Genomic DNA, 229,726 nt, shown 5'->3' with positions numbered 1-229,726 from the left:
GTGTTCTACGCCACCGGCTTCATCGGCTACTTCTATATCCTGACCTTTATCATCGGCTTCGGCGCGATCCTGCTGGTCAGCACCAACCCGGAGTTCAAGGACGTGACCGGCGCCATCGTCGGTGGCACCAACATGGTCGCCATCCACCTGGCCAGCGCCGTGGGCGGCAACCTGTTCCTCGGTTTCATCTCTGCCGTCGCCTTCGCCACCATTCTCGCCGTTGTAGCGGGTCTGACCCTGGCCGGTGCCTCGGCGGTTTCCCATGACCTCTATGCCTGCGTGATCAAGCAGGGCAAGGCGCGGGAAGAAGACGAGATGCGCGTGACCAAGCTGACGACCCTGACGCTGGGTGTGGTGGCAATTCTGCTCGGCATCATCTTCGAGAAGCAGAACATCGCCTTCATGGTCGGCCTGGCATTCTCCATCGCCGCCAGCTGCAACTTCCCGGTGCTGTTCCTCTCCATGTACTGGAAGGGCCTGAGCACCCGCGGCGCGCTGTTCGGCGGCTCGCTGGGGCTGTTCACCGCGCTGTTGTTGACCATCATCAGCCCGACCGTATGGGTCGACGTGTTCGGCTTTGCCGAAGCGATCTTCCCCTACAAGTACCCGGCGCTGTTCTCGATGGTCGCCGCCTTCGTCGGCATCTGGTTCTTCTCGGTCACCGACAAGTCCAAGCGTGCTGGCGAGGAGCGCGAGCGCTTCTTCGCCCAGTTCGTCCGTTCGCAGACCGGCCTGGGTGCCACCGGTGCCGTCGCGCACTGATCCGATCGCCGGAAATAAAAAGGGCAGCCCTCGGGCTGCCCTTTTTTATTCGTGGCGCAGGCAATTCGCGAGGCTGCAACAAGCCCATGCTGCCGCCATATTGCCTGCCCGGAACCGCGCGGTCAGCCCCATGAGGCGCGGGTTTGCCAAGGGCATTCATCAGTCTGATGGATGCCGGTCCGTACCCTGGCATTCGCTAGACTCGCTGCCACTACCCGAACAACAAAGGCAGCAGAACAATGCACAACCGCATGATGATTACCGGTGCCGGCTCTGGGCTCGGTCGCGAGATTGCCCTGCGCTGGGCGCGTGATGGCTGGCAGCTGGCGCTTTCCGATGTCAACGAAGGCGGCCTGACGGAAACCCTGAAGATGGTCCGCGAAGCGGGCGGTGACGGTTTCACCATGCGCTGCGACGTACGCGACTACAGCCAGCTGATCGCCTTCGCCCAGGCTTGCGAGGAGAAGCTCGGCGGCATCGACATCGTCGTCAACAATGCCGGCGTGGCGTCTGGTGGGTTCTTTGACGAGCTGTCGCTGGAAGACTGGGAGTGGCAGATCGCGATCAACCTGATGGGTGTGGTCAAGGGCTGCAAGGCGTTCCTGCCGCTGGTGCAGAAGAGCAAGGGCAAGATCATCAACATCGCCTCGATGGCGGCGCTGATGCAGGCGCCGGGTATGAGCAACTACAACGTGGCCAAGGCCGGCGTGGTGGCGCTGTCGGAAAGTCTGCTGGTGGAACTGCGCCAGGCCGAGGTCGGCGTGCACGTGGTTTGCCCATCGTTCTTCCAGACCAACCTGCTGGACTCCTTCCGTGGCCCGACACCGAACGTGAAGGCACAGATCGGCAAGCTGCTGGAGTCCTCGCCGATCACCGCGGCGGACATCGCCGACTACATCCACCAGCAAGTCGCCAAGGGCGAATTCATGATCCTGCCCCACGACGAGGGTCGCATGGCCTGGAAGGTCAAGCAGCAGAACCCGCAGGCAATCTACGACGAGATGGCGCTGCTGGCGGAGAAGAAACGCGCCAAGAGCAAGGCACTCTGAGATCGTCCGGCCGCTCCGGTGGCCACTGCGGTTGCTTCAGGGAAGGGGCGGGAGTAGGGTTGCCGGTCAGGCTTTTTTCGCCGTAACCCTATGGATCGCTTGTGAATTTTCCCTCCCGCGGACTGTTGATGCTGGCCCTGGTACTGGCTGCGATCAACCTGCGTCCTGGCATTACTTCCTTCGCTCCGCTGATCGAGCGCATTGCCGAAGAGCTTTCGCTTTCCCGCGGTTTGATCAGCCTCACCACCGCCTTGCCGGTATTGCTGATGGGGCTGTTGGCGCCACTGGCGCCGCGGCTGGCCGTGCGTTTCGGTCTGGAGCGCAGCATCGCGCTGTGCCTCGGGCTGATCGGCGTGGCACTGTTGCTGCGGCTGTTCGGCCATAACGCCGTTCTGCTGATCGCTACCGCCGGACTGGTCGGCGCCGGGATCGCCGTCGCCGGGCCGTTGCTGTCCGGCTTCATCAAACGCTATTTCCTTGAGCGCATGGGCCAGACGGCGGCGTGGTATTCGCTGAGCATGGCGGTCGGCGGCACCCTCGGCGTAGTGGTGACGGCGCCGGCGACCGAGGTGATGGGGCAGGACTGGACGCGGGGCCTGGCGCTCTGGGCGCTGCCGGCATTGGCAGCGCTGCTGATCTGGTCACGTCTGCCCAACCAGCCGGAAGCCGCCAGTGAGAGCCGCGCCGGTTTACCTTGGAAGGAACCGCGAGCCTGGCTGCTGAGCATCTATTTCGCCCTGCAGGCCGGTCTGTTCTATGCGCTGGCCACTTGGCTGGTGGCGCGTTATCACGAGGTGGGCTACAGCCTGCTGCAAAGCAATGCGTTCTTCAGCGGTTTCATGCTCATCGGCCTGCCGAGCGCCTTTGCCATGCCCTGGCTGGCACAGCGGCTGGGCAACCGGCACCGGATCATGGCCGGCTGCGGTGTGCTGGCGACCCTTTGCCTGGCGCTGATCGCCCTGGCGCCGAACTGGCAGCCGCTGGTGATCTGCATGCTGCTCGGCATCGCGCTCAACGGCACCTTTTCCCTGGCGCTGATTTCGCCGATGTACGAGGCCAGCACGCCGTTGGCCGTCAGCCGGCTCACTGCAATGATGCTTTGCACAGGTTACAGCCTGGCCTGTCTGACGCCGGTGTTGGCGGGGTTGGGGCGTGATCTGGCCGGCGATTACCGCGTGCCGTTCCTGGTACTGACGGGTATGGCCGCGTGCATGTCGTTGCTGGCGATGCGTTTGCGGCCACGGCATGTGGGCGGCTGAAAACGCTCAGGGCTGTGGCCTGTTTCACCACTTCCCAAGCCGCGGGTGACCGGCCCGCCGGGCTGTGCTAGAAAGCTCGCCGTCCCAGTTCATCCCTGCGTTCCCGGAGTTTCGAGTGGAGTCTGAATCCATCGTTTATGGCTGCATCCGTGATTGGCCTTCCGCCGACCCCGAGCAGTGCCGCCAACGCCGGGCGAACAATCTGGCTGCCGTGCAGGCGTTGCCGCAGGGCGAGGCCTGGCCGTTCATCGGACGCGAGATGTTTTCCTTCTGCCGGAACGAAGAGCTGGGTCTGTACCAGACCCAGGTGATCCACTTCGGCGCCAGCTACCGCGCGGTGGAATACGAGTGGGCGCTCTGGGTGCAGCGCTTCGAAGCCTTGCTCAAGCAGCTGTACTGGACCAGCGCCGTGGTGCACCTGGAAACCGAGCTCAATGGCACCCACACCTTTCGCTGGCAGACCGAGGCGGGCAGCCACAGTCCGCAGCAGAGCGACCTGCGCATGCGCTGCGCGTGGGAACGGGAAAGTGGCTTGTTCGGCTGAATGAGTCCACCGCCTGCCGGCCGCTCAGTCCAGCCACTCGCGCGGCACGTCGCGCCTGAGGGCCAGCTGGCATTGCTGGCTGTCGGCGTCGAAGACTATCACCGCCTCACCCTTGTCCAGTGCCCGGCGTACCCGGGCCACGCGGGTTTCAAGCGGGGTCTCGTCGCCGTTGTCGGTGCCCTCGCGGGTGACGAAGTCTTCGATGAGGCGGGTCAGGGTGTCCGGTTCGAGCTGGTCGTGGGGAATAAGCATGGGATGTCTTCGGATAGGCTGGCGCGGCGCAGGGCTGACGTAATCTAGCTAGCGCCCTGCAGGAAGCTGTCCAGGCAAGCATACAGCTGCTGGCTTTCCAGCGGTTTGCCGATGAACTCGTCCATCCCGGATTCGAGGCCGCGCTGGCGATGCTCGGCCAGCACATGGGCGGTCACGGCGATGATCGGTACAGCCTGCAGCTGCCGGTCCGCTTCCAGCTTGCGTATCTGCCGGCTGGCCTCGAAGCCGTCCAGCTCGGGCATTTCGCAATCCATCAGAATCAGCTGCACGGCGTCCGGGTCGCGGCGGTAGAGGTCCACTGCCTGACGGCCATTGTCGGCAAGCTGCACGGCGTAGCCGCGTTTTTTCAGCAGGCCACGAACCACCATCTGATTCACCGGATTGTCCTCGGCGACGAGAATGCAGGGTTCGCTTTGCCGCAGCGCCACGGCGACCGTGTCGGTCCCGGCCGGCGGCGCGGGCTCGCATTCGTAGAGCGCTTGCAAAGCTTCGCGTAGCGGGCCGCTCTGCAAGGGTAGCGAGAGACTCATGAGGCGCAATTCAGGGGTCAGCGGCGGCGGTTCGTGTATCGGCGAATAGAGCAGCAGAACCCGTTGATTCGTCTCCAGGTGTGGTCGCAGACGCTCCAGCCACTGGCTCGGGCTGCCGGGCCATGGGGCCTGCACGACCAGCAGCGGCGCGGCGGTGAAATCGGCAAGGTAGTCCGGCAGGCGATCCGGCATCTGGCAACGTTCGGTGCGCATGCCCCAGCGCCGCAGCAGATGGCTGAGCGCCTCCAGGCCCTGGGCGTCTTGCGAGGCAAGCAGGGCAGGCCTGCCTGCCAGCAGCTGGGTCAGTGGGTCTTCGACGTCGATCGCCGCGTGCAGCGGGATTTCAAAGCAGAAACGACTGCCGCGACCCGGCGCGCTCTGCACCTCGATATGGCCGTTCATCATCTCCACCAGTTCCTTGCTGATCGCCAGGCCGAGGCCGCTACCGCCGTACCGCCGGGTGGTGCTCGAATCGCCCTGTGAGAACGACTCGAACAGCTGCGCCAGCACTTCCTGACGCATGCCGATGCCGCTGTCGCTGACGCAGAAAACCAGCCGCGAAGCGCCATCCGGCGTCTGGCGAGATGACACCTCGAGCAGCACGTGGCCATGTTCGGTGAATTTCAATGCATTGCTCAGCAGGTTCATCAGGATCTGCTTGAGGCGCGTAGGGTCGCCGCGAATGCGCCGTGGCACACCGGGTTCCAGGCCGACATGCAGGCTCAGCTGCTTTTCCAGCGCCTGGGCGGTGAACAGCCGGATGGTTTCGGAAATCAGGATTTCCAGGTCGAAGTCGATGTCTTCCAGGCTGAGCTTGCCGGAGCCGATCCGGGCGTAGTCGAGGATGTCGTTGATCACGGCCATCAGCGAATTGCCGGAACTGGAGATGGTGTCGAGGTAGAACTGCTGGCTGCGGTCCAGCGGCGTTTCGCGCAGCAGTTGCAGCATGCCGAGCACGCCATTCAGAGGGGTGCGGATCTCGTGGCTCATTTTGGCCAGAAAACGGCTTTTCTCCTCGTTCTCACAGGCGGCCCGCTCGGCGGCCTCGCGCGACCGGTAGCCTTCTTCCTTGAGCAGGTTGATGCGGTCGGCCAGGCCGATGGACAAGGTGATCAACTCGAACGCGACGCTGGCCTTGACCACTGCAGCGCCATACAGACCGAAGATTTCCACGCCCAGCGAGCCGGCGGTAACGAGGATGAAGGATGCCAGCAGCACGCCCCAGGCCATCGTGTAGTAAACGCCATAACGCACGCCGCGGCGCCAGACGAAGGCGCCGGTCAACAGCAGTCCGACCGAAGCTACGATCACCGTGACGCTGGCGAGAATGCTCCAGGTCTGCACGTCCAGCAGCAGCCCGGAAACCATGCTGCCCAAGACCACCAGTAGGGTGCAGCGCAACACCAGGTCGAGCCGGGGAAAGAGTTCACGGGTATGCAGGAAATGGCGGCTGAACTGGATGGAGATCAGGCAGTGACTGAACATCAGGGCATAGATGCCTAGCGCCACCAGTCCCCCATCATCGGCCAGCCACTTGACCAACAGGCCATCGAACGAGAGCGCGAACAGGCCAACGTTGAGCGTATAGACCAGATACCAGAAATACGCCGGCTCGCGCAGCGAAGCGAAGAGAAACAGGTTGTAGCAGAACATCGCGAACAGCACGCCGTAGAACGCGCCACTTAGACCGCTCAGCTCCTGCTGTTGGGCTGCGCTGGCATTGTAGGTGCTGAAGTAAAGCGGTACGTAGAGGGTGCTGGTGGTCTTGATCCGCAGCAGCAGTGTGGTTTCGCCCGGAGGCAACTCGACAGGAAACCAGAAATTGCTGACTTTTACCGGCCTATCGGCAAAGGGGTAGCGGTCTCCGGTCAGCTGGCGGCTGAGGCTGCCGTCCGGGTACTGCAAAAACAGCTCGATATGGTCGAGCAGGGGATAGTTGATCTCGATGAATCCGCCCAACGGATCGGCGAGATGGTTGGCCAGATCGGCTCGTAGCCACCAGGTCGAGCTGTTCTTGCCTTCGTTGACGTGCCCGCCTTTGACCGGTTGAAAACGCTCTGACGGCAACGCCATGACGTCGTCGACGCTCAGTTCGCCGTGCGGATCTTCCAGGTAGCGGGTCGTGCTGCCGAGTGATTGGCGCGAATCAATCGAATCGACCACCACAGGGTTGAATGCCCAGGCTTGAAGCGACAGGCAAAACAGCAGCAGGGCCAGGCATAAACGCGGCAACATGTTTCGATCCGGAAGGTGTGTGCCCTGCGGCAGGGCGACACATATTAGTAGAGCGGTGTGACGGTACCGATTCCTTCGGGCTCTACATGGCGCCTTCAGAGTGCCGCACGTTCCTTGTCCGGTTAACTTTGCCGAGTTACGCGCCGAGCGGCAAGCATCGCCTGCGCCAAGCAGGCGGCTCGTCACGCAAAGCGTTACGTCAGCCGTCGCGTTCCTGCGGATGCTGCTGGCGCCCGACCAGGGTGTCGACGGGTGGTACGCGCGTATCGTTTTCCATCTGCGCGTCGTGTTCCAGCTGATGGCTGAAGCGCTCCAGCGAGTCCTTGGAGTGCGGTGCATCACTGGCGAAGACCGGCTGGCTGAGCATGTAGCCACAAAGCAGGCGGCTCATCGCGGCAAGGCTGTCGATGTGGGTACGTTCATAGCCATGCGTCGCGTCGCAGCCGAACGCCAGCAGGGCAGTGCGGATGTCGTGCCCGGCCTCGACGGCGGATTGGGCGTCGCTGTGGTAGTAGCGGAACAGGTCACGACGCACCGGGATTTCGTGTTCGCCAGCCAGCTTGAGCAGGTGACGTGACAGATGAAAATCGTAGGGGCCACCGGAATCCTGCATGGCCACCGTGACGGCATGCTCGCTGGAGGCCTGGCCCTTGGCTGCGGGCGCAATGTCGATGCCGACGAACTCGCTGACGTCCCAAGGCAGGGCACCCGCCGCGCCAGAGCCGGTTTCCTCGGTGATGGTGAACAAGGGGTGCACGTCGATGGGAGGCTCGCGACCGCTTTCGACGATGGCCTTCAGCGCGGCAAGCAGGGCGGCGACCCCCGCCTTGTCATCCAGGTGACGGGCGCTGATGTAGCCGTTTTCGGTGAACTCGGGCATCGGGTCGAAGGCGACGAAATCACCGACGTTTACCCCCAGCGCGCAGGTTTCGTTACGGCTGTAGGTGTAGGCGTCCAGGCGCAGCTCGACGTGGTCCCAGCTAACGGGCGCCTCGTCCACGGCGGTGTTGAAAGCATGTCCCGACGCCAGCAATGGCAGCACGCTGCCGCGAATCACGCCCGTGTCGGTGAAGACGCTGACGCGACTGCCCTCGGCGAAACGGCTGGACCAGCAGCCGACGGGCGCAAGCCCGAGGCGGCCGGTGTCATGGATCTCGCGGACGATGGCGCCGATGGTGTCCAGATGCGCCGCAACAGCGCGGTCCGGGCTATAGCGCCGACCCTTGAGCGTGGCGCGGATGGTGCCGCGGCGAGTCAGCTCGAAGGGGATGCCCAGCTCGGTAAGGCGTTCGGCGACATAGCGCACGATGGTGTCGGTGAAACCGGTGGGGCTGGGGATGGCGAGCATCTCCAGCAACACCCGTTGCATGTAATTGAGGTCAGGGTCGGGGAGTTGTGCGGTCATGGGAGCTCCTTTGAGCGGCGACTTTCTCAGCCACCTAATGGAGGTGAATGTGGAGAGCGTCCTGCTGGTGCGGCGCGCAGCGCATGCGTCCCGGCTCGGTGCCGGGACGCATGTGTGATCAGCCGGCGGTGCTGAGCGGGAAGAGCAGGTCGATGAAGCGTTCGGCGGTCGGCTGCGGCTCGTGATTGGCCAGACCGACGCGCTCGTTGGCTTCGATGAAAACGTACTCCGGTTGATCCGGGGACGGGACCAGCAGATCCAGGCCGACTACCGGAATATCCAGCGCCCGGGCGGCGCGTACGGCTGCGTCGATCAGCTCGGGATGCAGCTGCGCCGTGACATCCTCCAGCGTGCCGCCGGTATGCAGGTTGGCAGTGCGACGCACGGCCAGGCGCTGGCCGTCCGGCAATACGCTTTCGAAGTCGAAACCGGCATCGCGCAGGCAGCGCTGGGTTTCCTCGTCCAGTGGAATGGAGCTTTCGCCGCCGGTGGCGGCCTGGCGCCGACGGCTCTGCTTCTCGATCAGCGAACCGATACTGGTGCGGCCATCACCGATGACTTCCGCCGGACGGCGTATCGCAGCGGCGACTACTTCGAAGCCGATCATCACGATGCGCAGGTCAAGCCCCGGGTGAAAGCTCTCCAGCAACACGCGACTATCGAACTGCCGGGCCCGTTGGATGGCTTCCTCGATCTCGGCGGCATCGCGCAGATCCACGGCAACGCCCATGCCCTGTTCACCATCAACCGGCTTGACCACCACACTGCCGTATTCGGCGAGGAAGGCGGCATTCTCGGCAGCACTACCGGCCAGCTGTTGCGCCGGCAGGCAGATGCCAGCCTGGGCGAGGGTGCGGTGAGTCAGGCGCTTGTCCTGACAGAGCGTCATGCTCACCGCAGAGGTGAGGTCGGATAGCGACTCCCGGCAGCGCACCCGCCGCCCTCCTTGGGTCAGGGTGAACAGGCCGGCCTCGGCATCGTTGACTTCGATCTCGATGCCGCGGCGGCGGGCCTCGTCGACGATGATCTTGGCGTAGGGATTGAGCTTCGCTTCCGGCCCCGGGCCGAGAAACAGCGGCTGGTTGAAGCTGTTCTTGCGTTTGACGGTGAAGGTCTGCAGGTCACGGAAGCCGAGCTTGGCGTAAAGCGCCTTGGCCTGCTGGTTGTCATGCAGCACCGACAGGTCGAGGTAAGCCAGGCCGCGGCCCATATAGTGTTCGATCAGGTGGCGCACCAACGCTTCACCGACACCTGGCCGCGGGCAGCTTGGCGAAACCGCCAGGCACCACAGGCTAGAACCGTTTTCCGGATCATTGAAGGCACGGTGATGATCGATTCCCATCACGCTGCCGATAATCTGCCCGGAGGTTTCGTCCTCGGCCAGCCAGTAAACCGGGCCGCCCTGTTCGCGCGGGGTGCAGCGCTCCGGATCGACCGGCATCATCCCGCGCGACTGGTACAGGCCGTTGATGGCGTGCCAGTCGGCATCGCTCTGCGCGCGGCGGACGCAGAAACCGCGAAAGCGCTTCTGTGACGGGCGGTAGTCGGTGAACCAGATACGCAGCGTGTCGGAGGGATCGAGAAAGAGTTGCTGCGGGGCATAGGACAGCACCTGATGCGGAGCAGCGACATACAGCGCGATGTCGCGCTCGCCAGCCTGCTCGTTGAGCAATTCGGCGGCGAGTTGTGCAGGGTCGGAATAGGTGTGGCCGACCAGTATGCGGCCCCAGCCGCAGTGCAGGACCACCGGGCCGCAGGGTTCTTCCTGACCGTCCTCGGCGAAGCGTGCCTGCAGCCTCTGGTAGGTCGGTGCCTGTCCGCGCAACAGACGCTGGCCATAGGCTTGGGACTTCTGCATGGTGCGTTCCTTGATGCTAAGTCACGAACCGGCAAGCGGTGGGGCGAAGTCTTCGCCCCCGTGGCGCGTGGCAACCGCAGCCGTTCGTGAGCGGGTTATCGGGGCCTTCGTGGTCGGGCGCCTGCCTCGACCACTATTAGAGGCCTTGTTCGCTCAACCATAGATTGACCGCCGCCAGCTGCCAGAGTTTTGAACCGCGCAGCGGCGTGAGCTGGCCATCCGGATCGGCGAGCAGCTTCTCCAGCGCCTGCGGGTTGTACAGCCCGCGCTCCTGACTCGGGTCGAGCAGCATCTCGCGCACCCAGTTCAGCGTGGCACCCTGCAGGTGCTTGAGGCCCGGCACCGGGAAGTAGCCCTTCGGCCGGTCGATCACTTCTGCGGGAATCACCTGGCGCGCCGCCTCCTTGAGCACGTACTTGCCGCCCTCCGGCAGCTTGAATTTCGCCGGAATCCGGGCCGACAGTTCGGCTACGCGATAGTCGAGGAACGGTGTGCGCGCCTCCAGGCCCCAGGCCATGGTCATGTTGTCCACGCGTTTGACCGGGTCATCAACCAGCATCACCGTGCTGTCAATGCGCAGCGCCTTGTCCACTGCCGCATCGGCGCCAGGCTGGGCGAAGTGCTGGCGGACGAAGTCGCCGGAGAAATCGCCCTGCACCCACTGCTGCTGCACGGTTTCGGCGTATTCCTCATAGCTGCGGTCGCGGAACGCGGCGAGGTAGGCCGCCACCGGGTCCTCGGCGCCATCCACCAGCGGATACCAGTGGTAGCCGGCGAACAGCTCATCGGCACCCTGGCCGCTCTGCACCACCTTGCAGTGCTTGGCCACTTCCCGCGAGAGCAGGTAGAAGGCGATGCAGTCGTGGCTGACCATCGGCTCGCTCATCGCCTGGAAGGCGGCCGGTAGCTGCTCGAGGATTTCCTTTTCCTGAATGCGCAGCTGGTGGTGGCGCGTGTTGTAGTGCTTTGCGATCAGATCGGAGTACTTGAACTCGTCGCCGCGCTCGCCGCCGGCATCTTCGAAGCCGATGGAGAAGGTCAGCAGGTTGTCGGCCACGCCGGCTTCGCGCAGCAAACCGACCAGCAGGCTGGAGTCGACACCGCCGGAGAGCAGCACACCGACATCCACCGCGGCGCGCTGACGAATCGCCACCGCTTCGCGCATGGTGTCCAGGGTGCGCTGTTTCCAGTCTTCGAAGCTGTAGTTGCGCTCCTCTTCACGGGCGCCGAATTGCAGTTCCCACCAGCGCTGGGTGGTGGTCGCACCATTGGCATCGACGCGCATCCAGCTGGCCGGCGGCAATTTCTCGATACCGGCGATCAGCGTGTCCGGCGCTGGCACCACGGCGTGGAAGCTCATGTAGTGGTTCAGTGCAACCGGGTTCAAAACACCGGCGATATCGCCGCCCTTGAGCAGTGCCGGCAGCGACGAGGCGAAGCGCAGGCGCTGGTCGGTGCGCGACAGGTACAGCGGCTTGACGCCGAGGCGGTCGCGGGCGATGAACAGCTGCTGGCTGTCGCGCTCCCAGATGGCAAAGGCGAACATGCCGTTCAGCCGCGGCAGCAGCGCCTCGCCCCAGGCGTGGAAGCCCTTGAGCAGCACTTCGGTATCGCCTTCGGAGAAGAAGCGGTAGCCCAGGCCTTCCAGCTCTGCGCGCAATTCGGGGTAGTTGTAGATGGCGCCGTTGAAGACCATCGACAGGCCAAGAGCCGAGTCGATCATCGGCTGGCCGGACGCCTCGCACAGATCCATGATCTTCAGGCGTCGATGCCCCAGGGCGAGTGGGCCCTGGCTATGGAAACCGCAGGCGTCGGGGCCGCGCGCAGTCAGGTGTTGAGTGATGCGTTCAACCGCAGCCAGATCGGCCGGGCGGTTATCGAAGCGAAGTTCTCCAGCTATGCCACACATAAGATCCTTACCGGTTATGCCGTTGGGGAGTGTGACTGGCCCGTCACCCGCGAAGTTCAGCTGTTCGGACAAGCGAAGCGGTGGGTGGCAGGTCAGCCAGCTTTTTACACCAAAGCAAAAAAATGCTTTGATGTCAAAGCTCTTGGTGGCAAGAAATAATGAATATGGCTGAAGAAACAGTTTCAAACGAAATTAATAGTGCCGAGCTGGAAGCATTCGAGATGCCGCTGTTCCAGGCCATGCGCCGACTGCAGCAGGACGCCGAGGTACATGCCAAGCGGCTGGCGCGATACGGCGGGCTGAGCCCTGTGCAACTGATGATCCTGCAGGTGTTGGCCAGCGACGGGCAGATGACCGCGAGCGCCTTGAGCCGACGCGTCAGCCTCACCGCTGCGACGTTGTCCGGCCAGCTCGATCGCCTTGAAGAGCGCGGGCTGTTGCAGCGCCAGCGCGATGACCAGGATCGCCGGCGCCAGTGGCTGCTGCTCAGTGACAGCGGCCGGGAACTGCTGCAGGAGGCGCCAGCGTTGCTGGCGCCGGAATTCCGCGCGCGTTTCGCCGCCTTGCCGCAATGGGAGCGCCACGCGCTGACCGCCGCACTGCTACGCGCCGCCGAGCTGTGCGGCGACATGGAGTGAAGCGACCTAGCGCGTGTTCTCCAGGCTCTTCACGGTGAGTTCCAGCGCCTTGCGCATGTCCAGCCGAGCCGAGCGGCCGACATCGTTGTCATCCAGCCGGTAACCACGCTCCGACGGCAGGATCGGCGCGGTCAGGTCATCCGCCTCGGCGGGCTCGAAATCCGAGTCGCGGCCGATGGTCATGGCGCTGCGGCGCAGCAGTTCGCGCACCTGATCCGGCTCCAGTCCGGGGTTGACCGACAGCATCGCACCCACCGCGCCGGCTACCAGCGGCGTGGCGTAGGAGGTGCCGCAATGCACGTCGCCGCGCTGTTCGGGATCGAGCGTGGCAGCGCGGGTGCAGGCCGCCGCGGTGATGTCCACGCGCATATCGACGTTGGATGACTTGCGCTTGCGCACGTAGTCCGGGTGTTCCACCGAGACCTTTTCCCGGTCGTTGCGCTCATGGCCGCCGACCACCAGCAGTTGCTCGGTGATGAACGAGGAAGGCAGTCGGTAGTCGTCGCGCCCGGAATGCGCCGAGCCGTTGCCGGCCGAGTTGATCACCAGCACGTCGGGATGCTCGCGGCGCAGCCAGAGAAAGAATTCTTCCAGCAGCTCCTCGTAGCCGCTCATGGCAATTCCGGAGCGCAGTAGCGAATCCACCGGCTCGCCATCCACGTCCACCGTGCCGATACGGTGAATCCCCCAGCTCCAGTTGAGGATGCGCGCGCCGTCCTCGACCAGATTCACCGAGGCCGCGACATTGGCGGTGATGCCGGCGTCCGAGTTGCGCTCGACGATTACCTCGAAGCCCGGTCCGGTGCCGTCCAGCGCACTGAGAAAGCCTTGGTCGCGGGCATCGCTGGCGTGCGCGGCGAGAATGCCGGCGACGCTGCTGCCGTGATTGTCCGGCCGATCGGCGTCGCGGGCGTAGAGACAGGTGCGTTGCTTGTGCGGATCGCAGGGCTGGAGGTATTCGGCGAAGTGGGGGGCGTCGAAGTCCACCGCGCGCTCGATGATGCCGATGCGCACCGGCTGTTTTTCCCCGGTGCGCTGGTCGGCGGGAATGCGTTCGCGGTAGTAGTCCACCGCATCGAGGAAGCGATTGGCGGCCCATTCGCGGTTCTGCGGGCGCTTCTGCTCCGGCGTCCTGCCGCTTTCCTGCTCGTCGTTCTCGGCGGCCGATTCCTCGATCACCACGGCATCCACACCCACCTCGCTGCCCAGGCGCAGCACCATGGCGTCCCGCTCGGTCAGATCCTTCACCGGCAGGCGCAGCTGGTAGGTGTTCAGCGGCGGGATGGCGCCGACCACCTCGGCGCCGTACTTCTCGGCAAGCTGTCGCGCCTTCTCAAGCCCCTCGTGGTCCTCCTCGATGATCAGGCTGACCAGGTCGACATAGGTGGTCAGGTCGTCCATGTTGCGCGCCACTTGATCGGGCGTGGCGGCGAGCACCTGGCTGCGCCCGGCCGAAAGCCAGACCGGATTGCTGCGCTTGCCATCGTGTTCCAGCCACAGCGGCCCGCTGCGTACCGCATCCGGCGCGACGGTCAGGCGCAACTGGTTGCCGTCGCGCTGGAGCTTGTCCGCACTCAGCGGCTTGCCGTCCAGATAAAGCTGCACCTCGCCACGTGGAAGGCCTTTGGCGCTCAGGCACCAGCTCTGCGCGTCTTCGGCGAAGAGATCGCCGCAGCGCTTGAGCTGGGTGACGCGGATCGGGTCTTGCGCGGTGGCGGGAAATGTATAGAGCGCGTTGAGCAGGCCGAGGCCGAGGGCAAGACCAGTGAGTTGGCGGGTTGTCATTGATTAACGCCGTTGCAGGTAGTTGACGCTGAACAGGTCGCGCGAATCGGTCCACTGGCCAAGGCAGTCGAATCCGGATGCACTGGCCAGGGCGGCGAACGATTCGAGCGTGTACTTGTAGGAGTTCTCGGTGTGCAGGCTTTCCCCCGCATCGAAATGAAAGCGCCGGCCCTCAATGCTTACGTCCTGCGCCTCGGGGCTGATCAGGTGCATCTCGATGCGCGACTCGGCCTCGTTGTAGAAGGCGCGGTGGACGAAGCGCGACGGGTCGATATCGCTGTCCAGCTCGTTGCGGATGCGCTGCAGCAGGTTGAGGTTGAAGGCGGCGGTGACATGGGCGCGGTCGTTGTAGGCCGCTTCCAGCACCGCACGATCCTTGACCAGATCGACGCCGATCACCAGCCCGCCACCGGCCGGCAGCACATCGTGCAAGCGCTGCAGGAAGGCCGCGGCCTCTTCTGGGGTGAAGTTGCCGATGCTGGAACCGGGAAAGAACATCAGCGGATGTTCGCTGCTGAAGTCATCCGGCAGGTTCAGCTCGTTGGAAAAGTCGGTGCAGGCGGCATGCACCTCCAGCCACGGGTAGTCCGCCGCCAGACGCTGGGTGCTGCTGAGCAGGAAGTCCTCGGATATGTCGATGCCCAGGTAGCTGGTCGGGTGCAGCGCCTCCAGCAGCAGGCGTACCTTGCAACTGGCACCGCTGCCCAGTTCGATCAGGTCGCTGTGGGGGCCGGCGATATCGAGGATGTCATTGGCCGCGTCGGCGAGAATCTGCTCCTCGGTGCGGGTGATGTAGTACTCCGGCTGTTGGCAGATCTGCTCGAACAGCTCGGAGCCGCGGCGATCGTAGAAGAACTTCGGCGAGGCCCATTTCGGCTTCGCGGCGAACCCGGCAAGGGTTTCTTCGCGCAGCGAGGCGTCGTGTGGTTGTTGCAGCTGATCATGAAAATGAATAGCCAGCGCCATGTTCAAAGCCCTCTGGCCAGGCGTAGCCCGGCGAATTGCCAGCGCATCGCCGGCTGGAAGAAGTTGCGGTAGGTGACCCGCACATGGGATTCCGGCGTGGCGCAGCAGCCACCACGCAACACCATCTGACCGGACATGAACTTGCCGTTGTATTCACCAAGGCTGCCGTCCAGCGGGCGGAAGCCCGGGTAGGGCAGGTAGGCGCTCGCAGTCCATTCCCATACGTCGCCGAACAACTGCCGGGGTCCGTCGTGCCCGGGCAGGGCGGCGACTGGTTGCAAGTAGTCGCTTTCAAGGAAGTTGCCGCGCAACGGTTGGTCGGCGGCGGCGACTTCCCACTCGGCTTCGCTTGGCAGTCGCGCTCCGGCCCAGCGCGCGTAGGCGTCGGCCTCGTAGTAGCTGATGTGGCAGACCGGCGCTTCCAAGTCCAGTGCACGCAGGCCGCCGAGGGTCATTTCGTGCCAGCTGGTTTCCTCGTGCAGCCAGTACAGCGGCGCGTTCCAGCCGGCCTGTTGGATCAGGTCCCAGCCGTCCGACAGCCATAGCTCGGGACGGACGTAACCACCGTCGGTGATGAACGACAGGTATTCACGGTTGGTTACCAGCCGTTCGGCAAGCTGGAAATCCTCGACGAACTGACGGTGCCGCGGGGTTTCGCAATCGAAGGCGAAGTCGCTGCCGGCATGCCCGATGTGCTGCACGCCGCCGGCGTATTCGTGCCAGCGCGGGCGCTCCGGGCTGCCCGGCCGGCCCTGGGCGAGATCGTCGCGGTAAACCGGATGCAGCGGGTTCTGCGCGAGGATGTGCTTGATGTCCATCAGCAGCAGCTCCTGGTGCTGCTGCTCGTGCTGCAGGCCCAGCCCGACGCGACGGACGATCTCGGCAGCCTGCTCGCGAGGCGGGTTGCTCAGCAGCTCGCCCATGGCCTGATCGACGTGCCGCCGGTAACGATAGATTTCATCCACGCCCGGGCGGGACAGCACACCGCGGCGCGCCCGCGGAAACGGCAGGCCGTGGGTCTGGTAATAGGAGTTGAACAGGTAGTCGTAGGCGTCGTTCAGGCGTCGATAACCGGGCAGATAGGGCAGCAGCAGAAAGGTTTCGAAAAACCAGCTGACATGCGCCAGATGCCACTTCGGCGGGCTGACTTCCGGCGTGCTCTGGATGACGTAGTCCTCCACCTGCAGCGGCCTGCAGATGGCCTCGCTGGTGGCGCGGACCTGTCGGTAGCGCTGCAGCAACAGGTCGAGTTCTGCCAGTGCCGGATGCGGATGTGGCTGCTCTGCCAGGTTGCCCATGGCTGTCCCCCTACGGTTTGACGACCGAAACGGCCTCCCATAGCGACCCGACGCGCGGAGCAAAGTTTCTGCCGGCCAGTCTGGCGCCGGTGAAGAAGAACCGGCCGCGCTCTGGTCACTTTGTATGAGCAAAGCAGGGGATCGGGCCATGCGAAAGTTATTGGTTTTAAGTTCCATCGCGCTGTTGGCTGCCTGCGGGCAACACAACGCGGCGTCCTATACCGACACCGCCGGCGCACCGAAAAGCGCCGAAACGCGCACCCTGGAGGCGGGTGCCAAGCTGCTGCAAGGCAAGGCGCCACTGAATGCGGTGAGTGCCTATCTCAATGGCTTTCACTTCTACAACGGCGACATGGACGGGCAGATGGAGGCGCACCACTACGTCACTCGGCTGAACGAAGACGTGATGCAGGCGCTGATCTACGACGGCAATGGCAGCGATGCCAAGCTCATGGGCGTCGAATACATCATCAGCGCGCGCCTGTTCGCCACACTGCCCGATGACGAGAAGAAGCTCTGGCACAGTCACGATTACGAGGTGAAGTCCGGCACGCTGGTCGCGCCTGGCCTGCCGCAGGTTGCGGAAAAGCAGCTGATGGAGCAGGTGGTCAGCACCTACGGCAAGACCTGGCACACCTGGCATACCGACCGCGACAAGGAACTGCCCTACGGCATCCCGGCGCTGATGATGGGCTTTACCGAGGACGGCCAGCTCGATCCGGCGCTGGAGAAGGCCCGTGATCAGCGCTTCGGTGTGGATACCCAGGCAATCCGTCGCAGTCGCGAGTCGATCCCGCAGCCCAGGGTCGACCCAGCGGCGAATGCTTGGGAGAAGGGTGAGGTGATTCAACTGCAGCGGGTGTGGGGGGCCGGCGAGCACCGCCACGGCGATGGGGCCGGGCGGGCGGAAATCATCGAGTCGGGACGCCTGCAACAACAGCAGCAGCGCAGCGATGAGCGCTGAGGTTACTGATCGCCATCTACCGGTGGTGTTGGACGAATCAGGATTTCGTTGACGTCGACATGCGCCGGCTGTGATAGCGCGTAGACCACTGCGCGGCCGACGTCTTCGGGTTGCAGCGCATAGGCGGGCGGTTCGTCGAACAGCGGCGTGTCGACCATGCCCGGCTCGATCACGGTGACCCGCACGCCAGTGCCGCGCAGTTCTACGCGCACGCTCAGACCCATGGCGGTCACCGCCCATTTGCCGGCGCTGTACATCGAACCGGGAATGACGAAGCGCCCGGCTGCCGAGCCGGTGAGCAGCAGATGGCCGCGGCTGGCCTTAAGCGCGGCCAGGGTGCAGCGCAGGGTCACGCCGACGCCGTAGACGTTGGTCAGCAACATGGCCTTCCACACCTCGGGATCGGCACCGCTGAAGCCGCCTTCGCTGCCGGGGATACCGGCGTTGGCATAGACGGCGTCGAGCTGGCCATAGTGATCCAGCACTCGCTGCACCATGGCCTGCTGCGCGGCGTAATCGGTCACGTCGCAGGGAATGGCGAGTGCACGTTGCGGCCCGATCTCGTCGACGAGATGCTGCATCTTGCCCTCGGAGCGTGCGGCGAGCGCCAGCCGATACCCCGCGGCTGCGGCCAGCCGCGCGGTTGCGGCGCCGATACCGGACGAGGCGCCGGTGATCAGCAGCACGGGATCGCTCATGGTCGTTCCTCAGTAGTTCGGCGTGGTTTCCGGAATGGCGCTGGCGTCGGTGATGAAGGGCATCGTCCAGGGCTCCAGGGTGCAGCCCTTGTCGATCAGCTCCTGGCGGGTCTGCTCGATCACCTGCGCCACGCGCAGCGGGTCGGCGTAGTCGCGCACCTGCGCCACACGGGTGATTTCCTCGCCCTTGCCGTTCATCACGGTGAAGCCGAAGCTATCGTCCTCGGCGTTGGCGCTGGTCACGCAACCGCAGGGCAGAAAGGCTTCCGAGGCCAGTTGCATGGCGTTGTCGAGGCTGAGCGGGGTAGTGGTCATGGTCGTCTCCGTTGCGTTGCGGATGTTTCAAGTTGACCGCCATATGTCATGGCCGTTTCCCTACCGCCGACCGGCTGTCGCTTGTGCAACGGCCGGGGCGCCACCATATTCCTCGGCATGAGCATGCCATCTGCCGATCCGCTTAGCTGTTTCCACCCCGCCGTGGCGGGCTGGTTTTCCCGCAGCTTTCCCGCGCCGACGCCGGCCCAGGCGGCTGCCTGGCCGCTGATCCGCGCCGGTCGTTCGACACTGGTGGCCGCACCGACCGGCTCGGGCAAGACCCTGACCGCCTTTCTCGCGGCCATCGATGGTCTGGTGCAGCAGGGGCTGGCTGAGGGAGGCCTGGCCGACGCGACGCGGGTGCTCTACGTCTCGCCGCTTAAGGCGTTGTCGAACGATATCCATATCAATCTGGAGGAGCCGCTCGCCGGAATCACCGCGGAGCTGGCGCGTCTGGGGCTACCAGCGCTGGAAATCCGCACCGCGGTGCGTACCGGCGACACGCCGCAGGCCGAGCGCAACGCCATGCGCAAGCGCGTGCCACATATCCTCGTCACCACGCCGGAATCGCTTTATGTGCTGCTCGGCTCGGCGTCGGGGCGCGAAATGCTCGCCGACGTGCAGAGCGTGATCGTCGATGAGATTCACGCCATCGCCGGCAACAAGCGCGGCAGCCATCTGGCGCTGTCGCTGGAGCGGCTGGAAGCACTCTGCAACCGGCCCCTGGTGCGCGTCGGCCTGTCGGCGACGCAGAAACCAATCGATGCGGTGGCGCGTTTTCTGGTCGGCGTCGAGCGACCGTGCGAGATCGTCGACATCGGCCATGGCCGCGCCCGCGACCTGGCGCTGGAAGTGCTGCCGGTGCCGCTGGAAGCGGTGATGAGCAACGACGCCTGGGCGCTGGTGTATGACCGCCTTGCGGCCTTGGCCGGCGAGCATCGCACCACGCTGGTATTCGTCAACACGCGGCGCATGGCCGAGCGCACCACCCGCCACCTGGCCGAGCGGCTGGGTGCAGAGGTAGTCGCCGCACACCACGGCAGCCTGGCCCGCGAACAGCGGCTGAGCGCCGAGCAAAAGCTCAAGCGCGGTGATTTGCGGGTGCTGGTTGCGACGGCCTCGCTGGAGCTGGGGATCGATATCGGCGACGTGGAGCTGGTCTGCCAGCTTGGCTCGCCACGCTCGATTTCGGCGTTTCTGCAGCGGGTCGGGCGGGCCGGGCATCAGGTCGCTGGCGTGTCCAAGGGGCGCCTGTTCCCCAGCTCCCGCGACGACCTGATCGAGTGCGCCGCGCTGCTCGACGCCGTGCGCCGCGGTGAGCTGGACACACTGAAGATTCCGCAGGCACCTCTGGACGTGCTGGCGCAGCAGATCGTCGCCGAAGTGGCCTGTCGGGAATGGGAAGAGGACGCGTTGCTCCAGCTTTTGCGCAGGGCGATGCCCTATGCCGCGCTGGACGAAGCGACCTTCCAGGCGCTGCTGCGGATGCTCGCCGAGGGCTACACCACCCGCCATGGCACCCGCGGCGCCTATCTGCACCGTGATCTCGCGACGCGCAGCCTGCGTGGCCGCCGCGGCGGGCGGCTGACGGCGCTGACCTCCGGCGGCACCATTGCCGACAATGCCGACTATGCCGTGCTGCTGGAACCGCAAGGGCTGAACATCGGTACCGTCAATGAAGACTTCGCGGTGGAGAGCCTGGCCGGCGACGTGTTTCAGCTGGGCAACACCTCGTATCGCATCCTCAAGATCGAGTCGGGGCGGGTGCGTGTCGAGGACGCCCAGGGCATGCCACCGAGCATTCCGTTCTGGCTGGGCGAAGCGCCGGGGCGCAGCGACGAGCTGTCCTTCGCCGTGGCGCGGTTGCGCGATGAGATCGATCGACGGCTGAACGATGCCGCAACAGCGGCGGACGCCGCCGCCAAATCGCCCGGCGTTGTTTCAAACGCCGGCTCGCGCCTGGCGCCGGCCATCGACTGGCTCACTGGCACTCTAGGTCTTTCGGACGAAGCCGCGCGGCAGATCGTCGAATACCTCGCCCGTGCCCGCTTGGCCCTGGGCGCTTTGCCGACTCAGCAGCGGCTGGTGATGGAGCGCTTCTTCGACGAGTCCGGCGGCACCCAGCTGGTCATTCATTCGCCCTACGGCAGCCGCATCAACCGCGCCTGGGGGCTGGCGCTGCGCAAGCGCTTCTGCCGCACCTTCAACTTCGAATTGCAGGCAGCGGCCACCGAAGACGCCATCATCCTTTCGCTTTCCACCAGCCACAGCTTCCCGCTGGCGGACGTCTGGCGCTACCTGAACTCCGCCACCGCCGAGCAGGTGCTGATCCAGGCGCTGCTGGATGCACCGTTGTTCGGTGTGCGCTGGCGCTGGATTGCCACCACCGCATTGGCCCTGCCGCGCATGGCCGGCGGGCGCAAGGTGGCGCCGCAGCTGCAGCGCATGAAGAGTGAAGACCTGCTGGCCACGGTGTTCCCCGATCAGGTGGCCTGCCTGGAAAACATCGTCGGCGAGCGCGAAATTCCCGACCATCCGCTGGTGCGCCAGACCCTCGACGATTGCCTGCACGAGGCCATGGACAGCGAAGGTTGGCTCGCGCTGCTGCGCCGCATGGAGCGCGGTGAGATCGAGCTGTTGGCGCGGGACCTGCCGGCGCCGTCGCCGCTGGCGATGGAGATTCTTGGTGCGCGGCCCTACGCCTTTCTCGATGACGCGCCGCTGGAAGAGCGGCGCACCCAGGCAGTGTTGGCGCGGCGCTGGAGTGACCCGGAGTCCAGCGATGACCTTGGCGCGCTGGACTCCGAGGCGATCGCCGCAGTGCGTGAGGAAGCCTGGCCCGAGGCGCGCAATGCCGACGAGATGCACGAAGCGCTAACGGCCCTGGGCTGCATTGCCGAATCCGAGGCCATCGTGCAGCCGCATTGGCGCGGGTGGCTGGACCAGCTTGCGCAGGGCCGGCGTGCGACGCGCATGCAGATCGCCCACGACCGCGTCCTGTGGCTGCCGCTCGAACGGCTGGCGCTGTTGCGCGCGGTTTATCCGCAAGCGCCGATTGAGCCACATCTGCAGGTGCCCGTTGGGTACGACCAACCGCTCGCGGAAGAGGATGCCCTGGTCGAGCTGATTCGCGCCCGGTTGAGCGGCTTCGGCCCTTTACCTGTGTCGTTGATCGCACGACCGCTGGCCCTGCCGGCCTCTGCCGTTGCGCTGGCGCTGGTCCGTCTGGAAGGCCAGGGCTATGTGATGCGCGGGCGTTTCAGCGCCGGCGCAGTAGAAGACGAGTGGTGCGAGCGGCATCTGCTGGCGCGCATCCATCGCTATACGGTCAAGCGTCTGCGGCGCGAGATCGAGCCGGTCGAGCGTGCCGATTTCATGCGTTTTCTCGCCGACTGGCAGCATCTGTCCGAGACCACGCGTATGCAGGGGCGCGAGGCGCTGGCCAGCGTGGTGGAGCAGCTGGAGGGCTATCAGGCAGCGGCCGCGGCCTGGGAAGCCGATCTTTTGCCAACACGCCTGAAAGACTACGGCGGCACCTGGCTGGACGAACTGTGCCGCTCCGGGCGCATCGTCTGGACGCGTCTGGCTGGTCGGCTCAAGGCTAGCGGCGGGCCGGTGCGTGGCACGCCGGTGGTGCTGCTGCCGCGCCGCCAGTTGCCAGCCTGGTACGCGCTGGCAGGTGACGCGCCGATGCCGGAACTGTCATCGCGGGCGCAGCGGGTGTTCGACTGCCTGCAGACCCACGGCGCGCTGTTCTTCGATGAGCTGCAACATGACGCGCATTTGCTGCGCAGCGAGCTGGAGGATGTCCTTGGCGAGCTGGTAGCGGTGGGATTGGTGAATGCGGACAACTTTGCCGGTCTGCGCAGCCTGTTGGCACCTGCCAGCAAGCGATCGCGAACGGCCCGGCGCAGCCGTGGCGGTGCCTTCATCGGCGGCATGGACGATGCCGGCCGCTGGGCGCTGGTGCGCAAGCCGGGCACGGCAAACGATGCATCGCGGCCGGCCAAGGTCGACGCCGAGGCGCTGGAGCATATCGCTCGTGTACTGCTGCGTCGCTACGGCGTGGTGTTCTGGCGTTTGCTGGCACGCGAAGCCGACTGGTTGCCGCCCTGGCGCGAGCTGTTGCGGGTCTATCACCGGCTGGAGGCTCGTGGCGAGATTCGCGGCGGGCGCTTTGTCGCCGGTGTGGCGGGTGAGCAGTTCGCTTTGCCGGAGGCGGTCGGCCTGCTGCGCGAAGTGCGCAAGCGGGCGCTGACGGGAGAAATGCTGGCGGTATCGGCGGTGGATCCGCTGAATCAGCTCGGTACTTTGTTGCCCGGGAGCAAGGTACCAGCGCTTGCGGCCAATCGGATTCTCTACCGTGACGGGATGCCATTGGCGGTGCTGGTCGCCGGCAAGCCGCAATGGCTGGTCGAGCTGGACGAAAGCGGGCAACTCGAGGCGCGTCGCCTGCTGCTATCGGCTAGACGTTAGGGCGCCGAGCGCGCTCGTCAGGCCGTCGGCGGCAGGCACTTGAGGCTGCCGAAATCCGTCTGCAGCTGGGCGAGTCGGTTGGTCAGGTGCGCACGCTGGCCATCGTCGGCGAGTGTATGCAGGTCGGCAACCAGGTCCAGACCGGCCCGTTCGGCACGTTGCAGGGTCGCTCGATCGCTTTCGTTCATCAGCGCTTCGCGCTCCTGCAGAAGTCGCGCAATGCGAGCGTCGAAGTCGTCACTGTGACGCTCCTCGACGGCAGCGAGCAGCATCTGCTGCCAGCGTTCACGATTGTCCAGCCAGCGGCTGTTCTGTTCGCCCAGCGTATGCGCCCACAGCAGTACGCGCTGGCGCTGCTCCGCGTTGAGCGGTCCGAACCAGTACTGCAGGCGCTCCTGCATGCGCTCGGCGCGCTCACGAATCTGCTGTTCCAAGGGTGGTTCCAGGTATTTCTCCCGGTGCTCGCGGCGGTTTTCTGCCAGCGAGCGGCGCAGCTCGTCAACCTGAGCATCGCTGAGTGCACGCAGCAAGTCGGTGGCAGTGGGCGTGACCTCCACGGCGATGCTGTGCATGGCTTCGCGAACGCCATGGTAATGCGGCGCTAGATCCTCGCGCTTGAGCTGGCCGCTGGCGCTTTCGCGTTCCAGTTGCTGGAGGCTGGCGAGAAGCTCCGGCAGCTGCGTGCTGCAATGCCACGCCAGGTGCTGGCGCAAGCGTTCGCGCAGTTCGCGTTGCTGGCTGCGATCCAGGTCCAGGTAATCGTTCAGCGACCAGGGCACCAGCATGTCGAGGTTGCGATAGACCAGGGTTGCGCGGCTGCAACCGGAGATCAGCAGCGCGGTGAGCAGCGTCAGCAGTAGCAGGCGGGTGGTGGTGCGCATCGTCTTTCCTCGCTGTGCGGCGCCTGTTGTGTAGAGCCGTGACGCTGCCAGGGGTTCGTCCGCTGGGCCGTTTCGTCGTGCCGGACGAGCAAAGACGGCCGCCCTGTGGTCTGCATTGCATGGGGTCGGCCTTGTCGCGGCGAGGCGGCCGTCTTATCCCAGCAACGATGGAGAAATGCCATGACGTCTCAGATCAAACACCTCAGCGGCGACGACGTACCCAAAGCCTGGCGCCCGACCTGGGCCGTGTGCTGGGTAGTGGAACTGAACGGCACCGTCGTCGCTGGCCCCTACGCCACCGAAGAAGAAGCCCGCGCCGTGGTCGAAGGCAAGGAAGAGCCACGCATCTCGCAAACCCCGGCACCCTGATCGCAACACACGCCGCAGCCCGTAGCTAGCGCGACTGATCCAGACAGTGCTGCGGGCACGGCGCCTGGTATGGCACCGATGGCGGCGGGGGCGCGACCAGTTGGTTGACCAGCTCCAGCGATTTGTCGAATGACGGATAGCCGCTGCGAGCGACATCCAGCTCGCCGTAGGCTTCGCGATAGTACTCCGCGCGCAGTACATCAGCTTCGGTGAGCAGGTACGGCTCCTGATAGATCTTGTAGAGCAGTGCTACCGCATGGGGATGACCCTTGCGCTTGGCCTTCTCCAGCAGCTCCAGCACTTCCGAAGTCTCCGGGCCTTGGCGAATCAGCAGCAAGGCCTGATAGAACTCGGTCTCGCCACGCCGGTCCAGCTTCGCGCTGCGGTCGAGCAGCGCCTGGGCCAATTCATAGCTGTCTTCGTCGGCGATGGAGATCAGGATCTTCGCCTGCATCAGATCGTTCTGATAGAGCAGGCGTTCGGCACGGCAGCTGTCGCTGCGGGACTCGTCACAGGGTTGGCTGGCGCAACCGCCGAGCGTCAACAGCAGGCCGAACAGCATTGCCTTTTTCATGGCTGAATTGGTACTCCGTTCTCTTTTCGCCAGTATGAGGCGTGCCTGCTTCGATTCGCCAGCGCCGCTTACGTTCGCTCAGTAAAGGGAGCAGGGCGCATTCATCTGTTGCAGGCCGTAGCGCCTGAGCAGCGTTTGCCAGCGGGCGCTATGTGGCAGGTCGGCGATGAGCTGCTGAACGAACTGCGTGGTGTCGGCCGGCAGGCTGGCCGTCATCAGCACGTGCCGATCGAAGACATACAGTGGGGTCGGCGATACGTGCAGCCTCGACTCAGGTATCTCGGTCAGGCCGTAGTACAGCCTGGAGGAACGCGGCATCAGCGCTACATCGATGCGTTTGGACATCAGCTTGTTCAGATTCTGCAGGTCGGTGTGCACATCCTCGCGACGGATCAGGCCTCGATCGATATCGTCCTGCAATGCCCGATAGCGGTGACCGAGAATGCCGCCCAGGCGCATGACGTGCAGTGAGCGCGGGCCCTTATAGTCGACTGGCGCGTCGCTGGGGGAAACGAAATCCTGGATGTCGCACAGCAGTGGCCGGGTCCAGCTGGCATTGGCGGTCAGCCGCTCGGGAAAGAACTCCGGCGTCGCCCACAGCAGTACACCGGGCTCGTTGGCGGCAAGTCGGGCATCTAGGCGCTTGCGCGGCAGCTGGGTCAGCTTGAAGTCGTAAAGACCCTGGTTCGTCGGATGCTCGTTGAGCAGCTGCACCAGGGATTCGGAAAGACCCGGGTTGTGCTCGGAGGCGAAAGGCGGTGAAGGCTGGTAAGCCCAGACGGCAACAGGCTTGGCCGCCAGGAGGTGCAGCGGAAACAGGGCCAGCAGCAAGAGCAGCAGTTTCGGCATCGCGATCCTGTAGGCGGCGGATGAGCCGTCGTGGCGATCTGCCGCAACGAGCCGCTCAAGACTGATTCAGCGTGCCTTCTAAAGCAAGTGTGCTCCGCCGACCGGTGCCGGTTGAGCGGGAGGCGTCAGAAGCGCTCGTGCTCGCCGACGATGCGCCAGTGTCCTACCGGAAGCTTGGCCATGGACAGGCGCCCGATGCGGATGCGCTTGCAGGCCATTACGCGTAGACCGATGGCTTCGCAGAGCAGGCGGACTTCGCCGGGCGCGGGTTCCTTTACCACCAGGCGCAGGCGGTTCTCGCTCTGCCAGCTGACCTTGGCCTTGGGCAGGATCTTGCCGCGATGGCCGATGCCCTTGGCAAGCAGGGCCAGGCCATTCTCCTCGGCCTCGCCGCTGACCTCGACCACGTATTCCTGCTCGAGCTTGTCGCGGGTGCTGGTCAGCAGGCGGATCACTTCGCGCTGCTGGCTGAATACGGTCAGGCCGCTGGCGTCGGGGTCCAGCGGCAGCAGGATGTTCTGCTGGAGCAGATGGCGCTGCAGGGGTTCGATGCGGCTGGGGTCGTCGCTCCAGTGTTCGCTGGCCAGCAGGGCGCGGCGCACGCTGTCGGCATCGGCGTCAATCACCAGGCCGGCTGGTTTGTGCAGGAGCAGCGTAACCGGCGCAATTTCTCTCGCCGTGGCGCCTGCTCGAAGCTCGACGTGTTGTTCCGGTCTAACCTTGAGAAAAGGGGCTTCGACCAGTTCGCCGTCGACCGTTACCCAACCGCCCTCGATGTACAGCTCGGCCTCGCGCCGGGAACAGCCGAGCTGCTCGGCGAGGCGTTTGGCAAGGCGTACGGGGTCGGTCATGGTGCGCTCAAAGACGAGGAAGGAGGGGGTGGAGCGCGGCGAGCCAAACTGCAGACTCGCCGAAAGCGGTTCAGATCATCACTTCTTGCTGATGGTGATCTGGCGGGACGGGCCGTTAGTCTGGCCGCTGACACCGTTGGGAATGGTCTGGACCTCACCGCCGGCCTTGAGGAATGCCGCCATTTGCGCAGCAAGGGATTGGCTGGTTTCAGAGGCGGGTTCGGGTTTGCGCTTGGCGCTGGTGGTTTTAGTTGCCATGGGGTCGCTTGTCCTTGAATCAGTCGAACCGGGCATTATACAGATTTGATCAATTTTTGTTCAGTTATTTCGGTGCCGTCATTTCTTGAAGCGTTTTCGCAACCACTGGATGCGCCGTCTGGTCTTCAATGAAGCCGCGAAACACAAAAGGTTTCGTGATGCCGAAATGCCAATCCGGAGGACCACCATGCTGCGCCATGCCATTCGCACCACGCTCTGCGGTTTTGCCCTTGTCGCTTCGTTCCAGGTGGTTGCCGAAGGGCAACGCTACTCCAGCAAGGTTGGAGAGGTGACGGTCAAGGAGATCGCAGCGGGCTTCGAGAATCCGTGGGCGCTGGCGTTCCTTCCGGACGGTGAACACCTGCTGGTGACTGAACGACCTGGCCGCTTGCGTCTGGTCGGGTTGGATGGCAGCCGGTCCGAGCCGCTCGGCGGCGTGCCGAAGGTATTCGCCAAGGCACAGGGTGGGCTACTGGATGTGCGCCTTTCGCCGGACTTCGACGCGGATCGTCTGGTCTATCTGACCTATGCCGAGACAGGCGAGCAGGGCAAAGCGGGTACCGCAGTGGGTCGCGGCCGGCTGAGCGATGATCAGACCCGGCTGGAAAACTTCGAGGTGATTTTCCGGCAGATGCCGAAGCTATCTACCGGGGTGCATTTCGGGTCGCGGCTGGTGTTCGACGGCAATGGCCACCTGTTCGTCGCGCTGGGCGAGAACAATCAGCGACCGACCTCGCAGGAGCTCGACAAGCACCAGGGCAAGGTGGTGCGCATAGGTCTGGACGGCAGCGTGCCGACAGACAACCCGTTTATCGGTCAAGACGGCGTGCAACCGGAAATCTGGTCATACGGCCACCGCAACCAGCAGGGTGCGGCTCTCAATCCGTGGAGCGGTGTGCTCTGGACCAACGAGCATGGTCCGCGCGGCGGCGATGAGGTCAATATCCCTCAGGCCGGCAAGAACTACGGCTGGCCGCTGGCGACCCATGGCATCAACTACAGCATGCTGCCGATACCCGAGGCCAAGGGTAAAACGGTAGAGGGCACCGAGCCGCCGCATCATGTCTGGGAGAAGTCGCCGGGTGTCAGCGGCATGGCGTTCTACGATGCCGAACGCTTCCCCAACTGGCAGCACAGTCTGTTCATCGGCGCGCTGGTGGATCAGTCGCTGATTCGCCTGCAGCTCGATGGCGATCGTGTGGTCGGTGAGGAGCGCCTGCTCAAGGAGCTGGGTGCGCGCATCCGTGACGTGCGTGTCGGTCCGGACGGCTATCTCTATCTGCTGACCGATGCTGGCGACGGCAAACTGCTGCAGGTGGGCCTGGACGCCAGGTGATCCACTGATCGCAGGCGAGGCCTCTGCCTCGCCGTTATCCCGCCATTACGCCAATCCTGTTTTTGCACGGAGCATTCCCGCCCGCCGCCTGTCCGACTCTATTGATGGCTGCTTTTGCTGCCATCGGGGTATTGGCGGGTTCGATAACAAGATCGAGGGAGATGGGCCGTGGCTGTGGTTATCAGCGGGTTGTTCTGCATCATCGTCGCAATTGCGCTCGGCGTCGGTGGCGCCAAGGTCATCAGTCTGGGTGGTACCTGGTATTTCGCCATCGTGGCGGCGGGCTTCCTGCTGACCGGTGCCTTGCTGCTGATGCGCCGTCGCACTGCCTTGTGGGTCTATGCATTGCTCATGCTTGGCGCACTCGGCTGGGCGGTCTACGAGGTGGGGCTGGACTGGTGGCAGCTGGCGCCGCGCGGCAGCATCATCGCGCCGTTCGGGCTGTGGCTGCTGACGCCATGGATCGCCCGGCGCCTCGGCTGGCAGCATTTCGGCTTTCGTGCCTGGGGCGGTGCGGCGCTGCCGCTGATGCTGGCGGTCGTACTCTGGGGCGGGGCGACGGTGTATGCCGTGGGGCACGACAGCCACGACATCAAGGGCATGCTGCCGACACCGCTAGCTCAAGCACCTGCCGCGGACGATGCCGTGCCGGCCGCTGACTGGCATGCCTACGGCCGCAGCCAGCACGGCCAGCGTTACTCGCCGCTGGCGCAGATCACGCCGCAGAACGTCGACCGCCTCGAACCCGTCTGGCATTACCAAACCGGCGACCTGCGCGGCCCGGATGATCCGGACGAAACCACCTATGAGGTCACGCCGCTCAAGGTCGACGACAGCCTGTATCTGTGCACGCCGCACAATCTGGTGATCGCATTGGACGCCGAAACCGGCCAGGAGCGCTGGCGCTTCGATCCCAAGGTGCCGCATTCGGTCAACCGTCAGCACCTGACCTGTCGCGGCCTGTCCTACCATGCCGCGCCGCAGCCCAGCGATGGCAAGGTCTGCCAGCAGCGGCTGTTCATGCCCACCGCGGATGCGCGGCTGATCGCCCTGGATGCGAAGACCGGCGAGATATGTCCTGGCTTCGGCGATAACGGTGAGGTGGACCTGTGGGCGAACATGCCGCACGTGAAGGAAGGCTTCTACTATTCCACCTCGCCGCCGGTGGTTGCGCGCGATGTGGTGATCATCGGCGGGGCGGTGAATGACAACGTACGCGCCAACGAGCCGTCCGGCGTCATTCGAGCCTATGACGTTTACACCGGCGAGTTGAAATGGAACTGGGACCCGGGCAACCCCGATGAAACAGCGCCCATCGCCGCCGGCGAGACCTACAGCCCCAGTAGTCCGAACAGTTGGAGCATCTCCAGCGCCGATGAGGCCCTGGGCATGGTCTACGTGCCGCTGGGCAATCAGGTGCCGGACCAGTGGGGCGGTCGGCGCAGCGAGAACAGCGAGCGCTTTTCATCGTCCATCGTCGCGCTCGATCTGGACAGTGGCGAGCTGCGCTGGGTGTTTCAGACCGTACGGCATGATCTCTGGGATATGGACGTGCCGGCGCAGCCCAGCCTGATCGACATCCAGACCGAGAACGGCCCGGTGCCTGCCCTGGTGGCACCGACCAAGCAGGGCGACATCTATGCGCTCGACCGTCGGACCGGCGAGCCGATTCTGCCGGTGCGCGAAGTGCCAGCGCCGCAGGGCGCGGCCGAAGGCGACTGGGTCGCCAAGACGCAGCCGGCGTCGGCGCTGTCCTACGAGCCGCCGAAACTGCAGAGCAAGGATCTGTGGGGCGCCACGCTGATCGATCAGATGATGTGCCACATCCAGTTCCATTCCCTGCGCTACGAAGGCCGCTACACGCCGCCTTCCACCGAGGGCACGCTGGTCTACCCGGGCAACTTCGGCGTATTCAACTGGGGTGGCGTGGCCGTCGACCCGGTGCGGCAGATGGTCTTCAGCACGCCGGCTTATCTGGCTTTCACTTCGAAGCTGATTCCGCGAGAGGACGCCGAGACGACCTACGTGTCCGAGCAGGAGCCGTTCCTCAACGAGAATTTCGGTTCGCCGTTTGCGGTGGAGCTGAAGGCATTCGTTTCGCCTATCGGCCTGCCGTGCACTGCGCCGCCGTGGGGCTACGTGGCTGGCGCGGATCTGCGCACCGGCAAGACCCATTGGCTGCGCAAGAACGGCACCGTACGCGATCGCTCGCCGATTCCGTTGCCGTTCAAGATGGGCGTGCCTAGCCTCGGTGGCCCGATGATCACCGCCGGTGGCGTCGGTTTCTTGAGTGGTACGCTGGACTACTACCTGCGTGCCTACGATGTCACGACCGGGCGGGAGCTGTGGAAGGCGCGTCTGCCAGCTGGCGGTCAGGCCACACCTATGACCTACCAGAGCCGCTCCGGGCGGCAGATGGTTGTGGTGGTCGCGGGCGGACATGGCTCGCTGGGCACCAAGGCGGGTGATTCGGTGATCGCCTATGCATTGCCACGCTGACTGGCGCTAGAATCGCCGCCTTTATATTCGGGACCGCCCACATGGCCGCAATCGGACGTTACAACAGCCTGCAAATCGTCAAGCACACCGGTTTCGGCCTCTATCTGGACGGCGGTCCGGACGGCGAGATCCTCCTGCCCAACCGCTACATACCCAAGGACACGCCGACCGAGGTGGATGACTGGCTGAACGTCTTCATCTACCTCGACAGCGAGGACAAGCTGATCGCCACCACCGAGAAACCCAAGGTGCAGGTCGGTGAGTTCGCCAGTCTCAAGGTTGCGGAGATCAACCGCGTCGGGCTGTTCCTCGACTGGGGGCTGCCCAAGGATCTGCTGCTGCCGCACTCGGAAGAGAAACGCCCGCTACAGGTCGGTGACTACTGCGTGGTCTACGTCTACATCGACAAGCGCACCCGGCGCATCACCGCCACCGCACGTCTGGATCGTTATCTGGACAAGACCCCGGCGAACTACAAGGTGGGCGAGGCGGTGGACCTGCTGATCGTCGAGGCGACCGACCTGGGCTTCAAGGCCATCATCAACGGCCAGCACTGGGGCCTGATCCACAAGAACGAGGCGTTCAAATTTCTCCGCGGCGGCATGCGCGAGCGTGGCTATATCAAGGAGCTGCGTGCAGACGGCAAGATCAGCCTGAGCCTGCAACCGGTCGGCAGCGAGGCGACCGACGCCCTGCAGGCGCTGATCCTGCAGAAGCTGGAAGAAAACCAGGGCTCGCTGGATGTCAGCGACAAGAGTCCGGCAGAGGAAATTGCCCGTCGCTTCGGCGTCAGCAAGGGCAACTTCAAGAAGGCCATCGGCGGCCTGTACAAACAGGGCCGTATCGTCATCCATCCAGATCGCATCGAGCGCGCATGACGTAACGCCCAGCGCGATCGCAACGGTCGCTGCGCAGCAGCTAATCGGCGCTACAGGTCCAGATTGATCTGCCCGCTGCCGACTTCCTTTCTCAGCGACTCGCCTTTGCCCTCCGCATAGCTCAGCTGCCCATCGACCAGGCGGGCAGGGGCGGTGAATGGGTGCGCCGCCGGTGGCTTGTCGTCCTGGATATGCAGCACTTCGATACCGCGGATTTTCATCACGTCCGAGACCAGCGAGCGGTGACAGCGCCACCACAGTACCTCGGCGCACATCATCGCGGTGCGCCGCTGGGCCGCCATTTCCAGTAGGCGCTGCAGGCCACGGTCGAATTCATCGCTGGCTAGATGATCGGCGTAGCCGCGAAACGAGCTATTGCGCCAGGCCAGGTTAGGCGAGTCTTTCAGTGGTCGCCGCCGGCCACCCAGCTCCTCGATCCATTGATAGTGCAGCCCATGCGCCGCCAATCCTTCGCGCAGGGCTGCCTCGCCGAACTGCGGCAATCGTCGTGACCCGGGAAAGCGGCGGACATCGGCAATGGCTTCGATCCGATGGTGGCGCAGTATCTCGATCAGCTGTTCCAGCGAGCGTGTCGAGTGGCCGATGGTCCACACCGTGGCTGGCTGAACCATGCTCAGCTCAGCTTCCTGAGTGCCGACTCTTTATGCATGGCCACATGGTCGGTTTTGTCGCTCTTGATCTCGTACTGCGGGGCTTCCGGGCTGGCGTGTCGTGTACGGCCCATGAATTCGGTATCAGCCGTGTGCACGCGGGTGATGTGACCACTGACCCGTCCTGCTTCCGAATTCCAGCTGACGTGATCGCCCACTTTGAACTTATGGCTCATGGTGCCTCCGTTTGGTCGTTCGGTAAGGCATCCGACAGCTATCTCTCGACGAAAATCGGTCGCCGCCGGCCGATGGTTCTCGTCCACGCACAGGCTTTTTTCGCTTCAAGCCTATATACCGTTCGTCGGTAAGATCGATAGCGGTTAATCCGTTACTAAACCGTCATGGTTCAAAAAAACGTCGCTTGTTTTTACGCCAGGTAACTAACTAGGGCGGCTTAGCGTAATATCAATTCGACAGCTATCGCCATTTGAGTAATGGCAACTCAATGTTATTTGCTTCTGCTCGGCGTTTTTTTGGCGATCTATTACTGACAAAAAATTTCCATTAATTTTTGGAACCTATTATAAAGCCGCCACGCAAGACGATTTGCCGGTTTGTTCAGGGGGTGGACGGCGGGAAATTTCTTGTTGAACGGTTCGTTTGTTGTGACACCGCGGCCCTCCTTAAGAGCAACGCCCACGACTTATCGACCTCCCGTCACTTTTTAAAGGCTCCGCCTTTGAAGTAGTAAGTTCCGGAGAGACTCAATGTCCACCAACCTGTTTTCCGGTGCCCGCAAGGCACTCGTCGCTTCCATCGCTACGGCTGTTCTGCTGGGTGGCGTCACTCTAGTAACAACGCCTTACGCTGCTGCATCCACTACGGTTGCCGCTGTATCGGTTTCTGCCAAGATCAACGCTTTCACCAACATTGATTGGCTGAACGGTGTTTGGCGCACCGGTGCGGGCTTCTCGATTCCGGCCACTGCGGCCAACCAGGCTGCTTTCAAGGCTGGCGCCTCGGTAAGGCTGGCTGATGGGCAGGTGCGCACGATCAGCCGCCAGCAGATCGTTGGCGCGAACATGAGCATCTTTCTGGATGGTGCAAAGCTGGACGGCAACAAGGTGGGTGCACCGCAGGTGGTCACTATCGGTAGCTCGGTTGTAACCGCTCCGGTCACTTCTCCGACTACCGTTACTGCCCACTCCACCAGCATCAACGCATTCACCAATACCGACTGGCTTAATGGTGTATGGCGCAAGTCGCCGGGCTTTTCGATTCCGGCCAACGATGCCAACAAAGCGGCATTCAAAGTTGGCGCTTCGGTAAAACTGGCAGATGGCCAGGTTCGTAAAGTTACCCAGGTTCAAGTAGTCGGCGCCAATATGAGCGTCTATCTCGATGGCGCGGCGGTAAATGGAAGTGTGGTAGGTGCACCCAACAAGTTGTCCACCGCGGGCACTACTACCGCTACTCCGGCCCCGGCTCCGACTTCCCCGACCACTTCGGTCATCGCCACCAGCAATCTGAACAACTTCACCAATAATGATTGGCTGAACGGTATGTTCCGCGCATCCGCCGGCTTCTCCATTCAGGCAAGCAGTGCCAACGTCGCGGCATTCAAGGCCGGCGCTCTGGTAAGGCTGGCTGATGGCCAAACGCGCAAAGTGCTCCGCCAACAGGTCGTCGGCAGCAACATGAGCGTTTTCCTGGAGGGCGCAGCGATTAACGGCACGTCCCTCGGTTATCCGAAAACCGTGTCGGTAGTGAGCACTTCGGCCAGCACCCCGTCATCCCCGGCGCTGACCACTCCGCCAGCCACCGTGACACCAGCTCCGGCGCCTTCGGCACCTGATACCACCAATGGCAAACCGTTGCTGGTCGGCGTCAACCTGTCGGGTGCCGGGTTTGGCCCCTCGGTAGTTCCGGGTACCCACGGTACCAACTACACCTATCCGGCTGAGTCCTACTACAAGAAGTACGCCGACCTGGGCATGCCGCTGGTTCGCCTGCCATTCCTCTGGGAGCGCATCCAGCCCAAGCTGGGCACTCCGCTCAACACGGTAGAGCTGGCGCGTCTGAAGCAGTCGCTGGACTTCGCTCAGAAGCACAACGTCAAGGTGATTCTGGATCTGCACAACTACTACCGCTACTTCGGCAAGTTGATCGGCTCCAATGAGGTACCTATCAGCTCCTTCGCCGCGGTGTGGAAGCAGATCGTGCAGGAAGTGGTAAACCATCCGGCGGTCGAAGGCTATGGATTGATGAACGAGCCGCACTCCACCAACGGACTCTGGCCCCAGGCCGCCCTGGCCGCTGCCCAGGCGATCCGTACGGTCGACTCCAAGCGCTGGATCTATGTGGCGGGTGATCGCTGGTCGAGCGCCTTCCACTGGCCGCACTACAACACCCAGCTGATCAGCAACCCGTGGATGCGTGACCCGAAGAACAACCTGGTGTACGAAGCGCACATGTACATCGACAAGGATTTCTCCGGTAACTACTTCGACAAGAACGAGCAGTTCGACCCGATGATTGGTGTTAACCGTGTCAAGCCCTTCGTGGACTGGCTGAAGCAGAACAAGCTGCGCGGTTACATCGGTGAGCACGGCATTCCGGACTTCTCGCCCTCGGCCCTGGTCGCTACCGATAACCTGATGAGCTATCTGCGCCAGAACTGCATCCCCAGCACCTACTGGGCAGCAGGTCCCTGGTGGGGTGAGTACGCACTGTCGCTGGACGTCACCAGTGGCAAGCATCGCCCGCAGCTGCCGGTACTGCAGAAGCACGCCAAGACCGCCCACAGCTGCACCAGCATCGGTCCGCTGTAAGCACCACCAACCACCACAAAGACGGGCCTTCGGGCCCGTTTTTGCGTTGTGCGCGGCAACAAGGCGCTTACAGCTCGTCGGTTCGCTATACAGCCGCTTTTTGGAGTTGCGCTGATTGTTCAATCAGCAACGCTGCTGCAGTCGCCGTTTCGCTTGTTTCATCTTCTCCGGGCCGCAGCCCCCATGCGGCGCAGGCTGCGCGCCCGTCGCTGGCAGATCGCCAGTGGGAGAGCGCTCTACATCGCCTTCCCTCTACGCCGACTCGACCCGACCTACTCCCGCTTCCTCACGCTGAACCGCCTGGCCAAAACCACGGAACTCGAATTTTGGGGTCCGGTCACCATTTATGTGCGCGCCACAAATGCACGGCCGCGGCAACCCCGCACTGCTGTGCTTCAACGGACCGTGGTCATCCGGCCAAATCCTATGACCCTATAAAGGTGGACAAAATGACGACACCCGATGAAGAGATCACAGGTTACGGCGGCCAAGCCAGAACCAACTCCCCGCAGACGGCCACCCCGTCCGGACAAACAGCCTCGCCGACCAGCCATACCGGTAGCGATCCCATGGGTAGCTCCGGGGCTGCCCCAAGTGCCGAAGACCTCAAGGCCAAGGCCCGAGACGCTGGCGAACAGATCAAGAATCAGGGCAAGGCGCAGCTCGACAGCTACCGTGGCACCGCTGCAGACGAACTCGAAAAGGTTGCACAGAGCGTGAAGGCCGCGGCCGGTGAACTGGAGAATCAGGACAGTACGGGGCTCTCCCACTACGTTTCCGACATGGCGCAGAGCATGGTCGACCTCGCCGACAACCTGCGTGGCAAAAGCGTCGACGAGCTGGTAGGCGAGGTGAATCGGCTGGCGCGTAACAACCCGGCGCTGTTCATTGCCGGCAGCGTTGCACTCGGTTTCGGCCTGACCCGTTTCGCTCGCGCCTCAAGTCATCGCACTGAATCCGCTGCGCGGGAGCCAACGACCGATTACGGCCACTCCGATGCCAGCCGTCCGCATCCCACTTCGCCTCTGGGGGTTCCGGCTGATGTGACTGCCGAAACCCTGCCGAGCCAATCGGAGCTGGATTCACGCCTATCCAGCGGTACGCCTGGGGGCACCGTAGGTAGCGTCAGCAACGCAGGCATGTCGTCGCCCGCCGGCACTACTAACGGCGCGGGCAGCAATGGCAAAGGTACGAACGGAGGACTGAATCGATGAACGAGCAACGCAACCTCAATACGCCGTACGAACCGGTCAATCCGGAGCAGGACGGGTCTGTTGGCGGCCTGCTGCGGCAACTGACCCGTGAAGTCCCATCGCTTTTCACCAAAGAGCTGGCGCTGGCGAAAGCGGAGTTGAGCGAATCGCTGCGTGCGACCAAGGCCGGTGCCGCGAGCGTCGCCACCGGTGGTGCGGTGCTGTTGGCAGGCTTCATTGTCCTGCTGATGTCGGCGGTGTACTTCCTCGCCACGATGATGGAGCTCTGGCTCGCAGCCTTGATCGTCGGGGTCGTGGTCGTGGTGATTGGCCTGATCATGGTTTCGGCGGGCAAGAAGAAGTTCGAAGCCTCTTCGTTCAAGCCCGACCGCACCATTCATTCACTGCAAAAGGATAAAGAAGCCGTCAGGGGGCACGCATGAGTACGCACAATCAGGTAGACCTGGAAGCGCAGAAAGACCCGAGCACCCTGGAGCGTGAAATCGACCAGCAGCGTGCCGAGATCGGCAACATCGTCCATGCACTGGAAAGCAAACTGTCGCCCGGGCAGATGATCGATACCGCGCTTGGCTATGCCAAAGGTGGTGGCGGCGAGTTCCTGCACAACCTTACCGATACGGTGAAGGCCAATCCGGTACCGACCTTGCTGACCTCCATCGGCCTGGTCTGGCTGATGGCCGGGCAGAATCGTCGTCCGGACTACAGCGCCAGCACGGCATCCACTGGTCCATCCATGACGGAGAAGCTGTCGGCTAAGGCGTCCGGCCTCAAGCAGCAGGGCACGGGGCTCAAGGACAAGGCAGCGCAAATGAGCCACGATGCTTCCAGCACCCTAGGCAACGCTCGTAATCGGGTCAGCGACTCCAGCCGGCACGCCGCTGAAAGCTTGCGACACACCGCCGATCGCGCTCGTGGCGGCTTTTCGCAGCTGCTCAATGAGCAGCCACTGGCCCTGGGAGCGATGGGCATCGCCTTGGGCGCTCTGCTCGCCGCATCAGTCCCGCCAACCCGTCGTGAGGACGAATTGATGGGGCAGCAGAGCGACGAGCTGACCGGCAAGCTGAAGGCCAAGGCTCGTGAAGGCTACGAGATGGCCAGCGCGGAGGGTGAGCAGTTGGCGAGCCAGGTCAAGCAGGACCTTGAGCGCGACCACGGCCAGCCGGCTTCGCGGCCGCATTAAGCGCCGCGAGGCGGATTGTTTGAGGAAAGTACGGACTTGAGTCCCGCCGCGGAACCTCCGATAATCCGCCGCCTGGCGCCGGTGTAGCTCAGTAGGTAGAGCAGCGCATTCGTAATGCGAAGGTCGCAGGTTCGACTCCTGTCTCCGGCACCAATAAAATCAAAGGGTTAGCTTCGGCTAGCCCTTTTTGTTTTCCGGCGGTGGTGTCCCATTCTTGTCCCGCGTTCAGGCAACGCTTCCAGCGTGGCTTGCCGAGTGGGTAGCTCGCGGGTTGAATCGAGAGTGGGTTGCTGGTCTCGATAGACTCGAATCGCGTCAGCTACGCCGTGCCCAGGACCTCTTCAGTCGATAGCCTCGACTTGGATGGCGCTTCTGGCTGGATGCTGGGACTTGCGGTAGCCCCGCAGGCTCGTCTACAACACTACGCCCAAAAGCCTTTTCAGCAGTTCCTCGAGCGGCATCATAGTAAGCAGGAGGGGGGCGATCGGTAGCAGTGTCGCCACCGCTAGACGAAGGAGGACATCCTTCGTAATTGGCGCGAGGCGCATCTCTTGTACCACCGCGAAACTGTTACCCAGATCAGCTAGCGACTGAATATCGCCACTGCCGACTAACGGTTCATTGATCGCCGCTCCGCCACGCAGCCATTTGTAATCGAAATCACGCACGTACTTCATCGCCAGTGCGCCGTACTCGCGAAGGCCGGTACGTTTGGCATCGGCCAGTTGTGCCGAGAAGACCAGCAGCGGGGCAAGGACGATGCTTTCGACGAATATAACCACCATGATGATTTCGACTTTGAAGTCGGCTAGCGTTGCTCCGACGTAGAAGATGCGGTTGGCTATCAAGCCGGCTAACAGCACGCCGAAGGCCACGGCTAGCGGCATGAAGGCATAGGCAGAGTTGGCCAAGAAGCCTAAACCGCCCACCCGGTCTGGATGGGTCGGTGTGAGGTTCAGCTCGAGGCGCGACACCTGCCAGAGAAAGCGCATCCAGATGCACACTCGAAAAAACCAGCGAATCAACAGAAACTGGAACACCGGTATGCTCACGTAGCCGTACCAGGTCCCGGCGAGAGACAAGTCGAAACCGGTAGCATTCACGACCGTATACCAACTGGATGCTTCTAGGGCCGCAGCGTTGCGCCAGACTACCAGCACGCCAAACACATAGACGAATGCAATCAGCAGCAACTCTGCACTCACCGCGTTGCGCATGCGCATGGCGGAGGCGACTGCGGCCTCAAAGGACTCCCGCGAAGCCTCTGTGATCAGTCGCCGTTCGATGAATTGGCCGACCACTGGACGGATGCGCTTATGAACGATCAGTTCGGCGCCGATTAGCAAGGGCATCGCGACCAGGAAGCGGACATGCACGTCAACGTCCATCAAAAACGGGATGGCTACCCCGCCGCCCAGTAGTTGCCCTTCGATTGCAGCGAGCAGCAGCAGTGGCAACCAAGTGAGCAGGACAAAGAAAAGAATGCGCTTGCGCACCAGTTCGAGGGCGGTGCCGGACAGTCGCGCGCGGTTGAGAAGCTGAAATAACGGCCCACCAAGTACCAGTGAGAAGTCGTCCGTATCGCTGGTAAAGCTCGCGGATGGCTTCTCATTGCCGTGTGAATCGTTCATTTGAGGCTCCCATGCCACTGTGCGGCACCACACCCGCGTCACATCGGTGGTGGCTGAACCGGTGTATAAATCGGCCCGGAAGCGCCATAAGCCTGTATGTAATAGGCTTGCCCACAGCGGTAATAGGTGACTCCGTTGATGCCTAGGATTTCAGGTGCGCAGGGCAGGGTTGTTAGCGCCGGAGGTGAGGTATAGACCACTGTGGTCGAGGCGGGCGCCGGTGCGCTCTGGCTGGCAGCCGACGTCACCACCGACCCCACCACCGCACCTGCGACGAAGCCGACGGCCGCAGAGCCGGCGTCCCAGTCGTCATCGTCGTGATCATTGTGGTAATAGTTCTCCTGACGCACATCCACGTTGTGGCTTACGGTGTCCTGACGCCGCTCCTGATTGGCGGATGCTGCGCTCTGGCGCGACTGCTGTTGGTCGGACATTGCGCTTTGCCGGGCCTGCTGGTTATCGGAGATCGAACCCTGACGTGCGGCCTGGTTGGACGACGTTCGGCTCGAGGCTGACTCCCTGCGGGTAGCCTGATTGCTCGTGACGTTACCGTTGGCCTGGGCGCGACGGCCTGAGGAGAGGCTGCCTGCCGAAGCGGCACCCTGGCGTGAAAATGTCCTGCTCGCGGTTGCGCTTCCGGCATTGCGCGTGGCCCCTCCGGAGAACCTGGGTTCGCGCGCCTGGGCATCGGAAGCTGGCCAGGTGCTGCAGAGCAGCGCTGTCAGGGCTGCCACCGAAACAAGGGCTCTGGCGCTGGTCGCTGTCATGGCTTGGCTCCTTCTGGCCTGCTACCTTGCGGTAGCGGGCTGGCTGGTGCGGGAGGTAGCTGCGCTGCGAAGACGATCCGTTTCGCAGCCGCCGGAGGGGTGAACTCGAAGGTGCCCTTGTCGAATCGCGGTATCAGGTTCCAGTCTGAAAAGTCGGCGCGGAACTGTGGTTGGCCTTCATCCGATGGGTAGGTGACCACGATGCGCATGGGCAACGCTTGCTCGCTGTCGGCGATCCACACCTGGAAGTCCACGCTTGCGGTGCGTGCCGCAATATGGTGGGCAGGCGCGCCGAGTATGTCGGTATGCTCGACGTAGTCGATGCTCTGAATGCGACGCTGCAGTTCCTCAGAGGCCTTTGTCAGCATCAAGGGTGCGAGGGGAAGGCGCATCTGCAGGTCACGGACGAAGTGAATGATCGAGGCATCAATATCCCCTGGCTGCGGTGCCTGGGCGTAGACATTGGTGTCGCCATCGAGAATTGTGATCCGCTCGCCGTCGAACAGAGTCAGACCCCGATCGCCATGGCTGGCGATTTCCATGATCCGTAGGCGATCCGGGCGCTGGAGCGCGAGCTCGCGGATTTCGCCGAACTCTATTTTCTGGCCGTTTTCCTGAACCACGTCGTAAGCGATGTTCAATGACACGCTAAGGCGCTCGGTCTTGCCAAGCAGCCCGGCCATCTCCATCAGGCGCGCTCGGGCAAACTGCTGCGACTCCGTTTCCGTTGTCGGCTCCGTGGCAACGGCTGCATCCGCCTGATTCACCGCGGCTGCCGTCGATTCGGCCCAGACAGGATTTGCTGCGAGCAGGCTAGCGCAGAAAACCCAGACCGAACCTCGCCGGGCCGCATTTGGTGTTCGCCGTTGCGCACCGGACGATCCAAGCGCCATGTTCCAGTAGCTGTTCTTTTCGTCAGTCACGGCTTGCCCCTCGCTTTTGCGGATTCATGAAGCCATGGTCGGCCTGCTCGCTAATGCTTTGGTACGGTAAAAGAACTACTTGAAGCTCGCCCTTGGGAAACAAATTCGAATATCAAACAAATAATTCTGCAAGAAATTGGTTGTTGTGCCTTTTTGCTTGTTTGTTAATTGCACGAATACGCATATAGGCGCCGATATCTGCAGTAATTAATTGGCGGTTGCAGGGGCTGAGTGCAACACGGTTATTGAATTGAAGCAGGCGCATCATGCCGCATAGCCATGGCTTCCTGCATCACTTTGCCCATAACTTCAATTGGGCATTTGAAGTCGAAGCGCTTACGTGGGCGCATGTTCAGTTGCAGTGCGATGGCATCCAGTTCTTCCTGGCTGTGTACCGACAGGTCTGTGCCTTTGGGCAGGTACTGGCGGATCAAGCCATTGATGTTTTCGTTGCTGCCGCGCTGCCAAGGGCTGTGCGGGTCGCAGAAGTAAATGGCCACCCCGGTCTGCTGAGTGATTTCAGCATGCCGCGCCATTTCTCGGCCCTGGTCGTAGGTCATGCTCTTGCGCATCGCCAGCGGCATGCCATTGAGCGCTGCACTGAAGCCTTCCATCGCCGAGGTCGCCGTCGCGTCGTTCATCTTCACCAGCATCAGGTAGCCACTGGTGCGCTCCACCAGCGTACCTACAGACGAGGCGTTGGCCTTGCCCTTGATCAGGTCGCCTTCCCAATGCCCTGGCATCAGCCGGTCTTCGATCTCCGGCGGACGTACATGAATACTGACCATCTCAGGGATCTGACCGCGCCGATCCACACCGCCAGAGCGCGGCCTGCGCGTCGTCTTGCTTTGGCGCAGGCAGATGATCAGCTCCTTGCGCAGTTCACCGACCGGCAGGGCATAGATCGCGTTATAGATCGTCTCACGACAGACGTAGGCCTCTCTGAGGCTGGGAATGTTCATGCTGCGCAGCTTGCCGGCAATCTGCTCGGGAGACAAACGCTCACGCAGCATATGAACCACCAGCTCAAAGCGCTCGCTACCCGGCAACAGCTTTCGCATCGGTCGACACACCTGGCGGCGGGCTTGCATCTGCTGTTGGGCTACACGGGCCGAGTAGCCACCACAGGCATCTCGATTGCGGCGCAGCTCCCGGCTGATGGTCGAAGGGGATCGGTTGATCAAGCAGGCAATCCCACGCAGGCTGAAACCTTGGGCATGACCGATTTGAATGGTGGCGCGCTCTTCAACGCTGAGTTCGGTATAAGACATGGGGGCAGCACCGTACCGGAAAGGTCAGGTGTTGCACTCAGTTTTTGCCGCCGCCATTCCTATAGCAAAAAGCACAATGGAACGCGGACTGATAAGGATCGTTGCGCTTTATTTTAGGCGAGGGTTTTGTGCAAGCATGGCGCAAAATGCCAAGTTAAATTGACCACCTCGGCGTTGCCTATACTCTCGGCTAGGGGATAAGGCTATTCATCAGGGTGGACAAAGATGAAGCTGCGACAGATTGCAGAATCGACCGGATTGTTAGCCGTTATCTTCATGCCATTGGCACAGGCAGACTATGGCGGCGACCCGGATCGCAGCATCCTGCCAATTGCCGAACCGGACCGACCGCTCTACACAGAACTGGATGCGCGCAACGCCAAGGCGCCTGCGCCATTCAGGATCGAGGCGCCGGCGGACGCTCCCAACGTCGTCATCGTGCTGATCGACGACCTTGGCTTCGGCGCGGCGAGCACCTTCGGCGGTCCGATCTCCACGCCGACCCTCGATCAGCTTGCCGAGAACGGCCTGCGCTACAACAACTTCCATACTACCGCGCTCTGCTCGCCGACCCGCGCCGCGCTCAAGTCCGGGCGCAACCATCACACGGTGAACATGGGCTTCATCACCGAGATGGCCACCGGCTTCCCCGGCAATACCGCGCAGATTCCCAATGCCACCGCGCCGGTGGCCGAGATGCTGCGCTTGAACGGCTACAGCACCGCCGCTTTCGGCAAGTGGCATGAAACCGCGGCATGGGAAACGAGCGTGTCCGGCCCCTATGACCGCTGGCCGACCCGTCAGGGCTTCGACAAGTTCTACGGCTTCCTCGGTGGCGAAACCAACCAGTGGGCACCCTATATCTACGACGGGGTAACCCCGGTGCGGTTGCCAGAAGATCCCAACTACCACTTCATGACCGACATGACCAACCAGGCCGTGGCCTGGATCAAGTTCCAGAAGGCACTGACCCCGGACAAGCCGTTCTTCGTCTACTTCGCGCCGGGCGCCACCCATGCGCCGCACCATGTGCCCAGGGAGTGGATCAGCAAGTGGCAGGGCAAGTTCGACCAGGGCTGGGACAGGCTGCGCGAAGAGACCCTGGCCCGCCAGATCACGCTGGGCGTAGTACCGCCGGATACCCAGTTGGCAGCCAAGCCTGAGGCCCTCAAGGACTGGGCCACGCTGTCAGCTGACGAGAAGCGGCTGTTCGCCCGTCAGGCCGAAGTGTTTGCCGCCTTCCTCGATTACACCGATCACGAGATCGGTCGCATGCTCAAGGCGGTCGACGATGTCGGTCAGGCCGACAACACCCTGGTCATCTATATCGCCGGCGACAATGGTGCCAGCGGCGAGGGTGGCGAGAATGGCATGTTCAACGAGTACACCTACTTCAATGGCGTGCAGGAAACCGTGCCCGACATGCTCAAGGTCATGGACAAGTGGGGCGACCCGGAAACCTACCCGCACATGGCGGCCGGCTGGGCGCTGGCTTTCGACGCCCCCTTCGGCTGGATGAAGCAGGTGGCGTCCGACTTCGGCGGTACCCGCAACGGCATGGTGGTGCACTGGCCGAAGGGCATCCAGGCGAAGAATGAGGTGCGCAGCCAGTTCAGCCATGTGATCGACATTGCCCCGACCATCCTCGAGGCCGCCGGCCTGCCGGAACCGAAGGTGGTCAACGGCACGCCGCAGATCCCGATGGCAGGCTCCAGCCTGGCCTACAGCTTCAACGACGCCAAGGCCGCGGAGCGCCACACCACCCAGTATTTCGAGATCAACGGCAACCGAGCCATCTATCACGACGGCTGGTTCGCCCGCACCATCCACCGTGCACCGTGGGAAGGCAAGCCGCGCGCGGCCCTGGCGGACGACGTCTGGGAACTGTATGACGTGCGCAACGACTTCAGCCTGGCCAACAATCTGGCGGCGCAGCAGCCCGACAAGCTCAAGGAGCTGCAGGCGCTGTTCCTCAAGGAAGCCCGCGAGCATCATGCGCTGCCTCTGGACGACCGCACCTTCGAGCGCATGTTGCCGGCCATGGCCGGCCGTCCGGATCTGATGGCGGGGCGTACCTCGCTGACCCTGGCCGAAGGCATGACCGGCATGTCGGAGAACGTCTTCATCAACGTGAAGAACAGCTCGAAGACTATTACCGCCGAACTGGAGATTCCGGCGACGGGCGCCAACGGCACCGTCCTGGCCCAGGGCGGGCGTTTCGGGGGCTGGTCGCTGTACGTCAAGGATGGTGTGCCGGCCTACACCTACAACTACCTCGGCATGCAACAGTACACGGTCGCGGGTAGCACGCCGCTGCCGGCTGGCAAGGCGACCCTGCGCTTCGAGTTCGCCTATGACGGCGAAGGGCTGGGCAAGGGGGGGCAGGGGACCCTTTACGTCAACGAGCAGAAGGTGGGCGAAAGCCGCATCGAACGCACCCAGCCTACTGCCTTCTCGGCGGACGAGACCGCCGATGTCGGCATCGATCTGGGCACCCCGGTGGTCGAAGTCATTGGAGCCGATCGTCGCTCCGCCTTCACCGGCAAGATCGACAAAGTCACCGTGCAGTTGAAGTGAGCCGCAGTAGGCCCGTCCTGACTGACAGAGGGCGGGGCCACTGGCATCTCTGGTTCTACGCTCCGGCATCAGGCAGCCCCCACCGTAAGGTGGGGGCTGTTGTTCACCGTATTGACGAGGTCGCGCATTCGTCGCTGTCTCATTCGCCAGTTCCTGCAATGGATTGTCCGCATGCCCTCGTCGCCCTCCGACCGTCCCTTATCCAAGAAGCCGGCCCGCTGGCTGTGGTTGCTGCCCGGCGGACTCCTGCTGCTGGGCTGCGCAGGCTTCGTCTGGTGGTGGATGCAAGGGCGAGCGCCCGAACCCCTTGCGGCCGCGCACTGGGTGGACGAACAGCAATGTCGGGGTTGTCATGCCGGAGCCGTGAAAGATTGGCAGGGCTCCCATCACCAGTTGGCCATGCAGCCGGCCAACCCGCAGACGGTGCTGGCCGACTTCGAGGCATCGCCGCTGCACAACGACGTGGAAACCACCCGCTTCCTGCGCAAGGGTGACGAATTCTGGGTCAACACCCCCGGGCCTGACGGGCTGCCTGCCGACTTCAAGGTGGCCTACACCTTCGGCGTCGAGCCCCTGCAGCAATACCTGGTCGAACTGTCGGGAGGCCGCCTGCAGGCGCTCGGTGCCGCCTGGGATGTCGAGAAGCAGGCCTGGTTCCATCTGTATCCCGATCAGGGCGTGGATCATCGCGATCCGCTGCACTGGAGCGGGGCTCAGCAGAATGCCAACTTCATGTGCATCGAGTGCCACACCACCGGCTTCGAGCGGCGCTTCGACAGCGACAGCAACCGCTTCGCCAGCCACTGGCAGGCGCTGGGCGTTGGCTGCCAGAGCTGCCACGGACCTGCTTCCAATCATCTGCTCTGGACGCGCGAGCCGCAGCGAGCCGATCTGCGCAACTCCGGCCTGGTGGTCAACCTGCGCGATGGCGGCAATCGCAGCGAGGTGGAAACCTGCGCCCGCTGCCACAGCCGGCGTTCGCCGCTCGGCGACGGCTATCACGCCGAGCGCCCGCTGTTCGATGACTACCTGCCCGTCGCGCTGGGCGCCGGTCTGTACGAGGTCGATGGCAAGATTCAAGATGAAGTGTTCGAATACGGCTCCTTCACCCAGAGCCGCATGTATGCCGCTGGCGTGCGCTGCTCGGACTGCCACAACGCGCACAGCGGCGCCCTGCGCCTGAGCGGCAACGCGGTCTGCACCCAGTGCCATAACCCGGCCGGCCAGGCGCCGCGTGTCGAGATCCGCACCGACAAGCTGCTGGCCAAGCAGTACGACTCGCCCGAGCACCATCGCCATCCTCAGGGCTCGGCGGGCGCACAGTGCACCAGCTGCCACATGCCTGGCCGCTACTACATGGGCAATGATCTGCGCCACGACCACAGCTTCAGCGTGCCCAACCCCGCCCAGGCTGTGGCGCTTGGCCATGGCGACGCCTGCCTGGGTTGTCATCGTGAAACGGAAGGCCAGCAGGTCGCCCGCCAGTTCCAGGACTGGTTCGGCCAGCCGGCGCCGCGCGACGGCGGCTTTGCCCGCGCGCTGCAGCAGGCGCGTACCGGGAAGACCGGGGCGGCGCAGGCGCTGTATGCCCAGCTGGCGCGCACCGACCTGCCGGCGCTGCGCAAGGCGGCGCTGCTGGCCGAGGTGCCGCGCTATCCAGGGCCGGCGGCAGGGCAGGTCGTGGCGACCGCGCTGCAGCATCCCGAGGCGGTGGTGCGCCTGGCGGCAATCGATGTGCTGGTGGCGATGGCCTCCCCGCAGCAGCAGGTGCAGGCGCTGGCGCCCCTGCTCGGCGATGGTCGCCGTGCGGTGCGCCTGGCCGCAACCTGGCAACTGGCGCAGTTGCCGACCGAACTGCGCCAGGGGCTGCCACGCTGGCCGGCGGCGCTGACCGAGTACGAACAGGCGCAGCGCAGCCAGCTGGACCGTGCCGAGGCGTTGACCAACCTGGCCATGCTCTACCAGCACACCGGCCGCCCCGAGCAGGTCGAGGCGCATCTGCGGCTGGCCTTGCAGCGCAACAGCCACTTCCATCCCGCACGCCTGCTACTCGCGCAGTGGCTGGAGGGGCAGGGCAAGCGCAACCAGGCACTGCAGCTCCTGCAGGACAGCAGCGCGACCTACCCGCAGGAAGCCAGTCTGCAGCATGCGCTGGGACTCGCGCTGGTACGTGCCGGCCAGCGCGACACGGCGCTCGAGGCTCTGGTTCAGGCGCAGCAACTGGCGTCGGACAATGCCAGCTATGCCTATGTGCTGGCCGTCGCCTTGCACGACGCGGGGCAGCAGGAGGCCGCGCAGCAATTGTTGCAGCAGCAACTGGCAAATGATCCAGCCAACCGCGCGGTGCGCATTGCGCTGGTCGGCTACCTGCAGGCAGCAGGCCAGGCGCAGGAAGCGGCTCGCCTGCTGGATGAGCTGCAGGCAGTCAACCCCTACGATCCGCTGCTGCGTACGGGACGTTGACGATCAATCGGTCGCAGGCCAGTGCGTGCGATCAGCATTCGTCTTCGAGTGCTTCCAGTCGCCCCGAGCGAACCGCCTGCAACAGCGCGGCGTGATCACGCTCGGTCTGCTCGGCATAGGCCATGGCGAACTCGCCGAGTGCCTCGTCGAAGTTTTCCCCCTTGCCGAGATAGCCGCTGATGGTTGCGGCATCGCCCGACTTGGCATGGGCGCGGGCCAGGGTCCAGCCGCAAAGTTCGGCGTAGCGCCGCAGATCCGTGGCGCTGAAGCCTTCGGCTGGCGGCGAGAACTTCATATCGCGCAGTTGTCGCACGAAAAAGTCGTAGCCGTGGCGACCGCGGGCCAGCCAAGGAAAATATCGCTGGACGACTGCATGAGTCGCTGGCCCATCACTACGCGCTGCCCCTGATATTCGTACCGGCTCTTCCCTGCATAGGGCTCAAGAACCGAGCGGCGCGCCTCCTTGAATTGCAGGATCAACGGGTGATTTTCCTCGGAGAAGAACAGGCCGATCATGCAGCGTGTGCCCACGCTACCGATGCCTACCACCTTGGCAGCGAAGTCCTCGAGACGATAGCGATCGAGGAGGGTGCGGCGCTCATCTGAGAGCGAGGTGCGGTAATGGCTCAGTCCGTCTCGCAACAGCTCTTCGGTATCCGGGTCGCCAATGTGGTAGAGAAATGGCGGCTGGTCGATCAGGCGATGACGGCCGGCAACCTGCTGCGCAATCTTGGGAAACATGTTTTCGACGACCCGCGAACGCGCCTTCTCGACCGCCCGCTCGCGCAGCTTGCGGGCCCTCTCATCGGGTGCCAGGTCTATCAATGTGTTCGCGTCCAGCCGCGAGTACCAAACCTCAAGGGGATTCATCTGCGAGTATTCGCGCAGGTGCTCACGATAGGAACGCACACATGCCTCGCCCGCCGCGCGTGATTCGGCATCCGAAAGCCGGTTGTCGCGCCCTGCGACCACGCAGCTGGTAACCAGACGCTTGATGTCCCACTCCCAGGGTGCGGGCAAGGTTTCGTCGAAATCATTCAGATCGAAAACCAGGTTGCGCTCTGGCGTGGCGAATAGACCGAAATTCATAAGGTGGCAGTCGCCGCAGGCCTGCACGTGCAGCCCTGTGTTCGGGGTGATGGCGAGGTCGCTGGCCATCAGCGCCGCCGAGCCCCGCAGGAAGGCGAAGGGGTTGCTCAGCATGCGCCCGTAGCGGATCGGCACCAGTTCGGGCAGGCGGTCCTCGTTCGATTTCTCTAGGATGGCAATGGGGTCCCGTTGCCGCGCCGACTCTGGCCAGGTGGCATGGCTGCTGCGTGGCACCCGCTCGCGTATTAGCCGGCCCGCCGCAATCCGTTCTTCCCGGGAAAGGAATACCGGATCTGCTGGCCTCTTGCTGGACGCCTTCTTGGGTTCTTTCATCCGTGTCCCTCCTCTTGGCCGCATCGCCAAGTGCATGTCGCTTCTAGAACGGCCGCCCCACGTAGAAATAGAAGCTGCTGTTGCCGTCCTGCGCACGTCCATAGCCGAGATACATGGGGCCGATAGGGCTGTCGGCGGCCATGAACACACTGGCTGATCTCAGCCAATCCTCCGTGTTGCCGGGCACCAGCGGATTGCCGATGCGGCTGGCTTCCAGCGAGATGCCGGCGTAGGCGCCTTCGAAGATGCTGCTGCGTAGGATCCGGTGGTAGTACATCACCCTGCCGAACTGCAGACTCTCGCCCGCCAGCTGGCCAGTGGCATAGCCCGAGCCGCTGAGGAATCCGCCCCACTGGAACTGGTCATAGCGCGGCAGCGGGTCGTTGCCCAGCTTGTCGCCGGCCTTTAAGCCAAAGTTGAAGGTGTGGTTGCCGAACGAGATCACGGCATTGGCGTCGGCATCCCACTTGGTGTATTCGTCGTCCGCGCCGAGGCTGGCGGTGGAGTCGAATACATTGACGCTGGCACGCCAGCCGGAGCGAGGGAAATGGATGCTGTCGAGCTGGTCTAAGATCAGCCGCGACGTAAACGCCCCTTGGTGGATGCTGGATTCGCCCACCGACAGGCTCTGCGGACCGGTGTCCAGCTGGGGCTTGAGCCTGCCGCCGAGCATGCCCAGGCGCAGCTCGCCATAGCGTTTGAGGTTGGCGCCGACATCGATGCCGGCCTGCCTGGAGGTCATCTCGTAGCCGGCAACCCGATCGTCGTCCCGATACAGGTCGGCAGTACGCCGCTCGACTTCGGCATGCGGCACGACGAAGAAAGGGCCGTCGGCGCTGAGAGGCTGGTAGAACTCGGTATACAAGCCGCTAACGTGGCCGAGCTGGACGTCGGTGCGCCACTCGGCGCCGAGTTCGTTAAGCCAGGTCCTGCGGTAGCTGCCGCGGAGGTTGAAGAACGCGTCGCCACTGAAGTCGCTGGATAGGCCGAGGCCGAAACGCAGGTAGTCCGGCCCCCAGACCTTCTCCACGGCGTCCACCACCAGGATGCGCTTGCCCGGCTCCTCGATGAAGCGGTAGGTGACGTGCTCGAAGTCGCCGGTGCCGTAGATACGGCGGATATCGCGGTCGAGGGCTTCCTGCTCGATGGGCTGGCCTGGCTGGGTTTCCATGTCTGCCTTTACAGTCCGTGGATTGACCCGCTGCAGGTTGTCGAAACGAATCTCGTCGACGGGCTGCAGGTCAGCAACCACGGTGACCTGCTGACGTTTGCGCAGGGCGGCATATTCAGCCTGAGGCAGGGACAATGCGGCGAGGCGCCCGGCGACCTTGCGCGCCGCCGCCTCGCCCAGCGGGGCGATCTGCTGCAGGTCGTCGAAGTCGCTGGTGGAGTAATCGCCCAGCTCCGGTGAAATGAGGATGTCGTCGGGCTGCAGCGCAGCCAGCGAGACCTGCACGTTCTGCTCGGTGAGGATACTGAGCATCTGCCCTGTCACGCCGAAGAAGCCGTTGAGGTCCTCGCGCTTGAGCAGTGGCGTGCCGACGTTGACCGCGATGATGATGTCCGCGCCGAGCTCCTCCCGCGCGGTCTGTACCGGCAGGTTGCGGGTAAGCATCCCATCTACCAGCAGCATCCCGTCGAAATCGGCCGGAGACACCGCGCCGGGCACCGACATGCTTGCACGCATCACGTTGGCCAGCTCGCCCTCCCTGAATACCACGGCTTTGCCGGTAACCAGGTCGGTGGCTACCGCACGATAGGGAATTGGCAGCCGGTCAAATTGGTAGTGGCCCTTGATCTTGGACAGCCGGCGCAACACGGTTTCCAGTTGCACACCGGTAACCACACCCTTTCCGACTTTGACCTCGCCGTCGCTTATACCGACCTCGGGGGTGAACAGGATGCCGTAGTCATCCCGCTTGCGGCGCATGGCCAGTTCCTGGCGGGGTGGGTTCTCCCGGAACAGCAGCTCGGTCGAGATGCTCTTGAGGATGGTGACCATCTCAGGCGTGGTGGTTCCCGTCGCATAGGCTGCGCCAACCAGCGCGCCCATGCTGGTGCCGGCAATGCAGTCGATCGGCACGCGGTACTCTTCGAGCACCTTGATCACGCCGACGTGCGCGGCGCCGCGGGCACCGCCGCCGGAGAGGACCAGGCAGATACGTGGCCGCAGCAGACCGTGGGCCACAGCCGCTTCATCTGGCTGCGCCGTTACAGCCATGGCGGGCACGGAGACCAGGCTGAGGCACAGCGCGGCAAGACCGAGTTGATCACGCAGATGCATCGGCAGTTCTCCCTTTTGCTGGCCGGGACCGCAGTGAGTATTGTCTAGCGGGAGGCTTCGTGCTCACCCAGGTTGGCGCCCGCCGGCTGCTCGCGGATGCGCCTGGAAAAGTCCGCTGCCTTGTCGGCGGCCTGGGCGCGGGCGTTGACGTGCACACGCTGCTGCAGCTCGGTAAACGACAATCCTTGATCGGCTAGGCGACCTTGCTCGTAGAGGTATTCCGGCAGGTAGCCGCTGGCGAGAATCTTCCAGTCGAAGGTCAGGTGATTCGGGTTGACCCGGCTATTCATCCAGATCGTGGTGGTGCAGTTGGTGGTCAGGGTGTTGTAGAACTCGGGGCGTTCATGCAGCGCGTTGATACGCTTGATGTACTCGAGGAACACCCGGCGAGCGTTGTCGACCTCGCCCTGCAGAGGGAAGATGTAGACCTGTTCGGGCGGCTCGCGTCGATAGTTGGTGCGCAGCCGAATCACGTCGCGCTCGTCGGCCACCACGTAGTAGAGCTCGTACTCGCGGAAGAAGCCCCTGAGGGTCGAATAGCCTTCGCCCTGTTCCTTGCGCGTCTCGATGGATATCGCCAGACGGTCGTCACCGCCGAAATCGAAGCTGAGGAATACATGGGCGATCGCCGGGCCCATCCAGTAAACGGCAATCATATCGACCCCCTGCAGTTCGCGCAGGTCGAAGCGCTTGTCGTACCAGGCCGGCGTGTAGTCGGTTTCGCTGTGATAGTCGAAGTTGCGGATGTTGTGCACCGTGACCAGATCGCCTTTGACGGTTGCATAGGGCAGGACCGCGACGTCGGCTTGCCATTGGCGATCGTTGGCGGGCTCTATGCCGCTCCACCAGACGCCCAGCGGCACCAGTACGGCAAGATAGGCGCCGAGCGCGTGCCAGCGCCATCGCCGCCAAGGCAAGGCGATTAGGGCCGCCAGCCCGGTACAAGCAAAGGCCAGCGCCAGGGCATTACGCAACGTTGTGTCATGGGCGCCCTTGATACCTATGGCCAGCGTACCCCAGCCTGCCGTCGCACCGACCAGAAGGGCGAGAAACAGCAGACCGGCAAAGGTGGCGATGCGCAGCCGAGTGTTGCTCATGAGTCTCGTCATTTCCTTGGGCACGTTTAAAGCCTGAGCGCGCAAAAGGCTCGGGCCAAGAAAGGCCGAGGACTCTGGAAAGATTGCAGCCGCACTGCCGTAGCCGAAAAGCAATCAATAGCGCATTACAAACTTATATCACTTTCCAAAAAAGAGTCGTGGCGCAAAATGTCAAGCCGCGGTTCTTGCCTCGAAATCAGTAGCTAATATCTTTTTAAAGGATGTTAGCGCCAGTGCGGGATATATTCGGGATAGTGCGGGGTGTAAGCCGAAGGGAATTAAATCGCCCGCTGCAATTGAATATAACCGGGAAGTTTCCTTTTCAGGTCATTAAGCCTGATCGCCTACTTTAAATAGCGAATAAAAATGCCTTGAGCTGTTCTCCGTTGTTATTTCAGCGGATTCCGATAGGTGCGCAAGCCTGCCGAATGTAACTGCAAGGCCCTGATGTCATTCGTTGAGCGTGCTCTGGCCGTCTGGCTATTAATTCCGAGTCGAAGCAGGAGTTCATGTCATGCAAGTTCCCAATAGGTGGCTGCTTCACCCGCTGGTTGTGGCCTGCATTGTCCTGGGCGTTCATACACCGGCCATGGCAGGCGGGTTAATTCTCTATGAAGTCGGCACAGACAACGTCGGCCTCGCCAATGCCGGCGCCGCGGCGCGTGCCCAGGATCCAGGCACCATGCTCAGCAATGTCGCCGGCCTGAGCTATCTGGAGGGGACCCAGGTCACCCTCGGTGCACAACTCTTGTATGGCGATATGGAGTTCTCGCCGGACGCTAACACTAACGTTCCGGGCAGCAGCAGCGGCAATATCATTGGCTGGTTGCCCGGCGGCAGTCTGTTCGTCAGTCGTCAGCTCGACGAGCGCTGGACGGTCGGCTTTGCCTCCTACGGTGACTTCGGCCTCGGCATCGACTACGACGATGGCTGGTCAGGCCGCTATTACATGCAGAACGCTACGCTGATGGGCATCACCTTCATGCCCTCAGTGGCCTACCGCATCAACGATAACTGGTCGGTGGGCGCCGGGCTGCGAGTCATGTACGCCCTCATGAACAGCGAGCTGGCGGTGGACAACAATCCGGCAGGCTATCTCAGTGTCCCCGATGGCGAGATGACCTACGAGGATGATGACATCGGCTATGGCACCAGCCTGGGGCTGATCTATCAGCCTCAGGAAGGCACCCGTATCGGCCTGAGCTATACCAGCGCGATAGACCTTGAGTTCAAGGACCGCTTCGATCCCGAGGGGTTGCGTCCGGGCGTGGCCGACGCACTGGCCTCGCGTGGCATCCTCGGTGCCACGACCCAGATCAGCATGGAAGTGCCGCAGACCCTGACCCTGAGTCTGTACCACCAGCTCGACCCGACGTGGGCGATCCTGGCCAGTGTCGGCTGGCAGGACTGGTCGAACTTCGGTGAGGTCGGCATCCAGCTCGATAGCGGCGACCCAGTCGATACCACCCTCGACGCCAACTATGACGACACCTGGCATCTATCGCTGGGCACTCAGTACCGTATGTCTCCAAAGCTTCTGTGGAGTGCCGGGGTGGCTTACGACAGCTCGCCGGTCAGCGACCGCGATCGGACACTGAGCATGCCTATCGGGGAAACCTGGCGCTTCGCGACGGGGGTCACCTACGCACTGGATCGCAACAGCGAGCTGAACCTTAGCTATGCGCTGGCCTGGATGGGCGACATGGAGGTCAGTCAGTCCAAGCGCCTGCCGCTCGACGATCCGAAAACAGTGTCCGGCTCATTCGACAATTCATTGATGCACGCCTTCAGCGGCAGCATGACCTGGCGTTTCTGACCAGCTAAACAAGGGGATACACCATGAAGATATTCATGCTCGTGCTTGGCGGTGCGCTGGTTTCGCTGCTGCTAAGCGGCTGCGCCAGCAAGATCACCAGCGCCAACCAGTATTCAGGATTTCTGAGCAGCTACGAGGGACTCGCCGAAACCCGCACGCCGAGCGGCAGTACGGTACTGCGCTGGACAGATCCCCGCGTCAAGATCAGCGACTACGACAACCTGATCTACAACCCGATTGGTTTCTACCCTCAGCCGAGCCCCAGTGAGCGCGTTAGCCAGCAGACCCTGCAGGATCTGCTCGAATACACCAACCGCCGCGTCAGTAGTTCGTTGGCGCAGCGTCTGCGCCTGGTCAGTGTCCCGGGACCGCGTACGCTGTCTTTTCGCGGAGCCATCACAGCGCTGGATGCCAGTAACCAGGGCCTCAAGCCCTACGAAGTCGTCCCGTTCGCCATGATCGCCGCGGGTGCCTTGACTGCGGCCGGCCAGCGCGACCAGAACACCGAGCTGTACCTGGAAGCCGAGCTTATCGACACGGCTACCGGCAAGCCGGTGCTTCGCGTGGCCCGTAAGGGCTTGGGCAAGACGCTGGAGAACGAAAAACAGGTCATCACCCTCGACGATCTGAAAAGCGTCATTGACGACATGACCCAGGACATCCTGCGCTTCCCCTGAGCAGCCTGTAGCCCATCGGGTGGAGCGGCTTGCCTGCATGGGCAAGGCCTGGAGCCAGGGCGCGTGATGACTCGGGTTCATCCTTCGGCTGGGTTACGCCATTGGCAGGCGGCGGATGCTGCAGGAACCCTCTGTACTGGAGAGCAATCAGGATGACCAACCGCAGAATCCACCGGCCTTCCTTGCTCACCCTGACGATGCTCCTTGCTTGCAGTGGGGGCATGGAGGCATTGGCCGAGGACAGCCAGGCGGAAATCGCCAAGAAGCTGAACAACCCGATCGCCGCGATGGTCAGCGTGCCCCTCCAGCTCAACCACGATGAGAATATCGGCAAGACCGACGCGGGCGAGCGTGATGTGCTCAACATCCAGCCGGTGGTGCCCATCGATCTCAACGCCGACTGGAACATCATTTCCCGCACCATCCTGCCAGTCATCCAGCAGAACGATATTCCACGCGGAACCGACAGGAGTGGCATCGGCGATGTGCTGCAAAGCCTGTTCTTCTCGCCCAAGGCCCCTACGGCGGGCGGCTGGATCTGGGGCGCCGGACCGGCGCTGCTGCTGCCCACGGCCAGCGACGAGCTGCTGGGCGGTGAGAAATGGTCTGCCGGCCCCACCGCCGTGATCCTCAAGCAGGAAAATGGCTGGACCTATGGCGTTCTGGCCAACCATCTCTGGTCCTTTGCTGGCGACGGCCAGCGCGAGGATGTCAGCGCCACTTTTCTGCAGCCGATACTGGGTTACACCACCGCCACGCTCACGACCTTCTCTCTGAACAGTGAGTCCACCTATGACTGGGAGACGAAGGAGTGGTCGGTTCCCATCAATCTGATGGCCACGCAGCTGTTCAAGGTCGGCGAGCAGCCGATGTCGATACAGCTGGGGACGCGCTATTGGGCAGAGTCGCCGGAAGCGGGTGTCGGGGGGTGGGGCTGGCGACTGACCTACACTCTGGTTTTCCGCAAATAACGGTCGTGGGCGCCGCCGTTAGCCGATACGGAATGTGCTATTTATTTTTATGCCATGGTTTAAAGCCATGGCCAGGGTAAGCAACTCCTTCAGTACACGGAATGGTAGCAACTGCAGATGACGCCCAACACTTCTGAAAAGTCTTGTAGCGTGCTACCGGCAGGGCACGTCCAGGCCATTCACTTCCAGCCGGTATCCCAGCTCATTCGCAAGCTAGGCGGCAATCCCGAATCGGTTTTTCGCATGCTCAATCTGAGCGAGGCGCTGCTACAGGATTCGGCAGCGGTGCTGCCGCTGAGCCTGGCCGGAGAGCTGCTGGCGCACTCGGCCAGGGAAACCGGTTGCGAGCACTTTGGCCTGCTGCTCGGTAGCCTCGGCGGGCTGGATCAGCTGGGGCTTATCGCGAACCTGATGGCAAAACAGCCCACCATTGGCGACGCACTCGCCACGCTTGTTCAATTCCACCACATAACCAACCGTACCGGATTGGCACTACTGCGCCAGGATAAGGAGGACGCCTACCTGGAGTTCTGTTCCATGGAAAGCAACTTCAGAGGGTTTCGGCATTTTCACGAAGGCGTAATGGCCATCGCACTCAACATCATGCGCAGCCTATCGCATGCCGGGTGGACGCCCACCGCAGTCTATTTTTCCCATCGTCCACCGAAGAACCCGCAGACATATGCACGATTCTTTGGGGCTCCCTGCTACTTCAACACCGCGCATGCCGAATTGCAGTTTCCAGCTGCACTGCTCCTGGCGCCAAACGCTGCGATGAATGCTAGCTCCATTACCTTTCTGGAAATGAATACGCTTGAAATGAGTGCGCTTGATTGGCTGGAGAGGGCACGGCGAACAGCCTACAGCCTGGTTGCCCGCGGTGACTGCAACCAGCCACGGTTCGCTTCGGCTCTGGGGATCAGCGTTCGAACCATGAACCGCCGGCTGGAACAGTCCGGCGTCTCCTATTTCGATATTCTCGACAACGCTCGCTATGTGGTCAGCCGCAAGCTGATACGGGAAACCGACATGCCGCTCAAGGATATCGCCGCGGCGCTGTCCTACACCGATGCCAGCTCTTTTACCCGAGCGTTCCGACGCTGGTCAGGTGTCACCCCCGAGCAGTGGCGAAAGGCACGATGCTCGTGATTGCCTGCTGCTTTGTACCATCCGTGGTGAAGACGCGGATGAGCTTCACCTACGCATCCGATGGTCGCTGCTGTGATTGATGGCGTGACGCAAATCGTCAGGGAAGGGCCTGCGCAGCCACACGGGCTGCGCCCCTTTTCCGTTACAGCGTGATCGCTATACCCGCTTGCAGGGTGCGGGGTGCGCCCGGGTAGGCCCAGATATTGCCCCAGGCGCGCTCTTCGTACTCTTCGTCGAACAGGTTGTTGAGGTTCAGGTTCAGGCGAACCCGTTCGGTCAGCGGGTAATAGGCGAGAAGGTCGACGGTGGTGTAGGCATCCATGTCGAACGCGCTGTTCGAGGCGCTGCCCTTGCGGTTGCCGACGTATTTGACGCCCATGCCGACGCCGAGCCCGGCCAGCGGACCTTCGGCGAACTCATAGGTGTCCAGCAGGTTGAAGCTGTGGCGCGGCACGTTGGCCAGGCGCGTGCCAACCGGCATCGACACGCTCGAGCTTTCGGTGACCTCGGCGTCTACATAGGCGTAGCCGCCGATCACGCGCCATTGCGGGGTGATGTTGCCGGCCACGCTGATATCGAAGCCGCGGCTGCGCGCTTCGCCGGCGGCGACCTGGTAATTGCTGTCGAGCGGGTCGCTGGTCAGCACGTTTTCCTTGGTGATGTGGAACAGCGCGGCGGTCACGCTCAGGTCATGTTCCGGCAGGTCGTACTTGATGCCGACTTCGTGAGCGATGCCTTTTTCCGGATCGAACGCCTGGCTGCTGCGGTCGGCGCCTCGGTTGGGCTTGAACGAGCGCGAGGTGTTGGCATAGACGGCCAGCGCGTCGGTCAGGTCGTAGATCAGGCCGAAACGCGGGGATACGGCGTTGTGCGCCTGGTCCCAGCTGCCGGCGGGAGTGAGCTTGTTGTCGTAGCGTTGCTCGAAACGTTCCAGGCGCGCACCGACCTGCGCTGTCAGGCGCTCGGTGAGGGCGATCTGGTCCTGCAGGAAGAACGCGTAGGACTTCAGATTCTCGTCATCGTAGGTGGTGGTGCGGGTCAGCGCCGGTAGCGGCTGGCCGTAGATCGGATCATAGAGGTCGAGCGGGAAGTCGCTGGTCGCACCGCCCGAGCGATCGATCTGGGAGTCGTAGTTGTATTCATCGAACTCCACGCCGAGCAGCAGCGTGTGGGCCAGACCCGCGGCATCGAAGTGACCTTCCAGATTGGCCTGCACCGCCAGGTCGTTCCAGTTCAGCCAGCGCTCGCTGTAGTTGCGGCCGACCGTGCGGCCGTCGGCGGCCAGGCCGTTGTTCTCCACCGCGCCGCCGTCCAGGCTACCGTCCAGGTACTGGACGCCGCCGCGCAGCATCCATTGACCGTCCAGTTGGTGTTCCAGGCGCAGTTGCGTGGTGGCGTTCTGGTTGGTCAGCTTGCCGGCACTCTCTTCACCGAGGAAGCGATCGCGCGGCAGGTCGCCTGCCTGATTCTGATAACGGGTCAGGCCGCGGTCCAAGGGATGACGGTTGTGCATGTAGTCGCCTTCGAGGATCAGCGCGGTGTCGTCACTGAGCTGCCAGCGCAGCACTGGTGCGATGTTGTAGCGCTCGCTTTCGACATGATCGCGGAAACTGTCGCTGCCTTCGGCGACCAGATTGAAGCGATAGGTGAATGCTGCGCTGTCATCCAGTGCTCCGGTGGTGTCCAGAGTGCCGCGGCGCAACCCATCCGTATTCACCTGGCTGCCGAGCACCGTGCGGCGCTCCGCCTGCGGCTGCTTGCTGACGATGTTGAAGGTGCCGCCCGGATCGCCGCGCCCGTAGAGCATCGATGCCGGGCCGCGCAGCACCTCGATACGTTCCAGCGTGCTGGCGTCGGGCATGTTGGGATAGCCACGGTTTACCGCAAAGCCGTTACGGTAGAACTCTTGAGTGCTGAAGCCACGCACCAGAAATTCGGTCAGTCCCTGGCCGCCGAAGTTATTGCCGCGCTCCACGCCGCCGGCGTAATCGAGCGCGTCTTCCAGGCGCGTTGCGCCAATGTCTTCGACCACCTGCGCCGGCACGACGCTGATCGATTGTGGGGTTTCATGAATCGCAGTGTCGGTGCGGGTGGCGCTCGCCGAGCGAGTTGCCCGATAGCCCTGCACAGGCCCGTCGGCGCGCTCGGCCGATGCGGTGACTTGCATCTCCTCCAGCGCCAGTGGGGTTGTCGATTCGTCGCTGGCAGAAGCGGTGATATGACAGGCTATGGCGGGAACCGCGAGCATCGGGAGGAGAAGGCGCCGCATCGAATGATCCTTGAGGGAAGGGAGCGAGGGCGGGCATCCTAATCTCAACGAAAACTATTATCAAATAGAAGGCGATCTCAACTTCCGCGCTGTAAGGCAGGTTGGGTGGGCGTAGCGGGCGCAGGCCAGATTGACCGCGCGGCGGCACGCACACAGCTCTTCCCGCAGCCCGCACGGCCTAGGCAGCGACGAGGCTCGGGCTCTGCTAAGCGCTCAGGTGGAGGCAACGACGATGCGGTCGCGGCCGGCTCTTTTCGCCTCATAAAGCGCTTCATCGGCGGCCTTGAAGGTCGCATCGCGGGTTTTGAAGCTGCCGCTGCAGGCGATGCCGATGGAGGCTGTTATCGGTGCGCCAGTGGGGCTTGCGGTCTGCCGCAGGCGGGCGAGCAGACGTTCTGCGGCAGTGCTGGCGCCGTACGCATCGGTCTCGGGAAGCACCATGAGGAATTCTTCGCCACCCATGCGGCACAGCACGTCGCCGGGGCGCGAGCACTCCTTCATGATCTCGGCAAGAAAACGCAGCACCGCGTCGCCCACGTCATGGCCGTGCTGGTCGTTGACCTGTTTGAAGTGATCGATATCCAGCGTCATCGCCGCGTAGTGCTGATCGAGCAGGTCGAATTGCTTGAGCGCGAACTCCATGCCCCGACGGTTGCGCAGGCCGGTCAGTGGATCGGTCATGGACGCCGCTTCCAGCGCGACCATCTTCTGCTGCAGCAGGGAAACGCCAGCGAGCATCGCGACCTTCAATCGCGAGACCTCGAAGTACCAGGAGTTGACGGTTGATATCCGGCTTGCCGCCTCCGCTGCGCCCCAGTGTTCGGCGGTATCGGCCAGGGCGCGGATCGGTGCGGAAATGAGCCTGGACAGCCACCAGAACACCGCGAGCGAGAACAGCGCGAAGGGCACGGCGTTGAGCAGGGTCGTGCGTGCCAGTTCTGCGAGCTTCGCTGTGATGGCCGCGGTGGGGCGCTGGGCGACGATGCCCCAGCCGGTGCTCTTCACGGGCGCGTAGCCGGCGAGCATGTCCACACCCTGCGTGTTGATGACGCGCTGACTGCCTTCGTGGCCCAGCAGTACCTCCTGTACCACGGCGTTGCGCGATACGTTCTGGCCGACCCGCTGCCCCTCCTCATGGAAGATCAGATTGCCCTGGGTATCGACGACGTACAGGTACGAGCCGTCGCGGTAATAGTGCACGCCAAGCAGTTCATGCAGCACGTTACGGTCGCGCAGGAACAGCGAGGCGCTGATGAAGCCGAGGTAGCTGCCGTCCGGTGCGAAGATCGGGTGAGACACCGCCAATAGGTAAGTGCCATCTGTGGCCACGTAGGGGTCGGTTATCAGTGGCACGCGCAGCGACAGCGCTTTTGTTGCGCCCGCGCTGTTGACCTTGATGCCGACCAGCGAAGCGCTTTCCGGTGAGGCCGAAACGATCTGGCCGTTGGCGCTGACAATGACGGCTCTGCTGAATTGGTCGCCCTTGAGCTTCAGGCGCGCGGTTTCAGCGTCGCGCCAGGCCTTGTCGTCGAAACGCGTCGACAGCGATTCCGCCGCGTAGGCCAGCTCTCGGCGGCTGTTGAGGAAGAACCGATCGGTGATGTCGGCCAGTTTCTGTGCGTAGGCACGGTTAGCCTCGAGGGTCTGCTCGAACAGCTGATCGCGCTGAGTGAAATAGCCGGCGAAGAAACTGTTGCCGAACGTCAGAAAGCCGGCAAGCAAAGCCAGCAGCAGCGTGAGTTTCTGTAGGTCCAGCTTGTACATGAACGCGTCCGGTATTCCGAAAAGCATGCGTGGCATCGACCGACTAAAAAATGCCAGTCGACCGTGCGAGCCAGGCGCTGCTGATCGAATCATACATGGCTGTCGCTTGGACGCGCTGGCTGCAATGCGCGCCTCTTGGGCTGGTGCGTGCGGATCCGGCAGGTTTGGCGGCTTGCACAAACAGGCCCGCAAATGCGGGCCTGTTGTGTTCGGCGGGCGAGGTCTCAGCCCTGGTGATAGCTCGGTGCGAGCTTGTAGACCGAGGTATCCAGCCCCTCGAAACGCGCTTTCAGTTGCAGTGCCAGGTAAAGCGAGTAGTGCCGTGACTGGTGCAGGTTACCGCCGTGGAACCAGAGGTTCTGCTGCTGGGTGGGCTTCCACATGTTGCGCAGCTCGCCTTCGTACGGGCCCGGATCCTTGGTGGTGCCGGAACCGAGCCCCCAGCAGCGCCCGACCTTGTCGGCGACTTCCTGGGAGATCAGCCGTGCCGCCCAGCCATTCATGGAGCCGTAGCCGGTGGCGTAGACGATCAGGTCGGCAGGCAGGCGGCTGCCATCATTGAGTACCACGGCATCCGCCTCGATGTGATCGACGCCGAGGCCCGGCCCGCTCTTCAGCTTGATGGTGCCGTTGGCGATCAGCTCGCAGGCGCCGACGTCGATGTAGTAGCCAGAGCCGCGGCGCACGTACTTGAGGAACAGACCGGATTCGTCATCGCCGAAGTCGAGCATGAAGCCCGCTGCGGCCAGGCGGTCGTAGAAGGCCTTGTCGCGTTCCTTGACCTGCTCGAAGGCCTGGCGATGGAACTGCGGCAGCACCTTGTAGGGAATCGAGGCGAACAGCATGTCGGCTTTGTCGGTGGTCAGCCCGCTTTCGATTGCATCCTCCGAATAGAGCGGGCCGAAGACCATTTCCATCAACGTGTCGGAGCGCACGATGTGGGTGCTGGAGCGCTGCACCATGGTGACGTCCGCGCCGTTCTCCACCAGATCCGCACAGATGTCATGGGCCGAGTTGTTGGCCCCGATGACTACCGCGCGCTTGCCACGCCAGGCATCGCCGCCGGGATGCTGGCTGGAATGGTGCTGCTGGCCGGCGAAGGTTTCCGCGCCCGGATAGACCGGCACGTTGGGCACACCGGACATGCCGGTGGCGAGGATCAGCTGTGCGGGCTTGAGGGTCATCGGTTTGCCGTCGCGCAGCACTTCGACTGTCCAGCGGCCTTCCACCTCGTCGAAGCTCGCCTTCACACATTCGGTTTTCGCCCAGTAGTTCAGCTCCATGACTTTGGCGTACATCTCAAGCCAGTCGCCGATCTGGTCCTTGGGGGTGAAGACCGGCCAATGCTCGGGGAAGGGCAGGTAGGGCATGTGGTCGTACCAGACCGGGTCGTGCAGGCACAGCGACTTGTAGCGCCCGCGCCACTGATCGCCGGGGCGCTCGGCCTTGTCGACGATCAGCGTCGGCACGCCGAGGCGCTTGAGCCGTGCGCCGAGGCCGAGGCCGCCTTGGCCGCCGCCGATGACCAGGCAGTAGGGCTCTTCGGTGATGCCCAGCGCGGCTTCTTCATCGCGGCGCTTTTCCAGCCAGTTGCGCTTGTCGGCCAGGCCGTGGCCGTGTTCGGCGCCCAGTGGGCGACGGCGTCCGAGCGGTTCCTCGTGCCCCTTGAGTTCACGCATGGTGGTCAGCAGCGTCCAGCACAGGCCGTCCTTCAGCCGCACATAACCCTTGCCGCGGGCGACATCGGTTTCCAGGCTGATCCAGCCTTCGAGCACGCCGTCGGCCAGGCTCGCCTCACCTTCGAGCTTCCAGTTGTCCGGCTGGGTGGCTTGCAGGCGGCTTTCCAGCAGGTCGCGAATGTCGGCCTTGCCTTCGAGGGTGACTAGGTTCCAGCTGAATAGCACCAGGTCACGCCAGTGGCAGTCGTCGGCGAACAGCTCAAGTGTGCCGTCGATGTCGCGCTGCGCCAGTCGCTGGCCGAGGCGTTCGACCCAGGCGGCCAGTTGTTCGGTAGGTGTGCGGGTGACGCTGGCCTGGCTGTCGCCGCCGAGGTCGCTGCCGTTATCGGTTTTCAGATCGAAGGGAACGTCGTTGCTGGGACGCATGGTGGTTCTCCTGGTCATTGTTGTTATTCACGGGGATACCGTGCTTTGCAGCAGAGCAAGCGGCGGGCCAGCAAGCGGCGCACCGCGTCGTGGCTGGCCTGGAGTCGTATCGGGACTGGCCGGTCGGGACTGCGCTGCGCCATCCCTGGCGCGGCGGGGGTGACACTCTGTACCAGCCGTGGCACAGCATGCGGCGGCCGGGCGATTGGCCTATGCTGAGCGCGAAACCGCCTCGAAACATCGCGGAGAACAACAAGAATGACCTCTCGCCTCAGTCAGCACGCGCACCAGGTCCTCAGCTTCGGTGACGGCACGTCCGCCAGCCAGGGCCCGGCTGCCGATCCCGCCATTGCGCGTTCCTGGCGCCGTTGCCTGGAGCAGCATCAGCTCGACCCCACCAGCCCGCGCGCGCCCTGCGTGATCGAGCGTCCGCGACTGAACGAGCACCGCGAGCGGCTCGATCGGGTTATCGCTGTCGCCCACTGGCAGATGAACAGCCTGCACCAGCAGCTGGGCAGCAGCGGCCATGCGGTGTTGCTGACCGACGCCAGCGGCGTGGTGATCGACAGCGTGGCCGATCAGGCCGAGCGCGCGGAATTCCAGCGCGCCGGGCTTTGGCTTGGCGCGGTATGGAACGAGGCGACCGAGGGCACCAATGGCGTCGGTCTGTGCCTGCTGGAGCGCCAGGCGCTGACGATTCGGCGTGACGAGCATTTCCGCGGTCGGCACGCGGCACTGACCTGTTCGGCGAGCCCGGTGTTCGATGCCGAGGGCGGTCTGCTCGCCGTGCTCAACGTGTCGTCGGCACGTGAGGACCTGTCGCGCCAGCGGCGTTTTCACACCATGGCGCTGACCAATCTCTCGGCCAAGCTCATCGAGAGCTGCTTCTTCCTGCAGCATTGCGAGGGCGACTACCTGCTGCGCTTCCATGCCCAGCCGGAATACATCGGTCTGCTCAGCGAGGGATTGCTGGCGTTCGATGGCGAGGGGCGGATCACCGCGATCAACGAAACCGCGCTCAATCTGCTCGCCAGCAGCCGCGAGGCGCTGCTTGGGCAGCCGCTGGAAACCCTGCTGGATGTGCGCCTCGACCAGTTGCTGGAGCGCGCCCGCCCACAGCCCGGAGCCTGCTGGCCGCTGCATACCCACAATGGTCAGCGGCTGTTCTGCCAGTTGCGCGGCCCGCAGATGCGCGTGGTTGCCGCACCGCGCCAGGAGCCGGCCGATGTGGCCGGACTGTGCCTGCTCGATCCGGCAATGCGCACCGGTTTCAGCCGTGCGCTCAAGGTGCTCGAACGGGACGTGCCGGTGCTGCTGCAAGGCGAAACCGGCACCGGCAAGGAGGCCTTCGCCAGTGCGCTGCATCGCGCCAGCAGCCGCGCAGGCCGTCCATTCGTGGCGCTCAACTGCGCGGCGATTCCCGAGACGCTGATCGAAAGCGAACTGTTCGGCTATCGCGGCGGCAGCTTCACCGGCGCGCGACGCGAGGGCATGGTCGGCAAGCTGGAGCAGGCCAACGGCGGCATTCTCTTTCTCGACGAGATCGGCGACATGCCGCTGGCGCTGCAGACGCGCTTGCTGCGGGTGCTGGAGGAGCGCAAGGTCACGCCGCTGGGAGCTGCCGCGCCAGCCGAATTGAACATCCGCCTGATCAGCGCCAGCCATCACGACCTGCGCGCGCTGGTCGCCAGCGGCGCGTTCCGTGAAGACCTGTATTACCGCCTCGGCGGGCTGATGGTCGTGCTGCCGCCACTGCGCGAGCGCAGCGACAAGGTGGCGTTGCTCGATCATCTGCTGGCGGAAGAAGCGCAAGGCGAGGCGATCTGCCTCGAGCCGGCCGCGCGGCAAGCCTTGCTGCGCTACAGCTGGCCGGGCAATGTGCGGCAGCTGCGCAATCTGCTGCGCACGCTGGTAGCGCTGAGCGAGCAAGGTCGCATTGGGCTGGACGAAGTGCTTGCCGTGCTGCCGGCCGACATGGGCGAGGTCGAGTCACCGCGTGACCCGTTGCAGTCGGCCGAGCGCGAGGCCTTGCTCACTGTGCTGCGCGAGCGGCACTGGCAGGTCAGTCGGGTCGCCGAACAGCTGGGGATCAGTCGCAATACGCTCTATCGCAAGCTGCGCAAGCACGGCATCTCGCGCAACTGAACGGCGGGCGCAAACGCCCGCCGAGCAGCATCAGAACGCAGTAGACAAGGTGATCGAGCCGAACTGATCGTGTTCCTGCTGACCCTGGAATTCGCGGGTGCGCCATACATTGGCGAACGCTAGCTGCCAGCGGCTCCAGGTCAGTGCCACGCCGAGCTTGGCGTCGCCGACCACTCGCGGCGGTCGACCGAATGGCTGTCCTTAAAAGTGTTGCCGTCGAGCAGCATGTTTTGCGCCATGTAGCGGCCTTCGAGGTTGGCAAAGCCATACCAGGCGAAATCGCCACCGGGGCGGAAGAACTGGCTACCGCTTTGTGCCGGCGTCACCGCCGGGATGCTGAAGCTGCGCTGCAGGTTCTGCCCCAGGCGCAGGCCCAGCCCGGCGGAGCCGTAGCTGTAGAGATTGCCGAGGGCGAAGCCCAGGCTCGGACCGTATTCCAGCTCCAGCCCGGCGAAGCGCTCCTGCAGCCACCAGCGGTGCTGATAGCCCAGGTTGAGGAAGGGCTCGTTCTTCAGTTGGTTGTCCCAACCGTTGGGCTCGTCGCTGTTGGTGATCTTGTGCACCGCACGCTGCAAGCTTTTACCACCGGCAGCCGGGCCGACAATGCCTGCATCCAGGTGCAAGCTCTGGGCTGCGCGCCAGCCGTCATGCTGGGTATCGGAGAACATCGACATGCCGGCGAACAGCAGGCCGGCATAGGGACGGTCATCGTCGATCAGGTTGCGGGTTTCGATTTCTTCCGGTGTGTAGATCTGATGGCCGAAACGGTACGCCACGTTGTCGACGGCGGCGCCCGACCAGCCAGGCAGCAGATCGGCGAAGCGCCGCATCCAGCTCTGCTGCTCCGGCGCGAAGCCCCAGATCACTTCCAGTCCATTGCTGTAATGACCATCGCTGCCCCTGGCGATGATGTCGTTCTCCAACTTGACGGAAAGGATGTCGGCCTGACTTAAGGCTGGCGTGGCGAAGGATGTGGCGAGTAGGTACGAGCACAGCAAGGATCGAGAACGCATGATCGGACTCCTGGCTTACGTTCTTGTTTGTATGTTCCTTCTCGGACCTTCTCTGTTCGTGGCGGTTCGCTCGTAGCTCAAGGGGCGCCGAACCCTCTGCTACCTGCCAGCACCGATTCGCCAAGCCGCGCATGCTCCGTTTCGCGCAGCTGCTCGGCCAAGGCCTCGGAAAAGCCGTGCACCACCGACCAGCGCAGGTGGATGGCATCGACAAAGGCGTCACGTGGAGCCACCCATTCCCGATCGGCATTCCAATAGTGCGCCCCGGCATTCCCGGCGATTGCGGCGCTTAGCTTGGCGTCGAAACGGGCAAGAAAGCTGCCGTCGGCATCGACCTTGGCCTTCCACTGTGGATGCAGCGGGGTGGAGACCACCAGCAGTTGGCGCTGCTCCTGTTGCAGCCGTTTCGACAGCTTGCCGAGCGCGGCGAAGCAGCTGCCGTCCAGCGGGTCCGGCTTGTCGTAGAACAGGCCGCGGTCGCCATGCGGTTCCAGCGGCCCGTCGCCGTGACGAGTGAACACCAACGGGTCCCATTCGATCTCGTTGGCCCGCTGCGCCTTGACCGTCTTGGCATTGCGCAGCAGCGAGCGCGGCGAGAAGTAGCGCATGTAGTAGCCCCAGCGCGAGGTCCGCTGATAGACGTACTGGTCCGCGTGCTCGCGGTTGAACACGTCATCCGGCACTTTCCAGCAGCCGGCAAAATCCAGCGGATCGACGATCATCACCACCTGGCGTACGGTCGGTTCGCGGTCCAGTAGCCAGTTGGCGACGTAGGTCGACTGATTTGCGTGCAGGCCGCAGAACGCACCGTTGAGCGGCCGCACACCCGGCGCCTGTTCAATCAGCACATCACCATCGACGTGGCGCCAGGCGACCGAAGAGCCGATGACCAGTAGATTTGGCTGGTTGATCGGGTTGTGCCGCAGAAAGTGCAGCTTTTCATCCACGCACAGGCTGTTGGAGAAAGCCGGTGGCGGCAGGTTGTCGGTGTGGTTGAGCCAGGCGAGCAGGGCGGCAAAGCCGCCGAGCATCCCGAACAGCCCGGCGAACATGCCCAGCAAGTAGCCGCCACGCACCCGCCGCTGGTATGCCTCGGCCCGACCGGCAGCGCTGGCCGGGCATGTGTCGACGGATCCGTTCATGACTTAGCGACCTCCGAGTTTGGTCTGGATCAGCTGGGCGAAATGGCCCACGTTCTTCAGCGACTCCAATTCGGCGGTGCGGAACTTGATGCCGAAGCGTTGCTCGGCGGCGACGATGAGCAATACATGGGTCTGGCTGTCCCAGCCATCGATGTCGTCGGCGGTGGTTTCGGGCGTGAGGACGATGTCGTCATCGTCGAACACGTCGTGGAAGACCTGGGTCAGCGCCTGGAGAATTTCCTTTTCGTTCATGCTTGCACCTGGATGTGGTGGTGGATGGGAGCGCGCGAGGCCAGCTCGTAGCGCCAGAAACTCGCATCGGGGCAGGCCCCGGCAGGGGCAGGGCACTGCTCGAAGCCCAGCCGCGGGTAGTGCTCGGCAACCATGCCGTTACGTTCGGTGGGGCGGTATTCGCCGACCAGTGCGCCCCAGCCGGCAGCCGCTGCCGAATCGGCCAGCACTTCCAGCACCGCCGACTCGACCTGGCGGCCCAGCACGCGGCAGCTCATCAGCCAGCTGTCGATCAGCAGCTCATCGGCTTGCAGTGCGTCATCGGGACGGACCAGTACCACGCTGATCAGGCCGTTGTCGCCGAACTTGTCTTCCAGCCGCAGCGCCAGCGCGATGGTTCGCGGATCGCTGGCCATGCGCTCGACTTCGGCTTCGGTGTAGCGGCGGGTGGTGAGGTTGAACTGGTTGGTCTTGTTGATCAGCTGAGTGGCGCGGGCCAGCTCGGCCGCACCGATGCGGCTGACGCGCAGGACCATCTGCAAACCGCGCAGGTAGCCTTCCATGTCCGTGGCCTGGTTCAGCGCGGCCTTGCGTTCGGCATTCAGCGCATAGCTGCGACCACGCTCGGCGTCATCGGAGGTAAAGGACACGGCTTCGAAATAGCCCGCCGCGGCGATGCGTGCAGGGTAGTCGGCGACATCGTCGGGCAGCTCCGGTACGGCGACTTCCGGCAGCTCGCGGCGCACGATGTCGCGCTCGGCGGGGTTGTCGTCGACGAATACCAGGCTATCTAGGCCGATATCGAGCATGCTCGCGATACGCCGCAGGTTGCCGGCCTTGTCTTCCCAGTTGGCGACGAAGGCCGCGATATCGCTGCGCTTGAGCGCCATCTCCGGGTGCGCGAATGCGGCTTCGGCAACGTGCAGGTCATTCTTGCTGCACACCGCCAGAATCACCCCGCGGCGCGCCAGTTGCGCGGCATAACGCTGGAAGGCGAGAAACGCCTCGCCGCTGGGGTTGCCCTGGCCGAGGTGGATGCCGTCGATGCCGTCATCGCCGATCACGCCGCCCCAGAGGGTGTTGTCCAGATCGAGTACCAGGCATTTGCGCGACAAGCCGGCGGTGGCGGCTGCGATGCGTGCCAGATGCTCGCCATAAAGCGGTGCCAGGTTCGGGCTGACCAGCTGCTTGGCCTGGTGCCAGCGCACCGGCTCGCCCAAGCCGCCGCCATAAGCGGCTGCGTGCCAGGCCAGGTCCAGCAGCAGTACGCCATCCTCGCGGGCGGCAGCGCGGATGGCCGCATTCAAGCGTTCGATGACTGCCCGCGGCGAAGCCGGCACCAGTGCTTCGTAAGAGCCGAACAGGTGCGGGCTGACCGGCACCAGCGTCTGCTGCACCACCTGCGCGGCATATCGCTCGCGGGCCCGACGCCAGAGCAGGCGCAGTTCTTCGACGCGTTCCGCCACGGCGGCATCCACCTCCGCCTGGCCTGCCTGCAAGGGCAGTTGCAGCGGTGCGTCATGGGCGTCCAGCGCCAGCAGCACCAGTTGCGGGGCGAAGGCGTTCAGTTCGGGATCGTCGGCCAGCAGCGCTTGGCGGTACATGCCGTAAGGCGCGACGTGCAGCGACAGCGCCAGCCGCCGTTGCAATCCGGCCACGCGGATGGCCGGCAGCAGGTGATCGACCGTATGCGAGGACAGCAACGCCACCCGCAGCGGCGTCAGTCGTGCCGCCGCAGCATCCTGTTCGATTCCGGTGGCGGCCAGCTTGTCCAGCCGTGCGGTAAGGGTGAAATCCCGTTGAAAGGTCGCCAGCCGGGCGGCTTCGTGCAGCCGTTGCAACGGATCGTCGATACGCTTGGCTTGGCCGATCGCGGCGGATAGATCCGCGTGCGCCGGCAGCCAGTGAAGTTGTTGCATGCCGGGACTCCTTGTCGTGGTCAGAACTGGAAGTAGAGAAATTCGGTCGGCGCCATGGAAAAGGCGATCGCCAAGGCGAAGAAACCGAGCACGCCAATCGCCATGCCGTGGATCGCCGTCGGCCGCCAGGCGCTGATCGGCAGCAGCCGTTCGGTCCAGTGTTGGTGGGGCTGGAAGTTCAATGCGGTGCGGAAGTGGCCCATCCATTGCTGCACGTTCGGCATGCCCCAGACGAACGCCAGCAGCGCGGCGATATAGGCGAAGTCCGAGCGGTCCATGTGCACACTGTCCGGGCTCAAACCGAGCATGCCTTGGAGGACCGCCAGCGCGGCCGGCACGTCGGCGGCGCGGAAGAACACCATCGCCACCACCACGCACTGAAAGGTCAGCAGTACGGCCAGTACCTTGTGCCACCAGACCTCACTGTCCAGCTTCCAACCCTGGCGGACCTTCCAGGCGCGCCAGCCGTGGGCCACCACTAGGTAGAAGCCATGCAGCAGGCCGAACACCACGAATTGCCAGCCGGCACCGTGCCAGATGCCGGAGATGAACATGGTGAATACTGTCGGGTAGGCGACGAGGGCAAAGAAAGTACCGACGGTCATCTTGCCGCGTCGCGGCTGCGGCTTGCCGGCAGCCATACGGGCACGGGTCACGCGCAGCACGATGGGGTTGTAGATGTAGGCGGTGAGAAAGCGCGTCAGCGTCATGTGCCAGCGCGACCAGTAGTCGATGACGTTGCGCGCCTTGAACGGGCTGTTGAAGTTGGCCGGCAGGCTGATGCCGAACAGCAGCGCCAGGCCGATGGCCATGTCGCTGTAGCCGGAGAAGTCGAAGTAGATCTGCAGCGTGTAGGTCAGCGCGCCGGTCCAGGCATCGTAGAACGCCGGAATCTTGCCCTCTGCCGCCAGGCTGAACACCGGTGTGGCCTTCAGCGCCAGGGTGTCGGCGATCACCACCTTTTTAAACAGCCCGAGCAGGAACACCGTGGCGCCCAGCGACAGGTTGTCGACGCGTGCGCGGAAGGTCTTGCGGTTGTTGAACTGGGCGAGCATCTCGCCATGGTGAGTGATCGGCCCGGCGATCAGCTGCGGAAAGAAGCTGATGAACAGGCAGTAGTTGGCGAAATCGTGTTCTTCCACCACGCCATCATGGGCATCGACCAGATAGGCGATCTGCTGGAAGGTGAAGAAGGAGATCGCCAGCGGCAGGATGATGTCTTCCACCCGGCAGCCGAGATCCAGCGCAGCGTCGAGGGTGCCGAGCAGGAAACCGGTGTACTTGTAGTAGACCAGCAGCAACACGTTGGCTGCGACTGCCAGCCCAAGGGCCAGGCGTGAGGGGTGTCGGCGCAGGTAGCCACCGAGCAGATAGTTGACCAGCATGCTGCCGACCAGCAGCGGTACATAAACGGGGTTCCACCAGCCGTAGAACACCAACGAGACGACGGTCAGCCAGATCACCGCGAGCCGCTGTCGGCCCGATCCGGTCAGCACGAAGAATCCGATCAACACCACCGGAAGAAAGCCGGCGATGAATTCCACTGAATTGAAAAGCATCTTCCCTATCCCTGCTCAGCGTACGTGCATCGCTGCTCAGGCCGCCGGCAAGGCGGGGCGAGTCATCCATTAAGTCCTAGCGCCACGCCACCGACAATCCATCCTGGGCGGCGTCGCGACATCCTCGGTCCATCAGTGGTTGCTCGCTCGGGTTACGGCCCCCTTGGCCGGCTTCCCCTGAGCTCCTATGGCTCGGACGTGAAGGTGTAAGAAAAAGTTTCAGGATTTGTTGCGCCGCTTAGCGCTTTGTTGTCGCAGATCACAAAGGCCCCGCCAGCCGCGGCTCGCAGCATGTTTCCATCTGTCGCGAAAGGTTCCGTGGCTTGCTTCATGGCACAAAAATACAGGCGCAGACAGTCGTGCCGGCGCTCAGCCAACCGTCGAATCTCTTCACTGATCGAATCAGCGGACGCTGCTCAACCCTGCGCTGCTGCGCCCACGCTGAATGCCTTGCGGCGACGTGGCGGATGGCTCGACCTTGCGCTGCAGATGCCGCACGGTGCGCTTGAGACGCTGCACCTTTTCTTCCAGTTGGAAGACCTTGCGGTTGTTGTAGAACATGCCCAGCACGAACCCCACCGAAGTGAAGACCAGGCCATAGATGAGTGCGGCTTCATAGAGATAGCTGGAAAACATCCTGTCGTCCTCTGCGGGTAATGGCCCACGCTCGTCGAGCGAATCATCCCGGAATGGGCTGATGCCAATCTGCCTTTATGTGACAGGACGCACATTGAAAACGTTCCCGGGCTGCCGGCGTCGTTTCGCCCGATCAGCGAGCGCCGGCAGACATGGCGATGGCAGCGGCGGCTGTGCGGGTTTCCACGCCGAGCTTCACGTAGACGTGTTCCAGATGCTTGTTCACCGTGCGCGGACTGAGTCCGAGGATGTCGCCGATATCGCGGTTGGTCTTGCCGCGGGACACCCATTGCAGTACCTCGACTTCACGCCCGGTCAGCTGAAACCGTTCGGTCAGCGTGGCCTGGATCTGCCGTTCATCCGCTGGCGTCTTGGCTTGGCGTGCGCTCTGCAGCGTGCGCGCGGTGCGCAGATGTGCGGCGACGCGGGCCAGCACCTGCTCCGGGTGGATCGGCTTGGTCACGTAGTCGATGCCGCCCGCCTCGAAGCCGGCGAGCACGTGCTCGCTTTCGGTCAGGGCAGTCATGAACAGCACCGGCACGTCCTCCAGTTCGACCTGTGCCTTGATCCGGCGGCAGGTATCGAAGCCGTCGAGCCCGGGCATCATGGCGTCGAGCAGAACGATGTCCGGCTTCAGCCGCTGCATGCGCTCCAATGCGCTGAGGCCATCCAGCGCCACCAGCACCATGTAGCCGGCCTGGTCGAGCGCGCCGGAGAGCAGGGCGAGGTTGTCGGGCACGTCATCGACGATCATCACGATGCCTTGGTTTTGCGGATGATCAGCTGGATGCATGGGTATTCTCCATGGTCGCCTGAGTGTCGTTGGTTATTGCCTGATCCAGGCGCTGGCCCAGTTCGTTTAGCTGGAAGCGTCTGGCCAGCTGGCGCAGCTCCTGGAGTTGCGCAGCGGCGGCCGGCAGGTCGCGTTCGAGCTGGTCGAGCAGCTCCAGCACGCCACGCACATATCCGAGCGAAGCCTGCTGCTGCAGCGCGTGCAGGGCATCGAATGGCAGAGCGGCGGCCACCGAAGCGGTAGCGCCCGCATCGCGTCTGACCCAGTCCAGCGTCAGCTGCTGGCGAATCTTGTCCAGCAGCACCGGGGCGTGCACCGGCTTGGGCAGGTAGTCACTGCAATCGGCGGCGACGCTCGCGCCGTCGACGAAGGCATTGGCGGAAATGATGATGATCGGCGCCGCCGAACCCACCGAGCGGCGAATCAGCCTGGCGGTCTGCCAGCCGTCGAGCTGCGGCATGGAAAGGTCCATCAGGATCAGGTCAGGGTTGTGCAGTGAGACCTGGCTGAGCGCTTCCTGGCCGTTGCTGGCCATGAGTATCTCGAAGCCCAATGGCTCGAGCATGCCGGCCAACACCTTGCGGTGTTCGATGTGGTCGTCGACCACCAGCACGCGGCGGCGCGGGCCGAGATAGCCGATGATGTCGTGTTCGACATGGACCACCGCCTGCGGCACGCGCACTTCGGAGAGGAACAGGCGCAGCTGGAAGACGCTGCCGCGACCTTGCTCGCTCTTCATCGACAGCTCGCCGCCCATCAGGGCGGTGAGCATGCGGGTGATGGTCAGCCCGAGGCCCAGACCGCTGTCCTGGCGCAACGGATTGCCGCGCTCGAACGGCTGGAACAGTCGCTCCACCTGTTCGGGGGCGATGCCGATACCGGTGTCGGCGATCTCGAAGGTCGCGGTTTCACGCAGGTAGCTGGCGCGCAGGGTGATGCTGCCGGCGTCGGTGTAGCGCACCGCATTACCGAGCAGGTTGATGAGAATCTGCCGTACGCGCTTCTCGTCACCGCGCACGACGGCCGGGATGCGGCCCTGGGTTTCGAAGTGGAAGCGCAGACCCTTTTCCTCGGCCTGCGGCGCGATCATCTGGCGTACCTGCAGGAGAAATTCGGGAAAGGCGATCTCGGAGGGCTCCAGATTGAGTTTTCCGGCCTCGATCCTGGCCACGTCGAGCAGGCCGTCGATCAATGAGAGCAGGTGAGCGCCGCTGCGATGGATGGTGCCCAGCGCTTCCTTGTGTCGCGCAGGCAGCTCGCCGTCGCGCAAAAGGATCTGCGCATAGCCAAGGATGCTGTTGAGCGGCGTGCGCAGCTCATGGGACAGGCCGGTCACGTAGCGGCTCTTGGCGGCATTGGCCGCCTCGGACGCCTCCTTGGCCTTCTGCAGCTGTTCGTCGGTCCTGCGGTGGGCTTCGATTTCCTGCATCAGCAGGTGGGTCTGGCGATCCGACTCCTGCTGGGCGACGTGGCGGCTTTCGCGAGTCAGCACCACCCACCAGGCGAGAATGCCGGCGAACAACGAGAGCACCAGGAAGGCCTTGAGAAACGCCTGGTAGAGGGTTTCTCCCGCCTCCTGCGAGCTGGCCACGACACTCGGCGAGACCTGGCTGTAGATCAGCCAAAGCGCCAGCGAAAGCAGGCCGATGATCAGGCCGAGCACACCGAGGTAATGTGCCAGGCGGGTGTGCAGGCGCGGGATGGACACCTGCGGGAAGGCCCAGCGGACGAAGTTGTCCCACTGCGCCGAGAGCCGCGCGTGCGGCTTGCAGAGGTCGCCGCATCGGGCATCGAGCGAGCAGCACAGCGAGCAGATCGGCGCACCGTAGGCGGGGCAGAAGGCGGTGTCCGGCTCCTCGAAGGCATTGCTGCACAGCACACAGGCGATCTTGCCGCGCTCGGTATAGGGGTAGAGCAGCTCTGGCTGGCGTTTACGGGCGATATAGAAGCGCCCGCCGGTGAGCCAGGCGATCAGCGGTGCGCAGACCAGTGCGGTGCCCAGCGCGATCATCGGTGAGGCTGCCTGGGCCAATGCACCGAGCACGCCGCTGTGGGCGAGGATCGCCAGCAGCGAGGCGATGATCATGGCGCCGACGCCCACCGGGTTGATGTCGTAGAGGTGTGCGCGCTTGAATTCGATCTGCCGCGGCGACAGGCCCAGCGGCTTGTTGATCACCAGGTCCGCGACCAGCGCGCCAATCCAGGCGATGGCCACGTTGGCGTACAGCCCGAGGACCTGCTCGATGGCCTCGAACACGCCCAGCTCCATCAGCATCAGCGCGATAGACACGTTGAATACCAGCCAGACCACCCGCCCCGGATGGCTGTGGGTGACGCGCGCGAAGAAGTTCGACCAGGCCAGGGAGCCGGCGTAGGCGTTGGTCACGTTGATCTTCACCTGCGAGACGATGACGAACAGCACCATTGCCGCCAGCGCCCATTCCGGCGAGGCGAACACGTAGCTGAACGCTACCAGGTACATCTGCGTCGGCTCGGCCGCCTTGTCCACCGGGATTTCGTGTTGCAGCGCGAGAAAGGCAAGAAAGGCGCCGGCGAGCATCTTCAGTGCGCCGGGGATGATCCAGCCGGGGCCGGCGGCGAGCATCGCCAGCCACCAGCGAACGCGGTTCTGCCGGGTCTTCTCGGGCAGGAAGCGCAGGTAGTCGACCTGCTCGCCGATCTGCGTGATCAGTGCCAGCGCCACGGTGCAGGCGGCGCCGAAGGACAGCAGGTTGAACGAGCCCCCGTCACCTTCGCGGCCGGCGAAACTGGTCAGATCGCTCAGCGCCTCGGGGTTCTTGGCGATGACGAAGATGTAGGGCAGCAACAGCAGGACCAGCCAGACTGGTTGCGTCCAGAACTGCAGGCGGTTGATCAGGGTAATGCCGTAGGTCACCAGCGGCACGATGATGATCGAGCAGACCACATAGGCGAGCGCCAGCGGGATGCCGAAATACAGCTCCAGCGCCAGCGCCATGATCGCCGCTTCGAGGGCGAAGAACAGGAAGGTGAAGCTGGCGTAGATCAGCGAGGTGATGGTCGAGCCGATGTAGCCGAAGCCGGCGCCGCGGGTCAGCAGGTCCATGTCCACGCCGTAGCGCGCCGTGTAGTAACTGATCGGCAACCCGGTGAGGAAGATTACCAGCGCCACCGCGAGGATCGCCCAGAGCGTATTGGTGAAACCGTAGGATAGCGCCAGCGTGCCGCCGATGGCTTCCAGGGCCAGGAACGACACCGCACCGAGCGCGGTGTTGGCGATACGGAATTCCGACCACTTGCGAAACGACTTGGGGGTGAAACGCAGGGCGTAGTCTTCCAGCGTCTCGTCGGCGACCCAGCTGTTGTAGTCGCGGCGAATCTTGACGATGCGCTGTGTGCCTGTGATCTGCACGCTGGCGGCCCTGGCTGGTTGTAGTTTCCCTGGTTTGAGCAACTTCCGTGCCCCCGTTCGGCACTGCTGATGACCCGCGGCGAGCACCGGGACGTATGCCGGCGCAGCGCTGCCGTGATCGGCAGGGGCAAGGGTTGCCGGCTGCTGGCGTGCTCCATACCGGCGCAAGGATGCACCAGCAGTGCACCTGTTACGGATACGTCAGATGACGTACCCGCTTACGTCATCCTGCGTATACCCCGGCCAGACAGCCGAGCCCATTCTTGCTCCCGACCCGATGCCGGCCCGCAGCAGCAATGTTGCGGCAAGCCAAGCACGGCCCACCGAGACAGGAGCAATCATCATGGATTCACAACTGACGGGTTCGTCACGCCGCCTTCCCCGCCGGCTTGCGCAGGGGGCTGCGGCACTCTCGATGCTGGCAATGAGCATCTTCGCCTCGAGCGCCAGCGCCGAGGTCAACACCACCGGCTTGGCGGTCACCGATACGGAAGTGGTGGTCGGGCAGTTGCATTCGGCGACGGGCACCATGGCCATCTCCGAGACCGGCTCTATTCAGGCCGAGCGCCTGGCTATCGAGCAGATCAACGCGGCCGGCGGCATCCTTGGCCGGCAGATCAAGGTGGTGCAGGAAGACGGCGCGTCCGACTGGCCGACCTTCGCCGAAAAGGCCAAGAAGCTGCTGGAGCGCGACAAGGTCGCGGCAGTGTTCGGCTGCTGGACCTCGGCCTCGCGCAAGGCGGTGTTGCCGATCTTCGAGCGGGAGAACGGGCTGCTCTACTACCCGACCTTCTATGAAGGCCTGGAGCAGTCGAAGAACGTCGTCTACACCGGCCAGGAGGCCACCCAGCAGATCCTCGCCGGCCTCGACTGGGTCGCCAAGGAGAAGGGCGCCAAGACCTTCTACCTGCTCGGCTCGGACTACATCTGGCCGCGCACCTCGATGAAGATCGCCCGCAAGCACATCGAGAACGTGCTCGGCGGCAAGGTGGTGGGCGAGGAGTACTACCCGCTGGGCAACACCCAGTTCGGCTCGCTGACCAACAAGATCAAGCTGAAGAAGCCCGACGTGATCTTCGCTGCCGTGGTCGGCGGCTCCAACGTCGCCTTCTACAAGCAGCTCAAGGCTGCCGGCATCACCGCGGACAAGCAGACCCTGCTGACCCTCTCGGTCACCGAGGACGAACTGCTCGGCATCGGCGGCGAGAACATGGCCGGCTTCTACGCCTCGATGAAGTACTTCCAGAGCCTGGACAACCCGAACAACGTCGAATTCGTCAAGGCGTTCAAAGCCAAGTACGGCAGCGACGCGGTGATTGGTGACGTCACCCAGGCCGCCTATCTCGGCCCCTGGCTGTGGAAGGCCGCAGTCGAGAAGGCCGGTAGCTTCGACGTCGACAAGGTGGTTGCCGCCTCCGCCGGACTGGAGCTGAACACCGCGCCGGAAGGCTACGTGAAGGTGCATGAGAACCAGCACCTGTGGAGCAAGACGCGCATCGGCCAGGCGCAGGCCGACGGTCAGTTCCAGGTGGTCTTCGAGTCCGACCTGATCGAGCCGAATCCCTTCCCGAAAGGCTACCAGTAACCCTCTCTGCGCCGCGTGCCGGCTGGCCCGCGGCGCTCTCTTTTGCCATCAGGAGACATCATCATGGAATGGCTATCGGAGTTTGGTGCCATCGCGGCCATGCAGGGTTTCAACGGCTTGTCGGTGTTCTGCGTGCTGCTGCTGATGGCTCTGGGACTGGCGATCATCTTTGGTCAGATGGGCGTGATCAACATGGCCCATGGCGAGTTCCTCACCGTGGGTGCCTACACCACCTATCTGGTCTCGGTGCTGACGCTCAAGTATGTGCCTGAGCTGCAGCCCTACTATTTCTTCGTCGCCATCGCGCTGTCATTCGTGATCGCCGGTGCGCTTGGCTGGCTGGCCGAATGGGCGCTGATCAGCAAGCTCTATCACCGCCCGCTGGACACGTTGCTGGCGACCTGGGGCCTGTCACTGGTGATGCAGCAGGCGTTCCGTTCGATCTTCGGTGCGCGCGAGGTCAGCGCCACGCTGCCGGACTGGCTGATGGGTTCCTGGATGCCCACTGACACCATCGACATTCCGCTCAACGGGCTGTTCGTGATGGCGCTGACACTGCTGCTCACCACGGCGATCTTCGTCCTCATGTACCGCTCGCGCTGGGGCCTGCAGGTGCGCGCCACGGTGCAGAACCGGGTGATGGCACGTTCGGTGGGGATCAACACCAAGAAGGTCGACCGCATGACCTTCGCCCTGGGCTGCGGCGTGGCCGGGGTCGCCGGCGCGGCGTTCACCACCATCGGTTCGACGGGCCCGACCTCCGGTTCGCTGTACATCGTCGACACCTTTCTGGTGGTGGTCTTCGGCGGCGCGGCCAGCCTGTTCGGCACCATCGCTTCGGCGTTCTCCATCGCCCAGACGCAGTCGATCGCCGAGTTCTTCATCAGCGGCTCGATGGCCAAGGTGCTGACCCTTTCGGCGGTGATCCTGATCCTCATGCTGCGTCCGCAGGGATTGTTCACGGCCAAGGTGCGCAAATGATGAACAGTTTTTTGGTGGCAATGGCGAACGATGTGAGGGCCAAGGCATGAACTCGACACTCGATAAATTCTTCGGCGGAAAGCAGGGCGGCATCGGTCTGCTGATCCTCGCGGCGCTGCTCCTGCTGGTGTTTCCGCTGCTGCTCGACAGCTTCCGCCTGAACATGGTGGGCAAGTACCTGACCTACGCCTTCGTTGCCGTGGGACTGGTGCTCTGCTGGGGCTACGGCGGCATTCTCAGCCTGGGGCAGGGGATCTTCTTCGGCCTCGGCGGCTACTGCATGGCGATGTTCCTCAAGCTCGAGGCATCCGATCCGGAAAGCACCAGGATCCAGTCCACGCCCGGTATTCCGGACTTCATGGACTGGAACCAGATCACCGAGCTGCCGTTGTTCTGGCAGCCCTTCCAGAGCTTCGGCTTCACCCTGCTTGCCGTGGTCGCGGTGCCGGCGATTCTCGCGTTGATCATCGGTGTGGCGATGTTCAAGCGCCGGGTGGGCGACGTGTACTTCTCCATCGTCACCCAGGCCATCGCGGCGATCCTGACCATCCTGATCATCGGCCAGCAGGGCCTGACCGGCGGGGTAAACGGCATCACCGACCTGAAGACGCTGCTCGGCTGGGACATTCGCACTGACGAGGCGAAGACCATCCTCTACTTCGTCAACGCGGCGCTGCTCATCGGCTGCATCCTGATCGGGCGCTTCATCCTCGCCTCGAAGCTCGGGCGCCTGCTGATGGCCATGCGTGACAAGGAAGAGCGGGTGCGCTTCTCCGGTTACGACGTTGCCAGCTTCAAGATCTTCGTGTTCTGCGTGGCGGCGAGCTTTTCGGCCATCGGCGGGGCGATGTTCACCCTGCAGGTGGGCTTCATGTCGCCGAGCTTCGTCGGCATCGTGCCGTCGATCGAGATGGTCATCTTCGCCGCCGTGGGCGGGCGGATGTCGCTGCTCGGTGCGGTGTACGGCGCGCTGCTGGTCAACTACGGCAAGACGGTGTTCTCCGAGAGCTTCCCCGAGCTCTGGCTGTACTTCATGGGCGGCCTGTTCATCGCGGTGGTCATGTATTTCCCCAACGGTCTGGCAGGCCTCTGGCAGAGCCATGCCCGCCCCTGGCTGGCGCGTCTGCGGCTGCCGGATCGGCGCCAGCCATCGATGAAGCCCAAGCCGCCGGCAGAGCAGCCGGGGGCGGGCGGCGCGACGATCGATGCGGTTCCCGCCAAGCAACTGGAGAGCACGCCATGAGTGGATTTCAGATGCCCAAACCGGTGCTGGCCATCGAGGGCCTGACCGTTTCCTTCGATGGTTTCAAGGCTGTCGATGACCTGAACCTCTATCTGGACCGCAACGAGGTACGTGTGGTGATCGGCCCCAACGGCGCCGGCAAGACCACGGTGCTTGACCTGATCTGCGGGAAGACCCGCGCCACCGGCGGCTCGATCCAGTTCGACGGGCGCGAGCTGACCAAGATGAAGGAGTTCGACATCGTTCGCGCCGGGGTAGGGCGCAAGTTCCAGAACCCGTCGATCTACGAAAACCTCAGCGTGTTCGAGAACCTGGAAATGTCCTATCCGGCCGGGCGCAAGGTATTCGGCGCGCTGTTCTTCAAGCGCAGTGCCGACGTCGTCGCCCGGGTGGAGGAGATCGCGGCGGAAATCGGCCTGACCGGGCAGTTGTACAGCGAGGCCGGGCTGCTCTCCCACGGCCAGAAACAGTGGCTGGAGATCGGCATGCTGCTGATGCAGGACCCGGAGTTGCTGATGCTCGACGAGCCGGTGGCCGGTATGAGCGTCAGTGAGCGGGCACAGACCGCCGAGCTGCTCAAGCGCATCAGCCAGGGCCGCTCGGTGCTGGTGATCGAGCACGACATGGAGTTCGTCAAGAGCATCGCCCACAAGGTCACCGTGCTGCACCAGGGCAAGGTGCTGGCCGAGGGCAGCATGGAGGCGGTGCAGAGCAATCCCAAGGTCATCGAGGTTTATCTGGGGCATTGAGGCGGTGCGGGCCCTGGCACGCGTGGATAACGCTTTGCGGTTATCGACGCTACGCCGACGGCTGGCCCGCGCGCCGTAGGGTGGACATCGCCGCAGGCATGTCCACGCGTGTCGCACCCGACAGGTACAAACAGGAGTTCAGCATGTTCCAGATCAGCAGCCTCGCTTCGGGCTACGGCCAGAGTCAGATCCTTCATGACCTCAATCTCAAGGTCGAAAAGCAGGAAATCGTCGCGGTCATGGGCCGCAACGGCATGGGCAAGACCACGCTGTTCAAGACGCTGATGGGCATCGTCCCGCAGACCGCAGGCAGCGTGCAGGTGGATGGGCAGGAGGTCGCCGGGCTGGAGACCCATCAGCGGGTTGCCAGCGGCGTGGCCTACGTGCCTCAGGGGCGGATGATCTTTCCCAGCATGACGGTGCTGGAGAACATCCAGACCGGCCTGCCGGCAGCCGCCGGCGGCAAGGTGCCGGATGATCTCTACGCGCTGTTCCCGGTGCTGCACGACATGCGCAAGCGCAAGGGCGGCAACCTGTCCGGCGGCCAGCAACAGCAGCTGGCGATCGCCCGGGCACTGGCGACCAATCCCAAGGTGCTGCTGCTGGATGAGCCGACCGAGGGCATCCAGCCGTCGATCATCAAGGACATCGCGCGCACGCTGAAAGAGATCCGCTCGATTCGCGATCTGACCATCGTGGTTTCTGAGCAGGTGCTGTCATTCACCATGGAAATCGCCGACCGTTTTCTGGTCATCGAGAAGGGCCGCTTCGTGCTGGAGGAAAGCGCAGCCAATGCCGACGAGGCGACCATCAGTCGTTACCTGTCGGTGTAAGGGCGCTTATTCCGTGGGGCGCCCTAGGGCGCGAACCGTGCAGGCTGGTTCGCGCGCTAAGGGCCTTTCGCGGAGCGATGGGGCGACGCAATTCTTCTCTTTTTCCTGATCCTCAGGCTGGTGTGCATTCCCTGCACGCCGGCCTTCTCCTGCCTGCCAAACAGAGCTGAAAGCCTCGTATTTGCTGGCTCCGGGCATACGTCATCCAACGTATTTCGGAAAAGCTGGCGACGGAAAAGACTAGCTTCGTGTTCAGCGCAACGCTGATGTCCTTCCAACGCAAAGGAGCTTCGTCATGACCGATACCCTGATCAAGGTCGACTTGAATCAGCCTGCCACCGAGAACGAGCAGATCCACAACCGCTGGCATCCGGACATTCCGATGGCCTGCTGGGTCAAGCCGGGTGACGACTTCATTCTCGAGACCTACGACTGGACCGCAGGCGCGATCAAGAACGACGATGATGCATCCGACGTGCGCGACGTCGACCTGACCACCGTGCACTACCTGTCCGGTCCGGTCGGGGTCGAGGGTGCCGAGCCGGGCGACCTGCTGGTGGTGGATCTGCTCGACATCGGCGCCAAGCAGGACTCGCTGTGGGGCTTCAATGGCTTCTTCTCGCAGCAGAACGGCGGCGGCTTCCTGACCGACCACTTCCCACATGCGCAGAAGTCCATCTGGGATTTCCAGGGCCTGTTCACTAGCTCCAGGCACATCCCGGGCGTGCGTTTCGCCGGGCAGATCCACCCGGGGCTGATCGGCTGCCTGCCGGACCACAAGATGCTGGCGACCTGGAACGAGCGCGAGCAGGGCCTGATCGACACCAATCCCAACCGTGTGCCGCCGCTGGCCAATCCGACATTCGCTGCGACCGCGCACATGGGCAAGCTCACCGGCGAGGCGCGTGACAGGGCCGCGGCCCAGGGCGCGCGTACCGTGCCGCCTCGCGAGCATGGCGGCAACTGCGACATCAAGGACCTTTCGCGCGGCTCGAAGATCTTCTTCCCGGTCTATGTCGACGGCGCCGGGCTGTCGGTCGGCGACCTGCACTTCAGCCAGGGTGACGGCGAGATTACCTTCTGCGGCGCCATCGAGATGGCCGGCTGGGTGCACATGAAGGTCGAGCTGATCAAGGGCGGCATGGCCAAGTACGGCATCAAAAACCCGATCTTCAAGCCCAGCCCCATCGTGCCGACCTACAAGGATTACCTGATCTTCGAAGGCATCTCGGTAGACGAGAGCGGCAAGCAGCACTACCTGGACGTCAACATCGCCTACAAGCAGGCCTGTCTGAACGCCATCAACTACCTGACCAAATTCGGCTACTCGCCGGCGCAGGGATACTCGCTGCTCGGTTCGGCGCCAGTGCAGGGCCATATCAGCGGTGTGGTGGACATACCCAACGCCTGCGCCACGCTCTGGCTGCCGACCGAGATCTTCGAGTTCGACATCCACCCGAACGCGTCCGGGCCGACCCGGTTCCTCGATGGCAGCATCGACCTGCCGATCGCCTACGACAAATGAGTTCGTTCATCCGGGCGGGGCAGGTGCTCTGGACGGCGGCCTGGCCCGCTCGGATGGAGGGACACGGAGGATGATGCGATGCCGATCTATGAATACGACTGCGACGCCTGCGGTGATTTCACCGCCCTGCGCCCGATGAGTGTGCGCAGCGAACCCTGTGATTGCCCGGCATGTGGCACGCCCAGCCCGCGAGTGATTCGCACCGCCCCCGGCCTGGCAACCATGGCCGGCAGCACCCGCGCGGCGCATGAGACCAATGAGCGCGCCAGCCACGCGCCGAAGACAGTCGCCGAGTATGCCGCCAACAAGCGCCACCCGGCCGGCTGCAGCTGCTGCGGCCCAAGCAAGCCGGTGGTGCCCACCAAGGCGAATCCCCATGCGCTCAAGGCCAGCCCATCGAATCGCCCGTGGATGATCAGCCACTGAGGCGTCACTTAACCCCGTGGAGGGCCTCGGCTGCAGCGCCGGAGCAATGTGGCAAAAGCCGCTCCCACGAAGCACTGACTCGATAATCAAGGGGAGGCACCCATGCGTCACGGTGATATTTCCAGCAGTCCCGATACCGTCGGCGTAGCCGTCGTCAACTACAAGATGCCGCGCCTGCACACCCGAGCGGAGGTGCTCGACAACGCGCGCAAGATCGCCGAGATGATCAAGGGTATGAAGCTCGGTCTGCCGGGCATGGACCTGGTGGTGTTTCCCGAGTACAGCACCATGGGGATCATGTACGACCCCGGCGAGATGATGGACACCGCCACCACCATTCCCGGCGAGGAAACCGCGATCTTCTCGGCTGCCTGTCGCGAGGCGCGGACCTGGGGCATCTTCTCGCTCACCGGCGAGCGCAACGAAGACCCAGGCAAGGCGCCTTACAACACGCTGGTGCTGATCGACGATCAGGGCGAGATCGTGCAGAAGTACCGCAAGTGCATCCCCTGGTGCCCGATCGAGGGCTGGTATCCGGGTGATCGCACCTACGTCTCGGAAGGCCCGAAAGGCATGAAGATCAGCCTGATCATCTGCGACGACGGCAACTATCCGGAGATCTGGCGCGACTGTGCGATGAAGGGCGCCGAGCTGATCGTGCGCTGCCAGGGCTACATGTACCCGGCCAAGGAGCAGCAGGTGCTGATGTCCAAGACCATGGCCTGGGCCAACAACTGCTATGTAGCGGTGGCCAACGCTGCAGGCTTCGACGGCGTCTACAGCTACTTCGGTCACTCGGCGATCATCGGCTTCGACGGTCGCACCCTGGGCGAGTGCGGCGAGGAGGAAATGGGTATCCAGTACGCCCAGCTGTCCATCTCGCAAATCCGTGACGCCCGTGCCAACGACCAGTCGCAGAACCACCTGTTTAAGCTCCTGCACCGTGGCTACACCGGTGTCTACAACTCCGGTGACGGCGACAAGGGTGTGGCTGACTGTCCGTTCGAGTTCTACCGCACCTGGGTGCTGGATGCGCAGAAGGCGCAGGAAAACGTCGAGGCCATGACCCGCGCCACTGTCGGCGTCGCCGACTGCCCGGTGTACGAACTGCCGCACGCGGGGCGGGAGCGGACGCTGGGTTGAAATGTTGCCTTCCACCTGGCCGGGTAAGTGCTCCAAGGGTTTGCTTGCCACTGCGGGCAAGCGCCCCTCACCCCGGCCTTCTCCCCCGACGGAGAGGGGCTATGCGGTACCGGCTTTGAGCGGCTTGTCGCTTTCGTTGCGATCCAGGATTTACCCTTTGGAGAGCAATCATAGCGGCGGAGGCGCAGCGTTAGTCCCCATTCACGCAGCCTCTCTCCCAGGGTTGAGAGGACGTACGTTCAATTCTCTGCACCGGGGCGCTCATGCCATTCGTGAATGAACTGATCGAGCACAACCGTACCCAGATCGCGCAAGCCAGCGATCGGGCAGGCCAAGGGCCGATATCGGCGTCGCGCTTCCTGTTCGACGTCGAGGCCGTCATGGCGCTGCTGCGCAGTCGTATCATCGGCCAGGACGCTGTGCTGGGCGAGATCGAGGCCATGCTTCGCGTGGTCAAGGCCGGGATCGGCGATCCCGAACGACCACTGACCGTCAATCTATTCCTCGGCCCGACCGGGGTCGGCAAGACGGAGATCGTGCGCCTATTGGCCCAGGCCATTCACGGCAAGCCGGATGCGTTCTGCCGCATCGACATGAATACCCTGGCGCAGGAGCATTATGCTGCCGCGCTCACTGGGGCTCCCCCCGGTTATGTAGGCAGTAAGGAAGGCACGACGTTGTTCGATGCCGAGGCCATCGCCGGTAGTTTCAGTCGGCCCGGCATCGTGCTGTTCGACGAACTGGAGAAGGCCAGTCGGGAAGTCGTGCGCAGCTTGCTCAATGTGCTGGATAGCGGACGACTGACCTTGGCTGCCGGCAACCGAACCCTGGATTTCCGCAACGCGCTGGTGTTCATGACCAGCAATATCGGTGCACGGCAGGCTGCGCGGTGGGAGCGCTGGCCGATCCCGCGCACGGGCCGTAGCGCGTTGCGAAGCCGCAGCGTCCGGCAGGCGCTGCATCGGCATTTCGATTCGGAGTTCCTCAATCGACTCGACCGCACGCTGCAGTTCGATAGCATCCAGGGCGACCGGCTGATGCCGGTGCTGGATGTCGAGCTGAGCAAGCTCACGCAACGCCTGCTCCGGCAGGGCGTGCAGTTGCAGGTCGATAGCGCCGTCAAGCAAGCGATCTGCCGGACGCATGACCCGCGCTTCGGTGCCCGTGACGTTGCCCGACAGCTGCGCACTCGCCTGGAGCCGGCGGTGGCTGACGCCCTGTTGCGCGATCCTGAGGGACGGGCATGGCGGGCCTTGCTGCACGACGATGCGATCCGCCTGGAACCGGTCGCGCGCGACTAGCAGCGAACTCTCCAGCAGCATGGCGGCATTGGCCCCAAAACCTGGTTGTGGCAACCGCTCCTAAAAGAACGGCCGCACAGTTGCGCAGCACGCGATCAATTGACATGACCAACGGCTATAGCCCTTACAATCGCGACCCTAAGGTTCCAATTACTCTCCTGTCCTCATGAACATGTCTGCGCTGCAAGGCACTGTATCGCTGATTGACGACGATCCGTTCGTTCTTCAGGTGCATGCCACTCTGTTACGTTCCATCAGCCTGACCGTGCGATGCTTCACCTCATCGCTGGCCTTTCTCGAAGATCACGTGCCTGGGGCATGTGAATGCATCCTTTCCGATTTGCGGATGCCGCAAATGGGCGGCTTGCAGTTGCAGGCAGAATTGCTCTCCCGAGGAGTGGAAGCGCCGATCATCTTCATCACGGGTCACGGCGATGTGGGAACCGCAGTGGAAGCGATGCGGCGAGGCGCGTTCGACTACGTTGAAAAGCCGGTGCACGGGCAGCATCTGCTGGATCGTGTAAACGCGGCGCTGGCGGTCAGCCTGCAACGGCACCGCGAGCGCTTGCAGCGGGAGGCACGTGAAGCGCGTCTGTCGCTACTGACGGCGCAAGAACGCAAAGTCGCGCAATGGGTGATGCAAGGCCTCTCCAGCCGCGAGATTGCCGAACTGGCAGGCCTTAGCGTGCGCACCGTGGAAAACCATAGGGCACGGCTTATGGACAAGCTACACGTCTCATCGGTCGTGGAGCTCGTTCGCCTGCTGCTCTGACCTCCCAGCGCTGAAGGTAGATTCCCCCTCAGGTGTTGAGTAGTTCTACTCAAGCCATTAAAACGCCACCAAACGACAATGCCTGCCTATCGCACATAGCTGTGGAGTTGAGCGGGCATGCGACATCCGAATGCGGGACGGGTTTTGGCGCTGGCCAACGTAATCCTCTGCGGATTATTGGCCCAGATTTGGTGGCTGGGCGTCGCATGGGGCGCCATAGTGCTGCTACTGCTTGTAGTAGCCGAAAACGGCTACGAAGCGGCCAAACACCTGCCGCAGCTTGATAATTCTGAGCCATTGCAGGACTCCCAGCTGCGCGAGCGCTTACAGGCTCTGGTAGTCGGTGTCCTGCCCCTGTGGGGCCAGCATCTGCAGCTGGCTCGCGACCAGGTAGGCGGCGCCATCACGGGTTTGTCGTGCGGCTTCGCCGCGTTGAGTCAGCGCCTGATCGCCGATGCGCCACAAAGTGGTCAGGATCAGAGCAGCCGCGCGATCGAGACCATCCAGCGAGCTGAGCATGATCTGCACAAGATTACCGACGCCTTGCTGCAGACCCAGCAGTACCGCGCGCTCCTGCTTGCTGAAATCGACAGCATCGCCAGCCAGACCCACGAGCTCAGCCGCATGGCCGATCAGGTGGGCAAGATCGCCGATCAGACCAACCTGCTCGCGCTCAACGCCGCCATCGAGGCAGCCCGGGCGGGGGAGGCGGGGCGTGGCTTCTCGGTAGTCGCCGACGAAGTGCGCAAGCTCTCCAATGAATCTGGCGAGACCGGCAAGCTGATCCGCGAGACGGTGGCGACTGTCACCGAGGTAATCCACAAGGCGCAGGGCCTCTCTGCATCCTTCGCCATTCGCGAGCAGAGCGTGGTGGAGGAGTCGCAGCAGCTGGTTGAAAACATCGTGCAGGACTTCAACGAGACGGCCACGGTGCTGCAGGACTCACTGCACCAGCTCCAGCAGGAGCGTGGCGTGCTGGAAAGCGAAATCAACCAGCTGGTGGTGCACCTGCAATTTCAGGACCGCGTCGACCAGATCATGGGGCACGTCACAGATGACATGCAGCGCCTTGAGCAGACCTTGTCCAGCTTGAGCGCCGGCGGCGTCGAGCTGCCGGAAGTTGCCGAGTGGCTCGAACGTCTGAGTGGCACTTACACCACGCTGGAGCAACGTGCGCTGCACGATGGCCGTGGCGTCGAGCCCACCAGCGCTTCTTCTTCCATCACATTCTTTTGAGTTGAAACAAGCATGAGCAAGACGATTTTGGTGATCGACGATTCGGCGAGCATGCGCCAGATGGTCAGCCTGACCCTGCGCGGCGCCGGTTACACCGTTGTGGAGGCCCAGGACGGCAAGGACGCGCTGAGCAAGCTGGACGGCCGCAAATACAACCTCATCATTTCTGACGTGAACATGCCGAACATGGATGGCATCAGCTTCGTCAAGGCCGCCAAACTACAGCCAGCCTACAAGTTCACCCCGGTGATCATGCTCACCACCGAGGGCAGCGACAGCATGAAGCAGCAGGGCAAGGCCGCTGGTGTGCGCGCCTGGATCACCAAGCCCTTCCAGCCGCCGATGTTGCTCGACGCCGTTTCCAAACTGGTGATCTGACGCCATGTCCGCATCGCAGATACCCCACGACACAACGCTGAAGCTGGGCGGCGCCTTCACCATCGAGCGCGCGGCTGAGCTGCATGCGCTGCTGCTTCTGGAATTGCAGCAGCGAGCGCCTGAGGCGGTCAGCCTGGAAGGCATCAGTGAAATCGATTGCTCCGGCCTGCAGCTGCTGTTGGCGCTGCGTCATCAGCTGCCGTCGGTACAACTGATCGCGCCGAGCCCGGCGGTCGAGCAGATGCTCGCGCGCGTCTGGCTCACATCATTGCTGGATAACTGAGGAAGCCTCATGGATATGCAAGCCGTTCGTAGCGTGCTGCTTGATGAGGCTCGCGAGCTGCTGGCCGAAATGGAGCAGGCGCTGCTGGCAATTGAAAGCCAGGGTGCCGACAGCGAGCGCATCAACGCCATCTTTCGCGCAGCTCATACGCTCAAGGGTTCCTCGGGCATGTTCAATCTCCAGCTGGTGGTGGACTTCACTCACCTGATGGAAAATCTGCTGGTTCAGGTGCGCACCGGCGAGCAGCCGATCGATGCGTCGCTGGTTTCACTGCTGCTCAACTGTGGTGATTACCTGAGCCGGTTGTTCGACAACGTCGCCGAAGGCCGTGAGGATGAAGATCCTGACCCGGTCACGCGCGCCCGTCTTTGCGCTGAGCTAGGTTCCTTTCTCGAAGGTGTTGCTCTGTACGTCGCTCCGGAGGCGATCCCTGCCGCCGGAATTAGCGGGGGTACGCATTGGCGCATCACCCTGCGCCCGCAAGCGCAGGTGTTCGCACATGGCCTGGACCCGATCCCATTCGTTCAGTATCTGGCCGACATGGGCGAGGTGCTTGCGCTGGAGGTTCTGCAGGACGATTTGCCGCCCCTCACCGAGCTGAATTCAGAAAGCTGTCATCTAGGCTTCGTCCTCGAGTTGATGGCTGATGTCGAGCGCAGCGCTATCGAGCAGGCGCTGGAGTTCATCGAGCAGGATTGCGACATCCAGATTGAGGTCTTGGACGAGCTTGACAGCACGCTGATCGAAGAAGATCACCTGGCAATCGTCGACGTCTCGCAACGCAGCAGCCTCCTGGATGCAGCCGAAGTCAACCGTTCTCGCGCCTCTGAGCAAGTTTTCATCAAGGTCGACGCACGCAAGCTCGATGAGCTGATCAACGCTGTTGGCGAGCTGGTCATTCGCAATTCCGCCTGCAACAGCCACCCAGCGATCCGTCAGGACGCCGACCTGGGCGAGTTGCTTGAGGATGTAGGGCATCTGGTGGAACAGATCCGCGACCGCGCGCTGAACTTGCGTATGGTGCCTATTGGCGATGTGTTCCAACGCTTTCCGCGGGTTGTGCGGGACGTCTGCAGGGAACTTGGTAAGCGTATCGAGCTGAAGGTCAGCGGTGCCGATACCGAGCTGGATAAATCCATGGTCGAAAAGCTCACCGACCCCCTGTTGCACGTCGTGCGCAACGCGATGGACCACGGCATCGAGTCGATCGAGGAGCGCCTGGCCGCCGGCAAGCCGGAGCAGGGCACCCTTTCGCTCAACGCCTATCACCAGTCGGGATCGGTGGTCATCGAGATCAGCGACGACGGCCGCGGCCTGGATACCGACCGTATTCTGCGCAAAGCGATCGAGCGCGGGCTGGTGGAGCCCACGGCGCAGCTAGCCGAGCGCGACGTCTTCAACCTTATCTTCGCGCCGGGGTTCTCCACTGCAGACAAGGTCACCGACCTTTCTGGCCGCGGTGTGGGCATGGATGTGGTGCGCCAGAACATCGAGCAGCTGCGCGGCACCGTGGATATCCAGAGCGCCCGCGGCAAGGGTTCGACCTTTCGCATCCACCTGCCGCTGACGCTCGCCATCATCGACGGCTTTCAGGTCGCGGTGGGTGACGCCGATTTCGTACTGCCGCTGGACCTAGTGGTCGAGTGCCTGGAGTTTAGCGAACAGCGAGGCAACGACGTGTTCAGCCTGCGTGGCCAGCCGTTGCCTTACCTCCGCCTGGCCGAGCGTTTCGGTATACCGCGCGAGCAAAGCGCCCGTGAGTGTCTGGTGGTCGTGCAGTGCGGTGATCAGCGCGCTGGCATCGTGGTGGACCGTTTCGTTGGCGAAATCCAGGCGGTCATCAAACCACTCGGCGATCTCCTTAGCGGCATGCGCGGCTTCAGTGGTTCAACAATTCTTGGCGACGGCAGCGTTGCCCTTCTTCTCGACATACCGGCGCTGGTCAGCAGTGCCAACTGACGGGTAACCGTCGACAACTTCTCTTCGATTTCAAGCTTGAGGCTTCAACGATGAATTGGTTCATGAAACTTAGTCTGGCTAAGAAGTTGCTCAGCGCATTCTTCACGCTCGCACTGATCGCCGCGGGAATGGGCCTGTATGGCCTGAGTAACATCATCTCAGTCGGCAACGCGCTGAACGGGTTGTATCAGAACAACCTGGTTGCAACTGCCAAAGCGCAGAACGCTTACACCCAGTATCTGATCTACACCCGTACCGCGCTGCGGTTGCTGACCCAGGAAGGTGCCGCGCGTGAGGAAACCGTCAAGCGCGCCATCGAGTACCGTCAGGTGTCGCAAGACGCGTTCGACGAGTACCGCAAGACGGTGATGAGCGATGTGGAGATCAAGATCGCTGACAATATCCAGCAGGGCCTGGATGCCTACATTGCCGGAGTGCAGAACGCACTGGCGCTGGCGCGAGAGGATCGGGCCGCTGAAGGCATGGCTATCATCAATGGTCCGCTGCGGCCGATCTCCCACGAAATTGAAAGCAACTTCGAAGCGCTGGTAGGCGAGATGCTGAAGCAGGGCGCGGCAGCGGATCAGGCGGCTACCAACACCGTCGCCTCGATGAAGGTCGTGATGGGCATCGTCATCGCCCTGGCCGTGCTGGCCGCCATTCTGTTCGGCATGTTCCTGACTCGTGTGGTCGTGCGCCAGCTCGGCGGAGAGCCGGATTACGCCCGTGATGTCGTGCAACGTATCGCCCAGGGCGACCTGACGGTGAAGGTCAACCTGCGCAAGGGCGACGAGGACAGCCTGCTCGCCGCGATGAATAGCATGGTCGCCCGGCTGACCGATGTCATCGGCCAGGTCACCGCTTCGGCCAACTCGCTGGCTTCGGCTTCCGAGCAGGTTTCCGCCTCGTCCGGCACGCTCAGCCAGAACGCTACCGAGCAGGCATCCAGCGTGGAGGAGATCAGTGCCTCCATCGAGGAGACCGCAGCGACCGTCACGCAGAATGCGGAAAACGCTGGCCTCACCGACAGCATGGCTACCCAATCCGCAAGTTCGGCCAAGGAGGGCGGCGAGGCGGTACGCGAAACCGTCGACGCCATGAAGTCCATTGCCGACAAGATCAGCATCATCGATGACATCGCTTATCAGACCAACCTGTTGGCGCTGAACGCGGCCATCGAGGCGGCACGTGCCGGTGATCATGGCAAGGGCTTTGCGGTAGTGGCAGCCGAGGTGCGCAAGCTGGCCGAACGGTCCCAGGTGGCGGCGCAGGAAATCGGTGCACTGGCCGGTTCCAGCGTGAAGATGTCCGAGCGCGCCGGCACGCTGCTGGAAGAGATGCTGCCGTCCATCGGCAAGACAGCTGATCTGGTCAAGGAAATCGCGGCCGCGTCGCAGGAACAGCGCTCGGGTATTGATCAGATCAACGGCGCCATCGTCGAGCTTTCCAAGACGACCCAGGCCAACGCCTCGGCCTCCGAAGAGCTTTCCGCTACTGCCGATGAAATGAGCAGCCAGGCGCTGCAACTGCAGAGCGTCATGCAGTTCTTCAAGACTGAGCAGCAGCGTGCCGAGCGGGTATCGGGCAATGCGCGTAGCGCGCGGCCGACAAGTGCTCGTAGTGCGACGCAGAGCGGCGTCTCGACGGATGCCGTCGACGAAAAACTCTTCGTTAACTTCTGAGGTGTTCCATGGCTGAGTCCGAGGAAAATCTCGAACTGGTACGGCAGTACCTGATGTTCAACCTGAGTGGCGAAACCTATGGTGTGGGCATCCACGCCATCCGCGAGATCATCGAGTACCCCGGGGTCACAGCGATTCCGCTGGCGCCTCGTTTCCTACACGGAGTGATCAATCTGCGCGGTGCGGTGGTGCCGGTGCTCGATCTGTCGGTGCGCTTCGGCCAGGAGCCCACCCGCATCAACCGTCGAACCTGCATCGTGGTTGTCGAGGTCGCGCAGGGCGACAACCTGCACATGCTCGGTGTTCTGGTCGATGGCGTGACCGAGGTGCGTGAGGTGGAGCCGGGCGAAGTGGAGCGCAAACCGCAGTTCGGCACCGGCCTGCGCAATGACTTCGTCATCGGCATGCTGCGCCGCGAGCAGGGCTTCATCCCGATCCTCGATATCGCTTCGGTGCTATCGCTGGTGGAGCTGGAAACGTTGATCGAGGCCGGCTCCGGCTCCGGTGCCGATGTCGCGGCGGCGGGATAATGCCTCGATGAAGTCGCTCAGTCCTGCCAGCTTTAAGCAGATCCAGCAATGGTTGTACCAGACCGCTGGCATCCTCCTGACAACGCAAAAAAGCTCAATGGTGGTCAGTCGGCTATGGCGCCGAGTCGATGAGCTGGGGCTAGCAGACTTCGATGCTTATCTCGCCCTCGTTTTCAGTCCGGAAGGAAAGGCGGAGCGAGCGGAGATGCTCGACCGCCTGACAACCAACGAAACCTACTTCTTTCGAGAGCCGGCGCATTTCGCCCGGCTCAAGAACCAGATCATCCCCAGTTGCGATGAACGGCCGATGAAGGTCTGGTGTGCGGCGTCATCAACCGGAGAAGAGCCTTACAGCCTGGCGATGGTGCTGGCCGACCAACTGGGCGAGGGCGGCTGGCAACTGGTGGCCAGCGATATCTGTGGCCGGGCTCTTCAGCAGGCACGTAGCGGCCTGTATCGGCTGGACCGCGTCGAGCTGTTGCCCGTGGATTACCTCAAGCGCTATTGCCGGCGCGGCACGGGTGCTTATCAAGGAATGATGATGATCGATTCGGCGCTGCGTGCCCGAGTGCGTTTCGAGCAGCACAATTTGCTCTGCGCCTGGCCGGAGGCCGGGGCCTTCGATGTGATTTTCCTGCGTAACGTACTGATCTATTTCGACCAGCCGACGCGTCAGCGAGTGATGGACAACCTGTGTGCGGCTCTGCGTCCAGGCGGATGGCTCATCATCGGCCATTGCGAATCGCTGACCGGTATCCGTTTACCGCTGCAGCAGCTGGCACCATCGATTTACCGTGCTCCGGAATCGACGGCAGCGCGGAGAGTGTCGGCATGATCAAGGTCATGATCGTCGATGATTCGGCAGTGGTGCGCTCGATGCTGCGCGAGCAGCTGGAGGCAGAGCCCGACATCGAGGTGATCGGTGTTGCGCCTGATCCATTGTTCGCATTTCAGAAGCTGCGTACCCTGCGCCCCGACGTGCTGGTGGTCGATGTCGAAATGCCGCGGATGGATGGGCTGACCTTTCTGCGCCAGCTGATGCAGGACGACCCCATCCCAACCATCGTGTTCTCATCTCTGGCCGAACAGGGCTCGGCCGTTGCGCTGGATGCCATGGACGCTGGTGCGGTGGCGATCCTGTGCAAGCCGGGAGGGGGCGTAGGCCAGTTCATTCAGGAGCAGCGTGCGCAGCTGGTACAGACGGTGCGTCAGGCTGCCTCCAGCCGTATGCGCAGGGTCGGGTGTGCCGGTAAGTTGGCGACGAGCGGCGTTCCTCCTCTGGCAGCTGTTGCGCTCAGCCGTACTACCGATGCGATTGTTGCGATCGGTACCTCCACCGGTGGAACGCGAGCGCTGGAATACCTGCTGAAGCGGATGCCGAAGGACTGTACGGGCATGGTCATCGTGCAGCACATGCCGGCGAATTTCACGCGGCAGTTCGCGCAGCGGCTCGACGCGGCCTGTGATATCGAAGTTCGCGAGGCGCAGGACGGCGACCGCGTCCTGCCGGGGCGAGCGTTGATAGCCCCGGGCGGCCTGCACCTGAGCGTCAGGCGTAACGGCGCGCAATATCAGGTGATGGTGCAGGATGGGCCTCCTGTCTCGCGCCACAAGCCCTCGGTGGATGTGCTGTTCCGCTCGCTGGCCAACGCTGCGGGGCGCAATGCGCTCGGTGTCATAATGACCGGCATGGGTGACGATGGCGCCCGTGGGCTGAAGGCGATGCGAGATGCCGGGGCCGCGACGCTGGCTCAGGATGAAGAGAGCTGCGTGGTGTTCGGCATGCCTAAGGAAGCGATTCGCCTGGGTGGCGTAGAGCAGATTTGCAACCTGGAGGATCTGCCCGAGCGGATCGCCCATTACGGACAGAAGTTTTGACAGGATTGGAACCATTTAAGGGGGCGGGCTTGGCCGAGCTCCCGGAAGCAGTTCGGGCGCAGAAGGTGCTCATCGTCGAGGACAGTCCATTCCAGCGCGAGCTGCTTTGCGCGCTGCTAAGGGGGTTTGGCCTTCAGGATATCCAGCAGGTCGATGATGGCGCGGCTGCATTGGCCATCCTTCGGGACAGTCACGGCGAACTGTCGCTGCTGCTCGTCGATCTGGAGATGCCGGGGATGAACGGCATTGAACTGCTGCAGCGATTGGGCGAGGAACGGATTTTCTCCGAAGTGGTAGTTGTCAGTGCCCGGGAAGAAGCGCTGATCTCCACGGTCGAAAGCATGCTGCATGCGGCGGGCGTTCCTTTGCTCGGCAGTCTGCGAAAGCCGATCGAGGGCCGTGACCTGCATCGACTGTTGTCTCAGGCGGGGCAGCGGCGAGACAAGCAGGGCGGCTGTGAGCGCGCTCGCTCGCTGCCCAGCGAGGCAGCGCTCGGGTCGGCGCTCCAGCGTGGCTGCATACAGCCTTACTACCAGCCGAAGGTGCACCTGCTAAGCGGAAGGGTCACCGGCTACGAAGTGCTGGCGCGTTGGCTAGAGCCGGGCGGCGTGGTTATCTCGCCAGCTGATTTCATTCCCCTGGCCACCGGCAGTGGCCAACTCTGCGAACTGACCTACTGCCTGGTACGACAGGCCATGGAACATTTGTCGAGCTTGCAGGACGCGTCCATCAGCATCGCCCTGAATGTGGACATCAGCCTGCTGGCCAATCGCCATTTTGCGGATGATCTTATTCGTCTGGTGGCTGCAGCGCGATGCCACCCGAGCCAGGTGATCCTCGAAGTCACCGAGAGCGCGCTGATGGACGATCCGCTGGTGACACTGGCGTCTGTCGGACGCCTGCGCCTGGCGGGTTTCGGCCTTTCGATAGACGACTATGGCACTGGCTTTTCGACCCTCCGCCAGCTTTCGCGCCTGCCCTTCACCGAGCTAAAGATCGACCGTGCTTTCGTTCGCGAGGCACATCAGAACCGGCGTGCTCGGGCGATTTTGTACTCGGCAATTCAGACAGGACACAAGCTCGGGTTGCCTTGCGTAGCCGAAGGGGTCGAGTGCAAGGACGACCTGTTTTTGGTTGAGTTGCTGGGTTGCCATTCGGGACAGGGCTACCTATTCGCGCGACCGATGCCAGCGGACCAGCTTGCAGACTGGCATCAGCGGCATAAGGGAAACACGTCCCTCAACGATTGGCTCGTAGATTCAGAGCGGTACACGGAATGACCAGGTTCTCCCGTCTCCTTACCCCAATAGGTGCCTGCCTGCTATTGGTGCTTCTTACCATTGCAGGGCTACAAACGGTGCGCAGCAAGGTGGCGGCCAATAATGCCGCCCAGTTCGATGCGCGGATGAAGGTGATAAAGGACCTATTGCAGTACTGGCAGCACCGTCATCTGATAGCCGTCCGCGGGCTGGCAGAGCTGCACGATGTGCAGGCCTGGGTGGTTCGGCGATTGGAGAACCCCGGGGCTAGTGTTGACCACTATCTGGCCGAGCATCTGCGTCCCCTGTATCTGGGGCAGGGATACGCGGGGCACGTACTGTTCGATGGCGACCTGCGGGTGATAAGTGACAGCAACCTGACCCATCGGCGCAGCTTTGCGCTTCCGGAGCTGGCCAGCGACACGTTGCTGCGTAGCCAACGGGAAGGTGGGGCCATTTCCCGCCCGTTTCCGGCCCCGGTGGCCTTGCTAAATCCCGATCAGGTTTTTCCGGCAGGAACGCTCATGCAGATGGCGTGTGGACGCATCGGAATCGAGCGCAGCGCCGCGGCTCGTCCACCGGTTCTATGTCTGCGTCTGGCTCTAGACAACGAGCTGGGACCGTTGCTGACGCGGTTGGAGGGTCCACAGACCCGGGTGTTTGCGGTCGACGGCGAGGGGACGCGGCTTACGTCGGCTTCGCGCCCGAGTGACGCCTGGCGCCTATCGCCCGGCTTATCGTTCGGACCGGGGCATGACTCGGCCAGCTATTCCGAGGGCTACCGTGACCGTAATGGCGTGCTGGTTGCGGGCGCAGCCCTGTGGCTGGATGAGCTCGACCTGGGTTTGGTTGTCGAGCATGACCTGCTTCCGCTGTATGAGGCCTATCGGCTTGGGCGCAATCTGATCCTGACCTTGTGCGCGCTGGCCGTTGTCCTGGTGGTTTATCTAACTCTGAGGACCTGGCGTGATCGACAGCACCTCGCCGAGCGGGAATCGCTTTATCGGCAGGTGCTTGACCACTTGCCGCTGATGGTACGCATACGTGATCCGGAAGGGTGTGTGAAACTCGAGAACGAGGCTGTACGCGGTTCTGATGTCGAGAGCTGGGGGCGCCTCGACCTGCGCGGTTCCGGCCGGAGCAGCGAACTTCCCCCATTAAGCCAACTGGTATGGGAAGCGCAGCGCGAAACCTTGCTCTCGGGCACGTTGCAGGAACGCCAGTTCATATCGAGGGGAACGGACCAACATCAGGTTGATTTTCGCGCCTATCGTCTGATCGCTTTTCCCATACTCGACAACAAGGGTGGGCTTCGGGCGTTGGGCAGTCTCGCCATAGAGGAAACCGAGCAGGCCCGCGATCGACTCGCCTTAAGCGAGCTGGCGGCCGATCTGGAAAGACAGGTGTATGAGCGAACCGCGGAACTGGTGGCGGCCAAGGATCAGGCGGAAGCGGGCGCCCAGGCCAAGGCCAATTTCCTAGCCAACATGAGCCACGAGATTCGTTCGCCGCTCAACGCCGTGGTAGGTCTGGCGCACTTGGCTCGCCGAAGCAACCGCGATGCAAAGGTAGATGGCTATCTAGATAAGATTCTCAAGTCAGCGGAGCACCTGCAGGAGGTGGTCGGTGACATTCTCGACTTCAGCAAGATCGAAGCAGGCGAGATGCAGATCGAGCAGGTGGCTTTCTCACTACAGCGGTTGGTTGAGAGCGTCGTCGATATCGTATGGGAGCGGGCCAGTAGCAAGCAGCTTCGGCTTATTGTGGACATAGATCCGCGGCTGCCGGGGCAGTTCTATGGGGATCCGCTACGGATCGCTCAAGTTTTGATCAACTTGATGGATAACGCGATTAAGTTCACCGAGCGTGGCAGCATTTCATTGAGGGTTCGGCTGAATGAGCTCCATGGTAGGTGCTGCGATCTCTGTTTCGAAGTTCAGGATAGTGGCATCGGCATCCCCGCCGAAAGGCTGGATGAGATGTTTAAGCCATTCCAGCAAATGGATGACTCGATCGCTCGGCGCTACGGTGGTACTGGGTTGGGATTGGCTATTTGTGCGGAGCTGGCAACCCTCCTTGGCGGCAATCTCATCGCGCGCAGCCAGCCGAATATAGGAAGCTTGTTTGCGTTCGTTGTTAAGTTGGAACTTGCGCCAGGCGCCTACGATGGAGCCGAACCTGATCACGCGACCGATAGTTTTTCTCTGCGCGGCCGTCGCGTGTTACTGGTCGACGACGATCCTCTTAATCGTGAGGTAGCTTGCGAGCAGCTCATGTCGTTTGGGCTGGAAGTGAGTACTGCGATAAACGGGGCCGACGCATTGCAGCAGGTTGCAAGCGATCCCGGCTTAGAGCTGGTGTTGCTCGATGTCCAGATGCCTGTCATGGACGGCTTGGAGGTTGTCCGCAGGCTCCGTTGGAATAATCCTGACATTCCAGTGATTGCGCTTACGGCCAGCAACCTGGCGGGAGACCGCCAGCGATGCCTGCAATCGGGGATGAGTGACTATCTGGCGAAGCCGATCCACCCCAGGCACTTGGAAGCCTTGCTGGAGCGTTGGTTGTGCCGATCGACGCAGCCTTTGCCAGAGATCCGAGCGGAACAGGAAAAGGAGCTACTGCCGACCATTGAGGGGCTTGATCAGCGTTCTGCTCTAGAACGTTTACTAAATAACCATGACCTGTATCGATCTTTGCTGAAGCGTTTTGTTGATGATCACTCCGACTTTGCGGAAAGGCTTCATATCAGCCTCATGCAAGGACGAATAGAGGAAGCAAATGATTCGCTGCATCGGTTCAAATCATTGGCCGCAACGCTAGGCGCCGTGCGCCTGCAAAAGCTGAGCATTGACTTGGAGGTGCACCTTCTCAACGGCGATCGCTGGACCGGCGCTTATGAGCGCTTCGTTACTGAGTTCCAGCGTTTGCTTCGAGAAGTTGCATCCGCGCTGGCTTTATCGGGCAACTGATTGGCAAGCGGCTTAGTTCACCGGTAATGAAAGGCTAGCTCAGCTTCCCAATACCGAACTCTCCAGCAGAGCGGTCGTCCCATTTTCTAGACGGCACATTTCACTGTTTGGGGGGAATATCGATGGCCATGCTGGACACCCGCGGTATCGGGGCCTTTACCTTGCTCAAGCGTACCTTCAAGGAATTCAGCAGCGACGACATGTCCACCTATGCGTCGGCGCTGGCTTATCGCGGGCTGTTTGCGATGTTTCCGTTTCTCGTGTTTCTCATCGCGTTGCTGGGCTTTCTCGACCTGCAGAATTTCTTCGACTGGTTGCGCATGCAGGCGTCGCTTGCTCTGCCTCCGATAGCGATGGAGCAGATCAATCCGGTCATCGAGCAGCTGCAGGAGCAGCAGGCTGGCCTGTTGTCCTTCGGTATTCTCGTGGCGCTGTGGACCGCGTCCATCGGTTTCCGCTCGCTGATGAATGCGATGAACCGGGCCTACGACGTGGAGGAGGGGCGCCCGAGCTGGAAGCTGATCATGCTCTCGCTGGCCTACACCGTTGGCATAGCGGTGCTGCTGCTGCTCACGGCAGGGTTGATGATCATCGGGCCGCAAGCCATCGAGTGGCTGGCCGGGCAGGTGGGCATGCGCGATATGGTGGTGGTGCTGTGGACCTGGGCACGCTGGCCGGTGGTCGTGCTGACGCTGATGCTGGTGGTGGCACTGCTGTACTACGTAACACCCGACGTGGAGCAGGATTTCCGCTTTATCACACCAGGCTCGGTGCTGGCGGTGCTGGTGTGGATACTCGCCTCGATTGCCTTTGGCGTCTATGTGCAGAACTTCGCCGATTACAACGCTACTTACGGGAGCATTGGCGCGATCATCGTGTTGCTGCTGTATCTATACATCTCCGCAGCGGTGCTGTTGTTCGGCGCCGAACTCAACGCGGTGATAGAGCACGCTTCGGTCGAGGGCAAGGACGAGGGCGACAAGCAGCTGGACAGCTGAGGCGCCGTCCGGCGCTCCGCTGCGAACAACGCATCTCCGTTACGGTCATCTATTTCATTACAGAATTATTCCGCAGGGATTGCGGAGCATGTCGTTCGAACCCGCGACATGCCCGGCGAAGACCGGTGTTCTGCTACGGGACCGACGGAGAAGTACCTTGCATATCGCGGATATGACCATGTTCTATGCGCCCGCCAGTGGTGGCGTGCGCACCTACCTCGAGGCGAAGCATCGCAGGCTGCAGTTGTACTCCGGAGTGCGGCACAGCATCTTGGTGCCGGGCGGCGACTACAGTCACAACGACGGCCTTTATGAAGTGCCGGCGCCGATTCTGCCCTTCGGCAAGGGCTATCGCTTTCCGATCCGCCGTGCGCCTTGGTGCAACCTGCTGCGTTCGCTGCGCCCCGATCTGATTGAAGTCGGCGATCCCTACATGACGGCATGGGCGGCATTGGATGCGGGGCGCCGGCTGAATGTCCCGGTCATCGGTTTCTATCACTCCGATCTGCCGCTGCTGGTCAGCAATCGTATCGGCAGCTGGCTGGGTACCAATCTAAATGGCTACGTCTCGAAGCTGTACGGCAGCTTCGACCGGGTATTGGCGCCGAGCGAGGTGATGGCCGACAAACTGACCCATCTTGGGGTGAAAAGCGTGTTCGTGCAGCCCTTGGGCGTGGACCTGGAAACCTTCCGCCCCGAGCGGCGTGATCCCGATCTGCGCCGCGAACTGGGGTTGGCGGATGACACCCGGCTGATGATCTTCGCCGGGCGTGGCTCGCGGGAAAAGAACCTGCATATTCTGCTGGAAACCGCGCGCCAGCTCGGTAAGCCGTACCACTTGTTGTTGGTGGGCTCGAGCATGCCGCAGCGGGTACCGGAGAATGTCACGGTGATCGACCGCTTCTGTTGCGCCAGCGAAGTGGCGCGCTACATGGCCAGTAGTGATGTGCTGCTGCATGCCGGCAATCAGGAGACCTTCGGCTTGGTGGCTCTCGAAGCCATGGCCAGTGGTATCCCGGTGATCGCCGCGCGCGCCGGTGCATTGCCAGAGCTGGTGCCGTTCTACAGCGGTCGTCTGTGCCGGCCGCTGGACCCGAGGGCCATGGCGCATACCGTGCGCGAGCTGTTCGAAGACGACCCCCGGCTGCTCGGCCAACAGGCCCGCCAGCATGTCGAGGCGCACCACGCCTGGGATGCCGTCGTGGCCGGCTTGCTTGCTCACTACCACGCAGTGCTCGGCACCGCGGACCTGCCGGTAGCCGTACATGGCTGACGCTGCTCTGACGCTGGTGCTGCACGATGTAGCCGCGGAAACCTGGCCCGACTACCGACCCTTCGTCGAGGCGGTGGATGCCATCGGCGGCGTACCCATTACCTGGCTGGTGGTTCCGGATTTTCATCAGCGCAATCCGCTGGAACAGCAGCCGGATTTCTGCCGCCTGCTGGACCAGCGGGTGCAGCGTGGCGACGAGCTGGTGCTGCACGGCTGCTTCCACGCCGATCTCGAGCCCGCGCCAAGGACGCCGAAGGATTGGTTCATGCGACGGGTTTACACTCATGAAGGCGAGTTCTATGGCCTCGATGAACAGGCTGCTGGCGAGCGCCTGGGGCGTGGCCTGGAGCTGTTCCGGCGGCAGCAATGGCCGCTGCATGGTTTCGTCGCGCCGGCCTGGTTGATGAGCAAGGGAACACAGCGCGTATTGGCCGGCAGCGGACTGACCTATACCAGCGATCCCGGCCATCTCTACCTGCTGCCGGACTTCTCGCCGATCGTCGCCCCAGGGCTGGTCTGGAGCGCACGCAGTCCTTGGCGGCGCGGTGTGTCCTGGCTGGTTAGCGAGCGGCAGCTGCGCCAGAGCCGACAGGCGCCATTGCTGCGCTTGGGGGTGCATCCAGTGGACATGCGTCATGAGTTTTCCCGGCGCTACTGGCTCGATGTGCTCGAGCGCCTGCTTCAGGAAGGCAGGCGGCCGCTGACCAAGATCGACTGGCTGCGACAGTACCGGTCATCGAGCGCTGTGGCATGAATCGTCGCTGGTGGATCTTGGGCGGCGCGTTGCTCGGCGCGGCCATGGTGCCGCTGTTGCTCGGCGGTAGCGGTCTTTTCGAGCGGCTGCGCAGTTTTCCAGGCGGCCTGCTTGTGGCGATGCTCGGCATGGTGGTGCTGGGCTGGAATCTCAATGCGCTGCGCTTGCGCTTGCTGCTGGGGCGCAGACATTTGGGCCAGCGCCGAGCATTCGGCATCGTCGTAGCGACCGAGTTTGCCATCTGCGCTACACCCGGCGGCGCCGGCGGGCCGCTAACACTTATGGCGCTGCTGATGCGCCAGGGCGTGGCGCCAGCGAAGGGCACGGCAACCTATGCCGTCGAGCAGTTGACTGATCTACTGTTCTTCGCCTGCGCAATGGTCGGCGTGCTGATCTACGCGCTGACCCATGCATTGAGCACCCACATCGCCGGTTTGCTGGGCTTCAGCGTGGCGTTGCTGATCGGTGTAATAGCGCTGCTGGCGTTGCTCGGACGCTTCCACCGTCAGGTATTTCTGCTCAATGGCTGGCTGGTGACCCGGCTGGGCATGAAGCAGTCGCGCAAACGGCGCTGGGCGCGCAAGGTGCTGAGTTTTCGCAATGCACTGATCGACTGCTTCCGCTTACCGCGCCGTATATTGCTCGCCGTGTTCGGGCTCACCACGCTGCACTGGCTGCTGCGCTTCAGCGTGCTCTACCTGACGCTGCAGGGGCTGGGTAGCGAGCTGGCCTGGGCCTGGACCTTCCTCGTACAGTTGCTTGCATTGACTGCCGGCCAGCTCAGCCTGTTGCCGGGTGGCGCGGGCAGTGCCGAGCTGGCGTCGGCTGCGCTGCTGACGCCGATGGTCGGCAAGTCGACTACTGCGGCGGCGATACTGATCTGGCGCTTCGTGACCTATTACTTCTACCTCATTGCTGGCGCGCCAGTGTTTCTGCATCTGGCTGGCCGGCCCCTGCTGCGCCGGCTGATGCCCTCACGCCAGACATGAGCCGCTCTGGCCCGATGGCCGGGGCGAAACTAACGCTTCGCGTGAGCGGTCCACCTTATGTCACTAATGAATAAGTTAGGAGTTCGCCATGAGCAGTACCGAAGACAAGATCAAGGGCAATACCAACGAAGCCGTCGGCAAGATCAAGCAAGGCGTGGGCGAAGCGACCGACAACGAGCGCATGAAAGGCGAAGGCCAGCGCCAGGAAGTGAAGGGTGAGGCCCAGCAGGTCAAGGGCGATGTGAAAGACACCCTGAAAAAAGGCATCGACAAGGCCTGACCTGTCGCTGCCCTCGGCAGCACAAAAGAAAATGCCCGCATCGCTGCGGGCATTTTTCGTTCTGACTCTTGGTATCAGCGTTCCAGGTACTGCAGCTTGTCCTTCACGCCATCCCACTCTTCGGCATCGGCCAGCGCGTCTTTCTTCTCGGTGATGTTCGGCCAGACTTCCGCCAGATCCGCGTTCAGCTCGATGAACTCCTGCTGATCTTCCGGTACCTCGTCTTCGGAGAAGATCGCCTGAGCCGGGCACTCCGGCTCGCACAGCGCGCAGTCAATGCACTCGTCCGGGTGAATCACCAGAAAGTTCGGGCCTTCGTAGAAGCAGTCCACCGGGCAGACTTCCACGCAATCGGTGTATTTGCACTTGATGCAGTTGTCGGTGACGACGAAGGTCATGTCTAGCTATCTCCTCAGGCGTGTCAGGTAGGCGTTACGGTGACGCCCCTGCGAGTAGGCGGCACAGGCAAATGCCGCTTATCAAAAAAATGCGCGCGATTCTAGCAGCTTTCGCGGCGTATCAAATGCGTGATTTCAAGCTGTATAGCAGGTCCAGCGCCTGGCGCGGCGTCACATCATCGGGATTGATCCGTCCCAATTCCTCCAGCACCGGATGCGGCAGGCTGGCGAACAGGTCGCTTTGCATCGGCGGCGCTGGCTGGCCGGGCGCTATTCTCGGCGCTTCGTGGGCCAGGCTGGTGGTTTCCAGGCGCGACAGATGGTCGCGCGCACGCTGGATGACTTCGCCCGGCACACCGGCCAGCTGCGCCACGGCCAGGCCGTAGCTCTGGCTCGCCGGGCCCGGCAGCACGTGGTGCAGGAAGACGATACGCTCGTTGTGCTCGGTGGCGGAGAGATGCACGTTGGCTACCACCGGCTCGCTTTCCGGCAGCACCGTCAGCTCGAAGTAGTGGGTGGCGAACAGGGTGAACGCGCGCAGCTTGGCCAGATGCTCGGCGGCCGCCCAGGCCAGCGAGAGGCCATCGAAGGTGCTGGTGCCACGACCGACTTCGTCCATCAGCACCAGGCTGCGATCACTTGCGTTGTGCAGGATGTTGGCGGTTTCGCTCATCTCCACCATGAAGGTGGAGCGCCCGCCGGCCAGATCGTCGCTGGAGCCGATGCGGGTGAAGATGCGGTCTACCAGCGACAGCTCGCACGCTGCCGCAGGAACGAAACTGCCGATCTGTGCCAGTAGCACGATCAGCGCGGTCTGGCGCATGTAGGTGGATTTACCGCCCATGTTCGGTCCGGTGATGACCAACATGCGAGTGGCATCGTCGAGGCCCAGGTCGTTGGCGACGAAGGGCGTCTCCAGCACCTGCTCGACCACCGGGTGGCGGCCCTGCTCGATGCGCATGCACGGCTGCTCGACGAAGCGCGGGCGATTCAGGTCGAGATTAAGCGCGCGCTCGGCCAGGTTACTCAGCACGTCCAGTTCGGCCAGCGCGGCAGCGCTTTCCTGCAGCGGTGCCAGATGGCCGATGAGCATTTCCAGCAGCTCGTCGTAGAGCAGCTTCTCACGGGCCAGCGCGCGGCTCTTGGCCGACAGCGCCTTGTCTTCGAACTCCTTGAGCTCCGGCGTGATGAAGCGCTCGGCGCCCTTGAGCGTCTGCCGGCGGATGTAATCGGCCGGTGCGGATTCGGCCTGCTTGCTCGGTAGCTCAATGAAGTAGCCGTGCACGCGGTTGTAGCCGACCTTGAGGTTGGCCAGCCCGGTGCGGGCCTTCTCGCGGGTCTCCAGGTCCATCAGGTACTGGCCGGCGTTCTCGGAGAGCGACTGCAGCTCGTCCAGCTCGGCGTCGTAACCGGTCTTCAGCACGCCACCGTCACGGATTACCGCCGGCGGGTTGTCGATGATGGCGCGGGCCAGCAGTTCGGCCAGCTCCGGGTAGGTACTGATGCTTTTCGCCAGTTCGAGCAGATGCGGTGCCACCAGGTCCTGCATGCCGGCCTGCAGCTGCGGCAGCGCGGCCAAGGCATCGCGCAGGCGCGCCAGATCGCGTGGTCGGGCGTTGCGCAGGCCGATCCGAGCGAGGATGCGTTCCAGATCACCGATGTCCTTGAGCTGCGGCTGCAACTGCTCGAAACGGTAGTGCTCCAGCAGGCAGGTGATCGAGTCCTGGCGCGCTTCGAGAATCTCGCGGTTGCGCAGCGGTCGGTTCAGCCAGCGGGTCAGGAGGCGTGAGCCCATGGCGGTCTGGCAGCGGTCCATGACTGACTGCAGAGTGTTCTCGCGGCCGCCGGCCAGGTTGACGTCCAGCTCCAGGTTGCGACGGCTGGCGCCGTCGAGGATCACCGTGTCGTCGAGGCGCTCGTGGCGCAGGCTGCGCAGGTGGGGCAGGGCGGTGCGCTGAGTTTCCTTGGCGTAGGCGAGCAGGCAGCCAGCGGCGCCGATGGCCAGCGTCAGGTTCTCGCAGCCGAAGCCCTTGAGGTCCTGGGTGGAGAACTGCTGGCAGAGGCTCTTGAATGCCGAATCACGATCGAAATCCCAGGGCGCACGGCGGCGCACGCCGCGGCGTTTTTCCAGCGGCAGGCCCTGCGGCCAGTCGTCGGGGATCAGCAGTTCAGCCGGACTCAGTCGCTCCAGCTCGGCGAGCAGTGTTTCCCAGCCCTTGAGCTCTTGCACGCTGAAGCGTCCGCTGGCGATGTCCAGCACCGACAGACCGAACAGGCGCTCATCGCCGACCACCGCGGCCAGCAGGTTGTCGCGGCGCTCGTCGAGTAATGCCTCGTCGCTCACCGTGCCAGGGGTGATGATGCGCACCACCTGGCGTTCCACCGGGCCTTTGCTGGTCGCCGGGTCGCCGATCTGCTCGCAGATCACCACCGATTCGCCCAGCTTGACCAGCCGCGCCAGATAACCTTCGGCGGAGTGGAAGGGAATGCCGGCCATGGGAATCGCCGTACCCGCCGACTGCCCGCGGGCGGTCAGGGTGATATCGAGCAGGGCGGCGGCCTTCTTGGCGTCGTCATAGAACAGCTCGTAGAAGTCGCCCATGCGATAGAACATCAGCTGGTCCGGATGCTCGCGCTTGAGCTTCCAGTATTGCTGCATCATGGGCGTATGGGCGGAAAGGTCGGCGTTGGGCTTGGTCATCGGCTTGCGGTGCGGCTCGTTGATGGGCGAGAGAACCCGAGTCGTGCGTCCAGGTAGCGGCGTTGGTGGTGCCGCCCGGCTGGGGAGAGGGGTTCGCGCAGAAAGCCGGCAAGGTTACCACGGGCTGCGCTGCGCGGCAGGGACTGGCATCCGTTCGGATCGCGCCGGTGCCGATGTCTGTGGACGGTCATCTGTCGGGTCGGATCAGGAAAGCGTTGACAGACAAGCCGCCTCTGCCGATAACTCAGCCCCGTCGATCGGTTGCCGGCGCGCACGCGCGTAACCTGCGTTCTCCCTTTCGATGCCCTCTGATCTTGCGACTCTTCAGGCTCCCGGTGCCTGTTGCGGTAGCTTGCCCGATCGTCGTTCCTGCCTCGTGTCGTTCCTGCTTCATCAGCTGCTGCTGACGAACGGCGAGCGCATGCGTGCGTTAACCCCTCGCGTCAGTTCCCTGCGGTAACTCTGGCGACCTCCCCCTGGCCAAAGTGAGAGCAGACATGTCCCGACTACTCGGTCTCGATGCCCTGCGCGGCGTAGCGGCATTGTGCGTTGCCTATTCCCATCTGATCGCAAAAATGAAGCGCGACGGCCATTTCGACGAAGTGACCGGCCTACTGTTCAGCGTCAGCAAGATGGTTCTGGATGTCGGCAAAACAAGCGTGCTGGTGCTGTTCGCGCTGAGCGGTTACTTCGTCGTGGCCGCGCTTTACAAGAGTCGCGGCCGATACGAGCGACCTATCGCGGCATTCGCCTATCAGCGTTTTTTCAGGCTGTTCCCGTTGTACTGGTTGTCGCTGTTCCTCGGCGTCATGTTCCCCTGGGACGATCCGGCCAAAGTATTCAGTCCGACTGTCATCGCCATCAACGCGACGATGCTGCAAGGCTTCGTGTTCGTCGACAACGTGATCGGCTTGTACTGGACGCTGCAGATCGAGCTCACGTTCTACGTACTGTGCATCCTGATCTTCGCGCTGCGGCTCGGTGGCTCTGCAAAACGGGATCTGCTGTTCCTGCTCGCGCAATACCTGTTCACGCTGTCGTTGGCCTTCATGCGTTACAAGCTTGATATGAAATTGCCGGTGGCCCTGCCGTTGATGCTGAGCGTGTGTTTTCTCGGCGCCTTGTGGCGATCAACCGACAACGGTCGAGCCGCAGATACCGGACGCTATGCTCGCATCGCGGTCGGGCTGTTCTATCTGTTCCTGCTGCCGATCTGCGTGCTTGCCTACTCGCGTGACACGGGCTTCGGCGAAACCTGGTATCGCTACTGCGTCAGCTATGGCGTGGGGGTTACGCTGTTCCTGGGTGCCACGCGCATCAGTGGCAACAAACTGCGCTGGCTAGCGCCGCTTGGCGGCGTCGGATACATCCTCTTTCTCTCCCATCCGTCGGTATTTGCGATTGCCGAACGTCTGGGCTTTGGTGCGGGCGATCTGGCCCTTCCGGGGCCGCTGTATATCGCTGCAATGCTGATGGTGCTGACGCTGTTCGGGTTCTTCGTGAAACGCACCCTCGCCGACCCCATTCAGCGTTATGGCGATGCAGTGGTGAGTCGTCGCGGACGGCGGATCAGTGAACACATCGCTCTGCCTGTTCACCAGGATGCTCGATGATCGGGTGCGGGGGCCGTCCGGCCAGCCACGATCGAGGCGGGCTGAACTCTGCGATTTACTGGTGTAGGGTGTGGGCCACCTTTGAGGATTGCGCGGAGCACCGATGAATCTCACTGAACTGGCGGCACGCCTGGGCGAAGAGCTGCAGCGCCTCGGCGCCCAGATCACCACGGCAGAGTCCTGCACGGGTGGCGGGATCGCCGAGGCCATCACCCGTATTGCCGGCAGCTCGGCCTGGTTCGAGGTGGGCTACATCACCTATTCCAATGCCCAGAAGACGCGCCAGCTTGGCGTGCCTGCAGAGTTGTTCGAGCAGGTTGGCGCTGTCAGCGCGGAGGTGGTACAGGCCATGGCGCGCGGTGCACAGCGCAACAGCGAAGCGCGCTTTGCGGTGGCGGTCAGCGGCGTGGCTGGGCCCGGTGGTGGTACGGCTGAGAAGCCCGTGGGCACGGTGTGGATCGCCTGGGCCGATGGCGCTCAGGTATATGCGCAGCATCACTTGTTTAGCGGCGATCGGCAGGCCGTGCGCGAGCAGACGGTAGCGGCCGCGCTGCAAGGGTTGATCGCACTGACGGTCGGAGAAAAACCGGTTCGGGGCTAGGCGAGCAAAATCGCCTATGTTCTAATACTGTCTACTTATACAGTTGTTGTGGCCTCCGGCCCTCTTGATCAAGTGAGGATTTGATGGACGAGAACAAGAAGCGCGCCTTGGCTGCAGCCCTGGGCCAGATCGAAAAGCAGTTCGGCAAGGGCGCAGTGATGCGCATGGGCGACCACGATCGCCAGGCCATTCCGGCCATCTCTACCGGCTCGCTGGGCCTGGACATCGCGCTTGGCATCGGCGGCCTGCCTAAGGGCCGTATCGTCGAAATCTACGGTCCGGAATCCTCCGGTAAGACCACTCTGACCCTGTCGGTGATCGCCGAAGCGCAGAAGATGGGCGCTACCTGCGCCTTCGTCGATGCCGAACACGCGCTGGACCCGGACTATGCCGGCAAGCTGGGCGTGAATGTCGACGACCTGCTGGTTTCGCAGCCGGACACCGGCGAGCAGGCACTGGAAATCACCGACATGCTGGTGCGCTCCAACGCGGTTGACGTGATCATCGTCGACTCCGTGGCGGCGCTGGTGCCCAAGGCCGAGATCGAAGGCGAGATGGGCGATACCCACGTCGGCCTGCAGGCACGTCTGATGTCTCAGGCGCTACGCAAGATCACCGGCAACATCAAGAACGCCAACTGCCTGGTCATCTTCATCAACCAGATCCGCATGAAGATCGGCGTGATGTTCGGCAGCCCGGAAACCACCACCGGTGGTAACGCTCTCAAGTTCTACGCCTCGGTCCGTCTGGATATCCGTCGTACTGGCGCGGTGAAGGAAGGCGACGAAGTGGTCGGTAGTGAAACCCGCGTCAAGGTCGTGAAGAACAAGGTGGCGCCACCGTTCCGTCAGGCCGAGTTCCAGATTCTCTATGGCAAGGGCATCTACCGCAGTGGCGAAGTCATCGACCTTGGCGTGCAGCAAGGCCTGGTCGAGAAGTCCGGCGCCTGGTATGCCTACAAGGGCAACAAGATCGGCCAGGGCAAGGCCAATGCCGCCAAATACCTGGAAGACAATCCGGAAATCGGTCAGGAGATTGAGCAGCAGATCCGTAACAAGCTGCTGGTGGTCTCCGGCGGCAGCAAGGCGAACGTGGCCAGCGAAGATCTGGCTGACGCCGACCTCTGATCCATATGCCAGCCGTGCTCGATAATCCCGTCGCAGTGCGGCGGGCGGCCATGGATCTGCTGGCTCGACGCGAACATGGACGCGTCGAGCTGGCTCGCAAACTGCGCCAGCGTGGCGCCCCGCCTGATTTGATCGAGCAGGCCCTGGATCGCCTCTGCGAGCAGGGCCTGTTATCCGAATCCCGTTATCTCGAAAGCTTTGTCAGAAGCCGGGCCAATGCCGGCTACGGGCCGTTGCGCATCCGCGAAGAGCTGGCTCAGCGTGGCCTGCCCAGGGCAGATATCGAGCAGGCCCTGCGCGACAGTGGCTTCGACTGGAACGAGCAGCTGCGTGAACTCTGGCAGCGCAAGTTCGGCCAGTTGCCCGCCGATGCAAAGGAGCGGGCCAAGCAGGGACGTTTTCTCAGCTATCGCGGTTATTCGCTAGAGCTGATCAGCCGGTTGCTGCGCGGCGGCAGTTCGGTTGATTGAAGCGCAGAAGCACCTCGCCTGATGGCTCACGCTGTGTCGGCAGATCGCCGTAACGCCGCTGGCGTGTGGCTGTGTTCATGGCAGCCACACGCTCCGCTCACGGCTTCAGTCTTCGGTCGCCAGCGGAGCTGCCCAGTTGGCCGGCTCGTTGACGAAGTCGGTCAGCTCTCGCAAACGTCCGTGGTTGCGGCCGTTGAAGATGAAGCTCAACCGCGGCAGGCGCTGCAGTTCCGGTTCGTCCAGTTCCGATTCACAGCAGTTCTGCTGCTCGAACACGCCTTTCACGCATAGATCGGTGAACTCGTCGTTCAGGTATTCCATTGCCTGTTCGGTGAGTGGATGGTTCATGCGCAGGACGAAGCGGTCCTTCAGCCAGCGGCTCGAGTGGAAGTTGCGATAGAAGTTGGCAATCTCCTTCGCGGCTTCGTCCGCATCGTCAACCAGGCGCATCAGGCGCATGTCGCTGGGCAGGATGTAGCGGTTCTCTTCCAGCTGACCGCGCATGAACTGCAGCGCGTCCTTCCAGTAAGTGCCGCCTGGTTCGTCGAGTAGTACCACCGGCACCAGCGGACTTTTGCCGGTCTGGATCAGAGTCAGCACCTCCAGTGCCTCGTCCAGTGTGCCGAACCCGCCGGGGCAGAGCACCAGGGCGTCGGCTTCCTTGATGAAGAACAGCTTGCGCACGAAGAAGAAGTGGAATGACAGCAGATTGTCAGTGCCGCCCACGGTCGGGTTCGGGTGCTGCTCGAAGGGAAGAGTGATGTTTAAACCGAGGCTGTTGTCGCGCCCGGCGCCTTCGTGCGCGGCGGCCATGATCCCGCCACCAGCGCCGGTAATGACCATGAAATTGTAGTGCGCCAGGGTAGTGCCCAGTTGCCGGGCCAGCGCATACAGCGGATGTTCAACCGGAGTGCGCGCGGAGCCGAATACCGTGACCTTGCGGCGCCGCTTGAATTGATCCAGGCGGCTGAAGGCATGCTCCATCTCGCGCATCGTTTGCAGCAGGATCTTGGCGTCCCAGCGGCTGCGATCAGCCTGGGCCATGCGCGTTACGGTCACCAGCATTTCCCGGTACAGCGGCAGATTGGGGCTGGTTTCGGAGACGACCATGGCAGCCAGTTCGTCGATCTTGCTTTCCAGCTCGGCGCCACTGGTCTTGAAGTGTCGCGACAGGTAATCGTCCGGATCGAAAGACATACAACTTCTCCATGTATGGGCGTCGCGTTCAGGCTATAGCCTGCAGCTTGCTGGCTCAAGCCGAGCCTCTAGCAAGAGGCCGAAGCCATGACGGCTTCGGCCTGGTCGCCTCAGAGGGCGATTCGATCGCCGGGCTCCGGTATCCGCGCTTCCCAGTTAAGGCGGTCACGAATCGCCTGTTGCAGCACCTGCATCTTTTCCAGCTCCCCGTGGACCAGATAAAGCTCGGGCCGATTTTCGAAGTTGCTTACCCAGTCGATCAGCTGCGATTGCCCGGCGTGGGCAGAGAAACCGCCAAGCGTATGGATCTTCGCGTTCACGGCGATGCGCTGGTGCAGCAGCTTGACGCTGCCGGCGCCGTCGACGATGGCACGGCCGAGGGTGCCACGGGCCTGGAAGCCTGGGATCACCAGGTGGCATTCCTCGCGCCAGAGGTTGTGCTTGAAGTGGTGCAGGATGCGCCCGCCGGTACACATGCCACTGCCGGCAATGATGATCACACCGCTCTTGAAGCGGTTGATGGCCATCGACTCTTCGGGAGTCGGTGTGGGCTTGAGGATTGGCAGCCAGCGTTCGGCGTACAGCTTGCTGCTGGTCCCGCTCAGGGCGGTGTCGATGCCGTTGAGATCGAGCTGATCCTTGTAATGCGAGTAGATGGCATTGGCACCAATGGCCATCGGGCTGTCGAGGAACACCGCCTGCTGCGGCAGACGGCCTTCGCGGTAGAAACGTCCGAGGTAATAGATCAGATCCTGGGTCCGTCCGACGGCGAAGGAAGGCATCAGCACATTGCCGCCGTCGCGGTGGGCCTGTTGCAGGATGCCGGCCAGCTCTTCGATGGTGTCTTCGTGGCTGCGGTGGTCGCGATCACCGTAGGTGGACTCCATGAGCACAACGTCGGCTTCCTTGAGCACGGTTGGCGGATGCATCAATGGCGAGCAGGCATTGCCCAGGTCGCCGGAGAACACCAGGCGACGCGTTCTGCCGTGGTCGCTGACGTCCATCTGCACAATGGACGAGCCGAGGATATGGCCCGCGTCATGGAAGGTCACGACGACGCCTTGGGCAACCTCAAAGGTTTCGCCGTAGGCATGGGGCGCACGCTGGCTCAGCATGCGTTCGGCATCGACACGGGTATACAACGGCTGGATCATCGGTTTGCCGATGCGCGCGCGCCACTTGTTTTCCCATTCGGCATCCTTTTCCTGGATCTGCGCCGAGTCCAACAGCATCAGCTCCAGCAGCTCGGCTGTTGCCTCGGTGCAATGCACCGGGCCACGGTAGCCGAGGGCAACCAGGCGAGGCAGCAGGCCGCTATGGTCGATGTGGGCGTGGGACAGTACGACCGCATCCAGCGTTTTGGGGTCGAAAGCGAAGGCCGCGCGATTGTCGCTTTCCTCTTCTCGGCGACCCTGATGCATGCCGCATTCAAGCAGAACCCTGACGCCGTCATGGGTCTCAATGAGATAGCAGGAGCCGGTTACCTGCTGAATGGCGCCGAGAAAACTGAGCAAAGCCATGTTGCCTTCCTGTCTGTACGATGATGTCCACATTGCCCGCTCGGCTGCCCTGGTGACTTGATACATATCAGAGATAGCGAAACGAGCCCTGCCTAGACTACAGCACAACCCGCTTACCAACGGAGTGATCCCATGAGTCAGCTACTGCCCAGCCTCGTCGAGCTGGATCAACACGCACAAGCCGAACCGGAATTTGCCGCCTGGCGCGGTGGTTTTGGCCCGTTCGAGCATGGGCTGGAGACCCAGGCGGCGGTGTTCCGTCTGGCCCATCAGCTGGTGCAGGCTGGGCATCAGCCGGATCTGGCCAGCGTCTATCGGCTGCTGCAGGCGGTGGATCACGTTGCCAGTGCCGGTCTCTGGCTGGTCGTTCACATGACCTATGCGCAGCATGTGCATCTGGACGGTACGCCTTTGGCTGCCGATGATTTCAAGCGCAATCCTGAAGGGCATACCGGCGGTGCACTGAATATGGTGCCGGCCTATGCCGGCTACCTCGCCCTCAATGCGCTAACCGGGCGCACCCGTGCCTGGCTGATGGGGCAGGGGCACTGCGTGGCCGCGGTCGACGCTCTGAATCTGCTGACTGGCAATCTGCACCCGGAGCAGGCGCAGGCCTATGGAGGCGGCGAGACGGGAATGAATCGCCTGTTGCAGGACTTCTACGGTTACCGTCAGGCGGCCGACGGCAGTCCACTCGCGCCTCTCGGCAGCCACGTCAATCCGCATACTGCCGGTGGCATCGCCGAGGGCGGCTATCTTGGTTTCGCCGAGCTGCAGTACGCGCACATGCCTCTGCCTGGCGAGACCCTTGTTGCCTTTCTTTCCGATGGCGCGGCGGAGGAGCAGCGCGGCAGTGACTGGATACCACGCTGGTGGCGCGCCGAAGATTGCGGTGTCGCGCTGCCGGTGATGATTGCCAACGGGCGGCGTATCGAACAGCGCACGGCCCTGGGCACCGAGCAGGGGCTGGAAGATTTCCGGCAGCACCTGAGCCAGTGCGGTTTCGATCCGATGCCGTTCGACGGACGCGATCCAGCCGCATTCGTGGCGACCTTGTGGGAGATGGAGCTGCGCCTGGAGCGTCGCGTGGAAGAAAAAGCGCGCGGCATTCTCAACTACCCATTGCCGATGCCGTACGGCATCGCCGAAACCGTGAAAGGGTTCGGCTTCTACGGTGCAGGCAGTAATGCCGCACATAACCTCCCGCTTCCCGGAAACCCACGGCTGGATAGCGAGTCCCGCGATCTGTTCAATGAGCATGCCGCGCGGTTATTCGTCCCTCAGCCGGAGCTGGACGCCGCGCTGGAGCTATTCGTGCGCAATCGCCAGGGGCGAGTACTCGAACGTGACAACCCGCTGGCGTTGCGCCGACCGCAAGCGCCAGTCATTCCGAAGCTGAATTACCGCGACGAGGGCTGCTCACCAATGACTGCCGTCGATCGGTTCTTCGTCGAGCTGACCGAGGCCAATCCCTCTTTGCGGCCGCGGGTCGGCAACCCCGATGAGCTGGCGAGCAATCGGCTGGGTGGCGTGCTCAAGGCGCTCAAGCATCGGGTAATCGAACCGGAGAGCGAGCTTGAGGCAATCGACGGGGCGATCATCACTGCGCTCAACGAGGAGGCGGTGGTTTCCGCCTGTCTGGCCAACCAGGGCGGACTGAATCTGGTGGCCAGCTACGAGGCCTTCTGCGTGAAGATGCTCGGTGTGGTGCGCCAGAGCATCATCTTCTCCCGCCAGCAAAAGGAGATCGGCCGACCGGCAGGCTGGTTAGGCTGGCCTCTGATCGCGACTTCGCATACCTGGGAGAATGGCAAGAACCAGCAATCGCACCAGGACACCACCTTCTGCGAGGCGCTGCTGGGTGAGATGAGCGACATGGTCCGGGTGCTGTTCCCAGCCGACCACAACAGCACTCTGGCGCTGCTGCCGTCGATCTATCAGGCGCGTGGCGAACTCGCTTGCCTGGTCATGCCTAAGCGTGAACGGCCGTGCTGTTTCGATCGAGAGCAGTCCGAACAGTTGGCTCGCGACGGTGCCATCGTGGTTGAAGAGCAGCCGGGTAGCGAGGCGCTGTTGTTGATCGCCAACGGTAGCTACCAGCTGGGAGAAATGCTCCGCGCTGCCAAGCGGCTCAAGGAGGCTGAATGTGCCTACCGGCTGGTTTATCTGCAGGAACCGGGTCGCTTCCGCGGACCGCGCGATCATTGGGAGGTTGAGGCCAGAGCCAGCGATGGTGTGGCAGAACGCTTGTTCCCCGATGAGATGGAGATGCGTGTGCTGCTGACTCACATGCGCCCGGAGGTGGCCCGTGGTCACCTCTGGCCGATCCTCCCTGATGCGCGTAAGTGCTCGGCACTCGGCTATCGCAACCGCGGCGGCACGCTCGATGAGTTCGGTATGCAGTTCGCCAATCGCGCCAGTTGGGCCAACGTGTTGGCGGCCTGCGCCCGTTTACGCAATGTGCCGCGCACGGCACTACTTACTCGGGACGAAGCTGCCGCGGTGGCGGGTAAGGGCGATCCGGCAATACTGCGGGAAGCCGATTGAGACTGGGGAATCCTGGCGGGCGTGCGGACTTGAGCCGCCGCCCGCTTTTGCGCACTTACAGGCCGCAGTCGGCAGCCGTATAGCGTTCGCTGGCGATGGGCTTGTTGCTCTGGTACTCACTGAAGTCGTAGCGCAGCACGGCGCCCTGGCTCATCAGCTTGCGCAGTCCCTCGTTACCGCAGACGCTGACCGCAAGCTGGCTGCGTACGTCGGCTGGGTTATCGCGCATCTGCGCCGCATGCCGCGGCTGCACGCTGAGGTGATTGACCAGCTGATTGTTTTCCACGGTGTAACCCTGGTCGAGGATGTCTTCGTTGATCGCACGGGGCGTGCCGACGCTGCTTTCGCGGGCAACCTGATCGAGCAACTGGCTCAGCTGCTGTTCTTGCAGCGAGGCGGCGTGGGCAACGGGTAGAGCGAGGCTCAGAGCGAGCAGGGTGGTCAGACGGTACATGGCGGTCTCCTTATGACTGCGCTATTTCGACCGGCTGGCTGGGGTGCGGTTCATTTACCGATACTGCGCGGCAGATGCTTGGGCGCTGGTAGACTGCCGCGCTTCGTCGTCAACCCTTCGAGTCGATCCATGCCCCATGCCGTAGCCCGCCTGCGTGACGAGCGTCTGGCGAAAAGCCTGAAGCCCTTCGTTGCCCGTGGCTCGCGCGCGCCACGATGCGCTCGCTGCCGAGTGCCGAACAGTCATTGTCTCTGTTCATGGTTGCCGAGAATCGATAGCGATTGTGGCGTCTGCCTGCTGATGCACGATATCGAGCCCCTTAAGCCGAGCAACACGGGTTGGCTGATTGCCGATGTGGTCCCCGATACCTTCGCCTTCACCTGGCAACGCACCGGTGTCGATCCGCGGCTGCTGGCGCTGCTGGCCGATCCGCAATGGCAGCCGCTGGTGATCTTTCCAGGAGAGTATGCCGAGGCGCGGCGGGTGGTCGGTGAGGTCAAGCGGCAACCGGGCAAGCGTCCGCTGTTCATCCTGCTGGATGCGACCTGGACCGAAGCACGCAAGATGTTTCGGAAGAGCCCGTACCTTGATGGCCTGCCGGTGCTCAGCCTGCAACCTGAAGCGCTATCACGCTACCGCCTGCGGCGTTCGACCCGCAGCGATCATCTGTGTACCGCCGAGGTCGCCGCCCTCTGCCTGGACCTGGCCGGCGACTCGGTTGCAGCGAACACCTTGGATGCCTGGCTCGATGTGTTTACCGAGCACTACCTGGGTGCCAAGTATCATCGCCAGCCGGACCAGCATAACGGCGCCCATCTGGCATTGAAACCGGCGCCCTGAGACGCATACCTGTCAGGCCTTGGCGGGAGTGGCCGTAGTCAGCGGTTCTGGCTTGCGTGGCCATAGTTGCGCAGCCAGCATGCCGATGAACATCAGTACGCAGCCCATGTAGCCGCGAAGAGTCAGGCTTTCCTCGAGGAACAGCGCGCCGGCGATGGCTGCGAACACTGCTTCCAGCGAAAGAATGATCGCCGCGTGGGAGGCGATCGCGTGCTTTTGCGCGACGACCTGCAGCGTATAGCCGACGGCAACCGCAAACAGACCGCCGTAGATGAGGGCGGGGCCGGCAAGCCAGATGCTGTCTGGATTGATCTCCTCGAAAATCAGAGCCAGGAACAGGCTCACCACCGCACAGGTCGCGAACTGCAGGAAGGCCAGGCGGATCGCGTCGTGGCGGCTGACGAAAAAGCTCACCAGCAGCACATGCACGCCCCAGACGAAGGCGCCGGCCAGCTGTATCCAGTCGCCTGAAGCCACGGTGAAATCTTCACCGATGCTCAGCAGTGCCATGCCGGCAACCGCGAGAAACGCACCGAGCCAGGTGCCGAGCCCGGTCTTGTGGCCGATGATCAGTCCAAGTAGCGGCACCACGATCACGTAAAGACCGGTGATGAAGCCGGAATTGGTTACGCTGGTGAACAACAGCCCGACCTGCTGCAGGTTGATTCCCAGCGTCAGGGCAAGACCCATGCTCAGCCCGCCGAGGAGCAGGCCGCGCTGCAGGAACGGTTCGTGGCGAGCCTTGGTCCGGCCCTGATAGATCACCAGAGGCAGTAACGCCAGCGCACCGAGGGCGAATCGCAGGCCGGTGAAAAGAAACGGGCCGATGTTGTCCATGCCGATGCGCTGGGCGACGAAGGCGGTGCCCCAGATCATGGCGGTGATCAGCATCAGGAAGTCGGCGCGGAGGGCTTGGCTACGCATGTTTCAGCTCGTTCCGGAAAAGTCGGAGACTTTGCTACAAAGCGCCGCGCTTGACCACTTATTCATCGGTGGGCATGCTTGCGCCGCTTGATTTGTTGTGGCGGGCGGCCGATATTCGGTACGGCCGGCTGATTTTTCCACATCGGACCGTCCCCGAAGCAATTTCTTGGGGTTTCTGCCGTCATCTTGTCGGCATCGGCTGCTCAAGCCGATTAAAAGCGCCAATAAAAACTACAGGTCTGCCAATGGCTGCTTACGAAATAATCATTGCCGATGATCATCCGCTGTTCCGCAGTGCGCTTCAGCAGGCGCTGACCATGGGGCTGGGGGAAGATGTACGCCTGGTGGAGGCGGCCAGCATCGCTGAACTGGAAGCCTTTCTGAACCAGGGTGCCGACTGGGATCTGGTCCTGCTGGATCTGAACATGCCAGGGGCTTACGGCTTTTCCGGGCTGGTACTGTTGCGCGGGCAATACCCGCATCTGCCGGTGGTGATGATCTCGGCACAAGAAGACGCGGCGGTTGTCGCGCGTTCCCGTGAGTTCGGCGCCAGCGGTTTCATCCCAAAATCCAGCTCCTTGGAAACCATCCAAGAGGCGGTGCGCGCGGTGCTGGATGGTGACGTCTGGTGGCCGAGCAATATCCAGGATGTGGCTAACGTCAGCGATGAAGCCAAGGCGGCCAGCGCAGGGCTCGCCAGCCTGACACCACAGCAGTTCCGTGTGTTGACGATGGTCTGCGATGGTCTGCTGAACAAGCAGATCGCTTACGAACTCAATGTTTCCGAAGCAACCATCAAGGCCCATGTGACGGCAATCTTCCGCAAGTTGGGCGTACGAACCCGTACTCAGGCCGCCTTGTTACTGCAACAGATGGGCTCGATTCCAACCAGCTAAAAGGGTGAGTCGGGCGGGAACTCGGCGCTTCACGCAATTGGCGGCAGGTTGATCTCATCGCTGCGGCGGACTCCTGAGGTCATTGCCCGGCATTGCCCGATAAACTCGAGCATGGCTGCTGTCTGGTACTTGTGCGAATGCCAGATGAAGTAGAACTGGCGCCGCAGGTCCAGTTCTGGCGTTGTCACCGGCACCAGGCTGCCGCGGCGGAAAGCATCGCGCAGTGCCAGGCGCGAGATACAGCCGATGCCCAGTCCCGATTCCACCGCGCGCTTGATTGCTTCGGTGTGCTCCAGCTCCAGTCGCACGTTAAGTTTGCCCGGTCGATGACGCACGGCCTGTTCGAAGGTCATGCGGGTGCCCGAGCCCTGTTCGCGAAGAATCCAGGCTTCGGACGTCAATTCTTCCAGACCCACCCTGTCGCGTCCGGCCAGCGGATGCTGCGGCGCGCAGAACACCACAAGCTCATCCTCGATCCACGGCTGGACTTCCAGGTCCGGGTGCTGGCACTGACCCTCGATCAAACCCAAATCAAGTTCATGTTGGGCGATCTGGTGCACGATATGCGCCGTGTTCTGTACGTGCAGCTTCACCCGACATTCCGGATGACGCTGCATGAAGCTGCCGATCAGCAGAGTCGCGAGGTAGTTGCCGATGGTCAGCGTCGCGCCTACGGCCAGCGAGCCGAAGCCACTCTTGCCGTTTAGCAGATCCTCGATGGCTCGCGCCTGGTCGAGCAGGGCGACCGCTTGCGGCAACAGCTGCTGTCCAAGTGCGTTCAGGCAGAGCCTTTTGCCGGCTCGGTCGAACAGCTGGCAGCCGGACTGACGCTCGAGCTCGGCCAGCGACGTGCTGGTTGCCGATTGCGATAACGACAGGCTTTCCGCAGCACGCGAGACACTTTCTTGTCGGGCCACAGCGGCGAACACTTCGATTTGGCGGAGCGTAAAATGCATATCTATATAACCGATAACCTATATCTTTATTATCCATTTAACGAATAATAAAGCTATGACTAGACTGGCGCCACGTAACGACGCCCGTCGCGACACCATGAGGAATTCGCAACATGAGCAACCTGAACGTAGAGCGCGTTCTTAGTGTGCACCACTGGAACGACACGCTGTTCAGCTTCAAGACTACCCGTAATGCCGGCCTGCGCTTCGAGAACGGTCAGTTCGTGATGATCGGCCTGGAGGTCGAGGGCCGCCCGCTCATGCGCGCCTACAGCATTGCCAGTCCTAATTACGAGGAATACCTGGAATTTTTCAGCATCAAGGTGCAGAACGGCCCGCTGACTTCACGGCTGCAGCATCTGCAGGAGGGCGACCAGATCATGGTCAGCCGCAAGCCGACCGGAACGCTGGTGCTCGATGATCTGCTGCCCGGCAAGCACCTTTATCTGCTAAGCACGGGGACAGGGCTGGCGCCTTTCATGAGTGTCATCCAAGACCCTGAAACCTACGAGCGGTTCGAAAAAGTAGTACTGGTGCATGGGGTTCGCTACGTTAATGAAGTTGCCTATCGCGAGTTCATAACCGAGCACCTGCCGCAGAACGAATTCTTTGGTGAGGCGGTAAAGGAAAAACTGATCTATTACCCGACCGTGACCCGTGAGCCGTTCGAGAATCAGGGGCGCCTGACCGAGCTGATGCGCAGCGGCAAGTTGTTCAGCGATATAGGTCTTCCGCCAATCAATCCGCAGGACGACCGTGCGATGATCTGCGGAAGCCCGAGCATGCTGGACGAAACCAGCCAGGTATTGGACAGCTTCGGCCTGAGCGTGTCGCCGCGTATGGGCGACCCGGGGCACTATCTGATCGAACGCGCCTTCGTCGAAAAATAGCGCTTCTGCTCCAGGCCGCCGCCTCGCGCGGCGGCTGTCTCGCCCCGTCCCCAGGGGTCAGACATAGGCCGCACAGCATTTCTTGAACTTTGCCCCGCTGCCGCAGGGGCAGGGATCGTTGCGCCCGGCCTTCAGCGGTACGGTCGGATCGATGAAATACCATTTTCCGTCGCACTGAACGAAGGCCGAACGTTCCTCATGCGCATGTTCACCACTTTGATCATGCCAGCGGGCGGTGAAGGTAACCAAGGCATGCTCCGGCTTGCCGCCGAGTACTGCGGTGTCGTTCACCTCCAGCCCCAGCCAGGTACTGTCCAGGCTCCAGCGCCGTATTCCTTCAAGGTCCAATGCCGCCTGTTGCGCAGGCAGCGTCGTCGCCTGCAGATAATCAACCAGCCCCAGCACGTAGGCGCTATAGCGCGAACGCATCAGCAACTCGGCGCTGGGGGCAGGCGTACCGGCGTGATAACGGCCGCAGCACTGATCAAACGCATTGCCGCTGCCACATGGGCAGTTAGAGTTGGGTTGCTGTGGCTCGCTCATGTCACCACCAGTACTTGCCGAACATTTCGGGGTTTGCCCAGAACCTGGCATTCAGCCAGTCCGGAACCTGCTTGTATTGCAGTAGGTCGTAGGTGAAGAGCGTCAAGGTCTGTCCGTCGCGCTGAAAACGGTCGCTGACCTGCAGTGCCAGAGCATAGAAGTCGGTGCTCTGCCATTCGCAGGCGTCGAGATCGACGAGTACCGCCATACGGCTGGCATTCAGGTTACGGACGCTACCGAGCAGCTCCAGCCCGCTCCGTTTGGGCAGATGCTCCAGACAATCGGCGAACAACGCCAGGTCGTAACGCTGCTTTGCCAGTTCCTCAGGCAGTGGCGCAACATCGGTGCGCTCAAGCCGGCACTCTGGATGACATTCGGCGTAGGCAGCCAGAGCGGGTTGATCGCTGCGCCCGACGTGCAGCAGTCGAGAAGGGGCATAGTGGTCGAGCATCGCCGCAAGCGCTTGCTGTGGCGTGTGCAACACGGGGTTTTCAGTCAATCGAGAATCCTCGTTTCAAAGTTGAAGACTAGCGCGGTGCCGTTTGTCGGCCTAGTCTGAAAGTAACCGGAGCCACCCGGACTCCCGTGCGTGGCGGTTCTGGCTGAATGTCCACACTGGAGGTTTTGATCGATGAGTACATTACGGACAGCAGTACCCGTTATTGTCATGACCACGTTCCTGGCCGGTTGTGCAGGCGTGCAGAAACAGGACTGGCCGACGTGTGCGGCCGTAGGTGGTGTGACCGGTGCCGCTCTTGGGGCTATTGAGAGTAGCTCCTACGCAGGTTGGGGTGCGCTGATCGGTGGTGGCGTTGCGGCGGCCTATTGTTGGGCCAATGGGATGGAGGAGGAAACCGTCGCGGTCGTAGAAACGGTCGAGCCAATGCCTCAGTCTCAGCCGGAACCAGAGCCTGCGTCCGAGCCGGTGCGCGTCGAGTTGGACGTCAAGTTCGACTTCGATCGTGACGTGGTCAAGCAGGACAGCTATGGCGACATCCAGAATCTGGCCGACTTCATGAAGGAGTACCGCCAGACCACTACCGTGCTTGAAGGTCATACCGACTCGGTAGGCACCGATGCCTATAACCAGCGTCTTTCCGAGCGCCGCGCGAATGCCGTGCGTGAAGTTCTGGTTAACCAGTACGGTGTCGAGGGCAGTCGAGTGAATTCGGTTGGCTATGGTGAATCGCGCCCGGTTGCGGATAACGCTACCGCAGAAGGTCGTGCGATCAACCGTCGTGTAGAGGCTGAAGTCGAAGCGCGCCCTTGAGTTGATTGAAGGCTGTACTACTACCAGCCGGGCCTTGCGCCCGGCTGCTTCGTTTTTGAGTCGTCAGAACAGCGGGCGGGCACTGGCCAGTGCAATCACCAGCATGCCCAGCACTAGGTTGATGCCCACCAGGCGGCGAATCTGGCCGAGTACCGCGCCACCTTCGGGCCATCGGTCGGCATTGACCGCGTCTTTCAGCGCGGGCAGTTGCAGCAGCTGTATGCGTAGAAAAAGGGCCAGCATCACGAGATACAGGCCAGTCATGATGTGAACGTAGCGCGGCGCACTTTCCAGCGCACCGAAACGCATGTGCCACATGCCAATTCCACTCACCGGTAGCACCAGCACCGCTACCCAGACCCAGACGAAAAAGCGCCGGAATACGTCAGCCCACAGCTTGAGCCGCTCCGGCGCCTGCAACATCGCTACAGCTGCCGGACGCAACACCATCCAGGCGAAGAACATGCCGCCCACCCACACCGTCGCGGCGAGTACGTGCAGTGCGTAAAGCAAGGCGAAGGGTGTCATGGGCAAATCTCCGGTGGCGGTTGAGCGAACGCGCGCTATCATAGCCGCCCGATTGAAATACTGAAAATATATACAGCTCCGCGCCCATGCTCAGCACCGAACTCAAGTCCCAGATCCAGGGCGCCTACACCCGTTTTCTCGAAGCCAAGGGGCTCAAGGCCCGCTATGGCCAGCGTCTGATGATTGCAGAGGTGGCCAAGGTGCTCGGCACCATCAAGACGGATGATGAGGGTCGTCGTGATAGCGAGCCGGCGGTGGTTGCGGTCGAGGCGGGTACGGGTACCGGTAAGACCGTGGCCTACAGCCTGGCTGCGATTCCGACTGCCAAGGCGGCAGGCAAGCGGCTGGTGATCGCCACCGCGACCGTGGCCCTGCAGGAGCAGATCGTGCACAAGGATCTGCCGGACCTGATGCGCAACAGCGGGCTAAGCTTCAGCTTCGCGTTGGCCAAGGGGCGGGGGCGCTACCTTTGCCTGTCGAAGCTGGACATGCTGTTGCAGGAAGGTCAGGCGCAGAGTGCCACCGCCCAGCTGTTCGAGGAGGAAGGCTTTCGTATCGAGGTCGATGAGCGCAGCCAGAAGCTGTTCAGCGGCATGATCGAAAAGCTCGCCGGTAATCGCTGGGATGGCGATCGAGACAGCTGGCCCGAGGAGCTGGGTGATTCGGACTGGTCGCAGCTGACTACCGATCACAGCCAGTGCACGGGCAGGCATTGCCCCAATTTCCAACAATGCGCGTTCTACAAAGCCCGGGAGGGCATGACCAAGGTCGATGTGATCGTCACCAACCACGACATGGTCCTGGCAGACCTTGCGCTCGGTGGCGGCGCGGTGCTGCCCGATCCGCGTGACACGATCTATGTCTTCGACGAGGGTCATCACCTGCCTGACAAGGCTATTGGTCATTTCGCCCATTTCACCAGGCTGCGCTCGACGGCGGACTGGCTGGGGCAGGTCGAGAAGAATCTTACCAAGCTGCTCGCGCAGCATCCGCTGCCGGGCGAACTCGGTCGGCTGGTCGAAGGCATCCCAGAACTTGCGCGAGAACTGCGTACACAGCAGCAGTTCATGTTCAGCGCGTGCGAGCAGCTCGCCGACTTCAAAGCCGGTGAAGACATGGAAGGCCGTGAGCGGCCACGGCATCGCTTCGTCGGTGGCGTGGTGCCGGAGCACTTGATCGAGCTGGGAATCGAGCTGAAGAAGGGCTTCGCCAAGCTTACCGATCTGTTCACTCGTATCGCCGAGCTGCTCAAGGAGGCGATGGATGGCGAAACTGGTGGCGGGATCGCCAGTCATCAAGCTGAGGAGTGGTATCCGTTGTTCGGCAGTCTGCTAACACGCTCGCAGGGCAACTGGGAGTTGTGGACTGCGTTCACCGTCGAGGACCCGGAAGACAGCCCGCCGATGGCGCGTTGGCTGACGCTGGCTGATGGTGGCGCCTTGTTCGACATCGAGGTCAATGCCAGCCCGATCCTCGCTGCCGAAACACTGCGACGCAATCTCTGGAACGTCGCTTTCGGCGCACTGGTGACCTCGGCGACGCTTACCGCACTTAACAGCTTCGATCGCTACCGTATGCGCGCCGGCTTGCCAAAGGGTGCCGTCACTGCCGTGGTGCCGAGTCCTTTTCACCATGCCGATGCCGGCGTGCTGCGGGTCCCGGATCTCAAGGCTGATCCGCGCGACGCCGCAGCGCACACGGCGGCGATCGTTCGCGAATTGCCGGCATTGGTCGAAGGCGCGCGGGGAACGCTGGTGCTGTTCTCCTCACGCAAGCAGATGCAGGATGTATTCGACGGCCTGGAGCGTGACTGGCGCCGGCGCGTTCTGATCCAGGGCAACCTGTCCAAGCAGGAAACGCTGAACAAACACAAGGCGCGGGTGGACGATGGCGAGTCCAGCGTGCTGTTCGGCCTGGCAAGCTTCGCCGAAGGTGTGGACTTACCTGGGGCCTACTGCGAGCACGTGGTGATCGCCAAGATCCCCTTCGCCGTGCCGGATGATCCGGTCGAGGCGGCGCTGGCGGAATGGATCGAAGCGCGTGGCGGCAACCCCTTCATGGAGATCGCGGTGCCGGATGCCTCGCTGCGGCTGGTGCAGGCCTGTGGGCGTCTGTTGCGTACCGAGGCGGATCGCGGAATCATCACGCTGCTCGACCGACGGGTGGTAACGCAGCGCTACGGCAAGGCGATTCTCAATGCGCTGCCGCCGTTTCGCCGCGAGATCGGTTGACCTGGCCGGCGATAACCGTCCGCAATGCATCTCCATCACTGTGCCGTCTGCCGATTCCCCTGCCTGGCGCCGGTTGCAAGAATGCAGGTTGTTGAATTCAAGAGGGTGGCAGCGTGCAGGTTCAAGGCTATTTCGATCTTCGCTTCGAGGCGGTTCGTGAAGCGTTCAGTGCATTATTCGACGGCACCCAGCAGCGCGGTGCAGCGCTCTGCGTGCAGATCGCCGGAGAAACAGTCGTCGATCTCTGGGCAGGCGTTGCCGACAATCAGGGCGATCACGTCTGGCACAGCGATACGCTGGTCAACCTGTTTTCCTGTACCAAGACGTTCACCGCGGTAGCTGCGCTGCAGCTGGTCGAGGAGGGCAAGCTGGAGCTGGACGAGCCTGTCGCGCGTGTCTGGCCGGAGTTCGCTGCCAATGGCAAAGCCGCCATTACCCTTCGCCAGCTGCTCTGTCACCGCGCGGGGCTGCCGGCGATTCGTAGAGCATTGGCCGCAGAGGCGCTGTATGACTGGGACATCATGACCGCTGCGCTGGCTGCCGAAGAGCCATGGTGGAAGCCTGGCACCGATCAGGGCTACGCCGCGATGACCTATGGCTGGCTGGTTGGTGAATTGCTGCGCCGCGTTGATGGCTGCGGCCCCGGCGTGTCGATCATTCGTCGTACGGCTGAGCCGCTCGGCCTGGATTTTCACGTCGGACTGGATAACGCCGATGCCCACCGTGTCGCTTATCTCACTCGGACAAAGAACGACTTCGGCGACGCCGCCGCGCAGCGGCTGTTCAAGACGCTGATGAGTGAACCGGGTGCAGTCAGTACCAGAGCGTTCAATAACCCGCCTTCGATCATGAGCAGCGGCAACAAGCCCGAGTGGCGCCGCATGGCGCAGCCGGCTGCCAATGGTCACGGCAATGCTCGTTCCTTGGCGGGGTTCTACACTGGCCTTCTGCAGGGTAAGTTGCTTGATGAGTCACTGCTGCGCGAAATGACGCGCGAGCACAGCGCCGGAGCAGATCGCACGCTGCTGGCGGTCACGCGTTTCGGCTTGGGCTGCTGGCTAGATCAGCCGCAGGTTGCCAACGCCACCTTTGGCATGGGCGCGCAGGCCTTCGGTCATCCCGGTGCCGGGGGCTGCGTCGGTTTTGCGGATCCAGATCGGCAGCTGGCGTTCGGTTTTGTGACCAATACCCTCGGGCCCTATGTGATGATGGATCCGCGTGCACAAGCCCTGGCGCGTTGCGTCGCAAAATGCATGCGATGAACCACTCGTCACTTCTGATTAGGCAGGCTTTTCAAAAGAAGGGCTTGCGTCCACAATTTCAACACCAACTCACCAGTGGCTTTTGCCTTGACTGGTAGGTCCATCCAAGAACGCTTGTGGTTGACGGAACCTTGCCCATGAACCTGCTGAAAAGCGCCTCCCTGATTCTCTGCATGATCGTCCTTGCTGGCTGTAGCTCGAAGAGCGAGAAGCCTGCCGAAGCGGCGGCGCCGGCTGCGGCCAAGGTGGATTACGCCTGGCTCGACGAGTACGAGCCGAAGCTGCGTGATGCCTTGGTGGGCACTCGTTTCGAAGTCGAGCGACGTGATAGCGTGCTGGTCGTAACGGCCCCGGTGGATTCGTCCTTCAATCCTGATCGTCCCGGTATGCTCCTGCCGATTACGCTTGGGCCAATCACTCGCGTGGCGAAACTGGTAGAAAAGGACGACAAGACGGCAGTCGTCGTGCTCGGTCATGCCGACAGCAGTGGCGCTGATGAGATCAATCGCACCATCAGCCGCGAGCGCGCCGGTGCGGTAGCGGCAATCTTCCGACTGAGTGGCCTGAAGCATGACCGTCTGCGCATTCGCGGTCTGGGGTCGGACATGCCTCGCGCTGCCAATGACAGCAAAGAAGGTCGTGCACTGAATCGTCGGGTGGAGATGGTGCTGGCGCCGCAGGCCACAATGCTGGCGCTGATCGCTCAGTACGAACAGCCCGCCCAGCCCGCAACCCAGGTCGCGCAGGCCGAGGTTGCCAAGTAACGCTTGCAACGCGTTATGTCGAACAGGCCCGCATGCGGGCCTGTTTTCGTTGGGCATGGTTGCCTTGAATCAAGCGCAGCACGGGGGATCGCGGATAAGCTTTGCCTCGCAGGGTCGGCTCGGTACCCTCACCGTCGCCCGGTTGTGAGCTGCCTGGTACGCTGAGCCTGCTTACTCGACAACAAGGAGCCACGCGATGATCCAGACCCTGGCCGATATGCGCCGTGACTACACCCGTGACGGACTCAGCGAGGCCAACGCTCCCGGGGAGCCGTTCGCTCTGTTCCATCAATGGTTCACCGAAGCAATGAAGACCGAGCAGGCTCCGGTGGAGCCGAATGCAATGTCACTGGCAACGGTAGACGCTGACGGTCGCCCGCATTGCCGTGTCCTTCTGCTCAAAGCGCTGGATGAGCGCGGTTTCACCTTCTTTACCAATTACGACAGCGCAAAGGGGCAGCAGCTGGAGGCGACGCCATTCGCGGCGATGACATTCTTCTGGCCGACACTCGAGCGCCAGGTGCGTATCGAAGGGCGCGTGGAGAAGGTCAGCCAGGACGAGTCGGATGCCTATTTCCATGTGCGCCCGCTGGGCAGCCGGCTGGGCGCTTGGGCGTCGCCGCAGAGTCAGGTCATTCCAGATCGAGCGGCTCTGGAGCGCCTGCTGGCCGAAACCGAGCAGCGCTTCCTCGACAAGGCGCCGCATTGCCCGCCGCATTGGGGCGGCTATCGCCTGCTACCGGAACGCATGGAGTTCTGGCAGGGGCGCGCGAGCCGTCTGCATGACCGCCTCGACTACCGCTTGGTAGCCAGCAGCTGGCAGCGCGAGCGTCTGGCCCCCTGATTGGGTATGTGCTGCGACGGTGCCGCACTTCGTTCCCATACTTGCGCTGGCTGCCGCGTGGAGCAGCAAGCGCTTGTGGGGCGCCGCGTTGATCACGGGTAAGCAATCGGTAATCTGCGGTAACGCTTAACGTGCGCGGCGTGGCTGTGAAAGAAGGCCGGTTCTGCAGTCTGATGACGTGCTAAAACGGCGACTTTGCTGCGAGGCGACTGCTGATTGTTTCGTTCATGTGGCGGGGTAACGCTGGGCCTGCTGCTCAAGCCAGCTCTGCAAGTCCCGCCGCTTGATCTTCTGAGTCTTCGCTTCGGCAAGCCGTTGTAACATCCAGCTGCGTTTGGCCGGATCGCTGCCGGCCATGGAAAGAGCCAGGTCCCGGTCGGCCCAGCGGCGGAAGCGAACGATAAGCCAGGCGTGAAAAGCCAGGCCTGCCACGGTGGTGATGGCTATGATGAAGTAATCCATGGGTCGTCTCGTAAGAAGGAACCCGGCGCGCCAGGTTCGACTCGCATATGTATGCCTCGATGGTGGCAAATGCTGAGTCAGGATGGCGAAGTTGCCAAGCGCTTTTTCATTGCTGTCGGCCAATGCCATACCCGGAACGAAACAGCTGCTTGCAGGAGAATCACAATGCGTAAGTCCATTTTTGTAGCTTCCTTCACTGCCTTGGCCCTGACCATGGGCGGCTGCGCCTCCAGCCTAACCGGAGACACCTATTCGCGGGATGAAGCCCGTGCTGTGCAGACGGTGCGCTATGGCACCATCGAGTCCCTGCGCCCGGTCAAGATCGAAGGCACCAAGACCCCGATCGGATCTGGCGCGGGTGCGGTAGTGGGCGGGGTTGCCGGTAGCGGCGTCGGCGGCGGTCGCGGCAGCGCGGTCGCTGCGGTAATCGGTGCGGTGGCTGGCGGTATGCTGGGCGCGGCAGCGGAGGAGGGGATCACCCGTACCCAAGGTGTCGAGATTACTGTCCGTGAGGATGATGGCAGCATGCGTGCCTACGTTCAGGCAGTTGAGCCAAATCAGGTGTTCCGGGTCGGGCAACGGGTTCGCATCATGACTGTCAGTGGCACCAGTCGCGTCGCTCCGTGATCTGCTTGACGACCACCTGAAGCTGAAGTCAGGCGCTGCCATCCGTTCCGAAAAAAGGGACGGAGGCAGCGCCTTTTGTTTTTCGTAATACATGAATCCATGACGCCGGCATCATCCGTATGGATAATCGAGCGCACATTTGTGTGCTGTTTCAGGCAGTTGCTGTGCCTGCAAGGATAAGAACGCCACCGAAAACGGCGGCTTAAGGGGTCTCGTTCATGGCGCTTGCGCTGATTATCGCTTTGCCATTTCTGGGCATCTGTCTGCCCCTTCTTCTGGAGCGTTTTGGTCGCTCCGCTTGCGCCTTCGGTGCGGGACTCGCGCCTCTGGCGGCGCTGATTCTGTTGCTGTCCAAGCGTGCCGAGGTATTTGCCGGCCAAACCGAGATCATCCATTACGACTGGCTGCCGCAGCTGGGCCTGAACCTCAGCCTGCGTCTGGATGGGTTGGGCTTCCTGTTTGCCTTGCTGATCCTCGGCATCGGTTTGTTGGTGATTCTCTATGCCCGTTATTACCTGTCGAAGAAAGACCCGATGGGGCGCTTCTATGGGTTCTTCCTGTTGTTCATGGGGGCGATGCTCGGAGTGGTGCTGTCCGAGAACCTGTTGCTGATGTTGATGTTCTGGGAGCTGACGAGTCTGTCCTCGTTCCTTCTGATCGGTTACTGGAACTACCGCGCCGATGCCCGCCAGGGCGCGCGTATGGCCTTGGCCGTAACGGGTGGTGGCGGGCTGGCGTTGCTCGCAGGCATTCTGCTCATCGGTTATATCGTCGGCAGCTTTGAGCTGACGACAGTGTTGGCCTCGGGTGATCTGATTCGTGCCAATGCCCTGTACCCAGTGGCGCTGATCCTCGTCTTGCTTGGCGTTTTTACCAAGTCGGCGCAGTTTCCATTCCATTTCTGGTTGCCCCAGGCGATGGCAGCGCCGACGCCGGTATCGGCGTTTCTGCACTCGGCGACCATGGTCAAAGCGGGCGTGTTCCTGCTCGCGCGGCTCTATCCGGCATTGGCTGAGTCGGAGTGGTGGTTCTATCTGGTCAGCATCACTGGTCTGACGACGCTGCTACTGGGCGCCGTGATGGCGCTTTTTCAGCATGACCTCAAAGGGCTGCTTGCCTATTCCACGATCAGCCATTTGGGCTTGATTACGCTGCTATTCGGCCTGGATTCGCGGCTGGCAGCCGTGGCGGCGATCTTCCACATCATCAATCACGCGACCTTCAAGGCCTCATTGTTCATGGCCGCTGGGATCATCGACCACGAGACCGGCACCCGCGATATGCGGCGCATCAACGGTATGTGGAAGTACATGCCGCATACCGCGGCTCTGGCCATGGTGGCCTCGTTGGCGATGGCTGGTGTGCCGTTGCTCAACGGTTTCCTGAGCAAGGAGATGTTCTTCGCCGAGACGCTCGATCAGCATCTGCTGGGCAGTTTTTATTGGACCATCCCGGCCGCAGCGACCCTTGCTGGCGCATTTTCGGTGGCGTATTCGTTGCGTTTCGTGCACGACGTGTTCTTCAACGGTGAGCCCATCGATCTGCCGAAGTATCCACCCCATGAGCCTGCGCGCTACATGAAGATTCCGGTGGAAATCCTCGTGCTGCTTTGCCTGCTGGTGGGCATGCTGCCAGCCTTCACTGTGGGTCCGCTGCTAGCCGCTGCGGTGTCGGGTACTTTGAACGGCAACGTACCCGAGTACAGCCTGTCGATTTGGCACGGCTTCAACCTGCCGCTGGCGATGAGTTTCGCTGCGCTGGTTGGCGGCATCCTGATCTACTCGCTGCGCAAGTGGGCTTTCCGTTGGTATGAAGGGCTGCCTACGGTCGATTCGCTGGAAGTCTTCGAGCGCGTGATGGCCGGCTTGACCCTTGGGGCACGCCACATCACATGTCTGTTGGAGAATGGTTCGCTGCAGCGGTACATCGCGCTGATGCTGATCAGCACGCTAGTACTGGTTGTTTTCGCTCTGACGCCCCTGGAAATGCTGCACGGCCCCGTCGCGCTAACACCCCTGGATGGCATCACCGTGGCGGGTATGGTGATTTTGGCGCTGACTTCCTTGTTGACCGTGCTGTTTCATCGCCGGCGCCTGGTCGCGCTGATCGTGCTCAGCGTGGTCGGCCTGATGGTCGCGTTGGGATTTGCCCGCTATTCGGCGCCGGATCTTGCGTTGACGCAGCTGTCGGTAGAGGTGGTAACCATCATCCTGCTGATTCTCGCGCTGTTCTTCATGCCTGATCGAACGCCGGCCGAATCCAGCAGTTTGCGAGCGTTCCGCGATTTCGCGCTGGCCGGTGGCTGCGGCACGATGGTCGCGCTGCTTGCCTATACCGTGCTGACGCGTCCTTACGACAGCATTGCCTCGTTCTTCCTCGAAAACAGCGTGTCCGGTGGCGGCGGCACCAACGTTGTGAACGTGATTTTGGTGGATTTCCGCGGCTTCGATACCTTAGGTGAAATCGCGGTGCTGGCGATTGCCGGGGTCGGAATCTATAGCCTACTTAATGGCCTGCGCTTGCCGCATCCGATTCGGGATGGGGGCGGGCGGCTCTGGTCGCTGGACAAGCATCCGATGGTGCTGGATGCGCTGGCCCGTGCCTTGCTTCCGATGGCCCTGCTGATCTCGGCCTTTATTTTCCTGCGTGGTCATAACCTGCCAGGTGGTGGTTTCATCGCCGGTCTTATCACTGCCGTTGCGTTGATCTTGCAGTACATCGCCCATGGCGTGGCTTGGGCCCAGGCTCGGCAGCCGCTCAGCTATCACGCCATGTGTGGCGCCGGCCTGCTCATCGCTGGTGCAACCGGGCTCGGCAGTTTGCTGTTCGGCCACTCGTACCTGACGTCCGCGTTCGATCATTTCCATCTGCCACTCGTTGGTGAGTTCGAGCTGGCCACTGCAATGCTGTTCGATCTGGGGGTTTATCTGGTGGTTGTGGGAGCGACATTGCTGATCCTTTCCAATATCGGCCAGGTCAGGCAGGACGAGTCCAACAGGGAGGTGCTGTGATGGAGGCTGTGTTCGCGATTACTCTCGGAATCATGACCGCCAGTGGCGTCTATCTGCTGTTGCGCGCTCGGATCTTTCCCGTGGTGATGGGGCTGACGCTGATTTCCTATGCGGTCAATCTGTTCATCTTTTCCATGGGGCGCCTGGCGACTGGTGTTCCGGCCGTGATCGGCAAGAGCCCCGAGTACGGCGACCCATTGCCTCAGGCGCTGGTTCTCACCGCAATCGTCATCGGCTTCGCCATGACCGCCTTCGTGGTGGTGCTGGCGCTGCGCAGCATTGGTGAGCTGCGCACTGACCATGTCGATGGGCAGGAGCCACGTTGATGAACCATGCGTTGATCCTACCCCTGTTGGTGCCCTTGTTCGTGGGCGCGCTGCTGCTGTTCGGCCATCGTATGGGCAAGCCGACCAAGCGGATGCTGTCGCTGGTAGCGACCTGGGCCCTGGTCCCTATTGCGCTCTGGCTGGTGCTGCTCTCCGATGATGGGCAGCTGCGTATCTATGCGCTTGGCAGCTGGCAGCCGCCGTTCGGCATCATCCTCATGCTCGATCGTCTGAGCGCGCTCATGCTGCTTGTGACTGCGGTGCTGGCGGCTTTCGCGGTGCTATACGCCAGTCGCGGCGACGATGAGCGTGGCCCGAACTTCCACGCGCTGTATCAGTTTCAGCTGCTCGGCATCAACGGTGCCTTTCTGACCGGCGACCTGTTCAATCTCTTCGTGTTCTTCGAGATTCTGCTGATCTCCTCCTATGCCTTGTTGCTGCACGGTCATGGGCAGCGGCGGGTGCGCGCCGGCATGCACTATGTCGTCCTGAACCTGCTTGGCTCCTCGTTGTTCCTGATCGGCGTCAGCATGCTGTACGGTCTGCTGGGCACGTTGAACATGGCCGACATGGCGGGGCGTGTGAGCGCAGCCGACCCGGCTGACGCCCCGTTACTTGCCGCCGCCGGCTATCTGCTGTTGGTCGTCTTCGCGCTAAAGGGCGCCATCCTGCCGCTCTACTTCTGGCTGCCACGCGCCTACGCTTCCGCTACCGCCCCAGTTGCCGCCCTGTTCGCGATCATGACCAAGGTCGGGCTCTATGCAATCGTTCGGGTGTTTACCCTGGTGTTCGGCAGCGAAGCGGGTGAGCTGAGCAATATGGTTGAAGTCTGGCTCTGGCCGCTGGCTTTGCTGACCCTTGGCGCGGCAGTGATCGGTGCGCTGGCGGCGCGCAACCTACAGGTGCTGCTCGCGTATCTGGTGGTCGTCTCGGTAGGCACGCTTCTGGCTGGTATCGCGCTGGGTACCGATGCTGGGCTTGCCGCTGCGTTGTATTACCTGGTGCACAGCACGCTGGTGGCGGGCGGGCTGTTCCTGCTTGCCGACCTGATCGCCCGCCAGCGCGGCGATCTGGGTACCGACCTGATTTCGGCACCAGCGCTACGGCAGCCGTTGCTGCTGGGCTCGCTGTTCTTCATGGGAGCAATTTCCGTCGCCGGACTACCGCCGTTTTCCGGCTTTCTCGGCAAAGTGATGCTGTTGCGCGCCATCGAACTCGGTCCGGATGCCATCGCGCTATGGGCTGTCGTGCTAGTCGGCGGGTTGGGTATGCTGATTGCCCTGAGTCGCGCCGGTAGCCTGGTGTTCTGGCGTCACGCTTCGGAGGCGGTAGGGCCCGCGGCCGACCCGGTTCGAGTGGCCGCAACAGTGGGGCTTCTCCTGGGTAGCGTCGTCCTGGTGGCTGCGGCCGGACCGCTGCAGGCATTCATGCAGGCTACTGCAGCGCAGCTGCTCGACGTTGCCCCCTATCTGCAGATCGTTCAGGGAGGTGCGGCATGAAGTCCCGCTGGTTACCGAGTCCTGCGCTGACCCTGCTGCTGGCGCTGCTCTGGCTGCTGCTGCATAACACGCTGAGCTTTGGGCATCTTCTGCTCGGGCTGTTCCTTGGCTGGGGTATTCCGCTTCTTGTTCGCGGGTTCCTCATTGAAGTCCCAACCATACGCAAGCCGCTGAAGCTTTGCCTGTTCACGCTCAAGGTTCTCTATGACATCGTGATTGCCAATGTGCAGGTCGCCAAGCTGGTGCTGGGGCCGAAGAAGAATCTGCGTCCGGCATTCATTGAGGTGCCCATGGCGATCGAGAACGAGTTTGCCCTGGCAACGCTCACCAGCATCATCTCGCTGACGCCGGGGACGGTGTCGGCCTGCCTGAGCCCGGATCGCCGGATGCTGATGGTTCACGCGCTGGATGTACCGGATGTCGATGTGCTGATCGCTGACGTCAAACGCAACTATGAAGCGCCGCTGCTGGAGATCTTCGAATGCTCGCCTACGTAATTCCGCTCTGCATGGCTGTGCTGGGAGTGGCGGCCGTGCTGAACGTCGTTCGCTTGATCCAGGGCCCTGATATGCCCGACCGGGTGCTCGCGCTCGACACGCTATACATCAACGCCCTTGCGCTCATCGTGCTGTTCGGGATCTGGCTCGCCTCGGACCTGTTTTTCGAGGCGGCGCTGCTGATCGCTGTGATGGGCTTCGTCAGCACCGTGGCAGTCGGCAAGCATCTGCTGCACGGCGACATCATTGATTGAGGGGAGCGACATGCCATTCTGGATTGAGGTACTGGTAAGCGTGTTCCTGATCATCGGCAGTCTGTTTGCCCTGATCGGCGCGATAGGGTTGTACCGCCTGCCGGACTTCTATACGCGTTTGCATGGGCCGACTAAGGCGACGACGCTCGGGGTCGGGGGTATCGTCATCGCATCGATGATCTTCTTCAGCAACCAGAACGACAGCTTGAGCTTGCACGAGCTGCTGATCACGCTGTTTCTCTTCCTTACCGCGCCGGTCAGCGCGCACATACTTGCCAAGGCTGCGATGCAGCAGAAGCTGCCAGCCGTCGAGCAGACACGTGGCAAGCCTTGGGATTGAGCCGCACACACACTCGCCCAGGGGCCTGCAGGTAGGTGGCGGCTGCCGGACCAGCTTAGATCAGGATGCTGCTCGGTGATGGCTGCTGTTCGTTCTCTTGCTGCAATTCCTTGATAAGTGCCTGTTGTAGGCGCAGGCAGAACTGTGGATCGGACAGCGGCTGATTGTCTGCATCGGTGACGAAGAACACGTCCTCTACACGCTCGCCCAGGGTCGCAATCTTGGCGTTCTGCACTGACAGGTCGAAATCAAGAAACAGCTGGCCCACTCGTGCCAACAGCCCAGGCCGGTCCGGTGCGATGATTTCCAGAATGGTTTGCGGCCGCTGCGTGTCGTTATGAATGGTGACCTGCGGTGGGAAGGCGAAATGTTTGAGCTGGCGTGGCACGCGGCGCTGGATGATGGTCAGGTAGTCATCCGGGTTGCGCAGGGCGGCAATCAGCCCGCTACGAATCTCCTCGATACGCTCGGGGTTGTTGCCGATGGGGCTGCCATCGGCGTCCAGCACGATGTAGGTGTCCAGCGTGAACTGGCTGCTTGAGGTCAGGATACGTGCGTCATGGATGTTCAGGTTGAGCTGATCCATGGCGGCCACGGTCACGGCGAAAAAATCATGCTGGTCCGGCGCATAGATGAAGATCTGCGTGCCGCCTTCGAATTCGCGCTGCGTGGTTTCCTTGATCAGAACGAGCGGCCCGCCGTTGGCCGGGTGCTCGATGATCGCGTCAGTGTGCCAGGCGACGTCGGTGGCGGTATGGCGGAGGAAATAGTCGTCGCCCAGTTGCGCCCACAGCTGTTCAGCGTCATCCGGATCGGTACCGTGACGCACCAGGTCATCCAGCGCGGCGCGCTGGGTCTGGCGGATCTGCTCCTCGCGCCCCAGCGGGTTTTCCAGGCCACGCTTGAGCGCCCGTTTGGTTTCGGTATAGAGCTGGCGCAGCAAGCTGGCACGCCAGGAATTCCACAGGGTCGGGTTGGTGGCGTTGATGTCCGCTACGGTCAGGACGTAGAGATAGTCCAGGTGCGTCTCGTCGCCGACCAGTTGGGCGAAATCGTTGATCACCTGTGGGTCCGAGAGATCCTTGCGCTGAGCCGTGGTAGACATGACCAAGTGGTTTTCCACCAGCCAGACCACCAGACGGGTGTCCCACGCCGGAAGCTTGTGGCGACTGCAGAATTGCTCGGCATCCACTGCGCCGAGTTCCGAATGGTCGCCGCCACGACCCTTGGCGATGTCGTGGTAGAGACCGGCAATGTAAATCAGCTCTGGCTTGGGTAGTCTCTCGACCAGCTTGCTGGCCAGCGGATACTTCTCGGCAACGCCCGGTTTGGTCAGCTTGCGCAGGTACTTGATGACATTGAGCGTGTGCGCATCAACGGTATAGATGTGGAATAGGTCGTGCTGCATCTGTCCGACGATATGGCCGAACTCGGGAAGATATCGGCCCAGAATCCCGTAGCGATTCATGCGCCTGAGATTGCGATGGATGCCTTCCTTGCATTTGAACAGCTCGATGAACAGGCTGGTGTTGCGCAGGTCCTGGCGGAAGACGTCATCGATCAGGTAGCGATGGTCGCGGAGCAGGCGAATGGTGTCGGAGCGCACGCCCTGAATGTCTGGATGCTGCGCGAGCAGCACGAAGGTTTCCAGAATGGCGAATGGCGTGCGTTTGAAAACGGCCGGGTTACTGGCTTCCAGATAGCCGTCGCGAACCTGAAAGCGGCTGTTGAGTGGCACGATAGGGCCGGACTCGCCTTCCCAGAGAATCACTTCGGCGAAATGCTGGCCTACCAGGTCACTGAGTTCGGCAATGCTCATGACGACCCGGTAGTACTTCTGCATGAAGCGCTCGATGGCCAGCTTGGCATCGTTGTCCTCGTAACCCAGCAGCGCGGCGAGGCTGCGCTGATGGTCGAACAGCAGGCGATCTTCCGCGCGACCGGCAAGCATGTGCAGGCCGTAACGGACCTTCCAGAGGAACTCCTGTGCTGCCGTAAGCAGGCTGTGTTCGCCTTCGGTGAGAAAGCCCTGGTCTACCATGGCCTGCAGGTTCAGCGTACCGAACTCGCGCCGGGCGATCCAGAGAATGGTCTGGATGTCGCGCAGGCCGCCCGGAGAACCCTTCACATTGGGTTCCAGGTTGTACTCGGTGTTGTTGTACTTGGCATGGCGCGCGCGCTGTTCGTTACGCTTGGCGAGGAAGAATTCCTTGCTCGGCCACATCTGCTGGGTACTGGTGACCTGCAGCATCGCCTGGCGCAAGCGCTCTGGACCGGCGATCGTCCGGCTTTCCATAAGGTTGGTGATGACAGTGAGGTCGGCGCGGGCCTCCTCTGCACATTCGGCAACCGAGCGCACGGCCTGACCGACCTCAAGGCCGATATCCCAAAGCAGGGTGAGGAAGCCTTCGATCGCGTCGCGAAAAATTTCCTGGTCGTTGTCGTCGAGCAGGATCAGCAGGTCGATGTCGGAGTAGGGGTGCAGTTCGCCCCGGCCGTAGCCGCCCACGGCAACGAGTGCGATATCGGCGCCCTTGTCCCAGTCGAAGCGGTCCCAGGCCGAGCGCAGGATCTGGTCGACGAACCAGGCCCTGTCCTGGATCAGGCGGCGGATGTCCCTGCCCGACTTGAAGCGCTCGTCCAGCACCTGCCGCGCCTGGCGTATGGCCTTCTTGTACGCGGCGATGGGGCTGGCCTTCAGCGCCAGCTCCGCCTGAAACTGGCTGCGGTCAAACAGCTCCGGATCAACCTGGGGCATGCAAACGTTCTCCCATGGGGGCTGCGACTGGAGATATCTCAGGCTGAGGTGCGAGCGATGGTGTCGTCGCTGCGCAAAGTGAAGATCTCGTAGCCGTCAGCAGTCACCAGGATGGTGTGCTCCCATTGCGCCGACAGCTTGCGATCCTTGGTGATCGCGGTCCATCCATCGCCGAGCAGGCGGGTTTCCGAGCGACCCTGGTTGATCATCGGCTCGATGGTGAAGGTCATGCCTTCCTTGAGTTCCAGGCCGGTGCCGGCGCGGCCGTAATGGAGTACCTGCGGCTCTTCGTGGAAGACCTTGCCGATGCCGTGGCCACAATATTCGCGTACCACGGAGAAGCCATTTTTTTCCGCATGCTTCTGGATCACCTCGCCGATATCACCAAGGCGGGCGCCCGGGCGAACCAGTTCGATACCTTTATATAGGCATTCCTGAGTGACCTGGCAGAGTCGCTCGGCCCATTCGGGCACCTTGCCGACCATGAACATCTTGCTGGTGTCGCCGTGATACCCGTCTTTGATCACGGTGATGTCGATGTTGAGGATGTCGCCATCTTTGAGTGGCTTGTCGTTGGGAATGCCGTGACAGACAACATGGTTGATCGAAGTGCAGATCGACTTGGGAAAGCCTTTGTAGTTCAGCGGGGCGGGAATGGCCTGCTGAACATTGACGATATGCTCGTGGCAGAGGCGGTCGAGCTCCTCGGTCGTGACGCCCGGCTTGACGTGCTCGCCAATCATTTCGAGAACTTCGGCGGCGAGCCGCCCGGCAATACGCATCTTCTCGATATCTTCGGGCGTCTTGATGGTGACAGTCATGCAAACCTCTATATGCGCCCGCAGGCGAAGGCAAGAACGGAAAGCCGCGATGATAAACCAAAGCGCCTGCGGCCTGCAGGTCAGGGCTGATTGCACGCTAAGCTGTCGTCGCGAGAGTTCAAAGCAGTAGCCTCTCGATGGCCTTTGTGCTATAAAACGCGCCGCTCAGCGGGGTAGACCCCGTCGAGCCTAACCCCACACACGTGTCGACACGGTATCCTGGGTGCTCGCAAGAGTTGGATATCGGGACGCGTGGAGGCCTAACCCGACTTATTCGAGGACTGATCATGTCTCAAGTCACCATGCGCGATATGCTGAAGGCCGGTGTGCACTTCGGCCACCAGACCCGTTACTGGAACCCGAAAATGGACAAGTACATTTTCGGCGCGCGCAACAAGATCCATATCATCAACCTGGAAAAAACCCTGCCGATGTTCAACGACGCGCTGCGTTTCGTTGAGAAGCTGGCTGCAGGCAAGAACAAAATTCTGTTCGTTGGCACCAAGCGTTCCGCCGGCAAGATCGTTCGCGAAGAAGCTGCTCGTTGTGGCTCTCCGTATGTCGATCATCGCTGGTTGGGCGGCATGCTGACCAACTACAAGACCATCCGCGCGTCCATCAAGCGTCTGCGTGAGCTGGAAGTTCAGTCCCAGGACGGCACTTTCGACAAGCTGACCAAGAAAGAAGCCCTGATGCGTACCCGTGATCTGGAAAAGCTGGATCGCAGCCTGGGTGGTATCAAGGATATGGGCGGCCTGCCTGATGCCATGTTCGTCGTTGACGTCGATCACGAGCGCATCGCTATCTCCGAAGCCAACAAGCTGGGTATTCCGGTTATCGGCATCGTCGATACCAACAGCAGCCCGGAAGGCGTTGACTACATCATTCCTGGTAATGATGACGCCATCCGTGCCGTGCAACTCTACCTCGGCTCCATGGCTGATGCTGTTCTGCGCGGTCGTCAGAACGGTGCTGGCGGTGCTGACGAGTTCGTCGAGGAAGTTGCTTCCGAAGCGGCTCAGGGCTGAGTGCGACGCACTGCAGCGTGATACCCGATGAACAAAAAGGGGGCTAGGCCCCCTTTTTGTCTCTTGCGAATTGATCACCCGTGTCTTGGGTGAATGGTTTAGAAACCAAATCGAGAGGATTCCCAACATGGCAGAAATCACTGCAGCCTTGGTCAAAGAACTGCGCGAGCGTACCGGTCAGGGCATGATGGAGTGCAAGAAGGCTCTGGTTGCCGCCGGTGGCGACATCGAAAAAGCGATCGATGACATGCGTGCTTCCGGCGCCATCAAGGCAGCCAAGAAGTCGGGCAACATCGCTGCCGAAGGCTCGATCGCCGTTCGCGTCGAGGGTGGCCGTGGCCTGATCATCGAAGTCAACTCGCAGACCGACTTCCTGGCTCTGCAGGACGACTTCAAAGCGTTCGTCAAAGAAAGCCTGGACGAAGCGTTCGAGCAGAAGCTGACCGAAGTAGCGCCGCTGATCGCATCTCGTGAATCCGCTCGCGAAACGCTGGTCGCCAAGTGTGGTGAGAACGTCAATATTCGCCGCCTGACCGCAGTTGAAGGCGAGGTAGTTGGCGCCTATCTGCACGGTCATCGTATCGGCGTGCTGGTCACCCTGAAGGGTGGTGATGCCGAGCTGGCCAAGGATATTGCCATGCATGTCGCTGCCAGCAATCCGGCTGTTTTGAGCCCGGCTGACGTTTCCGATGAGCTGGTTGCCAAGGAAAAGGAAATCTTCCTTCAGCTCAATGCCGACAAGATTGCCGGCAAGCCGGAAAACATCGTCGAGAACATGATCAAGGGTCGTATCAACAAGTTCCTGGCTGAGGCCAGTCTGGTTGAGCAGCCGTTCGTCAAGGATCCGGAAGTCAAGGTTGGCGAGCTGGCCAAAAAAGCCGGTGCCGAAATCGTTTCCTTCGTTCGTTACGAAGTGGGCGAGGGCATCGAGAAGGCCGAGGTCGACTTCGCTGCCGAAGTAGCTGCTCAGGTAGCTGCGACCAAGAAATAAGACCGCTTCGGTGGTTTGACAAGAGGCTGCCCGCTTACGCGCGCGGCCTCTTTGTCGAATGGGGCAGCGGATTTATTTTTTTGTCACGATATAGTCATCGCTTGGCACCAACCCCGGGTTGCGCTGTCATAGCGCAGATATTTTTGGTCTGGGTCATACAGACTTGGTCATAGCACGCCGCAGGAGATAACACGCCAATGGCTCAGCAGATGAGTGCACGCAATCCTCGCTATAAACGCATTCTGCTCAAATTGAGCGGCGAGGCCCTGATGGGCTCCGAAGACTTCGGCATAGATCCGAAGGTCCTCGATCGCATGGCTCTGGAAGTCGGCCAGTTAGTGGGGATCGGGGTCGAAGTTGGCCTGGTTATCGGTGGCGGCAATCTCTTCCGTGGTGCAGCGCTTTCGGCTGCTGGCATGGATCGTGTGACCGGCGACCATATGGGTATGCTGGCCACGGTAATGAACTCGCTGGCCATGCGTGACGCGCTCGAACGCTCCAACATTCCAGCGCTGGTCATGTCCGCCATTTCCATGGTCGGTGTGACCGACCACTACGATCGCCGCAAAGCAATGCGTCATCTGAAGACTGGCGAAGTGGTCATCTTCTCCGCTGGTACCGGTAATCCGTTCTTTACCACTGACTCGGCAGCTTGCCTGCGCGCGATCGAGATCCAGGCGGACGTAGTGCTCAAGGCGACGAAGGTTGACGGCGTCTACACTGCGGATCCATTCAAGGATCCCAATGCCGAGAAGTTCGCCGAGCTCACCTACGATGAAGTGCTCGATCGCAAGCTCGGTGTGATGGACCTGACGGCGATTTGCCTGTGTCGTGACCACAACATGCCGCTGCGAGTCTTCAATATGAACAAGCCCGGCGCCCTGCTCAACATTGTGCTCGGTGGCGCCGAAGGAACACTGATCGAGGAATCGAACGAATGATCAACGAGATCAAGCAAGACGCGCAGGAGCGCATGAAGAAAACCTTGGAGTCGCTGGACCATGCGTTTGCCAAGATCCGTACCGGTCGCGCGCATCCCAGCATTCTCGATAGCGTGATGGTGTCTTACTACGGTTCCGACACGCCGCTGCGTCAGGTTGCCAATGTGATCGCCGAAGATTCCCGGACGTTGGCGCTGACCGTGTTCGACAAGAGCATGATCCAGGCGGTCGAGAAAGCGATCATGACGTCGGATCTGGGTTTGAATCCGGCGACAGCGGGCACCACCATTCGGGTGCCGATGCCAGCGCTGACCGAGGAGACCCGCAAGGGCTACACCAAGCAGGCTCGCGCGGAAGCCGAGAATGCTCGCGTCGCGGTGCGTAACATCCGCCGTGATGCAATCGCGCAGCTGAAGGACCTGGTCAAGGAAAAGGAGATTAGTGAAGACGATGAACGTCGCGGCCAGGATGACGTTCAGAAGCTAACCGATAAGTACGTTGCCGAGATCGACAAGGCCCTTGAAGCCAAAGAAGGCGACCTGATGGCTGTATAAGGCGGGCATCAAGTCGCGGTCATCGGGTCACGAATTAGCTGAAGGCTTACGTGACTTGATGACGCGGGTGCCACCGAGCTGTTGCTTGCAGCTTTTTCTTTTGGTTCGCAGCGTGTTTTAGCGCAAGTAGAGTTGTTCATGGAAAAGGTCAGGCAGATTGCCGGGCGGAACGTACCCCGCCACGTGGCGATCATCATGGATGGCAACAACCGCTGGGCGAAGAGGCGTTTGTTGCCTGGCGTGGCCGGACACAAGGCTGGTGTCGACGCGGTTCGTGCCGTTATTGAGGTCTGTGCCGATTCCGGTGTCGAGGTGCTGACGCTGTTTGCGTTTTCAAGCGAGAACTGGCAACGCCCCGCGGACGAAGTCGGTGCGCTGATGGAGTTGTTCCTCTCCGCGCTCAGGCGTGAGGCGCGCAAGCTCGACGAGAACGGAATTCGGTTACGCATCATTGGTGATCGTGCGCGCTTCCATCCGGAGCTTCAGGCAGCGATGCTGGAGGTGGAGGAAATGACGGCTGCCAATCACCGCTTCGTACTCCAGGTCGCAGCAAACTACGGCGGGCAGTGGGATATCCTTCAGGCTGCTCAACACCTGGCTTCCGAGGCGCAATCCGGTCGGCTGAATCCCGCTGAGATAACGCCGGCCCTTTTTCAGAGCTATCTGGCGACCGGTGACATGCCATTGCCGGATCTGTGCATCCGAACCGGCGGTGAGCGGCGTATCAGCAACTTCCTGCTTTGGCAGCTGGCCTATGCAGAGCTTTACTTCTCCGACCTGTACTGGCCGGATTTCAAGCACGTCGCGATGCGCAAGGCGCTCGCCGACTTCTCTACTCGGCAGAGGCGTTTCGGCAAGACTGGCGAGCAGGTAGAAAGCGAGGTCAAGGTCGAATGCTGAAGCAGCGAATCATCACGGCGGCCATTCTTCTGCCCGTTGCGATCATCGGTTTTTTCCTCCTCCATGGTCTCGCGTTCGCGCTTTTTATCGGCCTGGTCGTCGCGTTAGGTGCCTGGGAGTGGGCGCGCCTGGCCGGTTTCGCTAGCCAGTCAGCGCGTGTCGGTTATGCCGGGCTGGTCATGGTGCTGCTTGCCATGCTTTATTGGCTCCCGGGCCTTGCGCCCTGGTTGTTGGCGCTGGCCGTATTCTGGTGGCTTGCGGCGACCTATTTGGTGCTGACCTATCCCAGGAGCAGCCGGCTGTGGGGAGGCTCTGTGGGCAGTTTGCTCATCGGTCTTGCCATTTTGCTGCCGGCTTGGCAGGCCTTGGTCGTGCTCAAGCAATGGCCGCTGGGTAACTGGTTGATTCTGGCAGTGATGGTGCTGGTTTGGGTTGCCGACATCGGCGCGTATTTTTCCGGCAAGGCATTCGGCAAGCGCAAGCTTGCGCCTCAGGTAAGTCCTGGCAAGAGCTGGGAGGGGCTGATAGGCGGCCTGCTGACCAGTCTCGTGGTTACCCTTGCTGTTGGCATCTATCGTGGCTGGGCGCCGCGCGAACTGATTCTTGCGTTGTTAGGTGCTGCAGTGGTGGTCTTGATCTCCGTGATTGGCGATCTCACTGAAAGCATGTTCAAACGCAGCTCCGGTATCAAGGACAGTAGCCAGCTGCTGCCTGGTCACGGCGGGGTCATGGATCGTATAGACAGCCTCACTGCGGCCGTACCGGTGTTCGCTGTCCTGTTGTGGCTGGCCGGCTGGGGCGTGCTGTGACTCGACCCTTGCAGATCACCGTGCTGGGCGCCACTGGATCGATTGGGCTAAGTACCGTGGATGTCATTGCGCGTCATCCTGAGCGCTACGGCGTTTACGCGTTGACCGGCTTCAGCAGGATCGCCGAGCTGCGCTCGCTCTGCGTCAGGCATCGACCTGACTATGCGGTGGTTGGTGATGAAACGCAGGCTGCGATCCTGCAGCAACAGCTGCAATCCGATGGAGTCCCGACACGGGTCCTGACCGGCGAGGGCGGGCTTTGCGAGGTGGCGGCTCACCCGGAGGTCGATGTGGTAATGGCCGCCATCGTCGGTGCGGCGGGGCTGAAGCCGACGCTTGCAGCTGTTAAGGCGGGTAAGCGCGTGCTGCTGGCGAACAAGGAAGCGCTGGTGATGTCCGGCGCCCTGTTCATGCAGGCGCTGCGCGACAGCAGCGCTGTGTTGCTGCCGATCGACAGCGAACACAACGCGATATTCCAGTGCTTACCATCCGGCTACGCTCAGGGCCTTGGCGCTGTGGGCGTTCGGCGGATATTGCTCACAGCATCCGGCGGGCCTTTTCGAGACATTGCGCCGCAGCTTTTGCCGGAGGTGACCCCCGAGCAGGCTTGTGCGCATCCCAATTGGTCGATGGGGCGCAAGATTTCGGTGGACTCGGCGAGCATGATGAACAAAGGGCTCGAACTGATTGAGGCCTGCTGGTTGTTCGATGCGCGACCGCAGCAGGTCGAGGTGGTGATTCATCCGCAGAGCGTCATCCATTCCATGGTGGACTACGTGGATGGTTCGGTTCTCGCGCAGCTCGGCAATCCGGACATGCGTACGCCAATCGCTCATGCGTTGGCTTGGCCGGAGCGGATCGATTCCGGTGTTTCAGCCCTGGACCTGCTGCAGATCGGGCGACTGGATTTTCAGGCGCCGGACGACCTGCGCTTTCCTTGTCTACGCCTTGCTCGGCAGGCCGCGGAATCTGGTGGTACGGCACCGGCCATGCTCAACGCCGCGAATGAGGTGGCGGTCGATGCCTTTCTCAATCGGCGCATCCGCTTTACCGAGATCGCGAGTATCATCGACGACGTGTTGAATCGTGAGGCAGTGGTTGCTACCGCCTGCCTCGAAGATGTGCTGGCGGCGGACAGGCAGGCCCGAAATGGGGCCAATACCTGGCTGAGTCGCCACGGGCGATAGGGTCTGCCGGCCTCGAGGCTTGCAGCGAAACCTCTACAGACCCAATCCCGGAGGGAAGTATGGGCGCGCTCTACATGATCATTGGCACTCTTGTTGCGCTCGGAGTGCTGGTGACCTTCCACGAATTCGGTCACTTCTGGGTTGCACGGCGCTGCGGTGTCAAGGTGCTGCGATTCTCCGTTGGTTTTGGCACTCCACTGGTTCGCTGGCATGACCGACAGGGCACCGAGTTCGTCATCGCTGCGATACCGCTGGGCGGCTATGTCAAGATGCTCGACGAGCGGGAGGGGGACGTACCGCCCGCTATGCTCGATGGCGCGTTCAATCGCAAGACCGTCCGGCAACGCTTCGCCATCGTCTCGGCCGGTCCGTTGGCCAACTTTCTTCTGGCGATGGTGTTCTTTTGGTTGCTGGCGATGCTCGGAAGCGAGCAGGTCAGGCCGGTAGTTGGTGCTGTCGAGCCAGGCAGTCTTGCTGCTCAAGCAGGCTTGGCGGTCGATCAGGAGATCGTTGCGGTTAACGGTAAAGCAGTCAGTGGTTGGGGCGACGTTAATCTGCAGCTGGTTCGTCGCTTGGGAGAAAGCGGTCAGCTCGATCTGACGGTGCGCGAAATGGGTAGCACCGCTGAGCGCCATCTGCAGCTTCCGCTGCAGAGCTGGCTAAAGGGGGTGGAGGAGCCCGATCCGATCACCTCGCTCGGCATCAGGCCTTGGCGACCGCAAATTGCCCCGATAGTTGCTCAGCTGGACCCCGAAGGACCAGCGCAGGCGGCGGGCATTCGCCTTGGTGATCGTTTGCTGAGCCTCAATCAGCGACCTCTGGATGACTGGCAGCAGGTAATCGACGCGGTCAAGGTGCTGCCCGGTGAACCGGTTTCGTTGCAGGTGGAACGTGACGGCCAGCGTCTGGATATGCCGCTGACGTTGGCTGCTCGCGGTGAAGGTGATGCGCGCCGTGGTTATCTCGGAGCTGGTGTCGCAGGCGGAGAATGGCCGGCGGAAATGCTGCGGGAAGTCCGTTTCGGCCCCCTCGAGGCTGTAGTCGAAGGTGCAAGACGCACTTGGACCATGAGCCTGCTGACGCTGGATTCGCTGAAGAAAATGCTGTTCGGTGAGCTCTCGGTAAAAAACTTGAGCGGTCCGATAACCATTGCTAAAGTGGCGGGCGCTTCTGCCCAGTCGGGGCTGGGGGATTTCCTCAATTTCCTCGCCTATCTGAGCATAAGTCTGGGGGTTCTCAATCTATTGCCTATCCCAGTGCTCGATGGCGGTCATCTGCTCTTCTATCTCGTCGAGTGGGTCCGTGGACGTCCTCTTTCGGAGCGGGTGCAGGGATGGGGAGTACAGATCGGCATCAGCCTGGTGGTAGGGGTGATGCTGCTTGCGCTGGTCAATGACCTTGGCCGTCTGTAACGCCGAATCCGTAGTGTCGCCGTGCCGAATTGCCGGTTCATTTATCAGGTTTGAATAAGAAAGGACTTCATGAAACGTCTGCTGCTACCTGCGGTTATCTCCGCATTGATGATTGCCGAAGTTCACGCTGAGTCCTTCACTATCTCCGATATCCGGGTTAACGGCCTGCAACGGGTTTCCGCTGGCAGCGTGTTCGGCGCATTACCTCTGAACGTGGGTGAGGCGGCCGATGACACCCGTCTGGTCGATGCAACCCGTGCGCTTTTTCGAACCGGTTTCTTTCAGGATATCCAGCTCGGTCGAGATGGCGATGTGCTGGTCATCAGCGTAGTCGAGCGCCCGTCCATCTCCGGCATCGAGATCGAAGGCAACAAGGCAATCAAGACCGAAGATCTGCTGTCAGGCTTGCAGCAGTCCGGCTTGGCCGAAGGGGAAATTTTCCAACGTGCCACGCTCGAAGGCGTACGTAATGAGTTGCAGCGCCAGTATGTTGCGCAGGGCCGTTACTCGGCGACCATCGAGACCGAAGTCGTTGCACAGCCGCGCAATCGTGTCGCGCTGAAGATCAAGATCAACGAAGGCTCGGTCGCGGCCATCAAGCACGTCAACATCGTCGGCAATTCGGTGTTTGCCGACGAAGACTTGGTCGATCTGTTCGAGCTGAAGACCACCAATTGGCTCTCCTTCTTCCGTAACGATGACAAGTACGCCCGTGAAAAGCTGTCCGGTGACCTGGAGCGTCTGCGTTCCTATTACCTGGATCGCGGCTACATCAACATGGATATCACTTCGACCCAGGTGTCCATTACGCCTGACAAGAAGCATGTCTATGTCACGGTGAACATCGACGAAGGCGAGCGCTACACGGTTCGCGACGTCAAGCTCAGCGGTGACCTAAAGGTTCCGCAGGAGGAGATCGAAGCGCTGCTGCTGGCCAAGGAAGGGCAGGTCTTCTCGCGCAAGGTGATGACGACAACTTCCGAGTTGATCACCCGGCGGTTGGGTAATGAAGGTTATACCTTCGCCAACGTCAACGGCGTTCCAGAGGCCCACGACGAAGACAACACGGTTTCCATCACCTTTGTCGTCGATCCTGGCAAGCGTGCTTATGTCAACCGTATCAATTTCCGTGGTAATACCAAGACCGAAGACGAAGTGCTGCGCCGCGAGATGCGCCAGATGGAAGGCGGTTGGGCTTCGACTTATCTGATCGACCAGTCCAAGACTCGCCTTGAGCGTCTCGGCTTTTTCAAGGAAGTGAACGTTGAAACGCCGCAGGTCCCGGGCACAGATGATCAGATCGACGTCAACTACAGCGTCGAGGAGCAGCCGTCCGGTTCGATCATGGCCAGCATCGGCTTCGCCCAGAACGCCGGCCTGATCCTCGGCGGCTCGATCAGCCAGAATAACTTCCTCGGTACCGGTAACCGTGTGTCGCTCGGTCTGACCCGCAGTGAGTACCAGTCGCGCTACAACTTCGGCTTCGTGGACCCCTACTGGACCGAAGATGGCGTCAGCCTTGGCTACAACGCTTTCTATCGGACTACCGACTATGACGAGCTGGACTATGACGTCTCCAGCTACTCGGTGGACAGTCTGGGTGGCGGCGTCAACATCGGTTACCCGATTAGCGAAACCTCGCGCCTGTCCTTCGGCCTGACTGTACAGCAGGATGATCTAGACACCGGCCGCTATACCGTGGATGAGATCTTCGATTTCATGGAGGAGGAGGGCGACAGCTTCCTTAACTTCAAAGCGTCCGTCGGCTGGTCGGAATCTACCCTCAATCGGGGCGTGCTGGCGACACGAGGCCATTCCCAGAGTCTGGTCTTCGAGACCACCATTCCAGGTAGTGATCTATCGTTCTATAAACTCGACTATAACGGTCAGTTGTTCGTGCCGATGAGCAAGGACTACACCCTGCGTATGCATACGCGTCTGGGATATGGCGATGCTTATGGTTCGACTTCAAGCTTGCCGTTCTACGAGCATTACTACGCAGGTGGATTCAATTCCGTGCGTGGTTTCGAAGACAGTAGCCTGGGCCCGCGCAGCACTCCGAGCGATGGCTCGCGCCCGGGAACTATTGCCGATCCGGATCAAGATCCGTTGCCGTTCGGTGGTAACGTGCTGATACAGGGCGGTCTCGAAGTGCTGTTTCCTATGCCGTTCGTCAAGGATCAGCGCTCGTTGCGGACCTCTGTATTCTGGGACGTTGGTAACGTGTTCAATACCAATTGCCCGTCAGGTGCAGCCAATTGCAGCGATATCGATTTCGGCGACATGGCCAGTTCGGTTGGTGTCGGCTTGACCTGGATTACTGCGATGGGCCCGTTGAGCTTTAGTCTGGCGATGCCGGTGGTCAAGCCTGACGACGCCGATACCCAGGTATTCCAGTTCTCGCTGGGACAAACGTTCTGACATTGCGGCGTGATGCTGCAATGTTTTCTTTTCAGGAGTGGTGTTTACCGTGCGTAAGTTGACTCAACTGTTTCTCGTCGTTGCCGCGCTGGTAGCGACCCCTGCGTTTGCTGAGATGAAGATTGCCGTCATGAACTATCAGATGGCGCTGCTCGAGTCCGACGCTGCCAAGCGCTATGCGGTCGATGCCGAGAAGAAATTCGGGCCCCAGCTGAGCAAGCTGAAGACGCTGGAAAGTGATGCCAAGCGTATCCAGGACCGCCTGGTCAAGGATGGCGACAAGATGCAGCAGGCTGAGCGTGAGCGTCTGGAACTCGAATTCAAGCAAAAGGCCCGCGACTTCCAGTTCCAGTCCAAGGAACTGAACGAGTCCAAGGCTGTGGCTGATCGCGAAATGCTCAAGCAGCTCAAGCCAAAGCTGGACCAGGCGGTGGAAGAAGTCATCAAGAAAGGCAACTACGATCTGGTGTTCGAGCGCGGCGCGGTGGTGGATGTCAAACCTCAGTTCGATATCACCCGCCAGGTCATCGAGCGCATGAACCAGATGCGCTGATATGTCAGGCGCAGTCTTTACGCTCGGTCAGCTGGCCGAGGAGCTGGATGGCAGCCTGCGCGGCGATGCAGCTCTTATTATCGGTGGGCTCGCGACGTTGCAGGAAGCGGGTCCGTCGCAGCTGAGCTTTCTGGCCAACACCCAGTATCGCAAGTACCTGGCTTCTACTCGGGCGGGCGCGGTATTGCTTTCGTCCGATGATGCGCAGGGCTACCCGGGCGCGGCGATCATCGTCAGCGATCCCTATCTCGCCTACGCACGCGCGTCGCACCTGTTTGAAACCCGTCCGCAGACGGCTAGCGGTATTCATCCCTCCGCGCTGGTGGCGCCAGATGCGCACGTTCATCCCTCAGCTAGCATCGGTCCGTACGTGGTGATCGAGTCGGGCGCAACCGTCGAAGCAGATGTGGTTGTCGGCGCGCAATCGTTCGTCGGTGCGCGCAGTCGGATCGGCGAAGGCGGGCGACTGGCTCCGCGGGTCACGCTCTATCACGATGTGCTGATCGGCAAGCGTGTGGTGATCCAGTCAGGCGCGGTGATTGGCGGTGAAGGGTTCGGTTTCGCCAAGGAAAAAGGTGCCTGGCAAAAGATCGCGCAGATCGGTGGCGTGCGTATCGGTGATGACGTCGAGATTGGCTCCAATACCACCATCGATCGCGGTGCACTCTCCGATACGGTGATCGGTAATGGCGTGAAGCTAGATAACCAGATCATGATCGCGCACAACGTACAGGTGGGCGATAACACCGCAATGGCGGGTTGCGCCGGCATCTCCGGCAGCACCAAGATCGGACGCAACTGCATGATCGCCGGCGGCGTCGGCATGGTGGGGCACATCGAGGTCTGCGACAACGTGTTCGTGACGGGAATGACCATGGTCACCCGTTCCATTACTGAACCTGGTAGCTATTCCTCCGGCACGGCGATGCAAAATGCAGCCGACTGGAGAAAGAGCGCGGCACGAATTCGTCAGCTGGACGACATGGCCCGCCGGCTGCAACAGTTGGAGAAAAGCCTGGCCGCCGTGACTCAGGCGCAGAATCCGGCTTCTGATGCCTGAGCTTACAGTCTGATCCTTTTTTCGGGGTTACTGCCTGTCAGTGCTCGCGCGAGGCTTCAGCGCAGGCTGCCCTATACTTTTTTACAGGCTCTTTCCTGACATGATGGATATCAACGAGATTCGCGAATATTTGCCTCACCGCTACCCGTTCCTGTTGGTGGATCGTGTAACGGAGATGGACGTCGAGGCTAAGCGCGTTCGTGCCTACAAGAACGTGACCATCAACGAGCCGTTCTTCAATGGGCATTTTCCTCAGCACCCGATCATGCCTGGCGTGCTGATCATTGAAGCCATGGCACAGGCCGCGGGACTGCTTGGCTTCAAGATGATGGGTGTCAAACCGTCCGATGGCACGCTTTACTATTTCGTTGGTTCCGACAAGCTGCGCTTCCGTCAGCCGGTTCGTCCGGGCGATCAGTTGGTTCTCGAGGCAACCTTCCTGAGCGTCAAGCGAGGCATTTGGAAATTCGATTGCCGTGCAACGGTCGATGGCAAGCCGGTCTGCTCGGCCGAAATCATTTGCGCGGAACAGAAGATATGAGTTTGATCGACCCTCGTGCCATCATCGACCCTGCGGCCCGGCTGGCGGATGACGTCCAGGTAGGGCCCTGGTCGATCATTGGTGCGGATGTCGAGATTGGCGAGGGTACGGTGATCGCATCGCATGTGGTCATTAAAGGCCCGACTCGCATTGGCCGGCACAATCGCATCTACCAGTTTTCCTCGGTCGGCGAAGACACACCAGACCTGAAGTACAAGGGCGAACCGACGCGCCTGGTGATTGGCGATCACAACGTGATCCGCGAAGGAGTCACCATCCATCGTGGCACCGTTCAGGATCGCTCCGAAACCACCATCGGCGATCACAACCTGATCATGGCCTATGCGCATATCGGTCACGACAGCGTGATCGCAAACCATTGCATCCTGGTCAACAACACCGCGTTAGCCGGTCATGTACATGTAGGTGACTGGGCGATTCTTTCCGGTTACACCCTGGTGCATCAGTTCTGTCATATCGGCGCCCATAGCTTCTCCGGAATGGGCACTGCGATTGGCAAGGATGTGCCGGCGTTCGTCACCGTTTTTGGCAACCCTGCCGAAGCCCGCAGTATGAATTTCGAAGGCATGCGCCGACGTGGCTTCAGTGCCGAGGCCGTACACGCCCTGCGCAACGCCTACAAGATCGTTTATCGCAAGGGCCTGACGGTGGAGGCTGCGCTCACCGAGCTGGCCGACAGTGCGGCGGCGTTTCCGGAGGTCGCAATCTTCCGCGATTCCATCCAGGCTTCTACCCGTGGCATCACCCGCTGAAATGAACCGACCGCTCAGGGTTGCCCTGGTCGCTGGCGAGTCCTCGGGAGACATCCTCGGCGCTGGGTTGATGCAGGCGCTGAAGGTCCAGCATGGGAACGTCGAGTTCGTGGGTGTTGGTGGGCCGCTGATGCAGGCCGAAGGGCTGCAGCCTTACTTCCCTCTCGAGCGTCTGGCCGTGATGGGGCTGGTCGAGGTACTCGGCCGTCTGCCGGAGCTGCTCGCGCGACGTAAGCGCCTGGTCAAGACGCTGACCGAGCTTCGTCCGGATGTATTCATCGGCATTGATGCGCCCGATTTCAATCTTGGCCTGGAGCTCAAGCTGCGCCGCGCTGGGATCAAGACCGTGCATTACGTCAGTCCTTCAGTCTGGGCCTGGCGGCAGAAACGGGTGCTGAAGATCCGAGAAGCCTGCGATCTGATGCTTACGCTGTTTCCGTTTGAAGCCAAGTTCTACGACGAGCATCGGGTGCCGGTTCGGTTCGTTGGTCATCCGCTGGCGGATTCCATTCCGCTTTGTGCTGATCGCGTCGCTGCACGGCAAGCGCTTGGGTTGCCATCGGATGGCTTGATCGTCGCGCTGATGCCAGGCAGCAGGGGGGGCGAGGTTGCTCGGTTGGGCGATCTGTTCCTTTGCGCCGCGGAACGGTTACGCGCCATGCGCCCTGGAATTCGCTTTGTCATGCCTTGTGCCAGCCCCGAGCGACGGCTGCAACTGGAGCAGATGCTGGCGGGGCGTGATCTGCCGCTGACTCTGCTCGATGGTCGATCCCATGATGCGTTGGCTGCCTGTAATGCGGTGCTGATCGCCTCCGGTACGGCAACGCTCGAGGCGCTGCTATTCAAGCGGCCGATGGTGGTGGCCTACAGCGTGGCGCCTATGACCTACCGCATCCTCCGTCGGCTGGTGAAGAGCCCCTATGTCGCGCTTCCCAACCTGCTGGCTCAACGTTTGTTAGTCCCAGAGTTGCTGCAGGATGCTGCGACGCCCGAGGCTCTGGCCCAGGCGCTGTCGCCTTTGCTAGACGATGGCGATGTGCAGACCGAAGGTTTTGACAGTATCCACCGCACCTTGCGCTGCGATGCCTCGAGTCAGGCAGCCGACGCCGTGCTGCGCCTAGTTGGAGTGCGCTGATGCAGTTCGGGCTCGATTTCGGTCTGGTTGAAGAGCTGGTTGCCGGCGTTGACGAGGTTGGGCGTGGGCCGCTGTGTGGTCCTGTTGTGACGGCAGCTGTGATCCTCGATCCGGCGCGTCCGATCAAGGGGCTCAACGACTCGAAGAAGCTGAGCGAAGCCCGTCGAGAGGCGCTATTCGATGAGATATGCGAGAAAGCCGTAGCCTGGTGCATTGCCCGCGCCGAGGTTGAAGAGATCGATCAGCTCAATATTCTTCACGCGACAATGCTTGCCATGCAGCGCGCGGTAGAGGGGCTGAGCGTCACCCCGCGGCTGGCGTTGATCGATGGTAACCGCTGTCCGCAGCTTAGCGTGCCCAGTGCTCCGGTGATTCAGGGCGACGGCCAGGTGCCGGCGATCGCTGCTGCGTCCATACTTGCCAAGGTCAGTCGTGACCGCGAAATGCAGGCGCTCGACCTCTGCTATCCAGGTTACGGCCTGGCCGGACACAAAGGCTATCCAACCCCTAGTCATCTGGAAGCACTTCGTCGACTCGGACCAACGCCCATTCATCGTCGTTCGTTTGCTCCCGTTCGTGCGATGCTCGAGCAAACAGGCATTGCGATCGAGGTTTCGGCTAGCGCTCTGTTGGTCTAGCCCTGGTCAGGGCGACGATCCGCGCTCCGTGCTCGCAGTTCCTGCGTTTTGGCGTCGCCGTGGGTGCGCGCTTTACTGCTTGATGCCTCTCCTCTAGTCCCCAGCGGCTCCGTGCTTTCCGGTACAATCGCGCGCTCGTCGTTTTGCCAGTGCAAGGTCTGTTCATGCCTGTTTCCTTCGTCCATCTACGTCTGCACACCGAGTACTCGCTGGTCGATGGGCTGGTCCGGGTCAAGCCGCTGATCAAGGCAGTGGCGGCAGGTGGAATGCCGGCCGTGGCGGTAACCGACATGAGCAACATGTGCTCGCTGGTGAAGTTCTACAAAGCCGCACAGGGTGCCGGTATCAAGCCAATTTGTGGCGCGGATATCTGGATGGCCAGCTGCGACGAGGACGGGCCGCTCAGCCGTTTGACGCTGTTGGCGATGAATCCAAAGGGTTATCGCAATCTCACCGAGCTGATTTCTCGCGGCTGGACCGAGGGCCAGCGCAACGACCTGGTGATCATCGAGCGCGATTGGGTCAAGCAGGCGGCCGAAGGCTTGATCGCGTTGTCAGGTGCCCGGGAAGGGGAGGTTGGCCAGGCATTGCTCAATGGCGATGAAGCGCTGGCCGAATCGCGCCTGACCGAGTGGCGTGACGTATTTGCCGATCGCTTTTATCTGGAAGTCCAGCGCACCAGCCGGGTCAACGATGAAGAGTATCTGCATGCGGCAGTCGCGCTCGCCGAGCGCAGCGGTACGCCGCTGGTGGCGACCAACGACGTGCGCTTCCTCAAGCAAGAGGATTTCGAGGCGCACGAGACCCGCGTATGCATCGGCGAAGGCCGCACCCTGGACGATCCGCGGCGGCCGCGCACTTACTCCGATCAGCAGTATCTGAAAACGCCGGAAGAGATGGCGGAGCTGTTCGCCGACCTCCCCGAGGCGCTGGAAAACACCGTCGAGATCGCCAAGCGCTGCAACATCGAAGTGCAGCTGGGTACCTACTTCCTGCCGAACTTCCCTGTGCCCGAGGGCATGACCATCGACGACTACCTGCGCCAGGTGTCGTTCGAGGGGCTGGAAGAACGCCTCGAGGTACTGCTACCCAAGGACACGCCTGACTACGAGGCAAAGAAGCAGGTCTATATCGACCGCCTCGAGTTCGAACTGGGCACGATTATCCAGATGGGCTTCCCCGGCTACTTCCTGATCGTCATGGACTTCATCAAGTGGGCGAAGAACAACGGCGTGCCGGTCGGCCCGGGCCGTGGCTCGGGTGCCGGTTCGCTGGTGGCCTACGTGCTGAAGATCACCGATCTCGACCCGCTGGCCTACGATCTGCTGTTCGAGCGTTTCCTCAACCCCGAACGTATTTCCATGCCCGACTTCGACGTCGACTTCTGCATGGATGGCCGTGACCGGGTGATCGATTACGTGGCCGAGGCGTATGGCCGCAACGCGGTTAGCCAGATCATCACCTTCGGCACCATGGCGGCCAAGGCTGTGGTGCGTGACGTGGCGCGGGTGCAGGGCAAGTCCTACGGCCTGGCCGACCGGCTTTCGAAGATGATTCCGTTCGAAGTTGGCATGACGCTGGAAAAAGCCTACGAGATGGAGGAGCCACTGCGCGACTTCCTCTCCGTCGACGAGGACGCCCGGGAAATCTGGGAAATGGCGCTCAAGCTCGAGGGCATCACCCGCGGTACCGGCAAGCACGCCGGTGGTGTGGTCATCGCACCGACCAAGCTGACCGACTTCGCGCCGATCGCCTGTGACGAGGAGGGCGGCGGCCTGGTAACCCAGTTCGACAAGGACGACGTCGAGCAGGCTGGCTTGGTGAAGTTCGACTTCCTCGGTCTGCGCACGCTGACCATCATTAAGTGGGCGCTGGAGACGATCAATCGGGAGCAGGCCAAGAAAGGTCTGGAGCCGATCAACATCGACTTCATCCCGCTGGATGACAAACCGACCTACCAGTTGCTGCAGAAGGCCGAAACCACCGCGGTATTCCAGCTCGAATCGCGCGGCATGAAGGAGCTGATCAAGAAGCTCAAACCCGACTGCCTGGAAGATCTCATCGCATTGGTGGCGCTGTTCCGTCCAGGTCCGCTGCAGTCGGGCATGGTCGATGACTTCATCAACCGCAAGCACGGTCGTGCCGAAGTCTCCTACCCGCACCCGGACTACCAGTACGCAGGCCTTGAGCCAGTGCTCAAGCCCACCTACGGCATCATCCTGTATCAGGAACAGGTGATGCAGATCGCCCAGGTGATGGCAGGTTATACCCTCGGCGGCGCAGACATGTTGCGTCGCGCCATGGGTAAGAAGAAGCCTGAGGAAATGGCCAAGCAGCGCGGTGGTTTCATCGAAGGCTGCTCCAACAATGGCATCGACAAAGAGCTGTCAGGCAACATCTTCGACCTGGTAGAGAAGTTTGCCGGTTACGGTTTCAACAAGTCTCACTCGGCGGCCTACGGCCTGGTTTCCTATCAGACGGCCTGGCTCAAGGCGCATTACCCGTCGCCGTTCATGGCTGCCGTGCTTTCGGCGGATATGCACAACACGGACAAGGTGGTGATCCTCATCGAGGAATGCCGCAGCATGAAGCTGCGCATCGATCCACCTGACGTGAACGTTTCCGAATTCAAGTTCACCGTCAATGATGACGGCCGGATCGTCTACGGGCTTGGCGCGGTCAAGGGGGTCGGCGAAGGGCCGGTGGAGGCCATCGCCGAATGCCGAGCCGAGGGTGGGCCATTCAAGGATCTGTTCGACTTTTGCGCGCGGATCGACCTGAAGCGGATCAACAAGCGTACCCTCGAGGCGCTGATCCGCTCCGGTGCGCTGGATCGTCTGGGTCCGTACTTCTTCGAAGAAGCCAAGGCGTACCAGGCTAACATTGACCGCAATCGCGCAGTGTTGCTGGCGGCCATGGAGGAAGCGGTGCAGGCTGCTGAACAAACGGCCCGCAGTGCTGAAAGTGGCCATATGGACCTGTTTGGCGGTTTGTTCGCCGAACCTGAGGCGGACGTCTACGCCAACCACCGCAACGCGCGTGAGCTGTCGCTCAAGGAGCGTCTAAAGGGTGAGAAGGACACGCTTGGGCTTTATCTGACCGGCCATCCGATCGATGAATACGAAGGTGAAGTTAGGCGCTTTGCCCGCCAACGTATCATTGATCTGCGCCCGGCGAGAGGTGAGCAGACCATTGCCGGTCTGATCGTCAACCTGCGGGTGATGAAGAACAAGAAGGGCGACAAGATGGGTTTCATCACTCTGGACGACCGCTCCGGGCGCATCGAAGCTTCGCTGTTCGCTGAGGCGTTCAACACCGCCCAGGCCCTGCTACAGACCGATGCGCTGGTGGTGGTGGAGGGTGAAGTCAGCAATGATGACTTTTCCGGCGGCCTGCGCTTGCGTGCCAAACGGGTGATGAGCCTGGAGGAGGCGCGTACCGGGCTGGCCGAGAGCCTGCGGGTGAAAGTTGCTGGTGAAGCCCTGAAGGGTGAGCGCATGCGCTGGCTGGCCGAGGTTTGCGGCCGCCATCGCGGTGCGTGTCCGATCACGCTCGAGTACACCGGTCGTGATGCGCGGGCCTTGCTGCAATTCGGTGAAGCCTGGCGGATCGACCCGGCCGACAACTTGATTCAGGCATTGCGTGACCAGTTCGGACGCGACAACGTCTTTCTGCAATACCGATAGAGGGCGGACGCCCGAAAAGCCGCCGACGCGCGCTTTCCGAGCTAGGCCCGACGGCCCGGTGTTGACCGGGTCATGGTTCAGAACAATTTTTGTTCGACCTGAATGCGCCTCTCCCGTAAGGTAAGGCGCAAAAAACGGAACAGCCTCCCGGCCGCCTGGCCGTCGACGCATGACGGATGCCTATGAACCCGAATTTCCTGGATTTCGAACAGCCGATCGCCGACCTGCAAGCCAAGATCGAAGAATTGCGCCTGGTTGGTAACGACAACTCGCTGAACATCGGCGATGAGATTGCCCGCCTGCAGGACAAGAGCGAATCGCTCACCGAAAGCATCTTCGGCAACCTGACCAGCTGGCAGATCGCTCGCCTGGCCCGCCACCCGCAGCGGCCGTACACCCTCGATTACATCAATCACCTGTTCACCGAGTTCGAAGAGTTGCACGGTGACCGCCACTTCTCGGATGACGCCGCTATCGTTGGCGGTACTGCGCGTCTGGACGGTCAGCCGGTGATGATCATCGGTCATCAGAAGGGGCGTGAGGTGCGCGAGAAGGTTCGCCGTAATTTCGGCATGCCGCGCCCCGAGGGTTACCGCAAGGCCTGCCGTCTGATGGAGATGGCCGAGCGCTTCAAGATGCCGATCCTGACCTTCATCGACACCCCAGGCGCCTATCCGGGCATTGATGCCGAAGAGCGCAACCAGAGCGAGGCTATCGCCTGGAACCTGCGCGTCATGGCACGCCTGAAGACTCCGATCATCGCTACCGTGATTGGTGAGGGCGGTTCTGGTGGCGCACTGGCCATTGGCGTTTGCGACCAACTGAACATGCTGCAGTACTCCACCTATGCGGTAATTTCGCCGGAAGGCTGTGCCTCGATTCTCTGGCGCACAGCCGAGAAGGCGCCTGAAGCGGCCGAGGCCATGGGTGTGACCGCTGAGCGCCTCAAGGATCTGGGTATCGTCGACAAGGTAATCCCCGAGCCGCTGGGCGGCGCCCATCGCAATCCGGCCGTGATGGCCGCTGCCATGCGCGAGCAGCTCAACAGCCAGCTGCATATGCTCAAGTCGCTGGATACCGATGCGTTGCTCGCGCGTCGTTATGAGCGTCTGATGAGCTACGGTATCGCCTGACCGTCACGCCTGATTCGCGTCTCGATTTCGCTGCTTCGGAATCGAGACGCGAAAGCCATTTGGGGTCATCTCCCCGCGTCCTATCGCTGCTTCTGCTGCCGGGCTTTATGCTTGCCGTCAACGCCGGTCATCGAAGCGCCCGTATGTCCCTCGATTCTCTTCTGCTTTCAGCTCTCGCACCTTGGCGTGGTTCACCGGCATGGTGGGTGGCGTTCTCTGGTGGCCTCGATTCGACCGTCCTGTTGCATTTGCTGGCACGGCTTGCTGACCAGCATGAGCTACCCCCTGTACGCGCAATCCATGTGCATCATGGCCTGCAACCGGCCGGTGATGATTGGCCGGCACACTGTCAGGCAGTCTGTGACGGTTTAGACGTTCCCCTGCAAGTGGTTCGCGTGAAGGTCGCGCCCGGCGCAAGCCTGGAGCGTGCGGCGCGCGAGGCTCGCTATGAAGCGTTCTCTGCCTGCTTGGGGGAGGACGAAGTGCTTCTGACAGGTCAGCATCGTGACGATCAGGCCGAAACGGTGCTGTTTCGTCTGCTCCGAGGGGCTGGCGTGCGAGGCCTGGCGGCGATGCCTGTGGAGCGGCCATTAGGTCTGGGCAGGCTGGTAAGACCGCTGCTCGGCGCATCGCGCGCCGAAATCGAGGCCTATGCCCGGCGCAACGCATTGCGTTGGGTGGAAGATCCGAGCAATCGGAATCACGATTACTCGCGCAATTTTCTGCGCCGTGAGGTCATGCCGCTGTTGCAACAGCGCTGGCCGCAGACGGTTTCGAGTATGGCTCGAGCCGCGGCCCATATGGCCGAAGCGCAGCAGCTGCTGGACGAGCTGGCGCAACAGGATCTCTCCGCCGCGAACACCGCCAGCGATTTCGAATGGCTGCGACTGCCCAGCCTTGCGCTATCGCCGTTGCGATCGCTGACGCCGGCTCGTCAGCGCAACGCGTTACGTCATTGGCTGGCTGACTTCACGCTGGCGCCGGATGAAAATCACTGGGCTGGCTGGGCGTCGCTACTGGATGCGAGGCCAGATGCCACGCCACGATGGCGTTTAGTGGGGGGCGAGCTGCAGCGCAGTGGGGATCGCATATGGTGGCTACCCAACGGCTGGCTTGAGCCGGGTTTCGAGCCGATCGACTGGTCGGATCCGTCTACAGGCCTAGTGCTTCCAGGCAATGGCACGCTTCGAGGGGAGGGTGCGCCGCCTGCCGGTAAACTCCAGATCCGCTATCGGCGCGGTGGCGAGGTGCTGCTTGTGCCGGGCCGCGGTCGGCGTGATCTCAAGCGCTTGCTGAACGAGGCCGGCGTGCCGGCGCTCGTCCGTGGGAGGCTGCCATTGCTATATCGCGATGACGAGCTGATCGCGGTGGCCAATCTGCCGCAACTTAGCGAGGGCGGCTTTGCACTTTATTGGTGCGTTCCGGAGTTCTAAGTGGTTTGAGCTGATAAGGGCTTTCCGGTAGACTACGCTCCCGTCTCAATACAGCTTCTGCGGTTTCTTCGAATCCGTGGCAGTTGCGCTATTGCCGCACTCGAGCAATGGCACCTTCGCTTTCCCCCGGCGGCGCCAGCCGCTTAACGCAGACTTCTAGGGTTTTTCATGACGCGCTACATCTTCGTCACGGGTGGTGTTGTTTCTTCATTGGGGAAAGGCATCGCCTCGGCTTCATTGGCGGCCATCCTGGAGGCGCGGGGCCTGAAGGTCACGATGCTCAAGCTTGACCCTTACATCAACGTCGATCCGGGCACCATGAGCCCGTTCCAGCACGGTGAGGTGTTCGTCACCCACGACGGCGCCGAAACCGATCTCGATCTGGGGCACTACGAGCGGTTTATCCGCACCCGTATGACCCAGAACAACAACTTCACCACCGGTCGCGTCTACGAAGACGTGCTGCGCCGCGAGCGTCGGGGTGATTATCTGGGCGCGACCATCCAGGTCATTCCGCACATCACCGATGAGATCAAGCGTCGCATCATCAAGGGCGCCGGCGACGCCGACGTGGCCCTGGTGGAAGTCGGCGGCACCGTTGGCGACATCGAGTCGCAGCCGTTCCTCGAGGCAATTCGGCAGCTGCGCGTGGAAGTTGGTGCCAAGCGCGCCATGCTGATGCACCTGACGCTGGTGCCGTACATCGCCACCGCCGGCGAGACCAAGACCAAGCCGACCCAGCATTCGGTGAAGGAGCTGCGCTCCATCGGCCTGCAGCCTGACGTTCTGGTCTGCCGCTCCGATCGCGCGATCGATGTTTCTTCGCGCCGCAAAATCGCGCTGTTCACCAACGTTGAAGAGCGCGCGGTGATCAGCCTGCCGGACGCCGATACCATCTACAAGATCCCGGGCATCCTGCATGCTCAGGGCCTGGATGACTACGTCGTGGAACGTTTCGGCCTTGAGTGTCGCGGTGCCGATCTTTCCGAGTGGGACCGGGTGGTGGACGCCAAGCTGCATCCGGAAAAAGAAGTGACCATCGCCATGGTCGGCAAGTACATGGAACTTCTGGACGCCTACAAATCTCTGATCGAGGCAATGAGCCACGCTGGCATCCAGAGCCGTACAAAAGTGAACCTGCGCTATATCGACTCCGAAGACATCGAGAACCAGGGCACCGGCCTGCTGGAAGATGTCGACGCCATTCTGGTGCCGGGTGGCTTCGGTCTGCGCGGCGTCGAGGGCAAGATCGCAACGGTGCGTTATGCACGGGAGAACAAGATTCCGTATCTGGGCATCTGCCTGGGTATGCAGGTCGCGGTCATAGAGTTCGCTCGTGACGTTTTGGGCTGGTCTGACGCCAACTCCACCGAGTTCGACAAGGACAGTGGACACCCGGTAGTTGGTCTGATCACCGAGTGGGAAGACGCCAGCGGTGCCGTGGAAACCCGCAGTGATAACTCTGATCTGGGCGGCACCATGCGTCTTGGCGCTCAGGAATGCGGCCTCGAGGCTGGTTCCAAGGTATTCGAATGCTATGGCCAGGAGCGCATAGTCGAACGCCATCGTCATCGTTACGAAGTGAACAATAAGCTGTTGCCGCAGCTGCAGGCAGCGGGCCTGAAGATTACTGGGCGCTCCGGTGACGGCGCGCTGGTGGAAGTGGTCGAGGCGCCGGATCATCCCTGGTTCGTTGCTTGCCAGTTCCACCCTGAATTCACCTCTACGCCGCGTGACGGTCATCCGCTGTTTAGCGGTTTCGTCAAGGCGGCGCTGGAACACAAGGCGAACAAGGCATGAGCCAGAAGACCATCCGCGTAGGCAACATCGAGATCGCCAACGACAAGCCGTTCGTGCTGTTCGGTGGTATCAACGTCCTCGAATCACGTGATCTGGCGATGCAGGCCTGCGAAGAGTACGTGCGGGTCACCGAGAAACTCGGCATTCCCTACGTGTTCAAGGCCAGCTTCGACAAAGCCAATCGTTCGTCCATCACCTCGTTCCGCGGCCCGGGCCTGGAAGAGGGGATGAAGATCTTCGAGGAAGTGAAGAAGACCTTCGGCGTGCCGGTCATCACCGATGTGCACGAGCCCTGGCAGGCGCAGCCGGTTGCCGAAGTCTGCGACATCATCCAGCTGCCGGCTTTCCTCTCCCGACAGACCGATCTGGTAGTGGCGATGGCCAAGACCGGCGCGGTGATCAACATCAAGAAGGCCCAGTTCCTCGCGCCGCAGGAAATGAAGCACATCCTGAAGAAATGCGAAGAAGCCGGTAACGATCAGTTGATCCTCTGCGAGCGCGGCTCCTCCTTCGGCTACAACAATCTCGTAGTCGACATGCTCGGCTTCGGCATCATGAAGCAGTTCGAATACCCGGTGTTCTTCGATGTCACTCACGCTCTGCAGATGCCGGGTGGTCGCGCCGACTCGGCGGGTGGTCGTCGTGCCCAGGTGACCGATCTGGCCAAGGCCGGCCTGTCCCAAGGCCTGGCCGGGCTGTTCCTCGAAGCGCACCCCGATCCGGACAACGCCAAGTGCGACGGCCCGTGTGCTTTGCGTCTGAACAAGCTCGAGCCTTTCCTCACCCAGCTCAAGCAGCTGGATGATCTCGTCAAGAATTTCCCGCCAATCGAAACTGCTTGAAGCCTTGCAGCTATCTACGGAGTGTTAACAACAATGGCAAAGATCGTCGACATCAAGGGGCGTGAGGTTCTCGATTCCCGTGGTAACCCCACCGTGGAAGCCGACGTGATCCTGGACAACGGCATCATCGGTAGCGCCTGCGCGCCGTCCGGTGCATCCACCGGTTCCCGCGAGGCTCTGGAACTGCGCGATGGCGACAAGAGCCGTTACCTGGGCAAGGGCGTACTGACCGCCGTGGCCAACGTAAACGGCCCGATCCGTGACCTGCTGTTGGGCAAGGATCCGCTCGATCAGAAGGCGCTGGATCAGGCGATGATCGAGCTTGACGGTACGGAGAACAAGGGCAAGCTGGGTGCCAATGCCATCCTCGCCGTATCCCTGGCCGCTGCCAAGGCTGCTGCTCAGGCGAAGGGCGTGCCGCTGTACGCGCACATTGCCGACCTGAACGGCACTCCGGGCGTCTACTCCATGCCGGTACCGATGATGAACATCATCAACGGCGGCGAGCATGCCGACAACAACGTCGACATCCAGGAATTCATGGTCCAGCCGGTCGGCGCCAAGACCTTCGCCGACGCGCTGCGCATGGGCGCGGAGATCTTCCATCATCTGAAGGCCGTGCTGAAGGCTCGTGGTCTGAGTACCTCCGTGGGTGATGAGGGTGGTTTCGCACCTAACCTGGCTTCCAACGAGGACGCCCTTGCCGCTATCGCCGAAGCTGTGGCCAATGCCGGCTACAAGCTGGGCGACGACGTCACCCTGGCTCTGGATTGCGCTTCCTCCGAGTTCTTCAAGGACGGCAAGTACGACCTGGCAGGCGAAGGCAAGGTGTTTGACGCGACCGGATTTGCCGACTACCTGGCCGGTCTGAGCCAGCGCTATCCGATCATCTCCATCGAAGACGGTATGGACGAGTCCGACTGGGCTGGCTGGAAGGTGCTGACCGACAAGATCGGCGATAAGGTCCAGCTAGTCGGTGACGACCTGTTCGTTACCAACACCAAGATCCTCAAGCGCGGCATCGACGAGAAGATCGGTAACTCGATCCTGATCAAGTTCAACCAGATCGGCTCGCTGACCGAAACGTTGGAAGCCATCCAGATGGCCAAGGCCGCCGGTTATACCGCGGTGATTTCGCACCGTTCCGGTGAGACCGAAGACAGCACCATTGCCGACCTGGCTGTGGGTACTGCCGCTGGTCAGATCAAGACCGGTTCGCTGTGCCGCTCGGACCGCGTGTCGAAGTACAACCAGCTGCTGCGTATCGAAGAGCAGCTGGCCGGCAAGGCACCCTACAAGGGCCGTGCCGAATTCCGCGGCTGATCCGCGGCATTTAAAAAAGGGCGGCGCGAGTCGCCCTTTTTTGTTTCAATCGGTACTGTGCATCCCGCCAATTGCCGGTCGTACGCGAATACCCCGGTGTTTGCTAATACCTGAACTACAGCCGAAGTCGTTTCATGCCCGCTATGCGTCGCCCTTACTGGTTGTTCGTCGTACTGCTACTGCTTCTTGGCGGTCTGCAGTACCGCCTGTGGGTGGGCGAAGGCAGCCTGGCGCAAGTCAGCAGCCTGAACAAGCAAATTGCCGATCAGCAGGGTGAAAACGAACGGCTTTTGGAGCGTAACCGGATCCTCGAGGCCGAGGTCCGGGAGCTGAAGCAGGGCATGGAGACCGTCGAAGAACGTGCCCGCCAGGAGCTCGGCATGGTCAAAGAGGGCGAGACCCTCTATCAGCTGATCGAATGATCGTCCGCACACAGCCCGCCTTCTGGGTCGTCATCCCCGCTGCCGGAGTTGGCAGCCGCATGCGTGCCGACCGCCCGAAACAATACCTACAGTTGGGCGGACGCAGCATCATCGAACACACCCTCGATTGCTTTCTCGATCACCCCGCGCTAGCTGGGGTAGCGGTCTGTATCGCCTCTGATGATCCCTACTGGCCGAATCTGCGCTATGCAAACGACGGTCGGATCCAGCGTGCGCCGGGTGGCCGAGAGCGCTGTGATTCGGTCCTCAACGGTTTGCGGCAGCTTGGTGAACTAGGCGCGAATGAGCATGACTGGGTGCTGGTGCATGATGCGGCACGCCCCAATCTTGCGCGTGCTGACCTGGACAAACTCCTGACCGAACTGGCCGACGACCCGGTTGGCGGCCTGCTGGCTGTGCCTGCCCGGGACACGCTGAAGCGGGTCGGGCCGGACGGTCGGGTCATCGAAACGGTTGATCGCAGTGTCATCTGGCAGGCGTTCACGCCGCAGATGTTCCGGCTGGGTATGTTGCGCAGTGCCCTCGAAGCGGCGCTCGAGGCAGGCGTGCTGGTTACTGACGAGGCCTCGGCGCTGGAATGGGCCGGACACTTGCCGAAGGTGATTGAAGGGCGGGCCGACAATCTGAAGGTCACACGGCCCGAAGATCTCGAATGGCTGGCGCAGCGTTGGAGTGCCGGTCGCTCGCATTGAAAGCGGGCAGGGGTTGCCTGCCCGCATGCTCCATCAGAACCGATAGATCGCTGCCGCTCCCGTGGCGGTGGGCATGCGTTCGGTTGGCACCACGACCACGTCTCCGCCTTGCTCAAGCGTCCAGATCGTCAGCTCATCGAGCAGGTCGGGGGTATTGACGTCGCCCTCTGATGCAGGTGTCGCCGTTCCATCATTTTTATCGACGTGTCCCGGAATCCGCCGCTCGGCCTCCACCAGCAGCGTGGCCACCCGGCCCTGCCGTGTAGCCTGGCCTATGTGGTCCAGGTGGTCGGAGGCCAGGCCCTGGCCATGGGATGCGCCGAACTGGTCGAGCAGCCCTTCTAGGCGCTTGAGATAGCGCGGTTGCATCACCATCCAGCTTTTGCTCCGCAACTCTTCGATGCTGAGTGCGTGCTGACCCATTTCGATGCCTTCAGGCAGCAGGTTCGGGTTATGGCTGAGGCGGCGAAAATGCGGCTGTTGCTCTGGCAGGGCAGCGAGGATCAGTGGCAGGCCAGAAGGCTTGGAGTGATGCTCTAGGATGGCCCGGTCAACCTCGCGGAAATAGCGATCGCGATCACGATCGATTTCGGCCTGCTTGCCGCTGCCGCCAGCCTCCACCTGCATTGGATCGCCACGTTCACTGGCGCGACTATAGCCCTGTGGGAAGCCACTCTGGCCTTTCTCGGTGAGGTCACTGCCCAGGGCATCGGCAAGCGTCCTCGGCACGGCCTCGTTGAGCTTCACCTCATCGAGCGCGTCACGGTTACCTTCAAATAGGCGGACCGAGTCACGCGACAGGCAAAGAATTTGGTAACGATCAGCCGATTGCGCGATGCGCACCAGCGGCTTGAGGTGCATGCGCGAGTTGGCTACGGCCATCTCCGGCACGCTGCGTTGCAGTCGATAGACCTGAAAGTAGTCCTTCGCGGCAAAGGCGGCGAGCCCGTCGAGGTTGTGGTTCCAGAAATCGTTGTTGTCGATCAGTGCGTAGAGCGGCGCGAGCAGAGCAGATGCTTGGTCGCCGTGCCCTTGTTGCTTGAGGGCGTCTTCCAGTTGCCTGACCAGGTGTTTGAAGCGGATCGGGTCTTGCTGACGTTCCGGAAAGCTGCGGTGAGTGGGCTGATAGACGGACAGGCAGGGCCCGTCGCGTTTTGCCAGCAGCTTGGTAAGAGTTTCGCGATCGAGCAGTCGGTTCATGCGTGGCCTCCAGTAGCGGTGGTTCGGTCCCTCGCAAAAATGTCGATGGCACACTCAATGGCCATCGAGGTCAGGTCAATGGCGGTTGAGCTTGTCTAGGGCATGACCCAGCGCGTGGTTCAGCTTCTCCGCTGCACCATTGATTGCCAGGTCCAGCGTCTCGGCTTTGTGTGTAGCCGAAATGGGGTCGTGACCCTTGACTCGCGCTTCCATCTGGCAGCGCTTGTCCTGTGGCCCGCTCTTGTTACTGTTTTGGTCGTTGAGATGTACCTCGACGCGGGTCAGATGATCATCGAAACGTTCGAGCTCGGTTTCCACCGTCGCCTTGATCCGGTCTTCAAGATCACTGGTAACACTGATGCTGTGGTTGCTGTTAACCAGAACCTGCATGGCTTCCTCCTCATTGCAGCGCTGCACCCTTCGCAGCTCAGACGGCTCGAAGAGCTGCAGCTACACAAGGTACGACGTGGGGGAGTCAGGCGGGTTCCGCCTCCGGCCTGGCCTCGGACGCGCGGTTCAAGTCCCGTTCAGCTTGGGCTGCCTGCATACTCGTGGCGCCTGGCAAGGCCGTCCTTGAGTGTCTCCACGAGCAGGCGCACCTTTGGCAGCGGATAGCGTCGCTGCGGATACACGGCCCAGACCGCGGTATCTGGTGGTTGATTAGCCTCCAGCACGGACACCAGTTCGCCGCGTTGCAGCGGGCCTTGCACGTAGTAATCCGGCAGCTGGCAGAGGCCAAAGCCGCGCAGTGCGGCATCCAGCACTGCTTCGCCGCTGTTGCAGCGCCAGTTGCCGCTGGGCTTGAAATGCTGCTCGCGCCCTGCGACCTGAAAAGACCAGACGTCACTCGTACCGATCAGGCAATTGTGCCGCGCCAGTTCGGATAGCGTATGTGGTCGGCCGTAGCGCTCCAGGTAGCTGGGTGCGGCGCACAGGTACATGGCCCGTGGCGCGATCCGCGTGGCCACTAGGCGGGACTCGCCGAGTTTGCCCAGGCGAATGGCCAGGTCATAGCCCTCTTGCACCAGATCGAGAGTGCGGTTGGTCAGCTCGATATCGACCCGCAGCTGCGGGTGTCTTGCCATGAACTCGTTCACCAGCGGCACGATGAAACGCTCGCCATAGGCGACGGCTGCGGTCATGCGCAACAACCCGGTGGGGGCACTGTGCAGATCGCTGATGGCGAGGAATGCCTCGTCACGCTCCTCGATCAAACGCTGACAGCGGGCAAAGAACGTATGCCCGGCCTCGGTCAGCGAGACGCGGCGGGTGGTGCGATAGAGCAGACGCGCCTGCAGGCGCTCTTCGAGGCGGGCGATCTGTCGGCTGACATGGGATGACGAGACGCGCAGGCGCTCCGCGGCACGCATGAAGCTGCCGCATTCTGCGACCGCGACGAATTCGTCGAGGCCTTCCCAGCGATTCATGGCACCTCCGGTTAACGAATGAGCAGATCTGATCGAAAGAGGTGGCAAAGCCTAGCGCCGAATGTGCAGATTGTCCCTATGCAGCAATAATGTTTTCCAGAATCGTCAGTTAATCCCTGTTTAGTCGTGAATTACACTCCTGACTTTCCCAGTCACATCGAGAGTGATGTCCATGACCATCAAGTCGCGCGCCGCCGTTGCCTTCGGCCCCAACCAGCCCCTGCAGATCGTGGAAGTGGACGTCGCGCCGCCCAAGGCCGGCGAAGTGCTGGTCCGTATTGTTGCCACCGGGGTCTGTCATACCGATGCGTACACCCTCTCGGGCGAGGACTCAGAAGGTGTGTTTCCGTGCATTCTCGGTCACGAGGGCGGGGGCATCGTCGAAGCGGTTGGTGAAGGCGTTACCTCGGTTGCCGTCGGCGATCACGTGATCCCGCTGTATACCGCCGAATGCCGCGAGTGCAAGTTCTGCAAATCCGGTAAAACCAACCTGTGCAGCTCCGTGCGCGCGACTCAGGGCAAGGGGCTGATGCCGGACGGCACCACGCGCTTCAGCTACCAGGGCGAGCCGATCTACCACTACATGGGCTGTTCGACTTTCTCCGAATACACCGTGCTGCCTGAAGTTTCGGTGGCGAAGATTCCGAAAGAGGCGCCGCTGGAAAAGGTCTGTTTGCTGGGTTGCGGCGTCACCACCGGGATTGGCGCGGTGCTCAACACCGCCAAGGTGGAAGAGGGCGCCACGGTGGCGATCTTCGGTCTGGGCGGCATCGGCCTGGCGGCGATCATCGGCGCGAAGATGGCGAAGGCCAGCCGGATCATCGCCATCGACATCAACCCGAGCAAGTTCGCCATCGCCGAGGAGCTGGGCGCGACCGACTTCGTCAATCCGAAGGATTACGACAAGCCGATCCAGGAAGTCATCGTCGAGATGACCGATGGCGGCGTGGACTATTCCTTCGAGTGCGTCGGCAACGTGCAGCTGATGCGCGCGGCGCTGGAGTGCTGCCACAAGGGTTGGGGCGAGTCGACCATCATTGGTGTCGCCGGTGCCGGGCAGGAAATCAGCACCCGTCCGTTCCAGCTGGTCACTGGGCGCGTCTGGCGCGGTTCGGCGTTCGGCGGCGTGAAGGGCCGCACCGAGCTGCCGAGCTACGTGGAGAAGGCGCAGAGCGGCGAGATTCCGCTGGATACCTTCATCACCCACAACCTGCCGCTGGACAAGATCAACGAGGCGTTCGACCTGATGCATGAAGGCAAGAGCATCCGTACCGTCATCCACTTCTAATCCCATGGGTGGATGCGCCTTCGCTGAATGGTGTATCCACCTCGACTGGTGGGAGCCCGTGCGGTTTCCACCGCGCGCGAGGCCCGTTCATGACCCTTGAAATCGTTTCCAGCAACAAGAGCTTCGGCGGCTGGCACAAGCGTTACCGTCACCGTTCCAGCAGCCTGAACTGCGACATGATCTTCGCCGTGTACCTGCCACCGCAGGCGGAGCAGGGCGAAAAGCTGCCGGTGCTGTATTGGCTGTCCGGACTGACCTGCACGGACGAGAACTTCATGCAGAAGGCCGGCGCGCTGCGTCTGGCGGCCGAGCTTGGTCTGATCATCGTGGCGCCGGACACCAGCCCGCGCGGAGCAGGCGTGCCGGACGATCCCGACGGCGCATGGGACTTTGGCCTGGGTGCCGGCTTCTACCTAAACGCCACTCAGCAACCCTGGGCGCAGCACTATCGGATGTACGACTATGTCGTCGAGGAATTGCCGGCACTGGTGGAGGCCAATTTCCCCGTTTCCGATAGTCGCGGTATCAGCGGCCACTCCATGGGAGGCCACGGTGCGCTGATCTGCGCGCTGAAGAATCCGGGCCGTTATCGGTCCGTCTCGGCCTTTGCCCCGATCACCAATCCGCTCAATTGTCCCTGGGGCGAAAAGGCGTTCAGCCGCTATCTGGGCGAGGATCGTTCACGCTGGCGCGAGTGGGATGCCTGCGTGTTGATCGCCGATGCCGATGAAAAACTGCCGATACTGGTCGATCAGGGTGATCGCGACGATTTCATGGAGGGGCAGCTCAAGCCGCAGGCGTTACAAGCAGCCGCGGCTACGGCCGGTCACCCGCTTACGCTGCGCATCCAGCCGGGCTACGACCACAGCTACTACTTCATCGCCAGCTTCATCGACGATCATCTGCGCCATCATGCGCAGGCGCTGAAAGCGTAGGGTGGATGACGGCGAAGCCTCATCCACGGGCTGGATTCGGCTCGCCTGCCCGTCAACACGGCGCAGCTTCAGGCACGGCGTTTTCCGTGTGCGTATGGGGACGAGCGCAGTAGTTAGCCAGAAATAAAAAAGGCCCAACCGGTCTCCCGGTCGGGCCTTCCGTCGCAAGGAGCTAGAGCGACGGATAATCGGTATAGCCAACCGGGCCCTGGGCGTAGAACAGCTCAGGCTTGGGCTCGTTCAGCGGCGCGTCCTGGCGCAGGCGCTCGACCAGATCCGGATTGGCGATGTACGGAATCCCGAACGCGACCGCATCGGCCTTGCCTTCGGCCAGCCAGGCATTGGCCTGCTCTTTGGTGAAGCGCTCGTTGGCGATGTAGACGCCACCGAAGATTTCTTTCAGTTGCGGTCCCAGGCTGTCTTCACCGGCTTTTTCGCGAGTGCAGATAAAGGCGATGCCGCGCTTGCCCAGCTCGCGAGCGACGTAGCCGAAGGTTTCCGCACGGTTGGAATCGCCCATGTCATGGGAATCGGCACGCGGCGCCAGATGCACGCCGACACGACCGGCGCCCCACACGGAAATGGCGGCATCGGTTACTTCGAGCATCAGTCGCGCACGGTTTTCCAGCGAGCCACCGTAGGTATCGCTGCGCTGGTTGGTATTGTCCTGCAGGAACTGGTCGAGCAGGTAGCCATTCGCGCCATGGATTTCCACGCCGTCGAAACCAGCCTCCTTGGCGTTCTCCGCCCCCTTGCGGTAGGCCTCGACGATGCCCGGGATTTCATTGGTTTCCAGGGCACGAGGTGTTTCGTAATCCTTCATCGGGCGAACCAGGCTGACGTGGCCGGCCGGTTTGATGGCGCTCGGTGCGACTGGCAGCTGGCCATCCAGATAGATCGGATCGGAGATACGGCCAACATGCCACAGCTGCAGCACGATCTTGCCGCCTTTGGCATGCACCGCGTCGGTGACTTTCTTCCAGCCCTGAACCTGCTCGGACGACCAGATGCCGGGGGTGTCCGGGTAGCCGACGCCCATCGGCGTGACCGAGGTGGCTTCGCTGATGATCAGGCCAGCATCTGCGCGCTGGGCGTAGTACTCGGCAATCAGAGCGCCGGGTATGCGGCCGGGCTCTGCGCGGCAGCGCGTCAGCGGCGCCATGATGACGCGGTTGTTCAGTTCCAGATCGCCGATCTTGATCGGGTCGAAAAGTGTGGGCATAGCAATACCGCTCCTTTACTGGTGGTGCGAAACAGGGCTTAGAGGTTCTGGCCGATGCGCTGGACAAAGGACTGGATGACCTCGTCGTTACGCTTGAAGAAATGCCACTGGCCGACCTTCTGGCTGGTAATCAAACCCGCTTTCTGCAGGGTCGTCAGATGGGCCGACACGGTTGATTGCGACAGCCCGGCGCGTTGGTCGATCTGTCCGGCACAGACGCCGTTCTCCAGCGAGTGGTGCTGTTCTGCGAAGAACCGCTGCGGCTCCTTGAGCCAGCGCAGGATGTCACGGCGCAACGGGTGGGCTAGGGCCTTGATGATGTCGTCGAAATCGTCCGGCATGGGATGGTTCTGGGCTGTATATCGGAATGAGGCGAACTATATATCGCTATTTTGCGATATCGGATCGATTCGGCTGATGGTGCTTATCGGTGGTGTCGATGATCGGACGCGGTCGCGCGAGCCCCTCAAGCAGCGGTTGGCTCCTGTAGAATCGCTGCCTCTAGATTTTCCAAGGTGTTTCATCTATGCGTATCGGCCACGGTTACGACGTGCATCGCTTCGGCGAGGGCGATCACATCACGCTTGGCGGTGTGAGGATTCCACACAGGTTCGGGCTGCTGGCGCATTCCGACGGTGACGTACTGCTGCACGCCCTGAGCGACGCACTGCTGGGAGCCGCGGCGCTGGGCGATATCGGCAAGCACTTCCCGGATACCGACCCGCAGTTCAAGGGTGCCGACAGCCGTGTGCTACTGCGCCATGTGCTGGTTCAGGTTCAGGCCAAGGGATATGTGGTCGGCAATGTCGACGCCACCATCATCGCCCAGGCGCCGAAGATGGCACCGCACATTGAAAGCATGCGTGCATTGATCGCTGATGACCTGCAGATTGAGCTGGACCAGGTCAACGTCAAGGCTACCACCACGGAAAAGCTTGGCTTCACCGGACGCGAGGAGGGGATCGCCGTTCACGCGGTTGCCTTGCTGGTCCGCGCATGACTGAAGACCAACTGCTCGGGCCGCGTGCCCACGGCGAACCCTGCGGCAGCGCGGTGCTGAAGGCTGTCGCGGAGGATTTCCAGGTCGACGAGGTGCTGGACATCCCGCTGTCGGGGGAGGGGGAACACCTCTGGCTCTGGGTGGAAAAGCGCAACCTGAATACCGAGGAAGCCGCCAAACGCATCGCCCGCACCGCCGGCGTGCCGCTGAAGATGATCAGCTACGCCGGGTTGAAGGATCGGCAAGCGCTCACGCGCCAGTGGTTCAGCCTGCATTTACCGGGCAAGGCCGACCCTGATCTTGCCGCCGCCGAAAACGACAGCCTGACAGTCCTCAAACGCACCCGACATCAACGCAAGCTGCAGCGTGGCGCGCACTCGGCCAATGGCTTCCGGCTGCGCCTGACTGCGCTGCAGGGCGACCACGCCGAACTCGATGCACGACTGGAGCGGATCAAGGCCCACGGTGTGCCGAACTACTTCGGCCTGCAGCGTTTCGGCTATGAAGGAGGCAACCTGCACGGCGCGCGCGAGTTCGCCGCCAGAGGCGAACTGCCCGTGCAGCGCAACCTGCGCTCGCGTCTGCTATCGGCCGGGCGCAGCTATCTGTTCAATCGCGTACTGGCCCAGCGCGTTGCCGACGGCGACTGGGCTCAGGCGAAGGTAGGTGACCTGCTGGCGTTCACCGACAGCCGCAGTTTCTTTCCCGCCGGCGAAGCGGAGTGCAGCGACCCGCGCCTGGCGATCCTCGACCTTCATCCCACCGGGCCATTATGGGGCGATGGCGGCTCGCCCGCGGGCGCCGAGATCCAGGCGCTCGAGGATGCAGTGGCTGCAAATGGAGGCGCGATCGCCAATTGGTTGGCGCAAGCAGGAATGAAGCACGAACGGCGCATTCTTCGCCTCCCCATCCACGGTTTGTCGTGGCATTATCCCGGGCCTGACATTCTGCAACTGGAATTCGTCCTGCCGACCGGATGCTTCGCCACCGCCATGGTGCGTGAGCTGGTCAGCCTGGCAGGGCAGACGGACATCTGATGCGTATTCTGATCGCCAACGACGACGGGGTGTATGCACCCGGGCTCGCCGCGCTTTATGACGCGCTGGCTGACTATGCCGAGTGCAAGGTGGTAGCCCCGATCCAGGACATGAGTGGCGCCAGCAGCGCCCTTACCCTGGACCGCCCGCTTCATCCGGTAAGCATGCCGAACGGCTTCATTGGCCTGAACGGTTCGCCCACCGATTGCGTGCACCTGGGCCTCAACGGATTGCTCGAGGAAACGCCCGAGATGGTGGTTTCGGGCATCAACCTGGGCGCCAATCTAGGCGACGACGTGCTGTATTCCGGGACGGTCGCCGCAGCCATTGAAGGACGCTTTACCGGGCGCCCCGCATTCGCTTTTTCGCTGGTTTCGCGCTCGACGGAAAACCTGCCGACCGCCGCGCATATCGCGCGCCTGCTGGTGGAAAAGCACGACCAGCTCGAGTTGCCGCCGCGCACCGTGCTCAGCGTCAACGTGCCGAACCTGCCGCTCGACCACATTCGTGGCATCCGGCTCACCCGTCTCGGTCATCGCAGTCGCGCCAAACCGCCGGTCAAGCAAGCCAATCCGCGCGGCAAGGAAGGCTACTGGATATCGGTGGCCGGCGATGTCGAAGACGGCGGGCCGGGTACCGATTTTCATGCAGTGATGCAGGGCTACGTATCGATCACGCCACTGCAGCTGGATCGAACCTTTCACGAGGCCTTTGGCGGCCTTGAGAGCTGGCTGGAGGACGTGCTGTGAGACATCGCGGACAAGACAGCCTGCTGCATGGCTCGGGAATGACGTCGCAGCGCACCCGTGACCGTTTGATCCAGCGCCTCTATGAGGAAGGGCTGTCCAGCGCCCAGGTCCTGGAAGTCATTCGTCGCACGCCGCGTCATCTGTTCGTCGACGAAGCGCTGGCGCACCGCGCCTATGAAGACACCGCGCTGCCGATTGGGCATAACCAGACCATTTCCCAGCCGTTCATGGTCGCGCGCATGAGCGAACTGCTGCTGGCCGACGGCCCCCTCGACAAAGTGCTCGAGATCGGCACCGGCTCCGGTTACCAGACCGCCGTGCTGGCACAACTGGTCGAGCGGGTGTTCTCGGTCGAGCGCATCCAGGCGTTGCAGGACCGCGCCAAGGAGCGCTTGGTCGAACTCAAGCTGCGTAATGTGGTCTTTCGCTGGGGCGATGGTTGGGAGGGCTGGCCTGCACTGGCGCCTTACAACGGCATCATCGTCACCGCAGCGGCAGCCGATGTGCCGCAGGCCTTGCTCGATCAGTTGGCGCCCGGTGGGCGTCTGGTGATTCCGGTGGGTGCCGGCGAGGTCCAGCAACTCATGCTGATCATTCGAGAGGAGAACGGCTTTTCGCGCCATCTTCTGGATACCGTACGTTTCGTGCCGCTGCTCAATGGACCCGTGATTTGATCATTCAGCGGAAGGAAGCATGAAGAACGCTTTGTTGTTGTACGCCAAAGGCATGGCCATGGGCGCGGCGGACGTGGTGCCCGGTGTCTCGGGCGGTACCGTGGCGTTTATCACCGGTATCTACGATGAGTTGTTGCGCTCGATCAGTGCGGTGCCTTATGCCGTCCGCCCGTTGCTGCGGGGGCGCATTGCCGAGGCGTGGAAGACCGCCAATGGCAGCTTTCTGCTGGTGTTGTTCGCCGGCATCCTGACCAGCGTCCTCAGCCTGGCCAGGTTGATTACCTTCCTGCTGGAGGAGCACCCGATACCTGTATGGTCTTTCTTCTTCGGCTTGATCCTGGTGTCCGTGCACCTGGTGAGCAAGGAAATACAGCGCCGTAATCTGTCACGCCTGGTCAGTTTCTGCCTGGGTATCGCTTTTGCCTACTGGATCACCGTAGCCGCTCCAGTGCAGTGGGGCAGCAGCAGCCTGAGCCTGTTCTTCGCCGGCGCCATCGCCATCTGCGCGATGATCCTGCCGGGCATCTCCGGCAGCTTCATTCTGGTGCTGCTGGGGCTATATCCGGTGGTACTGGGGGCGGTGAAGAGTTTCGATCTCGGCGTGATGGCGATCTTCGCTGCCGGATGCCTGGTAGGTCTGCTGAGCTTTGCCAAATTCCTCAGCTGGTTGCTCAAGGAGTGGCGCGATCTGACCCTGGCGTTTCTCACCGGATTGATGCTGGGTTCGTTGAACAAGGTTTGGCCGTGGAAGGAAACGCTGACCTGGCGCACCAACTCCAGCGGCGAGAACGTTCCGGTGCTGCAGCAGAACCTGCTGCCAGGTGCCTATGCCGATCTCACCGGTCAGGATCCGCAGCTGCTGGCAGCGGTGTTGCTGGCAGTCGGCGGTATCGTTCTGGTACTGGGGCTGGAGTGGTTTGCCGGTCGGCGTCAGCCGATGGCGGAAGGCGCCTGACGCACTTGTCTATGAAAGGGAGCGGGCATTGAGGCTCACAGCAGTACCGCAGTGGATTCGCGACCCCATGGTCCGTTCGATGCTCGGCATTCTGGTGATTACCGGAACGCTGGTTGGCTGTGCCTCGTCTCCGCAGGGTGGAGGCGTGCAGGTTGTCGACCGCAATCAGCGCGACCGCGTCACCAGTGGCCAGTACATCGTGCGTCGAGGTGACACGCTCTGGTCTATCGCATTCCGCTTCGGTTGGGATTGGCGTGAGCTGGCTCGGGTAAATGGCATCCAGCCGCCGCACGTGATCTATCCGGGGCAAAAGATTCGTTTCGATGGCGGCTCATCGCGCGCCGCCTCCGCTGCGCCGAGACCAGCACCTCAAACCACTCCGGCGCCCGCGCCTTCCGCTCCAGTGGTGGTCGCCACGCCTGTGCCACGTCAGCCGGCCATTACCACGCCTTCAAGTCCGCCCCCGGCATCCCCTCCGGCGAGCACTCAGGTGACGCCTGTTACCCGTTCGGCAAGCGGCTGGGCATGGCCGGCGAATGGCACGATCATCGGTCGATTCTCGTCAAACGGTAGTTTGAATAAAGGAATTGATATCGCCGGGGAATTGGGACAGCCTGTCTTGGCTGCTTCTGATGGGACTGTTGTGTACGCCGGCAGTGGATTACGGGGTTACGGCGAACTTGTGATCATCAAGCACAGCGATACCTATGTAAGCGCCTACGGACACAACCGCAGGCTGCTGGTGCGGGAGGGCCAACAAGTCAAGGCTGGGCAAAGTATTGCCGAGATGGGATCGACGGGAACCGACCGGGTGAAGCTGCATTTCGAAATTCGTCGCCAGGGTAAACCCGTAGACCCGCTGCAATATCTGCCAAGACGTTGACCTGTCGCCTGCCTGTTCCAGCACTAGGTTAGGCTTGAGCGTAGCCAAGGACCCGCGTCGCTTGGGCCTGTTGTCGAACTCGGAACAGGACAAGAATAAAATGGCACTTAAAGACCAAGCGCTGGAGTTTGACGTCGACGATGCGGTTCTGCTCATGGAAGCGCCCATCCACTTCGACCAGGAACACAAGCTGGCCAAGACTGCCCCCGTGGGCAGGCCAAAGGCCGCATCCAGCACCAGACAGCACAAGTTTATCGACTACAACCGGGCTCTGGATGCAACCCAGTTGTACCTCAACGAAATCGGTTTCTCCCCCCTCCTGACCCCCGAAGAAGAAGTGCATTTCGCGCGCCTCGCGCAGAAAGGCGATCCGGCGGGGCGCAAACGGATGATCGAAAGCAACCTGCGCCTGGTGGTGAAGATCGCGCGGCGTTACGTCAACCGCGGCCTCTCGCTGCTCGATCTGGTCGAGGAGGGCAATCTTGGGCTGATTCGCGCGGTCGAGAAATTCGACCCCGAGCGCGGCTTCCGTTTCTCCACCTATGCCACCTGGTGGATCCGGCAGACCATCGAACGGGCCATCATGAATCAGACCCGGACGATCCGGTTGCCGATCCATGTGGTCAAGGAGTTGAACGTCTACCTGCGGGCGGCGCGCGAATTGACGCAGAAGCTTGACCATGAGCCCAGCCCTGAGGAAATCGCCAATTTGCTGGAGAAGCCGGTCGGTGAGGTCAAGCGCATGCTGGGGCTCAACGAGCGCGTCACCTCAGTGGACGTATCGCTCGGGCCGGATACGGACAAGACGCTGCTGGATACCCTTACCGATGATCGTCCGACCGACCCCTGTGAGTTGCTGCTGGACGATGATCTGTCCAACAGCATCGATCAATGGCTGTCGGACCTCTCCGAGAAGCAGCGCGAGGTGGTGATTCGGCGCTTCGGCCTGCGCGGCCACGAAGCCTCGACACTGGAGGAGGTAGGGCAGGAGATCGGGCTGACCCGCGAGCGCGTCCGCCAGATTCAAGTTGAGGCCCTGCGACGTCTTCGCGAGATATTGGAGCGTAACGGCTTGTCGAGCGACGCGCTGTTCCAGTGACATTTTGTCGTCGGACCTGTTTATCAGGGCCGACGGCAATTGCCTTTTCCCCCTCGGTCGTCACCTCGCCACATCCATTCCTATTGGTCATTTGTGTCGATCCCTCGGCTTAATCCGCCGCGGTCGATTTTCGTCGTTGTCCTGTTTCCGTGTACGCATTTGCTTACAAGCGTTGTAAGTAAAGCTAACCATATCGCTGTGGAGACAGGCGATTTCGGTTTTGGAGCTTTTATAACCTTATGATTTGCAACGGTATTTAGCGAAGAGCAGGACGCGCGTTGCGGCGCTGCGTCCGCAAGCCACAGCTTGTTGTCGCCATGCCGATCATTAATATCGCACCCGTGCTCAGGGATTAGCACGGCCTTCAGGACGAAGGTCAGGGACCGCCGCAGGAAGCGGTGTCATCCAGGAAGATGAGAAGGGATACAGGGAACAAGGAAGGAGGCGGGCGGGGTCAACCCCGCCCCTTTTTTTTGCCCGCAAGAAACTCCCGCTGAACCGAGTGGCCAAGCCGCAGCCTAATAGGGACAGTTCTCAGCGGAGTATGAAAAATGAATGGCGATCAGCACCACGACCAGCCAAGCGAAGAGCGCGACGATGTCGCCCGTCAGCCGGACGAAGCTGATGAAGATCAGCTTGACGAAGCAATCGAAGAAACCTTTCCAGCCAGCGATCCGATATCGCCCTGATCACTCGCAGGAGCAATCAGGGTCAGCCCTCAACTGTACGCATCAGCAGCGCAGGCATGATATGCCTGCGTAACAGCGGCGCCACGTCTTCCCTCGTGCAGGGCGCCAGTTCAAGCCAGCTCATTTCTTCCAGTTCTGCCTGCACCTTCACCGGATGGGGCAGTCGACCCATGAATACGTCCGCCTCCACCTGGTGCCCCGGCTCATTAGCCGCCGGTGCCCGAAAGTGCCCGAGGGCTTCCAGATTAGTCTCGTCGAGCCTTAGGTCAAGCTCCTCGTGGAGCTCACGCTGGAGCGTCTGAAGTGGTGTTTCACCTACTTCGGCCTTGCCACCGGGAAGCATGAAGAAGCGGGTTCCACGTTTGCGTACCACTAGGATGCGCCCGCGTTCGTCGAACAGGCAGGCGACGGCGATGGTCAGGGTTGCAGCTGGCATGGGCATCATCCTTCGGTCATTGAGCAGGGCGATCAGTGCCTTGCTTCGTCGATAACGGCTCAGTCGGTCGGCAAGCGTATCCGGCAGTCGGTCCGTCTTGACGAAGCCCAACCGCGTATAGAAATCCAGTAGCTCCGGTTTGCAGAACAGCCAGACAGGCCCATCGCAGGACGCCAACACTTCGCGGACAAGCTGCGCGCCGACGCCGCAGTTGCGCTCCGCCGGGGTGACCAACAAGCCTGTTAGGAAATGCCCATCGGCCACCGGTGTCAGGCACAGCCCGCCCACGATCGCGCCGCGCCGCGCCACCCAGCAGGTTGCTTCAGGGCGTACGCGGTTACGGCTGTTGTGGGCACGATAGAACCTCACTAGCAGTGGCTGCAGGGCTTGAGGAAGCGGCGAATAGTCGAGAGGCATGGCCGGTCGGGCTGTTTTCGGGGCCGCTAGTCTAGCGCTTGATTTGCCAGCACCAAACTTCCCGCTTGTGAGCAGTGCCGTTTGTCCGCTCGCTGCATCTTTTCCGTCGTCCAGGCGCTCTCACCCTTAGCGCCTCCAACGACAGGAATAACAACATGTTGGATCTATTGATCGTGCTCGCCTTCGTCTTTTACGGCCTGTCAGCGGGCATGCGTGCGCGCAGCAAAGCCTCGCAGAGCCTGCATGAATACTTTCTCGCCGGACGGACCATCAAAGGCTGGCGTGCCGGCGTCTCGATGTCTGCCACGCAGTTCGCCGCGGATACGCCGTTGCTGGTCAGTGGTCTCGTCGCTACCGCGGGCGTGTTTGCACTCTGGCGGTTGTGGATTTACGGGCTGGCGTTCCTCTTACTGGCCTGGGTCTTCGCTTCAGGGTGGCGCCGTGCCGGTGTGCTCACTGATGCCGAACTCACGCGGGTGCGTTACAGCGGCCCCGCGGTGGTGCCGCTGCGGCTGTTCAAGGCCATTTATTACGGCACCGTGATCAACTGCGTGGTGCTGGCGATGGTACTGGTGGCCGCCATCCGCATTGCTGAAGTATTCCTGCCCTGGCATGAGTGGCTGCCTGGCGGGGCCTACGAGGTGATCATGGGGGCGGTCGAGTCCAGCGGGATTCGCCTGGGCGAGAGTATCAGCGGGCTCGATCAGCTGACGACCAGCACCAACAACCTGATCTCCATCCTGCTGATCCTGACCTTTACCGCCATGTATTCGATTACTGGCGGCTTGCGCGCAGTAGTTCAGACCGACGTTATGCAGTTCAGCGTAGCTATGCTCGGTACGCTGGCCTACGCATGGTTCGTAGTCGATGCTGCGGGTGGTCTGGGCGGTCTTACGGATCGCATCGTTGAGCTGTATGGCAGCGAGCAGGCGGCCAAAATGCTTTCGTTCGCACCACCAAGCAATGCGGGGGAGGCGCTCATGCCGTTCTTGGTGATTGTCGGTTTGCAGTGGCTGTTCCAGATGAATTCGGACGGCACCGGCTACCTGGCACAGCGCAGCATGGCCTGCCCGACCGATCGCGAAGCGCGGATTGCGGGCCTGGTGTTCACCTGGCTGCAGATCTTCCTGCGCAGCCTGTTCTGGCTGGCGATCGCCATCGGCTTGCTGGTGCTCTATCCGTTCAGCCCTGAAGAAATGAACGGCGAGGGCTTCACGGCTGCCCGCGAGGCACTGTTCGTTACCGGCATCGATGAGCTGCTACCGCCGGGCTTCCGCGGGCTGATGCTGGTGGGCCTGTTGGCCGCGTTGGCGTCAACGGTCGATACACACCTGAACTGGGGGGCGTCGTACTGGAGCAATGACGTCTACGGCGGCGTGGTTGCGCCGAAGCTGCTCAAGCGCAAGCCGAAGGACAAGGAGCTGGTGCTGGTCGCACGTCTATCCAACGTGCTCATCCTGCTGATCGCGATGGTGATCATGGCGAACCTCGGGTCGATCCAGACGGCGTGGTTCATTTCGCTGCTGTTCGGCGCGGGCATGGGCTCGGTGCTGGTGCTGCGCTGGTTGTGGGAGCGTATCAATCTGTATTCCGAGCTGACCGCGATGGTCGCATCCCTGATAACAGCGCCGTTGCTGCTCTACTTCCTCGGCACGGATCCGGAGCGGGAGTGGATTCGTCTGGGCATCATGTCGCTGGTCACGTGCACCGCTGCAATTCTGGTCAGCTATATCACGCCTCCTACAGACGAGCAGACGCTGGATCGCTTCTACCGCAGGGTTCGTCCGTTCGGCTTCTGGGGCAAGACCGCCATGCGCTGCGGTGTAACGCGCCGCGAATCGCTCAAGGCCCTGGGCGTGAGGCTGTTTGCCGTGGCTGTGACTGCCTTGTCCGTGTTCACGCTACTGATCGGTGTGGGCCGGCTGCTGTTTCCGCAGCCAGGCGGTAGCGCGGCCCTGGCGTGGACATGCATCGCGATTGGAATGGCATTGATGCCGGTATGGATGTATCTCGCATTCAGCCGTTACTTCGATGATCAGCACGAAGAAGATACGCTCGAATTACAGTCAGAGCGCGCTGATGTTGCAGTCTGATATTGGTTATGGTTGATATTTATATAAATTGATAGTTAAAAATTGAGGTGGCAATTTAATATCGGAAAGCGATGAAAAATGATATCAAGGCAATATTGTATGTATACATAAAATGATAAGAATCATCGGATTAGATCATTTTTCTATAGTTTTTCATGAAATACGGGTCATTCGTCGATTCTTTGGGCAACCATTTCTTTTGCATGCTTGTCTCAGGACTACGCATAGTTATTGCGTATTTCAAACAAGCATAAAAGCAGAGGTGCCGTCATGAACCGACTATTCAAAACTTCATTGATGATTGCCGCAATGCTCCCGGCTATTGCCGGCGCGGCCCCGATGAGCGGTGACAAGGAAATTACCCTGGGTGGTGCGGGGAGCAGTGACAAGGATTTCGACGATACTGTTTTCTCCGTGCAGGGCAGTTGGGGGCAATACCTTAGTGAGTCGTCCCTCTGGGGTGTAAGGCAAACTATCAATGCACGAGACAGTGAAGGCGAGAGTGTCAAGTTCGATGGCTCGACACGTGTCTTCTACGATTATCACTTTGGCACAGGCAAGGCGCGGCCCTTCATTGGCGCGAGCGTTGGCGGCGTCTACGGTGATCGGGTTGACGAAACCTTCATGGCGGGGCCGGAAATCGGCTTCAAGTACTGGATTCAGGACAAGACATTCATTACCGCCATGGCGGAATACCAGTTCCTGTTCAAGAGCGGCAGCGATGCGCAGGATCGTTATGACGACGGCGTGTTCCTCTACAGTATCGGTATTGGCTTCAACTACTGATCCAAGCGTGCGCGGTGCCCTTCGTGGCATCGCGCATATTCAACTGCTTTCTTCGGTAAGCGCCGTTCCGTTTGTTCTGTCGTGACTCATTCAGGCTTCGGTAAGTTGCTGTAGAAAGTTCTTCAGCGCCACGCCAGGGTCATCGTCTTCGGATGCGATCATGCGAATGCCCCATTGCCGCAGAACTTCCTCTTGTACCGGATTCGGCTTGTGTGAGAACACATAGGAAATAGGCCGCACACCCAGCGCTTCGTGTTCGTTCCATATCTTCGAAAGCTTGTGGAAGAGCAAGCGGATATTGGTATCCGATAGGCTGTAACCAATGAACAGAACGGCCTTGCTGAGCGTATCCGCACGCAATTTGATATCCAGCGGAGTTTCGAATTGCAGCCGCTGGTAGTAGCTCGTTTCGTCGAGCACGATAGATGCGTCATCATCGAAATCCCCGTGAAATTTCACGATCTGCCTGACCCCGTCGCGGGCCTTGGTGAGGTCGCTGGCGTTGGCGATCTTGACGTAATCCACGCCATGCGCGTCATGGGCATACTCCAGCCAGCGGTCGTAGTTGGTGGTGTATATCGCCGGAAAGCGGCCACGCACGATCAACTGGTGAATCTCCGAATCACGTATTTCGATGTTGCGATGCCACTCGCGGTCCATCCAGCTGCGTAGCGGACCGATGCTGCCTTTCTTGATCCGGTAGTACTCGGCCAGGGCGAGGAAGTTGCCATAGGTGTTGAAAACCTCCGGGTCGTAGTCGAGCTGCACGGCGATCTCATCGATCAGCTCCTTCCACGGCGGCAGGCCGATATTGGCAGACACGCCGGAGCCGACGAAGAGGATCAGCTGATTGTTCTTGTACGCCTCGCGGAGCTGGTCCATGGCAGTTCAGGCCTCCCGCAGGAACGTGACGAAGGCATCCAGAGCGTGCCGTCGCATGGACAGCCCATTCTTCTGCTTGCCCAGCTGGGCGAATGTCTGGTGCTGACCTTCGGGTATGAATACATCGTCCCATTCGAAGCCGCCATGACCGGCGGGTGATGGCGCAATTCGCCCAGCGACGATCCCTTCGAAAAAGTGCCGCTTGCGGCCGTCGCAATAGCCGATCAGGGTTCGTGCCTCGGCGGCGGGATCGTCCAGGCGCCCGATCAGTTCCGAAAATCGCTCGGCCTGCAGCCTGTCCCAGAATATCTGCGTCAGGCCTCCGGGAAAGCCGTTGAGGCTATGGATGAACAGCCCGGTGTGTTCGACGAATACCGGTTTGCCGATCAGTTTGAACGCGGCCAGAAGCTTATCGCTGACCAGCTGCTGCAGGTCCTCCGTGCGCAGCTCCTCGATACGGATCGGGAAGGGTTTCACCTCGATTCCGCTCGGCTCGAGAATCTCGCATACCTCGCGGATCTTCTGCTGGTTGATGGACGCAAAGCGGATTTTCATGGAACGAGCCAACTCCCGTTGTTCGGCGGGCTGGTGTAGCCGCTTGCGACGGCTGCCATGTCTGTATGACGCGAGGTGGGCGACTCGGTTCGCCGTTGAACGGATGACAGCAAGCGCAGCCGCCTAAAGCGCCCAGCGTCACCGCGCTCCTCTCGGCAGGACTCGTGGAGATATTTTCGCTGTAGCGAGCGGGGGCCGCATCAGGCTGGTTGCGGCCGCTGGCTGAGCCGCACGGATCCATGCGTGATCCGACTGGATGCAAGGCGCCGGCAAGGCGAGTGGTCGGCAGCAATTGCTGATTGTGCTGCTCAGCTCTGGCCAGGACGTGCCGGGCAAGCCGTTTGCACCTGGCGGATGCGCTCGGCCGGGACGCGCAACTGGCGGAGCAGGTATTCGGCGAATTCCGGCGTGTATGGCTGGCGGGCGATGGCTTGCTCCATGCAGAACAGCCAGGCGTCGCGCTCGGCTTCGCCGACTTGCCAGCGGGTGTGAAACTGCGGAATGCTGATGCCACCGTACTTTTCGGCGTAACGCTTCGGCCCACCCAGCCAGCCGCTGAGGAAGCTCGCGAGGCGATCCCGCGCTTCGCTCACGTCATCTGGATACATGGCGCGAACAATCGCCGCCTGTGGTGCTTCTTCCATCACCTGATAGAAGTCAGCGACCAGCTGTTGCAGTCCCGACTCGCCGCCTGCAGCCTGGAATGAAGCGTCACCGACGCCGAACGCGGGTTCTTGAGCGGAGGTCATCAGGCTTATCCCTGGCTTGTTGAAAGAGGCGCGCGATGATGCGCGTTTGCCCCAGATCAAGACAAGTGCAACCAGTGCCGACAGGGCAGCCTTAGCTGGTCTAAGCTGAAATTCCACACAATAGCGGAGACAGCAACATGCGCAGGCTTCTGATTGCATACGATGGTTCGGACAACGCCAAGCGTGCTCTGCAATACGTCGTCGACCTGGCGCGGGACACAGGGATGGCGCTGCAGGTGCATGTTGTCAACGTCCAACATGAGCCGGTCATCTATGGCGAATATTTCACTGCGGCCATGTACGACGAGCTCAACAACAGTCTGATTGCCAAGGCACGTACCGTTCTGGACGAGGCGGCTGCCGTGCTGCAGGGCGCCGGCCTCAGCTGTGAAACCCATGCGCTGATGGGCAACGTTGCCGAACAGGTCGCCGATGCGGTTAAGCGACTGGACTGCGACACGGTAGTGATGGGGACCCGCGGCCTGGGTAGCTTCACCGGGCTGGTACTGGGTTCGGTAGCGAACCGGGTGATCCACGAGGTATCGGTCCCGGTGCTACTGGTCAAATGAGCTGAGATGCCAGCCCTGGTCGATCAGCCCTGCTTGCCTTTGAGCAGGTCGGCCAGGTTGGCGAAGGCTTTGAAGGTTTCTTTCGGGCCAAGATCGCTGCCGGGGCGGGCTTCGGCCTGGTATTGGTTGTCCGTGTAGCGAGAGTGCTCGTTATCGTGACAATACAGACAGAGCAGCTCCCAGTTGGAGCCATCCTCGGGGTTGTTGTCGTGATTGTGGTCCTTATGATGGACCGTCAATTCACTCAGACGCTTGCCGGAAAATTCCCGGGCGCAGCGCCCGCACACCCACGGGTACATCTTCAGTGCTTTTTCCCGGTAGCCCTGCTCGCGCTGGCTATAGGGCGTGGTGGGCTTGCTGGTACTCATCGTCAATCCTCGCCGGATTACTTGTTCTTCAAAGGCCGTGTGCCCGTCACCAAGAGTGGGACAGGAACGGCCCTCAGTTAAGCCGATAGCGGTCAGCCAGCCAAGCCGACGTAGACGTTCTGCACGTCATCGTGGGCGTCGATGGCCTCAAGGAAGGCTTCGACTTCTTCCAGTTCGGCACCGGAGAGGCTGACCGGGTTCTTCGGGCGATAGCCGAGCTGCGCGGATTGCACGGTAAAACCGAACTCCGGCAGGGCTTTGCAGACGGCGTCGAGATCGGTCGGTTCGGTGATGAACAGCGTGGCGCCTTCATCCGCTGCTTCGAAATCCTGCGCCCCGGCCTCGATCGCGGCCATTTCGGCGTCGGCGTCGCCCTGAGGCGCCGCCTCGATCATGCCGACATGGTCGAAGTCCCAGCTTACCGAGCCGGAAGAGCCCAGCTGGCCCTTGCGGAACAGCACGCGGATTTCGGCAACGGTGCGGTTCACGTTATCGGTCAGGCACTCGACGATCAGCGGAACCTGGTGCGGTGCGAAACCTTCGTAAAGGGTGCGTTCGTAGTGGACCACCTCGCCGCTGAGGCCGGCGCCTTTCTTGATTGCGCGCTCGAGAGTGTCCTTGGGCATTGAAGCCTTCTTCGCCTGCTCGACGACAAGGCGCAGACGCGGGTTCATGTCGGGGTCGGCACCGCTGCGGGCTGCGATCATGATTTCCTTCGACAGCTTGCCGAAGATCCTGCCCTTGGCGTTCGCCGCTGCTTCCTTATGCTTCGCTTTCCACTGTGCGCCCATGCTCGTCCCCGTCTGAAGTGATGAAGTCAGGCGCGGATTCTATAGCGTCCGCACGGGTTTCGTCGCCGGTGGCGGGCGAGCGGGGTGCTAGGGCCTGTCATGGGCCGATCGACGGTGTGCTGGCGACTGTGCCGCTCAATTTCGCCGTCACTGTATGGAGCGCTCACCGGGGGCGGCGTCTTTAATGCTCTTTTACGTAACAAGGTGCGTCACCATGTCGCCTCGGGATCTGCTGCTCGCGCTGGTCGTCATCGTCGTCTGGGGCATGAACTTCGTGGTGATCATGGTTGGTCTGCACGACGTACCGCCGATGCTGCTCGGCGCCTTGCGTTTCATGCTGGCTGCGGTGCCGGCGGTGTTCTTCATCAGACGGCCGCAGGTTCCACTGCGCTGGATGCTGGCGTATGGAATGACCATCTCGCTCGGGCAGTTCGCCTTCCTCTTCACCGCCATGAAGCACGGCATGCCGGCCGGGCTGGCGTCGCTGGTGCTGCAGTCGCAGGCATTCTTCACGCTGTTCTTCGCCGCAATGTTTCTCGGCGAGCGGATACGCGCAGCCAATCTGCTGGGGCTGGTCATAGCGGCCTGTGGCCTGGCGCTGATCGGTGCGCAGAGTGGGTTGGGAATGACCCTCAGCGGGTTCGTGCTGACGATCTGTGCGGCGTCCATGTGGGCGCTGGGCAATATCGTCACGCGCAAGGTCGGCAAGGTGAACCTGGTCGGTCTGGTGGTATGGGGCAGTCTGGTGCCGCCGTTGCCATTCCTGGCGCTGTCGCTATGGCTCGAAGGGCCGCAGGTCATCGAGACCGCGCTACGCGGCATCGGTTGGCAGACGATTCTGGTGCTCGTGTACCTGGCCTTCGGCGCGACGATTCTTGGCTATAGCCTGTGGAGTCGCCTGTTGTCGCGCTATCCGGCGAATCAGGTGGCGCCATTCTCGCTGCTGGTGCCGGTGGTCGGGCTGACCTCGGCCAGCGTACTGCTGGGGGAGCGACTGGGATCGCTGCAGTTGGGCGGGGCGTTGCTGGTGATGCTCGGGCTGGCGGTGAACGTCTGCGGCGGCTGGCTATTCGGTCGGCTGCGCCTTGTTAGGGCCTGAAACGCCCGGCGTCAGACCGGGCGTAGCAGTAACTGGCTTCAATGGGTGGCGGCGTGAGCGCCGAGCAGCGTGGTGGAGCCACCCTTCTTGTCGCGCTTGGCCATACGTTTTTCTTGCGCCGTTTTCATCGGCTTTTTCTTGCCGTTCTTTTTTGCGTCCATTCCCTTGCTCATGGTGTTCACCTCTGATTGCTGGCTGGACAGGTTCCTGATGTGCGAAGGCCTGACTGTCGCCGCTGGAGCGAAGCCTGTTTCCGGCCTAGTGTCTTCCATGACCGCTGCAGTATGGCACTGCTGCGCTGCAATGCACGCACTGCTTTACGTTGGGCTCAGTCGAACAGGCTGCGCTGGTCGCGCTGGCTGCGACGAGCGTCGTAGCGCTGGCGGAATATTGCCCGATAGTGTGTGGCAAGGCGTGGCAGCTCGGCCAGTTGCAGCAATGTTTCGTCAGCCAGCATTGGATCGAGAAAACAATGCCAGACATGCGCGACGCTGATGGCGGGGTGCGGCCGCTCCAGCAGTTGCAACCTGTCGCCCGGGTGCAACGCTCCTTCCTCGACGGTGCGGTAGAGCCAGCCGGTGCGACCGCTCGTCGACAGCTCGCGCGCCAGGCCTCGCACGCCGTGGCGATTGTCCAGCCTGACGCAAGGCGAGCGCGGCTGGCTGACTTCTATCAGTGCAGTTCCCCAGCGCAGCCGATCACCGATGCATACCTGATGCTCATCCAGCTGTTCGCTGCCGAGGTTCTCGCCGAATGCACCGAGGCCAAGTCGAGTGCGCAACTGCGGGAAACGTTGGGCCCAGTAAGCGTAATGCTGCGTCGGGTAATGACAAAGCGTGCGATCGGGGCCGCCGTGAAAGCGCTGGTCGGCGACCCGGTCGCCCTGCAAACCCGCCATTCCCAGCCAGAGCGGGCCGGTGCTCGCGTGTTTGTCCATGGCGGTGGCCTTGCTACTGCCGGGCAGTGGCGAAAACTGTTCGCATCGCAGCGGGCCGCTGACGGTCCAGCTTTGCAGCGGGGTGGTCGCTACGCGCTCATTCAAGGCTGCTGCGCCTGGTTGAGCCGCTCCAGCTCGCGACGCACCATTGCGGTGTATTCCGGCGGGCTGAGCTGATACAGCTCGGTGGCGACCCAGGCCAACCAGCGCGAGCCAAGTGTCGCTTGCTGGTCCAGCAGCCGTTGGGCTTCAGCGCGGGCGCGCTCGGCGTTGTTCTGATGGAAATCTGCTCGACTCACGAATCGTCTCCATTGCGGTACTGGCGATGAAAGGAGTGGCGATGGTAAACCCGTAACGCTCGCGTTAGGCTCGATGGCTCTTTTTTCGCGCCACGAGAACGATGCATGTCAGTGTCCGTGAACTTCAAACAAAAAATCTCCCGCCAGCGTCCCTATGGCAAGGCCGAAGCGGGCCAACGGGCCAGCGACGGCAACCTCGACGTCGTGCTGGACCAGCTGGAGAGTGACCGCGGGCGCATCATCAACTCGGCTGCGGTGCGTCGCCTGCAGCAGAAGACCCAGGTATTCCCGCTGGAACGCAATGCCGCAGTACGCAGCCGCCTGACGCATTCGTTGGAAGTGCAGCAGACTGGCCGCTTCATCGTTCGCACGCTCTACAAGCAGCTTGGCGACAGGGCTGCCGAGTTTGGCCTGGACGGACTCGAGCCAGCGCTGCAGAGTCTGGTCGAGATGACCTGCCTGATGCACGACATCGGCAATCCCCCGTTCGGCCATTTTGGTGAGTACGCCATCGGCGAGTGGTTCGAGCGCAATCTCGACGCGCTGTTCAACGCCGCTGTGACGCCGGAGCAGGGCGATGCCGAATTGCGCAAACGGATGTTGGTCGATCTCAAGCACTTCGAAGGCAACGCCCAGGCGGTTCGGTTGGTGGTTTCGCTGCAGCGGCTGAACCTGACCTATACGCAGACCGCCGGCCTGCTCAAATACGTTCGTCCCGCTTATCAGGCCAAACCGGCGAAGGGCACGCCTGGCGCTTACCTGCTGAAGAAGCCCGGCTTTTACCTGTCCGAGGAGCCCTTCGTGCGTACCCTGCAGGCCACGCTGGACATGCAGCCGTGCACGCGACATCCGCTGGCCTACGTGATGGAAGCCGCCGATGACATCGCCTATTGCCTGGCCGATATCGAAGACTCGGTGGAAAAGGGCATCTTCAGTATCGAGCAGCTGGCGCAGCTGCTGCTCGACAAGTTCGCCCTGCATGGTTCAGTGGATGCACCGGTGCCGGGGCCTGAGCGCAGCTTTCGCAGCATGGTCAATTATGCGCTTGAGCGGGCGCACAAGGAGCCGATCAACAAGGCTGGCGAGTTTTTCATCTGGCTGCGTGTGAGCCTGATCCATCCGTTGGTGCAACATGCCGCGCGGCAGTTCGTCGACAACATCGAAGCCGTCTATCACGGCACCCTCGACCGTGCATTGCTGGAGGACGACAGCCTGGCCAACGCCATCGTGCAGACCTTCAAGGATGTCGCGATGGACAAGGTGTTCTGCCACCGCGAGGTGGAAACGCTGCAATTGCAGGGCTATCGCATTCTCCAGGGCTTGCTGGAGTTCTATGCGCCGCTGCTGCGCGTGCCGGCAACGGTGTTCGATGCACTCACCCTCGGCACCTGCCGCAGCGAACCTCACCTGCAGATGCTTGCTCGGCGCCTGCCCAACCAGCTGGTCAAGGCCTACTACGAAGCGCTCAAGGACCATGGCGAGCAATCGATGGATCGGCCTTTGTGGGAGTTCTACTACCGCAACCGCATGCTGCAGGACTACATCAGCGGTATGACCGACCAGCTGGCCCAGGACGAATACCGCGCGCTTTCTGCACTCTGACCGTGCGCTGCACCGAGGCCGTCGCCGCGCTTGGTACGGGCATTGCTATGGCTCGGTGCAGCAGTCGTCGTGCAAGCCCCGCAATGGCGCACGGCGGGAAACCGGTAAAATCCCTAATCTGTTGATTAAAAAGGATTAATGACGCTCGGGCAGCATGCTCGAAGCGAACTCCGGCTGCAGGTGACGGTAATCAGCCATGGCGCAGTGATGCATCTCGGTGCGTGCGCTCGGGTGTGATTACCGTTTTGGTGCGTAGTACCCGCTGAGGCTGTAGTCATCCATGGAAAACCTCGACAGTGCCGTGCAAACCCTGGTTCACGGCTCCAATACCCTGTTCATCCTGATTGGCGCGGTGATGGTGCTGGCCATGCATGCCGGCTTCGCCTTTCTCGAAGTCGGCACGGTGCGCCTGAAAAATCAGGTCAATGCCCTGTCGAAAATCATCACCGATTTCGCTGTGTCCACCCTGGCGTACTTTTTCATCGGCTACTGGGTCGCCTATGGCGTCACCTTCATGCAGCCAGCGGATCAGCTGGTGCTGGACCATGGCTACGCGCTGGTGAAGTTCTTCTTCCTGCTGACCTTCGCTGCGGCTATTCCGGCGATCATCTCCGGCGGCATTGCCGAACGCGCGCGCTTCGGTCCGCAGCTGTGTGCAACGCTGCTAATCGTCGCGTTCGTCTATCCATTCTTCGAAGGGCTGATCTGGAACGGCAATTTCGGCCTTCAGGCCTGGCTTGAGCACCAGTTCGGTGCATCCTTCCATGACTTCGCCGGCTCCGTGGTGGTGCACGCCATGGGCGGCTGGCTGGCCTTCGGTGCGGTGGTTCTGCTAGGGCGGCGTAACGGTCGTTATCGGGACGGCAGGTTGGTGGCTTTCGCGCCGTCGAATATCCCATTCCTAGCTCTGGGCTCGTGGATTCTCATCGTTGGCTGGTTCGGCTTCAACGTGATGAGCGCGCAATCCCTCGAAGGCATCAGCGGGCTGGTCGCCGTCAATTCGTTGATGGCAATGGTCGGGGGAACGGCTGCGGCATGGCTAGCCGGGCGCAACGATCCGGGCTTCCTGCACAACGGGCCGCTGGCCGGGCTGGTGGCGGTCTGTGCCGGTTCCGACCTGATGCATCCCGTCGGCGCGCTGGCCACCGGTGCTATCGCCGGGGCGTTGTTCGTCTGGGCATTCACCGCCACGCAGAACCGCTGGAAGATCGACGATGTGCTGGGTGTATGGCCGTTGCACGGCCTGTGCGGGATCTGGGGCGGAGTGGCCTGCGGTATCTTCGGCCAGGCGGCACTGGGCGGGCTGGGTGGTGTGAGCCTGATCAGTCAGGTGATCGGTAGCGGCCTGGGCATGCTGGTGGCATTGCTGGGCGGCTTCGGCGTTTATGGTCTGCTCAAGCTGACGACAGGCATTCGCCTGAGCCAGGAAGAGGAATTCAACGGCGCGGATCTTTCCATTCACCGAATCGGCGCGCTCAGCCAGGATTGAGGCGCCGGATGCAGCGTGCCGGCGCAGCCGCGCTTCAGTAGCCGCGGCTGCGTTCCACCAGATCACTCAGCGGATGCCCGTCGCGCAGTGCCAGCAGGTTGCGTGCGGCGATTCTCGCAGCACTGCGCATGTCCGTTGCGGCTGCCACGTGCGGCAGCACGGTTACTTGAGGATGGCTCCAGAATGGATGCTCTGACGGCAGCGGCTCGCTGCGAAAAACATCGAGCACCGCATGGCCGACTTGGCCGCAGGCAAGGGCCTGCAGCAGATCAGCCTCGACCAGATGCCCGCCGCGCGCGAGGTTTATCAGTCCGGCGCCGGGACGCAGGGCGGCGAAGAAGCGCTGATCCAGCAGGTCGCTGGTCTGTGCCGTCAAGGGCAGCAGGTTGATGACGATGTCGCTACGGGCCAGTAGCGGCCAGAGCGCGTCCTCCCCATGCTCCAGCGACAGGCCTTCCACTGTGCCGCCGTGCAGGTTCCAGCCAGTCACTCGATACCCCAGCGCCAGTAGGCGGGTGGCGCAGACGCGGCCCATCTGGCCGGTGCCAAGCAGCGTTACCTGAATCTCATCGGCACGCCGCTGTGGCAGCTGCTGCCAGTCGCGCGCGTGCTGTTGCCGGGCGTAGGCATAGAAATGCCGGTGCAGCGAGAGCGTCGCCCACAGCGCGGTTTCTGCCATGGCCGCACTCATGGCTGGATCGACCATGCGTGCCAGCGGCACGTCGGGCAGGCTTGGGTCGCTCAGCAGGCGATCCACTCCGGCCCACAGCGACTGAATGAGGCGCAGGTTGGGTAGCCCTCGCAGCGAGCCCGGACGGGGATTGGCGACCACCGCTGCGGTAATCAGCTCAGCATCGGCTGGCGTCACGGTCAGGTGCCAGTGGGCGTCTGGCAGGGCATCCTGCAATTCTGCGAGCCAGGCGTCGCGCTCATCATCGTCGAAGCTGCCGCAAAGCAGTATGTGCATGCAGATGGTTCCTCGTGGGTACGGGCGGAACTGTACTCAGCCGCAGGGCCTCTGAATAGGCAAGTAGCGGAATGCGCGCGACGCGCCTTTCGGCCTGTAAACGAGCCCCTAGGAGAGCACCATGGAACTACCTAACAAAGACCTTGGCACCCTGTTCGAGCAGCTCGGTCTGGCGTCCGATCCTGCCAGTATCGACGCATTCATTGGCAAACATGGACGCTTGCCGGAAGACGTCCGTCTGGCCGACGCGCCGGTCTGGAATGAGTCGCAGCGTGCGCTGCTGCGTGATGAGTGGATCGAAGATGCGGAGTGGGCACCAATCGTCGACGAGCTTAACGTGCGTATGCACGAGCACTGATCGTCGGCCCAGGCTGCGGCAAGCGACGCAGCCTGGTTCTGCCGTATGCAATTCAATCCAGCAGATCGGCCGGGACGTTTCCGCCGTTTTCGGCCAGCTTGTTCAGCACCGCCTTGTGCAACCACATATTCATCTGTGCCGAGTCACCCATCTTGTCAGCCGGGCAGCCCAGTTCGGTGGCCAGCTCCTTGCGCGCCGTCAGGCTGCTGTCCAGGCCGAGCAGTTTCAGCAGATCGACGATGGAGGTACGCCAATTGAGCTTCTCCGGGTGGTTGTGCGCCATGCCGTCGAGCTTGGCGGCAACGTCGACCTGATCGACAGCCGGGGTGGCGGGCGCGCCTGCGCCGCCGGTCGAGGCTTCGGGTGGTGTCGTAGGTGCAGTGCTAGCCGGCGCGGCATGTGCCTGGCCGAGGCCGATCTTTTCCAGTATCGAGTTGAAAAAGCCCATGGGGGTCTCCTGGCTGCGTGAATGATGAGCCGTGGCTCGCAGAATAGGACCGCCTGTGTATCGATTCGTCGCGCAAGCTGTGCCCCAGCCCGGCGGGTGACGTGAGAGTTCAGGCCCGAAATGCCCCGCATGGGACTGGTCATCCACCGCTTTGCGCTGGCTTCGCCGCTGCGCTTTCGGTTTCCAGCACGCTCGTGCTGTAACCGCAGCCTGCCTAGAATGCCGTTTTCTGTTTCCGGGACCTACTATGAGCGAGCCGACCCAACACGACCTCGATATCGATGCCCGCTACGCCTGCGCCAAAAATCTCGCGTTGGAAGCTGCGCGGCTGGGCATGGATTTCTACCGGCGGCGCGAGACACTGGCCGTCGAGCACAAGGGCAGCGACCAGCAGGACGTGGTCAGCATTGCTGACAAGAACATCGAAGATTTCATCCGTGCCCGGCTGGCCGAGCAGTTCCCGCAGGACGGCTTTCTTGGCGAGGAGAGCGGTTCAGCGGATCTCAAGGCGCGCTGCGTCTGGGTGATCGATCCCATCGACGGTACGGCCTGCTTCGTCAACGGTTTGCACAACTGGTGCGTGTCCATCGGCCTGCTGGTCGACGGCGAGCCCTTCATCGGTGCGATCGCCGATCCCAACCATGATGAGCTGTTCCATGGCTGCCTCGGCCGCGGCGCTTACGTCAATCAGACCCGGCTCAAGGCCAGCGCCGCGACCCATGTGCGCGAAGGGCTGACCGGCGCGGGCACCTTTCATCCCCGCGGCAAGGAGCACTTCATCCCGTTTCTGGAAAAACTTCTGGCCGAAGGCGGCATGTTCATCCGCAACGGCTCCGGCGCGCTGATGACCGCCTACGTCGCTGCAGGGCGCTTGATCGGCTACTACGAAACCGAACTCAAGAGCTGGGATTGCCTGGCCGGGCTGGTGCTCGTGGCCGAGGCGGGCGGGCTGCGCAACGACTTCTTCCGTAATGCTGGCTTGCTCAGGGGTAACCCCTATCTGGTGGCGGCGCCTGGTGTGTATCGGCAGCTGAGCGAACTCATCGGTCCTTCGCTGGACGCCTGAGTCGATCGCGTTCGTCGACCCCTCTGTGCTAGTCGGCACAGGCCGCACAGCCTGTGCTATACCGTTCTGACGCATTGGGCCGGCGAAATCGGCCCGTTTACAGGGGGATATCGGCAGCCATCAGGCCCGAACCACCTGTGTGTTCTGATGGCTGCCCGCACAGAGCGAGGTAACGATCATGAGCATGATGCAATGCACCTACCGCGACCACCTCATCACCGCCGAGGTGATGGAATATCCCGGCACCCCGACACCCTGGGCTGGTGGTTGCCGGATCACCGACCCCGCGGGGCACACGACCCGTCGCATGCCGCTACCGCTCGAGCACGCCTTCATGGATGAGCTGGAAAAGGCTCAGCGACTGTCCATGGCCCACGGCAAGTGGCTGGTCGACCAGCACCTCGACCACGGCCGGGAGTTGTACCAACGGGCAGCTTAGTAGTCGCGGACCAATCCCTCATGCGTCGGATGCCACCCATCCGACGCAGTCGAAGCGTGTCGGCCGCGGCGTGCCGCGCCGCACACAAATAGTTTCACCTACGGCCTGTACGCCATCTTTGCGCCTTCGCGCGAGCAATGGCAGCGATCGCGCTAAGTTTCAGATAGCAAAGCCAAAATCACTCCGAGCTGGACAGCTTCGGCGACATCTTAGGCGTTGCTTATTCAGCGAAACGGTGGCATAGCTATTACCAAGCCACCTGAAAAGGTGGTGCTCATAAGCGGAAGTAAGGACGACTTATGCAAATCCAGGTTCATAGCGATAACCACATTGAAGGCAGTGCCCGTCTGGCGGATTGGGTCAGTGCCAGTGTCGCAGGCAAGCTGGACCGGTTCGACGACGAGCTGACCCGCGTCGTCGTGCACCTCAACGATGAGAATGGTGACAAGGCCGGCGCCCATGACAAACGCTGCCAGATCGAAGCGCGCCCTAAGGGGCTGCAGCCGATTTCCGTCACGCACAAGGCCGAGTCGCTTGAATTGGCTGTCGACGGTGCTGTGGACAAGCTCAACAACGCCTTGGCGCATCAGTTCGGTAAATTGCGCAGCAAGCGCGCTGGTGGCCAACCGCAAATGATCGACGGTGCCGCCGTAGCCGGCCGCGATGCGCTGCTGGAGGAAGACTTCCTGGCGGACGAGCAGGTCCGCAACTCCTAAGCCTCAAACAAGGGCCTTCTGCGAGGAAGGCCCTTCGCCCTCAGTGCAGCAGTTCCGGCGGAATGCTGCCGCCGTTCTCAGCCAGTTTCTTCATCACCGCGCGGTGCAGCCACATATTCATCTGCGCCGAGTCCGCCATTTCTGCCGGTGGGCAGCCGAGCTCGGTTGCCAGCTCACGGCGTGCTTCCAGGCTGCTGTTCAGACCGAGCAATTTCAGCAGATCCACGATCGAGGTGCGCCAGTTGAGGGCTTCGGGATGCTGTGCCGCCTTGGCTTCCAGCTGCGCCACCACATCAATGCCGCTGGCGGTGCCGCGCGTCTGATTCAGGTCCTTGTGCGGTGCGATGGTTGCGTTGTCAGTGGTGCTCGGCCGGTCACTCAGCGTGATGCCTTCGGCGCTGGACCGCTCGGCATCGGCCGGAGGTACATCGGCCTTGGATTGCGCCTCGTTGGAGACATCGCCCAGGCCGAGCTTGGCTTTGATCGAGTCGAAAAGTCCCATGTCCATTCTCCGTGCTGTTGGTGTCCGCATTCGACAGCAACACAGGGCCGGACATTCGCTTCCATAGGTCGGACTACCTAACTAGCCGTGCTCCAGCCAGGCGACGGCTTCTGCTTCCTGATCCAGGTCGAAGGCCTTGATGGTCAACCCGGGAATCAGCGCGCCTTCCACTTCGCTGGCCTTGCGCAGCCACTCCTTGCCGGCTATCACAGCGCAACGGTCAAAGCGGCGAATGAAGCGGAAAAGCTGCGGCAGGCGGGACAGTTCCACTCCAACCGCGCCCAACGTGGGCAGGTCGAAATCGCCGATGCGGTAGAGCATCCGGCCATGGCTGATGCCTTCGGATTTGAACAGCAGATCATCCAGCGCGCTGCGCATGGCCTCGCTGTCCAGCTTGCCGGAAAAATCGACATCGATGCGGTTTTCGCTTCTGCGCGATACCTGAAACATGACGAGTCCCTCGGGTTCTGCGGGTGGTCCGGATGTCATCTGACCATAGCCGCCGCGAGGAGAACGGGCCAAAAAAAAGCGGATCGCGAACGTCTTTCTTGACTTGGATCAGCATGCGCGGCGCCGATCCGTGAGCCTCCAGAAATGCCCGAAAGCCGCGCCGCGTCTGGCTTCCAGAAGAGCGACCAACGGCGTCAAGTTGCCCTTCGGTCGGCCGAGAAACGAGATAACTGCGCCGCCAGCGAGTGCTGGCGGCGCCTTCTTTCCTGCTTTTCTGCAGTTGGAAACCTTCCATGACCAGCACCTTGGCGAACGTCATCCAGTCCGTACTGCGCGGGCTGGGCCTACGCACCATCAATCTGCAATTTTTCTTTTCCTACAGCCTGATCTTCCTGTGCGCGGCGTTGACGGCTGGTGTGCTGTTCATGTCGAGCAAGGACGCCAGCCAGATCGACATGGCCGGTGCCCAGCGCATGCTCAGCCAGAAGATGATGAAGGAGGCGCTATTGGCCGCACGCGGTATCGGCGGCCCGGCTGACGTCGAGAAGACCATCCAGCGCTTCGAGCAGTCGCATCGACTACTGCTCAATGGCGACCGAGCTCAGGGCATCCCCCGCGTCGAGCTGGCCAGTGCGCAGCCGCATCTGCAGCGCGTCGACCAGATCTGGCAGCGTTACCGGCCCGCCATACAGGCTCTGGCTGCGGGTCAGAGTGCTGACGTGAACGCGATTGCCACCGACTCCAACGACATCCTTGCCGCGGCCAACGAGGTGGTGCTGCTGATATCCGCCGAGGCCAATCGCAGTGCCTCCCAGCAACTCTGGGTCGCCTTGGGTTCGACGCTGTGCATTCTGCTGCTGGTTATCCTCGGGCGAATTGCAGGCATGAACTGGCTGATGCTGCAGATCGATGAGCTGCGCGGTCGCCTGGAAAAGGTCAGCCAGGGCGATTTTTCCTCGCCGCTGCAGGTGCGTCATGCCGATGACGAAATGGGCATGATCACTCTGGCCTACAACCGTCTGCTGGGGCAGGTGGGCGAAATGATCAAGGGCGTGCGCCAAGCAGCGGATGAAGCCGACGCACAATGCGTGCGCATGGCCGGGCTGGCGGGTGACAGTGCACGCAACGTGGAAGGGCAGCAGGCGGAGATCGACCAGGTCGCCACCGCTATGAACGAAATGCTGGCGACCTCGCATGAGGTGGCACGCAGCACCGTCGAGGCCGCCAATGCTGCGGATGTCGCCGAGCAGGAAACCAACTCCGGCAGCGCAGTAATGAATGAGTCGGTTGGCGCCATCCGCACCCTGAGTGGTCATGTCGACAGCCTCTCCGACGTCATGCAGCAGCTGGTGCAGGACAGCCACGAGATCGGCAAGGTGCTCAACGTGATCAGCGGGATCGCCGAGCAGACCAACCTGCTGGCACTCAATGCCGCTATCGAGGCGGCGCGTGCTGGCGAGCAGGGTCGCGGTTTCGCCGTTGTTGCCGACGAAGTACGCAGCCTGGCCAGTCGCACGCAGAGTTCGGCCAAGGAGGTCAGCGTGCTGGTCGAGCGCCTGCAGAGCCAGGCGACCCGCGCCGGTCATGCCATGGATGCATCGCGGCAGAGCAGCTCGGTGACGCTCACCCAGATCGAAGCGGCGCAGCATGCGCTTGGGCAGATCGTCGGTGCGGTGCAGACCATTCGCGGCATGACCAATCAGATCGCCACGGCGGCCGAGGAGCAGTCACAGGTGGCCGAGGACATGAACCAGTCGCTGACACGCATCGCCCAGGTTGCCGACCAGGCCGCTGGTGTCACTCAGGACACGGCGACGTCAGGCAATACCATCATGCAGAGCATGAAAGGCCTCAAGGCGCTGACTGGGCGTTTTCGCCTGGAGTGTTGAGCCGCAGGCAGGCGTAGCGGGGGAGTGCTGCAGGAGAGGGGCGCCTGACCGGCGTCACGCGGAAAATCCCTGCACCTCAGTGCAGGGATGGAGGGATCAGTCCTGGCGGCTGGTCACTTCCAGCAGGTGGTAGCCGAATTGCGTCTTCACCGGACCCTGAACAACGTTGATCGGGGCGCTGAACACCACCGTGTCGAATTCCTTGACCATTTGGCCGGGGCCGAACGAACCGAGGTCGCCGCCCTGACGGCTGGACGGGCAGCTGGAGTTTTCCTTGGCGACCTCGGCGAAGTCGGCACCGCCCTCGATGGCGGCTTTCAGTTCGTTGCACTTGGCTTCGGTGGAAACCAGGATGTGGCGGGCAGTGGCACGTGCCATGGTAGCTCTCCTCTTCAGATAGGCCGTTGAGGCTACCGCAAACTGCCGATATTGGCGACCGCGCCGATATGGCCTTGGGGGCGTAATGAAGGCCCCCTACAGCGTCTCTTTCGGGTACTCTCGCGCGCTTTTTCACCGGACCTGGAAGAACGCACCATGCTTGATACCACCCTCGCGCAGCTTGAAAACGTCATCAACGATCTGCTGCAGCGCAACCAGAACCTGAGCGAGCACTGTGCCTTGCTTGAGCAACAGCTGCAGCAGGCGCGAGAGGAGAACGACAACCTGCAACTGGCTGCGCTGGAACAGGAAGACAAGCAGGGCGCTACCCTGGCGCGGCTGCAGGCGCTGGTGGAGCGCGCAGCTGGAAGTAACGCCGCATGACGACTGATGGCGTTCAGGTGCTCAAGGTGTTCGGCCGCGAATACTCGTTCCGCGCACCGCCCAGCCAGGACGCGCTGTTACAGGAGGCGACCGCGCTGCTGCAGCGGCACCTGGCCGATAGCCAACGGCAATTTCCCAACGCCACTGGCGATAAGCTGCTGGTGCTGACTGCACTGAACCTCTGCGTGCCGCTGCTGCAGCAAAATGAGCAGATGCACGACGTCGAGCGGCGCATTGCAGCCAGCGTCGCGCGTATCACTCAGCAGCTCGACGCGCAGGGCTGATCGCCTACCTCACGCGGCGTCGCTGCTGCGCGCGGTTTTGCTGATCGGCTGCTCGGCCAGATAGCGTTGCAGGCGGGCCTTTTCCGGCTCGCTGAACGCCAGCCCGAGCTTGGTGCGACGCCAGAGGATGTCATCCACCTGGGTTGCCCACTCCTCGCGCCGCAGGTAGTCGACTTCCTGCTCGTACAGCTGCTGACCGAGGTCCTCGCCGAGTGCATCGAGCGAGCGCGCTTCGCCCAGCATGCGCCATACCCGATTGCCGTAGAGCGTCGCCCAGCGCTTGGCCAACGGCAGTTTCAGCCCTTGCACCTTGGCCACCAGCTCTTCGGTGAGGGCATCGACCGTGCTTATGTCTTCGCCGCCAGGCAGTGCCGCCTGCGCCGTCCAGCTTTCACCCATAGCCGGGAATAACGGCTTGAGCTGCGCCATCGCCGACTCGGCGAGCTTGCGGTAGGTGGTCAGCTTGCCGCCGAATACCGAAAGCAGCGGTGCCTGCTTCTCTTCCGCGGCCAGCGACAGGGTGTAGTCGCGGGTGACGGCAGAGGGGTTATCCGACTCGTCGTCGCACAGCGGCCGGACGCCAGCGAAGGTATGCACAATGTCCCTGGGTTCGAGCTGCTTGCGGAAGTGCGTATTGGCCACGCCCAGTACGTAGGCGATCTCTTCCTCGCTGATGCTCACTTTGGCTGGGTCACCGCGATACTCACGATCAGTGGTGCCAATCATGGTGTAGCGGTCCAGATAGGGGATGGCGAAGACGATGCGCCGATCCTCGTTCTGCATGATGTAGGCCTGCTCACCTTCATACAGCTTGGGGACGATGATATGGCTGCCCTGGATCAGGCGGATGCCGTACGGCGAGCGCTGCTGCAGATTCTCGCCGATGAACTGCGCGACCCAGGGCCCGGCTGCATTGACCAGTGCCTTGGCCCTTAGCGAGAAGCGGCTGCCGTCCTCGCTCTGTAGCTCGACCTGCCAGATACCGCCGGCACGTTTGGCGCTCAGACATTGGGTTCGGGTAAGGATGTGCGCGCCTTTCTCCCGTGCCGCCATGGCGTTGAGCACCACCAGCCGCGCGTCGTCGACCCAGCAGTCGGAGTATTCGAAACCACGGGTGATGGCTGGCTTCAGTGGGCTCTCCTTGCCGAAGCGCAGGCCCCGCGATGCCGGCAGCTTCTTGCGCATGCCCAGGTTGTCGTAAAGAAAAAGACCGGCGCGAATCATCCACGCCGGGCGCAGGTGCGGGCGGTGGGGCAACACAAAACGCATCGGCTTGACGATATGCGGTGCCTTGGCCAGCAGCACTTCACGTTCGGCCAGTGCCTCGCGGACGAGGCGGAATTCGTAGTGTTCCAGATAGCGCAGCCCGCCATGAATGAGCTTGCTGCTTGCCGATGACGTATGACTGGCCAGGTCGTCGCGTTCGCAAAGGAACACCGACAGCCCGCGACCAGCTGCATCGGCAGCGATGCCGACGCCATTGATACCGCCGCCGATCACGGCGACGTCATAGAGCTCGGAGACGGGCTGAGCGGAATGGGGCACGGGCTTCTCCTCGGAAACGAAAGATCATGTTCGGTTTTGAACATGCTATTCGTAAAAGAATCCGTATGAAAGCAAAAATGTTCGAAATTGATTAAAAGGAAAATATTCGAAAGGTGCAGGTGGGATGTCTGCTGTTGAGCACAGCGGAGCGCCTGCTTATATCGGCATCCATCTTGTGGTGGTTACCCATCCTGGGGGCGACCCCCTTGAGCCACCTACCAGGCCGCGGCGCGGAGCGTCGTAAGGCAGCGCTCCTCCGCGGACCATAGGAGCGCTCAGTCAGTAGATGCCGCGTATTGGCTGTTTGTCGGCAGGCTGCGATTCGCGGCCGAGACCGCTGCTACAGGTTCGGCGTCGTGGGGTGGGAAGCTGTTCACGATGGAGGCGGTTCGCCTAGTCGGCGATTTCCAGCTGCACCTTGTGGCGGGCCAGCAGCTCGGCGAACACCTCTGAGGGTGCCGAATCGGTGAACAGGCAATCGATCTGTTCCAGGGAACCCAGACGGGTCATGGCGCTACGGCCGAACTTGCTGGAGTCCGCGGCGAGGAAAACCTTGCGCGCGTTATGGATGATCGCCTGGGAGACGCGGACTTCCTGATAGTCGAAGTCCAGCAGGGTGCCGTCCTCGTCGATGCCGCTGATGCCGATCAGGGCGAAATCGACCTTGAACTGGCTGATGAAATCGGCGGTAGCCTGGCCCACCACGCCGCCGTCGCTGCGCACGTTGCCGCCTGCGATCAGCACATCAAAGTCTTCCTTGGTGCTGAGGATGCTCGCCACATGCAGGTCGTTGGTGATGATCTTCAGATCGCGGTGGTTGAGCAGGGCGCGGGCGATGGCTTCGGTGGTGGTGCCGATATTGATGAACAGCGAAGCCTGGTCTGGAATACGTGCAGCCATGGCCGCAGCGATGCGCAGTTTCTCGTCGCGCATCTGGTGCGCGCGCTGGCTGTAGGCAGTGTTCTGCACGCTGGAGTCGTAGGCTGCGCCGCCGTGGTAGCGCCGCAGCAGGCCGGCGTCGCCCAGTTGGTTGATGTCGCGGCGGATGGTTTGCGGCGTGACGGCGAAATGCCGCGCCAGCTCGTCGATGCTCACGTAGCCGCGCTCGCGCACGAGTTCCAGAATGTTCTGCTGTCGGGGCGCCAGGCTCATGAGGCTTCCTTGTTCGCTGTTGTGCGGGAAGCATGCCGTAGTCTGGCGTTCGATTAAAGCGCCGATTGTTCGAATTCGCGCATTCCGCGCCTGCATCCGAATGATCGGAGCGCAGGCGCCGTCAGCCCCTTATCAGTCCTCGGCCCAGTTGCGCGTGCGGTCGACGGCCTTCTGCCAGCCGCGATAGAGCGCTTCGCGCTGTTCGCTTCCGCACGCCGGTTCGAACACCCGCTCGATGCTGCTCTTGCTGCGCAGCTCGTCGAGATCGCTCCAGAAACCGGTCGCCAGGCCTGCCAGATAGGCCGCACCGAGCGCGGTGGTTTCCTTCATCTGCGGCCGCTCGACCTGGGTGCCGAGCAGGTCGGCCTGGAATTGCATGAGGAAGTTGTTGGCGACTGCGCCGCCGTCCACGCGCAGGGCGCGCAGGCGCTCGCCGGCGTCCTGCTGCATGGCGTCGAGCACGTCGCGAGTCTGGTAAGCGATGGATTCCAGCGCTGCACGGATCAGGTGATCGACCTTGACCCCGCGAGTCAGGCCGAACAGTGCGCCGCGGGCACGCGGATCCCAGTAGGGCGCGCCGAGACCGGTGAAAGCTGGCACCAGGTAGATGCCATTGCTGTCCGGCACCTTGGTGGCGAAGTATTCCGAATCCAGCGATTCGTTGAGCACCTTCAGTTCGTCACGCAGCCACTGCACGGTGGAGCCGCCATTGAAGATGGCGCCCTCCAGCGCATAGTTCACCTCGCCACGCGGTCCGCAGGCGATAGTGGTGAGCAGGCCGTGTTCGGATTGCACCGCCTTGGTCCCGGTGTTCATCAGCAGGAAGCAGCCGGTGCCGTAGGTGTTCTTGGCCTGCCCAGGCTCGACGCACATCTGGCCGAATAGTGCGGCCTGCTGGTCGCCGGCGATGCCGGCGATGGGAATGCCGGTGCTCTGGCCGGAGCCGATGTAGGCGTGCCCGTAGATCTCCGAGGAGGAACGCACTTCCGGCAGCATCTCGCGCGGAATATCCAGCGCTTCGAGCATCACCGGGTCCCAGTCCAGCTTGTGGATATCGAACAGCAGCGTGCGCGACGCGTTGGTGTAGTCGGTGACATGGGCCTTGCCCTGGGTCATCTTCCAGATCAGCCAGCAGTCGACGGTGCCGAACAGCAGTTCGCCGCGGCGGGCGCGCTCACGGCTGCCCTCGACGTGGTCGAGAATCCACTTGATCTTGGTACCGGAGAAGTAGGGGTCGATCACCAGACCGGTGGTCTTGCGGATGTGCTCGTCCATGCCGTCGCGCTTGAGCTGGTCGCAGATCGGCGTGCTCTGGCGGCTCTGCCAGACGATGGCGTTGTAGATCGGCCGGCCGGTGATCTTGTCCCAGACGATGGCGGTCTCGCGCTGGTTGGTAATACCGATCGCCGCCACCTGCTCGTTGGTGATACCGGCTTGGGCCAGGGCTTCGACGAATACGCCGCTCTGGGTGGCCCAGATCTCCATCGGGTCGTGCTCGACCCAGCTCGGTTGCGGGTAAATCTGCGCGAACTCGCGTTGGGCGATGGTCACCACGTTGGCGTTGCGGTCCAGCACGATGGCGCGGGAGCTGGTGGTGCCCTGGTCGAGGGCGACGATGAATTGCTTGTTCTGATTGCTCATGGGGTCGTTTCCTTAGCGAACTTTGCTGATGTCGGGCTGCGCGGAGCCCATTTCGGCAGAGGCCTTTTCCTTGGGTTTTGGTGCATCGCAGGCGGCCGATCCAACGCCTGGCAGGTGCCGGCAGATGAGTGCCTTGTAACCGGCAGCGCCGAGGCAGGCGCCGAGAATCGGGGCGAAGATCGGGACCAGGAAATACGGAATGTCTCGCCCGCCAGTGAAGGCCACGTCACCCCAGCCGGCAAAGAAGGTCATCAGTTTAGGCCCGAAATCCCGTGCGGGATTCATCGCGAAGCCGGTCAACGGACCCATCGCGCCACCGATGACGGCGATCAGCAGTCCGATCAGCAAAGGTGCCAGCGGGCCGCTGGGCAGACCATTGCCGTCGTCGGTGATGGCCATGATCATTGCCAGCAGGATGGCCGTGATCACCATCTCCACCAGGAACGCCTGGCCGAACGATAACGAGGCATGCGGGTAGGTAGAGAAGATCGACGCGAGCTCGAGACTCTCGACACTGCCGCGAACCATCTGCTGGGCCTGTTCGAAATCGAAAAACAGGCTGCTGTACAACCCGTAGACCAATGCCGCGGAACAGAAGGCGCCGGCCACCTGCGCCAGGATGTAGGCTGGAACGCGGTGCCGCTCGAAGGTGCCGAACAGCCACAAGGCGATGGTGACGGCCGGGTTCAGATGAGCACCGGAGACGCCGGCGGCAAGGTACACCGCCATCGAAACGCCGATGCCCCAGATGATGCTGATTTCCCACAGGCCCAGATCGGCACCGCCGAGCTTGAGTGCTGCGACGCAGCCGGTGCCGAAGAAAATGAGGAGGGCAGTGCCGAGAAATTCGGCGATGCATTGTCCCTTCAGCGTCGGGACGATGGGCGTAGTCATGCGTGAAGCCTCTTCGTTTGTTTTTGTTTTATTCCGAGCACTGCCTTGGTTCGGAATTGTTCGGAAACGAAAACTTAGAGGCAAAAAAAGGCGCTGTCAAAGTAAAAATTCGAACATTTTGCCGAGGGTTGCGCGGAACAAACTGCGCCGTGAGCTGTCGTGCAGTGCCTGGGCACGCCGTTCGCCAACCGTCAGGTGCGTATAGCCGGCCGTAAGCGTGGCTGTGCTGGGCGTTTAACGCCGACGGCGCCAGAGACGCCAACCGAGCAGCAGATCGTCCGCCATGGGCACTAGCGCCAGCGCCAATAGCAGTGCGGCCAGCGGGACGGTGGAGAGAAAGCCGAAGTGCTTGAAGCCGACCGCGCCGCTCAGTCCGCCAATGAAGAAGCTCGTCACCATCAGCAGGTTGATGCGCAGGCGCTGCCGGTTGGCTCGGACCGGTGGCATGTCGTCATGACGACTGCGGTTGAAGTAGATCAGCCGCCCCAGTTCGATCCCGATGTCGGTCACCATCCCGGTGATGTGGGTGGTGCGAACTTCGGCGTTGGAGAGCTTGGTGATAATCGCGTTCTGCAGGCCCATGATGAAACACAGCAGCACCACGGTCAGCGGCACGAAGAAACCCGGGACGCTCATCAGCCGTGCACCGAGGACGCCGAACAACAGCAACAGTGCGGCTTCCAGGGCCAGCGGCAGCGCGTATTGGCTGTGCAGTCGACGGCGGCGCGAGAAGTTGATCATCAGCGTCGAACACATGGCGCCGAGGATGAACGAGAGCAGCGCGCCGAAACCGGCGAGCACCATGTCAGTGGCGCCCAGGGCCAGGTTGTCGGCCATTGCCGAAACGATGCCGGTCATGTGCGAGGTGTATTGCTGGACCGCGAGAAACCCGCCGGCATTGGCTGCGCCGGCAACGAATGCCAGACAGATGCCGAGCTGGCGGTTGCTCTGTGTGGAGCGCCGACGATCGGTCAGACGACGGGCGTAGTTGATCGGCATGGCAGGCTCGCGCTCCGAAGCAAAGCGGCGATTATAGAGCGCAAGGCGTGGCTCGAGCGGACATAAACTCAGCGCCGCCGCCCAGCCTTGCGACCTCCACTGCGCCGCGCCGCTCGTGGCTTACGCTGGCGCGACAGCTCGCGGGTGATGGCGTCATTGAGCAGCTTGCGCGCCGCCTCGCCATCGTCGTGCTCGGGAAAGTGTTCGGGCAGGCTGCGAGCCAGATGCAGGTAGGTCTCCACCACATGCAGAGTGCTTTCCAGACCGGCCAGATCGGCACCAAGCAGCAGCTTGGGCATCGGAATGGCATGGCCTTCGGCGACCCGCTTGATCCAGCGTTGGGCATGCTGACTGGCCGGGCTGTCGAAGCCGCCACGGATCGGCGTGCAGGCGAACGTCCAGCGCAGCCAGAGCGGAATCTTCGGATCGTCGATCAGCTCGATCCATTCGGCCAGTTCGTCCGGCAATATCGAGATGAAGGCCTCTCCGTAGTTGATATTGCGGTTGAAGGTCAGCCAGGCGCGCAGCAGGCTCGGCTCGCCCATCAGTTCGGAAATGGCGGAGAGGTGATCGATGGACGGGCGCACCTGGAACTGACTCAGGTCCACCGGCGCATCCGGGCTGTTGAACAGGCGGCGGATGGACTTGAGCGTCTGCGGATCGAGCGCGGTGATCTCGCCGCTGTCGTGGTGGCCGAAACGCCCGGCCCGACCGCCGATCTGCTTGACCTCCTGTACCTTGAGCTGACGATTCTGGATGCCGTCGAACTTTTCGTCCGTATAGAAGCACAGCGTATGCGCCGGCAGGTTGAGGCCCATGCCGACTGCATCGGTGGCGACCATGATGTCCGCCTCGCCTTCGCGAAAGCGCCGGGCCTGTTCGCGACGCACCTCCGGCGAGAGCGCACCGTAGACCACCGAGACGCTCTTGCCGGCGCTTTCGAGCATGCCCTTGAGTTCGAGCACCAACTTGCGACTGAACGCCACCAGCAGCGAGCCGGGTTCCAGGCGCTCCAGCGTCGTGGCATGGCGGGCGACTTCGACCGGCGACAGGCGCTTGGTGCGCTGCACCACCAGCTTGTCCTCGCAGAGGTCGCAGAGGGTGCGCAAAGAGGGCTCGATAAGCGCCGGGCCGGTCATCATCAGTTGCGGCGTGTGCGCGCTGACCAAGGCATCGACCCAGGCCCAGCCGCGTTGCGGGTCGGCCATCATCTGCACTTCATCGACCACCACTACGTCCCAGTGCTGATGGCGGAAACGGGCGAACTCCTCCACGGTGCAGCAGAAGTGCGTGGCGCCTTCGCGGATGATTTCTTCCTCGCCGGTTACCAGCGAGCAGGGCACACCCATCGATTCGATGCGCTCCTGATTCTCCAGCGCCATCAGCCGCAGCGGCGACAGGTAGATGCCATGCTCGGCCGCCGCCATCGCCTCGATGGAACGGTGGGTCTTGCCGCTGTTGGTCGGGCCGAGCAGGGCGGTCCAGCGGCGCGTCAGGCGCCGGGCCGGGTAGAGCTTGTGGTAGTGGACGAAGCGCGGGTTGTTCTCCAGCAGCACGGCAAACGCCATTTTCTCCTCATGCTCGCGGCGGGCGGCACGGATCGCCTTGCGCATGCGTCCGGGTTCGAGCGCGAAGAGTTCGGTCAGGCGCTTGTGCCCGAGCAGCTGCAGGTCGAAGCCGTCGGCGAGCTCGAGCATGCGCTCGAAGGTGGCCTGCAGCTCCTCCCGGTCCTTTCTTTTCCAAGCCTCGACCTCGGTCGCGCCGAGCAGATGATCCTGGCCAGCGGGGATGCGGCGCTGCAGTTCGAGCACGAGACTGTCGCGTCGCAACGGCACCACGTAGCGCAGCTCGTGGCGGATCTCGTTGAGCGTGGCGACGGCATGCGGCAGGAACTCGTCGAGTCGCGACAGCTCCGGTCGAATGCGCGCCAGACAGCGCTGACGCTCGTCTTCATCCATCTCGGCAAAGGGCCGTTCGAGCACCTGCAGCCGATTGCGCACGTAGCGCTGCACGGCCTGTTTCAGGTTGCCGGCGAAATCGCCGCGCTGCGGGCTGTCGTCCAGACGCAGCGCCCACTCAGGTTCCAGCAGATGGGGCGGGGAGCCCAGGCTGAAGGTCTTCTCGCTGCCGAACAGATCGACGCTGCAGAGAATCTCGCCGAGGTCGCGGCTGACGACCCGATCGAGCAGCTCGTCTGCGGCAGGTTCGGCCAGCAGTTCATCCACCGCCTGCCCATGCAGCCCCAGCCAGAACGCCTTGGCTGCGCGCCCGAGCCCGGCGATGGGATAGCCAATGTAAGGCGTGAACCACTTTTCCTGATGATGCTTCTTCGCATTGAAATCCGGATAGCGCGCCGTCGCCCAGTCGATGAAACGCGCCAGACGCTCGAGCCTGATGGATTTGAACTGCTTACCGCCGGCCTTGGCCATGATCGACACCTTTGCTGATCAGTCTTGTTTTCTACGACTCACGATGCGCTCGTTTGCTCGGCAGGGCGCGTGACCGGTCGGCGATTATAGGGGGAGGTGTCGTGTTTTCTCTTCTTGCGTGACGGCAATCAAGAAAGCGAACCGTCTGTCAGGATGGCTGTTGGCCATTATTGGCCCATGCCCTATAGTGCGCGCCGCAATGGATGGCCAACAGCCCCGGTAGAGCCGGCTGGATGAGAGCTGTCGATTTTTCGATGGACAACAAGGGACTTAAAGATGAACGCCAAACACATTCTTGCCGTAGCCGTTAGTGCCGTACTGCTTTCGGCCTGCACCGCCACCACTTCGCTGCGCTCCACCGATCCGGATCTTGCCATCAAGATCAACCAGGACGCACCGCTGGTACTGAAGAACCCCGTCAGCAAGACCTACAAGGCCACCAGCTTCGGCCAGTACCGCTTCCGTGCCGAGAAGCCGGGTATGGAGCCGATGTACGGTCTGATTCCGTTGAAGTTCAACAGTGGCTATCTGGTCGCGGACATCCTGTTCTTCGCCCCGGCGGCGTTCTACAACCTGCGTGAGGTCTACCCGTTCTACGAGTTCGACGTAGAGAAAAACGAGGTTCGCTACAAGAAGAACGCCGGTGACCAGTGGACCGTGTACAAGCCGACGCCGGCTGAAGTGGCTCGCGCTCAGGCCTACTTCGCCAACTGATTGCGCCTCGGCAGCCCTTGCGCCTTCAAGGTGCAGGGGCTTTCAGCTCAACCCTCTCGCTCCACCCTATCGCCATCTTCACGGCGATTGTCACTCAGCTGCAGCTTCAGGCTGCGCACTTCCTCGGTCAGGCACTCCACTTGCAGCAGCAGCCGCTGCAGCGTTTCCCGGTCGGCCAGTTGCTCGCGGTTGTCTTCCTCGTGCCGGTCGGCGACGAACAGCGAACCGATATAGGCGGCGAAGCTGCCGAATAGCCCGACGCCGGAGACCATCAACAGCACCGCGACAATGCGGCCCTGGGTAGTGACCGGATAGAAGTCGCCGTAGCCGACCGTGGTGACGGTGACGAATGCCCACCACAGCGCCTCTTCCGGCGTGTTGATCGAGCTCTCCGGATTCGGCGCTTCCACCAGGAGCATGGTCAACGCGCCGAAGGCCACCAGTAGCATGGTTGCCGTGGCGGCAGAGGCGACGATGCCTTCGGCACGGTTGCGAAACAGGATGCGCCAGATCAGCCGCAGCGACTTGATCGCCCGTAGCACCCGCAGAATCTGGAATGCACGGAACAGCTTGGCTGCCTGCAGCCCACCGGCCGGTACGCTGGCCAGCAGATCGACCCAGCCCCAGCGCATGAAGCGCAACTTGTTCTCGGCCTGTTGCAGGCGCATCCAGAAGTCGAGGAAGAAAAAGAAGCAGACGATGTTGTCCAGATACCCAAGCAGAGTCGATATGTCGTCGGGCAGATCGAATACCAGATCGGCCACCAGCGCGCCGATCACATAAATCGACAGCACCAGGATGAGTATCTGAAAAGGCGTGACGGAGCGTTGCTTCATGGATGAACCGTGTGAGCTGAGGCGGGCGGCGCGCAAGTTTAAAGCACATGACCAGCCAGCGTTGGCTGCGAGATCAAGAGGATTTTCGATGAAATCCAGCGAAAGCATTCGTCTTGGCTACGCCGGTTGGAGCCTGCCGCGAGCGGCCTGGCCGGCGTTCCCGAGCGATGGCACCCATCTGCAGCGCTTCGCCCATCAGTTCACGGCAGTCGAAATCAACAGTTCGTTCTACCGTCCGCATCGTCCGGCAACCTACCGCAAGTGGGCCGCGAGCGTGCCGGAGGGTTTCGGTTTCTGTGTAAAGGTGCCTCGGCAGATCACCCATGAACAGCGATTGCGCGACTGCGGCGCCGCGCTTGAAGGTTTTCTCGACGAAGCGACCGAGCTTGGCGACAAACTCGGTTGCCTGCTGTTGCAGCTGCCGCCATCGCTCGGCTTCGAGCGTGCGGTGGCAGGCGATTTCTTCGAAGCGCTACGCGAGCGCTATGCCGGCCAACTCGCCCTGGAGCCGCGGCATGCGAGCTGGCTGGATGCCGATGAACTGCTCGAGCGTTGGCGAATCGCCCGGGTGGCAGCGGACCCTTCACCAATTGCCGGGGGCGATCAGCCGGGTGGCTGGGCGGGCATGCGTTACTACCGGCTGCACGGCTCGCCACGTATCTACCATTCGGCCTACTCGGCCGAATGGCTGGAGCGGCTGGCGGGTGAGTTGCGGGCTTGCGCTCGGTCCGGCGTGCCGTGCTGGTGCATCTTCGACAACACCGCCAGCGGCGCTGCAACCGAAAACGCACTGGCGGTGCAGGCGATGTTGCGTGATTGAGGTGGCCGCGTCGGTTCAGCGCGGGATGATGCGCACTCGGCCTGCAGTGTTGTCGCGGCGCGCGGCTTTTTCGTTTTCGGCTCGGCCGGGAATCGAGCCGGCATCCTGGCCACGATCCGGTGTTGCGCTGCCGTCCAGTTCGCGCTCATCAACGCTGATTGAAGTGGCATCCGGGTAGCCGGTGGTCAACGTCTCGGTGCTGGCGGTTACTGGCGTGGCATCGTCGTCGCCCCACTTGGCACTGCGCTCGTCGATATCGATGGCACCGTTGCGCTCCATGACTCGTTCGACGGTGGATACCCGGCTGTCGTCTTCAAGCGTTACGGTCACGATGGTCGACCCGCGGCGGGCCGCTTCGGGGTAACGGCCTGCATGCTTGCTCGATCCGTCGCCGAAGACCTTGTGAAAGAAACTGCCGATCTTGTCCGCCACCGTTGCATCTTCATCCGGCTCCTCGCCGACCACTTCCACCCGGCTGCTGTCGACGGTTTCGGTGTTGAAGGATGCCGATATCTGGATGTCATCGCTGGACACTCCTTCGCTCACGAGTTCGGCTTTGACTTGCTCTGCTTCGGCGTAGCGGTCAAAGGCCGCAATGAGAATCTGGGTCATGACTTCACCTTTTCATATGCAGACTGGCTGCGGTGGGTGTGCGTGGCGGGCGCCTGGACCGGTAGCGGTCAACGCATAGGTACTGACTGTTTGGCGTGACAACCTTGGCGATGGTTCCGTGCGCGCTCATTTCCCGATGATTCAGGCCGGGGTGGGCAAGTTCGAATTTCAGTGAAATGCCTGCTGCGATTGAGGCGATTGATAATGCTCTTTTGAAGTGCTTCTTTAAGTGGAATGCACCACCTGCTTGCGTGGCACTAATAGTTGCACTGAAAACACTTTTTAACTGTGCCGGTACAATTCGAACTGTTCCGTTAGTTTTCACTTTTATTTTGTGTTGGTGTAATTGAATAGTTGCTTCTTTGACCTTGAAATGCCCGTTACAGAGCTTCTGGCGCGCTGATTGCTAAGTACGAATTGCCTAGGTAAACCGGAAGTGAGATCCGCTTCCATCACCCTGCTGTTTGATCAACAGTCGGCATGCTTAGTTATGCAGATTTCAAGGAATTAACATCGTGGAAAGTTACGCTGTAAGCAGACGTACACTTTTGCAGTGGATTGGCAAGACGGCCGGTGCGGCTGCCATGTACCAGGCAATGACCTCGCTTGGCTTTGCCGCCGAAACCCATCACAACGAGCAGTTCGCCCTGAGCGGCGCACCAAAGGGCGCGTCTGTACTTGTACTGGGCGCCGGACTCGCTGGAATGGCGGCGGCTTACGAGCTTCGCCGTGCCGGCTACAAGGTCAAGGTGCTTGAGTACAACGCCAAGGCTGGCGGGCGCTGCTGGTCCCTGCGCGGAGGCGACCGTTACACCGAGCTGGGCGGTGCGACCCAGGAATGCCGTTTCGATGAAGGCAACTACCTAAATCCCGGTCCCTGGCGCATTCCTTATCACCATCATGCTGTTCTGGCTTACTGCAAGCGTTTCGGGGTGAAGCTCGAACCTTTCATTCAGGTCAATTACAACGCGCTGGTGCACTCCACCGAGGCCTTCGGCGGTAAGCCGAAGCGTCACCGCGAAGTGCAGGCCGACTTTCAGGGACATGTCGCCGAGCTGTTGGGCAAGGCGGTCAATCAGGGCGCGTTGGACCAGAGCCTGACCGTGGAAGATCGCGAGAAGCTATTCGAGTCGCTGCGCGCGTGGGGTGCGCTCGACCACGACGGCAATTACCGAAAAAACATGGAGTCGAGCCTGCGCCGCGGCTTTGCAGTCGATGCAGGGGGCGGGTTGATGCCATTGGCCGAGCCGTCGGAGCCTATCGACCGGCAGGCGTTGATCGATTCCGGGCTGTGGAAAAAACTGATCGACGGGCAGGAATACGAGTATCAGAGCAGCATCTTCCAGCCGGTCGGTGGCATGGACATGATTGCCAAGGCCTTCGAGCGTGAAACGGGGGAGATGATTCGCTACGGTTCCAAGGTCACGCGCATCGACCAGAACGAGCAGGGCGTTACCGTGACCTACAAGAACAGCGACGGCAGCGGCGAAGCGATGCAGGACAAAGCCGACTGGTGCGTCTGCACACTGCCGCTGTCGATCCTGAGCCAGATCCCCGTAAGCGTCAGTCAATCCATGCAGGATGCGATCCGCGCCGTGCCCTATGACTCCTCCGTAAAGATCGGCTTGCAGTTCAAGCGTCGGTTCTGGGAAGAAGACGAGCACATTTACGGTGGCATCAGCTACACCAACACTCCCATCGAGAAGATCAGCTATCCCAGCACCGACTACGGGAAAAGTGGCAAGGCAGTGCTACTGGGCGCCTATGTCTGGGGTCCCAATGCCTACGAATTCACCGCTATGTCCCCTGAACAGCGTGTGAAAAAAGCCGTCGAGTACGGCGCACTGCTGCACGCGCAATATCCCGAGGAGTTCGATAACGGCATCGCCGTTGGCTGGCACCGCGTGCCTTGGGCGCAGGGATGCTACGGCATGTGGAGCGAAGACAGCCGTGAGAAGCATTACCGCAATCTGTGCCAGATCGATGGCCGCATCGTTCTGGCCGGTGAGCATGCGTCCTACATCCCGGCGTGGATGGAAGGGGCGATTCTGTCCTCGCTCGATGCAATCAAGCGCCTTCACACCCACGCCGTCGCCACGCAGCGTGCTGCCTGAGTCATGAGGAGAAGCATCATGTCGATATTCAACCCAGGCCTGGTTGCAGCGATCAGCCTTCTGGCCGTGGCGGTCGCGGCGACTCCCGCTTCGGCGGCGAATCCGCCACCTTTTTCCAAGGGCGAAACCTTCGAGGAGACAACCGGGGAGGATCTGTTCAACGGTATCTGCCAGGGCTGTCACATGGAAGGCGGACAGGGCGCGATTGGGGCTGGTGCCTACCCTGCGCTCAAGGACAATCCGCGCGTCGCGTCAGCGGCCTACCCGATCTACATGGTGGTGAACGGCCAGGGCGGTATGCCCAGCTTCAAGGACTATCTCAGTGATCAGCAGATCGCCGAGGTGGTGAATTATGTCCGTACTCACTTCGACAACAACTTCCCCGACGCCGTCAGCGTCGAGGACGTGCGCAAGATCAGCCTGCGCTAGAGCCCGAATATCAACCAGGAGAAATCGATGACCCGTAAATTGCTAACTGCCGCCACGCTGCTGTCCACCGTTCTGTTCGTGAGCCACGTCCAGGCAGCCGATGGCGTAATCCGCCACAAGATCCCCGATTCGGATTTCCCGATTTCGCTGGCGGTAGAGATCCCTGCGAGCGCGACCGTGGTCAACCTTAGCGGCGCTGTGCCGAGGATCAGCGACGGTGATACCGAAGCGCAGACAGTCAGTGTGCTGCAGAGCATCGAGGCAACGCTCAAGAGCCTGAATCTAGCGATGAAGGATGTGATCAAGATGCAGGTATTTCTGGTCGGCGACTCGGCCAAGGCCGGCAAGATGGATTTCGAGGGATTCATGAAGGGCTATACACAGTTCTTCGGCACCGAAGACCAGCCCAATCTTCCGACCCGGTCTGTTTTTCAGGTTGCAGGCTTGGCCAATCCCGATTGGCTTGTCGAGATCGAAGTCACCGCCGTTCGGCCTTGACCACCAGGGCCGCGCCTGTCCGGCGCGGCTTCGGATGCGGGTTCATTGCAGGTCAGCCGTTGACCACCTTGCCGCCATTGATATGAATGGTCTGGCCGCTGACGTAAGAGGAGTCGTCGCAGGCCAGATAGACATAAGCCGGACCCAGTTCGGAAGGCTGGCCGCAGCGGCCCATGGGCATCTGGCTGCCGAAATCTTCGAGCATCTGCGGGTCGTGCTTGCCGAGGGACGGTGGCTGCAGCGGCGTCCAGATCGGGCCAGGCGCGATCTGGTTGACGCGGATCTCACGCTCGATCAACTGCTGTGACAGTGCCCGGGTGAAGCCATCGATCGCGCCCTTGGTCGAGGTGTAGTCCACCAGCAACGGGTGGCCGATAAAGGAGTTGATCGACGTGGTGTTGATGATCGAGGCGCCGGCCTGGAGATGGGGCAGGGCGGCACGGGTGAGATAGAAGTAGCCGTGGATATTGGTGGCGAAGGTCTTTTCCCACTGCTCGTCGGTGATGTCCTCGAGGCGGGTTTGCACCTCCTGGCGGCCGGCATTGTTGACCAGCACATCCAGCCGGCCAAACGCTTTCACGGTTTGCTCTACGGCATCGTCGCAATGGGCGCTGTCGCGGATATCGCCAGGTAGCAGCAGGCAGCGCCTACCTTCAGCTTCAACCATGCGCTTGGCGTTTTCGGCGTCTTCGTGTTCGTCGAGATACATGATCGCGACATCCGCGCCTTCACGGGCGAAGTGCACCGCTGCCGCTCGACCAATGCCGCTGTCGCCGCCACTGATCAGCGCTACCTTGCCGGCCAGCTTGTTACTGCCCCTGTAGCTGTCGCGGATGAACTCGGCCTGCGGGTGCATTTCGGTTTCGCGACCGGGCAGGCGGTCCTGCTGCTGAGCGGGAATCTTCGGGTAAGCCATACGTACTTCAGTCCTGAAATGGGTTCTGTAGGTACGGCTGGCGCTCGCCCGGAAAGTTTCGACGGGAGGAGTCGGGCAGCAGAGTGCAGTGACGAACCACCGGTAGTACCGACGCCGTCGCGGCCACTCGTCGTGGCGCACGTTTGCGACCTGACATCAGTGGATGGCGGGCGTAGAATCCGCGCCGCTTCGACTGTCCCGTCCCTCACTCCATCCGCTCCCGCTGCCATCCTGCTCGCTTCGCGCCAGCGGGCCGCGTGCGTCATGGCATTCGCGCAGGAACCGTCGCCCTTATACCCTCATTCGTCGCGCTTTGCTTCGACTGAATCGCTACCAGACACACTTCTCCATGAACGAATCGCAAAGCTCCCCGGCCGGGAGCTGGCTCAGCGTGATCGCACTGGCGCTGGCCGCCTTCATCTTCAACACCACCGAGTTCGTCCCTGTGGCGCTGCTTAGCGACATCGGCCGCTCGTTCGACATGCCGCCATCCCAGGTCGGGCTGATGCTGACCATCTACGCCTGGGTGGTTGCACTGATGTCGCTGCCAATGATGCTGCTGACGCGCAATTTCGAGCGCCGCACGCTGCTGATCCTGGTCTTTGTGGTGTTCATCGGCAGCCATCTGGTTTCGAGCGTGGCGTCGAGCTACGGCATGCTGATGCTCAGCCGGATTGGCATCGCCCTGGCGCACGCTGTGTTCTGGTCGATCACCGCATCGCTGGCGGTGCGTGTCGCGCCCGCAGGCAAGCAGGCGCAAGCCCTGGGCCTGCTGGCGACCGGCAGTGCGCTGGCGATGGTGCTGGGCATCCCGCTGGGGCGTGTGGTGGGCGCGGCGCTGGACTGGCGCACCACCTTCCTGGCCATCGGCGTGATCGCCGCGCTGGTGCTGGTGGTCCTGGCGCGTACGTTGCCCTCGCTGCCGAGCCAGAATTCCGGTTCGTTGCGCAGCCTGCCGGTGCTGTTCAAGCGCCCGGCGCTGTTGACTGCCTATGCGCTGACCGCGCTGGTCATCACGGCGCAGTTCACTGCCTACACCTACATCGAGCCCTTTGCGCAAACCGTCGCGCACCTGAGCGGCGACATGACCACCGTCCTACTGTTGCTCTTCGGTGGTGCCGGTCTGCTCGGCTCGCTGCTGTTCAGCCGATACAGCGGGCGCTATCCGAGGGGCTTTCTGATCGCGGCGATCGCGGTCATGGCGATCTGTCTGCTGCTGTTGCTGCCGGCTTCGCGCGAGAGTTCGCTGCTCGGTGCGGTGGTGGTGATCTGGGGTATTGCGGGAATGTGCTTCGGCCTGGCGGTGCAATCGAAGGTACTCAACCTGGCTTCGGACGCGACCGATGTCGCCATGGCCATGTTCTCCGGCATCTACAACGTCGGAATCGGCGGCGGCGCCTTGCTCGGCAGCCTCGTTGTCAGCCATCTGGGGCTGCGTGAGATCGGCGTGGCCGCCGGCTTGCTCGCGGTCGCCGGCCTGTTGCTGTGTGGCGTTGCGACCTATCGCTTTGCCCGAACGGCCAGCAGCACGGCGGTGTAGTTTCAGCCGCTATGGTGGTGCTCTGCCGAGCATGGCCTTGGCGGTTGGGTCAGTCAGTTTCTCTGGCACGGTAGCCTGGAAATCTGCGCCTATTCATTGCGTGGTAGCGTTTTCGACAGATGCCAGGGGCGCTCTGTGGGCCGCCTGGGTGCGTGCGATATCCAATGCCGCACGCTCCAGGCAGCGGCCGATTACCCGGTCACGATGCTGGTTGCTGCGGATGCCATCTAACAGGGCTAGAACCACATATGTAACCGTGGCTAACGCCAGCACAAATACGATGCCTTTTCCGGCGATCCAGGTATCGGTCAGCTTGATGACGTCCGTCGACAGACTGACGATCGCCGAAACCAGCATGACGATGACGAGATTCTGGGAGACCCAGCGTTCCTGAGGTGGCGGGCCGGCGATCTCGGCGATGCGTGCCAATTCCTGAATGCTCGCCGCATTGAACCCGCGCTCTACAAGGGCATTTCGGAACAGCACGTAGCGCAGCAGTTCTTCGCGGCGTAGAAAACCGTAGCGATTCAGCGTTTCTCGGGCATAGATATCCCGGTAGTACCACGCGCAATAGCGCTCCCGGGCCAGCAGCATGCCAAACAGAGCAAGCAGTGCGCCGGCCATGGCAGCCAACCCCTGCAAAGGTGACTGGCTATTGAGCAAGGTCCCAACCAGCAATATGCCGACAGCGATCGCCAGCGCCCAGGAAGGCCAGACCATGCGCAGCCCGCCATGCGTGAAGCTCGCCTTGAACACGCCGGGTTGGCATCGTCGATAGAGCGAGCGGATCTCTGCCCATGTCGCAAGTACAGTCACGGCAGCGCCTCCCCGGATGTATGGACGTCAGGCGTGCGGCTTGTTGCGGATGGTCTTCATCAGATCGTCCGGCGTGATTTGTCCGACCACGCTGCTGCCGCTGCCCGGCAGCGGCAGGTCGAGGATGTGGCCCTTCATCTTGCCGACCACGTGCATCTCGCAGGGCTTGCAGTCGAAGGTCAGGGTCAGCACTTCGTCGCCGTGCACCAGCTGCATCGGGGCGACCTTGGTGCGCACGCCGGTGACGCCCTTGGCCTGCTTCGGGCAGAGGTTGAAGGAGAAGCGCAAGCAGTGCTTGGTGATCATCACCGGGACTTCGCCGGTTTCCTCATGGGCCTCGTAGGCCGCGTCGATCAGCTGCACGCCGTAACGGTGATAGAACGCCCGGGCCTTCTCGTTGTAGACGTTGTAGAGAAACGACAGGTGCGACTCCGGGTAGACCGGCGCCGGCACGCTGACCGGCTTGCGCCCGCCGCGCGGACGGATGGCTTCGCGCGCTTCGCCCAGCGCCTCGATGGCTTCACGGCGCAGCGCCTTGAGTTGCGAGTTGGGGATGAAGAAGGCCTGCGGCGCATCCACTTCGACTTCTTCGGCGTGGTAGATGGTGGTGCCCAGCTGGCTCAGCAGGTCAGCGATCTGACCGGGCACCTGCTCGGGCTTCTTCGCTTCGCCGAAGGGGCCGGGCAGGGTGGCCGTGGCATAGGCGCCTTCCTCGCTGGTGACGTGCAGCTCAAGCTCATCGGCGCGCAGCTTGGCCAGCCAGCGCACACCGACGCGGCGTTCGGCGGAGGTCTTGAGCAACGCGTTCTGCCAGTTGTGGTCCAGGTTGCGGTTGAGCGGATGGTTCGGGCGCACCTGACGCATGGCGGCGGGCATTTCGTTGGGTTCGACGCGGTACTGCCAGAACGACTGACCATCTTCCTCGAACTGCTTCAGCGGCTCGACCACGCTGGCGCGGAAACCCACCACCTCGCGCTTGATCAACACGTTGAGGCCGTCACCGTTGGACAGCGGCTCGCGGGTCTGCACGGTCAGATCATGCTTGCCGACCTTGAGTACTTCGCCGACGGCGAGGCCGGTGAAGGTCGGCGAATCGAAGGCGCCGATGTCGATCTTGCGGTCGGTGACGAAGTAGTCGGTGCTGCCGCGGTGAAAGGTCTTGTCCGGGTCCGGCACGAAGAAGTGATCGGTGCGGCCGCTGGAGGCGCGGGCCAGGTCAGGGCGTTCGGCGAGGATGCCGTCGAGGCGCTGGCGGTAGTAAGCGGTGATGTTCTTCACATAGCTCACATCCTTGTAGCGCCCCTCGATCTTGAACGAACGCACGCCGGCGTCGACCAGCGCACTCAGGTTCGCGCTCTGGTTGTTGTCCTTCATCGACAGCAGATGCTTTTCGAAGGCCACCACGCGGCCCTGATCGTCCTTCAGCGTGTAGGGCAGGCGGCAGGCCTGGGAGCAGTCCCCGCGGTTGGCGCTGCGCCCGGTCTGCGCGTGGCTGATGTTGCACTGCCCGGAAAACGCCACGCAGAGGGCGCCGTGAATGAAGAACTCAAGGGTCGAATCCACTTCGTCGTAGATCGCGCGGATTTCCTGCAGGTTCAGCTCGCGGGCGAGAACCAGCTGCGAGAAACCAGCCTTATCGAGGAACTTGGCCCGTTCCAGCGTGCGGATGTCGGTCTGGGTGCTGGCGTGGATCTCGATGGGCGGAATATCCAGCTCCATCATGCCCATGTCCTGCACGATCAGAGCATCCACGCCGATCTCGTACAGCTGGTGGATCAGCGTGCGTGCGGCTTCCAGCTCGTCGTCATGCAGGATGGTGTTGATGGTGACGAACACCCGCGCATGAAACAGGTGGGCGAATTTCACCAACTCGGCGATATCCGCCACGCTGTTCTCGGCATTGTGCCGCGCACCGAAGCTCGGGCCGCCGATATACACCGCATCGGCGCCATGCAGGATGGCTTCACGGGCAATGCTGGCATCCCGGGCGGGGGCGAGCAGTTCGAGATGGTGCTTGGGAAGGGACATTGGCGCGGACCGGGTTTGAATCGAAAGGCGCGCATTGTAATGGCTTGCGGCCGGTTTGGGACTGGCCGCCGGGCGAGTGGGGGCGTGATGGTCGGCTAGCCGGAAGGGTGTCGAGGTGAGGTTTACCCCACCCCGACGGCTCGGATCAGCGCGCCAGCTTGGTGTTGCGCACGCTTGCGCTGGTGCCATGGCAGTCTTTGACCGCCCGAGCAGCAGCGCAACGAGCCCCGGACGGCTACCGGGCTGGTTCTACAGCGTCAATACGACCTGATGTTGCCCTCCATCCAGCGCAAGTCGTACGTATCCGTTCATGCAATCGAGCGGGCCTTCATCCAGCCGCGCGTGCTGGATGCCGCGGTTGGCCTGGCCTGGGTTTTCCACGCGGATGGCGTAGCGCGTTTCGCCCAGGGTGATGGTGGCTTCGAACGCCGGCCAGTGACTGCTGATGCACGGATCGACGATCAGCCATTCACCTTCGCGGCGGATGCCGAGGATGCCTTCGACACCGGCGCGGTACATCCAGCCGGCAGCGCCGGTGTACCAGGTCCAGCCGCCGCGGCCGTTGTGCGGTGCCACGCCGTAGACATCCGCCGCGACCACGTAGGGTTCGACCTTGTAGCGCCGGCTTTCTTTCGGTGTCAGCGCGTGATTGATCGGGTTCAGCAGCTTGAACATCCCACACGCCGCATCGCCATCACCCAGCTTGGCAAAGGCGAGCATGGCCCACATCGCAGCGTGGCTGTATTGACCGCCGTTCTCGCGTAGGCCCGCCGGATATCCCTTGATGTAGCCGGGCTCCTTCGGCGTCTTGTCGAATGGCGGGGTGAACAGCAGGGCCAGTCCGTCATGCTCGCGGATCAGGTGGTGCTGCACGGAAGCCATGGCCTGTTTCGCGCGGGCGGGGTCCGCTGCGCCGGACAACACCGCCCAGGACTGGGCAATGGAGTCGATGCGGCACTCGTCGCTGTCTTTGGAGCCCAGCCAGGTGCCGTCGTCGAAGGTTGCGCGGCGGTACCACTCGCCATCCCAGGCCTTTTCTTCCAGCGAATCAGCAAGTGCCACGGCGTGTTCGCGCCAGCGTTCGGCGCGCTGGGCGCCAGCCACGCTGCCTCGCTGCTCAGCCAGCGGCGCGAAGAGTTCGATGGTGCGCAGCAGCAGCCAGCCGAGCCACACGCTCTCGCCCTTGCCATCTTCTCCGACGCGGTTCATGCCGTCGTTCCAGTCACCACCGCCGATCAGCGGCAGGCCGAGTTCGCCGGTCAGCTCCAGGCACTGATCGAGTCCGCGAGCGCAGTGTTCGAACAGTGAGGCAGCCTCGTCCGCGATCATCGGCTGGAAGAAGGCATCGTGCTCGCCGGGCTTGAGCAACGGCCCTTCGAGAAAGCTCACCGGCTCATCGAGGATCGCCGCGTCGCCGGAAACCTGAACATAGGTTGCCGTGGCGAATGCGAGCCAGACACGGTCGTCAGAAATGCGCGTGCGCACACCCTGACCGGAGTGCGGCAGCCACCAGTGCTGTACGTCGCCTTCGGGAAACTGGCGACTGGCCGCGCGCAGGATGTGGCTGCGGGTGGCCTCTGGCTGCGAAAACGTCAGTGCCATGCCGTCCTGCAACTGATCGCGAAAGCCATAGGCGCCGCTGGCCTGATAGAAAGCCGAGCGCGCCCAGATGCGGCAGGCGAGAGTCTGATACAGCAGCCAGCCGTTGAGCATGATGTCCATCGCCCGGTCCGGCGTTTTCACCTGTACCGAGCCAAGGGCGCGGTGCCAGTGGTCCGTGACTTCACACAGCACTGCGTCGAGATCGGCCTGGCGATAACGCTCGACCAGCGCACGCGCCTCATCAGCCGACGCGCACTGGCCAAGGAAGGCGACGATCTCGACGCTCTCCCCAGGGGCGAGCTGGACCACGCACTGCAATGCCGCGCAAGGGTCCATGCCTGCGCCGACGCTGGCGGATAACGGTTTGCCAGTAAGCAGCGCCGCCGGCGTGGCGGGGCTGCTGTTGCGACCAAGGAATTCACTGCGATCAGCCGTCCAGGCCGTTTGTCGTCCACCCAGATCGGCGAATGAAATACGCCCGGGAAAGGCGCTGCTCCACGGGTTGTGCGCCAGCAACAGGCCGCTGCTGGCGTCGCGCTGGGTGACGATGAAAGGCCCGGAGGCGCCGCGGGCGGTGCCGAGCACCCATTCGCTATAACTGGTGACCGACAGTCGGCGAGGCTCGGATGACAGGTTGCGCAGCGTCAGTCGGGAAATCTTGATCGGGTCGCCAAGGGCGACGTATTGCAGCAGATCCAGCGCAATGCCTTCGGCCAGGTGCTCGAAGCGGCTGTAGCCGTGGCCGTGCCGCGCCACATAGAGGCCGTCATCGCGGATCGGTTGGGCGGTTGGGCTGAACAGCGCGCCGCTGCGTTCGTCGCGCACATAGAAGGCTTCGCCGCAGGGATCGGTGACCGGGTCGTTGGACCAGGGCGTGAGCTGATTTTCCCGGCTGTTTTCCGCCCAGGTATAGCCGCTGCCCTGCGCCGAAACCTGAAAGCCAAAGCGCGGGTTGGCGATCACGTTGATCCAGGGCGCTGGTGTCGTGCTGCCCGACTCCAGCAGTGTCACGTATTCGCGGCCGTCCTTGTCGAAGCCGCCGAGGCCGTTGAAGAACTCCAGCCCTTGCGCCAGTTCGCTGCCGGTAGGGCCCGGTGTCGCAACGACCGGCCGCGAGGGCGGGGTAGCGAAATGCGCTGCCACGGCGTCGCCCAGGAGCAATGTGTTGGCCAGCTGCTTGTCGATCGGCCCGCGGCGGGCTATCAGTGCTACGCGAGCGACGCTGCGCAGCAGGGCGCGTGCCTCGCCGCTCAACAGGTCGGTGCGCAGCATGTACACCGATCCCTGGGCAAGCTCGGCGCCGAAGCGCGGACGCGACTGGCTGCTGCGCACCGCGGTTTCGATGGCGATCTGCAGATCCTGCAGATAGGAACTGGCGTGCTCGTTGAGAATCACCAGGTCCACCGCCAGGCGCTTCATCCGCCAGTACTCATGGGCACGGAGTAACTGGCGGACCTGGGCGATGTCCTGGATATCGTCGATGCGCAGCAGCACGATCGGCAGATCGCCCGAAATCGCGTGCGGCCACAGGCCGGATTGGGCGCCGGCACCCTGGATGATCGCGGCCGACGGCGCGCGGAATTTCGGATCGGCATAAAGAATGGGCGCGGCCAGGCGCTGGAAGTCGGCGGCTTCGGCCGGTTTGATGTCGAGATGGCGCAGCTGCACCTGCGCCTGAGTCCAGGCCAGGGTCTTGACGCGGTCGTAGGCGCTGCGGTCGTGGTGCTTCTCGATCAGGCTCAGCAGCTCGTCACGCGAGTCGGCGACCAGGGTCCAGAACGCTACGCGGGCGACCTTGCCCGGCGCCACCCTGATCCGGTACTTGAGCGAGAAGATCGGGTCGAGCACCGTGCCGACGCTGTTCGACAGCGGCTGGCCTTCGGCGACCACCGCGGCAGCGGCCACGCTCGGTCGCTGGCCGATGAAGCGGGCGCGATCGGTTTCATACTGCGGGTCGGATAGGATTTCGCCTTCCACCACGGCGAAGTGCGCGGCCCAGATCGGCTGCTCGCCCTCGCTGCGCAGGCGGCGGGTGGCGGTCAACGCGCCGAATTCGGGCAGGTAGTCGGTCACTACGAACAGTTTAGCGAATGCCTGATGCGCATTGTCAGTGGCCGGCGTGGTCAGCACCACTTCACTGTAGGACGTCAGTTCGATGTCCCGCGCTTCGCGACCGCTGTTGGCGAGCGAGACGCGGCGCACTTCACTTTCGTCCTCTCCGGATACCCGCACGTCCATCGTGGTGGTCAGGTCCAGATCGTGACGAATGAACTCGGCATGATCCTCACCGAATATCACCTCGTGACTGAGCGCATCGCTGCCCAGCGGCTGTCCGCCTGCGGGCCAGACCCTGCCGTCTTCGGTATCGCGCAGGAAGACGAAGGAGCCGTAGTCGTCCCGGCTGACGTCCTCGCGCCAGCGCGTGATCGCGAGGTCGCGCCAGCGGCTGTAGCCGGCACCGGCTGCGGTGAGCATCACGGCGTAGCGGCCGTTGCTGAGCAGATGGGTAACCGGCGCGCCGCTCGCGGCTGAGCCTTTCAGGCGGCGCAGTGATTGCGGATCACCGCCGCCCTCGACGGCGCGGATTTTCACTTCTTCGGCACGCGGGTGGGCGATGGCGACATCACGCGGCATGCGTTCCTGCAGCAGCAGTTCACAGGCCTGGATCATCGGCTCGCGATGGAAGCGTGCGCGCATCTGGCCGTCTTGCAACGTATTGGCGATGGCGACGATGGTCATACCCTGATGGTGCGCCATGTAGTTGCGCACGATGACGAACGCCTGGCCATCCGGCAGGCGTGTCGGGGTGAAGTCCAGCGCTTCGAAGAAGCCGTAGCGCCCGAGCGCACCCATCTCGGTCATGCGCCGGAAGTTCGCCTGGGCGCCAGTCGCGTCGACCATGGTCGCGAGCCCGGTGGCATAGGGCGCGATCACCAGGTTTTCCGCCAGCCCTCGCTTGAGGCCCAGGCCCGGCACGCCGAAGTTGGAGTACTGGTAGGTGAACTCCATGTCGCGGGCGTTATAGGCCGATTCCGAAACGCCCCAGGGCGCGTGGTGGTCATTGCCATATTCCTGCTGGCGCTGCACGACCAGACGATTGGTCTGCTCCAGCAGGCTGCCCGCCGGGGCGCGCATGACCAGTGACGGCATCAGGTATTCGAACATCGAGCCCGACCAGGAAATCAGCGCGGATGCATTACCCAGGGGTGTCGCCGTGCGGCCCAGACGGAACCAGTGCCGCGTGGTGACATCGCCTTTGGCAATGGCGAACAGGCTGGCCAGGCGCGCTTCGGAGGCCAGCAGGTCGTAGCAGCTGGGGTCCAGACTGTTGTCGGCCAGGCCGTAACCGATCGACAGCAGCTTGCGCTCGGGGTCGAGCAGAAAGGCGAAATCCATATCCAGTGCCATCTGCCGTGCGCTGGCGGCCACACCGCGCAGGCGCGCCTGCATCGCTGCCAGCGACTCGGCGGTTTGCTGGCGATCGCGGCCGTGTTCGGCAAGCGTCTGGCACAGGGCGTTGATCCAGAAGTGAAGCGCCTGCGCATCTTCGTCATCCGTGACGGACGGGCTGATTTCCTGCGTGACGCGAACGGCCTTCTCGGCCAATTGCCGGAGCGTTGCCGAACGGGTGTCGAGCGCTTGCGCGTCGCCTATTTGCGTGGCGATCTCATCGAGCACGCCGAGCAACGGCTGGCCGCGCTCGCCATTGGCTGCCGGCAGCGCGGCGATGGCCTGGCGCGCCAGTATCAGGTTGTCGTGCAGGCCCTGGCGGGCATGCGGCACCTGGGGCTGGTCGAGCCATTCTTCGCAGGCATTGGCGAGGGCGATCAGGTGGCCGGCGAGATTGCCGCTGTCCACGGCCGAGACATAGGCTGGTTCCAGCGCGCGCATGTCCTCGGTGGCGTACCAGTTGAAGAAGTGCCCGCGGTGTCGCTGCAGCCGGCTCATGCTGTCCAGCGTCGTCTCCATTCGCTCGAGCGTCTGCAGCGTGCCGGCCCAGCCGAAATCACGTGCGGTGACGGTCGAAAGCAGATACAGGCCCATGTTGGTGGGCGAGGTTCGGCGCGCGACGACCGGCTTGGGCTCTTCCTGGAAATTGTCCGGCGGCAGCATGTTGTCGGCGGGGGTGACGAAGGTTTCGAAGAAGCGCCAGGTGCGCCGTGCAATCAGGCGCAGCTCCTGAGCATCCGCTTCAGCCAGTTTCTGACTGGGAGCGACGCGAGGTGAGCGACTGGCCCAAAGGGCCAGCGCCGGAGCACCCAGCCAGAGCAGGGCGAACGGCAGCACCAGTGGCCATGACCCCGGCGCGACCAGCAGCGCCAGCAGTGCGACGCCGACACCCAGCACTGTGCCGCCGGCCATGCCACGGTAGAAGCCGCTCAGTTTCAGCCGCGGGCTGATGGCCGATTGCGCGGCGGTGGTCCATTCCAGCAGGTGGCTGCGAGTCGCATAGAGCCGTGAGAGGGTGCGGATGATGGCATCGCTCATGCGCCAGGCCTGGTCCGGCAGAAACGCCAGGTTCAACAGGGTTTGCGAGGCGGCCATGCGCAGGTCGCCGAGCAGCCGGTGCAGATGGCTTTGCGCACTGACGCCACTGCGAGACGGCAACAGCGTGAAGCACAGTGGCAGGAAACCGGGAATCGCCAGCGCTCCGAGCACCAGCAAGGTGCCGATCAGAGCAGCCGGCAGCGACAGCATCCAGCACAGGGCCAGTGCCAGCAGACTCAGCGGTGCCAGCAGCGAGCGGCGCAGGTTGTCGAGCATCTTGAAGCGCCCGATGATGGGCAATGCCTGGGGGCCGCGGCGCGCGCCGAAGATCCACGGCAGCAGCTGCCAGTCGCCGCGGGTCCAGCGGTGCTGGCGCTTGCCCGATACGTCGTAGCGCGAGGGAAACTCTTCCACCACCTCGACGTCGGTCGCCAGTCCCGCGCGGGCAAACACACCCTCGAACAGATCGTGGCTGAGCATGCTGTTTTCCGGCACTCGTCCGGCCAGCGCTGCCTCGAAGGCGTCAATGTCGTAGATGCCTTTGCCGGTGTAGGAGCCTTCGCCAAACAGATCCTGATAGACGTCGGATACGGCGGCGGCATAGGGGTCCATGCCGCCGGGGCTGGAGAACACCCGTTGATAGAAGGAGCCTTCGCGGCCCACGGGCAGCGACGGCGTGACACGCGGCTGAAGAATCGCGTAGCCATTGATCACCCGCTGTTCGGGTACGCTGAATCGCGGCCGATTCAGCGGGTGCGCCATCTTGCCGATCAGGCGCATGGCGGCATCACGCGGCAGGCGCGTGTCCGCGTCTAGGGTGATCACGTAACGCACATCCGCGGGAATCCGCTGCGTGCAGCCGGCCAGGGGCATGTAACTGGTATCGGTCGCGCCACGCAACAGCTGGTTCAGCTCATGCAGCTTGCCGCGCTTGCGCTCCCAGCCCATCCAGCAGCCTTCGCTGGGGTTGTACTGCCGGCGCCGATGCAGAATCAGGAAACGGCTGCCGCCGGGCGCCGGGCCGTAGCGCTGGTTGAGCCGCGCGATGGCATCGACCGCGACCTCCAGCAGCCGGGCGTCGCTGTCGAGAGTTTCCTGGTCGGCGTCCAGGCCATCGGTGAGCAGGGCGAAGGTGAGGTCGCCCCCAGCGCCGGCCAGGTGATGCACTTCGATTCGCTCGATCTGTTCCAGCAGGTCCGCTTCATTGGTCAGCAGCGTCGGCACCGCGACCAGGGTGCGCATCGACTGCGGCACACCGGCGGTGAGGTCCAGGCCCGGCAGCGTGCTGGCGCCGAAACGCCAGGTGACTACGCGGTTGACCAGCGCCGAGGCCAGGTCCGTGATCGGCAGAAAGGCGACCAGAGCCAGCAGCGCGAGCCAGCCCGCGCCTACGCCGGCACCGCCCATGGCCTGCAGCCCGAGGGACAGCAGCAGGGTGGTAACCAGGAGGATGGCGCCAACATAGCCGACGATGCCCAGCTGCACGTGAAAACGGCTCAGGCGCAGCCCCAGTGGTGGGCGGAAGCCAAGGCTGCGTTCGAGACCGAGACGGCCTTCGCCAATCAGGTGGTAGCCGGGGTCGGCCACGCGCTCGTCGTCGGCAGCGTCACGGGACGGCGCGGCGTGGGCGGCATCCAGCGCGGCGCCGGCGATCTCAAGCTCGCTGGCGCTGGAACCGCGCGCCAGTTGCTCGATGGCACTGCGATAGAGATTGCGTGTCGGGAAGTCCATGGCGGCGAAGGCGCTGCCGCCACGCATCCGCTCATCCACCAGGCTGACGTCTTCGAACAGCTCGGTCCAGTCGATATCGGAGATCAGCCGCATGCTGGTGATTACGTTACGCACGCTGACGTTGGAGGCGCCCTGGCGCTGCTGCGAGTGCTGCACCACCTGTTCGATGGAGGTGTCCTGGCGGCCCAGCTGTTCTTCCAGCCAGCCCAGTGACGGTGTGGTGCGCGGGTCCTGGTCGCGCAAGCGCTTGGCCAGTTCAGCGGCGAAGACCTCGGACAACGGCGCCGTGCCACGCGCGGCGAGTTCATCGTCCAGCGCTTTCTGCGGCGAGCTGGCCGAGAGCAGGCGGTTGGCCAGCTCATCTGCGGCCATTCGAGTCGCCAGGCCATCGGTGATCTGGTCGCTCAGGCGACGCAGGTTCTCGACCAGCACGATGCGCAGGGTGATGGCCACGGCCCACAGTTCGCCAATGGTCAGCGGCTGGACCTGCTGGTAGGCGTTGATGAAGCGGCGCAGGGTCTCGGGATCGAAATGACTGTCGGTATGGGCCACGAATGCCCAGGCCAGGCCGAAGATGCGGGGATAGCCCACAAAAGGCCCGTCAGCCAGCTTGGGCAGCTGACGGTAGAAGCCTGGCGGCAGGTCGTCGCGAATTTCGCGGATTTGCGCCTCGACCAGGTGGTAGTTGTCTAGCAGCCACTCTGCGGCAGGCACCACGCTGCGCCCGCTTTCTAGCTCGGCGGCGCTGGCGCGGTAAGCCGCCAGCAGCACCGTCGCGTTGTCGTTCAAGCGCGCATGCAGGGGCAGCACCGCCCGAGGGAGCGGGGTGACCGGCTGGGCGGCAGCCAGGCTGCGGGCGTGATGCTCGAGCCGCTCGGGGCCGAACAACTCGTCGCGAACGGGAGCGAGATCGCTCCAGACGGGAGAGCGCTGGTGGTACCCGAGGATGTGACGGAAAACTGAGGTCATGAGCGCCTGTCCGACTAGCGGAGATAGGGGAACAGGCGTTAGTGCGCCGGCTCCTGTCGGGAGGAACCACGGCGGCAAGCTTTCGGAACAACGGGAAACCGATTGCCGGTTTCTGCCAAATCGCCGTACAGCCTCGTCATTTCACCGATCCGCAGGGCGGTCAGCAGAGGCGCCAAGAATCGGCGAGCCATGAAAGCAGCAGGGCATATGGGCCGAGCCGCTTGCAGGAAGGATGCTGTCGCAGCAATCGCTCCACGATACAGCATAGGCACTTTTATTGTCGGTGCTTCGCCGCCTGGCCCTCAGGCGCGATCGGCATGCCGGCTCTGGCGAATCAAGGGGGGCGAGACCGGTTCGGGCGAGGCTTGTGTTGCCCCTGTCAGAGGCCACCCAGCAGGTCGTACGCATCGAGCAGGCGCCAGGCGATTTCCGGCTGTTTCTCCAGCCCGCGGCGTACGGCGGCGGCGATGGCGGGGCGGGTCTTGCGGCAGAGACCGGGCTGCTCGGCGAACTCGATGGCGATGCCGCGCATGCTGCGCACCTCGTTATGCCCGGGCGCGACGGTCATGCGGATGCCGAGCTGATCGTACATCCGTTGCTGCAGGCGTTCGAGATCGTCCAGGCTCTGCACGCTTTCCAGGCGTTCGAGCAGGCGACGTTCCTCATGCCGGGTCAGCATGAGAATGCGCACGTCGGCGCCGGGCGTTTCCAGCAGCTCGTCGCGCCGACAGGTACAGGTGCCGGGCGGGCAGGATTGGCGAAGCGGCGGCAGGTTATTCATGGTTTTCGATCATAGCCAAGCCTGCGCGATGCGCACAGCCAGTGGCCACATGCTGGCCCGCTGATGACAAGCGTGGCAGCCTCGCGCACCATGGCGCTTCATTTCTGCGCCGGGTGCGCTTCGTTCCGTCAGGGATATTGCTGGAGAACTGTCATGCGTGTTCTGTCATCCATCCTGCTGATCGCAACGTGGTTCGTTGCCGGTGTCGCAGCCGCCGAGGAGGCTCGTCTGGTCGATGCGATCAACGCTTACCGTGGCGAAGTACAGCGCTGCGGCAACAAGGCGAGTGAAGAGCTGCCACCGCTGACGGCCGATTCGCGGCTGAACCTGCCGGTCGGCGCCGTCGGTGACCTGCAGGATGCCTTGTCCCGTGTTGGCTATCCGATGGTCACGGTGCAGGCAATCACCTTGTCCGGCCCGCGAGATTCCCAGGCTGCGATGCAGGCGCTGCGCGAAAGCTTCTGCCGGGTGATCCTCGATCCGCAGTTCGCCGACATCGGTGTGAGCCGCGACGGCCGTGACTGGCGCATCGTGGTGGCGCGGCCGTTGCTCGATGGTCGGCTGGGTGACTGGCAGGCCGAAGGGCAGAAACTGCTGGAGCAGATCAACGCGGCCCGTGCCTCCGCCCGCCGTTGCGGTAAGCAGGACTTCGCCGCAGCCGGGCCGCTCAGCTGGAACGAGACGCTGGGCAGCACCGCCGAAGCCCACAGCCGGGCCATGGCCAATGGCAACTTCTTCAGTCATCTGAGCGAAGACGGCCGCACTCCCGGCGACCGCGCCGAGCTGGCCGGTTACACCGGCAGGCAGGTTGGCGAAAACATTGCTGCGGCGCTGCCGACTGCCCGCAAGGTGCTGGACGGCTGGCTGGCCAGCCCCGGGCATTGCGCGAACCTGATGAATCCGCAGTTCAGCGAGCTTGGCGCGGCCTACGCGGTCGATCCGCAGAGCGACGCGGCCATCTACTGGACGGCGATGTTCGGCGCGCCTTGATCAAGCGTTCATCGACCACCCCGCAAAGCCAGCGTTGGCTGGATTGTTGAGCGATCCGGCCGAGCGCGCTGTCAGACAGACCTGTTCCCATCACCAGGGTTGCCCTTGACCGATATCCCTACCCCCGAGCAACTGCCCGCCGTACTGGCGGGCCCGCTATTGCGGCGTCTCGAGCCTGGCCTTGTGACGTTCTGGCTGGTCGGCTCACGGCCGCTCGAGCTGTCGCTGATTCTCGAAAGCCCTGCGGTCGGACTGCAGCTACATGTGTCGCTCGATGAGCTGAGCTGCCAGCGCCTGCCGATCGGCAAGCACGCGGTATTGCATCTAATCGAGTTCGTGCCTGACGCACCGCTGCCAACCGATTGCCTGATCGAATACGACCTGCGCATCCAGGACGGTGCGGCAGAGCGGGGCATCGCCGACTGGGCGCCGCATCTGCTTTACGGCGGCGCAACGCGGCCGAGCTTCGTCATCAAGCCGCGCCTTGATCGCGTACTCCATGGTTCCTGCCGCAAGCCGCACCACGCAGCGGCTGACGGGCTGTTGTGTGTCGACGAACTGTTGGCTGACGCGCAGGACAAGCCGGCCGAACGCCCGGCCGTGCTGCTGATGACTGGCGATCAGGTCTATGCCGACGATGTCGCCGGGCCGATGCTGGTGGCGATCCATGCATTGGTACGCCGGCTCGGGCTTTATGGCGAACAGCTCGAAGGCGCGGTGGTGAACAATAGCGATGAGCTGATGACCCATCCGGCCAGCTATTACCGTCGCGAGCAGCTGTTGCCCGCATTCAAGTCCAACGACGCGTTGCGCGAGCGCTTCTTCGGTGGCGTGGAAAAGCCGGTGTTCACCACCGCCAACGGGCAGAACCATCTGATCAGCCTGGGCGAGGTCATGGCGATGTACGTGCTCGTCTGGTCGCCGACGCCCTGGTCGCTGATCGCCCCGCAGATGCCCGCGCTGGAGCCAGCCGAGGCCGAGCGTTACCGCAGTGAAGAAGCGTGCCTGCAAGGGTTCATCGCGGGACTGCCGAAGGTGGCCCGCGCCTTGGCTCATGTGCCGTCGCTGATGATCTTTGACGACCACGACATCACCGACGACTGGAACCTCTCTGCGCGCTGGGAGGAAACCGCCTACGGCCATCCGCTGTCACGGCGCATCATTGGCAATGCGCTGATCGCCTATCTGCTGTGCCAGGCCTGGGGCAACGATCCGACGCGTTTCGCCGAGTTACTGCCGCCGCTCCATGAGCTGCTGGCGACGGCCAGC

Annotated in this window: 201 protein-coding genes, 1 tRNA gene and 3 pseudogenes (2 of these 205 running past the window's edge); 124 read left to right on the top strand and 81 right to left on the bottom strand. The window is 62.3% G+C overall.

The window, feature by feature from the left end; genetic code table 11:
• From UIB01_RS14640 to UIB01_RS14625, 4 genes are all read left to right on the top strand, one after another.
• Nucleotides 1-762: the end of a cation acetate symporter gene (locus UIB01_RS14640; RefSeq protein WP_038661964.1), read on the top strand. 894 nt of this gene lie to the left of the window's left edge; 762 of the gene's 1,656 nt are visible here — the last part of the coding sequence; its start codon lies off the left edge, out of view; the stop codon is at nt 760-762.
• Between the two features lie 239 nt (nt 763-1,001).
• A complete protein-coding gene (locus UIB01_RS14635) occupies nt 1,002-1,811 on the top strand; it encodes an SDR family oxidoreductase (RefSeq protein WP_038661961.1) in 810 nt (269 codons plus the stop codon).
• Nucleotides 1,812-1,939: 128 nt separating this feature from the next.
• Entirely contained in the window at nt 1,940-3,070 is a 1,131-nt protein-coding gene (locus UIB01_RS14630) for an MFS transporter (RefSeq protein ID WP_038661958.1), read from the top strand.
• Between the two features lie 115 nt (nt 3,071-3,185).
• The gene (locus UIB01_RS14625; protein WP_038661956.1) at nt 3,186-3,614 is read left to right on the top strand and encodes a hypothetical protein; all 429 of its coding nucleotides are present in this window, start codon (nt 3,186-3,188) and stop codon (nt 3,612-3,614) included.
• A 24-nt stretch (nt 3,615-3,638) separates the two neighbouring features.
• Here the strand turns inward: UIB01_RS14625 and UIB01_RS14620 are convergent, their stop codons facing one another.
• From UIB01_RS14620 to UIB01_RS14600, 5 genes are all read right to left on the bottom strand, one after another.
• Nucleotides 3,639-3,866, bottom strand: coding sequence for a YheU family protein (locus tag UIB01_RS14620; protein ID WP_015277685.1), 228 nt, complete (start codon nt 3,864-3,866; stop codon nt 3,639-3,641).
• Between the two features lie 44 nt (nt 3,867-3,910).
• Nucleotides 3,911-6,652 carry a hybrid sensor histidine kinase/response regulator gene (locus UIB01_RS14615; RefSeq protein ID WP_038661952.1) on the bottom strand — a complete coding sequence of 914 codons (2,742 nt, stop codon included), beginning with the start codon at nt 6,650-6,652 and terminating at the stop codon, nt 3,911-3,913.
• Between the two features lie 199 nt (nt 6,653-6,851).
• On the bottom strand, nt 6,852-8,057 hold the full coding sequence (locus tag UIB01_RS14610; protein ID WP_038661949.1) for an osmoprotectant NAGGN system M42 family peptidase: 1,206 nt from the start codon (nt 8,055-8,057) through the stop codon (nt 6,852-6,854).
• 118 nt (nt 8,058-8,175) lie between these two features.
• Nucleotides 8,176-9,915 carry an N-acetylglutaminylglutamine synthetase gene (gene ngg, locus UIB01_RS14605; protein WP_038661946.1) on the bottom strand — a complete coding sequence of 580 codons (1,740 nt, stop codon included), beginning with the start codon at nt 9,913-9,915 and terminating at the stop codon, nt 8,176-8,178.
• A 136-nt stretch (nt 9,916-10,051) separates the two neighbouring features.
• Nucleotides 10,052-11,824: an N-acetylglutaminylglutamine amidotransferase gene (locus UIB01_RS14600; RefSeq protein ID WP_038661943.1), complete on the bottom strand. Its 1,773-nt coding sequence runs from the start codon at nt 11,822-11,824 to the stop codon at nt 10,052-10,054.
• Here UIB01_RS14600 and UIB01_RS23265 point away from each other — a divergent pair.
• Nucleotides 11,711-11,983, top strand: a complete 273-nt coding sequence (locus UIB01_RS23265; protein ID WP_180983592.1) for a hypothetical protein — start codon at nt 11,711-11,713, stop codon at nt 11,981-11,983. The two genes, UIB01_RS14600 and UIB01_RS23265, sit on opposite strands and share 114 nt — an antisense overlap.
• A 5-nt stretch (nt 11,984-11,988) precedes the next feature.
• Nucleotides 11,989-12,462 (top strand): MarR family winged helix-turn-helix transcriptional regulator, encoded by a 474-nt coding sequence (locus UIB01_RS14595; RefSeq protein WP_038661940.1) that lies wholly within the window; start codon nt 11,989-11,991, stop codon nt 12,460-12,462.
• Nucleotides 12,463-12,468: 6 nt separating this feature from the next.
• Here the strand turns inward: UIB01_RS14595 and UIB01_RS14590 are convergent, their stop codons facing one another.
• The 3 genes from UIB01_RS14590 to egtB are packed head-to-tail and all read right to left on the bottom strand — an operon-like array spanning nt 12,469 to nt 16,511.
• A complete protein-coding gene (locus tag UIB01_RS14590; protein WP_038661938.1) occupies nt 12,469-14,247 on the bottom strand; it encodes a S8/S53 family peptidase in 1,779 nt (592 codons plus the stop codon).
• 3 nt (nt 14,248-14,250) lie between these two features.
• Nucleotides 14,251-15,213 (bottom strand): L-histidine N(alpha)-methyltransferase, encoded by a 963-nt coding sequence (gene egtD / locus UIB01_RS14585; RefSeq protein ID WP_038661936.1) that lies wholly within the window; start codon nt 15,211-15,213, stop codon nt 14,251-14,253.
• A 2-nt stretch (nt 15,214-15,215) separates the two neighbouring features.
• Nucleotides 15,216-16,511: an ergothioneine biosynthesis protein EgtB gene (gene egtB / locus UIB01_RS14580; protein ID WP_038661934.1), complete on the bottom strand. Its 1,296-nt coding sequence runs from the start codon at nt 16,509-16,511 to the stop codon at nt 15,216-15,218.
• Nucleotides 16,512-16,659: 148 nt separating this feature from the next.
• Between egtB and UIB01_RS14575 the strand changes: the two genes are divergently transcribed.
• Nucleotides 16,660-17,475, top strand: coding sequence for an OBAP family protein (locus tag UIB01_RS14575; protein WP_038661931.1), 816 nt, complete (start codon nt 16,660-16,662; stop codon nt 17,473-17,475).
• 2 nt (nt 17,476-17,477) lie between these two features.
• On the opposite strand, the gene UIB01_RS14570 is transcribed toward UIB01_RS14575, so the two are convergent.
• Both UIB01_RS14570 and UIB01_RS14565 read right to left on the bottom strand, forming a co-directional pair.
• Nucleotides 17,478-18,173 (bottom strand): SDR family oxidoreductase, encoded by a 696-nt coding sequence (locus UIB01_RS14570; RefSeq protein ID WP_038661929.1) that lies wholly within the window; start codon nt 18,171-18,173, stop codon nt 17,478-17,480.
• Nucleotides 18,174-18,182: 9 nt separating this feature from the next.
• Nucleotides 18,183-18,488, bottom strand: a complete 306-nt coding sequence (locus UIB01_RS14565; RefSeq protein ID WP_038661925.1) for a hypothetical protein — start codon at nt 18,486-18,488, stop codon at nt 18,183-18,185.
• Between the two features lie 117 nt (nt 18,489-18,605).
• Here UIB01_RS14565 and UIB01_RS14560 point away from each other — a divergent pair, with 117 nt between their 5' ends.
• Nucleotides 18,606-22,964, top strand: coding sequence for a DEAD/DEAH box helicase (locus UIB01_RS14560; RefSeq protein WP_038661922.1), 4,359 nt, complete (start codon nt 18,606-18,608; stop codon nt 22,962-22,964).
• 17 nt (nt 22,965-22,981) lie between these two features.
• On the opposite strand, the gene UIB01_RS14555 is transcribed toward UIB01_RS14560, so the two are convergent.
• A complete protein-coding gene (locus tag UIB01_RS14555; RefSeq protein WP_038661919.1) occupies nt 22,982-23,845 on the bottom strand; it encodes a DUF6279 family lipoprotein in 864 nt (287 codons plus the stop codon).
• 180 nt (nt 23,846-24,025) lie between these two features.
• Here UIB01_RS14555 and UIB01_RS14550 point away from each other — a divergent pair, with 180 nt between their 5' ends.
• Nucleotides 24,026-24,214, top strand: a complete 189-nt coding sequence (locus UIB01_RS14550; RefSeq protein ID WP_038661916.1) for a hypothetical protein — start codon at nt 24,026-24,028, stop codon at nt 24,212-24,214.
• Nucleotides 24,215-24,239: 25 nt separating this feature from the next.
• Here UIB01_RS14550 and UIB01_RS14545 read toward each other — a convergent pair whose 3' ends face one another.
• The 4 genes from UIB01_RS14545 to UIB01_RS14530 all read right to left on the bottom strand — a co-directional run bounded on the left by UIB01_RS14545 (nt 24,240) and on the right by UIB01_RS14530 (nt 26,746).
• Nucleotides 24,240-24,788: a hypothetical protein gene (locus UIB01_RS14545; protein ID WP_038661913.1), complete on the bottom strand. Its 549-nt coding sequence runs from the start codon at nt 24,786-24,788 to the stop codon at nt 24,240-24,242.
• Nucleotides 24,789-24,866: 78 nt separating this feature from the next.
• Nucleotides 24,867-25,637, bottom strand: coding sequence for a transporter substrate-binding domain-containing protein (locus UIB01_RS14540; RefSeq protein WP_038661910.1), 771 nt, complete (start codon nt 25,635-25,637; stop codon nt 24,867-24,869).
• 125 nt (nt 25,638-25,762) lie between these two features.
• Complete coding sequence (locus UIB01_RS14535; protein WP_038661907.1) at nt 25,763-26,488, bottom strand: RNA pseudouridine synthase; 726 nt, start codon at nt 26,486-26,488, stop codon at nt 25,763-25,765.
• A 78-nt stretch (nt 26,489-26,566) separates the two neighbouring features.
• A complete protein-coding gene (locus UIB01_RS14530) occupies nt 26,567-26,746 on the bottom strand; it encodes a PFL_1563 family small protein (protein WP_015277667.1) in 180 nt (59 codons plus the stop codon).
• A gap of 187 nt (nt 26,747-26,933) precedes the next feature.
• Here UIB01_RS14530 and UIB01_RS14525 point away from each other — a divergent pair, with 187 nt between their 5' ends.
• The 3 genes from UIB01_RS14525 (at nt 26,934) to UIB01_RS14515 (ending at nt 31,459) form a co-directional block, all read left to right on the top strand.
• Nucleotides 26,934-28,082, top strand: a complete 1,149-nt coding sequence (locus UIB01_RS14525) for a PQQ-dependent sugar dehydrogenase (protein WP_038661904.1) — start codon at nt 26,934-26,936, stop codon at nt 28,080-28,082.
• 168 nt (nt 28,083-28,250) lie between these two features.
• A complete protein-coding gene (locus tag UIB01_RS14520) occupies nt 28,251-30,581 on the top strand; it encodes a glucose/quinate/shikimate family membrane-bound PQQ-dependent dehydrogenase (protein WP_038661901.1) in 2,331 nt (776 codons plus the stop codon).
• A 41-nt stretch (nt 30,582-30,622) separates the two neighbouring features.
• Nucleotides 30,623-31,459: a CvfB family protein gene (locus UIB01_RS14515; protein WP_038661898.1), complete on the top strand. Its 837-nt coding sequence runs from the start codon at nt 30,623-30,625 to the stop codon at nt 31,457-31,459.
• 50 nt (nt 31,460-31,509) lie between these two features.
• Here the strand turns inward: UIB01_RS14515 and UIB01_RS14510 are convergent, their stop codons facing one another.
• Nucleotides 31,510-32,091: a DUF488 domain-containing protein gene (locus UIB01_RS14510; protein WP_038661896.1), complete on the bottom strand. Its 582-nt coding sequence runs from the start codon at nt 32,089-32,091 to the stop codon at nt 31,510-31,512.
• A 2-nt stretch (nt 32,092-32,093) separates the two neighbouring features.
• Nucleotides 32,094-32,306: a hypervirulence associated TUDOR domain-containing protein gene (locus UIB01_RS14505; protein ID WP_038661893.1), complete on the bottom strand. Its 213-nt coding sequence runs from the start codon at nt 32,304-32,306 to the stop codon at nt 32,094-32,096.
• Nucleotides 32,307-32,837: 531 nt separating this feature from the next.
• On the opposite strand from UIB01_RS14505, the gene UIB01_RS14500 reads away from it, so the two are divergent.
• The 5 genes from UIB01_RS14500 (at nt 32,838) to UIB01_RS14480 (ending at nt 37,448) form a co-directional block, all read left to right on the top strand.
• The gene (locus UIB01_RS14500) at nt 32,838-34,901 is read left to right on the top strand and encodes a glycoside hydrolase family 5 protein (protein ID WP_038661890.1); all 2,064 of its coding nucleotides are present in this window, start codon (nt 32,838-32,840) and stop codon (nt 34,899-34,901) included.
• A gap of 449 nt (nt 34,902-35,350) precedes the next feature.
• The gene (locus UIB01_RS14495) at nt 35,351-36,115 is read left to right on the top strand and encodes a F0F1 ATP synthase subunit B family protein (protein ID WP_038661887.1); all 765 of its coding nucleotides are present in this window, start codon (nt 35,351-35,353) and stop codon (nt 36,113-36,115) included.
• Complete coding sequence (locus UIB01_RS14490) at nt 36,112-36,537, top strand: phage holin family protein (protein ID WP_038661885.1); 426 nt, start codon at nt 36,112-36,114, stop codon at nt 36,535-36,537. Before UIB01_RS14495 ends, UIB01_RS14490 begins: the two co-directional genes overlap by 4 nt.
• Complete coding sequence (locus UIB01_RS14485; protein ID WP_038661882.1) at nt 36,534-37,295, top strand: DUF3618 domain-containing protein; 762 nt, start codon at nt 36,534-36,536, stop codon at nt 37,293-37,295. The genes UIB01_RS14490 and UIB01_RS14485 overlap by 4 nt, the downstream gene beginning before the upstream one ends.
• A 77-nt stretch (nt 37,296-37,372) precedes the next feature.
• Nucleotides 37,373-37,448 (top strand) — tRNA-Thr (locus tag UIB01_RS14480).
• A gap of 260 nt (nt 37,449-37,708) precedes the next feature.
• Here the strand turns inward: UIB01_RS14480 and UIB01_RS14475 are convergent.
• From UIB01_RS14475 to UIB01_RS14460, 5 genes are all read right to left on the bottom strand, one after another.
• Nucleotides 37,709-38,926: a hypothetical protein gene (locus tag UIB01_RS14475; protein WP_038661880.1), complete on the bottom strand. Its 1,218-nt coding sequence runs from the start codon at nt 38,924-38,926 to the stop codon at nt 37,709-37,711.
• A gap of 38 nt (nt 38,927-38,964) precedes the next feature.
• Nucleotides 38,965-39,693, bottom strand: coding sequence for a conjugal transfer protein TraH (locus UIB01_RS14470; protein ID WP_038661877.1), 729 nt, complete (start codon nt 39,691-39,693; stop codon nt 38,965-38,967).
• The gene (locus UIB01_RS14465; RefSeq protein ID WP_219807508.1) at nt 39,690-40,616 is read right to left on the bottom strand and encodes a DUF2092 domain-containing protein; all 927 of its coding nucleotides are present in this window, start codon (nt 40,614-40,616) and stop codon (nt 39,690-39,692) included. The genes UIB01_RS14470 and UIB01_RS14465 overlap by 4 nt, the downstream gene beginning before the upstream one ends.
• A gap of 112 nt (nt 40,617-40,728) precedes the next feature.
• On the bottom strand, nt 40,729-40,884 hold the full coding sequence (locus UIB01_RS23100) for a hypothetical protein (protein ID WP_155268711.1): 156 nt from the start codon (nt 40,882-40,884) through the stop codon (nt 40,729-40,731).
• Nucleotides 40,859-41,887: an IS30 family transposase gene (locus UIB01_RS14460; protein ID WP_038661402.1), complete on the bottom strand. Its 1,029-nt coding sequence runs from the start codon at nt 41,885-41,887 to the stop codon at nt 40,859-40,861. The genes UIB01_RS23100 and UIB01_RS14460 overlap by 26 nt, the downstream gene beginning before the upstream one ends.
• Before the next feature lie 225 nt (nt 41,888-42,112).
• Here UIB01_RS14460 and UIB01_RS14455 point away from each other — a divergent pair, with 225 nt between their 5' ends.
• Nucleotides 42,113-44,464, top strand: coding sequence for an arylsulfatase (locus UIB01_RS14455; protein WP_038661871.1), 2,352 nt, complete (start codon nt 42,113-42,115; stop codon nt 44,462-44,464).
• A 171-nt stretch (nt 44,465-44,635) separates the two neighbouring features.
• Nucleotides 44,636-46,927, top strand: coding sequence for a multiheme c-type cytochrome (locus tag UIB01_RS14450; RefSeq protein ID WP_038661868.1), 2,292 nt, complete (start codon nt 44,636-44,638; stop codon nt 46,925-46,927).
• Nucleotides 46,928-46,958: 31 nt separating this feature from the next.
• Here the strand turns inward: UIB01_RS14450 and UIB01_RS14445 are convergent.
• From UIB01_RS14445 to UIB01_RS14435, 3 genes and pseudogenes are all read right to left on the bottom strand, one after another.
• Nucleotides 46,959-48,130 (bottom strand): annotated as a pseudogene (locus UIB01_RS14445) (DUF2252 domain-containing protein).
• Nucleotides 48,131-48,392: 262 nt separating this feature from the next.
• Nucleotides 48,393-50,633, bottom strand: coding sequence for a patatin-like phospholipase family protein (locus UIB01_RS14440; RefSeq protein WP_102857000.1), 2,241 nt, complete (start codon nt 50,631-50,633; stop codon nt 48,393-48,395).
• 44 nt (nt 50,634-50,677) lie between these two features.
• Nucleotides 50,678-51,730, bottom strand: a complete 1,053-nt coding sequence (locus UIB01_RS14435; protein ID WP_051605090.1) for an Lnb N-terminal periplasmic domain-containing protein — start codon at nt 51,728-51,730, stop codon at nt 50,678-50,680.
• 514 nt (nt 51,731-52,244) lie between these two features.
• Between UIB01_RS14435 and UIB01_RS14430 the strand changes: the two genes are divergently transcribed.
• The 4 genes from UIB01_RS14430 (at nt 52,245) to UIB01_RS14415 (ending at nt 56,343) form a co-directional block, all read left to right on the top strand.
• A complete protein-coding gene (locus UIB01_RS14430) occupies nt 52,245-53,546 on the top strand; it encodes an OmpP1/FadL family transporter (RefSeq protein ID WP_051605089.1) in 1,302 nt (433 codons plus the stop codon).
• A 23-nt stretch (nt 53,547-53,569) separates the two neighbouring features.
• Nucleotides 53,570-54,223 carry a DUF3313 domain-containing protein gene (locus tag UIB01_RS14425; protein ID WP_038661865.1) on the top strand — a complete coding sequence of 218 codons (654 nt, stop codon included), beginning with the start codon at nt 53,570-53,572 and terminating at the stop codon, nt 54,221-54,223.
• A 152-nt stretch (nt 54,224-54,375) separates the two neighbouring features.
• Entirely contained in the window at nt 54,376-55,194 is an 819-nt protein-coding gene (locus UIB01_RS14420) for a hypothetical protein (RefSeq protein ID WP_038661862.1), read from the top strand.
• 117 nt (nt 55,195-55,311) lie between these two features.
• A complete protein-coding gene (locus tag UIB01_RS14415; RefSeq protein ID WP_080695092.1) occupies nt 55,312-56,343 on the top strand; it encodes an AraC family transcriptional regulator in 1,032 nt (343 codons plus the stop codon).
• 142 nt (nt 56,344-56,485) lie between these two features.
• Here UIB01_RS14415 and UIB01_RS14410 read toward each other — a convergent pair whose 3' ends face one another.
• The 3 genes from UIB01_RS14410 to UIB01_RS14400 all read right to left on the bottom strand — a co-directional run bounded on the left by UIB01_RS14410 (nt 56,486) and on the right by UIB01_RS14400 (nt 62,481).
• Nucleotides 56,486-58,612: a TonB-dependent siderophore receptor gene (locus UIB01_RS14410; RefSeq protein WP_038661856.1), complete on the bottom strand. Its 2,127-nt coding sequence runs from the start codon at nt 58,610-58,612 to the stop codon at nt 56,486-56,488.
• 213 nt (nt 58,613-58,825) lie between these two features.
• The gene (locus UIB01_RS14405; protein WP_038661853.1) at nt 58,826-60,376 is read right to left on the bottom strand and encodes a sensor domain-containing diguanylate cyclase; all 1,551 of its coding nucleotides are present in this window, start codon (nt 60,374-60,376) and stop codon (nt 58,826-58,828) included.
• 224 nt (nt 60,377-60,600) lie between these two features.
• Nucleotides 60,601-62,481 carry an NAD(P)/FAD-dependent oxidoreductase gene (locus UIB01_RS14400; protein ID WP_230585254.1) on the bottom strand — a complete coding sequence of 627 codons (1,881 nt, stop codon included), beginning with the start codon at nt 62,479-62,481 and terminating at the stop codon, nt 60,601-60,603.
• A 258-nt stretch (nt 62,482-62,739) separates the two neighbouring features.
• On the opposite strand from UIB01_RS14400, the gene UIB01_RS14395 reads away from it, so the two are divergent.
• Nucleotides 62,740-64,626: a sigma-54-dependent Fis family transcriptional regulator gene (locus tag UIB01_RS14395; RefSeq protein WP_038661850.1), complete on the top strand. Its 1,887-nt coding sequence runs from the start codon at nt 62,740-62,742 to the stop codon at nt 64,624-64,626.
• Nucleotides 64,627-64,656: 30 nt separating this feature from the next.
• Here UIB01_RS14395 and UIB01_RS14390 read toward each other — a convergent pair.
• The 8 genes and pseudogenes from UIB01_RS14390 to UIB01_RS14355 all read right to left on the bottom strand — a co-directional run bounded on the left by UIB01_RS14390 (nt 64,657) and on the right by UIB01_RS14355 (nt 75,310).
• Nucleotides 64,657-65,639 (bottom strand): annotated as a pseudogene (locus UIB01_RS14390) (lipid A deacylase LpxR family protein).
• 77 nt (nt 65,640-65,716) lie between these two features.
• A complete protein-coding gene (locus tag UIB01_RS14385) occupies nt 65,717-66,781 on the bottom strand; it encodes a hypothetical protein (protein ID WP_038661847.1) in 1,065 nt (354 codons plus the stop codon).
• A 3-nt stretch (nt 66,782-66,784) separates the two neighbouring features.
• On the bottom strand, nt 66,785-67,033 hold the full coding sequence (locus tag UIB01_RS14380) for an acyl carrier protein (protein WP_015277638.1): 249 nt from the start codon (nt 67,031-67,033) through the stop codon (nt 66,785-66,787).
• Complete coding sequence (locus tag UIB01_RS14375) at nt 67,030-68,931, bottom strand: HAD-IIIC family phosphatase (RefSeq protein WP_038661844.1); 1,902 nt, start codon at nt 68,929-68,931, stop codon at nt 67,030-67,032. The genes UIB01_RS14380 and UIB01_RS14375 overlap by 4 nt, the downstream gene beginning before the upstream one ends.
• 20 nt (nt 68,932-68,951) lie before the next feature.
• Nucleotides 68,952-70,490, bottom strand: coding sequence for an MBOAT family O-acyltransferase (locus UIB01_RS14370; RefSeq protein WP_038661841.1), 1,539 nt, complete (start codon nt 70,488-70,490; stop codon nt 68,952-68,954).
• Nucleotides 70,491-70,892: 402 nt separating this feature from the next.
• Complete coding sequence (locus UIB01_RS14365; RefSeq protein ID WP_038661837.1) at nt 70,893-71,126, bottom strand: hypothetical protein; 234 nt, start codon at nt 71,124-71,126, stop codon at nt 70,893-70,895.
• Between the two features lie 133 nt (nt 71,127-71,259).
• On the bottom strand, nt 71,260-71,919 hold the full coding sequence (locus UIB01_RS14360) for a response regulator (protein ID WP_038661834.1): 660 nt from the start codon (nt 71,917-71,919) through the stop codon (nt 71,260-71,262).
• Nucleotides 71,906-75,310 (bottom strand): ATP-binding protein, encoded by a 3,405-nt coding sequence (locus tag UIB01_RS14355; RefSeq protein WP_038661832.1) that lies wholly within the window; start codon nt 75,308-75,310, stop codon nt 71,906-71,908. The genes UIB01_RS14360 and UIB01_RS14355 overlap by 14 nt, the downstream gene beginning before the upstream one ends.
• A 415-nt stretch (nt 75,311-75,725) precedes the next feature.
• On the opposite strand from UIB01_RS14355, the gene urtA reads away from it, so the two are divergent.
• The 26 genes and pseudogenes from urtA to UIB01_RS14230 all read left to right on the top strand — a co-directional run bounded on the left by urtA (nt 75,726) and on the right by UIB01_RS14230 (nt 102,336).
• The gene (gene urtA / locus UIB01_RS14350; RefSeq protein ID WP_373278831.1) at nt 75,726-76,895 is read left to right on the top strand and encodes an urea ABC transporter substrate-binding protein; all 1,170 of its coding nucleotides are present in this window, start codon (nt 75,726-75,728) and stop codon (nt 76,893-76,895) included.
• Between the two features lie 63 nt (nt 76,896-76,958).
• Nucleotides 76,959-77,876, top strand: coding sequence for an urea ABC transporter permease subunit UrtB (gene urtB / locus UIB01_RS14345; protein WP_038661826.1), 918 nt, complete (start codon nt 76,959-76,961; stop codon nt 77,874-77,876).
• 46 nt (nt 77,877-77,922) lie between these two features.
• Nucleotides 77,923-79,119, top strand: coding sequence for an urea ABC transporter permease subunit UrtC (urtC, locus tag UIB01_RS14340; RefSeq protein WP_038661823.1), 1,197 nt, complete (start codon nt 77,923-77,925; stop codon nt 79,117-79,119).
• Complete coding sequence (urtD, locus tag UIB01_RS14335; RefSeq protein ID WP_038661820.1) at nt 79,116-79,868, top strand: urea ABC transporter ATP-binding protein UrtD; 753 nt, start codon at nt 79,116-79,118, stop codon at nt 79,866-79,868. The genes urtC and urtD overlap by 4 nt, the downstream gene beginning before the upstream one ends.
• Nucleotides 79,869-80,011: 143 nt before the next feature.
• A complete protein-coding gene (gene urtE / locus UIB01_RS14330) occupies nt 80,012-80,701 on the top strand; it encodes an urea ABC transporter ATP-binding subunit UrtE (RefSeq protein ID WP_038661817.1) in 690 nt (229 codons plus the stop codon).
• Nucleotides 80,702-80,996: 295 nt separating this feature from the next.
• A complete protein-coding gene (gene fmdA / locus UIB01_RS14325) occupies nt 80,997-82,226 on the top strand; it encodes a formamidase (protein ID WP_038661814.1) in 1,230 nt (409 codons plus the stop codon).
• 78 nt (nt 82,227-82,304) lie between these two features.
• On the top strand, nt 82,305-82,652 hold the full coding sequence (locus UIB01_RS14320) for an FmdB family zinc ribbon protein (RefSeq protein ID WP_038661811.1): 348 nt from the start codon (nt 82,305-82,307) through the stop codon (nt 82,650-82,652).
• Between the two features lie 102 nt (nt 82,653-82,754).
• Nucleotides 82,755-83,795, top strand: coding sequence for an aliphatic amidase (locus UIB01_RS14315; RefSeq protein ID WP_038661806.1), 1,041 nt, complete (start codon nt 82,755-82,757; stop codon nt 83,793-83,795).
• Nucleotides 83,796-84,058: 263 nt separating this feature from the next.
• Complete coding sequence (locus UIB01_RS14310) at nt 84,059-85,096, top strand: AAA family ATPase (RefSeq protein WP_038661803.1); 1,038 nt, start codon at nt 84,059-84,061, stop codon at nt 85,094-85,096.
• 172 nt (nt 85,097-85,268) lie between these two features.
• The gene (locus UIB01_RS14305; RefSeq protein ID WP_230585253.1) at nt 85,269-85,868 is read left to right on the top strand and encodes a response regulator transcription factor; all 600 of its coding nucleotides are present in this window, start codon (nt 85,269-85,271) and stop codon (nt 85,866-85,868) included.
• A 117-nt stretch (nt 85,869-85,985) separates the two neighbouring features.
• A complete protein-coding gene (locus UIB01_RS23460) occupies nt 85,986-87,104 on the top strand; it encodes a methyl-accepting chemotaxis protein (RefSeq protein ID WP_051605088.1) in 1,119 nt (372 codons plus the stop codon).
• Between the two features lie 12 nt (nt 87,105-87,116).
• Nucleotides 87,117-87,482, top strand: coding sequence for a response regulator (locus UIB01_RS14295; protein WP_038661797.1), 366 nt, complete (start codon nt 87,117-87,119; stop codon nt 87,480-87,482).
• Nucleotides 87,483-87,486: 4 nt separating this feature from the next.
• The gene (locus UIB01_RS14290) at nt 87,487-87,765 is read left to right on the top strand and encodes an STAS domain-containing protein (RefSeq protein WP_038661795.1); all 279 of its coding nucleotides are present in this window, start codon (nt 87,487-87,489) and stop codon (nt 87,763-87,765) included.
• 9 nt (nt 87,766-87,774) lie between these two features.
• Nucleotides 87,775-89,724: a chemotaxis protein CheA gene (locus UIB01_RS14285; protein WP_080695091.1), complete on the top strand. Its 1,950-nt coding sequence runs from the start codon at nt 87,775-87,777 to the stop codon at nt 89,722-89,724.
• 50 nt (nt 89,725-89,774) lie between these two features.
• A pseudogene (locus UIB01_RS23635) lies at nt 89,775-90,260 on the top strand (MCP four helix bundle domain-containing protein); the annotation flags it as partial.
• A gap of 21 nt (nt 90,261-90,281) precedes the next feature.
• Entirely contained in the window at nt 90,282-91,406 is a 1,125-nt protein-coding gene (locus tag UIB01_RS14280; RefSeq protein WP_439655088.1) for a methyl-accepting chemotaxis protein, read from the top strand.
• 8 nt (nt 91,407-91,414) lie between these two features.
• Nucleotides 91,415-91,936, top strand: coding sequence for a chemotaxis protein CheW (locus UIB01_RS14275; protein WP_038661788.1), 522 nt, complete (start codon nt 91,415-91,417; stop codon nt 91,934-91,936).
• 7 nt (nt 91,937-91,943) lie between these two features.
• Complete coding sequence (locus UIB01_RS14270) at nt 91,944-92,771, top strand: CheR family methyltransferase (RefSeq protein ID WP_038661786.1); 828 nt, start codon at nt 91,944-91,946, stop codon at nt 92,769-92,771.
• Nucleotides 92,768-93,814 carry a protein-glutamate methylesterase/protein-glutamine glutaminase gene (locus UIB01_RS14265; protein ID WP_038661783.1) on the top strand — a complete coding sequence of 349 codons (1,047 nt, stop codon included), beginning with the start codon at nt 92,768-92,770 and terminating at the stop codon, nt 93,812-93,814. Before UIB01_RS14270 ends, UIB01_RS14265 begins: the two co-directional genes overlap by 4 nt.
• Nucleotides 93,760-95,094 carry an EAL domain-containing response regulator gene (locus UIB01_RS14260; RefSeq protein ID WP_080695090.1) on the top strand — a complete coding sequence of 445 codons (1,335 nt, stop codon included), beginning with the start codon at nt 93,760-93,762 and terminating at the stop codon, nt 95,092-95,094. The genes UIB01_RS14265 and UIB01_RS14260 overlap by 55 nt, the downstream gene beginning before the upstream one ends.
• On the top strand, nt 95,091-98,042 hold the full coding sequence (locus UIB01_RS22520) for a response regulator (RefSeq protein WP_051605087.1): 2,952 nt from the start codon (nt 95,091-95,093) through the stop codon (nt 98,040-98,042). The genes UIB01_RS14260 and UIB01_RS22520 overlap by 4 nt, the downstream gene beginning before the upstream one ends.
• 122 nt (nt 98,043-98,164) lie before the next feature.
• Nucleotides 98,165-99,040, top strand: coding sequence for a YihY/virulence factor BrkB family protein (locus UIB01_RS14250; protein WP_038661777.1), 876 nt, complete (start codon nt 98,165-98,167; stop codon nt 99,038-99,040).
• A gap of 157 nt (nt 99,041-99,197) precedes the next feature.
• Nucleotides 99,198-100,313 (top strand): N-acetylglucosaminyl phosphatidylglycerol synthase, encoded by a 1,116-nt coding sequence (gpgS, locus tag UIB01_RS14245; RefSeq protein ID WP_038661774.1) that lies wholly within the window; start codon nt 99,198-99,200, stop codon nt 100,311-100,313.
• A complete protein-coding gene (gene gpgD / locus UIB01_RS14240; protein ID WP_038661772.1) occupies nt 100,306-101,067 on the top strand; it encodes an N-acetylglucosaminyl phosphatidylglycerol deacetylase in 762 nt (253 codons plus the stop codon). The genes gpgS and gpgD overlap by 8 nt, the downstream gene beginning before the upstream one ends.
• On the top strand, nt 101,064-102,056 hold the full coding sequence (gene gpgF / locus UIB01_RS14235) for a glucosaminyl phosphatidylglycerol flippase (protein ID WP_038661769.1): 993 nt from the start codon (nt 101,064-101,066) through the stop codon (nt 102,054-102,056). Before gpgD ends, gpgF begins: the two co-directional genes overlap by 4 nt.
• 88 nt (nt 102,057-102,144) lie before the next feature.
• A complete protein-coding gene (locus UIB01_RS14230; RefSeq protein WP_038661766.1) occupies nt 102,145-102,336 on the top strand; it encodes a CsbD family protein in 192 nt (63 codons plus the stop codon).
• 74 nt (nt 102,337-102,410) lie between these two features.
• Here UIB01_RS14230 and fdxA read toward each other — a convergent pair whose 3' ends face one another.
• Nucleotides 102,411-102,734 carry a ferredoxin FdxA gene (gene fdxA / locus UIB01_RS14225; protein ID WP_003285709.1) on the bottom strand — a complete coding sequence of 108 codons (324 nt, stop codon included), beginning with the start codon at nt 102,732-102,734 and terminating at the stop codon, nt 102,411-102,413.
• A 121-nt stretch (nt 102,735-102,855) separates the two neighbouring features.
• Nucleotides 102,856-105,435, bottom strand: coding sequence for a DNA mismatch repair protein MutS (gene mutS / locus UIB01_RS14220; protein ID WP_038661763.1), 2,580 nt, complete (start codon nt 105,433-105,435; stop codon nt 102,856-102,858).
• A gap of 497 nt (nt 105,436-105,932) precedes the next feature.
• Here mutS and UIB01_RS14215 point away from each other — a divergent pair, with 497 nt between their 5' ends.
• From UIB01_RS14215 to recX, 4 genes are all read left to right on the top strand, one after another.
• On the top strand, nt 105,933-107,048 hold the full coding sequence (locus UIB01_RS14215) for an acyltransferase family protein (protein ID WP_038661760.1): 1,116 nt from the start codon (nt 105,933-105,935) through the stop codon (nt 107,046-107,048).
• 103 nt (nt 107,049-107,151) lie between these two features.
• On the top strand, nt 107,152-107,649 hold the full coding sequence (locus tag UIB01_RS14210; RefSeq protein ID WP_038661757.1) for a CinA family protein: 498 nt from the start codon (nt 107,152-107,154) through the stop codon (nt 107,647-107,649).
• An 83-nt stretch (nt 107,650-107,732) separates the two neighbouring features.
• On the top strand, nt 107,733-108,776 hold the full coding sequence (gene recA, locus UIB01_RS14205) for a recombinase RecA (RefSeq protein ID WP_038661754.1): 1,044 nt from the start codon (nt 107,733-107,735) through the stop codon (nt 108,774-108,776).
• 5 nt (nt 108,777-108,781) lie between these two features.
• Nucleotides 108,782-109,246 carry a recombination regulator RecX gene (gene recX / locus UIB01_RS14200; protein WP_038661751.1) on the top strand — a complete coding sequence of 155 codons (465 nt, stop codon included), beginning with the start codon at nt 108,782-108,784 and terminating at the stop codon, nt 109,244-109,246.
• 105 nt (nt 109,247-109,351) lie between these two features.
• Here the strand turns inward: recX and UIB01_RS14195 are convergent, their stop codons facing one another.
• A complete protein-coding gene (locus UIB01_RS14195) occupies nt 109,352-110,443 on the bottom strand; it encodes an LOG family protein (RefSeq protein WP_038661748.1) in 1,092 nt (363 codons plus the stop codon).
• A 110-nt stretch (nt 110,444-110,553) separates the two neighbouring features.
• Nucleotides 110,554-111,963, bottom strand: coding sequence for an MBL fold metallo-hydrolase RNA specificity domain-containing protein (locus tag UIB01_RS14190; protein ID WP_038661745.1), 1,410 nt, complete (start codon nt 111,961-111,963; stop codon nt 110,554-110,556).
• A gap of 132 nt (nt 111,964-112,095) precedes the next feature.
• On the opposite strand from UIB01_RS14190, the gene UIB01_RS14185 reads away from it, so the two are divergent.
• Nucleotides 112,096-114,510, top strand: coding sequence for a phosphoketolase family protein (locus tag UIB01_RS14185; protein WP_038661742.1), 2,415 nt, complete (start codon nt 112,096-112,098; stop codon nt 114,508-114,510).
• A gap of 55 nt (nt 114,511-114,565) precedes the next feature.
• On the opposite strand, the gene UIB01_RS14180 is transcribed toward UIB01_RS14185, so the two are convergent.
• The gene (locus UIB01_RS14180) at nt 114,566-114,964 is read right to left on the bottom strand and encodes a quorum-sensing-regulated virulence factor family protein (RefSeq protein ID WP_038661739.1); all 399 of its coding nucleotides are present in this window, start codon (nt 114,962-114,964) and stop codon (nt 114,566-114,568) included.
• A gap of 129 nt (nt 114,965-115,093) precedes the next feature.
• On the opposite strand from UIB01_RS14180, the gene UIB01_RS14175 reads away from it, so the two are divergent.
• The gene (locus tag UIB01_RS14175; RefSeq protein ID WP_038661736.1) at nt 115,094-115,804 is read left to right on the top strand and encodes a tRNA-uridine aminocarboxypropyltransferase; all 711 of its coding nucleotides are present in this window, start codon (nt 115,094-115,096) and stop codon (nt 115,802-115,804) included.
• Nucleotides 115,805-115,816: 12 nt separating this feature from the next.
• Here the strand turns inward: UIB01_RS14175 and UIB01_RS14170 are convergent, their stop codons facing one another.
• Entirely contained in the window at nt 115,817-116,728 is a 912-nt protein-coding gene (locus UIB01_RS14170) for a DMT family transporter (RefSeq protein ID WP_038661733.1), read from the bottom strand.
• 245 nt (nt 116,729-116,973) lie between these two features.
• Here UIB01_RS14170 and erdR point away from each other — a divergent pair, with 245 nt between their 5' ends.
• Nucleotides 116,974-117,624, top strand: a complete 651-nt coding sequence (gene erdR, locus UIB01_RS14165) for a response regulator transcription factor ErdR (RefSeq protein ID WP_038661730.1) — start codon at nt 116,974-116,976, stop codon at nt 117,622-117,624.
• 29 nt (nt 117,625-117,653) lie between these two features.
• On the opposite strand, the gene UIB01_RS14160 is transcribed toward erdR, so the two are convergent.
• Nucleotides 117,654-118,580, bottom strand: coding sequence for a LysR family transcriptional regulator (locus UIB01_RS14160; protein WP_038661727.1), 927 nt, complete (start codon nt 118,578-118,580; stop codon nt 117,654-117,656).
• Between the two features lie 113 nt (nt 118,581-118,693).
• On the opposite strand from UIB01_RS14160, the gene fpr reads away from it, so the two are divergent.
• On the top strand, nt 118,694-119,470 hold the full coding sequence (gene fpr / locus UIB01_RS14155) for a ferredoxin-NADP reductase (protein WP_038661724.1): 777 nt from the start codon (nt 118,694-118,696) through the stop codon (nt 119,468-119,470).
• A 57-nt stretch (nt 119,471-119,527) separates the two neighbouring features.
• Here fpr and UIB01_RS14150 read toward each other — a convergent pair whose 3' ends face one another.
• Both UIB01_RS14150 and UIB01_RS14145 read right to left on the bottom strand, forming a co-directional pair.
• A complete protein-coding gene (locus UIB01_RS14150; protein WP_038661721.1) occupies nt 119,528-120,013 on the bottom strand; it encodes a YchJ family protein in 486 nt (161 codons plus the stop codon).
• Nucleotide 120,014: 1 nt separating this feature from the next.
• On the bottom strand, nt 120,015-120,512 hold the full coding sequence (locus UIB01_RS14145) for a DUF6231 family protein (RefSeq protein ID WP_038661718.1): 498 nt from the start codon (nt 120,510-120,512) through the stop codon (nt 120,015-120,017).
• 132 nt (nt 120,513-120,644) lie between these two features.
• Between UIB01_RS14145 and UIB01_RS23540 the strand changes: the two genes are divergently transcribed.
• Nucleotides 120,645-121,283 (top strand): OmpA family protein, encoded by a 639-nt coding sequence (locus UIB01_RS23540; RefSeq protein WP_500812328.1) that lies wholly within the window; start codon nt 120,645-120,647, stop codon nt 121,281-121,283.
• A gap of 63 nt (nt 121,284-121,346) precedes the next feature.
• Here UIB01_RS23540 and UIB01_RS14135 read toward each other — a convergent pair whose 3' ends face one another.
• On the bottom strand, nt 121,347-121,811 hold the full coding sequence (locus UIB01_RS14135) for a CopD family protein (protein ID WP_038661713.1): 465 nt from the start codon (nt 121,809-121,811) through the stop codon (nt 121,347-121,349).
• 86 nt (nt 121,812-121,897) lie between these two features.
• On the opposite strand from UIB01_RS14135, the gene dinG reads away from it, so the two are divergent.
• The 4 genes from dinG (at nt 121,898) to pdxH (ending at nt 126,912) form a co-directional block, all read left to right on the top strand.
• Nucleotides 121,898-124,042 (top strand): ATP-dependent DNA helicase DinG, encoded by a 2,145-nt coding sequence (gene dinG / locus UIB01_RS14130; protein WP_038661710.1) that lies wholly within the window; start codon nt 121,898-121,900, stop codon nt 124,040-124,042.
• 113 nt (nt 124,043-124,155) lie between these two features.
• Nucleotides 124,156-125,304: an EstA family serine hydrolase gene (locus tag UIB01_RS14125; RefSeq protein ID WP_038661707.1), complete on the top strand. Its 1,149-nt coding sequence runs from the start codon at nt 124,156-124,158 to the stop codon at nt 125,302-125,304.
• A 137-nt stretch (nt 125,305-125,441) separates the two neighbouring features.
• Nucleotides 125,442-126,068 (top strand): OmpA family protein, encoded by a 627-nt coding sequence (locus UIB01_RS14120; RefSeq protein ID WP_038661704.1) that lies wholly within the window; start codon nt 125,442-125,444, stop codon nt 126,066-126,068.
• Nucleotides 126,069-126,264: 196 nt separating this feature from the next.
• A complete protein-coding gene (pdxH, locus tag UIB01_RS14115) occupies nt 126,265-126,912 on the top strand; it encodes a pyridoxamine 5'-phosphate oxidase (RefSeq protein ID WP_038661701.1) in 648 nt (215 codons plus the stop codon).
• A 225-nt stretch (nt 126,913-127,137) separates the two neighbouring features.
• Here pdxH and UIB01_RS14110 read toward each other — a convergent pair whose 3' ends face one another.
• The gene (locus tag UIB01_RS14110; protein ID WP_038661698.1) at nt 127,138-127,374 is read right to left on the bottom strand and encodes a hypothetical protein; all 237 of its coding nucleotides are present in this window, start codon (nt 127,372-127,374) and stop codon (nt 127,138-127,140) included.
• Between the two features lie 165 nt (nt 127,375-127,539).
• On the opposite strand from UIB01_RS14110, the gene UIB01_RS14105 reads away from it, so the two are divergent.
• The 7 genes from UIB01_RS14105 to UIB01_RS14075 all read left to right on the top strand — a co-directional run bounded on the left by UIB01_RS14105 (nt 127,540) and on the right by UIB01_RS14075 (nt 133,928).
• Complete coding sequence (locus tag UIB01_RS14105) at nt 127,540-128,001, top strand: outer membrane lipoprotein (protein ID WP_038661695.1); 462 nt, start codon at nt 127,540-127,542, stop codon at nt 127,999-128,001.
• 218 nt (nt 128,002-128,219) lie between these two features.
• Nucleotides 128,220-131,012 carry a monovalent cation/H+ antiporter subunit A gene (locus UIB01_RS14100; protein ID WP_038661692.1) on the top strand — a complete coding sequence of 931 codons (2,793 nt, stop codon included), beginning with the start codon at nt 128,220-128,222 and terminating at the stop codon, nt 131,010-131,012.
• On the top strand, nt 131,012-131,338 hold the full coding sequence (locus UIB01_RS14095; RefSeq protein WP_038661689.1) for a Na+/H+ antiporter subunit C: 327 nt from the start codon (nt 131,012-131,014) through the stop codon (nt 131,336-131,338). The genes UIB01_RS14100 and UIB01_RS14095 overlap by 1 nt, the downstream gene beginning before the upstream one ends.
• Nucleotides 131,338-132,837, top strand: a complete 1,500-nt coding sequence (locus tag UIB01_RS14090) for a monovalent cation/H+ antiporter subunit D (protein ID WP_038661686.1) — start codon at nt 131,338-131,340, stop codon at nt 132,835-132,837. Before UIB01_RS14095 ends, UIB01_RS14090 begins: the two co-directional genes overlap by 1 nt.
• Nucleotides 132,834-133,334 carry a Na+/H+ antiporter subunit E gene (locus tag UIB01_RS14085; RefSeq protein ID WP_038661683.1) on the top strand — a complete coding sequence of 167 codons (501 nt, stop codon included), beginning with the start codon at nt 132,834-132,836 and terminating at the stop codon, nt 133,332-133,334. Before UIB01_RS14090 ends, UIB01_RS14085 begins: the two co-directional genes overlap by 4 nt.
• Nucleotides 133,319-133,588, top strand: a complete 270-nt coding sequence (locus UIB01_RS14080) for a K+/H+ antiporter subunit F (RefSeq protein WP_038661679.1) — start codon at nt 133,319-133,321, stop codon at nt 133,586-133,588. Before UIB01_RS14085 ends, UIB01_RS14080 begins: the two co-directional genes overlap by 16 nt.
• A 10-nt stretch (nt 133,589-133,598) precedes the next feature.
• Nucleotides 133,599-133,928, top strand: coding sequence for a Na+/H+ antiporter subunit G (locus UIB01_RS14075; RefSeq protein ID WP_038661675.1), 330 nt, complete (start codon nt 133,599-133,601; stop codon nt 133,926-133,928).
• 55 nt (nt 133,929-133,983) lie between these two features.
• On the opposite strand, the gene UIB01_RS14070 is transcribed toward UIB01_RS14075, so the two are convergent.
• Together UIB01_RS14070 and map are read right to left on the bottom strand one after the other, a co-directional pair.
• Entirely contained in the window at nt 133,984-136,686 is a 2,703-nt protein-coding gene (locus tag UIB01_RS14070) for a [protein-PII] uridylyltransferase (RefSeq protein WP_038661672.1), read from the bottom strand.
• Nucleotides 136,687-136,724: 38 nt separating this feature from the next.
• On the bottom strand, nt 136,725-137,507 hold the full coding sequence (gene map, locus UIB01_RS14065; RefSeq protein ID WP_038661669.1) for a type I methionyl aminopeptidase: 783 nt from the start codon (nt 137,505-137,507) through the stop codon (nt 136,725-136,727).
• 287 nt (nt 137,508-137,794) lie between these two features.
• Here map and rpsB point away from each other — a divergent pair, with 287 nt between their 5' ends.
• The 23 genes from rpsB (at nt 137,795) to ispD (ending at nt 163,802) form a co-directional block, all read left to right on the top strand.
• Nucleotides 137,795-138,535 (top strand): 30S ribosomal protein S2, encoded by a 741-nt coding sequence (gene rpsB, locus UIB01_RS14060; RefSeq protein ID WP_038661667.1) that lies wholly within the window; start codon nt 137,795-137,797, stop codon nt 138,533-138,535.
• A gap of 127 nt (nt 138,536-138,662) precedes the next feature.
• A complete protein-coding gene (tsf, locus tag UIB01_RS14055; protein WP_038661664.1) occupies nt 138,663-139,526 on the top strand; it encodes a translation elongation factor Ts in 864 nt (287 codons plus the stop codon).
• 197 nt (nt 139,527-139,723) lie between these two features.
• The gene (gene pyrH, locus UIB01_RS14050) at nt 139,724-140,467 is read left to right on the top strand and encodes a UMP kinase (RefSeq protein ID WP_003285758.1); all 744 of its coding nucleotides are present in this window, start codon (nt 139,724-139,726) and stop codon (nt 140,465-140,467) included.
• Nucleotides 140,464-141,021 carry a ribosome recycling factor gene (gene frr / locus UIB01_RS14045; protein ID WP_038661658.1) on the top strand — a complete coding sequence of 186 codons (558 nt, stop codon included), beginning with the start codon at nt 140,464-140,466 and terminating at the stop codon, nt 141,019-141,021. The genes pyrH and frr overlap by 4 nt, the downstream gene beginning before the upstream one ends.
• Nucleotides 141,022-141,159: 138 nt before the next feature.
• Entirely contained in the window at nt 141,160-141,921 is a 762-nt protein-coding gene (gene uppS / locus UIB01_RS14040) for a polyprenyl diphosphate synthase (protein WP_038661655.1), read from the top strand.
• Nucleotides 141,915-142,730, top strand: a complete 816-nt coding sequence (locus tag UIB01_RS14035) for a phosphatidate cytidylyltransferase (RefSeq protein WP_038661652.1) — start codon at nt 141,915-141,917, stop codon at nt 142,728-142,730. Before uppS ends, UIB01_RS14035 begins: the two co-directional genes overlap by 7 nt.
• A complete protein-coding gene (gene ispC, locus UIB01_RS14030) occupies nt 142,727-143,917 on the top strand; it encodes a 1-deoxy-D-xylulose-5-phosphate reductoisomerase (protein ID WP_038665791.1) in 1,191 nt (396 codons plus the stop codon). Before UIB01_RS14035 ends, ispC begins: the two co-directional genes overlap by 4 nt.
• A gap of 59 nt (nt 143,918-143,976) precedes the next feature.
• A complete protein-coding gene (rseP, locus tag UIB01_RS14025) occupies nt 143,977-145,329 on the top strand; it encodes an RIP metalloprotease RseP (protein ID WP_038661649.1) in 1,353 nt (450 codons plus the stop codon).
• A 69-nt stretch (nt 145,330-145,398) separates the two neighbouring features.
• Nucleotides 145,399-147,750 carry an outer membrane protein assembly factor BamA gene (bamA, locus tag UIB01_RS14020; protein WP_038661646.1) on the top strand — a complete coding sequence of 784 codons (2,352 nt, stop codon included), beginning with the start codon at nt 145,399-145,401 and terminating at the stop codon, nt 147,748-147,750.
• Nucleotides 147,751-147,799: 49 nt separating this feature from the next.
• Nucleotides 147,800-148,303, top strand: coding sequence for an OmpH/Skp family outer membrane protein (locus tag UIB01_RS14015; RefSeq protein ID WP_038661642.1), 504 nt, complete (start codon nt 147,800-147,802; stop codon nt 148,301-148,303).
• A gap of 1 nt (nt 148,304) precedes the next feature.
• Nucleotides 148,305-149,363, top strand: coding sequence for a UDP-3-O-(3-hydroxymyristoyl)glucosamine N-acyltransferase (lpxD, locus tag UIB01_RS14010; RefSeq protein WP_038661639.1), 1,059 nt, complete (start codon nt 148,305-148,307; stop codon nt 149,361-149,363).
• A gap of 100 nt (nt 149,364-149,463) precedes the next feature.
• Nucleotides 149,464-149,904, top strand: a complete 441-nt coding sequence (gene fabZ / locus UIB01_RS14005) for a 3-hydroxyacyl-ACP dehydratase FabZ (protein WP_038661637.1) — start codon at nt 149,464-149,466, stop codon at nt 149,902-149,904.
• Entirely contained in the window at nt 149,901-150,677 is a 777-nt protein-coding gene (lpxA, locus tag UIB01_RS14000; RefSeq protein WP_038661634.1) for an acyl-ACP--UDP-N-acetylglucosamine O-acyltransferase, read from the top strand. Before fabZ ends, lpxA begins: the two co-directional genes overlap by 4 nt.
• 1 nt (nt 150,678) lies before the next feature.
• Entirely contained in the window at nt 150,679-151,812 is a 1,134-nt protein-coding gene (lpxB, locus tag UIB01_RS13995; RefSeq protein ID WP_038661631.1) for a lipid-A-disaccharide synthase, read from the top strand.
• Complete coding sequence (gene rnhB, locus UIB01_RS13990; protein ID WP_038661628.1) at nt 151,812-152,450, top strand: ribonuclease HII; 639 nt, start codon at nt 151,812-151,814, stop codon at nt 152,448-152,450. The genes lpxB and rnhB overlap by 1 nt, the downstream gene beginning before the upstream one ends.
• Nucleotides 152,451-152,614: 164 nt before the next feature.
• Nucleotides 152,615-156,136 (top strand): DNA polymerase III subunit alpha, encoded by a 3,522-nt coding sequence (gene dnaE, locus UIB01_RS13985; RefSeq protein ID WP_038661625.1) that lies wholly within the window; start codon nt 152,615-152,617, stop codon nt 156,134-156,136.
• 182 nt (nt 156,137-156,318) lie between these two features.
• Nucleotides 156,319-157,269 (top strand): acetyl-CoA carboxylase carboxyltransferase subunit alpha, encoded by a 951-nt coding sequence (locus UIB01_RS13980; protein ID WP_014819915.1) that lies wholly within the window; start codon nt 156,319-156,321, stop codon nt 157,267-157,269.
• Between the two features lie 143 nt (nt 157,270-157,412).
• Nucleotides 157,413-158,702: a tRNA lysidine(34) synthetase TilS gene (gene tilS, locus UIB01_RS13975; RefSeq protein ID WP_038661621.1), complete on the top strand. Its 1,290-nt coding sequence runs from the start codon at nt 157,413-157,415 to the stop codon at nt 158,700-158,702.
• Between the two features lie 168 nt (nt 158,703-158,870).
• Nucleotides 158,871-160,502: a CTP synthase gene (gene pyrG / locus UIB01_RS13970; RefSeq protein ID WP_038661618.1), complete on the top strand. Its 1,632-nt coding sequence runs from the start codon at nt 158,871-158,873 to the stop codon at nt 160,500-160,502.
• Entirely contained in the window at nt 160,499-161,344 is an 846-nt protein-coding gene (kdsA, locus tag UIB01_RS13965) for a 3-deoxy-8-phosphooctulonate synthase (RefSeq protein ID WP_038661615.1), read from the top strand. The genes pyrG and kdsA overlap by 4 nt, the downstream gene beginning before the upstream one ends.
• Before the next feature lie 33 nt (nt 161,345-161,377).
• Nucleotides 161,378-162,667, top strand: coding sequence for a phosphopyruvate hydratase (eno, locus tag UIB01_RS13960; RefSeq protein ID WP_038661613.1), 1,290 nt, complete (start codon nt 161,378-161,380; stop codon nt 162,665-162,667).
• Between the two features lie 143 nt (nt 162,668-162,810).
• Nucleotides 162,811-163,089, top strand: coding sequence for a cell division protein FtsB (ftsB, locus tag UIB01_RS13955; protein ID WP_038661610.1), 279 nt, complete (start codon nt 162,811-162,813; stop codon nt 163,087-163,089).
• Complete coding sequence (ispD, locus tag UIB01_RS13950) at nt 163,086-163,802, top strand: 2-C-methyl-D-erythritol 4-phosphate cytidylyltransferase (RefSeq protein WP_038661606.1); 717 nt, start codon at nt 163,086-163,088, stop codon at nt 163,800-163,802. Before ftsB ends, ispD begins: the two co-directional genes overlap by 4 nt.
• 33 nt (nt 163,803-163,835) lie before the next feature.
• On the opposite strand, the gene UIB01_RS13945 is transcribed toward ispD, so the two are convergent.
• The 3 genes from UIB01_RS13945 to UIB01_RS13935 form a co-directional block, all read right to left on the bottom strand.
• Nucleotides 163,836-165,002: a baeRF3 domain-containing protein gene (locus UIB01_RS13945; RefSeq protein ID WP_038661604.1), complete on the bottom strand. Its 1,167-nt coding sequence runs from the start codon at nt 165,000-165,002 to the stop codon at nt 163,836-163,838.
• 75 nt (nt 165,003-165,077) lie between these two features.
• Nucleotides 165,078-165,392, bottom strand: a complete 315-nt coding sequence (locus UIB01_RS13940) for an HPF/RaiA family ribosome-associated protein (RefSeq protein WP_038661601.1) — start codon at nt 165,390-165,392, stop codon at nt 165,078-165,080.
• A gap of 137 nt (nt 165,393-165,529) precedes the next feature.
• The gene (locus tag UIB01_RS13935; protein ID WP_038661598.1) at nt 165,530-166,429 is read right to left on the bottom strand and encodes a LysR substrate-binding domain-containing protein; all 900 of its coding nucleotides are present in this window, start codon (nt 166,427-166,429) and stop codon (nt 165,530-165,532) included.
• A 172-nt stretch (nt 166,430-166,601) separates the two neighbouring features.
• On the opposite strand from UIB01_RS13935, the gene UIB01_RS13930 reads away from it, so the two are divergent.
• On the top strand, nt 166,602-167,717 hold the full coding sequence (locus UIB01_RS13930; RefSeq protein ID WP_038661595.1) for an S-(hydroxymethyl)glutathione dehydrogenase/class III alcohol dehydrogenase: 1,116 nt from the start codon (nt 166,602-166,604) through the stop codon (nt 167,715-167,717).
• Nucleotides 167,718-167,806: 89 nt separating this feature from the next.
• The gene (gene fghA / locus UIB01_RS13925) at nt 167,807-168,652 is read left to right on the top strand and encodes an S-formylglutathione hydrolase (RefSeq protein WP_038661592.1); all 846 of its coding nucleotides are present in this window, start codon (nt 167,807-167,809) and stop codon (nt 168,650-168,652) included.
• A gap of 172 nt (nt 168,653-168,824) precedes the next feature.
• Here fghA and UIB01_RS13920 read toward each other — a convergent pair whose 3' ends face one another.
• Complete coding sequence (locus UIB01_RS13920; protein ID WP_038661588.1) at nt 168,825-169,874, bottom strand: alkene reductase; 1,050 nt, start codon at nt 169,872-169,874, stop codon at nt 168,825-168,827.
• Nucleotides 169,875-169,912: 38 nt separating this feature from the next.
• Complete coding sequence (locus UIB01_RS13915; RefSeq protein ID WP_038661585.1) at nt 169,913-170,215, bottom strand: ArsR/SmtB family transcription factor; 303 nt, start codon at nt 170,213-170,215, stop codon at nt 169,913-169,915.
• Between the two features lie 185 nt (nt 170,216-170,400).
• Between UIB01_RS13915 and ispF the strand changes: the two genes are divergently transcribed.
• The 8 genes from ispF (at nt 170,401) to UIB01_RS23255 (ending at nt 176,960) form a co-directional block, all read left to right on the top strand.
• On the top strand, nt 170,401-170,874 hold the full coding sequence (gene ispF / locus UIB01_RS13910) for a 2-C-methyl-D-erythritol 2,4-cyclodiphosphate synthase (RefSeq protein WP_038661583.1): 474 nt from the start codon (nt 170,401-170,403) through the stop codon (nt 170,872-170,874).
• Complete coding sequence (gene truD, locus UIB01_RS13905; RefSeq protein WP_038661580.1) at nt 170,871-171,911, top strand: tRNA pseudouridine(13) synthase TruD; 1,041 nt, start codon at nt 170,871-170,873, stop codon at nt 171,909-171,911. Before ispF ends, truD begins: the two co-directional genes overlap by 4 nt.
• The gene (gene surE, locus UIB01_RS13900; RefSeq protein WP_038661577.1) at nt 171,911-172,660 is read left to right on the top strand and encodes a 5'/3'-nucleotidase SurE; all 750 of its coding nucleotides are present in this window, start codon (nt 171,911-171,913) and stop codon (nt 172,658-172,660) included. Before truD ends, surE begins: the two co-directional genes overlap by 1 nt.
• Nucleotides 172,661-172,698: 38 nt before the next feature.
• The gene (locus UIB01_RS13895) at nt 172,699-173,334 is read left to right on the top strand and encodes a protein-L-isoaspartate(D-aspartate) O-methyltransferase (protein WP_038665787.1); all 636 of its coding nucleotides are present in this window, start codon (nt 172,699-172,701) and stop codon (nt 173,332-173,334) included.
• Nucleotides 173,335-173,353: 19 nt separating this feature from the next.
• Nucleotides 173,354-174,289, top strand: coding sequence for a polyprenyl-phosphate transporter (locus UIB01_RS13890; protein ID WP_038661574.1), 936 nt, complete (start codon nt 173,354-173,356; stop codon nt 174,287-174,289).
• A gap of 67 nt (nt 174,290-174,356) precedes the next feature.
• A complete protein-coding gene (locus tag UIB01_RS22830) occupies nt 174,357-175,172 on the top strand; it encodes a peptidoglycan DD-metalloendopeptidase family protein (protein ID WP_038665784.1) in 816 nt (271 codons plus the stop codon).
• Nucleotides 175,173-175,272: 100 nt separating this feature from the next.
• On the top strand, nt 175,273-176,271 hold the full coding sequence (rpoS, locus tag UIB01_RS13880; protein WP_038665781.1) for an RNA polymerase sigma factor RpoS: 999 nt from the start codon (nt 175,273-175,275) through the stop codon (nt 176,269-176,271).
• A 551-nt stretch (nt 176,272-176,822) separates the two neighbouring features.
• The gene (locus UIB01_RS23255) at nt 176,823-176,960 is read left to right on the top strand and encodes a hypothetical protein (RefSeq protein WP_180983584.1); all 138 of its coding nucleotides are present in this window, start codon (nt 176,823-176,825) and stop codon (nt 176,958-176,960) included.
• Nucleotides 176,961-176,982: 22 nt separating this feature from the next.
• Here the strand turns inward: UIB01_RS23255 and UIB01_RS13875 are convergent, their stop codons facing one another.
• The gene (locus UIB01_RS13875; protein ID WP_038661571.1) at nt 176,983-177,813 is read right to left on the bottom strand and encodes a GNAT family N-acetyltransferase; all 831 of its coding nucleotides are present in this window, start codon (nt 177,811-177,813) and stop codon (nt 176,983-176,985) included.
• A 155-nt stretch (nt 177,814-177,968) separates the two neighbouring features.
• Here UIB01_RS13875 and UIB01_RS13870 point away from each other — a divergent pair, with 155 nt between their 5' ends.
• Both UIB01_RS13870 and UIB01_RS13865 read left to right on the top strand, forming a co-directional pair.
• Nucleotides 177,969-179,906 (top strand): sodium:solute symporter family protein, encoded by a 1,938-nt coding sequence (locus tag UIB01_RS13870; RefSeq protein ID WP_038661567.1) that lies wholly within the window; start codon nt 177,969-177,971, stop codon nt 179,904-179,906.
• 270 nt (nt 179,907-180,176) lie between these two features.
• On the top strand, nt 180,177-180,692 hold the full coding sequence (locus UIB01_RS13865; protein WP_038661564.1) for a hypothetical protein: 516 nt from the start codon (nt 180,177-180,179) through the stop codon (nt 180,690-180,692).
• 90 nt (nt 180,693-180,782) lie between these two features.
• Here the strand turns inward: UIB01_RS13865 and UIB01_RS13860 are convergent, their stop codons facing one another.
• The 3 genes from UIB01_RS13860 to UIB01_RS13850 form a co-directional block, all read right to left on the bottom strand.
• Nucleotides 180,783-181,574, bottom strand: a complete 792-nt coding sequence (locus UIB01_RS13860; RefSeq protein WP_038661561.1) for an SIR2 family protein — start codon at nt 181,572-181,574, stop codon at nt 180,783-180,785.
• 6 nt (nt 181,575-181,580) lie between these two features.
• A complete protein-coding gene (locus tag UIB01_RS13855; RefSeq protein WP_038661558.1) occupies nt 181,581-182,129 on the bottom strand; it encodes a non-canonical purine NTP pyrophosphatase in 549 nt (182 codons plus the stop codon).
• Between the two features lie 308 nt (nt 182,130-182,437).
• The gene (locus UIB01_RS13850) at nt 182,438-182,878 is read right to left on the bottom strand and encodes a group II truncated hemoglobin (protein ID WP_038661555.1); all 441 of its coding nucleotides are present in this window, start codon (nt 182,876-182,878) and stop codon (nt 182,438-182,440) included.
• A gap of 137 nt (nt 182,879-183,015) precedes the next feature.
• Between UIB01_RS13850 and UIB01_RS13845 the strand changes: the two genes are divergently transcribed.
• On the top strand, nt 183,016-183,447 hold the full coding sequence (locus UIB01_RS13845) for a universal stress protein (protein WP_038661552.1): 432 nt from the start codon (nt 183,016-183,018) through the stop codon (nt 183,445-183,447).
• A 23-nt stretch (nt 183,448-183,470) separates the two neighbouring features.
• On the opposite strand, the gene UIB01_RS13840 is transcribed toward UIB01_RS13845, so the two are convergent.
• Together UIB01_RS13840 and UIB01_RS13835 are read right to left on the bottom strand one after the other, a co-directional pair.
• A complete protein-coding gene (locus UIB01_RS13840; protein WP_015277555.1) occupies nt 183,471-183,815 on the bottom strand; it encodes a YajD family HNH nuclease in 345 nt (114 codons plus the stop codon).
• Nucleotides 183,816-183,907: 92 nt separating this feature from the next.
• The gene (locus UIB01_RS13835; protein WP_015277554.1) at nt 183,908-184,606 is read right to left on the bottom strand and encodes a YebC/PmpR family DNA-binding transcriptional regulator; all 699 of its coding nucleotides are present in this window, start codon (nt 184,604-184,606) and stop codon (nt 183,908-183,910) included.
• 214 nt (nt 184,607-184,820) lie between these two features.
• Between UIB01_RS13835 and UIB01_RS13830 the strand changes: the two genes are divergently transcribed.
• Nucleotides 184,821-185,705, top strand: a complete 885-nt coding sequence (locus tag UIB01_RS13830) for an EamA family transporter (protein ID WP_038661548.1) — start codon at nt 184,821-184,823, stop codon at nt 185,703-185,705.
• A gap of 38 nt (nt 185,706-185,743) precedes the next feature.
• On the opposite strand, the gene UIB01_RS23535 is transcribed toward UIB01_RS13830, so the two are convergent.
• From UIB01_RS23535 to UIB01_RS13820, 3 genes are all read right to left on the bottom strand, one after another.
• On the bottom strand, nt 185,744-185,878 hold the full coding sequence (locus tag UIB01_RS23535) for a hypothetical protein (RefSeq protein ID WP_256044301.1): 135 nt from the start codon (nt 185,876-185,878) through the stop codon (nt 185,744-185,746).
• A 155-nt stretch (nt 185,879-186,033) separates the two neighbouring features.
• Nucleotides 186,034-186,642 carry an MOSC domain-containing protein gene (locus UIB01_RS13825; RefSeq protein WP_230585316.1) on the bottom strand — a complete coding sequence of 203 codons (609 nt, stop codon included), beginning with the start codon at nt 186,640-186,642 and terminating at the stop codon, nt 186,034-186,036.
• Nucleotides 186,643-186,743: 101 nt separating this feature from the next.
• The gene (locus UIB01_RS13820; RefSeq protein WP_038661545.1) at nt 186,744-186,941 is read right to left on the bottom strand and encodes a hypothetical protein; all 198 of its coding nucleotides are present in this window, start codon (nt 186,939-186,941) and stop codon (nt 186,744-186,746) included.
• Nucleotides 186,942-187,046: 105 nt separating this feature from the next.
• On the opposite strand from UIB01_RS13820, the gene dgt reads away from it, so the two are divergent.
• Complete coding sequence (gene dgt / locus UIB01_RS13815) at nt 187,047-188,543, top strand: dGTPase (RefSeq protein ID WP_038661542.1); 1,497 nt, start codon at nt 187,047-187,049, stop codon at nt 188,541-188,543.
• 280 nt (nt 188,544-188,823) lie between these two features.
• Nucleotides 188,824-190,032 (top strand): ammonium transporter, encoded by a 1,209-nt coding sequence (locus UIB01_RS13810; RefSeq protein ID WP_038661539.1) that lies wholly within the window; start codon nt 188,824-188,826, stop codon nt 190,030-190,032.
• 34 nt (nt 190,033-190,066) lie between these two features.
• Here UIB01_RS13810 and UIB01_RS13805 read toward each other — a convergent pair whose 3' ends face one another.
• Nucleotides 190,067-190,999 (bottom strand): 2-hydroxyacid dehydrogenase, encoded by a 933-nt coding sequence (locus UIB01_RS13805; protein WP_038661536.1) that lies wholly within the window; start codon nt 190,997-190,999, stop codon nt 190,067-190,069.
• A 121-nt stretch (nt 191,000-191,120) separates the two neighbouring features.
• Here UIB01_RS13805 and UIB01_RS13800 point away from each other — a divergent pair, with 121 nt between their 5' ends.
• Nucleotides 191,121-191,357: a DUF2789 domain-containing protein gene (locus UIB01_RS13800; RefSeq protein WP_003299299.1), complete on the top strand. Its 237-nt coding sequence runs from the start codon at nt 191,121-191,123 to the stop codon at nt 191,355-191,357.
• Between the two features lie 52 nt (nt 191,358-191,409).
• Here UIB01_RS13800 and UIB01_RS13795 read toward each other — a convergent pair whose 3' ends face one another.
• Nucleotides 191,410-191,805 (bottom strand): DUF3597 domain-containing protein, encoded by a 396-nt coding sequence (locus tag UIB01_RS13795; RefSeq protein WP_038661529.1) that lies wholly within the window; start codon nt 191,803-191,805, stop codon nt 191,410-191,412.
• 247 nt (nt 191,806-192,052) lie between these two features.
• Between UIB01_RS13795 and UIB01_RS13790 the strand changes: the two genes are divergently transcribed.
• The 3 genes from UIB01_RS13790 to UIB01_RS13780 all read left to right on the top strand — a co-directional run bounded on the left by UIB01_RS13790 (nt 192,053) and on the right by UIB01_RS13780 (nt 194,026).
• Nucleotides 192,053-192,871: an inositol monophosphatase family protein gene (locus UIB01_RS13790; protein WP_038661526.1), complete on the top strand. Its 819-nt coding sequence runs from the start codon at nt 192,053-192,055 to the stop codon at nt 192,869-192,871.
• A gap of 178 nt (nt 192,872-193,049) precedes the next feature.
• Nucleotides 193,050-193,310: a hypothetical protein gene (locus tag UIB01_RS13785; RefSeq protein ID WP_038661523.1), complete on the top strand. Its 261-nt coding sequence runs from the start codon at nt 193,050-193,052 to the stop codon at nt 193,308-193,310.
• Nucleotides 193,311-193,609: 299 nt separating this feature from the next.
• Complete coding sequence (locus UIB01_RS13780; protein ID WP_038661520.1) at nt 193,610-194,026, top strand: HPF/RaiA family ribosome-associated protein; 417 nt, start codon at nt 193,610-193,612, stop codon at nt 194,024-194,026.
• A 40-nt stretch (nt 194,027-194,066) separates the two neighbouring features.
• On the opposite strand, the gene UIB01_RS13775 is transcribed toward UIB01_RS13780, so the two are convergent.
• Together UIB01_RS13775 and UIB01_RS13770 are read right to left on the bottom strand one after the other, a co-directional pair.
• Entirely contained in the window at nt 194,067-194,528 is a 462-nt protein-coding gene (locus UIB01_RS13775; protein WP_038661517.1) for a DUF3597 domain-containing protein, read from the bottom strand.
• Between the two features lie 81 nt (nt 194,529-194,609).
• Nucleotides 194,610-194,978, bottom strand: a complete 369-nt coding sequence (locus UIB01_RS13770) for a SpoIIAA family protein (protein WP_038661514.1) — start codon at nt 194,976-194,978, stop codon at nt 194,610-194,612.
• Nucleotides 194,979-195,271: 293 nt separating this feature from the next.
• Here UIB01_RS13770 and UIB01_RS13765 point away from each other — a divergent pair, with 293 nt between their 5' ends.
• Nucleotides 195,272-196,867 (top strand): methyl-accepting chemotaxis protein, encoded by a 1,596-nt coding sequence (locus UIB01_RS13765; protein WP_038661511.1) that lies wholly within the window; start codon nt 195,272-195,274, stop codon nt 196,865-196,867.
• A 96-nt stretch (nt 196,868-196,963) separates the two neighbouring features.
• On the opposite strand, the gene UIB01_RS13760 is transcribed toward UIB01_RS13765, so the two are convergent.
• Entirely contained in the window at nt 196,964-197,263 is a 300-nt protein-coding gene (locus tag UIB01_RS13760) for a peptidylprolyl isomerase (protein WP_256380638.1), read from the bottom strand.
• Between the two features lie 138 nt (nt 197,264-197,401).
• Here UIB01_RS13760 and UIB01_RS13755 point away from each other — a divergent pair, with 138 nt between their 5' ends.
• Entirely contained in the window at nt 197,402-197,629 is a 228-nt protein-coding gene (locus tag UIB01_RS13755; RefSeq protein WP_038661508.1) for a hypothetical protein, read from the top strand.
• Entirely contained in the window at nt 197,626-197,913 is a 288-nt protein-coding gene (locus UIB01_RS13750; protein ID WP_038661505.1) for a cell division protein ZapA, read from the top strand. The genes UIB01_RS13755 and UIB01_RS13750 overlap by 4 nt, the downstream gene beginning before the upstream one ends.
• 9 nt (nt 197,914-197,922) lie before the next feature.
• On the opposite strand, the gene glpD is transcribed toward UIB01_RS13750, so the two are convergent.
• From glpD to UIB01_RS13720, 6 genes are all read right to left on the bottom strand, one after another.
• On the bottom strand, nt 197,923-199,458 hold the full coding sequence (gene glpD, locus UIB01_RS13745) for a glycerol-3-phosphate dehydrogenase (RefSeq protein WP_038661502.1): 1,536 nt from the start codon (nt 199,456-199,458) through the stop codon (nt 197,923-197,925).
• Nucleotides 199,459-199,851: 393 nt separating this feature from the next.
• The gene (locus UIB01_RS13740) at nt 199,852-200,610 is read right to left on the bottom strand and encodes a DeoR family transcriptional regulator (RefSeq protein WP_038661499.1); all 759 of its coding nucleotides are present in this window, start codon (nt 200,608-200,610) and stop codon (nt 199,852-199,854) included.
• A 132-nt stretch (nt 200,611-200,742) separates the two neighbouring features.
• Nucleotides 200,743-202,251, bottom strand: a complete 1,509-nt coding sequence (gene glpK / locus UIB01_RS13735) for a glycerol kinase GlpK (RefSeq protein WP_038661497.1) — start codon at nt 202,249-202,251, stop codon at nt 200,743-200,745.
• 12 nt (nt 202,252-202,263) lie between these two features.
• On the bottom strand, nt 202,264-203,145 hold the full coding sequence (locus tag UIB01_RS13730) for an MIP/aquaporin family protein (protein ID WP_038661495.1): 882 nt from the start codon (nt 203,143-203,145) through the stop codon (nt 202,264-202,266).
• 234 nt (nt 203,146-203,379) lie between these two features.
• Nucleotides 203,380-204,144 (bottom strand): YoaK family protein, encoded by a 765-nt coding sequence (locus tag UIB01_RS13725; RefSeq protein ID WP_038661492.1) that lies wholly within the window; start codon nt 204,142-204,144, stop codon nt 203,380-203,382.
• Between the two features lie 68 nt (nt 204,145-204,212).
• On the bottom strand, nt 204,213-206,573 hold the full coding sequence (locus UIB01_RS13720) for an SUV3 family DEAD/DEAH box RNA helicase (RefSeq protein ID WP_038661489.1): 2,361 nt from the start codon (nt 206,571-206,573) through the stop codon (nt 204,213-204,215).
• Nucleotides 206,574-206,849: 276 nt separating this feature from the next.
• On the opposite strand from UIB01_RS13720, the gene UIB01_RS13715 reads away from it, so the two are divergent.
• Complete coding sequence (locus tag UIB01_RS13715) at nt 206,850-207,287, top strand: hypothetical protein (RefSeq protein WP_015277528.1); 438 nt, start codon at nt 206,850-206,852, stop codon at nt 207,285-207,287.
• Nucleotides 207,288-207,334: 47 nt separating this feature from the next.
• Here the strand turns inward: UIB01_RS13715 and UIB01_RS13710 are convergent, their stop codons facing one another.
• Entirely contained in the window at nt 207,335-208,123 is a 789-nt protein-coding gene (locus tag UIB01_RS13710; protein WP_038661486.1) for an ion transporter, read from the bottom strand.
• An 88-nt stretch (nt 208,124-208,211) separates the two neighbouring features.
• Between UIB01_RS13710 and UIB01_RS13705 the strand changes: the two genes are divergently transcribed.
• Complete coding sequence (locus UIB01_RS13705) at nt 208,212-208,943, top strand: DUF72 domain-containing protein (protein WP_038661483.1); 732 nt, start codon at nt 208,212-208,214, stop codon at nt 208,941-208,943.
• 15 nt (nt 208,944-208,958) lie between these two features.
• Here UIB01_RS13705 and UIB01_RS13700 read toward each other — a convergent pair whose 3' ends face one another.
• Entirely contained in the window at nt 208,959-209,555 is a 597-nt protein-coding gene (locus tag UIB01_RS13700; protein WP_038661480.1) for a hypothetical protein, read from the bottom strand.
• 584 nt (nt 209,556-210,139) lie between these two features.
• Between UIB01_RS13700 and UIB01_RS13695 the strand changes: the two genes are divergently transcribed.
• The 3 genes from UIB01_RS13695 to UIB01_RS13685 are packed head-to-tail and all read left to right on the top strand — an operon-like array spanning nt 210,140 to nt 212,596.
• Nucleotides 210,140-211,669 (top strand): flavin monoamine oxidase family protein, encoded by a 1,530-nt coding sequence (locus UIB01_RS13695; protein ID WP_038665775.1) that lies wholly within the window; start codon nt 210,140-210,142, stop codon nt 211,667-211,669.
• An 18-nt stretch (nt 211,670-211,687) separates the two neighbouring features.
• Nucleotides 211,688-212,098 (top strand): c-type cytochrome, encoded by a 411-nt coding sequence (locus tag UIB01_RS13690; RefSeq protein WP_038661477.1) that lies wholly within the window; start codon nt 211,688-211,690, stop codon nt 212,096-212,098.
• A gap of 27 nt (nt 212,099-212,125) precedes the next feature.
• Entirely contained in the window at nt 212,126-212,596 is a 471-nt protein-coding gene (locus tag UIB01_RS13685; RefSeq protein ID WP_038661474.1) for a RidA family protein, read from the top strand.
• Between the two features lie 52 nt (nt 212,597-212,648).
• Here the strand turns inward: UIB01_RS13685 and UIB01_RS13680 are convergent, their stop codons facing one another.
• Nucleotides 212,649-213,512 carry an SDR family oxidoreductase gene (locus UIB01_RS13680; protein WP_038661471.1) on the bottom strand — a complete coding sequence of 288 codons (864 nt, stop codon included), beginning with the start codon at nt 213,510-213,512 and terminating at the stop codon, nt 212,649-212,651.
• Between the two features lie 349 nt (nt 213,513-213,861).
• On the opposite strand from UIB01_RS13680, the gene UIB01_RS13675 reads away from it, so the two are divergent.
• A complete protein-coding gene (locus UIB01_RS13675; protein WP_080695138.1) occupies nt 213,862-215,052 on the top strand; it encodes a sugar transporter in 1,191 nt (396 codons plus the stop codon).
• Nucleotides 215,053-215,145: 93 nt separating this feature from the next.
• On the opposite strand, the gene UIB01_RS13670 is transcribed toward UIB01_RS13675, so the two are convergent.
• The 4 genes from UIB01_RS13670 to UIB01_RS13655 all read right to left on the bottom strand — a co-directional run bounded on the left by UIB01_RS13670 (nt 215,146) and on the right by UIB01_RS13655 (nt 227,467).
• A complete protein-coding gene (locus UIB01_RS13670; protein ID WP_230585250.1) occupies nt 215,146-215,808 on the bottom strand; it encodes a hypothetical protein in 663 nt (220 codons plus the stop codon).
• 87 nt (nt 215,809-215,895) lie between these two features.
• Nucleotides 215,896-217,896, bottom strand: a complete 2,001-nt coding sequence (locus tag UIB01_RS13665) for a peptidase U32 family protein (protein ID WP_038661465.1) — start codon at nt 217,894-217,896, stop codon at nt 215,896-215,898.
• 249 nt (nt 217,897-218,145) lie between these two features.
• Nucleotides 218,146-226,686: a GH36-type glycosyl hydrolase domain-containing protein gene (locus UIB01_RS13660; protein WP_038661462.1), complete on the bottom strand. Its 8,541-nt coding sequence runs from the start codon at nt 226,684-226,686 to the stop codon at nt 218,146-218,148.
• A gap of 379 nt (nt 226,687-227,065) precedes the next feature.
• Entirely contained in the window at nt 227,066-227,467 is a 402-nt protein-coding gene (locus UIB01_RS13655) for a hypothetical protein (RefSeq protein WP_038661459.1), read from the bottom strand.
• Nucleotides 227,468-227,620: 153 nt separating this feature from the next.
• Here UIB01_RS13655 and UIB01_RS13650 point away from each other — a divergent pair, with 153 nt between their 5' ends.
• The gene (locus tag UIB01_RS13650; protein WP_038661456.1) at nt 227,621-228,457 is read left to right on the top strand and encodes a CAP domain-containing protein; all 837 of its coding nucleotides are present in this window, start codon (nt 227,621-227,623) and stop codon (nt 228,455-228,457) included.
• 105 nt (nt 228,458-228,562) lie between these two features.
• Nucleotides 228,563-229,726, top strand: the 5' portion of a protein-coding gene (locus UIB01_RS13645) for a metallophosphoesterase family protein (RefSeq protein WP_051605084.1). 783 nt of this gene lie beyond the right edge of the window; the window shows 1,164 of its 1,947 coding nt (coding positions 1-1,164); its start codon is at nt 228,563-228,565; the stop codon falls past the right edge of the window.

It is taken from the genome of Stutzerimonas decontaminans (assembly GCF_000661915.1).
Classification (GTDB): domain Bacteria; phylum Pseudomonadota; class Gammaproteobacteria; order Pseudomonadales; family Pseudomonadaceae; genus Stutzerimonas; species Stutzerimonas decontaminans.
Note: the sequence above shows the minus strand (reverse complement) of the source record. Positions and strands in the feature narration are given on the sequence as shown.

Coding starts and splice junctions, on each gene's coding strand:
- UIB01_RS14090 (WP_038661686.1), top strand. CDS start 131,338: ATGAACCATGCGTTGATCCTACCCCTGTTGGTGCCCTTGTTCGTGGGC.
- UIB01_RS14500 (WP_038661890.1), top strand. CDS start 32,838: ATGTCCACCAACCTGTTTTCCGGTGCCCGCAAGGCACTCGTCGCTTCC.
- UIB01_RS13720 (WP_038661489.1), bottom strand. CDS start 206,573: ATGGCCAAGGCCGGCGGTAAGCAGTTCAAATCCATCAGGCTCGAGCGT.
- UIB01_RS13875 (WP_038661571.1), bottom strand. CDS start 177,813: ATGCCTCTCGACTATTCGCCGCTTCCTCAAGCCCTGCAGCCACTGCTA.
- UIB01_RS14080 (WP_038661679.1), top strand. CDS start 133,319: ATGCTCGCCTACGTAATTCCGCTCTGCATGGCTGTGCTGGGAGTGGCG.
- UIB01_RS14295 (WP_038661797.1), top strand. CDS start 87,117: ATGAGCAAGACGATTTTGGTGATCGACGATTCGGCGAGCATGCGCCAG.
- UIB01_RS14405 (WP_038661853.1), bottom strand. CDS start 60,376: ATGTACAAGCTGGACCTACAGAAACTCACGCTGCTGCTGGCTTTGCTT.
- UIB01_RS14460 (WP_038661402.1), bottom strand. CDS start 41,887: ATGTCTTATACCGAACTCAGCGTTGAAGAGCGCGCCACCATTCAAATC.
- urtA (WP_373278831.1), top strand. CDS start 75,726: ATGCTGGCAATGAGCATCTTCGCCTCGAGCGCCAGCGCCGAGGTCAAC.
- UIB01_RS14035 (WP_038661652.1), top strand. CDS start 141,915: ATGCTGAAGCAGCGAATCATCACGGCGGCCATTCTTCTGCCCGTTGCG.
- UIB01_RS23255 (WP_180983584.1), top strand. CDS start 176,823: ATGAATGGCGATCAGCACCACGACCAGCCAAGCGAAGAGCGCGACGAT.
- UIB01_RS14375 (WP_038661844.1), bottom strand. CDS start 68,931: ATGCAACAACTTCACTGGCTGCCGGCGCACGCGGATCTATCCGCCGCG.
- fdxA (WP_003285709.1), bottom strand. CDS start 102,734: ATGACCTTCGTCGTCACCGACAACTGCATCAAGTGCAAATACACCGAT.
- dinG (WP_038661710.1), top strand. CDS start 121,898: ATGCTCAGCACCGAACTCAAGTCCCAGATCCAGGGCGCCTACACCCGT.
- map (WP_038661669.1), bottom strand. CDS start 137,507: ATGACTGTCACCATCAAGACGCCCGAAGATATCGAGAAGATGCGTATT.
- UIB01_RS13685 (WP_038661474.1), top strand. CDS start 212,126: ATGACCCGTAAATTGCTAACTGCCGCCACGCTGCTGTCCACCGTTCTG.
- UIB01_RS14490 (WP_038661885.1), top strand. CDS start 36,112: ATGAACGAGCAACGCAACCTCAATACGCCGTACGAACCGGTCAATCCG.
- UIB01_RS14420 (WP_038661862.1), top strand. CDS start 54,376: ATGACCAACCGCAGAATCCACCGGCCTTCCTTGCTCACCCTGACGATG.
- tsf (WP_038661664.1), top strand. CDS start 138,663: ATGGCAGAAATCACTGCAGCCTTGGTCAAAGAACTGCGCGAGCGTACC.
- kdsA (WP_038661615.1), top strand. CDS start 160,499: ATGAGCCAGAAGACCATCCGCGTAGGCAACATCGAGATCGCCAACGAC.
- UIB01_RS23100 (WP_155268711.1), bottom strand. CDS start 40,884: ATGATGCGCCTGCTTCAATTCAATAACCGTGTTGCACTCAGCCCCTGC.
- rpoS (WP_038665781.1), top strand. CDS start 175,273: ATGGCACTTAAAGACCAAGCGCTGGAGTTTGACGTCGACGATGCGGTT.
- UIB01_RS13865 (WP_038661564.1), top strand. CDS start 180,177: ATGAACCGACTATTCAAAACTTCATTGATGATTGCCGCAATGCTCCCG.
- UIB01_RS13730 (WP_038661495.1), bottom strand. CDS start 203,145: ATGACTACGCCCATCGTCCCGACGCTGAAGGGACAATGCATCGCCGAA.
- UIB01_RS23535 (WP_256044301.1), bottom strand. CDS start 185,878: ATGAGCAAGGGAATGGACGCAAAAAAGAACGGCAAGAAAAAGCCGATG.
- UIB01_RS14590 (WP_038661938.1), bottom strand. CDS start 14,247: ATGACAACCCGCCAACTCACTGGTCTTGCCCTCGGCCTCGGCCTGCTC.
- UIB01_RS13945 (WP_038661604.1), bottom strand. CDS start 165,002: ATGAACCGACTGCTCGATCGCGAAACTCTTACCAAGCTGCTGGCAAAA.
- UIB01_RS13755 (WP_038661508.1), top strand. CDS start 197,402: ATGCTTGATACCACCCTCGCGCAGCTTGAAAACGTCATCAACGATCTG.
- recA (WP_038661754.1), top strand. CDS start 107,733: ATGGACGAGAACAAGAAGCGCGCCTTGGCTGCAGCCCTGGGCCAGATC.
- UIB01_RS13700 (WP_038661480.1), bottom strand. CDS start 209,555: ATGACCCAGATTCTCATTGCGGCCTTTGACCGCTACGCCGAAGCAGAG.
- UIB01_RS14075 (WP_038661675.1), top strand. CDS start 133,599: ATGCCATTCTGGATTGAGGTACTGGTAAGCGTGTTCCTGATCATCGGC.
- gpgD (WP_038661772.1), top strand. CDS start 100,306: ATGGCTGACGCTGCTCTGACGCTGGTGCTGCACGATGTAGCCGCGGAA.
- UIB01_RS13715 (WP_015277528.1), top strand. CDS start 206,850: ATGAACGCCAAACACATTCTTGCCGTAGCCGTTAGTGCCGTACTGCTT.
- fabZ (WP_038661637.1), top strand. CDS start 149,464: ATGATGGATATCAACGAGATTCGCGAATATTTGCCTCACCGCTACCCG.
- UIB01_RS14550 (WP_038661916.1), top strand. CDS start 24,026: ATGACGTCTCAGATCAAACACCTCAGCGGCGACGACGTACCCAAAGCC.
- UIB01_RS13935 (WP_038661598.1), bottom strand. CDS start 166,429: ATGAATCGCTGGGAAGGCCTCGACGAATTCGTCGCGGTCGCAGAATGC.
- rseP (WP_038661649.1), top strand. CDS start 143,977: ATGGGCGCGCTCTACATGATCATTGGCACTCTTGTTGCGCTCGGAGTG.
- UIB01_RS22830 (WP_038665784.1), top strand. CDS start 174,357: ATGGTCCGTTCGATGCTCGGCATTCTGGTGATTACCGGAACGCTGGTT.
- ftsB (WP_038661610.1), top strand. CDS start 162,811: ATGCGTCGCCCTTACTGGTTGTTCGTCGTACTGCTACTGCTTCTTGGC.
- UIB01_RS14535 (WP_038661907.1), bottom strand. CDS start 26,488: ATGACCGACCCCGTACGCCTTGCCAAACGCCTCGCCGAGCAGCTCGGC.
- UIB01_RS14470 (WP_038661877.1), bottom strand. CDS start 39,693: ATGACAGCGACCAGCGCCAGAGCCCTTGTTTCGGTGGCAGCCCTGACA.
- UIB01_RS13680 (WP_038661471.1), bottom strand. CDS start 213,512: ATGGCTTACCCGAAGATTCCCGCTCAGCAGCAGGACCGCCTGCCCGGT.
- UIB01_RS14385 (WP_038661847.1), bottom strand. CDS start 66,781: ATGAACGGATCCGTCGACACATGCCCGGCCAGCGCTGCCGGTCGGGCC.
- pdxH (WP_038661701.1), top strand. CDS start 126,265: ATGATCCAGACCCTGGCCGATATGCGCCGTGACTACACCCGTGACGGA.
- erdR (WP_038661730.1), top strand. CDS start 116,974: ATGGCTGCTTACGAAATAATCATTGCCGATGATCATCCGCTGTTCCGC.
- UIB01_RS23265 (WP_180983592.1), top strand. CDS start 11,711: ATGGAAACCGCAGGCGTCGGGGCCGCGCGCAGTCAGGTGTTGAGTGAT.
- urtD (WP_038661820.1), top strand. CDS start 79,116: ATGAGTGGATTTCAGATGCCCAAACCGGTGCTGGCCATCGAGGGCCTG.
- UIB01_RS14400 (WP_230585254.1), bottom strand. CDS start 62,481: ATGCGTCCCAGCAACGACGTTCCCTTCGATCTGAAAACCGATAACGGC.
- UIB01_RS13665 (WP_038661465.1), bottom strand. CDS start 217,896: ATGTCCCTTCCCAAGCACCATCTCGAACTGCTCGCCCCCGCCCGGGAT.
- truD (WP_038661580.1), top strand. CDS start 170,871: ATGACTGAAGACCAACTGCTCGGGCCGCGTGCCCACGGCGAACCCTGC.
- UIB01_RS13860 (WP_038661561.1), bottom strand. CDS start 181,574: ATGGACCAGCTCCGCGAGGCGTACAAGAACAATCAGCTGATCCTCTTC.
- UIB01_RS13710 (WP_038661486.1), bottom strand. CDS start 208,123: ATGAAGCAACGCTCCGTCACGCCTTTTCAGATACTCATCCTGGTGCTG.
- UIB01_RS14565 (WP_038661925.1), bottom strand. CDS start 18,488: ATGACCACTACCCCGCTCAGCCTCGACAACGCCATGCAACTGGCCTCG.
- UIB01_RS13660 (WP_038661462.1), bottom strand. CDS start 226,686: ATGACCTCAGTTTTCCGTCACATCCTCGGGTACCACCAGCGCTCTCCC.
- UIB01_RS14600 (WP_038661943.1), bottom strand. CDS start 11,824: ATGTGTGGCATAGCTGGAGAACTTCGCTTCGATAACCGCCCGGCCGAT.
- UIB01_RS13890 (WP_038661574.1), top strand. CDS start 173,354: ATGAAGAACGCTTTGTTGTTGTACGCCAAAGGCATGGCCATGGGCGCG.
- pyrH (WP_003285758.1), top strand. CDS start 139,724: ATGGCTCAGCAGATGAGTGCACGCAATCCTCGCTATAAACGCATTCTG.
- egtB (WP_038661934.1), bottom strand. CDS start 16,511: ATGGGCAACCTGGCAGAGCAGCCACATCCGCATCCGGCACTGGCAGAA.
- UIB01_RS14595 (WP_038661940.1), top strand. CDS start 11,989: ATGGCTGAAGAAACAGTTTCAAACGAAATTAATAGTGCCGAGCTGGAA.
- UIB01_RS13785 (WP_038661523.1), top strand. CDS start 193,050: ATGAGCATGATGCAATGCACCTACCGCGACCACCTCATCACCGCCGAG.
- UIB01_RS13805 (WP_038661536.1), bottom strand. CDS start 190,999: ATGCACATACTGCTTTGCGGCAGCTTCGACGATGATGAGCGCGACGCC.
- UIB01_RS14315 (WP_038661806.1), top strand. CDS start 82,755: ATGCGTCACGGTGATATTTCCAGCAGTCCCGATACCGTCGGCGTAGCC.
- ngg (WP_038661946.1), bottom strand. CDS start 9,915: ATGCAGAAGTCCCAAGCCTATGGCCAGCGTCTGTTGCGCGGACAGGCA.
- UIB01_RS14620 (WP_015277685.1), bottom strand. CDS start 3,866: ATGCTTATTCCCCACGACCAGCTCGAACCGGACACCCTGACCCGCCTC.
- UIB01_RS14570 (WP_038661929.1), bottom strand. CDS start 18,173: ATGAGCGATCCCGTGCTGCTGATCACCGGCGCCTCGTCCGGTATCGGC.
- UIB01_RS14525 (WP_038661904.1), top strand. CDS start 26,934: ATGCTGCGCCATGCCATTCGCACCACGCTCTGCGGTTTTGCCCTTGTC.
- UIB01_RS14430 (WP_051605089.1), top strand. CDS start 52,245: ATGCAAGTTCCCAATAGGTGGCTGCTTCACCCGCTGGTTGTGGCCTGC.
- UIB01_RS13725 (WP_038661492.1), bottom strand. CDS start 204,144: ATGCCGATCAACTACGCCCGTCGTCTGACCGATCGTCGGCGCTCCACA.
- UIB01_RS13675 (WP_080695138.1), top strand. CDS start 213,862: ATGAACGAATCGCAAAGCTCCCCGGCCGGGAGCTGGCTCAGCGTGATC.
- UIB01_RS14630 (WP_038661958.1), top strand. CDS start 1,940: ATGCTGGCCCTGGTACTGGCTGCGATCAACCTGCGTCCTGGCATTACT.
- UIB01_RS14495 (WP_038661887.1), top strand. CDS start 35,351: ATGACGACACCCGATGAAGAGATCACAGGTTACGGCGGCCAAGCCAGA.
- UIB01_RS14135 (WP_038661713.1), bottom strand. CDS start 121,811: ATGACACCCTTCGCCTTGCTTTACGCACTGCACGTACTCGCCGCGACG.
- UIB01_RS13850 (WP_038661555.1), bottom strand. CDS start 182,878: ATGACCTCCGCTCAAGAACCCGCGTTCGGCGTCGGTGACGCTTCATTC.
- rnhB (WP_038661628.1), top strand. CDS start 151,812: ATGCAGTTCGGGCTCGATTTCGGTCTGGTTGAAGAGCTGGTTGCCGGC.
- UIB01_RS13920 (WP_038661588.1), bottom strand. CDS start 169,874: ATGCCCACACTTTTCGACCCGATCAAGATCGGCGATCTGGAACTGAAC.
- tilS (WP_038661621.1), top strand. CDS start 157,413: ATGTCCCTCGATTCTCTTCTGCTTTCAGCTCTCGCACCTTGGCGTGGT.
- egtD (WP_038661936.1), bottom strand. CDS start 15,213: ATGGCGCTGGCTATTCATTTTCATGATCAGCTGCAACAACCACACGAC.
- UIB01_RS14270 (WP_038661786.1), top strand. CDS start 91,944: ATGAAGTCGCTCAGTCCTGCCAGCTTTAAGCAGATCCAGCAATGGTTG.
- urtC (WP_038661823.1), top strand. CDS start 77,923: ATGAACTCGACACTCGATAAATTCTTCGGCGGAAAGCAGGGCGGCATC.
- gpgF (WP_038661769.1), top strand. CDS start 101,064: ATGAATCGTCGCTGGTGGATCTTGGGCGGCGCGTTGCTCGGCGCGGCC.
- UIB01_RS14230 (WP_038661766.1), top strand. CDS start 102,145: ATGAGCAGTACCGAAGACAAGATCAAGGGCAATACCAACGAAGCCGTC.
- dgt (WP_038661542.1), top strand. CDS start 187,047: ATGTCAGTGTCCGTGAACTTCAAACAAAAAATCTCCCGCCAGCGTCCC.
- UIB01_RS14085 (WP_038661683.1), top strand. CDS start 132,834: ATGAAGTCCCGCTGGTTACCGAGTCCTGCGCTGACCCTGCTGCTGGCG.
- UIB01_RS14360 (WP_038661834.1), bottom strand. CDS start 71,919: ATGCATCCAGCTGATCATCCGCAAAACCAAGGCATCGTGATGATCGTC.
- pyrG (WP_038661618.1), top strand. CDS start 158,871: ATGACGCGCTACATCTTCGTCACGGGTGGTGTTGTTTCTTCATTGGGG.
- UIB01_RS14365 (WP_038661837.1), bottom strand. CDS start 71,126: ATGTTTTCCAGCTATCTCTATGAAGCCGCACTCATCTATGGCCTGGTC.
- UIB01_RS14150 (WP_038661721.1), bottom strand. CDS start 120,013: ATGAGCGAGCCACAGCAACCCAACTCTAACTGCCCATGTGGCAGCGGC.
- UIB01_RS14095 (WP_038661689.1), top strand. CDS start 131,012: ATGGAGGCTGTGTTCGCGATTACTCTCGGAATCATGACCGCCAGTGGC.
- UIB01_RS13740 (WP_038661499.1), bottom strand. CDS start 200,610: ATGAGCCTGGCGCCCCGACAGCAGAACATTCTGGAACTCGTGCGCGAG.
- UIB01_RS14380 (WP_015277638.1), bottom strand. CDS start 67,033: ATGAACGAAAAGGAAATTCTCCAGGCGCTGACCCAGGTCTTCCACGAC.
- UIB01_RS14215 (WP_038661760.1), top strand. CDS start 105,933: ATGTCCCGACTACTCGGTCTCGATGCCCTGCGCGGCGTAGCGGCATTG.
- UIB01_RS14610 (WP_038661949.1), bottom strand. CDS start 8,057: ATGACCGCACAACTCCCCGACCCTGACCTCAATTACATGCAACGGGTG.
- dnaE (WP_038661625.1), top strand. CDS start 152,615: ATGCCTGTTTCCTTCGTCCATCTACGTCTGCACACCGAGTACTCGCTG.
- UIB01_RS14545 (WP_038661913.1), bottom strand. CDS start 24,788: ATGAAAAAGGCAATGCTGTTCGGCCTGCTGTTGACGCTCGGCGGTTGC.
- urtE (WP_038661817.1), top strand. CDS start 80,012: ATGTTCCAGATCAGCAGCCTCGCTTCGGGCTACGGCCAGAGTCAGATC.
- UIB01_RS13750 (WP_038661505.1), top strand. CDS start 197,626: ATGACGACTGATGGCGTTCAGGTGCTCAAGGTGTTCGGCCGCGAATAC.
- uppS (WP_038661655.1), top strand. CDS start 141,160: ATGGAAAAGGTCAGGCAGATTGCCGGGCGGAACGTACCCCGCCACGTG.
- glpK (WP_038661497.1), bottom strand. CDS start 202,251: ATGAGCAATCAGAACAAGCAATTCATCGTCGCCCTCGACCAGGGCACC.
- UIB01_RS14515 (WP_038661898.1), top strand. CDS start 30,623: ATGGCCGCAATCGGACGTTACAACAGCCTGCAAATCGTCAAGCACACC.
- UIB01_RS13800 (WP_003299299.1), top strand. CDS start 191,121: ATGGAACTACCTAACAAAGACCTTGGCACCCTGTTCGAGCAGCTCGGT.
- UIB01_RS13810 (WP_038661539.1), top strand. CDS start 188,824: ATGGAAAACCTCGACAGTGCCGTGCAAACCCTGGTTCACGGCTCCAAT.
- UIB01_RS14635 (WP_038661961.1), top strand. CDS start 1,002: ATGCACAACCGCATGATGATTACCGGTGCCGGCTCTGGGCTCGGTCGC.
- UIB01_RS14615 (WP_038661952.1), bottom strand. CDS start 6,652: ATGTTGCCGCGTTTATGCCTGGCCCTGCTGCTGTTTTGCCTGTCGCTT.
- bamA (WP_038661646.1), top strand. CDS start 145,399: ATGAAACGTCTGCTGCTACCTGCGGTTATCTCCGCATTGATGATTGCC.
- UIB01_RS14100 (WP_038661692.1), top strand. CDS start 128,220: ATGGCGCTTGCGCTGATTATCGCTTTGCCATTTCTGGGCATCTGTCTG.
- UIB01_RS14395 (WP_038661850.1), top strand. CDS start 62,740: ATGACCTCTCGCCTCAGTCAGCACGCGCACCAGGTCCTCAGCTTCGGT.
- UIB01_RS14280 (WP_439655088.1), top strand. CDS start 90,282: ATGCTGAAGCAGGGCGCGGCAGCGGATCAGGCGGCTACCAACACCGTC.
- UIB01_RS14185 (WP_038661742.1), top strand. CDS start 112,096: ATGAGTCAGCTACTGCCCAGCCTCGTCGAGCTGGATCAACACGCACAA.
- UIB01_RS13795 (WP_038661529.1), bottom strand. CDS start 191,805: ATGGGCTTTTTCAACTCGATACTGGAAAAGATCGGCCTCGGCCAGGCA.
- UIB01_RS23460 (WP_051605088.1), top strand. CDS start 85,986: ATGCGACATCCGAATGCGGGACGGGTTTTGGCGCTGGCCAACGTAATC.
- UIB01_RS14440 (WP_102857000.1), bottom strand. CDS start 50,633: ATGCATCTGCGTGATCAACTCGGTCTTGCCGCGCTGTGCCTCAGCCTG.
- fghA (WP_038661592.1), top strand. CDS start 167,807: ATGACCCTTGAAATCGTTTCCAGCAACAAGAGCTTCGGCGGCTGGCAC.
- UIB01_RS13825 (WP_230585316.1), bottom strand. CDS start 186,642: ATGGACAAACACGCGAGCACCGGCCCGCTCTGGCTGGGAATGGCGGGT.
- UIB01_RS14510 (WP_038661896.1), bottom strand. CDS start 32,091: ATGGTTCAGCCAGCCACGGTGTGGACCATCGGCCACTCGACACGCTCG.
- UIB01_RS14560 (WP_038661922.1), top strand. CDS start 18,606: ATGAGCATGCCATCTGCCGATCCGCTTAGCTGTTTCCACCCCGCCGTG.
- UIB01_RS14210 (WP_038661757.1), top strand. CDS start 107,152: ATGAATCTCACTGAACTGGCGGCACGCCTGGGCGAAGAGCTGCAGCGC.
- UIB01_RS14530 (WP_015277667.1), bottom strand. CDS start 26,746: ATGGCAACTAAAACCACCAGCGCCAAGCGCAAACCCGAACCCGCCTCT.
- UIB01_RS13655 (WP_038661459.1), bottom strand. CDS start 227,467: ATGAATAACCTGCCGCCGCTTCGCCAATCCTGCCCGCCCGGCACCTGT.
- UIB01_RS13835 (WP_015277554.1), bottom strand. CDS start 184,606: ATGGGCGCACAGTGGAAAGCGAAGCATAAGGAAGCAGCGGCGAACGCC.
- UIB01_RS14070 (WP_038661672.1), bottom strand. CDS start 136,686: ATGCCCCAGGTTGATCCGGAGCTGTTTGACCGCAGCCAGTTTCAGGCG.
- UIB01_RS14320 (WP_038661811.1), top strand. CDS start 82,305: ATGCCGATCTATGAATACGACTGCGACGCCTGCGGTGATTTCACCGCC.
- UIB01_RS13930 (WP_038661595.1), top strand. CDS start 166,602: ATGACCATCAAGTCGCGCGCCGCCGTTGCCTTCGGCCCCAACCAGCCC.
- UIB01_RS14505 (WP_038661893.1), bottom strand. CDS start 32,306: ATGAGCCATAAGTTCAAAGTGGGCGATCACGTCAGCTGGAATTCGGAA.
- UIB01_RS14370 (WP_038661841.1), bottom strand. CDS start 70,490: ATGCTTTTCAATTCAGTGGAATTCATCGCCGGCTTTCTTCCGGTGGTG.
- UIB01_RS14275 (WP_038661788.1), top strand. CDS start 91,415: ATGGCTGAGTCCGAGGAAAATCTCGAACTGGTACGGCAGTACCTGATG.
- UIB01_RS14290 (WP_038661795.1), top strand. CDS start 87,487: ATGTCCGCATCGCAGATACCCCACGACACAACGCTGAAGCTGGGCGGC.
- UIB01_RS14415 (WP_080695092.1), top strand. CDS start 55,312: ATGACGCCCAACACTTCTGAAAAGTCTTGTAGCGTGCTACCGGCAGGG.
- UIB01_RS13855 (WP_038661558.1), bottom strand. CDS start 182,129: ATGAAAATCCGCTTTGCGTCCATCAACCAGCAGAAGATCCGCGAGGTA.
- UIB01_RS14170 (WP_038661733.1), bottom strand. CDS start 116,728: ATGCGTAGCCAAGCCCTCCGCGCCGACTTCCTGATGCTGATCACCGCC.
- lpxA (WP_038661634.1), top strand. CDS start 149,901: ATGAGTTTGATCGACCCTCGTGCCATCATCGACCCTGCGGCCCGGCTG.
- UIB01_RS13705 (WP_038661483.1), top strand. CDS start 208,212: ATGAAATCCAGCGAAAGCATTCGTCTTGGCTACGCCGGTTGGAGCCTG.
- UIB01_RS13830 (WP_038661548.1), top strand. CDS start 184,821: ATGTCGCCTCGGGATCTGCTGCTCGCGCTGGTCGTCATCGTCGTCTGG.
- UIB01_RS13770 (WP_038661514.1), bottom strand. CDS start 194,978: ATGTTTCAGGTATCGCGCAGAAGCGAAAACCGCATCGATGTCGATTTT.
- UIB01_RS14450 (WP_038661868.1), top strand. CDS start 44,636: ATGCCCTCGTCGCCCTCCGACCGTCCCTTATCCAAGAAGCCGGCCCGC.
- UIB01_RS14250 (WP_038661777.1), top strand. CDS start 98,165: ATGGCCATGCTGGACACCCGCGGTATCGGGGCCTTTACCTTGCTCAAG.
- ispD (WP_038661606.1), top strand. CDS start 163,086: ATGATCGTCCGCACACAGCCCGCCTTCTGGGTCGTCATCCCCGCTGCC.
- fpr (WP_038661724.1), top strand. CDS start 118,694: ATGAGCAACCTGAACGTAGAGCGCGTTCTTAGTGTGCACCACTGGAAC.
- eno (WP_038661613.1), top strand. CDS start 161,378: ATGGCAAAGATCGTCGACATCAAGGGGCGTGAGGTTCTCGATTCCCGT.
- UIB01_RS13690 (WP_038661477.1), top strand. CDS start 211,688: ATGTCGATATTCAACCCAGGCCTGGTTGCAGCGATCAGCCTTCTGGCC.
- recX (WP_038661751.1), top strand. CDS start 108,782: ATGCCAGCCGTGCTCGATAATCCCGTCGCAGTGCGGCGGGCGGCCATG.
- UIB01_RS14540 (WP_038661910.1), bottom strand. CDS start 25,637: ATGCCGAAACTGCTGCTCTTGCTGCTGGCCCTGTTTCCGCTGCACCTC.
- surE (WP_038661577.1), top strand. CDS start 171,911: ATGCGTATTCTGATCGCCAACGACGACGGGGTGTATGCACCCGGGCTC.
- UIB01_RS13775 (WP_038661517.1), bottom strand. CDS start 194,528: ATGGGACTTTTCGACTCGATCAAAGCCAAGCTCGGCCTGGGCGATGTC.
- UIB01_RS13845 (WP_038661552.1), top strand. CDS start 183,016: ATGCGCAGGCTTCTGATTGCATACGATGGTTCGGACAACGCCAAGCGT.
- UIB01_RS14575 (WP_038661931.1), top strand. CDS start 16,660: ATGCGAAAGTTATTGGTTTTAAGTTCCATCGCGCTGTTGGCTGCCTGC.
- UIB01_RS14555 (WP_038661919.1), bottom strand. CDS start 23,845: ATGCGCACCACCACCCGCCTGCTACTGCTGACGCTGCTCACCGCGCTG.
- mutS (WP_038661763.1), bottom strand. CDS start 105,435: ATGACCAAGCCCAACGCCGACCTTTCCGCCCATACGCCCATGATGCAG.
- UIB01_RS14435 (WP_051605090.1), bottom strand. CDS start 51,730: ATGAGCAACACTCGGCTGCGCATCGCCACCTTTGCCGGTCTGCTGTTT.
- UIB01_RS14195 (WP_038661748.1), bottom strand. CDS start 110,443: ATGTCTTTCGATCCGGACGATTACCTGTCGCGACACTTCAAGACCAGT.
- UIB01_RS14455 (WP_038661871.1), top strand. CDS start 42,113: ATGAAGCTGCGACAGATTGCAGAATCGACCGGATTGTTAGCCGTTATC.
- UIB01_RS14265 (WP_038661783.1), top strand. CDS start 92,768: ATGATCAAGGTCATGATCGTCGATGATTCGGCAGTGGTGCGCTCGATG.
- urtB (WP_038661826.1), top strand. CDS start 76,959: ATGGAATGGCTATCGGAGTTTGGTGCCATCGCGGCCATGCAGGGTTTC.
- UIB01_RS14190 (WP_038661745.1), bottom strand. CDS start 111,963: ATGGCTTTGCTCAGTTTTCTCGGCGCCATTCAGCAGGTAACCGGCTCC.
- UIB01_RS14105 (WP_038661695.1), top strand. CDS start 127,540: ATGCGTAAGTCCATTTTTGTAGCTTCCTTCACTGCCTTGGCCCTGACC.
- ispF (WP_038661583.1), top strand. CDS start 170,401: ATGCGTATCGGCCACGGTTACGACGTGCATCGCTTCGGCGAGGGCGAT.
- UIB01_RS14310 (WP_038661803.1), top strand. CDS start 84,059: ATGCCATTCGTGAATGAACTGATCGAGCACAACCGTACCCAGATCGCG.
- fmdA (WP_038661814.1), top strand. CDS start 80,997: ATGACCGATACCCTGATCAAGGTCGACTTGAATCAGCCTGCCACCGAG.
- UIB01_RS13695 (WP_038665775.1), top strand. CDS start 210,140: ATGTACCAGGCAATGACCTCGCTTGGCTTTGCCGCCGAAACCCATCAC.
- UIB01_RS13765 (WP_038661511.1), top strand. CDS start 195,272: ATGACCAGCACCTTGGCGAACGTCATCCAGTCCGTACTGCGCGGGCTG.
- UIB01_RS14305 (WP_230585253.1), top strand. CDS start 85,269: ATGTCTGCGCTGCAAGGCACTGTATCGCTGATTGACGACGATCCGTTC.
- UIB01_RS14285 (WP_080695091.1), top strand. CDS start 87,775: ATGGATATGCAAGCCGTTCGTAGCGTGCTGCTTGATGAGGCTCGCGAG.
- UIB01_RS14475 (WP_038661880.1), bottom strand. CDS start 38,926: ATGAACGATTCACACGGCAATGAGAAGCCATCCGCGAGCTTTACCAGC.
- UIB01_RS13940 (WP_038661601.1), bottom strand. CDS start 165,392: ATGCAGGTTCTGGTTAACAGCAACCACAGCATCAGTGTTACCAGTGAT.
- frr (WP_038661658.1), top strand. CDS start 140,464: ATGATCAACGAGATCAAGCAAGACGCGCAGGAGCGCATGAAGAAAACC.
- UIB01_RS13915 (WP_038661585.1), bottom strand. CDS start 170,215: ATGCCGGACGATTTCGACGACATCATCAAGGCCCTAGCCCACCCGTTG.
- UIB01_RS14485 (WP_038661882.1), top strand. CDS start 36,534: ATGAGTACGCACAATCAGGTAGACCTGGAAGCGCAGAAAGACCCGAGC.
- UIB01_RS14425 (WP_038661865.1), top strand. CDS start 53,570: ATGAAGATATTCATGCTCGTGCTTGGCGGTGCGCTGGTTTCGCTGCTG.
- UIB01_RS13840 (WP_015277555.1), bottom strand. CDS start 183,815: ATGAGTACCAGCAAGCCCACCACGCCCTATAGCCAGCGCGAGCAGGGC.
- UIB01_RS14180 (WP_038661739.1), bottom strand. CDS start 114,964: ATGTACCGTCTGACCACCCTGCTCGCTCTGAGCCTCGCTCTACCCGTT.
- UIB01_RS14160 (WP_038661727.1), bottom strand. CDS start 118,580: ATGCATTTTACGCTCCGCCAAATCGAAGTGTTCGCCGCTGTGGCCCGA.
- rpsB (WP_038661667.1), top strand. CDS start 137,795: ATGTCTCAAGTCACCATGCGCGATATGCTGAAGGCCGGTGTGCACTTC.
- UIB01_RS14410 (WP_038661856.1), bottom strand. CDS start 58,612: ATGCGGCGCCTTCTCCTCCCGATGCTCGCGGTTCCCGCCATAGCCTGT.
- UIB01_RS14120 (WP_038661704.1), top strand. CDS start 125,442: ATGAACCTGCTGAAAAGCGCCTCCCTGATTCTCTGCATGATCGTCCTT.
- lpxB (WP_038661631.1), top strand. CDS start 150,679: ATGAACCGACCGCTCAGGGTTGCCCTGGTCGCTGGCGAGTCCTCGGGA.
- UIB01_RS14175 (WP_038661736.1), top strand. CDS start 115,094: ATGCCCCATGCCGTAGCCCGCCTGCGTGACGAGCGTCTGGCGAAAAGC.
- UIB01_RS13780 (WP_038661520.1), top strand. CDS start 193,610: ATGCAAATCCAGGTTCATAGCGATAACCACATTGAAGGCAGTGCCCGT.
- UIB01_RS13870 (WP_038661567.1), top strand. CDS start 177,969: ATGTTGGATCTATTGATCGTGCTCGCCTTCGTCTTTTACGGCCTGTCA.
- UIB01_RS22520 (WP_051605087.1), top strand. CDS start 95,091: ATGACCAGGTTCTCCCGTCTCCTTACCCCAATAGGTGCCTGCCTGCTA.
- UIB01_RS13650 (WP_038661456.1), top strand. CDS start 227,621: ATGCGTGTTCTGTCATCCATCCTGCTGATCGCAACGTGGTTCGTTGCC.
- UIB01_RS13790 (WP_038661526.1), top strand. CDS start 192,053: ATGAGCGAGCCGACCCAACACGACCTCGATATCGATGCCCGCTACGCC.
- UIB01_RS13895 (WP_038665787.1), top strand. CDS start 172,699: ATGACGTCGCAGCGCACCCGTGACCGTTTGATCCAGCGCCTCTATGAG.
- UIB01_RS23540 (WP_500812328.1), top strand. CDS start 120,645: ATGAGTACATTACGGACAGCAGTACCCGTTATTGTCATGACCACGTTC.
- UIB01_RS14110 (WP_038661698.1), bottom strand. CDS start 127,374: ATGGATTACTTCATCATAGCCATCACCACCGTGGCAGGCCTGGCTTTT.
- lpxD (WP_038661639.1), top strand. CDS start 148,305: ATGTCAGGCGCAGTCTTTACGCTCGGTCAGCTGGCCGAGGAGCTGGAT.
- UIB01_RS13980 (WP_014819915.1), top strand. CDS start 156,319: ATGAACCCGAATTTCCTGGATTTCGAACAGCCGATCGCCGACCTGCAA.